The organism is Azorhizobium oxalatiphilum (assembly GCF_014635325.1).
GTDB lineage: Bacteria > Pseudomonadota > Alphaproteobacteria > Rhizobiales > Xanthobacteraceae > Azorhizobium > Azorhizobium oxalatiphilum.
Window position 1 is genome coordinate 1 of record NZ_BMCT01000001.1, and the last position, 223975, is coordinate 223975.

At 67.8% G+C, this 223975-nt stretch carries 214 protein-coding genes, 3 tRNA genes, 1 other RNA gene, 2 pseudogenes, 2 riboswitches and 1 other annotated feature (1 of these 223 cut by a window edge); of the genes and pseudogenes, 105 read left to right on the forward strand and 115 right to left on the reverse strand.

Annotation, left to right across the window (positions count from 1 at the left end):
• The 3 genes and pseudogenes from IEW24_RS00005 to IEW24_RS00015 all read left to right on the forward strand — a co-directional run.
• A pseudogene (locus IEW24_RS00005) lies at positions 1-405 on the forward strand (succinate--CoA ligase subunit alpha); the annotation flags it as partial.
• 74 nt (positions 406-479) lie between these two features.
• Positions 480-686 (forward strand): YqaE/Pmp3 family membrane protein, encoded by a 207-nt coding sequence (locus IEW24_RS00010; protein WP_188574224.1) that lies wholly within the window; start codon positions 480-482, stop codon positions 684-686.
• 37 nt (positions 687-723) lie between these two features.
• Positions 724-1497: a fumarylacetoacetate hydrolase family protein gene (locus tag IEW24_RS00015; RefSeq protein ID WP_188574226.1), complete on the forward strand. Its 774-nt coding sequence runs from the start codon at positions 724-726 to the stop codon at positions 1495-1497.
• Positions 1498-1596: 99 nt separating this feature from the next.
• On the opposite strand, the gene IEW24_RS00020 is transcribed toward IEW24_RS00015, so the two are convergent.
• Positions 1597-3411 (reverse strand): ABC-F family ATP-binding cassette domain-containing protein, encoded by a 1815-nt coding sequence (locus IEW24_RS00020; protein WP_188574230.1) that lies wholly within the window; start codon positions 3409-3411, stop codon positions 1597-1599.
• A 444-nt stretch (positions 3412-3855) separates the two neighbouring features.
• Entirely contained in the window at positions 3856-4035 is a 180-nt protein-coding gene (locus IEW24_RS00025; protein ID WP_188574232.1) for a YdcH family protein, read from the reverse strand.
• Between the two features lie 154 nt (positions 4036-4189).
• Between IEW24_RS00025 and IEW24_RS00030 the strand changes: the two genes are divergently transcribed.
• A complete protein-coding gene (locus IEW24_RS00030; protein ID WP_188574233.1) occupies positions 4190-4396 on the forward strand; it encodes a YdcH family protein in 207 nt (68 codons plus the stop codon).
• Positions 4397-4488: 92 nt separating this feature from the next.
• Here the strand turns inward: IEW24_RS00030 and IEW24_RS00035 are convergent, their stop codons facing one another.
• On the reverse strand, positions 4489-4974 hold the full coding sequence (locus IEW24_RS00035) for a peroxiredoxin (RefSeq protein WP_188574235.1): 486 nt from the start codon (positions 4972-4974) through the stop codon (positions 4489-4491).
• A gap of 96 nt (positions 4975-5070) precedes the next feature.
• Positions 5071-5928: a protein-disulfide reductase DsbD domain-containing protein gene (locus IEW24_RS00040; protein ID WP_188574237.1), complete on the reverse strand. Its 858-nt coding sequence runs from the start codon at positions 5926-5928 to the stop codon at positions 5071-5073.
• 194 nt (positions 5929-6122) lie between these two features.
• Between IEW24_RS00040 and IEW24_RS00045 the strand changes: the two genes are divergently transcribed.
• Positions 6123-6725, forward strand: a complete 603-nt coding sequence (locus tag IEW24_RS00045; protein ID WP_244644051.1) for a YqgE/AlgH family protein — start codon at positions 6123-6125, stop codon at positions 6723-6725.
• 60 nt (positions 6726-6785) lie between these two features.
• Here IEW24_RS00045 and IEW24_RS00050 read toward each other — a convergent pair whose 3' ends face one another.
• Together IEW24_RS00050 and IEW24_RS00055 are read right to left on the reverse strand one after the other, a co-directional pair.
• Positions 6786-9650 carry an EAL domain-containing protein gene (locus IEW24_RS00050; RefSeq protein ID WP_188577192.1) on the reverse strand — a complete coding sequence of 955 codons (2865 nt, stop codon included), beginning with the start codon at positions 9648-9650 and terminating at the stop codon, positions 6786-6788.
• Positions 9651-10047: 397 nt separating this feature from the next.
• Positions 10048-11052, reverse strand: coding sequence for an NAD(P)H-quinone oxidoreductase (locus IEW24_RS00055; RefSeq protein WP_188574240.1), 1005 nt, complete (start codon positions 11050-11052; stop codon positions 10048-10050).
• 222 nt (positions 11053-11274) lie between these two features.
• Here IEW24_RS00055 and IEW24_RS00060 point away from each other — a divergent pair, with 222 nt between their 5' ends.
• Positions 11275-11460 carry a DUF1192 domain-containing protein gene (locus IEW24_RS00060; RefSeq protein ID WP_188574242.1) on the forward strand — a complete coding sequence of 62 codons (186 nt, stop codon included), beginning with the start codon at positions 11275-11277 and terminating at the stop codon, positions 11458-11460.
• 223 nt (positions 11461-11683) lie between these two features.
• The gene (locus tag IEW24_RS00065; protein WP_188574244.1) at positions 11684-12181 is read left to right on the forward strand and encodes a DUF1465 family protein; all 498 of its coding nucleotides are present in this window, start codon (positions 11684-11686) and stop codon (positions 12179-12181) included.
• Between the two features lie 147 nt (positions 12182-12328).
• Here IEW24_RS00065 and rpmE read toward each other — a convergent pair whose 3' ends face one another.
• On the reverse strand, positions 12329-12553 hold the full coding sequence (rpmE, locus tag IEW24_RS00070; RefSeq protein ID WP_188574246.1) for a 50S ribosomal protein L31: 225 nt from the start codon (positions 12551-12553) through the stop codon (positions 12329-12331).
• A gap of 95 nt (positions 12554-12648) precedes the next feature.
• Here rpmE and IEW24_RS00075 point away from each other — a divergent pair, with 95 nt between their 5' ends.
• Entirely contained in the window at positions 12649-14454 is a 1806-nt protein-coding gene (locus IEW24_RS00075; protein WP_373869990.1) for an ABC transporter transmembrane domain-containing protein, read from the forward strand.
• A gap of 57 nt (positions 14455-14511) precedes the next feature.
• Here IEW24_RS00075 and IEW24_RS00080 read toward each other — a convergent pair whose 3' ends face one another.
• The 12 genes from IEW24_RS00080 to IEW24_RS00135 form a co-directional block, all read right to left on the reverse strand.
• Positions 14512-15183 (reverse strand): L,D-transpeptidase, encoded by a 672-nt coding sequence (locus IEW24_RS00080; protein WP_244644052.1) that lies wholly within the window; start codon positions 15181-15183, stop codon positions 14512-14514.
• Between the two features lie 365 nt (positions 15184-15548).
• On the reverse strand, positions 15549-16037 hold the full coding sequence (locus tag IEW24_RS00085; RefSeq protein WP_244644053.1) for a GNAT family N-acetyltransferase: 489 nt from the start codon (positions 16035-16037) through the stop codon (positions 15549-15551).
• Positions 16034-17053: a peptidoglycan -binding protein gene (locus tag IEW24_RS00090; protein ID WP_188574251.1), complete on the reverse strand. Its 1020-nt coding sequence runs from the start codon at positions 17051-17053 to the stop codon at positions 16034-16036. Before IEW24_RS00090 ends, IEW24_RS00085 begins: the two co-directional genes overlap by 4 nt.
• A gap of 1 nt (position 17054) precedes the next feature.
• Positions 17055-18152 (reverse strand): flagellar motor protein MotA, encoded by a 1098-nt coding sequence (locus IEW24_RS00095; protein WP_188574253.1) that lies wholly within the window; start codon positions 18150-18152, stop codon positions 17055-17057.
• A 290-nt stretch (positions 18153-18442) separates the two neighbouring features.
• The gene (locus IEW24_RS00100) at positions 18443-19231 is read right to left on the reverse strand and encodes an inositol monophosphatase family protein (RefSeq protein ID WP_188574254.1); all 789 of its coding nucleotides are present in this window, start codon (positions 19229-19231) and stop codon (positions 18443-18445) included.
• A gap of 106 nt (positions 19232-19337) precedes the next feature.
• Positions 19338-20384, reverse strand: a complete 1047-nt coding sequence (locus tag IEW24_RS00105; RefSeq protein WP_188574256.1) for a tetratricopeptide repeat protein — start codon at positions 20382-20384, stop codon at positions 19338-19340.
• Complete coding sequence (locus IEW24_RS00110) at positions 20381-20995, reverse strand: thiamine phosphate synthase (protein WP_188574258.1); 615 nt, start codon at positions 20993-20995, stop codon at positions 20381-20383. The genes IEW24_RS00105 and IEW24_RS00110 overlap by 4 nt, the downstream gene beginning before the upstream one ends.
• 226 nt (positions 20996-21221) lie before the next feature.
• Positions 21222-22244 (reverse strand): class I fructose-bisphosphate aldolase, encoded by a 1023-nt coding sequence (locus IEW24_RS00115; RefSeq protein WP_188574260.1) that lies wholly within the window; start codon positions 22242-22244, stop codon positions 21222-21224.
• A 79-nt stretch (positions 22245-22323) separates the two neighbouring features.
• Complete coding sequence (locus IEW24_RS00120) at positions 22324-23514, reverse strand: phosphoglycerate kinase (RefSeq protein ID WP_188574262.1); 1191 nt, start codon at positions 23512-23514, stop codon at positions 22324-22326.
• Positions 23515-23538: 24 nt separating this feature from the next.
• The gene (gene gap, locus IEW24_RS00125) at positions 23539-24546 is read right to left on the reverse strand and encodes a type I glyceraldehyde-3-phosphate dehydrogenase (protein WP_188577199.1); all 1008 of its coding nucleotides are present in this window, start codon (positions 24544-24546) and stop codon (positions 23539-23541) included.
• Between the two features lie 213 nt (positions 24547-24759).
• Entirely contained in the window at positions 24760-26751 is a 1992-nt protein-coding gene (gene tkt, locus IEW24_RS00130) for a transketolase (RefSeq protein ID WP_188574264.1), read from the reverse strand.
• 236 nt (positions 26752-26987) lie between these two features.
• Positions 26988-27482 carry a DUF3828 domain-containing protein gene (locus IEW24_RS00135; protein WP_188574266.1) on the reverse strand — a complete coding sequence of 165 codons (495 nt, stop codon included), beginning with the start codon at positions 27480-27482 and terminating at the stop codon, positions 26988-26990.
• A gap of 178 nt (positions 27483-27660) precedes the next feature.
• Here IEW24_RS00135 and IEW24_RS00140 point away from each other — a divergent pair, with 178 nt between their 5' ends.
• The 6 genes from IEW24_RS00140 to IEW24_RS00165 all read left to right on the forward strand — a co-directional run bounded on the left by IEW24_RS00140 (position 27661) and on the right by IEW24_RS00165 (position 31031).
• Entirely contained in the window at positions 27661-27963 is a 303-nt protein-coding gene (locus IEW24_RS00140) for a DUF4164 domain-containing protein (protein WP_188574268.1), read from the forward strand.
• A gap of 53 nt (positions 27964-28016) precedes the next feature.
• A complete protein-coding gene (locus IEW24_RS00145; protein ID WP_188574270.1) occupies positions 28017-28400 on the forward strand; it encodes a cell division protein ZapA in 384 nt (127 codons plus the stop codon).
• A gap of 73 nt (positions 28401-28473) precedes the next feature.
• Positions 28474-28628: non-coding RNA, 6S RNA (gene ssrS / locus IEW24_RS00150), on the forward strand.
• A gap of 9 nt (positions 28629-28637) precedes the next feature.
• Positions 28638-29261, forward strand: coding sequence for a 5-formyltetrahydrofolate cyclo-ligase (locus tag IEW24_RS00155; RefSeq protein ID WP_188574272.1), 624 nt, complete (start codon positions 28638-28640; stop codon positions 29259-29261).
• On the forward strand, positions 29239-30063 hold the full coding sequence (locus IEW24_RS00160) for a TIGR00282 family metallophosphoesterase (RefSeq protein WP_188574274.1): 825 nt from the start codon (positions 29239-29241) through the stop codon (positions 30061-30063). The genes IEW24_RS00155 and IEW24_RS00160 overlap by 23 nt, the downstream gene beginning before the upstream one ends.
• Before the next feature lie 221 nt (positions 30064-30284).
• Positions 30285-31031: a YebC/PmpR family DNA-binding transcriptional regulator gene (locus IEW24_RS00165; RefSeq protein ID WP_188574276.1), complete on the forward strand. Its 747-nt coding sequence runs from the start codon at positions 30285-30287 to the stop codon at positions 31029-31031.
• A 72-nt stretch (positions 31032-31103) separates the two neighbouring features.
• On the opposite strand, the gene IEW24_RS00170 is transcribed toward IEW24_RS00165, so the two are convergent.
• The gene (locus IEW24_RS00170) at positions 31104-31523 is read right to left on the reverse strand and encodes a MerR family transcriptional regulator (RefSeq protein WP_188574278.1); all 420 of its coding nucleotides are present in this window, start codon (positions 31521-31523) and stop codon (positions 31104-31106) included.
• Positions 31524-31789: 266 nt separating this feature from the next.
• Between IEW24_RS00170 and IEW24_RS00175 the strand changes: the two genes are divergently transcribed.
• From IEW24_RS00175 to ruvA, 4 genes are all read left to right on the forward strand, one after another.
• Entirely contained in the window at positions 31790-34222 is a 2433-nt protein-coding gene (locus IEW24_RS00175) for an SEL1-like repeat protein (protein WP_188574280.1), read from the forward strand.
• A gap of 128 nt (positions 34223-34350) precedes the next feature.
• Positions 34351-34860: a crossover junction endodeoxyribonuclease RuvC gene (gene ruvC, locus IEW24_RS00180; RefSeq protein ID WP_188574282.1), complete on the forward strand. Its 510-nt coding sequence runs from the start codon at positions 34351-34353 to the stop codon at positions 34858-34860.
• A 37-nt stretch (positions 34861-34897) separates the two neighbouring features.
• The gene (locus tag IEW24_RS00185; RefSeq protein ID WP_188574284.1) at positions 34898-35329 is read left to right on the forward strand and encodes an anthrone oxygenase family protein; all 432 of its coding nucleotides are present in this window, start codon (positions 34898-34900) and stop codon (positions 35327-35329) included.
• Between the two features lie 21 nt (positions 35330-35350).
• Positions 35351-35971, forward strand: a complete 621-nt coding sequence (gene ruvA, locus IEW24_RS00190) for a Holliday junction branch migration protein RuvA (RefSeq protein WP_188574286.1) — start codon at positions 35351-35353, stop codon at positions 35969-35971.
• Positions 35972-35974: 3 nt separating this feature from the next.
• Here ruvA and IEW24_RS00195 read toward each other — a convergent pair whose 3' ends face one another.
• The gene (locus IEW24_RS00195; RefSeq protein WP_188574288.1) at positions 35975-36553 is read right to left on the reverse strand and encodes a DUF2239 family protein; all 579 of its coding nucleotides are present in this window, start codon (positions 36551-36553) and stop codon (positions 35975-35977) included.
• Positions 36554-36638: 85 nt separating this feature from the next.
• On the opposite strand from IEW24_RS00195, the gene IEW24_RS00200 reads away from it, so the two are divergent.
• The 16 genes from IEW24_RS00200 (at position 36639) to ubiG (ending at position 52868) form a co-directional block, all read left to right on the forward strand.
• Entirely contained in the window at positions 36639-36968 is a 330-nt protein-coding gene (locus IEW24_RS00200) for a GIY-YIG nuclease family protein (RefSeq protein ID WP_188574291.1), read from the forward strand.
• A 90-nt stretch (positions 36969-37058) separates the two neighbouring features.
• Positions 37059-38078 (forward strand): Holliday junction branch migration DNA helicase RuvB, encoded by a 1020-nt coding sequence (ruvB, locus tag IEW24_RS00205; protein WP_244644055.1) that lies wholly within the window; start codon positions 37059-37061, stop codon positions 38076-38078.
• Between the two features lie 104 nt (positions 38079-38182).
• Entirely contained in the window at positions 38183-38707 is a 525-nt protein-coding gene (ybgC, locus tag IEW24_RS00210) for a tol-pal system-associated acyl-CoA thioesterase (RefSeq protein WP_188574295.1), read from the forward strand.
• Between the two features lie 221 nt (positions 38708-38928).
• The gene (tolQ, locus tag IEW24_RS00215) at positions 38929-39687 is read left to right on the forward strand and encodes a protein TolQ (RefSeq protein ID WP_188577201.1); all 759 of its coding nucleotides are present in this window, start codon (positions 38929-38931) and stop codon (positions 39685-39687) included.
• A gap of 6 nt (positions 39688-39693) precedes the next feature.
• Positions 39694-40143 carry a protein TolR gene (gene tolR / locus IEW24_RS00220; RefSeq protein WP_188574297.1) on the forward strand — a complete coding sequence of 150 codons (450 nt, stop codon included), beginning with the start codon at positions 39694-39696 and terminating at the stop codon, positions 40141-40143.
• A 17-nt stretch (positions 40144-40160) separates the two neighbouring features.
• The gene (locus tag IEW24_RS00225; RefSeq protein WP_244644057.1) at positions 40161-40622 is read left to right on the forward strand and encodes an ExbD/TolR family protein; all 462 of its coding nucleotides are present in this window, start codon (positions 40161-40163) and stop codon (positions 40620-40622) included.
• Positions 40623-40633: 11 nt separating this feature from the next.
• Positions 40634-41650 (forward strand): cell envelope integrity protein TolA, encoded by a 1017-nt coding sequence (gene tolA, locus IEW24_RS00230; protein WP_188574299.1) that lies wholly within the window; start codon positions 40634-40636, stop codon positions 41648-41650.
• 14 nt (positions 41651-41664) lie between these two features.
• On the forward strand, positions 41665-43017 hold the full coding sequence (tolB, locus tag IEW24_RS00235; protein ID WP_188574300.1) for a Tol-Pal system beta propeller repeat protein TolB: 1353 nt from the start codon (positions 41665-41667) through the stop codon (positions 43015-43017).
• A 450-nt stretch (positions 43018-43467) separates the two neighbouring features.
• Positions 43468-43962 carry a peptidoglycan-associated lipoprotein Pal gene (gene pal / locus IEW24_RS00240; RefSeq protein ID WP_188574302.1) on the forward strand — a complete coding sequence of 165 codons (495 nt, stop codon included), beginning with the start codon at positions 43468-43470 and terminating at the stop codon, positions 43960-43962.
• A 354-nt stretch (positions 43963-44316) separates the two neighbouring features.
• The gene (gene ybgF / locus IEW24_RS00245) at positions 44317-45150 is read left to right on the forward strand and encodes a tol-pal system protein YbgF (protein WP_244644059.1); all 834 of its coding nucleotides are present in this window, start codon (positions 44317-44319) and stop codon (positions 45148-45150) included.
• A complete protein-coding gene (tilS, locus tag IEW24_RS00250; RefSeq protein WP_244644060.1) occupies positions 45125-46207 on the forward strand; it encodes a tRNA lysidine(34) synthetase TilS in 1083 nt (360 codons plus the stop codon). Before ybgF ends, tilS begins: the two co-directional genes overlap by 26 nt.
• A gap of 191 nt (positions 46208-46398) precedes the next feature.
• Positions 46399-48318 (forward strand): ATP-dependent zinc metalloprotease FtsH, encoded by a 1920-nt coding sequence (gene ftsH / locus IEW24_RS00255; protein WP_188574304.1) that lies wholly within the window; start codon positions 46399-46401, stop codon positions 48316-48318.
• Positions 48319-48434: 116 nt separating this feature from the next.
• Positions 48435-49970, forward strand: coding sequence for a murein biosynthesis integral membrane protein MurJ (murJ, locus tag IEW24_RS00260; protein WP_188574306.1), 1536 nt, complete (start codon positions 48435-48437; stop codon positions 49968-49970).
• Positions 49967-50836 (forward strand): alpha/beta fold hydrolase, encoded by an 870-nt coding sequence (locus IEW24_RS00265; protein ID WP_188574308.1) that lies wholly within the window; start codon positions 49967-49969, stop codon positions 50834-50836. The genes murJ and IEW24_RS00265 overlap by 4 nt, the downstream gene beginning before the upstream one ends.
• A 142-nt stretch (positions 50837-50978) precedes the next feature.
• Complete coding sequence (gene trpS / locus IEW24_RS00270) at positions 50979-52016, forward strand: tryptophan--tRNA ligase (protein ID WP_188574310.1); 1038 nt, start codon at positions 50979-50981, stop codon at positions 52014-52016.
• A gap of 111 nt (positions 52017-52127) precedes the next feature.
• Positions 52128-52868, forward strand: coding sequence for a bifunctional 2-polyprenyl-6-hydroxyphenol methylase/3-demethylubiquinol 3-O-methyltransferase UbiG (gene ubiG / locus IEW24_RS00275; RefSeq protein WP_188574313.1), 741 nt, complete (start codon positions 52128-52130; stop codon positions 52866-52868).
• Between the two features lie 34 nt (positions 52869-52902).
• On the opposite strand, the gene IEW24_RS00280 is transcribed toward ubiG, so the two are convergent.
• The 9 genes from IEW24_RS00280 to IEW24_RS00320 form a co-directional block, all read right to left on the reverse strand.
• Positions 52903-53391 (reverse strand): hypothetical protein, encoded by a 489-nt coding sequence (locus IEW24_RS00280; RefSeq protein ID WP_188574314.1) that lies wholly within the window; start codon positions 53389-53391, stop codon positions 52903-52905.
• Positions 53384-54259, reverse strand: a complete 876-nt coding sequence (locus tag IEW24_RS00285) for a hypothetical protein (protein ID WP_188574316.1) — start codon at positions 54257-54259, stop codon at positions 53384-53386. The genes IEW24_RS00280 and IEW24_RS00285 overlap by 8 nt, the downstream gene beginning before the upstream one ends.
• The gene (locus IEW24_RS00290) at positions 54241-54480 is read right to left on the reverse strand and encodes a hypothetical protein (protein ID WP_188574318.1); all 240 of its coding nucleotides are present in this window, start codon (positions 54478-54480) and stop codon (positions 54241-54243) included. Before IEW24_RS00290 ends, IEW24_RS00285 begins: the two co-directional genes overlap by 19 nt.
• Positions 54481-54659: 179 nt before the next feature.
• Positions 54660-54872: a hypothetical protein gene (locus IEW24_RS00295; RefSeq protein WP_188574321.1), complete on the reverse strand. Its 213-nt coding sequence runs from the start codon at positions 54870-54872 to the stop codon at positions 54660-54662.
• A 740-nt stretch (positions 54873-55612) separates the two neighbouring features.
• Complete coding sequence (locus tag IEW24_RS00300; protein ID WP_188574323.1) at positions 55613-56080, reverse strand: DUF1178 family protein; 468 nt, start codon at positions 56078-56080, stop codon at positions 55613-55615.
• On the reverse strand, positions 56077-56967 hold the full coding sequence (locus tag IEW24_RS00305) for a carbon-nitrogen hydrolase family protein (RefSeq protein WP_188574324.1): 891 nt from the start codon (positions 56965-56967) through the stop codon (positions 56077-56079). The genes IEW24_RS00300 and IEW24_RS00305 overlap by 4 nt, the downstream gene beginning before the upstream one ends.
• Positions 56968-57202: 235 nt before the next feature.
• Positions 57203-57460, reverse strand: coding sequence for a glutaredoxin 3 (gene grxC, locus IEW24_RS00310; RefSeq protein WP_188574326.1), 258 nt, complete (start codon positions 57458-57460; stop codon positions 57203-57205).
• A gap of 57 nt (positions 57461-57517) precedes the next feature.
• On the reverse strand, positions 57518-58291 hold the full coding sequence (locus IEW24_RS00315; protein ID WP_244644061.1) for a ComF family protein: 774 nt from the start codon (positions 58289-58291) through the stop codon (positions 57518-57520).
• A gap of 63 nt (positions 58292-58354) precedes the next feature.
• On the reverse strand, positions 58355-61162 hold the full coding sequence (locus IEW24_RS00320) for a heavy metal translocating P-type ATPase (RefSeq protein ID WP_188574328.1): 2808 nt from the start codon (positions 61160-61162) through the stop codon (positions 58355-58357).
• A gap of 131 nt (positions 61163-61293) precedes the next feature.
• Between IEW24_RS00320 and IEW24_RS00325 the strand changes: the two genes are divergently transcribed.
• The gene (locus IEW24_RS00325) at positions 61294-61569 is read left to right on the forward strand and encodes a metal-sensitive transcriptional regulator (RefSeq protein ID WP_188574330.1); all 276 of its coding nucleotides are present in this window, start codon (positions 61294-61296) and stop codon (positions 61567-61569) included.
• 53 nt (positions 61570-61622) lie between these two features.
• On the forward strand, positions 61623-62159 hold the full coding sequence (locus IEW24_RS00330; protein WP_188574331.1) for a hypothetical protein: 537 nt from the start codon (positions 61623-61625) through the stop codon (positions 62157-62159).
• Here IEW24_RS00330 and hemW read toward each other — a convergent pair whose 3' ends face one another.
• The 3 genes from hemW to rph are packed head-to-tail and all read right to left on the reverse strand — an operon-like array spanning position 62160 to position 64689.
• Positions 62160-63344, reverse strand: a complete 1185-nt coding sequence (gene hemW / locus IEW24_RS00335) for a radical SAM family heme chaperone HemW (protein WP_188574333.1) — start codon at positions 63342-63344, stop codon at positions 62160-62162.
• Positions 63344-63976: an RdgB/HAM1 family non-canonical purine NTP pyrophosphatase gene (gene rdgB / locus IEW24_RS00340; protein WP_188574335.1), complete on the reverse strand. Its 633-nt coding sequence runs from the start codon at positions 63974-63976 to the stop codon at positions 63344-63346. The genes hemW and rdgB overlap by 1 nt, the downstream gene beginning before the upstream one ends.
• Positions 63973-64689, reverse strand: coding sequence for a ribonuclease PH (gene rph, locus IEW24_RS00345; protein ID WP_188574336.1), 717 nt, complete (start codon positions 64687-64689; stop codon positions 63973-63975). Before rph ends, rdgB begins: the two co-directional genes overlap by 4 nt.
• 179 nt (positions 64690-64868) lie before the next feature.
• Between rph and IEW24_RS00350 the strand changes: the two genes are divergently transcribed.
• From IEW24_RS00350 to grpE, 4 genes are all read left to right on the forward strand, one after another.
• Positions 64869-65168, forward strand: a complete 300-nt coding sequence (locus IEW24_RS00350; protein ID WP_188574338.1) for a hypothetical protein — start codon at positions 64869-64871, stop codon at positions 65166-65168.
• Between the two features lie 111 nt (positions 65169-65279).
• Positions 65280-65681: a hypothetical protein gene (locus IEW24_RS00355; RefSeq protein WP_188574340.1), complete on the forward strand. Its 402-nt coding sequence runs from the start codon at positions 65280-65282 to the stop codon at positions 65679-65681.
• Positions 65671-66771 carry a heat-inducible transcriptional repressor HrcA gene (hrcA, locus tag IEW24_RS00360; protein WP_188574342.1) on the forward strand — a complete coding sequence of 367 codons (1101 nt, stop codon included), beginning with the start codon at positions 65671-65673 and terminating at the stop codon, positions 66769-66771. Before IEW24_RS00355 ends, hrcA begins: the two co-directional genes overlap by 11 nt.
• 89 nt (positions 66772-66860) lie before the next feature.
• The gene (gene grpE / locus IEW24_RS00365) at positions 66861-67481 is read left to right on the forward strand and encodes a nucleotide exchange factor GrpE (protein WP_188574344.1); all 621 of its coding nucleotides are present in this window, start codon (positions 66861-66863) and stop codon (positions 67479-67481) included.
• A gap of 82 nt (positions 67482-67563) precedes the next feature.
• Here the strand turns inward: grpE and IEW24_RS00370 are convergent, their stop codons facing one another.
• Both IEW24_RS00370 and IEW24_RS00375 read right to left on the reverse strand, forming a co-directional pair.
• On the reverse strand, positions 67564-68526 hold the full coding sequence (locus IEW24_RS00370) for a hypothetical protein (protein WP_188574346.1): 963 nt from the start codon (positions 68524-68526) through the stop codon (positions 67564-67566).
• A 51-nt stretch (positions 68527-68577) separates the two neighbouring features.
• The gene (locus IEW24_RS00375; RefSeq protein ID WP_188574348.1) at positions 68578-69210 is read right to left on the reverse strand and encodes an alpha-ketoglutarate-dependent dioxygenase AlkB family protein; all 633 of its coding nucleotides are present in this window, start codon (positions 69208-69210) and stop codon (positions 68578-68580) included.
• A gap of 209 nt (positions 69211-69419) precedes the next feature.
• On the opposite strand from IEW24_RS00375, the gene IEW24_RS00380 reads away from it, so the two are divergent.
• Positions 69420-69830, forward strand: a complete 411-nt coding sequence (locus IEW24_RS00380; protein WP_188574350.1) for a DUF1236 domain-containing protein — start codon at positions 69420-69422, stop codon at positions 69828-69830.
• A 292-nt stretch (positions 69831-70122) separates the two neighbouring features.
• Here the strand turns inward: IEW24_RS00380 and pncA are convergent, their stop codons facing one another.
• Entirely contained in the window at positions 70123-70764 is a 642-nt protein-coding gene (gene pncA / locus IEW24_RS00385) for a bifunctional nicotinamidase/pyrazinamidase (protein ID WP_244644062.1), read from the reverse strand.
• A gap of 350 nt (positions 70765-71114) precedes the next feature.
• Here pncA and IEW24_RS00390 point away from each other — a divergent pair, with 350 nt between their 5' ends.
• On the forward strand, positions 71115-71792 hold the full coding sequence (locus tag IEW24_RS00390) for a hypothetical protein (protein ID WP_188574354.1): 678 nt from the start codon (positions 71115-71117) through the stop codon (positions 71790-71792).
• Between the two features lie 66 nt (positions 71793-71858).
• Here IEW24_RS00390 and IEW24_RS00395 read toward each other — a convergent pair whose 3' ends face one another.
• A complete protein-coding gene (locus IEW24_RS00395; RefSeq protein ID WP_188574356.1) occupies positions 71859-72227 on the reverse strand; it encodes a nuclear transport factor 2 family protein in 369 nt (122 codons plus the stop codon).
• 88 nt (positions 72228-72315) lie between these two features.
• A complete protein-coding gene (locus tag IEW24_RS00400; RefSeq protein WP_188574358.1) occupies positions 72316-73065 on the reverse strand; it encodes an SDR family NAD(P)-dependent oxidoreductase in 750 nt (249 codons plus the stop codon).
• A 171-nt stretch (positions 73066-73236) separates the two neighbouring features.
• On the opposite strand from IEW24_RS00400, the gene IEW24_RS00405 reads away from it, so the two are divergent.
• On the forward strand, positions 73237-74136 hold the full coding sequence (locus IEW24_RS00405) for a LysR family transcriptional regulator (protein WP_188574360.1): 900 nt from the start codon (positions 73237-73239) through the stop codon (positions 74134-74136).
• 252 nt (positions 74137-74388) lie between these two features.
• Here IEW24_RS00405 and IEW24_RS00410 read toward each other — a convergent pair whose 3' ends face one another.
• Positions 74389-75219, reverse strand: a complete 831-nt coding sequence (locus IEW24_RS00410) for a hypothetical protein (RefSeq protein WP_188574361.1) — start codon at positions 75217-75219, stop codon at positions 74389-74391.
• 231 nt (positions 75220-75450) lie between these two features.
• On the opposite strand from IEW24_RS00410, the gene IEW24_RS00415 reads away from it, so the two are divergent.
• From IEW24_RS00415 to IEW24_RS00430, 4 genes are all read left to right on the forward strand, one after another.
• Complete coding sequence (locus IEW24_RS00415) at positions 75451-75834, forward strand: SecDF P1 head subdomain-containing protein (protein ID WP_188574363.1); 384 nt, start codon at positions 75451-75453, stop codon at positions 75832-75834.
• A gap of 377 nt (positions 75835-76211) precedes the next feature.
• Positions 76212-78113, forward strand: coding sequence for a molecular chaperone DnaK (gene dnaK / locus IEW24_RS00420; protein WP_188574365.1), 1902 nt, complete (start codon positions 76212-76214; stop codon positions 78111-78113).
• 427 nt (positions 78114-78540) lie between these two features.
• Entirely contained in the window at positions 78541-79698 is a 1158-nt protein-coding gene (dnaJ, locus tag IEW24_RS00425; protein WP_188574367.1) for a molecular chaperone DnaJ, read from the forward strand.
• A 298-nt stretch (positions 79699-79996) separates the two neighbouring features.
• Positions 79997-81103, forward strand: coding sequence for an FkbM family methyltransferase (locus IEW24_RS00430; protein ID WP_188574369.1), 1107 nt, complete (start codon positions 79997-79999; stop codon positions 81101-81103).
• A gap of 579 nt (positions 81104-81682) precedes the next feature.
• Here IEW24_RS00430 and IEW24_RS28960 read toward each other — a convergent pair.
• A complete protein-coding gene (locus IEW24_RS28960; RefSeq protein ID WP_188574371.1) occupies positions 81683-82801 on the reverse strand; it encodes a methyl-accepting chemotaxis protein in 1119 nt (372 codons plus the stop codon).
• A gap of 723 nt (positions 82802-83524) precedes the next feature.
• Positions 83525-84434, reverse strand: a pseudogene (locus IEW24_RS00440) (LysR substrate-binding domain-containing protein).
• A gap of 102 nt (positions 84435-84536) precedes the next feature.
• Between IEW24_RS00440 and bla the strand changes: the two are divergent.
• Together bla and IEW24_RS00450 are read left to right on the forward strand one after the other, a co-directional pair.
• Complete coding sequence (gene bla / locus IEW24_RS00445) at positions 84537-85445, forward strand: class A beta-lactamase (RefSeq protein WP_188577210.1); 909 nt, start codon at positions 84537-84539, stop codon at positions 85443-85445.
• 284 nt (positions 85446-85729) lie between these two features.
• Positions 85730-86020, forward strand: coding sequence for an addiction module antidote protein (locus IEW24_RS00450; RefSeq protein ID WP_188574373.1), 291 nt, complete (start codon positions 85730-85732; stop codon positions 86018-86020).
• A gap of 214 nt (positions 86021-86234) precedes the next feature.
• Here IEW24_RS00450 and cowN read toward each other — a convergent pair whose 3' ends face one another.
• Both cowN and IEW24_RS00460 read right to left on the reverse strand, forming a co-directional pair.
• Complete coding sequence (cowN, locus tag IEW24_RS00455) at positions 86235-86552, reverse strand: N(2)-fixation sustaining protein CowN (RefSeq protein ID WP_188574375.1); 318 nt, start codon at positions 86550-86552, stop codon at positions 86235-86237.
• 202 nt (positions 86553-86754) lie between these two features.
• On the reverse strand, positions 86755-87552 hold the full coding sequence (locus tag IEW24_RS00460; RefSeq protein WP_188574377.1) for a LytTR family DNA-binding domain-containing protein: 798 nt from the start codon (positions 87550-87552) through the stop codon (positions 86755-86757).
• A gap of 340 nt (positions 87553-87892) precedes the next feature.
• Between IEW24_RS00460 and IEW24_RS29155 the strand changes: the two genes are divergently transcribed.
• Positions 87893-88207: a YxzC family protein gene (locus tag IEW24_RS29155; protein WP_507762628.1), complete on the forward strand. Its 315-nt coding sequence runs from the start codon at positions 87893-87895 to the stop codon at positions 88205-88207.
• A 163-nt stretch (positions 88208-88370) separates the two neighbouring features.
• On the opposite strand, the gene IEW24_RS00465 is transcribed toward IEW24_RS29155, so the two are convergent.
• Both IEW24_RS00465 and IEW24_RS00470 read right to left on the reverse strand, forming a co-directional pair.
• Positions 88371-88586, reverse strand: a complete 216-nt coding sequence (locus IEW24_RS00465; RefSeq protein WP_188574379.1) for a helix-turn-helix domain-containing protein — start codon at positions 88584-88586, stop codon at positions 88371-88373.
• Positions 88587-88597: 11 nt separating this feature from the next.
• Positions 88598-89158, reverse strand: coding sequence for a DUF2975 domain-containing protein (locus IEW24_RS00470; protein ID WP_188574381.1), 561 nt, complete (start codon positions 89156-89158; stop codon positions 88598-88600).
• A gap of 101 nt (positions 89159-89259) precedes the next feature.
• Between IEW24_RS00470 and IEW24_RS00475 the strand changes: the two genes are divergently transcribed.
• Positions 89260-89643 carry a chlorophyllide reductase gene (locus IEW24_RS00475; protein ID WP_188574383.1) on the forward strand — a complete coding sequence of 128 codons (384 nt, stop codon included), beginning with the start codon at positions 89260-89262 and terminating at the stop codon, positions 89641-89643.
• A gap of 10 nt (positions 89644-89653) precedes the next feature.
• Here the strand turns inward: IEW24_RS00475 and IEW24_RS00480 are convergent, their stop codons facing one another.
• The 3 genes from IEW24_RS00480 to IEW24_RS00490 form a co-directional block, all read right to left on the reverse strand.
• Positions 89654-90100 carry an NfeD family protein gene (locus IEW24_RS00480; RefSeq protein WP_188574384.1) on the reverse strand — a complete coding sequence of 149 codons (447 nt, stop codon included), beginning with the start codon at positions 90098-90100 and terminating at the stop codon, positions 89654-89656.
• Between the two features lie 11 nt (positions 90101-90111).
• Positions 90112-91194 (reverse strand): SPFH domain-containing protein, encoded by a 1083-nt coding sequence (locus IEW24_RS00485; RefSeq protein WP_188577212.1) that lies wholly within the window; start codon positions 91192-91194, stop codon positions 90112-90114.
• 317 nt (positions 91195-91511) lie between these two features.
• Positions 91512-92879 (reverse strand): MFS transporter, encoded by a 1368-nt coding sequence (locus tag IEW24_RS00490; RefSeq protein WP_188574386.1) that lies wholly within the window; start codon positions 92877-92879, stop codon positions 91512-91514.
• Positions 92880-92973: 94 nt separating this feature from the next.
• On the opposite strand from IEW24_RS00490, the gene IEW24_RS00495 reads away from it, so the two are divergent.
• Positions 92974-93888 (forward strand): LysR family transcriptional regulator, encoded by a 915-nt coding sequence (locus tag IEW24_RS00495; RefSeq protein ID WP_188577214.1) that lies wholly within the window; start codon positions 92974-92976, stop codon positions 93886-93888.
• Between the two features lie 304 nt (positions 93889-94192).
• On the opposite strand, the gene hemH is transcribed toward IEW24_RS00495, so the two are convergent.
• The 3 genes from hemH to cpdR all read right to left on the reverse strand — a co-directional run bounded on the left by hemH (position 94193) and on the right by cpdR (position 96089).
• A complete protein-coding gene (gene hemH, locus IEW24_RS00500; RefSeq protein WP_188574388.1) occupies positions 94193-95257 on the reverse strand; it encodes a ferrochelatase in 1065 nt (354 codons plus the stop codon).
• A 250-nt stretch (positions 95258-95507) separates the two neighbouring features.
• Positions 95508-95582 (reverse strand) — tRNA-Val (locus tag IEW24_RS00505).
• 141 nt (positions 95583-95723) lie between these two features.
• On the reverse strand, positions 95724-96089 hold the full coding sequence (cpdR, locus tag IEW24_RS00510; protein WP_188574390.1) for a cell cycle two-component system response regulator CpdR: 366 nt from the start codon (positions 96087-96089) through the stop codon (positions 95724-95726).
• A 490-nt stretch (positions 96090-96579) separates the two neighbouring features.
• Between cpdR and IEW24_RS00515 the strand changes: the two genes are divergently transcribed.
• Both IEW24_RS00515 and hisN read left to right on the forward strand, forming a co-directional pair.
• A complete protein-coding gene (locus tag IEW24_RS00515) occupies positions 96580-97467 on the forward strand; it encodes an N-formylglutamate amidohydrolase (RefSeq protein WP_188574392.1) in 888 nt (295 codons plus the stop codon).
• Between the two features lie 1483 nt (positions 97468-98950).
• Positions 98951-99739 carry a histidinol-phosphatase gene (gene hisN, locus IEW24_RS00520; RefSeq protein ID WP_188574394.1) on the forward strand — a complete coding sequence of 263 codons (789 nt, stop codon included), beginning with the start codon at positions 98951-98953 and terminating at the stop codon, positions 99737-99739.
• A 42-nt stretch (positions 99740-99781) separates the two neighbouring features.
• Here the strand turns inward: hisN and IEW24_RS00525 are convergent, their stop codons facing one another.
• The 4 genes from IEW24_RS00525 to IEW24_RS00540 form a co-directional block, all read right to left on the reverse strand.
• Positions 99782-100891: a ligand-gated ion channel gene (locus tag IEW24_RS00525; RefSeq protein ID WP_188574396.1), complete on the reverse strand. Its 1110-nt coding sequence runs from the start codon at positions 100889-100891 to the stop codon at positions 99782-99784.
• Positions 100888-102051 carry a cache domain-containing protein gene (locus tag IEW24_RS00530; protein WP_188574398.1) on the reverse strand — a complete coding sequence of 388 codons (1164 nt, stop codon included), beginning with the start codon at positions 102049-102051 and terminating at the stop codon, positions 100888-100890. The genes IEW24_RS00525 and IEW24_RS00530 overlap by 4 nt, the downstream gene beginning before the upstream one ends.
• Positions 102052-102157: 106 nt before the next feature.
• Entirely contained in the window at positions 102158-103102 is a 945-nt protein-coding gene (locus IEW24_RS00535) for an alpha/beta fold hydrolase (protein ID WP_188574400.1), read from the reverse strand.
• Between the two features lie 124 nt (positions 103103-103226).
• The gene (locus tag IEW24_RS00540) at positions 103227-104090 is read right to left on the reverse strand and encodes a hypothetical protein (protein ID WP_188574402.1); all 864 of its coding nucleotides are present in this window, start codon (positions 104088-104090) and stop codon (positions 103227-103229) included.
• A gap of 293 nt (positions 104091-104383) precedes the next feature.
• Between IEW24_RS00540 and IEW24_RS00545 the strand changes: the two genes are divergently transcribed.
• On the forward strand, positions 104384-104872 hold the full coding sequence (locus IEW24_RS00545) for an Hsp20 family protein (protein WP_188574404.1): 489 nt from the start codon (positions 104384-104386) through the stop codon (positions 104870-104872).
• Positions 104873-105047: 175 nt separating this feature from the next.
• Here IEW24_RS00545 and IEW24_RS00550 read toward each other — a convergent pair whose 3' ends face one another.
• The 9 genes from IEW24_RS00550 to smc form a co-directional block, all read right to left on the reverse strand.
• Complete coding sequence (locus IEW24_RS00550; RefSeq protein WP_188574406.1) at positions 105048-105548, reverse strand: GNAT family N-acetyltransferase; 501 nt, start codon at positions 105546-105548, stop codon at positions 105048-105050.
• A gap of 1 nt (position 105549) precedes the next feature.
• A complete protein-coding gene (locus IEW24_RS00555) occupies positions 105550-105813 on the reverse strand; it encodes a YjhX family toxin (RefSeq protein ID WP_188574407.1) in 264 nt (87 codons plus the stop codon).
• 438 nt (positions 105814-106251) lie between these two features.
• Positions 106252-107613, reverse strand: a complete 1362-nt coding sequence (locus tag IEW24_RS00560; protein WP_188574409.1) for an SGNH/GDSL hydrolase family protein — start codon at positions 107611-107613, stop codon at positions 106252-106254.
• Positions 107614-107842: 229 nt separating this feature from the next.
• Positions 107843-108337, reverse strand: a complete 495-nt coding sequence (locus tag IEW24_RS00565) for a F0F1 ATP synthase subunit B family protein (protein WP_188574411.1) — start codon at positions 108335-108337, stop codon at positions 107843-107845.
• 114 nt (positions 108338-108451) lie between these two features.
• Positions 108452-109174, reverse strand: a complete 723-nt coding sequence (locus tag IEW24_RS00570; RefSeq protein WP_308468101.1) for a F0F1 ATP synthase subunit B — start codon at positions 109172-109174, stop codon at positions 108452-108454.
• A 117-nt stretch (positions 109175-109291) separates the two neighbouring features.
• Positions 109292-109519, reverse strand: coding sequence for a F0F1 ATP synthase subunit C (locus IEW24_RS00575; RefSeq protein WP_029004125.1), 228 nt, complete (start codon positions 109517-109519; stop codon positions 109292-109294).
• Between the two features lie 52 nt (positions 109520-109571).
• On the reverse strand, positions 109572-110324 hold the full coding sequence (locus IEW24_RS00580) for a F0F1 ATP synthase subunit A (protein ID WP_188574413.1): 753 nt from the start codon (positions 110322-110324) through the stop codon (positions 109572-109574).
• Between the two features lie 126 nt (positions 110325-110450).
• On the reverse strand, positions 110451-110789 hold the full coding sequence (locus tag IEW24_RS00585; RefSeq protein WP_244644063.1) for an AtpZ/AtpI family protein: 339 nt from the start codon (positions 110787-110789) through the stop codon (positions 110451-110453).
• Positions 110790-111012: 223 nt separating this feature from the next.
• Positions 111013-114465, reverse strand: a complete 3453-nt coding sequence (gene smc / locus IEW24_RS00590; RefSeq protein ID WP_188574416.1) for a chromosome segregation protein SMC — start codon at positions 114463-114465, stop codon at positions 111013-111015.
• Positions 114466-114754: 289 nt separating this feature from the next.
• On the opposite strand from smc, the gene trxA reads away from it, so the two are divergent.
• Positions 114755-115666: a thioredoxin gene (gene trxA, locus IEW24_RS00595; protein WP_188574418.1), complete on the forward strand. Its 912-nt coding sequence runs from the start codon at positions 114755-114757 to the stop codon at positions 115664-115666.
• A 9-nt stretch (positions 115667-115675) separates the two neighbouring features.
• Positions 115676-116347, forward strand: a complete 672-nt coding sequence (locus tag IEW24_RS00600) for an LON peptidase substrate-binding domain-containing protein (protein ID WP_188574420.1) — start codon at positions 115676-115678, stop codon at positions 116345-116347.
• 233 nt (positions 116348-116580) lie between these two features.
• Here IEW24_RS00600 and IEW24_RS00605 read toward each other — a convergent pair whose 3' ends face one another.
• Positions 116581-116937 carry a hypothetical protein gene (locus tag IEW24_RS00605; protein ID WP_188574422.1) on the reverse strand — a complete coding sequence of 119 codons (357 nt, stop codon included), beginning with the start codon at positions 116935-116937 and terminating at the stop codon, positions 116581-116583.
• 55 nt (positions 116938-116992) lie between these two features.
• Between IEW24_RS00605 and IEW24_RS00610 the strand changes: the two genes are divergently transcribed.
• The gene (locus IEW24_RS00610) at positions 116993-118009 is read left to right on the forward strand and encodes an RluA family pseudouridine synthase (protein ID WP_373870021.1); all 1017 of its coding nucleotides are present in this window, start codon (positions 116993-116995) and stop codon (positions 118007-118009) included.
• A gap of 115 nt (positions 118010-118124) precedes the next feature.
• Positions 118125-119027: an RNA polymerase sigma factor RpoH gene (gene rpoH / locus IEW24_RS00615; RefSeq protein ID WP_188574425.1), complete on the forward strand. Its 903-nt coding sequence runs from the start codon at positions 118125-118127 to the stop codon at positions 119025-119027.
• Positions 119028-119106: 79 nt separating this feature from the next.
• Here the strand turns inward: rpoH and IEW24_RS00620 are convergent, their stop codons facing one another.
• Positions 119107-119634, reverse strand: coding sequence for an arsenate reductase ArsC (locus IEW24_RS00620; RefSeq protein WP_188574428.1), 528 nt, complete (start codon positions 119632-119634; stop codon positions 119107-119109).
• Positions 119635-119969: 335 nt separating this feature from the next.
• On the opposite strand from IEW24_RS00620, the gene IEW24_RS00625 reads away from it, so the two are divergent.
• Positions 119970-121331: an extensin-like domain-containing protein gene (locus IEW24_RS00625; protein ID WP_244644065.1), complete on the forward strand. Its 1362-nt coding sequence runs from the start codon at positions 119970-119972 to the stop codon at positions 121329-121331.
• A 4-nt stretch (positions 121332-121335) separates the two neighbouring features.
• Here IEW24_RS00625 and IEW24_RS00630 read toward each other — a convergent pair whose 3' ends face one another.
• The 3 genes from IEW24_RS00630 to IEW24_RS00640 all read right to left on the reverse strand — a co-directional run bounded on the left by IEW24_RS00630 (position 121336) and on the right by IEW24_RS00640 (position 123713).
• Complete coding sequence (locus IEW24_RS00630) at positions 121336-121686, reverse strand: type II toxin-antitoxin system PemK/MazF family toxin (RefSeq protein ID WP_188574430.1); 351 nt, start codon at positions 121684-121686, stop codon at positions 121336-121338.
• Positions 121683-121925: an antitoxin MazE family protein gene (locus IEW24_RS00635; protein ID WP_188574431.1), complete on the reverse strand. Its 243-nt coding sequence runs from the start codon at positions 121923-121925 to the stop codon at positions 121683-121685. Before IEW24_RS00635 ends, IEW24_RS00630 begins: the two co-directional genes overlap by 4 nt.
• A gap of 126 nt (positions 121926-122051) precedes the next feature.
• Positions 122052-123713 carry an L-lactate permease gene (locus IEW24_RS00640; protein ID WP_188574432.1) on the reverse strand — a complete coding sequence of 554 codons (1662 nt, stop codon included), beginning with the start codon at positions 123711-123713 and terminating at the stop codon, positions 122052-122054.
• Positions 123714-124163: 450 nt separating this feature from the next.
• Here IEW24_RS00640 and IEW24_RS00645 point away from each other — a divergent pair, with 450 nt between their 5' ends.
• Positions 124164-125048 (forward strand): EamA family transporter, encoded by an 885-nt coding sequence (locus IEW24_RS00645; protein ID WP_188574435.1) that lies wholly within the window; start codon positions 124164-124166, stop codon positions 125046-125048.
• 310 nt (positions 125049-125358) lie between these two features.
• On the opposite strand, the gene gcvPB is transcribed toward IEW24_RS00645, so the two are convergent.
• The 6 genes from gcvPB to IEW24_RS00675 form a co-directional block, all read right to left on the reverse strand.
• Complete coding sequence (gcvPB, locus tag IEW24_RS00650; RefSeq protein ID WP_188574437.1) at positions 125359-126921, reverse strand: aminomethyl-transferring glycine dehydrogenase subunit GcvPB; 1563 nt, start codon at positions 126919-126921, stop codon at positions 125359-125361.
• A complete protein-coding gene (gene gcvPA, locus IEW24_RS00655; protein ID WP_188574439.1) occupies positions 126918-128261 on the reverse strand; it encodes an aminomethyl-transferring glycine dehydrogenase subunit GcvPA in 1344 nt (447 codons plus the stop codon). Before gcvPA ends, gcvPB begins: the two co-directional genes overlap by 4 nt.
• Positions 128262-128292: 31 nt before the next feature.
• A complete protein-coding gene (locus tag IEW24_RS00660) occupies positions 128293-128766 on the reverse strand; it encodes an OsmC family protein (RefSeq protein WP_188574441.1) in 474 nt (157 codons plus the stop codon).
• Between the two features lie 16 nt (positions 128767-128782).
• Entirely contained in the window at positions 128783-129154 is a 372-nt protein-coding gene (gene gcvH, locus IEW24_RS00665) for a glycine cleavage system protein GcvH (RefSeq protein ID WP_188574444.1), read from the reverse strand.
• A gap of 3 nt (positions 129155-129157) precedes the next feature.
• Entirely contained in the window at positions 129158-130318 is a 1161-nt protein-coding gene (gcvT, locus tag IEW24_RS00670) for a glycine cleavage system aminomethyltransferase GcvT (RefSeq protein WP_188574445.1), read from the reverse strand.
• A 242-nt stretch (positions 130319-130560) separates the two neighbouring features.
• Positions 130561-130663: riboswitch (glycine riboswitch) on the reverse strand.
• Between the two features lie 133 nt (positions 130664-130796).
• The gene (locus IEW24_RS00675; RefSeq protein ID WP_188574448.1) at positions 130797-132497 is read right to left on the reverse strand and encodes an NAD+ synthase; all 1701 of its coding nucleotides are present in this window, start codon (positions 132495-132497) and stop codon (positions 130797-130799) included.
• Positions 132498-132633: 136 nt separating this feature from the next.
• On the opposite strand from IEW24_RS00675, the gene IEW24_RS00680 reads away from it, so the two are divergent.
• The 3 genes from IEW24_RS00680 to IEW24_RS00690 all read left to right on the forward strand — a co-directional run bounded on the left by IEW24_RS00680 (position 132634) and on the right by IEW24_RS00690 (position 136894).
• Positions 132634-133266, forward strand: coding sequence for a biliverdin-producing heme oxygenase (locus tag IEW24_RS00680; RefSeq protein WP_188574449.1), 633 nt, complete (start codon positions 132634-132636; stop codon positions 133264-133266).
• Positions 133229-135790, forward strand: coding sequence for an HWE histidine kinase domain-containing protein (locus IEW24_RS00685; RefSeq protein WP_188574451.1), 2562 nt, complete (start codon positions 133229-133231; stop codon positions 135788-135790). The genes IEW24_RS00680 and IEW24_RS00685 overlap by 38 nt, the downstream gene beginning before the upstream one ends.
• Before the next feature lie 213 nt (positions 135791-136003).
• Entirely contained in the window at positions 136004-136894 is an 891-nt protein-coding gene (locus IEW24_RS00690; RefSeq protein ID WP_188574453.1) for a dienelactone hydrolase family protein, read from the forward strand.
• A gap of 82 nt (positions 136895-136976) precedes the next feature.
• On the opposite strand, the gene IEW24_RS00695 is transcribed toward IEW24_RS00690, so the two are convergent.
• The 8 genes from IEW24_RS00695 to IEW24_RS00730 all read right to left on the reverse strand — a co-directional run bounded on the left by IEW24_RS00695 (position 136977) and on the right by IEW24_RS00730 (position 144610).
• Entirely contained in the window at positions 136977-138026 is a 1050-nt protein-coding gene (locus tag IEW24_RS00695; protein WP_188574455.1) for a sulfate/molybdate ABC transporter ATP-binding protein, read from the reverse strand.
• 1 nt (position 138027) lies between these two features.
• Entirely contained in the window at positions 138028-138906 is an 879-nt protein-coding gene (gene cysW / locus IEW24_RS00700; protein ID WP_188574457.1) for a sulfate ABC transporter permease subunit CysW, read from the reverse strand.
• Positions 138903-139754, reverse strand: a complete 852-nt coding sequence (cysT, locus tag IEW24_RS00705) for a sulfate ABC transporter permease subunit CysT (RefSeq protein ID WP_188574459.1) — start codon at positions 139752-139754, stop codon at positions 138903-138905. The genes cysW and cysT overlap by 4 nt, the downstream gene beginning before the upstream one ends.
• A gap of 376 nt (positions 139755-140130) precedes the next feature.
• The gene (locus IEW24_RS00710) at positions 140131-141153 is read right to left on the reverse strand and encodes a sulfate ABC transporter substrate-binding protein (protein WP_188574461.1); all 1023 of its coding nucleotides are present in this window, start codon (positions 141151-141153) and stop codon (positions 140131-140133) included.
• 167 nt (positions 141154-141320) lie between these two features.
• The gene (locus IEW24_RS00715; RefSeq protein WP_188574463.1) at positions 141321-142118 is read right to left on the reverse strand and encodes a phosphoadenylyl-sulfate reductase; all 798 of its coding nucleotides are present in this window, start codon (positions 142116-142118) and stop codon (positions 141321-141323) included.
• Between the two features lie 11 nt (positions 142119-142129).
• Complete coding sequence (locus tag IEW24_RS00720) at positions 142130-142630, reverse strand: DUF934 domain-containing protein (RefSeq protein ID WP_188574465.1); 501 nt, start codon at positions 142628-142630, stop codon at positions 142130-142132.
• Positions 142617-144269, reverse strand: a complete 1653-nt coding sequence (locus IEW24_RS00725) for a nitrite/sulfite reductase (protein WP_188574467.1) — start codon at positions 144267-144269, stop codon at positions 142617-142619. Before IEW24_RS00725 ends, IEW24_RS00720 begins: the two co-directional genes overlap by 14 nt.
• A 23-nt stretch (positions 144270-144292) precedes the next feature.
• Positions 144293-144610 carry a DUF2849 domain-containing protein gene (locus IEW24_RS00730; protein ID WP_188574469.1) on the reverse strand — a complete coding sequence of 106 codons (318 nt, stop codon included), beginning with the start codon at positions 144608-144610 and terminating at the stop codon, positions 144293-144295.
• Between the two features lie 290 nt (positions 144611-144900).
• On the opposite strand from IEW24_RS00730, the gene cysD reads away from it, so the two are divergent.
• A complete protein-coding gene (gene cysD / locus IEW24_RS00735; RefSeq protein ID WP_244644068.1) occupies positions 144901-145695 on the forward strand; it encodes a sulfate adenylyltransferase subunit CysD in 795 nt (264 codons plus the stop codon).
• Between the two features lie 9 nt (positions 145696-145704).
• Positions 145705-147630 (forward strand): adenylyl-sulfate kinase, encoded by a 1926-nt coding sequence (gene cysC, locus IEW24_RS00740; RefSeq protein WP_188574473.1) that lies wholly within the window; start codon positions 145705-145707, stop codon positions 147628-147630.
• A gap of 420 nt (positions 147631-148050) precedes the next feature.
• On the opposite strand, the gene IEW24_RS00745 is transcribed toward cysC, so the two are convergent.
• Positions 148051-148371: an ArsR/SmtB family transcription factor gene (locus tag IEW24_RS00745; protein ID WP_188574475.1), complete on the reverse strand. Its 321-nt coding sequence runs from the start codon at positions 148369-148371 to the stop codon at positions 148051-148053.
• Positions 148372-148477: 106 nt separating this feature from the next.
• Here IEW24_RS00745 and IEW24_RS00750 point away from each other — a divergent pair, with 106 nt between their 5' ends.
• On the forward strand, positions 148478-149458 hold the full coding sequence (locus IEW24_RS00750; RefSeq protein WP_188574476.1) for a quinone oxidoreductase family protein: 981 nt from the start codon (positions 148478-148480) through the stop codon (positions 149456-149458).
• Positions 149459-149752: 294 nt separating this feature from the next.
• Here the strand turns inward: IEW24_RS00750 and IEW24_RS00755 are convergent, their stop codons facing one another.
• The gene (locus IEW24_RS00755; protein ID WP_188574478.1) at positions 149753-150685 is read right to left on the reverse strand and encodes an NAD(P)H-dependent flavin oxidoreductase; all 933 of its coding nucleotides are present in this window, start codon (positions 150683-150685) and stop codon (positions 149753-149755) included.
• Positions 150686-150913: 228 nt separating this feature from the next.
• On the opposite strand from IEW24_RS00755, the gene IEW24_RS00760 reads away from it, so the two are divergent.
• The 3 genes from IEW24_RS00760 (at position 150914) to IEW24_RS00770 (ending at position 153076) form a co-directional block, all read left to right on the forward strand.
• Complete coding sequence (locus IEW24_RS00760) at positions 150914-151705, forward strand: enoyl-CoA hydratase/isomerase family protein (protein WP_188574480.1); 792 nt, start codon at positions 150914-150916, stop codon at positions 151703-151705.
• A 79-nt stretch (positions 151706-151784) separates the two neighbouring features.
• Complete coding sequence (locus IEW24_RS00765; protein ID WP_188574482.1) at positions 151785-152546, forward strand: SDR family NAD(P)-dependent oxidoreductase; 762 nt, start codon at positions 151785-151787, stop codon at positions 152544-152546.
• Between the two features lie 317 nt (positions 152547-152863).
• Positions 152864-153076: a hypothetical protein gene (locus IEW24_RS00770; protein WP_188574484.1), complete on the forward strand. Its 213-nt coding sequence runs from the start codon at positions 152864-152866 to the stop codon at positions 153074-153076.
• A gap of 7 nt (positions 153077-153083) precedes the next feature.
• Here IEW24_RS00770 and IEW24_RS00775 read toward each other — a convergent pair whose 3' ends face one another.
• Positions 153084-153959: an EamA family transporter gene (locus IEW24_RS00775; RefSeq protein ID WP_188574486.1), complete on the reverse strand. Its 876-nt coding sequence runs from the start codon at positions 153957-153959 to the stop codon at positions 153084-153086.
• A 324-nt stretch (positions 153960-154283) separates the two neighbouring features.
• Positions 154284-154871 (reverse strand): protease inhibitor Inh/omp19 family protein, encoded by a 588-nt coding sequence (locus IEW24_RS00780; RefSeq protein WP_188574488.1) that lies wholly within the window; start codon positions 154869-154871, stop codon positions 154284-154286.
• A 389-nt stretch (positions 154872-155260) separates the two neighbouring features.
• Between IEW24_RS00780 and IEW24_RS00785 the strand changes: the two genes are divergently transcribed.
• The 4 genes from IEW24_RS00785 to IEW24_RS00800 all read left to right on the forward strand — a co-directional run bounded on the left by IEW24_RS00785 (position 155261) and on the right by IEW24_RS00800 (position 158486).
• Positions 155261-156025 (forward strand): SDR family NAD(P)-dependent oxidoreductase, encoded by a 765-nt coding sequence (locus IEW24_RS00785; RefSeq protein WP_188574490.1) that lies wholly within the window; start codon positions 155261-155263, stop codon positions 156023-156025.
• 40 nt (positions 156026-156065) lie between these two features.
• On the forward strand, positions 156066-156596 hold the full coding sequence (locus IEW24_RS00790; protein ID WP_373869991.1) for a CDP-alcohol phosphatidyltransferase family protein: 531 nt from the start codon (positions 156066-156068) through the stop codon (positions 156594-156596).
• 62 nt (positions 156597-156658) lie between these two features.
• Entirely contained in the window at positions 156659-157753 is a 1095-nt protein-coding gene (locus tag IEW24_RS00795) for an AI-2E family transporter (RefSeq protein WP_188574492.1), read from the forward strand.
• A gap of 4 nt (positions 157754-157757) precedes the next feature.
• Positions 157758-158486, forward strand: a complete 729-nt coding sequence (locus tag IEW24_RS00800; RefSeq protein ID WP_188574494.1) for an HdaA/DnaA family protein — start codon at positions 157758-157760, stop codon at positions 158484-158486.
• Positions 158487-158788: 302 nt separating this feature from the next.
• Here IEW24_RS00800 and IEW24_RS00805 read toward each other — a convergent pair whose 3' ends face one another.
• The 4 genes from IEW24_RS00805 to IEW24_RS00820 form a co-directional block, all read right to left on the reverse strand.
• Positions 158789-159925: a CmpA/NrtA family ABC transporter substrate-binding protein gene (locus IEW24_RS00805; protein WP_188574496.1), complete on the reverse strand. Its 1137-nt coding sequence runs from the start codon at positions 159923-159925 to the stop codon at positions 158789-158791.
• Positions 159922-160512 (reverse strand): ANTAR domain-containing response regulator, encoded by a 591-nt coding sequence (locus IEW24_RS00810; RefSeq protein WP_188574498.1) that lies wholly within the window; start codon positions 160510-160512, stop codon positions 159922-159924. The genes IEW24_RS00805 and IEW24_RS00810 overlap by 4 nt, the downstream gene beginning before the upstream one ends.
• Positions 160513-160987: 475 nt before the next feature.
• Positions 160988-164806: a hypothetical protein gene (locus tag IEW24_RS00815; protein ID WP_188574500.1), complete on the reverse strand. Its 3819-nt coding sequence runs from the start codon at positions 164804-164806 to the stop codon at positions 160988-160990.
• Between the two features lie 240 nt (positions 164807-165046).
• A complete protein-coding gene (locus IEW24_RS00820) occupies positions 165047-165430 on the reverse strand; it encodes a DUF4870 family protein (protein WP_188574502.1) in 384 nt (127 codons plus the stop codon).
• 283 nt (positions 165431-165713) lie between these two features.
• Positions 165714-165769: a sequence feature (sul1 is cis-regulatory element that is thought to sense ions involved in sulfur or methionine metabolism; They are found in Alphaproteobacteria), on the forward strand.
• Positions 165770-165848: 79 nt separating this feature from the next.
• Between IEW24_RS00820 and IEW24_RS00825 the strand changes: the two genes are divergently transcribed.
• From IEW24_RS00825 to IEW24_RS00865, 9 genes are all read left to right on the forward strand, one after another.
• Positions 165849-167327 (forward strand): SulP family inorganic anion transporter, encoded by a 1479-nt coding sequence (locus IEW24_RS00825; RefSeq protein WP_188574504.1) that lies wholly within the window; start codon positions 165849-165851, stop codon positions 167325-167327.
• A 355-nt stretch (positions 167328-167682) separates the two neighbouring features.
• On the forward strand, positions 167683-169041 hold the full coding sequence (locus IEW24_RS00830; RefSeq protein WP_188574506.1) for a CmpA/NrtA family ABC transporter substrate-binding protein: 1359 nt from the start codon (positions 167683-167685) through the stop codon (positions 169039-169041).
• Between the two features lie 24 nt (positions 169042-169065).
• Positions 169066-169980, forward strand: coding sequence for a nitrate ABC transporter permease (gene ntrB, locus IEW24_RS00835; RefSeq protein ID WP_188574508.1), 915 nt, complete (start codon positions 169066-169068; stop codon positions 169978-169980).
• Between the two features lie 13 nt (positions 169981-169993).
• On the forward strand, positions 169994-170788 hold the full coding sequence (locus tag IEW24_RS00840; protein ID WP_188574510.1) for an ABC transporter ATP-binding protein: 795 nt from the start codon (positions 169994-169996) through the stop codon (positions 170786-170788).
• A 131-nt stretch (positions 170789-170919) separates the two neighbouring features.
• Positions 170920-171345 carry a globin family protein gene (locus tag IEW24_RS00845; RefSeq protein WP_188574512.1) on the forward strand — a complete coding sequence of 142 codons (426 nt, stop codon included), beginning with the start codon at positions 170920-170922 and terminating at the stop codon, positions 171343-171345.
• A gap of 19 nt (positions 171346-171364) precedes the next feature.
• On the forward strand, positions 171365-172567 hold the full coding sequence (locus IEW24_RS00850) for an NAD(P)/FAD-dependent oxidoreductase (RefSeq protein ID WP_188574514.1): 1203 nt from the start codon (positions 171365-171367) through the stop codon (positions 172565-172567).
• Positions 172568-172578: 11 nt separating this feature from the next.
• Complete coding sequence (locus IEW24_RS00855) at positions 172579-174348, forward strand: NirA family protein (RefSeq protein WP_188574516.1); 1770 nt, start codon at positions 172579-172581, stop codon at positions 174346-174348.
• Positions 174345-175946, forward strand: a complete 1602-nt coding sequence (locus IEW24_RS00860) for a sulfite reductase subunit alpha (protein WP_188574518.1) — start codon at positions 174345-174347, stop codon at positions 175944-175946. The genes IEW24_RS00855 and IEW24_RS00860 overlap by 4 nt, the downstream gene beginning before the upstream one ends.
• 16 nt (positions 175947-175962) lie before the next feature.
• Positions 175963-178674, forward strand: a complete 2712-nt coding sequence (locus IEW24_RS00865; RefSeq protein ID WP_188574520.1) for a nitrate reductase — start codon at positions 175963-175965, stop codon at positions 178672-178674.
• A 5-nt stretch (positions 178675-178679) separates the two neighbouring features.
• Here IEW24_RS00865 and IEW24_RS00870 read toward each other — a convergent pair whose 3' ends face one another.
• Positions 178680-178994 carry a DUF2218 domain-containing protein gene (locus IEW24_RS00870; RefSeq protein ID WP_188574522.1) on the reverse strand — a complete coding sequence of 105 codons (315 nt, stop codon included), beginning with the start codon at positions 178992-178994 and terminating at the stop codon, positions 178680-178682.
• 398 nt (positions 178995-179392) lie between these two features.
• On the opposite strand from IEW24_RS00870, the gene IEW24_RS00875 reads away from it, so the two are divergent.
• The 4 genes from IEW24_RS00875 (at position 179393) to IEW24_RS00890 (ending at position 184346) form a co-directional block, all read left to right on the forward strand.
• Positions 179393-181048 carry a glycosyltransferase family protein gene (locus IEW24_RS00875; protein WP_188574523.1) on the forward strand — a complete coding sequence of 552 codons (1656 nt, stop codon included), beginning with the start codon at positions 179393-179395 and terminating at the stop codon, positions 181046-181048.
• Between the two features lie 48 nt (positions 181049-181096).
• The gene (locus IEW24_RS00880; protein ID WP_188574525.1) at positions 181097-182062 is read left to right on the forward strand and encodes a glutathione S-transferase family protein; all 966 of its coding nucleotides are present in this window, start codon (positions 181097-181099) and stop codon (positions 182060-182062) included.
• A gap of 46 nt (positions 182063-182108) precedes the next feature.
• The gene (locus IEW24_RS00885; RefSeq protein ID WP_188574527.1) at positions 182109-183014 is read left to right on the forward strand and encodes a hypothetical protein; all 906 of its coding nucleotides are present in this window, start codon (positions 182109-182111) and stop codon (positions 183012-183014) included.
• A gap of 87 nt (positions 183015-183101) precedes the next feature.
• Positions 183102-184346, forward strand: a complete 1245-nt coding sequence (locus IEW24_RS00890; protein ID WP_188574530.1) for a S1C family serine protease — start codon at positions 183102-183104, stop codon at positions 184344-184346.
• Positions 184347-184649: 303 nt separating this feature from the next.
• Here IEW24_RS00890 and rplS read toward each other — a convergent pair whose 3' ends face one another.
• Both rplS and trmD read right to left on the reverse strand, forming a co-directional pair.
• The gene (gene rplS / locus IEW24_RS00895) at positions 184650-185051 is read right to left on the reverse strand and encodes a 50S ribosomal protein L19 (RefSeq protein WP_188574533.1); all 402 of its coding nucleotides are present in this window, start codon (positions 185049-185051) and stop codon (positions 184650-184652) included.
• Between the two features lie 141 nt (positions 185052-185192).
• On the reverse strand, positions 185193-185945 hold the full coding sequence (trmD, locus tag IEW24_RS00900; RefSeq protein ID WP_188574534.1) for a tRNA (guanosine(37)-N1)-methyltransferase TrmD: 753 nt from the start codon (positions 185943-185945) through the stop codon (positions 185193-185195).
• Between the two features lie 134 nt (positions 185946-186079).
• Here trmD and IEW24_RS00905 point away from each other — a divergent pair, with 134 nt between their 5' ends.
• The 3 genes from IEW24_RS00905 (at position 186080) to IEW24_RS00915 (ending at position 187916) form a co-directional block, all read left to right on the forward strand.
• Entirely contained in the window at positions 186080-186337 is a 258-nt protein-coding gene (locus tag IEW24_RS00905) for a hypothetical protein (protein ID WP_188574536.1), read from the forward strand.
• Between the two features lie 138 nt (positions 186338-186475).
• Entirely contained in the window at positions 186476-187465 is a 990-nt protein-coding gene (locus IEW24_RS00910; RefSeq protein WP_188574538.1) for an alpha/beta hydrolase, read from the forward strand.
• Positions 187466-187637: 172 nt separating this feature from the next.
• The gene (locus IEW24_RS00915; RefSeq protein WP_188574541.1) at positions 187638-187916 is read left to right on the forward strand and encodes a Nif11-like leader peptide family RiPP precursor; all 279 of its coding nucleotides are present in this window, start codon (positions 187638-187640) and stop codon (positions 187914-187916) included.
• Between the two features lie 33 nt (positions 187917-187949).
• Here IEW24_RS00915 and rimM read toward each other — a convergent pair whose 3' ends face one another.
• The 3 genes from rimM to ffh form a co-directional block, all read right to left on the reverse strand.
• On the reverse strand, positions 187950-188483 hold the full coding sequence (gene rimM / locus IEW24_RS00920) for a ribosome maturation factor RimM (RefSeq protein WP_188574543.1): 534 nt from the start codon (positions 188481-188483) through the stop codon (positions 187950-187952).
• A gap of 95 nt (positions 188484-188578) precedes the next feature.
• Positions 188579-188965, reverse strand: a complete 387-nt coding sequence (gene rpsP / locus IEW24_RS00925; protein ID WP_188574545.1) for a 30S ribosomal protein S16 — start codon at positions 188963-188965, stop codon at positions 188579-188581.
• 91 nt (positions 188966-189056) lie between these two features.
• On the reverse strand, positions 189057-190586 hold the full coding sequence (gene ffh, locus IEW24_RS00930; protein ID WP_188574547.1) for a signal recognition particle protein: 1530 nt from the start codon (positions 190584-190586) through the stop codon (positions 189057-189059).
• Positions 190587-190996: 410 nt separating this feature from the next.
• Here ffh and IEW24_RS00935 point away from each other — a divergent pair, with 410 nt between their 5' ends.
• Complete coding sequence (locus tag IEW24_RS00935) at positions 190997-191917, forward strand: MBL fold metallo-hydrolase (RefSeq protein ID WP_188574549.1); 921 nt, start codon at positions 190997-190999, stop codon at positions 191915-191917.
• Positions 191918-191957: 40 nt separating this feature from the next.
• A complete protein-coding gene (locus IEW24_RS00940) occupies positions 191958-192917 on the forward strand; it encodes a hypothetical protein (protein ID WP_188574551.1) in 960 nt (319 codons plus the stop codon).
• A gap of 95 nt (positions 192918-193012) precedes the next feature.
• On the opposite strand, the gene IEW24_RS00945 is transcribed toward IEW24_RS00940, so the two are convergent.
• Positions 193013-193234, reverse strand: a complete 222-nt coding sequence (locus IEW24_RS00945; RefSeq protein WP_188574554.1) for a hypothetical protein — start codon at positions 193232-193234, stop codon at positions 193013-193015.
• A gap of 445 nt (positions 193235-193679) precedes the next feature.
• Positions 193680-195005, reverse strand: coding sequence for a cobyrinic acid a,c-diamide synthase CobB (locus IEW24_RS00950; protein ID WP_188574556.1), 1326 nt, complete (start codon positions 195003-195005; stop codon positions 193680-193682).
• Between the two features lie 320 nt (positions 195006-195325).
• On the opposite strand from IEW24_RS00950, the gene IEW24_RS00955 reads away from it, so the two are divergent.
• Positions 195326-196468, forward strand: coding sequence for a cobalt-precorrin-5B (C(1))-methyltransferase (locus IEW24_RS00955; RefSeq protein ID WP_188574558.1), 1143 nt, complete (start codon positions 195326-195328; stop codon positions 196466-196468).
• Positions 196469-196470: 2 nt separating this feature from the next.
• Here IEW24_RS00955 and cobM read toward each other — a convergent pair whose 3' ends face one another.
• Genes cobM through cbiE form a run of 3 tightly spaced genes read right to left on the reverse strand, consistent with a single transcriptional unit; the run spans position 196471 to position 198861 of the window.
• Positions 196471-197232: a precorrin-4 C(11)-methyltransferase gene (gene cobM, locus IEW24_RS00960; RefSeq protein WP_188574560.1), complete on the reverse strand. Its 762-nt coding sequence runs from the start codon at positions 197230-197232 to the stop codon at positions 196471-196473.
• Positions 197233-197242: 10 nt separating this feature from the next.
• Positions 197243-197629: a cobalamin biosynthesis protein gene (locus tag IEW24_RS00965; RefSeq protein ID WP_188574562.1), complete on the reverse strand. Its 387-nt coding sequence runs from the start codon at positions 197627-197629 to the stop codon at positions 197243-197245.
• A complete protein-coding gene (gene cbiE, locus IEW24_RS00970; RefSeq protein ID WP_188577218.1) occupies positions 197626-198861 on the reverse strand; it encodes a precorrin-6y C5,15-methyltransferase (decarboxylating) subunit CbiE in 1236 nt (411 codons plus the stop codon). Before cbiE ends, IEW24_RS00965 begins: the two co-directional genes overlap by 4 nt.
• 52 nt (positions 198862-198913) lie before the next feature.
• Here cbiE and IEW24_RS00975 point away from each other — a divergent pair, with 52 nt between their 5' ends.
• A complete protein-coding gene (locus tag IEW24_RS00975) occupies positions 198914-199663 on the forward strand; it encodes a cobalt-precorrin-6A reductase (protein ID WP_188577220.1) in 750 nt (249 codons plus the stop codon).
• Between the two features lie 485 nt (positions 199664-200148).
• On the opposite strand, the gene map is transcribed toward IEW24_RS00975, so the two are convergent.
• The 10 genes from map to aroA all read right to left on the reverse strand — a co-directional run bounded on the left by map (position 200149) and on the right by aroA (position 213961).
• The gene (gene map, locus IEW24_RS00980; RefSeq protein ID WP_188574564.1) at positions 200149-200904 is read right to left on the reverse strand and encodes a type I methionyl aminopeptidase; all 756 of its coding nucleotides are present in this window, start codon (positions 200902-200904) and stop codon (positions 200149-200151) included.
• A gap of 28 nt (positions 200905-200932) precedes the next feature.
• Positions 200933-201685 (reverse strand): precorrin-3B C(17)-methyltransferase, encoded by a 753-nt coding sequence (locus tag IEW24_RS00985; RefSeq protein ID WP_188574566.1) that lies wholly within the window; start codon positions 201683-201685, stop codon positions 200933-200935.
• Positions 201682-202416, reverse strand: coding sequence for a precorrin-2 C(20)-methyltransferase (locus tag IEW24_RS00990; RefSeq protein WP_188574568.1), 735 nt, complete (start codon positions 202414-202416; stop codon positions 201682-201684). Before IEW24_RS00990 ends, IEW24_RS00985 begins: the two co-directional genes overlap by 4 nt.
• Positions 202413-203051: a precorrin-8X methylmutase gene (locus IEW24_RS00995; RefSeq protein WP_188574570.1), complete on the reverse strand. Its 639-nt coding sequence runs from the start codon at positions 203049-203051 to the stop codon at positions 202413-202415. Before IEW24_RS00995 ends, IEW24_RS00990 begins: the two co-directional genes overlap by 4 nt.
• Positions 203048-204406, reverse strand: a complete 1359-nt coding sequence (cobG, locus tag IEW24_RS01000; RefSeq protein WP_188574572.1) for a precorrin-3B synthase — start codon at positions 204404-204406, stop codon at positions 203048-203050. Before cobG ends, IEW24_RS00995 begins: the two co-directional genes overlap by 4 nt.
• 1312 nt (positions 204407-205718) lie before the next feature.
• A complete protein-coding gene (gene cobN, locus IEW24_RS01005) occupies positions 205719-209273 on the reverse strand; it encodes a cobaltochelatase subunit CobN (RefSeq protein ID WP_188574575.1) in 3555 nt (1184 codons plus the stop codon).
• Between the two features lie 312 nt (positions 209274-209585).
• Positions 209586-210626, reverse strand: a complete 1041-nt coding sequence (gene cobW, locus IEW24_RS01010; protein WP_188574577.1) for a cobalamin biosynthesis protein CobW — start codon at positions 210624-210626, stop codon at positions 209586-209588.
• A gap of 17 nt (positions 210627-210643) precedes the next feature.
• Complete coding sequence (locus IEW24_RS01015) at positions 210644-211084, reverse strand: DUF1636 family protein (RefSeq protein ID WP_188574578.1); 441 nt, start codon at positions 211082-211084, stop codon at positions 210644-210646.
• Positions 211085-211156: 72 nt separating this feature from the next.
• Positions 211157-211381, reverse strand: a riboswitch (cobalamin riboswitch).
• Positions 211382-211952: 571 nt separating this feature from the next.
• Positions 211953-212573, reverse strand: coding sequence for a (d)CMP kinase (gene cmk, locus IEW24_RS01020; protein WP_188574580.1), 621 nt, complete (start codon positions 212571-212573; stop codon positions 211953-211955).
• Positions 212574-212581: 8 nt separating this feature from the next.
• Positions 212582-213961, reverse strand: a complete 1380-nt coding sequence (gene aroA / locus IEW24_RS01025; protein WP_188574582.1) for a 3-phosphoshikimate 1-carboxyvinyltransferase — start codon at positions 213959-213961, stop codon at positions 212582-212584.
• 245 nt (positions 213962-214206) lie between these two features.
• On the opposite strand from aroA, the gene IEW24_RS01030 reads away from it, so the two are divergent.
• The 10 genes from IEW24_RS01030 (at position 214207) to IEW24_RS01075 (ending at position 221670) form a co-directional block, all read left to right on the forward strand.
• Positions 214207-214635 (forward strand): TIGR02300 family protein, encoded by a 429-nt coding sequence (locus IEW24_RS01030; RefSeq protein ID WP_188574584.1) that lies wholly within the window; start codon positions 214207-214209, stop codon positions 214633-214635.
• A 142-nt stretch (positions 214636-214777) separates the two neighbouring features.
• Positions 214778-214853, forward strand: a tRNA-Ala gene (locus IEW24_RS01035).
• A 78-nt stretch (positions 214854-214931) separates the two neighbouring features.
• Positions 214932-215007 (forward strand) — tRNA-Ala (locus IEW24_RS01040).
• Positions 215008-215258: 251 nt separating this feature from the next.
• A complete protein-coding gene (locus tag IEW24_RS01045; protein ID WP_188574586.1) occupies positions 215259-215879 on the forward strand; it encodes a ribonuclease D in 621 nt (206 codons plus the stop codon).
• A gap of 260 nt (positions 215880-216139) precedes the next feature.
• Positions 216140-216862 carry an LPS export ABC transporter periplasmic protein LptC gene (lptC, locus tag IEW24_RS01050; protein ID WP_188574589.1) on the forward strand — a complete coding sequence of 241 codons (723 nt, stop codon included), beginning with the start codon at positions 216140-216142 and terminating at the stop codon, positions 216860-216862.
• 8 nt (positions 216863-216870) lie between these two features.
• On the forward strand, positions 216871-217455 hold the full coding sequence (locus IEW24_RS01055; RefSeq protein WP_244644069.1) for an LptA/OstA family protein: 585 nt from the start codon (positions 216871-216873) through the stop codon (positions 217453-217455).
• Between the two features lie 168 nt (positions 217456-217623).
• A complete protein-coding gene (gene lptB / locus IEW24_RS01060; RefSeq protein WP_188574592.1) occupies positions 217624-218496 on the forward strand; it encodes an LPS export ABC transporter ATP-binding protein in 873 nt (290 codons plus the stop codon).
• 61 nt (positions 218497-218557) lie between these two features.
• Positions 218558-220099, forward strand: coding sequence for an RNA polymerase factor sigma-54 (gene rpoN / locus IEW24_RS01065; RefSeq protein WP_188574594.1), 1542 nt, complete (start codon positions 218558-218560; stop codon positions 220097-220099).
• Between the two features lie 287 nt (positions 220100-220386).
• The gene (locus IEW24_RS01070) at positions 220387-221097 is read left to right on the forward strand and encodes a L,D-transpeptidase (protein ID WP_188574596.1); all 711 of its coding nucleotides are present in this window, start codon (positions 220387-220389) and stop codon (positions 221095-221097) included.
• Between the two features lie 204 nt (positions 221098-221301).
• The gene (locus tag IEW24_RS01075; protein WP_188574598.1) at positions 221302-221670 is read left to right on the forward strand and encodes a Crp/Fnr family transcriptional regulator; all 369 of its coding nucleotides are present in this window, start codon (positions 221302-221304) and stop codon (positions 221668-221670) included.
• A 203-nt stretch (positions 221671-221873) separates the two neighbouring features.
• Here the strand turns inward: IEW24_RS01075 and IEW24_RS01080 are convergent, their stop codons facing one another.
• On the reverse strand, positions 221874-222467 hold the full coding sequence (locus IEW24_RS01080; RefSeq protein ID WP_188574600.1) for a hypothetical protein: 594 nt from the start codon (positions 222465-222467) through the stop codon (positions 221874-221876).
• A 211-nt stretch (positions 222468-222678) separates the two neighbouring features.
• Positions 222679-223017, reverse strand: a complete 339-nt coding sequence (locus IEW24_RS01085; protein ID WP_188574602.1) for a carboxymuconolactone decarboxylase family protein — start codon at positions 223015-223017, stop codon at positions 222679-222681.
• 425 nt (positions 223018-223442) lie between these two features.
• On the opposite strand from IEW24_RS01085, the gene IEW24_RS01090 reads away from it, so the two are divergent.
• Entirely contained in the window at positions 223443-223601 is a 159-nt protein-coding gene (locus IEW24_RS01090; protein WP_188574604.1) for a hypothetical protein, read from the forward strand.
• A gap of 18 nt (positions 223602-223619) precedes the next feature.
• Here IEW24_RS01090 and IEW24_RS01095 read toward each other — a convergent pair whose 3' ends face one another.
• Positions 223620-223975 carry the 3' end of a glycosyltransferase gene (locus tag IEW24_RS01095; protein ID WP_188574606.1) on the reverse strand. Its footprint extends 733 nt past the window's final position, so the window shows 356 of its 1089 coding nt (coding positions 734-1089); the start codon falls outside the window, past its right edge; the stop codon is at positions 223620-223622.

Below are 223975 nucleotides of genomic sequence, written 5' to 3' on the forward strand. Positions count from 1 at the left end.
GCGGTGTTCCAGACCTCGCAGGAGGGCCTTGGCCAGACGTCGGCTGTGGGCATCGGCGGTGACCCGGTGAAGGGCACGGAGTTCATCGACGTGCTTGAGATGTTCCTTGCGGACGAGAAGACGCAGTCGATCGTGATGATCGGCGAGATCGGCGGCTCGGCCGAGGAAGATGCGGCGCAGTTCCTGAAGGACGAGGCGAAGCGTGGCCGGAAGAAGCCGATGGTTGGCTTCATCGCGGGCCGCACGGCGCCTCCCGGTCGCCGCATGGGTCATGCGGGCGCGATCATCTCCGGCGGCAAGGGCGGCGCGGAAGACAAGATCGCCGCCATGGAAGAGGCCGGCATCCGCGTCTCGCCCTCCCCGGCGCGACTCGGAAAGACCCTGGTCGAAGTGCTGAAGGGCTGACCTCTACCCAAGGGCAGGCCGCATTCCTATCTCTTCCCCTGCTGTGCCTTCAGGGCACGACATGGAGAGGTCGAATGATTGCGATTGCGGTTCTGCTGCCTTGGCTGGCGCTCATGCTGCGCGGGCGGGTGTTTCAGGGCCTGCTGTGCCTGATCCTGCAGATCACGCTCATCGGCTGGCTGCCGGCCGCCATCTGGGCGGTGATGGTGGTGAAGAACGACAATGAGGAGCGCCGGCATCGGGAAGTGCTGGCCTCCATGAACAACCAGCGTATGCGCTGAGCCACGCCTCCCGTGGCCGGTGCCACGGGAGGATGACATGGCCAAATGGGTGCGCTTCACGGACGGCGGAACGACCGGCTTCGGCAAGGTTGATGGAGATCGGATCGCCGTTTACGCGGGCAACATGTTCAACGGCGCCAAGCCCACCGGCGAGGTGCGGCCCCTGGAGGGGGCGGCTCTCGCAGCGCCCTGCGATCCCACCAAGATCATCGCGCTGTGGAACAATTTCCATGGCCTCGCCGCCAAGCTGAACGTGGCCGAGCCGGCCGAGCCGCTCTATCTGCTGAAGTCCATCGGCAGCGTCGCGGCGCCCGACAGCGAGGTCCGGCGTCCGCCCGCCTATAGCGGCAAGACGGTCTATGAGGGTGAGCTGGGCATCGTCATCGGCAAGACCGCAACCAACATCTCCGAGGACGAGGCGGCCAGCCACATCTTCGGCTACACCATCGTCAACGATCTGACGGCTGCCGACATTCTCAACAAGGATCCCACCTTTCCGCAATGGGCGCGGGCCAAGGGGTTCGACGGCTATGGCCCGTTCGGGCCGTGGATCGTGACCGATGTTGATCCCACGCTCGCCAACGTGCGCACCGTGCTGAACGGCGCCGAGCGGCAGAATTATCCCCTCTCGGACATGATCTTCCCACCGGCGCGGCTGGTCTCCCTGCTGTCGCAGGACATGACGCTCAATCCGGGCGATCTCATTGCCTGCGGCACCTCCATCGGTGTCGGTTCCATGAAGGAGCCGCGCAACGAGGTGGAAGTCAGCATCGACGGCATCGGCACGCTGCGGACCGTCTTCGTGCAGTGAGCTTCCATCCGGCCCGGAAACGCGCCGCGGGACCCGTCATTGTAGCCGGTCCGGCTCCCGACAGGTCCCGCTATTGAGTAGCGGCTGATCGGGAGCCGATCAGCCGCCCAGCTCCTCGCGCAGGATTTCGAGGCGCAGCCATTCCTCCTCAGCCGCGTCGATGTCCGCCAGCACTTTGGCATGGGCCGTGCTCGCCTTCTCGAAGGCGGCGGGATCGCGGGCATAGAGGTTCGGATCGGCCAGACGCTCTTCCAGCTTCGCGTTCTCGGCGCGCAGCTTGTCCAGCGTCTTAGGCAAGGTCTGTAGCGCATGCTTCTCGTGGAAGGAGAGGCGGCGCTTGGCCTCCTTGGGCGCGGCGGCGGTCGCCTTGGCGCTGGACCTGCTCTCCGCCTTGCCGTCGTCCAGGCGGGCCTTGGCTTCCACGCCACGCCCGCGCTGGTTGACCATGTCCGCGTAGCCGCCGGCATATTCGTTGAACACGCCATTGCCTTCCGCCGCGATCACCGAGGTGACGGTGCGGTCCAGGAAGTCGCGGTCATGGCTCACCAGAATGACCGTGCCTGGGAAGTCCGCGACCATCTCCTGCAGAAGGTCGAGGGTCTCGAGGTCGAGGTCGTTGGTGGGCTCGTCGAGCACCAGCACATTGGCGGGTAGCGCGAGGGCGCGGGCCAGCATGAGCCGGCCGCGCTCGCCGCCGGACAGGACGGAGAGCGGGGAGTTGGCCTGCTCGGGGGTGAACAGGAAGTCCTTCAGATAGCCCATCACGTGCTTGGGCTGCCCGCCCACCAGCACAGTGTCGCTGCCGCCGCCGGTCAGGGCATCGCGCAGTGTGGTCTCGGGCCGCAGGGCGGCACGCTTCTGGTCGAGGGAGGCCACTTCCAGATTGGTGCCCAGCCGCACGCTGCCGCTGTCCGGCTGGAGTTCGCCGGTGAGCATCTTCAGCAATGTGGTCTTGCCGGCGCCATTGGGGCCGACGATGCCAATCCGGTCGCCGCGCAGGATGCGGGTGGAGAATTCGTTCACCACCGGCACGTCGTCATAGGCCTTGGCGATGCGCTTGGCCTCGATCACCAGCTTGCCCGAGGTCTGGGCTTCGGTGACGGTGATCGCCACATTGCCCTGAACGCGACGCTCCTCGCGGCGGTCCTTGCGCATGGAGTGCAGTTCGCCCAGACGCCGCACGTTGCGCTTGCGCCGGGCGGTGACGCCGTAGCGCAGCCAGTCCAGCTCGGCGACGATCTTGCGGTCGAGCTTGTGGCGCTCCGTCTCTTCCTGCTCCAGCACCTGATCGCGCCAGCCCTCGAAGGCGGTGAAACCCTGCTCGAGGCGGCGGGTGGTGCCACGGTCGATCCACAAGGTGGCGCGGGAGAGATTCTCCAGGAAGCGCCGGTCATGGGAGATGATGACGAGGGCGGAGCGCAGTGACTTCAACTCGGCTTCCAGCCACTCGATGGCCGGAAGATCGAGATGGTTGGTGGGCTCGTCCAGCATGAGCACGTCCGGCTCGGGAGCGATGACGCGCGCCAGAGCGGCTCGGCGCGCTTCGCCGCCGGACAGGTTAGACGGGTCTTCCCGGCCGGTGAGGCCGAGCTGGTCCAGCAGGTATTGCGCGCGATATTCTTGGTCGCCCGGCCCCATGCCGGCTTCCACATAAGCGAGCGTCGTCGCATAGCCGGAGAAATCGGGCTCCTGCGGCAGATAGCGCACCGTGGTGCCGGGCTGCACGAAGCGTGTGCCCGAATCCGGCTCGATGAGGCCGGCTGCCACCTTCAGCAGCGTGGACTTGCCGGAGCCGTTGCGCCCGACGAAGCACAGTCGCTCTCCCGCCGAGACGGACAGCTCCGCACCATCGAGGAGAGGCTGCACGCCGAAGCGCAGGTGGATATCTTGGAGCAGAACGAGAGGAGGGGCCATGGCGGGGGATTAGCCTTCCTTGCGCGTGAACGCAAAGGCTTCTCCATCCGCCGTGGCCCCGCCCTGCGCGCATCGGCAGGGAAGACCCAACCGGCCGAGGTGGGTCGCGACCCTGCCGCGCGTCCCGCGCGACACCAAAGGCCGCGCGGTATCTGGTTCAAAGACGGGCGAAACCCTGGGGAGTGGGGCGCGCCGGTCGCGAAAAGAGGAGGTCAGGCAAGTGCCTGCACGCTCCGGGCACCCCGCAGCAGGCGGAGGTGGTCAGGCAGAAGGATCCGCAGGGCGCAGATCTCCGGTACGCGGAGCGAACCCCGCGTATGCCTCGGTGATGTGTGACGCGTGCGCATCATCCCGAGCCCCGTGGCGGATGCCACGTGGACGACTGGGCGCACACCTCAACCTCGCACGAAACGAAGTTCGCGCGCGGCTGACGTCACGGAGTGATCAATGGAGGGTGTTTTCGCCGCGAAGGCGGGCGATCTGGTCTTTGAGCACCAGCTTTCGGCGCTTCATCTCAGCTACCTTCAGCGGATCGCTGGCAGGGCTGGTCAGTTCACGGTGTATCTCGGACTCAAGAGCGGCGTGGCGACGCTGAAGCTCCTGCAAGTGCGACTGGACGGACATTCTTGGCCTCTCCCTGTCTGCAACGGTCTTCATCCTGTCATGGAGACGGCAAAGAGTCGACCGCCTAATCTGCGGCTGGGACGTCAGGTCGCTTGCAGGTGCGCAAGCCCGTGCGATATTCGAGAAGTCTGCTCAAGGGGCGCCGCGAAAACGTATGACACATGAGGACGAGCGGGATCTGACCGCGCTTTTGGAACGCCTGCGGCAGGAGCACAGGGACCTCGATGCGGCCATTGAGGCCCTGACTTCGGTAGCAGGGTCTGACGTGCTGCAGGTCCAGCGCCTGAAGAAGAGGAAGCTCCAGCTTAAGGACAGGATCAGCCATCTGGAGGATGAGCTGTTTCCGGATATTATTGCCTGAAAACAATGGTTTGTGGCCCGCTCTCGCGCTGGCCCGAAACATGAAGCGGGCGCCGACAGTGCGGCGCCCGGAAGGTACGAAACGATCGGTGTTCAAATTTGGGTGAGCAGGGTCTGCGCGCTGGAGACATCCGCCTTGGAGGGGACGTCCTCCACGTTCAGCAGCTTCACAACGCCATTCTCCACGAGCATGGAATAGCGCTTGGAGCGCGTGCCGAGGCCCACTGCTGAACCGTCGAACGACAGGTCCAGCGCCTTGGCGAAGTCCGCATTGCCGTCGGACAGAAACAGCACCTTGCCGTCCGCGCCGGAGGCGGCTTCCCAGGCACCCATTACGAACGGGTCGTTCACCGCCACCACGGCGATGGTGTCGATGCCCTTGGCCTTGATGTCGGCGGCGCGCGCCACATAACCGGGCAGGTGATTCTTGTGGCAGGTGGGCGTGAAGGCGCCGGGCACGGCGAACAGCACCACCTTCTTGTCCTTGAAGATCTCGTCCGTGGTCTTCGGCACGGGGCCGTCTTCCGTGGACACGCGGAAGGTGGCGTTGGGCAGGGTGTCGCCAACCTGAATGGGCATCTTCGTCTCCGCTTATCTTGCCGCCTCATGGGCGGGCGGAGCGGAGAATAGGAGGTTTTGGGGCCGAGGAAAGCGCGAAGCTGAGCCTGTGGACGCTCAGGGCTTCGCGTCGGGCTGCGGCAGGGCGGCTTCGGTCTCGATGGCGCGCCCAGCCTCCACCAGCGTGAGCCGCAGGCGGGCACCGGGCAGGGGCGTATCGGTGGGGACGCCGAGCAGGGGGGCGGCGAAGCGCTGGATATCGCCCTCGCGCCCGATGGGCTCGGGCAGGGGCAGCGCCCAGCTATCGTCGGGGCCTTCCAGAAACAGCATGGCCTCCGGCGTAGCGCGGGCGGTGATGATGAGGCGGCCCGGCTTGGGGCCTGTGTCATGGGTCAGGCCGAGGATCGCCGGCCCCTGGGGCGCGCCGAAGGCCGTCTCAACGGGAACGCTCGCGCGGGCGGCGGCGAGCTGCGGATCCTCCCCGCCGGCGCCCGGCAGGGCGAGGGTGAGATGAGCATCGGCGGGCACGCAGAGCGACTGACAGACGGCGAAGTCGAGCGCGAGGTCGAGCTGCGCGGGCTTGGCCTTGTCCGTCAGGCGCACTGCGAGCGGCAGCACCACCTTGTCCTTGTAGCCGATTGAGAAGCCGCCTGCGCCGTCGGGAAAGCGCCGGGGGGCCGGCCAGCCCACGCGCACGTCCGCCACATTGGTGGAGCCGCTCCAGTTGAAACGGGGGGGCACGCCGCTGTCGCCGGGATAGCGCCAATAGGTCTTCCAGCCCGAAGCGAGCGCGATCTCGAGGCCGGCATGGACGACGTCGCCCGTCAGGCTGCCGGCGATCAGACGCAGTTGCGTGCCCTCGGCACTCGATACGCTGTCGGCGGCGCGGGCGGGCCTTGCTGCGAACGCAGGCAGCAGCATGCCGCCGGCGAGCGCCATGGCGGTGCAGAGGAGGTGGCGGCGGGTCGCATTCATTCCTTTTGCGCTACCTCGTGCAGGCGGTCGGTGCAAAGGGATTGTCTGCAAATCCCCGTGACAGACAGTGGAGTGGGGCCTGTGAAACCATTGGTTGGCGCGACATCGGCGGGCGCTTTCGGGTCGTCTCCTGTTCGGGGCACGTTCCCAAACGGCGTGTTGCGGGTTACGCTTCGCGGATGATGGCTGATCGTATGCATTCGTCACCCTCGGGTCCGCGCGAATTCCTCGACGGGCAGTTGCTCATCGCCATGCCGAGTATGCGGGACGAGCGTTTTTCACGTGCCCTAGTCTATCTCTGTGCGCATTCCGCCGAGGGCGCCATGGGGATCGTGGTGAACCAGCCAGCCTCCCATATCGACTTCGGGGAGTTGCTGGTCCAGCTCGACGTGCTGCCTGCCTCGGATCGCATCCTGCTGCCGCCGCGAGCGGGCAATGTGAAGGTGCTGAAGGGCGGTCCGGTGGAAACCGGGCGGGGCTTCGTGCTGCATTCCTCCGATTATTTCATCGAGAATTCCACGTTGCCCATCGACAACGGCATCTGCCTCACCGCTTCGCTCGACATATTGAAGGCGATTGCTGTCGGCGGTGGGCCGGCCAGCGCCGTGCTGGCGCTGGGCTATGCGGGCTGGGCGCCGGGACAGCTGGAAAACGAGATCCAGGCCAACGGCTGGCTGCATTGCCCGGCCGATCCGGAACTGGTGTTCGGTGCGGTGGTGGAAGCCAAATACGACCTTGCCCTGCGCAAGCTCGGTGTCCACCCCGGCATGCTCTCCAGCGAGGCCGGGCACGCCTGAAACGCAACTACCCGACGCGGGGCGGAGTCCCCCGCGCCCGCCATATCCGCAGGGATTGCCTCAGGCGCTGCGGCGGCGGCGCTCCTCCGAGGGGGAGGGCTGCAGCAGCACGCGGCATTCCTCGGCGGTGAGCGGCTCACCGAACAGCGTGCCCTGACCATATTCGGAGCCGAGGCGGCTCATCTCGCTGGCCTCGCTCTCCTTCTCCAGTCCCTCGCACATCACTTCCATGCCGAGCTGGTGCGCCAGCTCGATCATGGAGCCGACGATGATCGGGCGGGCGGCGCGCGCCGGGCCCTTCACCGTGTCGCGGATGAAGCGCTGGTCGATCTTGATGGCATCGAAGGGGAAGCGCGGCAGGTAGGTGAGGGCCGACTGGCCGACGCCGAAATCGTCCATCACCAGCCCGGCCCCCAGCTCGCGCATGCGGTGAAGCATGACGGCGGCATATTCGGGGTTCTCCATGGCCAGCGCCTCGGTCACTTCCAGCTTCAGTGAGCCGGGGGCCACCACGTTGCGGGCCAGCACTGATTTCAGATCCTGAATCAGGTCATGACGCAGGAGCTGACGGGAAGAGACGTTCACCGTCATGAACAGCGGCGGGTCCACCTTCAGGATGCGCTGCCACTGGCCGAGCTGGCGTGCGGCGCGCTCCAGCACGAACAGGCCGAGGTCGAGGATGACACCGGTGTCTTCCGCCACCTGCAGGAAGTCGGCGGCGGAGAGTTCGCCGAGCGTGGGATGGCGCCAGCGCATGAAGGCCTCGAAGCCACCGATGGCCCGGTCGTGCAGGCGGACCACGGGCTGATAGCGCACGATGATCTCATCACGCTCCAGCGCCCGGCGCAGGTCGCTTTCCAGCGAGGTGCGGTCGATCTTCTGCTGCCGCATGGCGGGGCGGAACACCTCGATGCGGTCGCCGCCCACGCGCTTGGCAAAGTACATGGCGAGTTCGGCGTTCTTGAGCACGTCCTCGCGCTTGTTCTGCTCGGCGCTGGCCAGCACGAGGCCGATGGAGGCGGTGATGAACACTTCCCGCTCGGCGAAGGTGATGGGTGCGCGCAGTGAACGGCGCAGGGTGTCGGCGAAGGTGGTGATGCGTTCGGGATCGCGTTCGGAGAGCAGGATCATGCCGAACTGGTCGCTGGACAGGCGGGCCAGCGTGTCCTGCGGCTTCAGCAGGCGCATGAGGCGGCGCGCCACGGTCAGCAGAATGGAATCACCCACCGCCATGCCCACCGAGACGTTGACCTGCTTGAAGCGGTCGATGTCGATGATCATGACCGTCGGCCGCACGCCGTCGTCCATCTGGGAGAAGGTCAGCGCCTGATCGAGCCGGTCGAGGAACAACTCGCGGTTGGCAAGGCCGGTGAGATTGTCGCGCACGGCGTCATGCAGCAGCCGCTCGGCTGCGACCCGCTCGCCGGTCACGTCAGAGAGGGCGCCGATGCAGCGGACCACCTCGCCATCCGCACCCACCACCGGGCGGGCGCGCAGGTTGAAGGTCAGATAATGGCCGTCGATGGCCCGCAGGCGGAAATCCTGGTCGATGCGGCCGCGCCGCTGGTCGATGATGCCGTCCAGCGTAGCGCGGAAGCGGTCGCGGTCGCCGGGGTGGAGGACCTCCAGCCAGCCAGCGGCTTCCGTCTCCAGCGAATGGCGCTTGAGGCCGAGGGCTTCTTCGGCTTCCGGTGAGACATAGATGCGGTCGCTGTCCACATCCCAGTCCCAGACGATGTAGCCGGAGCCGGCCAGCGCCAGAGCACGACGCTCGAGATCGGAGGCGGAGCCCTGCACGGCACCCACGCCCGCGAAGGCGTGCTGCATCACCGTGAAGCCGATCAACATGACGATGAGCACGAGGCCGCCGGAGAGAGCCGGGGCCACGAGGTCGTTGGTGACGACACCGGCCACCGTCATGCCGGCCATCATCACCCACACCACCAGCAGCAGCCATGTGGGGATAATGAGCACCGCGCGGTCATAGCCATGCTGGGACAGCCAGATCACCAGCAGCAGGCCCGCCACCGCCACGGCGGCGAGCGACAGGCGGGCGATGCCGGCGGCGACCGGCGCATCGAGCAGCGCCACGGCGACGAGGGCGGCGAGAAAGGCGAGCCAGCCCACCGCCACATGCACGTAGCGCACATGCCAGCGATTGAGGTTGAGATAGGCGAACAGGAAGACCAGCAGGGTGGCGGTGAGGAAGGCCTCGCCCGCCGCGCGCCAGAACTGCTCGGCCAGAGGGGAGAGGCCGAACACCTTCGACCAGAAAGAGAAGTCGAGGCCGATATAGCCCAGCACCGCCCAGGCGAGAGCAGCGGCGGCCGGGAACATCACCGAGCCCTTCACCACGAACAGGATGGTCAGGAACAGGGCCAGCAGGCCGGCAATTCCGATGACGATGCCGTGGTAGAGCGTGAAGCTGTTGACCTTGTCCTTGTAAGCGTCCGGCTGCCACAGATAGAGCTGCGGCAGATTGGGGCCGGCCAGCTCCGCCACGAAGGTCACGGTGGTGCCGGGATCGAGTGTGACGAGGAAGACGTCCGCATCGGGCGCGTTCTGGCGTTCCGGCTTGAAGCCCTGGCTCGGGGTCAGCGAGAGCACGCGCCGATTGCCCAGATCCGGCCAGAAGAGCCCCGAGCCTACCATGCGGTAGAAGGGCGCCACGATCAGGCGGTCCACCTGCTCGTCGGTATTGTTGGAGAGGGCGAAGGCCACCCAGTTGGGGTTCGGCCGCCCGTCGGACGAGCGCACCTCGATGCGGCGGACGATGCCGTCCGCACCGGGGGCGGTGGAAATCTGGACGCGCTCGTTATCTGTCTTCAGCTGTTCAACGGCGGGCAGGAGGTCTGTGACCTTGGCATCAAGCCGGACGGCGATGGCCTCGACCGCAGACGCGGGAGGCGTGGCCAGCACGAGCATGGCCAGAAGAACCAGACAAAAGGCGACGACAGAACGCAACGGCAAGCCTCCGCACCCGCCGCTTGGCCAGGTGGAACCGCGATCACCGGAGCCGGATGTCGGCCGGACCTGAGGTCCGATCGGACACATCCCGCTCCGAGTTCGGATAGAGTTGGATCGGATCAGATGGACTCCAGCTGACCCGTGAATCCGCTTCCAAAACCTAGATAGAAACGTCTCACGCCCGGCTTGCATGCAACCCGGACGGGACGTGCTCTAACGGCGCCGTGCGGCTGGAGCAAGGCGCGGTCTGGCACCATCATAGGGCTTTGGCAGGCCCGTGCCAGCGTCTTTGCGTTGCGCTGCGTGCCTGCCCAAGCGTCAGCGCGACCGCATGCCCCGTGTCGTCGATCCGTCCTCACCCGATCGTGAGGACGATCTTGCCGATATGGGTGCTGCCTTCCATGTGGGCGTGGGCCTTGGCCGCATCCGCGAGCGGGAAGGTGGCGTCGATGAGCGGCTTCACCGTGCCCTGCGTCAGCAGCGGCCACACCTTTTCCGTCAGGGCGGCGGCGATGGCGGCCTTGTCGGCCACCGGGCGGGAGCGCAGGGTCGAGCCTGTATGGGTCAGGCGCTTCAGCATGACGCGCATGAAATCCACCTGCACCTTCGAGCCCTGCTGGAAGGCGATCTGCACGATGCGGCCGTCCACCGCCGCCGCCTCGTAATTGCGGGGGATATAGTCGCCGCCGACCATGTCGAGGATGACGTTGACGCCCTTGCCCCCGGTGGCGCTCTTTACCTCGGCCACGAAGTCCTGGCTGCTGTAGTCGATGGCGAGATCGGCGCCCAGCTTCAGCGCGGCTTCGCATTTGGCGGCCGAGCCCACGGTCACGAACACCTTGGCGCCGAACGCCTTGGCCAACTGAATGGCCGTGGTTCCGATGCCGCTGGTGCCGCCGTGAACCAGCAGCGTCTCGCCCGCCTGAAGCCGGCCGCGATCGAACACGTTGCTCCACACGGTGAAGAAGGTTTCTGGCAGGGCCGCCGCCTCGATGGCCGACAGGCCGTCCGGCACCGGCAACGCGGTTGCTTCGGAAGTGGTGCAATATTCCGCATAGCCGCCGCCGGTGACGAGGGCGCAGATGGCGTCGCCCAGCTTGAAGCGGCTGACATCCGGGCCGAGGGCGACCACCGTGCCGGCGATCTCGAGGCCGGGAATATCGGAGGCACCTGCCGGCGGCGGATAGAGACCCTTGCGCTGCATGACGTCGGGCCGGTTCACGCCGGCCGCCTCCACCTTCACCAGCACCTCGCCCTTGCCCGGCTGGGGCACAGGACGTTCGCCGGGCACCAGAGCCTCCGGGCCTCCGGGGGTGGGAATGGTGATGGCGGTCATGGTGGCAGGCAGGGACGAGGTCATGGCAGCTCCCTTTGGCGCGATTCCCTGTGCAGGGTCCGTCGGCGCGGTGGCGATTTGGCGGAACATGCCGCACGCCTGAGGCGTCTTTCGCGGATGCGATCGGCAGATGGATGGTGTGCGCAGGTCGGCACCACCACCTTGCCGCTCTAGTAACCCATCGCGGTCCAAGCGAAAATGGAAACCTGCGTGCCGGCAGGCGCAGCATCGGAAAGGAGACACCCCATGGATGACGAGCGCCCCAAACCGCCCCCTTCCGCAATCCAGCTGGGCGCCGACATCGGCCGTCTCTCTGTGGATGAGATCGAAGAGCGTATCGGTCTCCTAAAGGAGGAGATCACACGCCTGGAAGATGCTCTGGTGGCCAAACGCGCTTCGCGCCACGCTGCGGACGCCGTGTTCAAGCTTTAGCGAAGCCTGCACGGGTGCTCAGGAAGCGGCCATCTCGTCTTGCGACGGATCACAGCACCGTGCTTTCCTGAACGTCCGGCGGTTGTCTCGGCGGATATGTGCTAGGCTGCCCTCTTCGGGTACCGCCCTGGACCTCTTTCGTCAGCTTGAGCGTTAGGACGGTGTGCCCTTGTGGCTGAGGGGTGCACGGAAGGCTCCGCTTCTTGGTGCCGAGGGAGTGAGTATGACCGCGTCCGCCCACCCAGGAACTGGCCCCTTCGCCGCTCTTTACAGTGATGGACTGGATCTGGCTGCGCGCCTTAGCGCCTATCTGAGCGGGCCGGGCAAGGCCCATGCCGAAAGCCTCCCGCTGGAAGCCCGGCTCGCCTATCACGACGAGGCGCGTGAACTCACCACATTGCTGCTGCAACTGGCCGCCTGGCTCCTGATGGAGCGGGCCGTGGCCGAGGGCGAGATGACGGTGGATCACGCCTGCCACGAGGCGGAAGAGCTGGAATTGCGTCCCCGCCGGGCCGTAGGGCCGCTGGGCATTCCCGATGGGCTGAAGGCGCTTCGGGCGGAAGCCGAGCTGCTGCGCCTGCGGGTCATCGCGCGGGCCGAGCATCTGCTCGCCATGGGCGAGCGGCCGCCGGAAAATCAGGTGGCGGCGCCGCGTCTGCGGCCGGGTACGCCCCATCTGCGCATCGTCTCGGATTCGGACGACAGGCCCTCGGCACCCTGAACGCACGGCGTTGTGACCGGGCTGCTTTCGGGGCGAAACAACTCTTCAAAAACGCATTAGAGCCGGATTGACCGATGGGGGCATGTGCCCCCGTCGGGTCCGGCTCCATTACGCAAAAGACGCGTCGACAGGTCGCAGGCTGAAGGATCAGCCCTTCAGCAGGCCGCCGAACTTGTTCTTGAAGCGCGAAACGCGGCCGCCGCGGTCGAGCAGCTGCTGGGTGCCGCCGGTCCACGCGGGATGGGTGCGCGGGTCGATATCGAGCGCCAGGGTGTCACCCTCCTTGCCGAAGGTGGAGCGCGTCGTGTACTCGGAGCCGTCCGTCATCACGACCTTGATGAAGTGATAATCGGGATGGATGTCGCTTTTCATGGGTTGCGTCCTTCTCCCCGCGCCGAGCCACGGCCCGTTCACGGTATGAATTCGTTTCCTGCCGGAAGTCGCGGGTCTATAGCCGAGAGCCTGCGTTGACACAAGTCGAGACCGCCCCTCTGGCGGAAGCAAAAACCGAGAGCTCCCCCAAGGGCCGGCGCGACCTGCGTCCCCTGGGCCGCCTCATGCCCTATCTGCTGGTCTATCGCGGCCGCATCGCGCTCGCCATGGTTGCGCTTGTCGCTGCCGCGGTGGCGACGCTGGTCATGCCGATAGCGGTCCGCCGCATGATCGATTTCGGCTTCGCGGCCGATCATGTGGGCCTGATCGACAACTATTTCACCATGCTGATCGGCGTGGTGGCCGTGCTGGCGGTGGCCTCCGCTGCCCGCTATTACCTCGTGACCACGCTCGGCGAGCGGGTGGTGGCGGACCTGCGCAGCGCGGTCTTTGCCCACCTGACCACGCTCGACGGCCTGTTCTACGACACCTCTCGTGCCGGCGAGCTGACCTCGCGTCTTGCTGCCGACACCACGCAGATCAAGTCGGCGGTGGGCGCTTCAGCCTCCATCGCGTTGCGCAACCTGGTGTTGTGCATCGGTGCTGTGGGCATGATGGTGTACACCAGCCCGCGCCTGTCCTCGCTGGTGCTGATCGCCATCCCCATCATCGTGCTGCCGCTGGTGGCCTCCGGTCGCCGGGTGCGCAAAAGCTCGCGGCTGGCGCAGGACGCGCTGGCGGACGCCTCGGCCTATGCGGGTGAGGCCGTGGGTGCCATGCGGGCGCTCCAGTCTTCCTCCGCCGAACCCGCCGCCCGCCAGCGCTTCGACAAGGAAGTGGAGACCGCCTATCGGGCCGCGCGCGATAGCACGATGGCGCGCTCTCTGCTGACCGGCGTCGCCATCTTCCTCGTCTTCGCCAGCATCGTGGCCATCCTCTGGACGGGCGCCCAGTCGGTGATGGCGGGCAGCATGAGCTCCGGCCAACTCGGCCAGTTCGTGATCTATGCGGTGATGGCGGCCAGTGGCTTCGGTCAGCTCTCGCAGGTCTGGGGCGAGGTGGCGGCGGCCGCTGGTGCCGCCGAGCGCATCGGCGAACTGCTCGGCGCAAGGCCGGCCGTGACCGTGCCATCCCAGCCGGCGGTGGTGCCGGCGCGGGTTTCCGGCGCCATCCGTTTCGAGGATGTGCGCTTCGCTTATCCCACGCGACCCGATGCTCCTGCCCTGCACGGTCTGACGGTTTCCATCCGCCCCGGCGAGCGGGTGGCGCTGGTCGGGCCGTCCGGTGCCGGCAAGAGCACGGTGTTTCAGCTGCTGGAACGCTTCTACGACCCGCAGGCCGGCCGCATCCTGCTTGATGGCGTGGACATCGCCTCGTGCGATCCGGTGGACGTGCGCGCGCAGATGGCCTTCGTGCCGCAGGACGTGGCCATCTTCGCCGACACCGTGCGGGAGAACATCCGCCTCGGCCGTCCCGATGCCACGGATGCCGAGGTGGAAGCCGCCGGCAAGGCAGCGCTGGTGGATGAGTTCGTCTCCCGCCTCTCCGATGGCTGGGATGCCCGCGTGGGCGAGCGGGGGGTGACGCTCTCCGGCGGCCAGCGTCAGCGCATCGTCATCGCCCGCGCCATCCTGCGTGCCGCGCCGATTCTGCTGCTGGACGAAGCCACCAGCGCGCTGGACGCGGAAAGCGAGACGCTGGTGCAGACCGCGCTGGAGCATTCCATGGAGGGCCGCACCACGCTGGTGATCGCCCATCGCCTCGCCACCGTGCTGAAGGCGGACCGCATCCTGGTGATGGAGAGCGGGCGGATCGTGGACGAGGGCAGCCATCGCGAACTGGTTGCCAAGGGCGGCCTGTATGCCCGCCTTGCCGCTCTTCAGTTCGCGGCAGCGGCCTGAGGATCCGCAGAAGACTGCACGCGGCGCCGGGTCATCCGGGCGCCGCGTTGGCGGCCATCAGAGCGGAGCGGCGGATCCTGCCATCCGCAGGGACGTGCGCTGGAGCACGACCACCTTGGTGCCGTTGGTCACGCGACCGTACAGGTCGATGATGTCCTGATTGAGCAGGCGGATGCAGCCGCTGGAGACGGCCTTGCCGATGGACCAGTCCTCATTGGTGCCGTGGATGCGGTAGAGCGTATCCACGTTGCCTTTGAAGAGGTACAGCGCCCGCGCGCCGAGCGGATTGGCCAATCCCGGCTCCATGCCGCCGCCCAGATGCCCGTAGCGCTGGGGCTCACGTGCCATCATGTCGCGGGTGGGTGTCCAGCGCGGCCATTCGCGCTTGTACTGGATGACGCCGGCGCCCTCGAACTCCAGCCCTTCCTTGCCGACGCCGATCCCGTAGCGCAGGGCCTGCTGGTTCTCGCGGACCAGATAGAGGAAGCGGGCGTCCGTATCGATGACCACCGTGCCCGGCATGTAGGGTTCGCGATAGTCCACCACCTGCCGCAGGAACTGCGGCTCGATCTGGGTCAGATCCGGGGCCGGGACGGGAAACCGCTCGTTCGGCAGAGCGGCATACATGCGGATGGCCTGCGGCGACGGATAGGCCGCTTCAACGGTCGGCTTCAGATCCTGCTGCGCGCCGGCGCCCATGCAGCCAGCCAGGGCGAGCGGAGAGGCCATGAGGAATGTCCGGCGGGAGATCGTGGCCACCCGACTGGATGTCGTTTGGCTGAACAGGCTGCGCGGAAGTACATGCATGCGGATGTCGAGACCGGTCAGGCGAACGGATCACATTATTCAGGCGGCGATCAGCCGGGGAACAAGTATCGTTAGCCAATAGTGAAAGGCGAAACAGGCGCGGATTCTGTTCATCTGGAAGGTTTATGTTGCCCGGAGAGGCTATAGAGTCTGGGGTATGGCGTTGCCGCAGCAAGGGCAACTCACATCGGTGTCATCGGCAGGGACCATCCGGCCGCGGCCCATCACGGATGCGTTTGTGCTGCCTGAAGGCCACTCCGGATCAGGCGGAGAGCTCTGAACGATGTTCAGTCAGAAGCCGCCGTCGCGCCGCCGGGTGTCCATTCCATGCGCCAGATGGCCCGGCCGGACATGGGGTTCTGGCCCGCCGAGACGATGCGCAGGCCGGCACGCTTGTAAAAGGCCACGGCCCGTCCGTTATCCTGATTGACGTCGAGCACGATGCCCGCCGGCGAGATCGCCCGGGCGGCAGCCATCAGTGCCGCTGCCGCTCCACCGCCCCGCTGTGCGGGCGAGACCGCCAACTGGTCCAGATAGCGGGTCGCCGGATCGATGATGACGAAGCCGGTGATACGGCCGTCCGGCGCCTGCGCCACCAGCACCTGCGCCCCGCCGTCCCGCAGCTTGGCGAGGTGGTCCAGAAACCACGGGCGCCGGGCCTCGAAATCTATGTCCGGCATGGTGGCGGCCCAGGTGGCGACCCAGAGGTCAGCCGCCTGCGTGAGGTCCGCATCCGAAAAGGGGCGGATGGCGAAGGCGCCAGTCGGCTCGCTCACCGCTCGGTCAGCTTCAGTTCGATACGGCGGTTGCGGGCCTGCGCCTCGTCCGATGCGCCGCTGTCGAGGGGCTGATACTCGCCGAAGCCTGCGGCGATCAGATGCGACGGCTGCACGCCCTTGGAGATCAGATACTGCGCCACCGCAATGGCGCGGGCGGCGGACAATTCCCAGTTGGAGGGGAATTGTACGGTCGAGATCGGCCGGCTGTCGGTGTGCCCGTCGATGCGCAATGCCCAGTTGATGTCCGGGGGGATCTGCTTTTCCAGCTGAAGGATGGCGGAGGCCAGCTTGTCCAGTTCGGCCAACGCCTCGGGACGCGGCGTGGCGGAGCCGCGGTCGAAGAAGACTTCCGACTGGAAGACGAAGCGGTCGCCCACCACGCGGATGTCGGGGCGGTTGCCGAGAATGTCGCGCAGGCGGCCGAAAAATTCGGAGCGGAAGCGGCTCAGCTCCTGCACCCGCTGGGCGAGGGCAACGTTCAGACGCTTGCCGAGATCGGCGATCTTGGTCTGGCTTTCCTGATCGCGCTTCTCGGAGATGTTCAGCGCCTCTTCCAGCGCCGCCATCTGCCGGCGCAAGGCGGCAATCTGCTGATTCAGGAGGTCGATCTGCGACAGGGCACGGCTGGCCGCGTCCTTCTGCATGTCCACTTCGCGCGCAAGAGCTGCCTCGCGCGACGGATCGGCCGTGGCCGGCGCGCTGCCCGTCGCCGCCTTCAGCCGGTCACGTTCGGCCTCCGTGGCCTGCAGGCTGGCGCGCAGGGCGCTGAGTTCGCCGTCCTGGCTCTGGCCGGTGGCCCGTTCCAGCGACAGGAGTTCGGTCAGCTGGCGGATCTGCGATTGCAGCCGCTGGAGTACATTGTCCTTCCCCGCCATGTCCTGGGTGAGGAAGAACTGCGTGACCATGAACACCGACAGCAGGAAGATGAACACCAGCAGCAGCGTGGACAGGGCGTCCACGAAGCCGGGCCAGTAGTCCACATGGCGATCGCGGCCGCGCCGCCCGAGTGCCATGTCAGTGTCCCCCGTGGCCGGAGGCGCTGGCTTCCTCGGAGGCGATGGCCTTTTCCAGCCGGTCGATCAGGCGCTTGATGTCCGCCTGCTGGGCGCCCTGCGTGTCGGCCATCTGCTTCAGCACCACCTGCTCGGAGCGCATGTGGGTGACGAGCCCCTGAAGGCTCTCCGCCAGATGGGCCACCGCCGTGGTGACACGCTGGGAGCCGGCCTCGGTCATGGTCTTTTCCAGCCGGGCCATGGCATCCACCAGCGGGTCGAGATCGAGCGCCGGGCCGGGCGGAGGCAGGAGTGCCGTCACGGGGCGGGCGTCGATGGTCTCGCGCTCGGGGGGCGGGATGGGCCGGGCGGGGGTCGACCGGCCGGAGGACAGGCCCTCATCGAGGTCGCGCACGGTGGTGGAGAGCCAGTCTTCCAGATCGGTATAGAAGCGGTTCTGCGCCTGGCCGGCCTGCAGATCGAGGAAGCCAAGGACCAGCGAGCCGGCGAGGCCGAACAGCGAGGACGAAAACGATATGCCCATGCCCGCCAGCGGCGCGGAGAGGCCGGACTTCATTTCCTCGAACATGGAGCCGCTGTCGCCGCCGCCTTGCAGCGAGGAGATGACGCCGCCGATGGCGCTGACGGTTTCCAGAAGGCCCCAGAAGGTGCCGAGCAGGCCGAGGAAGACCAGAAGCCCCGTGAGATAGCGGGCGGTGTCGCGGGCTTCATCGAGACGGGTGCCGATGGAGTCCAGGATGGAGCGCATGGTGGCCTGCGAAATGGCCATGCGGCCCATCCGGTCTCCCAGCAGCGCGGCCATGGGCGCCAGCAGCGTCGGCGCACGCGAAACCGCGAGGCCGGGGTCGGCGAGGCGGAAGGAATTTACCCATTCCACCTCGGGGAACAGCCGCGCCACCTGCCGGATGGCCAGAATGATACCGATGGCCAGGACGCCGAAGATGACGCCGTTCAGGCCCGGATTGTTCATGAAGGCGGCGACGATCTGTTTGTACAGAACCGCCGACAGGGCCGCGCAAAGCAGCAGAAAAACAATGATCCGCACCAGAAAGATGCGAGGAGATGAAACTTTCAGAAAAGGGTCAACGGCCCGCTGCATGCTCGCTCCCGCTAGAGCCGGATCCGTCGCATGACCCCTTCGAACAGGCCCATGTGACCGAAAGACCGTCTCTCTTAAAGAGTTAGAGGCGATTCATCACGCGGCAGGAAACAGCCCCTGCATCCTGCCGATGGGATCGTACTCTCGTCTTCCCGCGATTCGGACTATCGCATACCGGCGAGCAAAGGGAACCGGATGGGGGCTGTAACCCTCACCCTTCGGTGATTTTTACCGGGGGGCTGAACGTCCCCCGTGTGCCGCGCCAACCTGTGGCTGTGGCTTTTGGCGGCTCAGGCCTTCTTCAGCAACTTGAACAGGTCTTCGCGGATGTTCTCATTGCCGGCGATGATGTGGCCGTTGTCGAGGCTCTTGTCGCCACCGTCGAGGTCCGACACGTAGCCGCCCGCCTCGCGGATGATGATCATGCCCGCCGCCATGTCCCAAGCGCTGAGATCACGCTCCCAGAAGGCATCGAAGCGGCCGGCGGCGACCCAAGCCAGATCGATGGCCGCCGCGCCGGTGCGGCGCACGCCCGCCACCTGCCCCTGCACCAGGGACAGTTCGCGCTGGAACTTCTGGTGATCACCGCGGGCGAGGTGCGGAATGCCGCAGCCCACGACGCTGTCCGCCAGCTTGCGACGAGCCGCCACGCGCAGGCGGCGGTCGTTCAGATAGGCGCCCTGGCCCTTCTCGGCCACATAGAGCTCGTCCGTGACCGGGTTGAAGATCACGCCGGCGAACGGCACGCCGTTGCGCAGCAGGGCCAGCGAGATGGCGAAGATCGGGATGCCGTGCAGGAAGTTGGTGGTGCCGTCCAGCGGGTCAACCACCCACTCATTGGCTTCGTCGGTGCCGGCGACGCGGCCGCGCTCTTCCATGTTGAAGCCATAGCCGGGGCGGGCGCGGGAGAGCTCTGCGAACAGGGTTTCCTCGGCCTTGCGGTCGGCTGAGGAGACGAAATTCGCCGGACCCTTCAGCGAGACCTGCAGATTCTCCACCTCGCCAAAGTCGCGAGCGAGGGCGCGGCCGGCCTTGCGGACGGCCTGGACCATGACGGTGATCAGGGGAGAGCGGATCATAGGAGTGAAGTTCCTGGCGGGCGCGGCGCACTGTCTGCGCGGCTGCGGTCACGAATAAGAGAGGCGTTCGTGTGCCCCTCTCTCGTGGCAAGGTCAAGGCAGCGGTTTAAGGAGCTTCCCATTTCCGGGCGATCTCGGCCGCCTTCTTGCGATCGGCGGGCGAGAGGGACTCGACGATCTGGTCCAGATAGGGGTCGCCGAGGCCCTTGGATTTGGCGATCAGATGCCATGCGGAGGCCATCACCTTGTCCTGCTTGGCGCCGCGTCCGGCGGACAGGATGCGGGCATAGCGGTTCTGGGCGATGGCGTTTCCGGCGAGCGCCGCCTTGCGGAACAGGCGCGCGGCGGCCGCCTCGTCCTTGGGCACGCCCTGACCGTTGAACAGGAGGATGGCGTATTCCACCTGCGCCGTCACATGGTTCTGCGCGGAGGCGGCCGCCATCAGCTTCACGGAAGCGGCATCGTTCTTCGGTACGCCGTTGCCCTCGCGCAGCAGAACGGCGAGCGCATATTCCGCGTCCGGCACATTGCCGTCCGCCGCGACCTTGAACCATTTGGCGGCCGCCGCGAAGTCCTGCGGCATAGCCTCGCCCTGCATGTAGAGCAGGCCGAGATTGTAGGCGGCACTGGTGTGCCCCTTGTTGGCGGCCTGGGCGAACAGGTCGGCGGCCTTGTTGAGGTCGCGCGGAATGCCGTCGCCGATGAGATTCATCATGCCGAGGGCGAAGGTCGCCTGCAACGAGCCGTCCTGCGCCGCGCGGGCATACCATTCGGCGGCTTTGGCGCCATTGTAGGGAACGCCCAGCCCATGGGCATAGAGTTCACCCAGCAGGGTTTCGGCGGCCGGATCCCGCCCGGCTTCCGCGCGGGCGGTGGCCTCCTTGAAGGCGCGCATGTAGAGGCCGCGCTGGTAGGCGCCGTAGGCAGCATCACCGCCTTCAATGGCCGGGGAATTGTCGATGCCCTGGCTGGGCAGCAGGGGGGCCGGCACCGGTGGAGCAACCGGCGCGGCCGGGTGTGCCGGCGCGGGCGCCGGCTTGGGAGTGGGCTTTTGAGTCTGGGCGCCGGCCGGAGTGATGGCGAGGACAAGCATTGCCGCCAGCAGCGCAACCGCGCTTTGCAGACGCAGGACCGGGAAAAGCACCAGCCTCATGAACGAGGCTCCGTTTCGGCCAGAACGCGATCCACGGCGGCGATGAGCGCGCTGCCGTCAGTGCCGGAGGGCAGGGCGGCCAGTGCCACGAAATCCGCACCGGCGGCGGCGAGTTCGCGCGCATCCTCAAGCGTGGTGGCAACACCCACACAGGGCACCTCGAACACCTCGGCCCACCAGCTCACGAGATCGGTGACGGCGGCCAGTTCTCCCGAGCCGTCGAGATCGCCGAACAGCACATAATCCGCTCCGGCCTCGCCCGCCTCCATGGTGTCATGGCGGCTGTCCATGCCGGCGCCAACGATGCCCTGCGGCTTGATGGCGGCGATGGCGCGGGCAAAGCCATTGGCGCTCGCCACATGGACGCCGTCCGCCTTCACGGCGCTCGCCACATCCGGGCGATCCTCCACAAGGAAAGCGGCGCCCGCCTCCTGCACAGTCGCGCAGAGGGTGCGCAGCCGGTCCATGGCCGCGACCTCGCCACCGGCAGGCAGCGTGGCGATGACCGCGGCAACATCGCCGGCCTTCACCCACGCCTGCGCGGTTTCCGCCGAAAGGGCGGGGGGCAGCACGAGCATGAGGCGGCAGCGGGGGAGGACATCGGAAGACATGGCAGGATCGGTCGGCCAGAAAACTGGCGAAAGAGGGGCTGACGTCCGAAAACCCGCGCGAGCGTGATGGGCACGCGGGTAGCCCGGCCGATCCGCACGTAGCGGCGGACCCTGCGGCTCTAAGCCATGCAGCGGTCCACAAGCAAGAGCCCGCCGCCCTTTCGGGCCGGCGGGCTCAGCTTTCCTTGAACCGGACGGGTAGCCCCGCCCGGCTTGCATGGACCGATCAGGCGGCCTTCTTGCCTTCCAGATCGGCGCTCCAGCGGCCCAGCGCCGCCAGCGAGTTCATGCGGGCGCGGTGGGTGAAGGCGGCCTGCGCGGCGGCCACGTTCTCGCTCTTGCCGGCCCACGCCTTCTGCGGCGCGGCCTGAAGGGCGCGACCGTAGGAATAGGTGAGCTTCCACGGCAGGTTGCCGAGCTTCAGCATGGCGTCGAGATGGGCGGTGGCATCCTCGTCGGCCTGGCCGCCGGAGAGGAAGGCGATGCCCGGCACGGCCGCCGGCACGGTGGACTTCAGCACGCGCACGGTCTGCTCGGCCACTTCGGCGATGGACGCCTGGGTGCGGGCCTTCTTGCCGGGCACGATCATGTTGGGCTTCAGCACCATGCCTTCGAGGGCGACGCGCTGCTGGTACAGCTCGGAGAACACGACCTTGAGGACGTATTCCGTCACTTCGTAGCAGCGCTCGATGCCGTGGTCGCCGTCCATGAGCACTTCCGGCTCGACGATCGGGACGATGCGGTTTTCCTGGCAAAGGGCGGCATAGCGGGCCAGTGCATGAGCGTTGGCGGCCACTGCGCCCGGCGTCGGGATGCCGGCGCCGATATCGATCACGGCACGCCACTTCGCGAAGCGGGCGCCGAGATCATAATACTCCTTCAGGCGGCCGCCGAGGCCGTCGAGGCCCTCGGTGATGGTCTCGCCGGGAAACAGGGCCATGGGCTTGGCGCCCGCGTCCACCTTGATGCCGGGGATGGCGCCGGCCTTTTCGATCAGGCTGACGAGCGAGGTGCCGTCCTTGGCCTTCTGGCGGATGGTCTCGTCGAACAGGATGACGCCGGAGATGTACTCCTTCATCGCATCCGCACGGAACATCAGCTCGCGATAGTCACGCCGGCTGTCCTCGGTGGATTCGACCCCGATGGCGTCGAATCGCTTCTTGATGGTGCTGGTGCTTTCGTCCGCGGCGAGGATCCCCTTGCCATCGGACACCATTTTCTGCGCGATCGCCTCGAGTTCAGCCTTCATGTTCTGCCTTATCCCCTTGGATGAGCCGCCCTAGCGGCATGCTTTCGAAATCTTATAGGGTGACTATAACATCTGCGGCTCAGCGCCGCAGCGCCTCGACACCAGGAAGTTGTTTGCCTTCCAGCCATTCGAGGAAGGCGCCGCCGGCGGTGGAGACATAGGAGAAATCCTGCGCCGCACCGGCATGGTTGAGGGCCGCCACCGTATCGCCGCCACCCGCCACCGAGAGCAGGATGCCGGCCTTGGTCGCTTCCGCCACCGCCTTCGCCACAGCTACCGTTGCAGCATCGAAGGGCGGCAGTTCGAAGGCACCGAAGGGGCCGTTCCACACCACCGTCTTCGCGGTCTTCAGCTTTTCCTTCACCAGCGCCACGGTCTGCGGGCCGGCGTCGAAGATCATCTCGTCCTCGGCCACCTGATCCACCGGCACCACACGGTGCGGGGCATTGGCGGCGAAGGTCTTGGTGACGACGGCGTCAACCGGCAGCACGATCTCGCAGCCGCGCTCGGCGGCGGTGGCGAGAACCTGACGGGCGGTATCGGCAAGGTCGTGCTCGCACAGCGACTTGCCCACCTTCACCCCCTTGGCGGCGAGGAAGGTGTTGGCCATGCCACCACCGATGACGAGGATGTCCACCTTGGCGGTGAGGTTGCCGAGCAGTTCGAGCTTCGACGACACCTTGGCGCCGCCCACCACCGCCAGCACAGGGCGCTGGGGCGCCTCGAGGGCGGTGCCGAGCGCCTCCAGTTCCTTCTGCATGCTGCGACCGGCAAAGGCCGTCAGCTTGTGCGCGAGGCCCTCGGTGGAGGCATGGGCGCGATGCGCGGCGGAGAAGGCGTCGTTGACATAGATGTCGCCGAGCGCAGCCAACTGCTGCACGAAGTCGGCGGCATTCTTCTCCTCGCCCGCATGGAAGCGGGTGTTCTCCAGCACGAGCACATCGCCGTCGGCGAGGGCGGAAACGGCTTTCGCCGCATCCTCGCCCACGCAGTCGGAGGCGAACGCCACCGGCTTGCCGAGGCGCGCTTCCACGGCTTTGGCGACGGGAGCCAGGGACTGGCTCTCGTCGCGGCCCTTGGGCCGGCCGAAATGGGAGAGCAGGATCGCCTTGCCGCCTTTCTCCGTGATGGTGCGGAGCGTGGGCAGGATGGCCTGGATGCGGGTGTCGTCCGACACCCGCCCATTGTCCATCGGCACGTTCAGATCGACCCGGACGAGGACCCGCTTTCCGGCGAGGTCCGCGTCATCGAGGGTGCGGAAGGTCGGCATGATGCTGCTCTCCCTGCTCTTCGATCAACCGAGCTTGGCGAGCGCGACGGCCGTGTCCGACATGCGGTTCGAGAAGCCCCACTCATTGTCGTACCAGGACATGACGCGCACCAGGGTGCCATCCATGACCTTGGTCTGGTCCATGTGGAAGGTGGACGAATGGGGATCGTGGTTGAAGTCGATGGAGACATTCGGCTCAAGGGTGTAGCCGAGCACGCCCTTCAGCGGGCCGTCAGCCGCCGCCTTGATGGCCGCATTGATCTCTTCGACGGTGGTCTTGCGCTTGGCCACGAACTTCAGGTCGATGACCGAAACGTTCGGGGTGGGCACGCGGATGGAGACGCCGTCCAGCTTGCCCTTCAGTTCCGGCAGCACGAGGCCGACCGCCTTGGCAGCGCCGGTGGAGGTCGGGATCATGGAGAGGGCGGCCGCGCGGGCGCGGTAGAGGTCCTTGTGCACCTGATCCAGCGAGGGCTGGTCGTTTGTGTAGGAGTGCACGGTGGTCATGAAGCCGTGCTCGATACCCACCGCGTCGTTCAGCACCTTGGCCACGGGGGCGAGGCAGTTGGTGGTGCAGGAGGCGTTGGACACCACCAGATGCTCGGGCTTCAGCAGCTTGTCGTTGACGCCATAGACCACCGTGAGATCGGCGCCGTCCGCAGGCGCGGAGACCAGCACGCGCTTGGCACCGGCGGTGAGATGCGCGGCAGCCTTGTCACGGGCGGTGAAGATGCCCGTGCACTCCATGGCGATGTCCACGCCCAGCTCCTTGTGGGGCAGGGTGGAGGGATCCTTGATGGCAGTGACCTTGATGGGGCCCTGGCCCACGTCGATGGTGTCGCCGTTCACAGTCACGGTGGCCGGGAAGCGGCCGTGCACGCTGTCGTAGCGCAGCAGATGGGCGTTGGTCTCAACCGGCGCGAGGTCGTTGATGGCAACGACCTGGATGTCGGTGCGGCCCGATTCGATGATGGCGCGCAGTACGTTGCGACCGATACGACCGAATCCGTTGATGGCCACCTTCACCGTCATTTTTCCGTCCTCCATGCGCCGGTCCTTCAGACCGACTAATGATGGTGCCGCGGCAAGCGGCACACCGATGGCACGCGGGCTCTTCCGGCCCGTGTGCTCCAAAACGCATCGGAGGCGAATATGCGGATCGAATTGAGGCAATCCGATCCGATCCGGCTCCAATCCCCAAAGAGCGGGAAAGCGGCCGCCGGGAAGCGGGCCGCCGGCCCGCTGTCAGCTTTGACGCAGCTGTTCCAGAGCCGCACCAACCACCGCCTGAGGCGTAATGCCAAAGTGGCGATAAAGTTCCTTAGCGGGAGCGCTGGCACCGAACGAGGTCATGCCCACGAAGGCCGCATCCGAGCCGATAATGCTGTCCCAGCCCATGCGGATGGCGGCCTCGATGCCGACCTTGGCCGGGGCCTTGCCGATGACCGCGCGGCGCTCGGCCAGCGGGCGGGCGAGGAACAGCTCGAAGGACGGCACCGACACCACGCGGGTGGGCACGCCTTCGGCTTCCAGTAGCGCGCGGGCTTCAACGGCCAGCGAGAGTTCCGAGCCGGTGGCGAACAGGGAGACCTGCGCCTCGCTGGAGGCGGCGATCAGCTCATAGGCGCCGCCGGCGGCCTTGTTCTCGGCGTCCGCCTGGCGCAGCAGCGGCAGGTTCTGGCGCGAGAGGATGAGGCAGCTCGGGCGATCCTTGGCTTCCAGCGCGATCTGCCAGCATTCGGCGGTCTCCACCGTATCGGCGGGGCGCATGACCAGCAGGTTCGGAATGGCGCGCAGGGCGGCCAGATGCTCCACCGGCTGATGGGTGGGGCCGTCCTCGCCGAGGCCGATGGAATCGTGCGTCAGCACATGGACGACGCGCTCGCCCATGAGCGCCGCGAGGCGGATCGCCGGTCGGGAATAGTCCGCGAACGCCAGGAAGGTGCCGCTGTAGGGAATGACGCCACCATGGAGGGCGAGGCCGTTCATGGCAGCCGCCATGCCATGCTCGCGCACGCCCCAATGGATGAAGGTGCCGTCGAAATCGTCCGGCGTGACCGCCTTCTGGCCCTTGGCGCGGGTGTTGTTGGAGCCGGTCAGATCAGCGGAGCCGCCGATCATCTCCGGGACCGCCTTGGTGATGGCGTCGAGCACGATCTCGGAGGACTTGCGGGTGGCGACCGCATTGCCGTCGGCAACAGCTTTGGCCTTCACGGCGGCGATGGCCTCGGCCAGCGCGGCGGACGGCAGTTCGCCGCGCATGCGGCGCTCGAATTCGGCGCGATCGGCTTCGGGCAGCGCATCGAAACGCGCCTGCCAGGCTTCACGGGCGGCCACGCCCTTGCGGCCGGCGTCCAGCCAGCCGTCGCGGGCATCCTGCGGGACCTCGAACGGGCCGGCTTCCCAGCCGAGCGCCTTGCGGGTGGCTTCGATCTCGGCGGCGCCGAGCGGCGAGCCGTGCACCTTGGACGAGCCGGCGTGGGCCGGAGAGCCGAAGCCGATCACCGTGCGGCAGGCGATCAGGGTGGGCTTGTCGGAGGCATAAGCGGTCTTCAGCGCCGCGAGGATGGCGACGGGGTCATGCCCGTCCACCGCCAGCGTGGTCCAGCCGGAGGCAGCGAAGCGCGCCTGCTGGTCGGTGGAGCCGGAGAGGGAGGTGGGACCATCGATGGAGATGCGGTTGTCGTCCCACAGCACCGTCAGCTTGGCCAGCTTCATGTGGCCGGCAATGTCGATGGCCTCCTGGCTGATGCCTTCCATCAGGTCGCCATCGGAGGCGATCACCACCGTGCGGTGGTCCACGATGTCCGCGCTGAAGCGGGCGGCCATCAGGCGCTCGGCCATGGCGAAGCCGACGGCGGTGGAGATGCCCTGGCCGAGCGGGCCGGTGGTGGTCTCGATGCCGGGAGTGACGAAATTCTCAGGGTGCCCGGGGGTGAGCGAGCCAAGCTGCCGGAAGCGCTTCAGCTCGTCCATGGGCAGCGACTCGTAGCCCAGCAGATGCAGCAGGCTGTAGAGCAGCATGGAGCCGTGGCCGGCCGAGAGGATGAAGCGATCGCGATCCGGCCAGGTGGGCTGGGTGGCGTCGAACTTCAGCGTCTCGCTGAACAGTACCGTGGCGATGTCCGCCGCGCCCATGGGCAGTCCGGGATGGCCGGAATTGGCAGCCTCCACGGCGTCGATGGCAAGGAACCGGATGGCATGGGCCATGCGGTCATGGAGATCGCGGCGTGACATGAAAGGCAGTTCTCCGGCGCTAGGGGCGCCATAAGGCGGTGCGTTCAGACAGCACGAGGGGCGCTCGCGGCGGCACTGATAACAGCGCGGCGTCCGCTGTCAAACGCAGGGATGGGGCAAGGTCAAGGCAGAGAACGATTTCGCACGCGTGATTCATGGTCGCGGGACGTTTCGCTGCAGCAAACTGCCTGCGATCAAGGCGGCTACAAAATCCGGGCATCTGCGCGGAAACGCGCTCAACGTCTTGTTTTCGTGAGCATCTGTCGCAGGGATTGCCGGTCCCCGCCCCACTCCACATCGCTGATGCGCCACCCGGCCTTGGTTTTCGCCAGCTTGAAGGTGAGATGCTTGCGTTCGTCGAAATTCTCGAAATCGGCCTCCACCGTGGCGGTGCTGCCTGTGGAGAGCGTGGTCCTGGTGGAGACCGCCTTGATCTCGAAATCCTGCCCATCGACGAAGGGATCGAAGTCCAGCTTCGGCTCGGCTGACTTGGCGTCGGCGACGACGAGGGCTGCGAGCGAGCCGTCAAAATAGCGCCGGGCCACCGCCGGCTCGGTGAAGTCGAAGCCCACATCGGTGTCCGGCGCGGTTTCCAGGTAGTTCTGGTAGAGATCGCGCACGAGGCCTTCGGGCGTCTGGGCTGCGGTCTGGGCCGCAGGGGCCTGTTGGGCTGAGGCCGGGGGGATCGCCGCCGCATTGAGGAGTGTGGCGCCCGCGACTGCGACGGCCATGAATATTGCGCGCGCCCGCATCCTCATTTCGCTCCCTCTGGCTCAGCTTGACCTTCACCTTGGGGCAAAAGCCCTAAGGCCCGCGCCGGAGGACTGCAAGAATGCCTTCATTCTCTTTTGGGTTGACGTCCGCGAAACTATGGCCCTTTCGCCGCCGACTCGGCTACATTCGTAAGCCATGTACGCCCTGAAGCAACGCCCACCCGAACTCAGCCCCATCGAGGCGGCCACGCAGCGTCTCCACGCCGCGCTGGATCGCCTGTCCGATACGCTGGACCGGCGGCGGGAAGTGGATCGCCATCAGGAGGCGCTTCAGGCCCAACTGCACGCGCTCGGCAATGACAGAGCGCGGCTGGCGGCGGAACTCGATCAGGCGCGGGCGGAAGCGGCCGAGGTGGCGGAAGTGAGCCGGGAGGTCACACGCCGGCTCGACGTGGCCATGACCACCATCCGCGACGTGCTGGCGACTCATGGCGGCTGATCCCATGGCGGCTGAGTCTGGCGCCACTGAACGACGGGGTGGGTGAGGACAGGATGGCGCACGTCAGTGTCACCATAGCCGGGCGCTATTACCGCATGGCCTGCGACGAGGGGCAGGAGGAGCATCTGATGCGCCTCGGCGCCGATATCGATGCCCGCATCAACCAGTTGCGCGTCACCTTCGGCGAGATCGGCGACCAGCGCCTGACCGTCATGGCGGCCATCACCATTTCCGACGAACTGGCCGAGGCCCGCAAGCGCATCCGCGCGCTGGAGAGCGATCTGGAAGGCCAGCGGGATGCCCGCGCCTCGGCGTTGGCGCGGCTGGAGGCCGGCGAGGAAGCGGTGGCCAGGACCATCGACGATGTGGCCGAGCGCATCGAGCGTCTCGCGGTGGATCTCGCCCCGCGCGAGAAGACCGTCATCGGCATGGGCTGAGGTTCACGAGATTGCGCGGGATGGCTTACGCAAGCCCCTAGCGCGAAAGGTGCGCAAGCCCTACATTCATCGGGCGGGGCTGCGGGGCTCGTTAGGATACTTTTCCCCGGGGCCTTATCGATCCTTAAGGGAGCTGTACCTGACCTCGCCCGTGGGCTTGGACATACGGCGCCCACCTACGTTGTAGGTTTCCCGGGATCGCCATTCGACGGCTTTTGCGGCTCCGCACTTAGATTTATGACCGCGTCCCCTCCTTCCCCCTCCCGCCCACTGAAGGCGCGCTTGCGGTCAGAGGCTCTGGCCCGGCGCACCGCCATGGGCGATGCGACCCGTGCCTCCGCCTCCGAGGCGGCCAGCCGGCATGCACTTGCTGCGCTCGGCGATGTGAGGGCACGGACGGTGGCGCTGTTTGCGCCGTTCCGGGACGAGATCGACACCTTTCCTCTGGCGAGCCTGCTGCGGGCAGCGGGCGCGAATGTGGCGCTCCCCGTCATCGTTGGCCGTGACCAGCCGTTGCTGTTCCGCCTTTGGCGTGCGGACGATCCGCTGGCCCCCGAAGGTGCCTATGCCATTCCTACGTCGGCACCGGATGCGCCCGAGGTGATCCCCGACGATCTGATCGTGCCGCTGGCGGTTTTCGACCGGGTGGGCGCACGTATCGGTTACGGCGCCGGCTATTACGACCGCACCCTTTCCCTCCTGCGGAGCCGGAAACAGGTCCGCGCCTTCGGTCTGGCTTTCGCCTGCCAGGAAACGGCGGCGATTCCCGCGGAACCCCATGACGAACCGCTGGACGGGATGATAACGGAAGCGGGCTTTCTTTCATTCGGCGGTTTGCATGCGCATTCTCTTCCTCGGTGACGTGGTCGGCCGTACCGGCCGGGACGTGGTGATGAGCCGGCTTCCCGGCCTCGTGTCCGACTGGGCGCTCGATCTCGTAGTGGTCAACGGCGAGAACGCGGCCGGCGGCTTCGGCATCACCGAGGCCATCTATGAAGACATTCGCGCGGCGGGCGCCGATGCGGTGACTCTTGGCAACCATTCCTTCGACCAGCGCGAGGCGCTCGTCTTCATCGAGCGGACGGAAGCCCTCGTGCGGCCGGCCAATTATCCGCCGGGCACGCCGGGGCGCGGCGCGGCCATGGTGGAGACCCGCAAGGGAGAGCGGGCGTTGGTGGTCAATGTCATGGGCCGCACCTTCATGGATCCCATGGACGACCCCTTCGCGGCGGTGGACCGGGTACTCGATGGCATCGAGCTTGGCCGTGTGGTGGATGCGGTGGTGGTGGACTTCCATGCGGAGACCACCAGCGAGAAGCAGGCGTTCGGCTATTATTGCGACGGACGGGCCAGTCTCGTGGTCGGCACGCACACCCATGTGCCCACCGCCGATCACCGCATCCTGCCCGGCGGTACGGCCTATCTGACCGATGCCGGCATGTGCGGCAGCTATGACGGCGTGATCGGCATGGACAAGGAAGAGCCCCTGCGCCGCTTCACCCGCAAGATCGGCGCTGGCCGGTTCGAGCCGGCAACGGGCCCGGCCTCCCTGTGCGGGATCGCGGTGGAGACGGACCCGGCGACGGGTCTGGCCCGGCAGGTGGCAGCGGTGCGGCTGGGCGGTGGATTGTCCGAGGCGCGGCCCACCTTCTGGGAGAGCTGACGGGCCGCAGGGCGACGGGAGGGCTGCTTTCTTGCCCTTTGCCGTCTGAGCAACTTATAAGGCGCGCGCAGTGGATCGGGATCGCTCCGGGCGGCGCCTGTCCTTCCGCTTCGTCAGTCAGCGAAGGCGGCGAGTGGCGGCATCTGGAACGGGTTCATGACCTCGCGGCCGGCTTTGCCGGGGGCGCGCGGGAGCGATCGAAAAAGACATCGGAGGCGGCAATGGCCGGACATTCACAATTCAAGAACATCATGCACCGCAAGGGCCGGCAGGACGCGGTGCGTTCCAAGCTGTTCTCCAAGCTGGCGCGCGAAATCACCGTGGCGGCCAAGATGGGCCTGCCCGACCCGAACATGAACGCCCGCCTGCGCGCCGCGATCCTCGCCGCCCGCGCGGAAAACATGCCGAAGGACAATATCGAGCGCGCCGTGAAAAAGGCCTCGGGGGCCGATGGCGAGAATTATGACGAGATCCGCTACGAGGGCTATGGCCCCGGTGGCGTGGCCGTCATCGTCGAAGCGCTGACCGACAACCGCAACCGCACCGCCTCGGAAGTGCGCTCCTACTTCACCAAGTCGGGCGGCAACCTGGGCGAGACGGGATCCGTGTCCTTCATGTTCGATCGCCTCGGCGCCATCGAGTTCGACGCGACCAAGGTGAATGCCGACGCGCTGCTGGAAGCGGCCATCGAGGCTGGCGCCGACGACGTGAACTCCTCCGAGGAGACCCACGAGGTGGTGTGCGCGGTGGAGAGCCTGGCCGAAGTGCAGAAGGCTTTGGAAGCCACGTTCGGCGAGCCGCGCAAGGCTGGCCTGATATGGCGGCCGCAGAACACCATCGCGGTGGATGACGACACCGGCGAGAAGCTGCTGCGTCTGGTGGAGACGCTGGAGGACAATGACGACGTCCAGCGTGTCACGGCCAATTTCGAGCTGTCCGACGCTCTGGTGGAGAAGCTCAACGGCTGAGCTTGTTCCGCGTTACGGCGCTTTGCGCACCATACAAAAAGGCCCGGCTGGATCAGCCGGGCCTTTTTTGGTTCAGGCCGCCGCGGCGAGGCGGTCGGCGGTGTCGCGCAGTTCGGCGATGGCCGCGTCGATGTCCGCGCGCTGGCGCTCGAGCTGGGAGAGCTGGGTCATGCAGCGCTCGCGCGTCAGGGCGAGGTCACGACCGCCATGGCCTTCGTGGGCGGCCACAAGGGCGCGGATCTCGGCCAGGGTGAAGCCGAGGCGCTTGCCCTTCAGGATCACCGTCAGGCGCTCGCGGTCGGACGGGCTGTAAAGGCGGGCGAGGCCTTCACGGCGGGGGGAGAGAAGCCCCTTGTCCTCATAGAAGCGAAGCGCGCGCAGAGTGACGCCGAACTCCCGGGCGAGGTCGCCGATCGTGTAAACGTCTTCGGCCGCATAGGACCGGCCGGGAATCGCCGACGAGCCAAGCGCATCGAAAGTATTTGCGTCCATCCAACTCTCCTCGTGTGAGCTGTATCGGCACCGCCACATCCCCTGACGGGACGGGGATCGCGGCCGAATTCGTAAGCCCCTCGAAGATTTAGGTACGCGCACCTGACGGAAACCGGGAGCGTGTTGCAGGCTCCGTAAGGGAAAGTAACAGTTACGCATCCCGTCTTTTCAAGGTTTAAGAGTCCGTTTACCAAAACCTCCGGATGCTGGTGCAATCGATTCGCAGGCTGATTTGGCGGTGCCTGCGCCGGTTGCGGGAGGCGGACATGGATCGCGGTGACGGTACCATGTACATGGCAGGGATGAGTGCGGCGGCCCCGTCGGTGGACGTTGCTCTGTCGCCCTGGACCATTGACCATCTGCGTGGCGAGGTGGAGCGCCTGCGCAGCACCTATTCGTTCGACGTGCTGCGCGAGACCCCGAGACGAGCCCCCGAGCCCGAAGCGGCACAGGTCACGGCAGCGGTCCCGATCGAGGCACAGGAGATCGCTCCGGCTGCCGCGATCGAGGACCATGTCATCCCGCCCGATGCCGATCTGACCCTTCCCCATGTCCAGCCCGTGGCGGAAGCCCCGCTGGATGCTCTGATCCCGCCTGCCGCCGACCGGCATGCCGAGGCTGAAGCCTCGCAGGTCGTCTCCGAACCGGAACCGATGGTGGCGGAGCAGCCGCACGCGGTGGTGGCGGCTGCGGTGGCGGCCCTGTCCCGCAAGCTCGACATACTCGATGCCAAGGCGGTGGACCCCATCGCCGTCGCCCGTCTCCAGCGCCAGACCGCGGAATTGAAGGATCTGGTGGCGAGCCTGTTGTCCCGCGGCGCCGTGGCCGAGGGATCTGCGGAGACGACCAGCCAGTTGCAGCAGATCGGCAGCAATGCCGTTACCGCCATCGTTCATGCCAGTGCCGATTTCGAGCGGGCTGCCGCCAAGGCGCTGGAAACGCTTGAGACGCGTCTCACCCAGCATGTGGCGCTTCAGAGCGGGGCGGTTCCGGTCGCCGATGAATTCCAGTCCCTGCGCGAGCGCCTGGATGGGCTCTCCCGTGAGGTGAAGGCGCTTGGGCCGGATGGCGACGAGCGGCTCTCCAGCGGGATTGCCCAGTTGCTGGAGCGCCTGGATTCCGGCAGCGCCGTGGATCAGGAAGCGCTCGGCCCGATCGTGGACGTGCTGGAGCACCATCTGGTGTCCCTGACCGAGCGCCTGGGCAGCAGCGCCAATGCGCAGCTGGCTCGGCTCGATGGGATCGAGCGGCTGTTGCAGTCCCTCACCACCGAGATGCGCCGGCTGCAGGCCGGGCCTGTGGCCGATGCGCCTTCCGGTCTGGTTGAGGACATGCCTGCGGGCATGGTCGCGGATCGCGCCTCCGGGCCGGCTACGGTTCAGCACGACGCTCCTCCGGAGGCTGATGCCCCGGAAACTGTGAGCATCGAGGTATCGCAGGACGAGCTGGCCGCCCTCCTCGGAAGCCTGACGCGGCATGCCGCCGCGCGCCCAATGGATGCGCGCCCGGTCGAGGGGCGCGAGGTCTGGCAGGTGGCGGATGTGACCGTGGCGGAGGCTGCTGTCACCGAAGCGCCCTGGCAGGGCGAATTGCGCGAGATGCTGTCCTCCGCCGAGCAGCGGCGGCGGATGAGCGGGCGGGCCTTCGCCGATGAGAGGCTGGGCCTTGGCGATCTGCGGCCGGGCGGTGATTGGTCGGCCCGTCACATGACGGCGCTGGAGGCGGCGCTCGTCGATTCCGCGGAAGACCGGCCGCGTCCCCGGTCGCGCACGGACTGGGTAGCCGCCGCCGATCGGGCCGAGCATCGGGAAAAGGGCGCGGCCATGGTGCGCCAGCGCGAATCCGCCCGTCGCCTCAATCTGGCCGTGCGTATGGCGGCAGTGACCGTCGTCGCGGCCGGCCTCGGCTTCCTGACCTACAAGCTGACGCAGCAGGAAGGCGGTCTGCTTGGCCTGCAGGCTGCGGTTTCCGCGCCTGCCATGCCGTCTGTCAGCGGTGGCGCCCCCGTGGACAAGGCCCTTCTGGGCACCCTGCCGCCGCCGGTGGGCCCGGCTGCGCTCAAGAGCGCGGCCACCGCCGGCGATCCGGATGCGGCCAGCGAGGTCGGTATCCGCTATGCGGACGGCAAGGGTACGGACGTGGACAACAGCGCCGCCATGAAGTGGCTGGCGTTCGGAGCATCGCGTGGTTCGGTGCCGGCGGCCTACCGTCTCGGCAGCATGTATGAGCACAACAGCCGCAATCTTCAGGAGGCCCGCAAGCTCTACCAATGGGCGGCGGATCGCGGCAACCTGCGCTCCATGCACAATCTCGGCGTGCTCTATTCCGATGGCATCGATGGCAAGCCGGACTGGATGAATGCGCTGAACTGGTTCCGCAAGGCGGCCGAACTCGGCCTGCGCGACAGCCAGTACAATCTCGGCGTCATCTATTCCCGCGGCCTCGCCGGGGCGGTGGACCGGGCGGAGGCCTGGAAATGGTTTTCGCTCGCCGCCAATCAGGGCGACACCGAAGGCGCGCGCAAGCGTGACGAAGTGGCGGCCAAGGCGGAGGGCGGCATGGTCGACCGGGCCAAGGCGGCTGTGGCCGCCTTCACGCCGGGCAAGGTGGTGGAAAGCGCCAATGCCGTGCCGGTGCGCCCCGAATGGGAAGTGGCCGGTCCCGCCGACAGCGCGCCCCGCAAGTCCGCCTCCCGCTGAGCCCGAGCCATTCCCGCAGACGTGTGAACGGTTCTGCGGGAATGACGAGCCGCCCATGGCTTGAAGCTTCTTAAGCTTGTTCTCGCTTTGTGCTGGTATCCGATGCCGCTCCGGCGCAGGTTGGCGCCATGGCAACAGGCATGATTCGCATCATCGGTCTTGATCCGGGACTGCGCCGCACGGGCTGGGGCGTCATCGAGGCCGAGGGCACCCGCCTCTCCTACGTGGCGTGCGGCACTATCCTTCCTCCCGAGAAGGCCCCCATGGCCGATCGTCTCGCCCTGCTGCATCAGGGGCTGGCGGAGGTGCTCTCCCGCCATCTTCCGCAGGAGGCGGCAGTGGAGGAGACCTTCGTGAACATGAACCCGGCCTCCACCCTGAAGCTGGGACAGGCGCGGGGCGTGGTCATGCTGGCTCCCGCGCAGGCCGGCCTGCCGGTGGCGGAATACGCGCCCCTGCTGGTGAAGAAGACTGTGGTGGGGGCAGGTCGGGCGGAAAAGGCGCAGATCCGCATGATGATCGGCGTTCTGCTGCCCAAGGCGGATCCCAAGACGGAGGATGCGGCGGATGCGCTCGCCATCGCCGTAACCCATGCCCACCATCGCGGTGCTGCTGCGCTTCGGCGCGCGGCGCTGTAGGATCGGTCCGTCAGCCCGGCACTGTGGGAGGGATCGGATGCTGTGGGGCCAACTTGCGCTGGTGGACGCGGCCCTGTTCGCCGGTGCCGCTCTCTATATCAATGTGGCCGAGCAGCCGGCGCGCCTGCAACTGGCGCCCCATCCCATGCTGTCGCACTGGAAGCCGGCCTACCGGCGAGGCCTGGTGATGCAGGCGGGTCTGGCTGTGCTGGGCTTTGTGCTCGGTGCGATCGCCTTCGGCGCCACCGGGCGCTGGTATTTCCTTTCGGGCGCGGTGCTGCTGCTGGCCAACGTGCCCTTCACCCTTGTCGGCATCATGCCTACCAACCGGCGGCTCATGGCCATGCCGGACGGGCAGGCGGGGGCGGAGAGCGCCCATCTGATCGCTATCTGGGGCCAGCTTCACATGGTGCGCACGGGGCTGGGGCTCCTCGCCACCCTCGTTTTTCTCTGGGGCTCGCTCGGCTGAGGCCGGCACGGACAGGACGCGATGATCGGCAAACTGAAGGGCGTGGTGGACAGCTACGCCGATGACCATGTGATCCTCGACGTGCACGGCGTCGGCTATGTGGTGCAGTGCTCGGGCCGCACCCTGCAGGCCCTGCCGCGTCAGGGCGAGGCGGCGGTGCTGCTGATCGAGACCCATGTGCGCGAGGACGCCATCCGGCTGTTCGGCTTCACCACCGAGAGCGAGCGGGAATGGTTCCGCCTGCTCCAGAACATCCAGGGCATCGGCACCAAGACGGCACTCGCCGTGCTGTCCACGCTCAAGCCGTCCGAGATTTCGCAGGCCATCGCGCTGGGCGACAAGGCGGCGCTCTCCCGCGCGCCGGGCGTGGGGCCGCGCGTTGCCGCCCGCCTCGTCACCGAGCTGAAGGACAAGATACCGACCCTCGTGTCGGTGGATCCTTCCATGGCCCGGCTCGCCGCCGATGTGGCGGCCGTGGATGCGGCGGGTGGCGCAGTGGCGGATGCCGTGTCCGCTCTGGTCAACCTCGGCTATGCCATGCCGCAGGCGCACGCCGCCATCGCTGCTGCCTCGCGGGGGGCCGGGGAGGGGGCGAAGACCGAGGTGCTGATCCGCCTCGGCCTCAAGGAATTGGCGAAATAGGCCTCAGGCGTCAGCCGGCTCCGGGAAGGCAAGCTCCAAAGCGTAAACGCGGATGTCGTCGGGCCAGCCTGCGGTCTCCTGTTCCATGCGGAGCCGGTCGCCGGCAAAGAGCGCGCGGGATGTTTCCTCGAAGCCGGGAAGATTGCCGGCCATGGCGCTCATGAAGCGATAGGCGGCTTCCTGCGCTGCCCGCGTCTGCTGGCGCGGCGCATCGGCGCGCCGCGCCTCCTCCACCAGCCGACGCAGCGCCACGGACGCACCGCCGGGCTGGGCCGCCAACCAGTCCCAATGGCGCGGCAGCAACGTCACCTCCCGCGCCACGACGCCGAGCTTCGGCCGGCCGCGCCCGCGCGGCTTCGCCTCGGCGTTGTTGGCGAGGGCATAGCGCGTGGCGACTTCGTCCGCCGTGCCGCGCAGATCCAGATCGACCACCTTGCCGGTCGCATCGTCGAACACCAGCAGACTGTCCGTCAGCCCGTCGTTCGCCGTCCGCACGGCGCGGGCGACCTCGGCCAGTGGCCCGGCGGCGATCCGGCTCTGGCCGGCGAATGCGGTGAAGGCGGGCGAGGGGGAAGTGGTCACGGCGTGTCCCTTGAAATGAGCTTGCAGATTTTTATCCGGGTGAATATGGAAATGCAATTACATCCGGATAAAAATGGGGCGTCAAATGGACAATGCGCGGAAGAAGGCCGTCATCGCGGCCTACAAGGAACGGAAGGTGCCGGCAGGCATCTATGCGGTGCATTGCGGTGGGCAGGTGTGGGTGGGGCAGAGCCCGAACCTGACCAGCGTCGAGAACCGGCTGCGCTTCACGCTCGACCATGGCTCCCATCCCAACGCCGCGCTCCAGCGGGCGTGGAACGCGCTGGCCGAGAAGGTGTTGCGGGTCGAGGTCGTGGAGACGCTCGCGGAGGAGACCGATCCCTATCTGCGCGGCAAGGCGCTCTCCGAGCGCCTCGATCATTGGAAAGCGGTGCTGGGAGCCCGCCGGATCTGACGGCGCGGCGCCTTGCCGGCCGCGCTGCCGCGCGAAGCGACTGGAAACGCGTCGCGCACGATGGCACAAGGCGTCATGGCTCCCCGACTGATGACCGCTGATTCCCGTCCCGAGGACGAGGCCGATGCGACGCTGCGGCCGCAGCGCCTCGCCGATTTCGTCGGGCAGGCGCAGGCGCGCTCCAACCTCGAGGTCTTCATCAAGGCCGCCCGCGCACGCGGCGAGGCGCTGGACCATGTGCTGTTCGTAGGCCCCCCCGGCCTCGGCAAGACCACGCTGGCGCAGATCATGGCCAAGGAAATGGGGGTCGGCTTCCGCTCCACCTCCGGCCCGGTGATCGCCAAGGCCGGCGATCTCGCCGCCATCCTTACCAATCTGGAAGAGCGCGACGTGCTCTTCATCGACGAGATTCATCGCCTCGCGCCGCAGGTGGAGGAAATCCTCTATCCGGCCATGGAGGATTACGAGCTGGACCTCGTCATCGGCGAAGGGCCGGCGGCGCGCTCGGTGAAGATATCGCTGCCCAAGTTCACTCTGGTGGGGGCAACCACCCGTTCCGGTCTGCTGACCACGCCGCTGCGGGATCGCTTCGGCATCCCCGTGCGGCTCGTTTTCTATACGCTGGAAGAGCTTGAATACATCGTCACCCGTGGCGCCCGCGTGCTGGGCATCGGCATTGTGCCGGAGGGGGCGCGTGAGATCGCGCGCCGGGCGCGTGGCACCCCGCGCATCGCCGGCCGCCTGCTGCGCCGGGTGCGCGATTTCGCTCTGGTGGAAGAGGCTGACGCCATCGACCGCAAGATCGCCGACAAGGCGCTGATGGCGCTGGATGTGGATGCGGCCGGGCTCGACGCCATGGACCGGCGCTATCTGAAGGTGATCGCCGATCATTATGGCGGCGGCCCGGTGGGCGTGGAGACGCTGGCGGCGGCGCTGTCCGAGCCGAGGGATGCCATCGAGGAGATCGTGGAGCCCTATCTGGTGCAGCAGGGGTTTGTTCAGCGCACGCCGCGCGGGCGCATGCTCACCTCCGGCGCCTTCCGGCATCTGGGCATCGCCGAGCCGCAAAGGCCGCCAAGCGCCTTGCCGCTGTTCGACGAAGGTGATTAGAGACGGCCACGAACCATAATTCAGCCGTTTGAAGGCGGGACACGGCCGGGGAGCGCAGTTGCGGCCCGGTGTTCGGCCGCCCCATGGAGCTTGAGGAAACTTGGATGAAGCTTGATCTGTCCGGCGAACGCGCCACGGCGCCCGGTGAGCTTGAGGCCCACCCGCATCTGGCCGGCCGCCTGATCCCCGGCGGGCACAGCCTCGTGCTGCGGGTCTATTATGAGGACACCGACTTCTCCGGCATCGTCTATCACGCCAATTATCTGAAGTTCATGGAGCGTGGCCGCTCCGATTACATGCGCCTCTTGGGCGTGGTGCAGGGCGAACTGTTCGCGGAGGCTGCCGCCGAGGCGCCGGGCTTCCATTTCGTCGTGCGCTCCATGCAGATCGACTTCAAGAAGCCGGCGCGAATCGACGATGTGCTGGAGGTCGTGACCCTCTCCAAGGATGTGGCGGGCGCCTCCATTACCCTTGCCCAGTCGGTCCGGCGGGGCGGGGAGGAGCTGATCTCGGCTCTCGTGCGGGTGGCTTTCGTCTCCCAGGGCCGCGCCAAGCGCATACCCGATGCGCTGCGCAAGGCCACGCTGGAGGACGCCACCGTGGCCGCCGGTGCCGCCGCACCGCAGTGATAACCGTCCCTTAAGCTTAATTCCGGTAGGTTCGCTGCGCGCCACCGCATGTTGCGTTGCGGTCCCGCCGCCCAAGTTTGGACAGAGTCCCCCGTGAAAGAGCGGGAGGACTTTGCCAGCGGGGGCGGGGACCGAAGCTCTTTGCCATCGCGCGGTCGGGCCAGCCGAGGATTGAAGATGAAACTTGCCATCCGGTCGCGGGGGCGTCGATGAAGAAGCTGATGCCGACGCTGGCGACGCTGCTCGTGCTCGCCGCCACCACTGCTTTCGCGCAGTCGGAGGTTGGCTCGTCCGCCCTTGCGGCGCCGAGCGCCAATATCTCCCTGATCGGCCTGTTCCTTCAGGCCCATTTCGTCGTCAAGCTGGTGATGATCGGCCTGGTGGTCTCCTCCATCTGGGTTTGGGCGATCATTGTCGACAAGACCATCCTGTTCGGTCGCACCCGCAAGGAGATGGACCGCTTCGAGCAGGTGTTCTGGTCGGGCCAGAGCCTGGAGGAGCTGTATCGCTCGCTCGCCGGCCGGCCCAATCAGGCCATGGCCGCCATTTTCGTCGCCGCCATGCGCGAGTGGAAGCGCACCTATGAGGGCGGGGCGAAGTCGCTCACCGGCCTCAACCATCGCATCGAGAAGGTGATGGACGTCACCATCGCCCGCGAGGTGGAGCGGCTGGAAAGCCGGCTGCTGGTGCTGGCGACGGTGGGGTCCGCAGGTCCCTTCGTCGGCCTGTTCGGCACGGTGTGGGGCATCATGACCTCGTTCCAGGCCATCGCCGCATCCAAGAACACCAATCTGGCGGTTGTGGCGCCCGGCATCGCGGAAGCCTTGTTCGCGACGGCGATGGGCCTCATTGCGGCCATTCCCGCGACGATCTTCTACAACAAGTTCGTCTCGCAGGCTTCGCGGCAGGCGCAGCGGCTCGAAGGCTTCGCCGACGAGTTCTCGGCCATCCTGTCGCGGCAGATCGACGAGCGGGGCTGATCGACCATGGGCATGGGCGGAGGCGGCGCCGGAGGCGCATGGACGAGCCGGCGGTCGCGGCGACGCGGTGGCCGCGCGGTGATGGCCGAAATCAACGTGACGCCCATGGTGGACGTCATGCTGGTGCTGTTGATCGTCTTCATGGTGGCTGCGCCCATGCTGACCGTGGGCGTGCCGCTGGACCTGCCGCAGACGCAGGCCAAGTCCATGAACCAGGACAAGGATCCCCTCACCGTGTCGGTGAACAACAAGGGGCAGATCTTCCTCCAGGAGAGCGAGATCAAGCCGGACGAGCTGGTGGCGAAGCTCCAGGCGATCGCCCAGAACGGCTACGAGGAACGCATCTTCGTTCGCGGCGACAAGACCGTGAACTACGGCACGGTGATGCAGGTGATGGGTCGCCTGTCGGCCGCCGGCTTCAAGCGGGTGGCGCTGGTGACGGAAACGGAACAGTGAGGCTGACGCGTATCGGAATGCTGACGGGTCTTGTTGCATTGAGCCTCGCCCACGCGAGTGTGGCTCTGGCGTCCATGGCGACGCCGGGAGCCTCCGCCGCGTCCGGGTCGCTGAATGCGCAGACGCCCGTTCTTTCCGATCTGGCGGCGCCGCAGGCTCTGCTCCTTGTCGCCGCGCCGCTTTTGACCGCCGGCGTGCCGGTGGAACTGCCTTCGACGCCGGTCGCAGCGGCGAGCCGCACCGCCATCGTGCTGACGGTGAACGACAAGGGGCAGATCTTCATCGCGGAGCACGAGGTCAAGCCGGAGGAGCTTGAGGCAAGGCTTTTGGCTGTTGCCGGGAATGACCGTGAGGAACGCATCATCGTCCGCGCTGACAAGCGCGTGGACTACAAGACGGTGATGCAGGTGATGGAACGTCTGTCGGCCGCCGGTTTCAAGCGGGTGGGTCTTTTGAGCGAAATGGAAAAAGGGGGCTGAAGCGGATCGGGATGCGTGCCGGGCTTATCGCATCGAGCCTCGCCCATGCGGGTGTGGTTGTTCTGGCCTTGGTGTCCTTCGCGACGCCGAGCCCCTTCGACACGCCCCAGCCTGAACCGCTCAACGTGGACGTGATCACCGCGTCCGAATTCACCCAGATGACCAAGGGCAACGAGCGGGGCAAGAAGACCGAGACCAAGAAGGTTGTCGCCGAGAAGGTCGATGCCCCGAAGCCGGTCGAGGATCCCAATCTGAAGGTGACGGAGAAGGAAGAGATCAAGGCCTCCGCGCCGCCTCCTCCCCCGCCGCCGCCTACCCCTGCGCCGCCGCGTCCCGAAGAGCCGAAGCCCACCCCTCCCACCCCCAAGGTGGAAGAGCCCAAGCCCGCGCCGACCCCGCCCAAGGCGGACAAGCCGCCGGAGCCCAAGGTGGAGCAGAAGGCGGATGAGGGCCTCAAAGCCGATCCCAAGAAGGATCAGCAGAAGCAGGAAGCGCAGACCCAGCCGCCGCCTCCGCCGCCGCAGCGCCGCCCAACCGTCATTCCGCCGAAGCCGCAGCCCGCTACGGCGAATGCGCAGTCGCAGGAAAAATTCGACACCGACCGTATCGCAGCGCTTCTCGACAAGCGCACGCCCCAGCGCAATGCCGCCGCCGATCAGCAGGTCTCGCAGACCGCCTCACTGGGCGCGCCGCGTGGCGAGGCGCAGACGCTGACCATGAGCGACATCGCAGCCCTTCAGGCGCGTATCCAGTCCTGCTGGAATCCGCCGGCGGGTGCCTCCGATGCCGGCGATCTGCGCGCGGTGATCTCGGTTCGCTTCAAGCCCGACGGCTCGCTTCAGGTTCAGCCCCAGGTGACGGGCGTGACGCCGGCGTCTTCTCCCTATGCCCCCGCTTTCGCGGACAGCGCCACGCGCGCCATCATCCGCTGTGCGCCCTACACCTTCCTTCCGGCCAACAAGTACGACAGCTGGAAGGATATCGAGATGGGCTTCAGTCTGGACCAGATGCTCGGCCGCGTCCGCTAATCGAAGAGAACAACATGAACCCTTTCCAGCGCACGATCTCCGGCCTTTCCGATCTTGGTCTGTCGCGCCGCGCGGTGCTCACCGGCACCGGCGCCGTGGTGGGCTCCTCGCTGCTGACGGCAGGCGCCGCCCGCGCGGCCCTCAAGCTGGAGATCACCTCCGGCACGCCCCAGCCGATCCCGATCGCCATCACCGACTTCGTCGGCGAGGTGGAGCAGGGCCGGGCCATCAGCGGTGTCATCGCCGCCGATCTCAAGCGCTCCGGCCTGTTCGCGCCCATCGACCCCAAGGCGTTCGTGGAGCAGATCTCGAACCCGGATATGGCGCCGCGTTTCCAGGACTGGCGCGTGATCAATGCGCAGGGTCTCGTCACCGGCCGTGTGACCCGGCAGGGCGACGGACGCCTGAAGGCCGAGTTCCGGCTGTGGGACGTGTTCGCCGGCCAGCAGCTCATGGGCCAGCAGTATTTCACCCAGCCGGAGAACTGGCGCCGGGTGGCCCATATCATCGCCGATGCCATCTATGAGCGGCTCACCGGCGAGAAGGGCTATTTCGATACCCGCATCGTGTTCGTGGATGAGAGCGGCGCCAAGGACCGGCGCGTGAAGCGCCTCGCCATCATGGACCAGGACGGCGCCAACGTGACCTATCTCACGCGTGGCGACGCTCTCGTGCTGACCCCGCGCTTCTCGCCGACCAGCCAGGAAATCACCTACATGTCCTACGCGCAGGGCGACCCGCGCGTGTATCTGCTGAACATCGAGACCGGGCAACGCGAGATCGTCGGCAACTTCCCCGGCATGAGCTTCTCGCCGCGCTTCTCGCCGGACGGGCAGCGGGTGATCATGAGCCTGCAGCAGGGCGTGAACGCCAATATCTTCGTCATGGACCTGCGCTCGAAGGCGACCACCCGCCTCACCGATACGCCGGCCATCGACACTGCGCCCTGCTATTCGCCGGACGGCCGGCAGATCTGCTTCGAGAGCGATCGCGGCGGCTCCTCGCAGATCTATGTGATGAATGCGGACGGCTCGGGCCAGCGCCGCGTTTCTTTCGGCAATGCCCGCTACAATACGCCGGTCTGGTCGCCGCGCGGCGATGTCATCGCCTTCACCCGTCAGTCCGAGGGCAAGTTCGCCATCGGCGTGATGCGCCCGGACGGGCAGGGCGAGCGCGTGCTCACCGAGGGCTATCACAACGAAGGCCCGACGTTTGCTCCCAATGGCCGCGTGATCATGTTCTTCCGTGATCCGCCGGGTGGCGGCGGACCGAACATCTTCACCATCGACGTGACCGGCTACAACGAGCAGCGGGTGCCCACCCCGAGCTACGGTTCGGACCCTGCCTGGTCGCCGCTGCGCTCCTGAGCCCAAGGGCCTACATCAGGGCCTGAATCCGGGCTGTGGCCGGAAGGTCACAGCCTAAGGCAAACGCTGCCGCCGCCTTAACCCCACCTCTTCGCCATCTTGGTGCCACGGGCCGTGGCCACTGCTAGGCCGTGCCTGTGCAGGGGCTTGCCGCTGCACAGCTTGCCGGACTGCCGATCGCCCCTCCGGGCGGCGGGTCATCTTTAGGAAACGGCAACCATAATTCGCAGTCTTTGCCCCGAAGCGGCCCTTGAGGCCTTTGGGGCAGGGAATGCAGGGATGGGCGGAACCTCCGCTTAACCAAGCGACTGCTAGAGCACCGTCGATGAGCTTGCAACGCACGCTGCTGGACGGACCGCTCTGCCAATCACAGGCCGGTATCCGCGCCACGGCGCCGGGGTCCGGCTCGAGGATCAACTGTCCGGGCTGAGTCAACAAGGAGACTCCGGGATGCTTCAAATGGGTTTCGCTCGCGGCCTCCGGTTCGCCGCCATGATGGGTGTGATGCTGGCGCTTGCGGCTTGCGCCAACAATCCCAATGCCAATGGCGGTGCCGGCATGGGTGGCGCCGGCGGCCCTCCCGGCTCACCGCAGGAATTCGTGGTCTCCATCGGTGATCGCGTGTTCTTCGACACCGACCAGACCGACGTGTCGCCCGAGGCGCGCGCCATCCTGGACCGTCAGGCTCAGTGGCTGCAGCAGTACAATCGCTACACCTTCACCATCGAAGGCCACGCGGACGAGCGCGGCACCCGCGAATACAATATCGCTCTCGGCGCCCGCCGCGCCCAGAACGTGCGTGACTATCTGGTGTCGCGCGGCATCGATCCGGCGCGCATCCGCACCATCTCCTACGGCAAGGAACGTCCGGTGGCGGTGTGCAACGACATCTCCTGCTGGTCGCAGAACCGTCGCGCTGTGACGGTGCTCAACCCGACCAGCTGATGCCCCGTGCCGGCGACACGGCTGTTGTCGCTGGCAGGTACGCCGTTGCAGGCGGGGCCGCGGGCCTTTATGGTCCCGGTCCGGTCCCGCACCTGCCGGCGCATGAGGCGCAGATTGCGTTCTTGTCAGGCAAAGGAGCCGGCGTAACCTGCGCCGGCTCTTATGTTTTTTACGCTGGCGGGGGACTTTGGTGGGCCACACTTTGGACGTGATCACCCGACTAAGGTGGCGCGTTCGCGGGGCATAACCCATGTATTTGCCTGAAGTTCTTCCGGTAACGGCGCCATGACCAGTAACGGCCTTTCAAAAGTCTTGCCTGCCCTCATTTGCGTGATGACGCTGAGTGGGCCGGCTTTGGCGCAGCAGTCTGGTGGCGGGCTGTTCGGGGATATCTTCAAGCCGCCGGCCAATGTGCAGAACGATGCCGCGGCGACCGCCCAGCAGAGTGAACTGCTGATGCGGGTCGAGCGCATCGAGAACCAGCTGCGCCAGCTGACCGGCCAGATTGAACAACTTCAGTACCGGAACCAGCAGCTGGAGCAGCAACTGGGTGCCCGGGGCGGTGCTGTCCCGCCGACGGCGGTGGCGCCCGCGGTGCCGCGCCCGGGTGTCGGGACGGCTGCTGTGCCCCCCGGTCGCCGCTCCGACGCCTTCGATCCCACCGAGGATCCCGGTGCGCCCGGCTCGCCGCAGCCGCTCGGCTCGCCCGCCAGCGCTTCCGTGGCGCCGCCCCGTCCGACCGGCGCGCCGCTCGATATCGGCGGTGCCCAGCGCCCCGGTGCGCAGCCGACGGCCTTGCCGGCTTCCACGCCCAAGGATTTGTTCGACCTCGGCTATTCTTATGTGCAGCGGCAGGACTATCCCGCCGCCGAGCAGACCTTCCGCCAGTTTCTGCAGGCCTATCCCGGCGATCGGCTGACACCCGATGCCACCTATCTGCTGGGGGAGAGCCTCTATCTCCGGCAGACCTACAAGGAGGCTGCCGAGCAGTTCCTCCAGGTGTCCACCAAATATCCCAACGCCACCAAGGCTCCTGACGCTTTGTTGAGGCTTGGCCAGTCTTTGGCCGCCCTGAACGAGCGCGAGGCCGCCTGTGCCACCTTCGCCGAAGTGGACCGGAAGTTCCCGCGCGCCACGTCCAGCCTGCGTCAGGCTGTCGAACGTGAGCAGAAACGTGCAGGTTGCTGAGCGCCCCGGCGCAGATCCCATCCTTGATGAGGAGCTGGAAGGTCTGTTCGGCCTCTTCCGTGGGCATTCCCGCATTCTGCTCGGCGTTTCCGGCGGGCCGGACTCCACGGCTCTGCTGCTGCTGGCCCGCAATTGGCGCTACAGTCAGCTCGATGGCCCGAGTTTCTGTGTCGCCACCGTCGATCATGGCCTGCGGCCGGGATCGGACACGGAGGCGGCCGGGGTGGGCGCGCTTTGCGAGAATCTGGGCATGCCCCACGTGGTGCTGCCCTGGCGGGGGCCGAAGCCCGGGACGCGGATTCAGGAAGCCGCCCGCGACGAGCGCTATACCTTGCTGAAGGCGTTCGCCCGCGAGAACCGGCTCGATGCCCTCGCGCTGGCGCATACGCTGGATGATCAGGCCGAGACCGTTCTGTTCCGCCTATGCCGGGGCTCCGGCATCGCCGGGCTTGCCGCCATGCGGCAGGTGTCCCGGCGCCGGGGGCTGACGATCCTGCGCCCCTTCCTCGATTTGCCCAAGGCACGGCTGGTGGCGACCCTGGAGGCCTCCGGCACGCCGTTCGTCCGGGACCCCAGCAACTCCGACCCGCGCTTCACCCGTCCCCGGCTGCGCATGATGGCGCCGGTGCTGGAAAGCGAGGGGCTGGATGCGCAGCGGCTTGCTTTGCTCGCCCGCCGCGCCGCCCGTGCGGATGCCGCGCTGGAGCTGCAGACCGACACCGCGCAGGCGGAGGTGGGCCTTCAGCCCTGGGGTGATGAAGGGCCGCTACGCATGGACGCAGTCCGTTTCTTCGCCTTGCCGGATGAGATCGCCCTGCGTCTGCTGATGCGCGGCGTGATGGCGCGGGCCTCCGAGGGTACCGTGGAACTGGCGAAGGCCGAACGGCTGCTGGAGGCATTCCGCATCTCGCATGATACCGGAAGCCGCCTGCGCCGGACCCTTGCGGGGGCAGTCGTCACCCTCAGGCAAGGGACGCTGAGTATCGTTACGGCACCCTTGCGGCAGGTGGGAACGAGAGCGCGCTCGACTTTGCTGGCATCGCAATCAAAATCGTGAAGCGTTCTATCATCAAGTTTAAGAGCCGGATCGCAGCAAATTCAGCGTGTCGGGGAGTGCTCGTCCTTGGCAAGGCGGGGGGCGACCCCTAGATTACGGGAGGACGCGGCGGGATTTCGACGCGAGACGGGCGGATTTTCGCGATCCTGCAGCCTTTCTCGACGATGTCAGCCGTGCCCCATGAGGGACCAATGAACGCCAATTTACGCAATTTTGCCCTTTGGGTAATCATCGTCCTGCTCCTGCTGGCGCTGTTCTCGCTCTTCCAGAGCCCCGGCCAGCGCAGCAGCGCGAACGATATTTCGTTCTCCCAGCTCCTGTCGGACGTGGACCAGGGCCGTGTGCGAGACGTCGTGATCGAAGGTCCGAATATTTCGGGCGCCTTCACCGATGGCCGCCAGTTCCAGACCTACGCGCCGAGCGATCCGTCTCTCGTGCAGCGTCTGTACGGCAAGGGCGTCTCGATCACCGCGCGTCCGCCGTCGGATAACGTGCCGTGGTTCGTCAGCCTGCTGGTGTCCTGGCTGCCCTTCATCGCTCTCATCGGCGTGTGGATCTTCCTGTCCCGCCAGATGCAGGGCGCGGGCGGCAAGGCCATGGGCTTCGGCAAGAGCCGCGCCAAGCTCCTCACCGAGGCGCATGGCCGCGTGACCTTCGAGGACGTGGCCGGCATCGACGAGGCGAAGAGCGACCTGACCGAGATCGTGGACTTCCTGCGCGACCCGCAGAAGTTCCAGCGCCTCGGCGGCCGGATCCCGCGCGGCGTGCTGCTGGTCGGCCCGCCCGGCACGGGTAAGACGCTGCTCGCCCGCGCTATCGCGGGTGAGGCCAACGTGCCCTTCTTCACCATCTCGGGCTCCGACTTCGTGGAGATGTTCGTGGGCGTCGGCGCCAGCCGCGTGCGCGACATGTTCGAGCAGGCCAAGAAGAATGCCCCGTGCATCATCTTCATCGACGAGATCGACGCGGTGGGTCGCCACCGCGGCGCCGGTCTCGGCGGCGGCAATGACGAGCGCGAGCAGACCCTCAACCAGCTCCTCGTGGAGATGGACGGCTTCGAGGCCAATGAGGGCATCATCCTCATCGCCGCCACCAACCGTCCGGACGTGCTGGACCCGGCGCTGCTGCGTCCCGGCCGCTTCGACCGTCAGGTCGTGGTGCCGAACCCGGACGTGGTGGGCCGCGAGCAGATCCTGAAGGTGCATGCCCGCAAGATCCCGATCGCCCCGGACGTGAACCTCAAGGTCATCGCCCGCGGCACGCCCGGCTTCTCCGGTGCGGACCTCGCCAACCTTTGCAACGAGGCGGCGCTGATGGCGGCCCGGCGCAACAAGCGCATGGTCACCATGGGTGACTTCGAGGACGCCAAGGACAAGGTGATGATGGGCGCCGAGCGTCGCTCCCTCGTGATGACCGAGGAAGAGAAGATGCTCACCGCCTACCACGAGGGCGGCCACGCCATCGTGGCGCTGATGGTTCCCGCCACCGATCCGGTGCACAAGGCCACCATCATCCCGCGCGGTCGCGCGCTGGGCATGGTCATGCAGCTCCCCGAGCGGGACAAGCTCAGCATGTCCTACGAGCAGATGACCTCGCGCCTCGCCATCATGATGGGCGGACGCGTGGCGGAAGAGCTGATCTTCGGCCATGACAAGGTCACGTCCGGCGCCGCCTCCGACATCGAGCAGGCCACCCGGCTTGCGAAGATGATGGTGACGCGCTGGGGCTTCTCCAGCGAGCTGGGCCAGGTGGCCTATGGCGACAACCAGGACGAAGTGTTCCTGGGCATGTCCATGGGCCGCACTCAGAGCGTGTCGGAAGCCACCGCGCAGCTCATCGACAAGGAAGTGCGCCGTCTGGTGGACGAAGGCTACATCGAGGCCAAGCGGATCCTGACCGAGAAGGCGGATGCGCTGGAAACCCTCGCGCGCGGCCTGCTCGAATACGAGACGCTCTCGGGTGACGAGATCGTCGACCTGCTCGACGGCAAGCCGCCGGTGCGGGACACGGTGATCGAGCCCGCCAATCCGCGCGGCCCGACCGTGCCGACCGCCGGCAAGAACCGCCCGCGCCCCGGTCCGGGTAGCGCCGAGCCGCAGCCGCAGGCCTGATCCGGCCCAAGTGTAACGCAAACGAAATGCCCGCCTTCTGGCGGGCATTTCTGTTTTGGGCCGCATCGACACTCCCTTTCCCCTTTGCCATAAGCGGAAGCGAAAGCTGCCTGCCCATGCCTCCGCCTTCCCGCCCCGCTCTTGTCCGCACCTCGCTCGTATCTGCCGCGACCCTTGGCTCGCGGGTGCTGGGGTTCGCGCGGGATGCAGGAACCGCAGCCGTGCTGGGTGTCGGGCCGTTGGCGGATGCGCTCATGGCCGCTCTTTCCTTGCCGCTGCTTGCACGCCGCCTGCTGGCGGAAGGGGCCTTCAATGCCGCGCTGATTCCGGCCCTCGTGCGTCGCGAAGCCTCCGCCGGCTCCGCTGCTGCGCGCCCCCTCGCCACCGCCACGCTCTGGCTGCTGCTGGCTCTGCTCTGCCTGTTCGCGCTGCTGGGCGGGCTCTTCATGCCGGCGTTGATCCGGCTGCTGGCGCCGGGGTTCGAGCCCGGCGGCGCGCGCGCGGATCTCGCAATCGCCTGCGGGCGCATCGCCTTGCTCTATCTCCCGCTCGCCGGGGCAGCTGCCGTCTATGGCGGGCTGGCCAACCGCGATGGGCGCGTGGTGCTGCCGTCTCTGGCCCCCGTGCTGGCGAATGTCGTGGTGTTGTCCGCCATCGTCTTCATCGCCTTCGAGGGCCTGATTGGCACAGCCGAGGCGGCGCACGCCATGGCTATCGCCACGGTGGCGGCGGGCATCGCCCAACTGGCGCTGATGGTGCGGGCCGCGCGGCGCTCGCCCGCCTTGCCCGGCGGTGCTGCCGCCGATTGGCGTGGTGCCCGCACCGTGATGCGCGCCAGCGCGCCGGCCCTGCTGTTCGCCGGTCTGGCCCAACTGCGCATCATTCTTGCGGCGGCGGTGCTCTCCGCCGATCCCGGCAGCGTCTCGGCCTTGAATTACGCCCAGCGACTCGTGGATCTGCCGCTGGGTCTTGTGGGGGCCAGCGCCGGTGCGGTCCTGGTGCCTCTGCTGGTGGCCGGAGGCGGTGGTGCGGGGCGACAGGCGACCGGGGCCGTGATCGCCGCTTTGAGCCTCGCCATGCCGGCGGCATTGGGCCTGCTGCTGCTGGCCGATCCCATCGTCGCGGTGCTCTACCAGCGGGGCGGTTTCACCGCAGAGGATGCGCAGGTGACGGCGGCTCTGCTGGCCATGCTTGCGCTCGCCTTGCCCGCGCAGGGGCTGGAGCGGGTGCTGGCGGCGACCGCCCTGACCCATGGGCTGACCCGCGCCGTGGAGCGGATCGGCCTCGGCTCGCTCCTTCTGTGCCTGCTGCTGGTGGCGGGCCTGTCGGCCGGCTTTGGCACGGTCATTGGCGTAGCCGGCATCGCGCTCAGCGCCACGCTCAGCGCCTCGGCCATGCTGCTGTTGCTGGCCGCGCGCGGCCATCTGGCCATGGACGGTCGCGTGCTGCGGCAACTGGCCGGCCTTGTGACGGCAAGCCTGCTCATGGCGGCGACCGTGTTCGGCCTCGCCGCAAGCTGGCCGGCGCCGCGGCCCCAGAGTCTTGCAGGGGTGCTGCATCTGGCAGCGCTCATCGGGGCCGGGATGCTTGTTTATGGAGGCGTCATGCTTGCGCTCATCCGGCGCGGGCGCAGATCGGGGAAGAACACATGACGGTGGACGTGCGTTTCCTTGCCTATCCGAGTGCCGATGGCCTTGCCCTGTTCGCCCGCCAATGGGGCGAGCCGCAGCCGCGCCTGCCGGTGGTTCTGCTGCCGGGCCTCACCCGCAATTCGCGGGATTTCGAGGCGCTTGCGGAAGCTCTGTCACAGCATCCCGAGACCCCCCGGCAGGTGATCGGCTTCGATTTTCGCGGGCGGGGCGGCTCGGCCTATGGGCCGGTTTCCACCTACACGCCGCTTCAGGAGGCGCAGGACACGCTGCGGGGGCTGGCCGCGCTGGGCATCTCGCGGGCCATCTTTCTCGGCACGTCGCGGGGCGGGCTGGTGATGCTGACTCTGGCGCTGCTGAAGCGCGTGGATCTGTTCGCGGGTGCCATCTTCAACGACATCGGCCCGGTGATCGAGCCGGCGGGCCTTGCGCGCATCGCCGGCTATGTGGGCAAGCCCGTGCCGGAGGACTGGCCGGGGATGGTGGCCGAGCTGAAGGCAACGCAGGGCTTTCTCTTTCCCGGCCTCTCGGACGAGGAGTGGGAGCGCTATGCCCGCCAGATCTATCGCGATGATGCCGGCCGGCCCCGCCTTGCCTACGATCCGGCGCTGGAAGAGGCGTTCCGGGCGTTCGATCCCGCCAAGCCGCTTCCCGATCTCTGGCCCGCCTTCGAGGCATTTGCGGACGTCCCGACCATGGTCGTCCACGGCGCCCTGTCGGACATCCTCTCGGAAGCGAGCGTGACGGAAATGGCCGCGCGCCATCCGGGCCTCATTGTCCACCGGGTGGAGGATCAGGGCCATGCGCCGCTGCTGTGGGATGCGGCCACGCAGGAGGCCCTGCGTACCTTCATGGATGGCATCGGCTGAGGCGGTTGCGCGCATGCCAGAGCGCATACCCTTGCATCACGGGGCGGGGGCTGGCATGACGCGCCTTCCTTATCTTCGGGCGGCGCCGCACGGTGCCGCTCTCATCGTGCGGGCGGTCCATACGCCCTTCAGGAGGTCGCCAATGGCGGCGGTCGCGGAACGCGTCTTCTCGGGCGTCCAGCCCACCGGCAATCTGCATCTCGGCAACTACCTCGGGGCGATCAAGCGCTTCGTCTCGTTGCAGGACAGCTACGAGTGCATCTATTGCGTCGTGGATATGCACGCCATCACCGTGTGGCAGGATCCGGCCGAGCTGAAGCGCCATACCCGCGAGGTCACGGCTGCCTTCATCGCCTGCGGTATCGACCCCAAGCGCCACATTGTCTTCAACCAGAGCCAGGTCTCGGGCCACGCCGAACTGGCCTGGATCTTCAACTGCGTCGCTCGCATGGGCTGGATGAACCGCATGACGCAGTTCAAGGAGAAGGCCGGCAAGGACCGCGAGAATGTCTCGCTGGGCCTGTTCGCCTATCCCAGCCTGATGGCCGCCGACATCCTGCTCTATCGCGCCACCCATGTGCCGGTGGGCGAGGACCAGAAGCAGCATCTGGAGCTGACCCGCGACATCGCGCAGAAGTTCAACGTGGACTTCGGGCCGTCCATCGTCGCCAACGGCCATAATGACACTTTCTTCCCGATGACCGAGCCGCTGATCGCGGGACCGGCCACGCGCGTGATGAGCCTGCGTGACGGGGCGAAGAAGATGTCGAAGTCGGATGCATCAGACAATTCGCGCATCAACCTCACCGACGACGCGGACACCATCGCCGCCAAGATCCGCAAGGCCAAGACCGATCCGGAGCCTTTGCCGTCCGAGGAAGAGGGCCTGAAGGCGCGTCCCGAGGCGGATAATCTCGTGGGCATCTATGCCGCGCTCAACGACACCACCAAGCAGGCGGTGCTGGGCGAGTATGGCGGCGGCCAGTTCTCTACCTTCAAGATGGCGCTGGTGGATCTGGCGGTGGCCAAGCTCGGCCCCATCGGCGAGGAGATGCAGCGCCTGATGGGTGATGTCTCGGCCATCGACGCCATCCTGTCGGAGGGTGCCGACCGGGCACGGGTGATCGCGGACAAGACCATCCGTGACGTGAAGGACATCGTAGGCATGGTTCGCGGCTGAGCGGACGGTTCATCTCAGAGTATGACACGGGGTGCGGGCTTTCGCCCGCGCCCCGTTGCCTTGTCCGGGCCATGGGGCCGGCCTAGATTTCCCCGTGAACAGGAGGCCCGCATGACGGCGAACGCGACCATCGACCCCACCGAAGTCGCCCGTTTCGACGCGCTCGGCGAGGCCTGGTGGGATCCCAAGGGCAAGATGGCGCCGCTGCACGCCATCAATCCCGTGCGCCTTGGTTTCGTGCGCGACGTGCTGGTGCGGCACTTCGGCCATGATGCCCGCAGCTTGCGCCCGCTCAAAGGTTTGCGCATCCTCGACATCGGTTGCGGCGGCGGTTTGCTGAGCGAGCCTCTGGCGCGCATGGGCGCCGAGGTGGTGGGCGTGGATCCCGCGCCCCAGAACATCGCAATTGCCTCCGCCCATGCGGCCGAGGCCGGAGTCGTGGTGGACTACCGGCAGGGCACCGCCGAAGAACTGGCGGATGCCGGCGAGCAGTTCGACGTGGTGCTGGCGCTGGAGGTGGTGGAGCATGTGGCCGATGTGGGCCTGTTCCTGCGCCGGGCCGGGGAGATGGTGAGCCCCAACGGGGTGATGATCGTCTCTACCCTCAACCGCACCGCCAAGAGCTTTGCGCTGGCCATCGTGGGCGCGGAATACGTGCTGCGATGGCTGCCGCGTGGTACCCATAGCTGGGACAAGTTCATCACGCCCGAAGAACTGGAGGCCGTGCTGGCGGCGGCGGGCTTCAGCGTGAGCGAGCTGGCGGGCATGGTCTACAACCCGCTCGGCGGCGAATGGCGGATCGCGGCGGATACGGACGTCAATTATTTCTCGGTGGCGACTCCCTCGGCCTGAGGCTGGCCCTCGGCCTGAGGCTGGCGCCCGGCGCTCAGCTGGCGGCGTCCTTCGGCTGAGTGGCGATGTCACCCCAGGGCAGGGCGCGGGCCGAGCAGGTCCGGTCGGCGATCACGCCCAGCACGGGCGGGACGGTCGAGTGTATGCCGAGGCGTTGCAGGACAAGCGTCTTGTAGAGGTCGGCTCGGGTGCGCCAGATGGGCTGGTCGTCGGTGACGGTGCCCGTATAGACGAAGAAGACATCGTCCTCCGGTGTCGCCAGATTGCGCACGACGCCGCTGTGCCAGCCTTGCGGAGCGACGATCGCCACCTGCATCTTGCACTTGGGGCCGGTGCCCTGCATCACCAGCAGATCCAGATCCTGCGTGGCGTTGCGCACGGTGATGCCGTTCTTCTTGAGGAACAGGGCAGTGCTCATCATCGTGGCCCGCAGCGGATCGGTCGCCGGGGCGGGAGCTTCGCTGCTCGGCAGCTTGAGCGCCACGCTCGCCAGGAGCAGGACCACGAAAGCTCCCTTAAGCATGGGCAAGGTTTCCCTGCCGGGGGTTGAGCAGGCGAATACCATACCAGCAGAACACCACCAGCGCGGCCGTGGTGATCCAGCTCACCACGGCATTGCCGATGGGGCCGTGCAGCAAGGCGTGATGGGTGGGATTGAGTGCCAGTATGACGAGGCGTGCCACGTTGAAACCGGCAACCATGATGCAGGCCAGGATGCCCCACAGAATGGCGGGGGCCGACCATGGCGTGCGGGAACCGGTCAGGAAGGCGATCCAGCACAGCTGGGCCAGCGTGATATTCGCCAGCGACGAGCAGGTGGGCGCGATCCACATCACGCCCGAGCCATCCAGATAGCGCACGGCATTGTCCACGTGGGTGGAGCCCACGAGCTTCGAGACCATGGTGGCGTCAAGGCGCAGGATCGGGCCGCTGAGCGCCGACAGCATCAGGCGCGCCCAGAGCATGGGAATGCTCAGCGCCAGCAGCAGCCATCCGGTCTCGCGCAGATGAGAGCCCTTCTCACCCGAGCACAGGAGGTAGATCGACAGGCCGCTGAGGGCCAGCCAGCTCATCTGTGCGATGGGAACGAAGAATGCGGCGAGGCAAATCGCGCCCACCACAAGATCAGGCCGTGTGACGGGCGCGTCGGTTTCTTTCCAGATCTGGGTCGGGACCATATAGATGGCAACCCAGACAATGGCGCTGATGTCGAATGTATTCATCAGCCCGGCGAACCAGCCGATATTGTGCGCGCTTTCAAGCACGCGGCTGATCAAGCCATTGGCGAATCCGATAAGAACCAGCGCGGCGAAGAAGTCCTTCCGCCGCAGCTGGCTAGCGAAGGCGTGGCGCGCCCAGGCGCGCGCGACGCTCAGCGACGGCGCTGCCATTTCATGGCCCTGTAGAAGCCGAAGGCCGCGAGCAGGGGCAGGCCTGCGGCGGCAATCGGGGCTGGCGCACCATGACTACCTCCGTGGCCGCCTCCATGGCCGCCACCACCACCGCCGAAGCTGATTTCGATGAAGCCGAAGTTGAACGTGAAAGCATTAGCCATGCTCACCGAGCTCAAACCTAGAATGGAAGTCAGCAGGATAAGGCGCAAGATACGCATAACACTCTTCCCAAAGCGATGTCATTACCGGCGTTGAGCTGGTTTGACGCACGGGTTGTGAGGGCGTTACTCGCTATCCCCACACTCATGTGTATATCGCTTAATGGCCAATGCGGCGAAGATGTCTTTCCGCCGCATCTGGCCTTTGGGTACGCTGAGCGCTCAGGCGTGCCTGGCGCTCAGCGCCGGCGCCGCCACTGGACGGCCTTGTAGAGACCGAGTGCAGCGAGCAGCGGCAGGCCCGCAGCGGCGACCGGGGCCGGCGCGCCGTTGCTGCCGCCGCCGCCGATATTGATGTCGATGATGCCGAGGTCGATCGAGAGAGCATTGGCCATGCTCACTGAACTCAGACCCAGGACGGCAGTCATCAGAACCAGACGCGCAAGATGCATGACACTCTCCCCAAGCGATAGCAGTACCGGCCATGGGCCAGTTCAAATTTTAGGTTTGTGGGTGGCGTTACTCTCGGCCCCCACCCCATGGGGTGTATTGCCTGCTATTGAGCTTCCACTTGAAGAAACTATACGCCTTTCATGCACTCATTACGAGTGATGGTGCCGGCGCATTACATCCGGAATGGAGCTTGCATTGAATGCAATGCAGCATGGCGTTCCGCATTCCTTGGCTAATGGTATCGGAATGGCGATCTATGGTGAAAAAGTGGTTTTGAGGTGTTGATTCATTTGCTAGCCCTCCATTCCAAAATGGCATCACAGGCGAAGAAAAGAGGGGAATTCGGTGTATTTGATGCGGTGCAATGCTCACACATATGCGTGATGCGGATACCGCTATTTGGTCTATTTGAATTTAAGGCAATACAATTATCGTCCTTTTACCGGCTCGAATGCAGGTTGATGGTATAATCGGCGTATCTAAAATGCTGGCTATATACGTCTATCCAGCGGGAGTATCCGCGATCATGCCGCTCATAGCCGGGCCCATACAGGCGGGGCGGGCGCGTTCGGTTTGATCTTGAGCTTCAGCTCAGGCAGTCGCAGCCTGTATCCTGTGGCGCAACTGGAAGAAGGGGCGGGCGCCCCGAGGGCACGCAGGTCCGCGATGTCGTCGGCGGAACGAGCGCGCTGCCGTTGCTTGATGTCTCGACGGCGCTACCGGCAGCAGACCCAGAGCTTCAGTTCCGGTCTTCCGGCAGCACGGGCAGGGGGAAGACCTCGACTTCGTCCTCGCGCAGCGCCTTCAGGTCCTCGGTAGAGGCTTCGCCATAGATGGACCGATGCTCAAGGGTACCCTCGTGCATCTGGCGCGCCATGTTGGCGAACTTGTCGCCCACATAGTCCGCATTGCTCGTCACATGGTCGCGCAACTCCCGCAGCAGGGTGCGGAAAGCCTGCTCCTGCTCGCCCATGAGCGCGACCGATGTCGGGGCCTCTTCCGCCGCCGGTGCCGATTGCGGGCGGCGGGCCGTGCCGCGATCCGTGCGCGAGACGGCAGGTGCCATCATGGCCTTCTCGACTTGCGTCGAGCCGCAGGTGGGGCAGCTCACGAGGTCGCGGCTCTTCTGGGCGTCGAAGCTGTCGGCGGAGGGGAACCAGCTGTCGAACGTGTGGTCCTGAACGCATTTCAACGTGTAGCGGATCACCTGGAAACTCCCACGGCGTGGAGGTGGCTGCTCGCGGCCTCCGCCATCTCGAACCGACGGCCATGGCGCAGGGCCGGCACGCGGCTGCGTGCGGCTTCCACCTCTGCCATGTCCAATTCCGCGAGGATCACGCCGGGATCGGTCCCGCCCTCGGCAATGACGCGTCCCCATGGATCCACCACCAGCGAATGGCCATAGGTCTCGCGCCCGTTCTCATGCCGTCCCCCTTGCGCAGCGGCCAGCACATAGGTGCCGGTCTCGATGGCGCGGGAGCGCAGCAGCACGTGCCAGTGTGCCTCACCCGTGGGCCGGGTGAAGGCGGAGGGCACGGTCAGCACCTGCGCGCCATTCTCCGCCAGCGCCCGGTAGAGGGCGGGAAAGCGCAGATCGTAGCAGATGGAGAGGCCGAGCTTGATGTCGTCCACGTCCGCCAGCACGGCCTGCTCGCCGGGACGGTAGGCGGTCGACTCGCGATAGCTCTCGCCATTTGGCAGGTCCACGTCGAACATGTGGATCTTGTCGTAGCGCGCGGTGATCTCGCCTTCGGGGGAAATCAGGAAGGCGCGGTTGGCTGCCCGCTTCTCCGACACCCGCACCGCCAGCGAACCGATGTGCAGATGGATGCCCAGTTCCCCTGCCAGCGCGCGGAAGGCGGCGAGGCCCGGATCTTCGGCCTCGTCCTTCAGGGTCTCGAACAGGACGGCGCGGTCCATCTCCATGAGATGGGTGGTCTCGGGCGTCTGCACGTAGCGCGCGCCCTCCTGCGCCGCCTCGCGGATCAGTGCGGAGGCAAGCTCGACGTTCGCGGCGATGTCGCGCCCGGAGCGCAACTGGACGAGCCCCACGCGCAGTCGCGGCTTGTCCTGTATCTCGGCACTGCTGGTCATCGGTCAGGCTCCCGGGAACGGCCGCGCCGTCCGCCGGGGAGGCCGGCGGCAGATGCGAGCTCAGGGACGGATGCGTCCAGAGAACGTTTCAGAGGCGGATGCACCGATCAGATCGCTTCAATCCGATCGGAGCCGGCTCTGGCCGTTCCTCTCACGGACGGCACAGGGAAGGCAAGCTGGCAGGAGCCCGCAGGGTTCCCCGGGCCGCGCCGGAGCGCGGCGTTCGGGGGCACTGTCAGGCGGCCATGAGGGCGTCGAGCCGGCCGGCGTCGTCCAGTGCATAGAGGTCGTCGCAGCCGCCCACATGGGTGTCGCCGATGAAGATCTGCGGCACGGTGGTGCGCCCGCCCGCCTTCTTCGCCATTTCCTGCTGGCCGGTCGGGTCGGTGGTCAGGTCGATTTCGGTGAAGGTCCAGCCCTTGCGCCGCAAAAGCTCCTTCGCGGCATGACAATAGGGACACCAATTCTTGGTGTAGATGACGATCGATTTCATGAGGTTCCTCATCGCGACGCGGCATGCCGTCACGAATTCGTCGCATGATAGCTCGGCTTAGATCGCGTCCACAACCCGTGCAAAGGTCAGGACATCGATGCGTGCCGCGCCGGCCCGGCGCAGCGTGCGGGCGCATGCTGCCACCGTCGCGCCGGTGGTGAACACGTCATCCACCAGCACCACGCGCCGGCCGGCGATCTTTGCGGCGCGGGCCGGGGGCACGTGGAATGCGCCCGCGACGTTCGCCCGCCGCTCCGCCCGGCTGAGCGAGACCTGCGAGGATGTGGCCTTGCGGCGGGTCAGGGCGTCGAGGGCCACGGGCGTGCCGCTCATGCGGGCGATATGCCGGGCCAGCAAGGCGGACTGGTTGAAGCGCCGCCGCCAGAGGCGCAGTGCATGCAGCGGCACGGGCACCAGCACCTCCGCCTCGGCGAGCAGTCCGCTGCCGACGCGGGCCATCATGCGGGCCATGGGCAGGGCCAAGTCCAGCCGATCCCCATATTTCAGGCCGTGCACGAGATCCTGCGATACCGGGCCGAACAGCACGGCGGCCCGTGCCCGGTCGAAGTCCGGCGGATCGGTGACGGCTTCCACGGAGAGGTGCCGCTCCGGGGTCTCGTAAGCGAAGGGGATGCCGAGCCGTTCGCAATAGGGGCGCTCAATGTGGCGCAGCCCGTTCCAGCAGGGGCCGCACAGGCCGCCGGCGGTCGTCACCATGCCCTTGCAGGAGATGCAGGTGGGCGGCAGGGCCAGATCGAGCAGGACGCGCCCGCCGGCTCGTGCGAGATGCCCGGCGCGGGTGCCTGTTCTCTCCAGCCAGCGCAAGCCCATATGAAGCCAGCCCTCCCCCCCGGCCACATGGTGCGCCGGAGAGGGGCGGGCGTCGAGCGGGAATCAGGGCCGCCAGCGCCGCAGTGTCAGGGCGTTGGCGATCACGCTGACGGAGGAGAGCGACATGGCCGCCGCCGCCACCATGGGCGAGAGCAGCAGGCCGAGCACCGGATAGAGCACGCCCGCCGCCAGCGGCACGCCCGCGCCATTGTAGATGAAGGCGAAGAACAGGCTGCGGCGGATGTTGCGCATGGTGGCGCGCGACAGGGAGCGGGCATGGGCGAGGCCGGCGAGATCACCCTTCAGCAGGGTGATGCCCGCGCTCTCCATCGCCACATCGGTACCCGTACCCATGGCGATGCCCACATCGGCGGCGGCAAGGGCGGGGGCGTCGTTCACGCCGTCGCCGGCCATGGCGACCACTTCGCCCTTGGCCCGCAGGCGTTGCACCACCTCGGCCTTGCGGTCGGGCAGGACGCCGGCTTCCACCTCGGTGATGCCGAGACGCCTGGCTACGGCTTCGGCGGTGGTGCGCATGTCGCCGGTGAGCATCACCACCTTCACCCCTTCAGCGGCAAGCGCCTTCAGGGCGTCGGGCGTGGTGGCCTTCACCGGGTCGGCGATGGCGATGAGGCCGGCAGGAGCGCCGTCTAGGGCGGCGAACACGACGGTGGCGCCTTCCATCCGCAGCCCCTCCGCCTCGGCGGCGAGGGTGTTGGTGGCGATGCCCCGCTCGGCGAGAAAGTCGGCATTGCCGATGAGGAGCCGGCGTCCCTCCACCGTGCCGCTCACGCCCTTGCCGGCGGGGCTGTCGAAGTCCTGCGCTTCGGCGAGTGTGAGGCTCCGGGCCTTGGCTTCCGCGACGATGGCGTTGGCCAGGGGATGCTCGCTCGCCCTCTCGAGGCTGGCGGTGAGGCGCAGCAGATCGTCTTCCGGCAGGCCGGTGGCGCGGATGGCAGTGACCTTGGGCTTGCCCTCGGTGAGGGTGCCGGTCTTGTCCACCACCAGCGTCGTCACCTTCTCCATGCGCTCCAGCGCTTCGGCGCTCTTGATCAGGATGCCCGCCTGCGCCCCGCGCCCGACGCCCACCATGATGGACATGGGCGTGGCGAGGCCGAGCGCGCACGGGCAGGCGATGATGACCACCGACACGGCGGCCATGAGCGCGAAGCTGATGCGCGGCTCCGGCCCCACCCACATCCACACGACGAAGGCGGCCACCGCCGCCAGCAGCACCATCGGCACGAAGAAGCCGGACACCTGATCGGCAAGCCGCTGGATGGGCGCGCGCGAGCGCTGGGCCTGCGCCACCATCTGCACGATCTGGGCGAGCAGCGTCTCGCGGCCCACCTTGGTGGCGCGCATGACGAAGCCACCGGAGGCCACCAGCGTACCGGCGATCACCGCGCCACCCGGCTCGCGGGTGACGGGCAGGGACTCGCCGGTGACGAGGGATTCATCAAGAGCGGCGCGGCCTTCCTCCACGACCCCGTCCACCGGCACCTTCTCGCCGGGGCGCAGGCGCAGACGGTCGCCGGGGTGGATGGACTCGATGGCCACATCCTCGTCGTTGCCATCGGCCGTGATGCGGCGGGCGGTCTTGGGGGTTAGGCCGAGCAGGGCCTTGATGGCGCCCGAGGTGGCCTCGCGGGCACGCAGTTCCAGCACCTGTCCCAGCAGCACCAGCACGGTAATGACCGCCGCCGCCTCGAAATAAACAGGCACGGCGCCGCCATGGCCACGAACGGCATGGGGGAACAGGCCGGGCAGGAAGGTGCCGGCGAGGCTGTAGAGGAAGGCGACGCCCATGCCCAAGGCAATGAGCGTGAACATGTTGAGGTTGCCGGTCTTCACCGAGGCGACGCCACGCTGGAAGAAGGGCCAGCCCGCCCACAGCACCACCGGCGTGGCGAGCAGGAACTGGACGTAATTGGAGACTTGCGGGTCGAGCAGGTGCAGGCCGAAGAGATGGCTGCCCATCTCCAGCACGAACACCGGGAGTGTGAGTGCGAGGCCGATCCAGAAGCGGCGGGTCATGTCGATCAGTTCGACATTCGGTCCATCGTCGAGGCTGGCGACCTCAGGCTCCAGCGCCATGCCGCAGATGGGGCAGGTGCCGGGGCCGACCTGACGGATCTCCGGATCCATGGGGCAGATGAAGATCGTGCCTTCCGGGACATCCTCCACCGAGGGCCTGCCGCCATCGGTGTAATGCTCGGGGTGGGCGTCGAACTTGGTCTTGCAACTGGCGGCGCAGAAATAGACCGTCTGGCCTTTGTGCTCGGATTTGTACTTGGCGGTGGCCGGGTCCACGTCCATGCCGCAGACCGGATCTTTCACGAGGCCGGCGACGGGGGCGGCGTGGTCGTGATGATGGGCATGGTCATGGTCATGCCCTCCGCAGCAGGACGTGCTCTTGGTCTGTGCGATCGTCTTGGCCTGCGCATCCGCCTTCGCCTGCTCGCGTGCGGCGGCCTTGGCGAGCTGGGCTTCCGGGTCGGCCTCGAACTTGGTCTTGCAGCCGTTGCAGCAGAAATAGAAGCTCTTGCCCTGATAGGTGGCGCGGTGCTTGGCGGTGGCGATGTCCACGCTCATGCCGCACACCGGATCAATCGCCTTGGGCGGCAGGTCGAGCGCAGGCGGCGCCGCGCCACCACAGCAGTCGCCATGGCCTTCCGCTGTCGGCTTGGCCTTGGGCGACAGGTCCAGTGGCTGCGGGGCGGCCCCCGCGCAGCAATCCCCGCCGTGGGCGACGGGCGCGGCTTTCGCGGTCAGGTCGAGCGGGAGGGGGGCCTTGCCGCCGCAGCAGGAGCCGTGCGTCTCGCCGGACTCTGGAGTGCCGACGTCGGGGGAAGAGTGATCGTGCGTCATGACGCCTCCAGCGGAGCGGAGTTCTGTTTCCCGGAGATGCGCGGCCGGCGCCTTGCGCTGCATCACATCTCACTACCCCCTGGGGGTATCTCATCTTGCCTTTTATACCCTTGGGGGGTATCTCATCAAGTATGAAAGAGCCCGCCCGATCTTCCGTGTTGAAACGGCTGAACCGCATCGAAGGACAGGTGCGGGGCATTTCCCGCATGGTGGAGGAAGATCGCTACTGCATCGACATCGTCACCCAGATCGCCGCCGTGCGCGCCGCCCTGCGCCGTGCGGAGGAAGAGGTGCTGCGCGATCACGTGGGCCATTGCGTCGCCCATGCCATCCGCTCCGGCGATCCCGACGAGCAGGCGAAGAAGATTGACGAACTGATGGACGTGCTGGTGCGCAGCGAGCGGTAAGCGTATTCCGCGCCCGTTGCCCCGGATGCCTTTGAGAGATTGGATCAGAGCTGATGTTTCTTCGCCATCTTTCCGCATTCGCCGCGGGTGCTCTGGGGCTCCTCGCTCTCGGCTCCGGCGCTCTGGCTGATACCTATTGCCAGTCGGACGAGACCGCCGTTTTCTCCTGCGACTTCGGCAGCCACACCGGCTCGGTCTGCGCCTCGCAGGACATCGGGCCGGGCAAGGGACGTCTCACCTATCGCTTCGGCCATCTGGACCGGGTGCTCATGGCCTATCCGCCCGCCGGAACCGTGCCCGCGAAAGCCTTCACCTCTGGTGCTTTCATGGTTTCGGGCGGCGGCGGGGCATGGCTGCGGTTCGAGGACCAGAAGATCCGCTACACTGTCTTCACCGCGATCGGAAAATGGAACCCGCGTGGCGGCCCGCTGGAACTGGCGGGCGTGGTGATGGAGCAGAACGGCAGGGAGCCGGTGAGCATGGCGTGCCGGGGAGAGGTCATCAACGAGCTCGGCCCGGCCTTCTTCGAACAGGCCGGCCTGAAGGCGGCGGGCGAATTCGAGATTCCCAAGACTTTCCTGCCCCGATAGTCAGGCTGCCAGCGCTGCGATCACTGCGTTGAGGACCGGGAAGCCGGGCGGCAGGACCTTCAGGCGCGTGCCGTCGAGCCGCACCAGCCCTTCCTCGGCCAGAGCCTCAATGCGTGAGGGGGCGATGGGCGTGCCGCCCAGCATGGCATGGCGGGCGAGGTCTACGCCTTCCGCGAGCCGCAGGCCCATGAGCAGCATCTCGTCCGCCTGCTCGGGCCGGGTCAGAACCTCTTCGGACACCATGCCGTGCCCGTTGGCCTCCACCGCCTTGAGCCAGCCCTCCGGATGGCGCTCGGTGAAAGTGGCGCGGCGCTCGCCGTTCATCCCTACGCGCCCGTGCGCACCGGGGCCGACGCCCGCATAAAGCCCATAGCGCCAGTAGACGAGATTGTGCCGCGCCTCTGCACCGGGCCGGGCGTGGTTGGAAATCTCATAGGCGGGCAGGCCGGAGGCGGTGGTGATCTCCTGCGTCATGTCCCACAGGGCGCGGGCATGGTCGTCGTCGGGGATGATCAGCTTGCCGGCGGAATACAGCTTCTCGAACGCCGTGCCGGGTTCGATTGTGAGCTGATAGAGCGAGAGGTGTTCACAGCCCTCGTCGATGGCGCGGGAGAGTTCGCGCGCCCAGTCCTGCGGGTTCTGGTTCGGGCGGGCATAGATGAGGTCGAACGACACCCGGTCGAAGATGGAGCGGGCGATGCCGACCGCACCCATGGCTTCGTCCACGGTGTGCATGCGGCCGAGCTTCTTCAGCTCGTCGTCATTCATGGCCTGTACGCCCAGCGAGACGCGGTTCACCCCCGCCGCGCGATAGCCCCGGAAGCGGCCGGCCTCCACGCTGGTGGGGTTGGCCTCCAGCGTGATCTCGGCGTCAGGCGCCAGCGACCAGGCTTCGCGGATGGCATCGAGGATCGCGGCCACCGTCTCCGGCGCCATGAGCGAGGGCGTACCGCCGCCGAAGAACACGCTGCCCGCCGTGCGCGGCCCGGTCATGGCGCGCATATGCGCGATCTCGCGCCGGAAGGCGGCGACATAGCGCGCCTGATCCGGCGGGGCATGCCGCACGTGGCTGTTGAAGTCGCAATAGGGGCATTTGGCCAGGCAGAAGGGCCAATGCACATAGACCCCGAAGCCGCCGGCGGTGTCGTCCGCCGGCGCCGTGTCCTGAAGCAGAACCTGCGCCATCAGCCCTCGAGGCAGGCCAGCGCGAGCTGGCGGAAGGCGCGGGCGCGGTGGGAGAGGCCGAGGCCCAGCGGCGGCATGGAGTGCTTCTCCTCCGAGGTCATCTCGCCGAAGGTGCGGGTATGGCCCTCCGGCAGGAAAAAGGGATCATAGCCGAAACCGGCGTTGCCGCGCGGCGGCCACACCACTTCGCCCTCGATGATGCCCTCGAACTCCTCCAGATGCCCGTCCGGCCATGCGATGCAGAGCGCCGAGACGAAGCGCGAGGTGCGCTGGGCCGGCTCGGTGGCGCCACGCGCGACCATCTCCTCATGCACCTTGCCCATGGCCATGCGGAAGTCCTTCTGCGGGCCTCCCCAGCGGGCGCTGTAGATGCCCGGCGCGCCGTCGAGCGCGTCCACCACGATGCCGCTGTCATCGGCAAACGCCGGCAGGTTGGCGGCCCTGGCGGCCGCCTCCGCCTTGATGCGGGCATTGGCCCGGAAGGTGGTGCCGGTCTCGTCCGGCTCCGGCAGGTTGAGTTCGCCCGCCGACACCGCCTCGATGCCGTAGGGCGCAAGAAGCTCCTGCATTTCCTTCAGCTTGCCCGGATTGTGGGTGGCGATGATGATCCGGCCTTCCAGCTTCCGGCTCATGCCTTAAGCGCCAGCTTCTGCAGTTCCACCAGCTCGTTCACGCCCTTGCGGGCAAGGCCCAGCAGGGAGAGCAGTTCGTCCTGCGAGAAGGGGGTCTTCTCGGCGGTGCCCTGGATTTCCACGATGCCGCCGGAGCCGGTCATGACGAAATTGGCGTCGGTCTCGGCCTTGCTGTCCTCGGGATAGTCGAGGTCGAGCACCGGGGCGCCCTCATAGATGCCGCAGGAGATGGCGGCCACATGCTCCTTGAGCGGGATCGTCTTCAGCATGGAGCGCTGGTACATCCAGTTCAGGCAGTCATGCAGGGCCACCCACGCGCCGGTGATAGCGGCGGTGCGGGTGCCGCCGTCGGCCTGGATCACGTCGCAATCCAGCGTGATCTGGCGCTCGCCGAGGCCGACCAGATCGGTGACGGACCGCAGCGAGCGGCCGATGAGGCGCTGGATTTCCTGCGTGCGGCCGGACTGCTTGCCGGTGGTCGACTCGCGGCGGGTGCGCTCCAGCGTGGCGCGCGGCAGCATGGAATATTCCGCCGTCACCCAGCCCCGGCCCTGACCCTTCAGCCACGGCGGCAGGCGCTCTTCCAGCGTGGCGGCGACCAGCACATGGGTATCGCCGAACTTCACGAGGCAGGAGCCCTCGGCATGGCGCAGCACGCCCCGTTCGAAGGAGACGGCGCGCATCTCGTCATTGGCGCGGCGGCTGGGGCGCATGGGCTTTTCCAATCGTTCCATTTGGGTTCGGCCGCTTTTTAGGCGGGCGGGCCGCACGGAGCAAGGGCGGTATCACCCATGGTTCCGCCAGCGGGCGCGATGCGGCGGTCTGTCGTTGCGGAAGGTGCGGGGCGACGTGATAGATTCGGCCTGTATCGGGTGCGTGGGAGGAGGCTGCGATGGCACGGGACGCGAGGGACGGGAATGTGGGGACGGAGCGTGGCAGGAGCGGGCTCCCGCTGCTGCTGAGTGCCGCCTTCTTCGTCTTCACCGGCCTCGTCTCGGTCTATCAGCTCTGGATCGCATGGGCCGCCGGCACGGTGTGGATCGGCGGCGGCCTCGGCGGGGGCGACTGGCACAGCTATGCCCGATCGCAGGGCGAATATTGGTTGGGAGTCGGCATCTGGACGTTCTGCCTCGCCGGCTCGATCTGGTTGGGAGGCATTGCGGTGCGGCGTCTGTTCATCCCGCGCAGCTGAATGGTCTATAAAGTCGGACAGGCCTTCAGTGTGTTCGGGGCGAACCATGAGTGTGGATGGGCGGGGATCAGGCGAGGACAGCGGCAGGGCGGCGCGCCTTCAGGTGCCGTCATGAACGGCCGGTGGCCGGCTTGGATACAGCCGTTCGTCTTCACCATTGCAGCTTGCGTGTTCCCGGTGATCGCATGGTCGTCGGCGCGGAACTTCTGGATCCTGATGGCAGAAGGGCGCTTCCAGTGGACGGTCGGATCGAAGCAGGTCTGGGTCCGCACCAGCGAAGTTCCCGAATTGTACTGGCAGGCGTTCGCGCGTCTGGGCCTCGAACTGCTTTTCAGCCTGTTCTGGATCGCGGCGTTCCTGTTCTTCTTCGTGATGTACGTCCGTCGCAGGCGCGCCGAGGCGGAATCGTCCGCTCCGCGGAAGCCTACCGCCATCCGCAGCCCCGTGGACGCGCCGCGTTCCGCTCCCCATATTAAACGACCGACGTCACCGGAGCGCGGCCGTGCCGATTGAACCGATCCTCTCGCCTTTCTCTGCTGCCCTGGCCCAGATCGACGAGCGCTCGCGCGAAATCTTCCGTCAGATCGTGGAGAGCTATCTGGCCACCGGTGAACCGGTGGGCTCGCGCAATATCGCGCGCCTGATCCCCATGACCCTTTCACCCGCCTCGGTTCGCAACGTCATGGCGGACCTTGAGGCGGCCGGCCTCATCTATGCCCCGCACACCAGTGCCGGGCGCCTGCCCACCGAGCGCGGCCTGCGCTTCTTCGTGGATGCGCTGCTGGAGATCGGCGACGTTACCGAGCGCGACCGGCGCAATATCGAAGCGCAGGTGGCCGCAGCCGCCAAGGGGCATACGGTGGAAGGCGTGCTGCAAGAGGCCTCCTCGCTGCTTTCGGGCCTTGCGCGGGGGGCGGGCGTCGTCACCGCCGCCAAGACCGATCCGCGCCTGAAGCATGTGGAATTCGTGCCCCTCGATCTCGGTCGGGCGCTCGTTATCCTCGTGTCCGAGGACGGGCAGGTGGAAAACCGTGTACTGCCCTTGCCTGCCGGCCTGCCCGGCTCGGCGCTGGTGGAGGCGGGGAATTTCCTCAATGCCCATATCCGCGGCCGGACGCTGGGCGAGGCGCGCTCCGAGATGGAGACGCTGCTGGCGGACCTGCGCCGCGAGCTCGATACGCTGACCGCCCGCGTGGTGGAGGAGGGGCTGGCCTCCTGGTCCGGGGACGGGCCGGGCGAGCGGAAGCTGATCGTGCGTGGACAGGCCAAGCTGCTGGAAAACCTCAATGCCCTTGAGGATCTGGAGCGCATCCGCCTGCTGTTCGACGATCTGGAATCCAAGCGCGACGTGGTGGATCTGCTCGGCCGCGCCGAGGAAGGCCATGCCCTGCGCATCTTCATCGGCTCGGAGAACAAGCTGTTCTCCATGTCCGGCTCCTCCACCATCGTCGCGCCCTATCGCGACGGGCAGGGACGGGTGGTGGGCGTGCTTGGCGTCATCGGCCCGACACGGCTCAATTATGGTCGGATTGTCCCCATGGTGGACTTCACGGCGCGGGTGGTGAGCCGGGTTCTTGGCTCTCCCGGAGCCGATGCGGCTTGATTTTTCGGGCCGCTCCCCCGATATGCGGAACAAATTCGTGATCAGTCCGGCCGCATGGGAAGCGGCGCGGGCGTGAAGAGGACTAGCGCATGAGCGATCAGGGTAACGCCGCTGGCGAGGAACACCGCATGAATGCCGCGGTCGAGCCCGAGCACGCCGAGGCGACGGAAAGCGTCGATGCCTTCCAGGTCGAGAAGGAGCGCCTCGAAGCCGAGGTGGCATCCTTCAAGGACAAGTATCTGCGGGCTTTCGCCGAGGCCGAGAACATCCGCCGCCGCGCCGATCGCGAGATTGCGGATGCCAAGGTCTATGGCATCGCCTCTTTCGCCCGCGACGTTCTGAACGTGGCCGATGACCTTGCCCGCGCGCTCGCCGCCGTGGATGCGGAGACCCGCGAGACCGCCGAGGGCGCCCTCAAGGGGCTCATCGACGGCATCGAGCTGACCGAGCGCAGCCTGTTGAAGAACCTTGAGAAGCACGGCGTGCGCAAGGTCGAGCCGGTGGGCGAGAAGTTCGATCCCAACCTGCATCAGGCCATGTTCGAGGTGCCCGATCCCTCCGTGGTCGCCGGCACCGTGGTGCAGGTGGTGCAGTCCGGCTACGTGATCGGCGAGCGCGTGCTGCGGCCGGCTCTCGTGGGCGTGGCCCGTGGCGGCCCGAAGGCGGCGCCTGCGGCGGAAGCCCCGGCCGGCGAGAATTCAGCCTCCTGAGGCCGGTCAACAGGTCAACCGAAATGAAAATGCCGCCTCGGTTTGAGGCGGCATTTTTGTTTGCTGAGAGGGGTTCTGGAGATCAGCGGCTTTCCGGGCCGCCGGTATCCACGCCGTCGCGGATACCGCGCAGGCGTCCGTAGTAATCGGTGAAGGCGTCTGCCTTCACCACGCCCATCATGCGCATGTAGCCATTGGTGCCGAAGCGGATCCACTGGACGATCTTCACCGGCGCTCCGGTCTGTCCGTCCTTGGCGTTGGCCATCACCTCGAAGCCCGGCATGTTGTTGATGCGCAAGGGTTCCGCGCGCTCGATCTTGAGATCGCGGAAGCCCGGCGTTGTGGTCAGCGTGCGGACGGAGAAGGTCGCCCGCTCATCGTCGCGCACGGAGCCGGCGGCCACCGAGATCACGAACAGCGGCTGGGCCGCGGCGTCGAACTCGTTCTTCGGCCCGTCGGTGAGGAAGGCAGCGGTGTTGCCGAGCACCCGCAGGAGGCGGAAGCCCTCCAGATTGGTCAACTGGAAGGGGAGGGCCTTGAGCTGCTCCTCGGCGGTCGGCGGGGCGCGGAAGGCCAGCGTGGACAAGGTGGTGCGCACCACCTGATCCGGCAGGGCGGCGGCGTTGGCCTCGGGCACCTGCACGGTGATGAGGGCGGTGCCCTTGTCCGAACCCGCCAGCAGCACCCATTTGCGGACCTGGATCGGACCCACGGTCTGGGTGCCCGTCACCAGCACATTCTTGATGTCCTTCAAGGGGATGTTGTCGCGCTTCTCGACCGCGATGCCCTTGGTGCCGAGGGCGGCGTCGGTAAATCCGGCGGCCACCTGCTCATAGGCCTCCGGAGGCATTTCCACGATCAGGATGGAGGCGGACTTGGCGCGATCCTCGAAGCCGGGGAAGGTGGTGGCCTCGCCCATGCCTTCCGGCGGCACGAGGCCCACCAGCGAGCCGCGCGGGAACTCGGCTTCCGCAGCAAGGGCAAGGCTTCCGGAGACCAGAAGCGCGGCGAGGGCCAGCGACAGGCGGGCCAGCGGCAAAGGCATGAAAGTCTCCTGAACCCTGAAATATCGGGCGTTTCTGGGCGCTGAAGCGGGCTAAAGCGTGGCATCCGGCGGGGTGACGCGCCGAAGCGTCAGGTTGATGCGGCCCGGCGCGCCCAGCAAAGTGGAGGTGCCCGGCAATATGCGGTCCACCCCATGGAAGGCGAGGCGGCTGCGGCCGGCCAGCAGCACCGCATCGCCCGAGGTAAGGCGCACGGAATGCGTTGAGCCGGAACGGTTTTCACCGCCGATACGGAAGAGGGCCGTATCCCCCAGCGAGAGCGAGAGGACGGGGGCGGAGAGGTCGGTCTCGTCGCGGTCCTGATGCAGGCCCATGCGGGCGTCGGGAGCATACCAGTTGATCAGGCAGGCTTCCGGCGGTGCGGGGTGGCGGGTCAATTGGTCCCAGAGGTCCAGCAGGCTCCGGGGAATGGGGGGCCAGGGGGCGCGGGTGTCGGGATGGAAGGGCTGGTAGCGATAGCCGGAGACATCCGCCACCCAGCCCAAAGGCCCGCAATTGCTCATCTTTACGGACAGGGGCTTGCCAGTGCGGGGCATGGCGGGGGCGAACAAAGGCGCCTCCCGCAGGAGGCCGCGCACCTCTTCCACCAGCGCTTCCTGGGCCGGGCGATCCAGCAGTTCCGGCCACCACAGGCAATCGGGGGCGATTTCGATGCTCTGCGGCACAGGTGGCGCTTCCTTTATTCGTTTCGTTTTATGCGGTGATAGTTTCAAGAAAAGCGCTGTGCGTCCAATCCATTCGACGGTGTTTGCAAAGAAAAGACGCGGTCTTCGATTGCGGCTGAAATGGGGTATTTCATGACTGAAGCGCAGGCGTGGGGAACGGCTCCTTGCCGGGGGCGTTCTCGATGCTGACAACAGACAGGGAGACTTCCATGTCCCAGCATTTCCGCCGCCCGCTCATGGGCGCCGCCCTCCTCGCCGCCCTTGTGGGCACCACTGCCGCGGCCTCGGCGCAGACCGCCGTCATCGTCACCCAGCCGCAGGTGGTCACGCCCCAGACGGTGGTGACGACGCCCGATCGCTATGTGCTCGTGACGCCGGAGCAGAACACGTACATCCAGCGCTATGTGGTTGAAAATCCTGCGCCGCGCACCAGTTTCTCCAGTTCGTCCTACCGCCCGGCGGTGGGCACGGAGCTGCCTGCGGGTGTCGCCGTCCAGACCTTCCAGCCCGGCAGCTATGGCGGCTTCGAGGCCCAGCGCTACGGCTACATCCTGACCGACACGGACCAGACCGTGCTGGTGGATCCCGGTACCCGGCGGGTGATTCAGGTCCTGCCCTGAGCCCCTTCGCCAGGACCGGATGAGCATGGCCTGAAATGGCACGCTGTCACACGGACAGGCGGGGATGGCACATGCTTGTCCCCGGCTGTCCGTGCCATGTTCCCCTGTCCCTGTGGGCATGGAACAGGGACATGGCCCCCGGATGGGACATTGCGGGATGGATGGCGTGCGATGTTTCTCGCCACTGAGCGAGGATAATCAATCTCTTGCGATTTAACGGTCAGGTCGCGCGCCCCACCGTCGCGTCTCTTCCGCGACCGCGCTTGCCCCCTCTCGCCCCGCCGGGAGGCTGTCACCCCATAAATGATGCAATGCTCAATACCTGCACGCCGGCCGCACTCATGTCGGCCCGTGCCTTGTCCAGCGAGCCATGGGTGTCGATGGCCCGGCAGGCATCCTCGATCACGTAAGTGGTGAAACCCTCGGCAACCGCGTCCACCGCCGACCAGGCGACGCAGAAATCCAGCGCCAGCCCCATCAGCACCACGTTGGAAATGCCCCGCGCCCGCAGATAGCCGGTCAGGCCCGTGGGGGTGGTGCGGTCGGCCTCGGTGAAGGTGGAATAGCTGTCCACATGGTGGTGGTGGCCCTTGCGGATCACCAACTGCGCCTTGGGGATGGCGAGCCCCGGCGCCAGCTCGGCGCCGGGCGTGCCGCGCACGCAATGGTCCGGCCACAGCGCCTGCGGGCCATAGGGCAGATCGATCAGCTCCAGCGGCGCCTTGCCGGGATGGCTGGAGGCGAACGAGATGTGGCCCGGCGGATGCCAATCCTGCGTCAGGACCACGGTCTCGAATGTGTCCCCCAGCCGGTTGGCCAGCGGCACCACGTGATCCCCATCGGGCACGGCCAGCGCGCCGCCGGGCAGGAAATCCACCTGAAGATCCACGGCGATCAGGGCGGTGGTGGCGTCACGGGGCGGGAGAAGGGACACGGCGACACTCCGGGCTCGGGTATGGGGGCAGTGAAGAGGCAGGCAGAGGGTGAAGGCCACCCTCGCCCTTTCGTTCCGGCGCAGAGCCATCCCGCTGCCACGCCGGGTGACGCTGCGCCCTGCGCCTTGAGGCAGCGGAAGAGGCAACATAAGGTATGGTTTCTACAGCAGAATCAAGGCGGTATCGGGTTCGTGCGGATCCCGGTCGCCGGGCAGGCTTTCAACGGAGCATGTGACGGATGGCGGGACAGCAGAGCCGATGGATTGCGCGCGGTGCCCACGCGTTTCCTGTCTTCGCGTTTCCTGCCTTCGCCGGTCTTGCCCCTGCTGTCCTTGCCCTTGCTGTCCTTGTGGCCGGAGCTTTCGCCCCGCATCCCGCGCGGGCGCAGGAGCCGCAGGCGCAAGCGGTGGATGGCCTGCCCGGCGTGGCGCTGAAGCTGGTGCCGCCGGCGGGCCTGTGCCGGGTGGATCCGGTGGAGGACGAGGAGGCGTTCGAGGCGGCGGCCGGGCTGCTGGGCAGCGAGATGCTGGCGCTCTGGTTCACCTGCGCGGATCTGGCCCGCTACCGGGCGGGGGAGGACGGGCGGCCGGCGCGCTGGATGTATGTGCTGGTGCAGCGTGACGGGAAGGGGCAGGTGCGCCCGCTGCCGAACATCACCCGGCAGGAGGCGTTCGACCGCTGGGCCGACGCGTGGGAGAACGAGGCCGAGGCGCGCATCGCGCAGGCCAGGAAGAAGCTGCGCGCGGAGCTGGATCTGGAGGCGGCCGAGATCGGCAAGCCGCAGATCTTCGGCCCCGATGGCACCGCCATCTATCTGGCCATGCCGGGCCAGCTCACCGATGCCGGCGCGGCGCAGCCGACGCGGGTGGCCTCGGTGTCGGGCTGGTCCATGATCCTGAACTACCGTCTCGGCATCGGCCTTGCCGAGCGTGATGCGGGAGCCGAGCGTTTCCCCGCTATGGTGGACGAGGTGCGGGCGGTGATGATGTCACTGGACCGCCTGTCGGTGGCGACACCGGGGCGGTGAGGGCGCCCCGTCATTCCGGCTCGCGGCATCTGCTGATGGTCTGCTCAGCAGGGGAGCTACAGCGCCTCATCCATCCAGAAACACATACAGTTCCCTGATCTTCCCATCCCGCACCAATGCGAAGTCGGTGCCGGTGACGCGGTGCGGATCTTCGGCCGGGCCATAGGTCCAGTTGAGGCGGCCGGCGCCATCCTGTGCATTGCCGACGGTCTGCACCTCGCCCGCCGCTGCGAAGACGAAGCCGGGGGTGGCCGCCTGCACGGCGGCGGCGGCAGCGTCTATGCCGTCCCGGCCACTGTGGATGCGGCCGTGATCGCCGAATACCGCGCCCTCGGCATAGAGGGCGTCCACGGCGGCGCGGCGTGGGGCCGGGTCTCGGCCGCCGAACACGTCCAGCAGGTTGCGGGTCATCAGGCTCTGGATGGTCTCGCTCATGATGGGGCTCCCGGAAATGAAGGGCATGAAAGGACTGAAGGAAGGTACGGCGGGCGCCGGGTGTCTTTCCCCGGTGCCCGCCCGGTGGTCAGATCTGCGTCATGCCGCCATCGACGAACAGTTCGGCGCCATTGATGAAGCTGGCGGCGTCGGAAGCGAGGAACATCACCGCCTTCGCCACGTCCTCCGGCTGGCCCACGCGCCCGGCGGGGATGGAGGCCAGCATAGAGGACTTCACGCCTTCCGCCTGCGCGCCGCCGCCGAACAGGTCGTTGAGGCCGGCGGTGTCGATCACGCCGGGGCTCACCACATTCACCCGGATATGACGGTCCTTCAGATCGAGGATCCAGTTGCGGGCGAAGTTGCGCACCGCCGCCTTGGTGGCGCTGTAGACGCTGAAGGCCGCATTGCCCGTGGAGCCCGTCACCGAGCCGGTCAGCACCACCGAAGCGCCGTCCTTCAGCAGGGGCAGGGCCTTCTGTACGGTGAACAGCACGCCCTTCACATTGGTGGCGAAGGTGTCGTCGAAATGGGCTTCGTCAATGGCGCCCAGCGGGGCGAAGCCGCCACCGCCCGCATTGGCGAACAGCACGTCGATCTGGGCATGGCGCTGCTGGACGGCGTCATAGAGCTTGTCGATGTCGGCGAGCTTGGACATGTCGGCCTTCACGCCGACCACGTTGCCGCCGATAGCCTTCACTGCCGCGTCCAGCGCCTCCTGCCGGCGGCCGGTGATGAAGACGAAGGCGCCCTCGTTCGCGAACGCCTTGGCGGTACCGAGACCGATGCCGCTGGTGCCGCCGGTGACGATGACGACCTTGTTCTGGAACGTGTTCATGATCCTGTCCTGTCTCTTGGCTTGGGAGGCGGATGGGGTGTGGTCAGACCCGATCCGGCTCCCGCGGCGGCCCGTGCCGTCGTTGATGAAATAGAGATAGATCCAGAACGCTGATGCCTGTAGCCGGCATTTGTGGCACGTATCGTTCCACTGATGGAACGATGGCGGCCCATGGCTGATCTCAACGACTATGCTTTCTTCGCGCAGGTAGTGGCCCATGGCGGCTTCGCCCCGGCGGGCCGCGCCCTGCGCATTCCCAAGTCCAAGCTCAGCCGCCGCATCGCGGCGCTGGAGGCGCGGCTCGGCGTGCGGCTGATCGAGCGCTCCTCCCGGCGCTTCCGCGTCACCGAGGTGGGGCTGGCCTTCCATGCCCGCTGCCGAGCCATGCTGGAGGAGGCGGAGCAGGCGGAAGCGCTCGTTGCGCAGGCGCTCAGCGAGCCCGCCGGGCTGGTGCGCTTCAGCAGCCCCACCGGTCTCGTGGAGGTGCTCTCGCCGGGTCTGCCGGTCTTCCTCGCCCGCCATCCCAAGGTGCGCCTTCAGGTGATCGCCGCCGACCGGCCGGTGGACCTGATCGCCGAGCGCATCGACGTGGCGCTGCGGGTGCGGGTGGACCTTGCCACCGATGCCTCGCTGACCATGCGCACGCTGGGCCGCTCCCGCCGCATTCTCGTGGCCGGGCGGGGAATGGCGAACCGGGCGGGGGCGGACATCGCGGCGCTCGCCGACCTGCCGACGCTGGGGTCCGGCGAGGAGATTGGCGAGACGGTGTGGGATCTGGTGGGGCCGGACGGGCTGGTGAGGCACCATCGCCATGAGCCGCGCATGACCTGTACCGATTTTGCGGCCCTGCGCGAGGCGGCCGGCGCCGGGCTCGGCGTGGCGCTGCTGCCGGATCACGTCTGCCGGGTCGACCTTGAAAGCGGGCGGCTGGTGCGGGTGTTTCCCGGCTGGGGCGGGCAGATGGGCATCGTGCACATCGTCTTCACCACACGGCGGGGGCTGACGCCTGCGGTGCGGGCCTTCATCGACCATCTGGCGGCCACTTTCGGCGCCCTGAGGCTGGACGATTAGGACGCGCCCGGCCATGCGAAGCGGGAGCCGCATCACCGGGCGCTGGCCGATGCGGGGGTGGCATCGGTTGGGAAAAAGGGGCGACGCGGGCGGGCGCGGGGCGGCCCGACGGCTGTGACTTCGGCTACCGCGCGGGTGGAGGCGCGGGCGGAAAAAGGGGCGCCCGGCGTGGCATGGGCCAACGGGCCGGGCGCAGGTCCCGGTGCAAGGTGGGTGGCACCGGAGGGAGGATGGGTGAGGCGCCCGCCACCCTCAGGGGCAGACCGGGGTGCCGGTGGCGGCGCCGCAGCTGGTGCGCGGGCTGCCTGTGTCGCTGCTGTTGATCAGCTGAATATATTCAACGTGAAAGGTGTCGTAGGTGTTTTCGATAAAGGGAACGAAGTCGGCATAGGCCTTTTTGCTGATCATGTTCAGGCAGAAGGCCTCGGACGTGCCCGTGGAATGGTCGGGCAGGCTGTGGGTGAGGGTGTCCCACTGCTTCAGCAGGCTGGCGATGATGGGCTTGCCGGGGGTGGCGTCGGGCCCATCGACATAGATGGCTTCCTTCAGCTGCGTGATGTCGACACTTGTCGGCCGCCGCAGGGCGCAGCTGCTCTTCGCGCCCGTGAGCGTGCCGATCCTTGTCAGGCCGGTGGTGGGGTCGAGGTATTTGGCCGCAAGGGCGCCCAGGGCGCTGGGATTGCCGCTGCCGGAGGAGGCCGAGCTGCAGACCAGGAAGGAGACCGTCGCAGGCACGCTGTTATGCTGGCCCTGGAATGCGCCGGCGAAGCCCGTGGAGGAGGTGCCGCCGATCGCGCCCGGCGCGCCATGGGCGGACACGACGACGGTGTCGAAAGCATCCAGCGACTGCGTGTGGCCGACGGCCGAGAAGCTCGCGCCGTCGAAATAGAATGGGACGGGCTTCCCCGGCATGGTGTCGCGCGTCCACATGAAGTCCATGGCGTCGGCCTGATTGTCGCACAGGGTCTTGGTGAGGATGTAGGCATAATCGGCGCGCGCGACGGCCGGGCCGAGCAGGGCCGTGACCATGGCGGCGAGGCTGCGGGCGATGAGGCTGCGGCGGGGGCGGGAGAGCAGGGGCATGACGGCCTCCATCGGTGCGGTCCGCACCGCCATGCGGGCGGGCGATGGGGCAAGGCTAGGGTGGGCGCGCGCCGCCGGCTGTGACTTTGGTCACAGGGCGGGAGGCGTGACTTTGGCGACCGCCCCGGCAATAAGGCGAAACAAATGGGCGGTTGCAGCCAAGCTCCCGTCACGACAGGATGCCGCCGCCGCGCGAGGGGCCGCCGTACGAGGGGGGATCGAGACACGGGTATGAGAGCGTCGTTCGCTTTGATTTTGCCGGGGTTGCTGTGTGCGCTGACCCTGATGACCGCGCCGGCCCGCGCGGACACCGTCTCCCTTGCCGCCGCCAAGGCGGTGGCCCTGAAGGATCCCTATAGCGGACGCCCCGCCGTGACGGTGCAACTGACGGCTGAAAGTCGCCACGACCTCGCCGCGCTCACCCAGGCCCATGTGGGCGGGCAGGTGGAGGTGCGGGTGCGGGGCCGGGTGCTGGTGACGCTGGCGGTGCGCGATCCCATCACCTCCGGTACCTTCAGCGTGGCGGGCCTGAGCCCGGAAGAGGCCGAGACGCTGGCAGCGGAACTGGGCGCTGGCGCCCTGATCGAGGTGAAGACCCTCCCGCCCGGCCACTGATCGGGGCACGGGCCGGCCGCCTGCGGGCGGCCGTTCCGGGGCTGACATGCGCCGTGCGGGCCGCTTCCGGCCCCGGTTGGCGTGATGCCCGATCCGAATACCTCTCTCGGGGCGGCGCGAGCCCCGACGGGCCCTTGTGGGGCCTTGACAAGGCGCGGTCTTTGCCAATCCCCTCGCGGGAAGTTGAAAAAGCGATCGCCTGCATTGCAGCACGCCTTGCGGCGTCTGAAGCGCCCTCCTATATCGGCTTTCGAACGCCGTCAGCTGCGGCGTACCCCAATTCAAATAGGGGGTCGGCGGGATATGCGGGGATTGGCCTTCCGTGTCTCCCATCGGGCGCTTCATGGCCCGGCCGACCTGCCGACAAGGAGAAGTACATGTCCAAGATCATCGGCATCGACCTCGGCACCACCAATTCCTGCGTCGCGGTGATGGAGGGCGCCAGCCCCAAAGTCATCGAGAACGCCGAGGGCGCGCGCACCACGCCGTCCATCGTCGCCTTCACGGAAGACGGTGAGCGCCTGGTGGGCCAGCCGGCCAAGCGTCAGGGTGTCACCAATCCGGAGCGCACCTTCTTCGCGGTGAAGCGCCTCATCGGCCGCCGCTATGACGACCCGACCGTCGAGAAGGACAAGAAGCTCGTCCCCTACTCCATCGTGCGCGCCGACAATGGCGATGCCTGGGTCGAGGCGGACGGCAAGAAGTATTCCCCCTCGCAGGTGTCCGCCTTCATCCTCCAGAAGATGAAGGAAACCGCCGAGGCGTTCCTGGGCGAGAAGGTGGAGAAGGCGGTCATCACCGTCCCCGCTTACTTCAACGACGCCCAGCGCCAGGCCACCAAGGACGCCGGCAGGATCGCCGGCCTCGAAGTCCTGCGCATCATCAACGAGCCGACCGCCGCTGCGCTGGCCTACGGCCTCGACAAGAAGAACACCGGCACCATCGCGGTCTATGACCTTGGCGGCGGCACCTTCGACGTGTCCGTGCTGGAGATCGGCGACGGCGTGTTCGAGGTGAAGTCCACCAACGGCGACACCTTCCTCGGCGGCGAGGACTTCGACATGCGCCTGGTGAACTACCTGGCGGATGAGTTCAAGAAGGAGCAGGGCATCGACCTGCGCAACGACAAGCTCGCCCTCCAGCGCCTCAAGGAAGCGTCCGAGAAGGCCAAGATCGAGCTGTCGTCCGCGACCCAGACCGAGATCAACCTGCCCTTCATCACCGCCGATGCGTCGGGCCCCAAGCACCTGACCATGAAGCTGACCCGCGCCAAGTTCGAGGCGCTGGTGGAAGACCTGATCCAGCGCACCATGGAGCCCTGCCGGCTCGCGCTGAAGGATGCGGGCCTCTCCGCCGGCCAGATCGACGAAGTGGTGCTGGTGGGCGGCATGACCCGCATGCCCAAGGTCCAGGAGATGGTGAAGCAGTTCTTCGGCAAGGAGCCCCACAAGGGCGTCAACCCGGATGAAGTGGTCGCCATCGGCGCCGCCATCCAGGCCGGCGTGCTCCAGGGCGACGTGAAGGACGTGCTGCTGCTCGACGTGACCCCGCTCTCGCTGGGCATCGAGACGCTGGGCGGCGTGTTCACCCGCCTCATCGACCGCAACACCACCATCCCGACCAAGAAGAGCCAGGTGTTCTCCACGGCCGAGGATGGCCAGACGGCCGTGACCATCCGGGTGTTCCAGGGTGAGCGCGAAATGGCGGCGGACAACAAGATCCTCGGCCAGTTCGACCTCATGGGCATCCCGCCGGCGCCGCGCGGCGTGCCGCAGGTGGAAGTCACCTTCGACATCGACGCCAACGGCATCGTGCAGGTGTCCGCCAAGGACAAGGGCACCGGTAAGGAGCAGCAGATCCGCATCCAGGCCTCCGGCGGTCTCAACGACGCCGACATCGAGAAGATGGTGAAGGACGCGGAAAGCCACGCGGCGGACGACAAGAAGCGCCGGGCTCTGGCGGAAGCCAAGAACCACGGCGAGGCTCTGGTCCACTCCACCGAGAAGGCCCTTTCCGAGCACGGCGACAAGGTCGGCGCGCCCGAGAAGACCGCCATCGAGACCGGCCTGACCGAGCTGAAGGCGGCGCTGACCAGCGAGGACGTGGACGCCATCCAGGCCAAGACCCAGGCGCTGGCGCAGGCCTCGCTGAAGCTGGGCGAGGCCATGTACGCGGCCCAGCAGGGCGGCGAGGGTGCCCCGACCGGCGAGGCGCCGAAGGATGACGTGGTGGACGCCGAGTTCACCGAGGTGGATGACGACAAGAAGAAGTCCGCCTGATCCCAGACGACCGGAACGGCGGCCCCAAAGGCCGCCGTTTCCCTATTCGCGGGTCGTGGCCGGCCTTGATGTCGGCCTTCGGCCCTTGAGCGGGACAAGCCCTGCGAGACGTCTCCCGAACCTGCGATGGGGTCGGGGATGCAGGGTGCCCGGCGGAGCCGCCGGCCGATACCGGCGCGGCCGCAGGGCGCCCGGCGTGGCCGCAGGGCGGAAGGTCCCGGTGTTCCGGTGTCCCGGCAGGGCGCTGCGGGTCGCATGACGTTTGCGCAGGAGAGCTTCTCCCGGCGGACCGCGCTTGCAAACCGGGCGGGTGCCTGCTCTAGACAAGCCTGTGCCGCTACGTGGGGTCGCGGGCCGGGATGGAATTTTCAGGCGTGCGCGCCTGACCTTGAGGACCGGACGGCCCGGCGAGGAAAAAGCGAAGACCATGGCGAAGCGAGATTATTACGAAGTGCTCGGCTGCGAGCGCGGCTCCGACGAAACGGTGCTGAAGGCTTCGTTCCGCAAGCTGGCGATGAAGTGGCACCCGGACAAGAATCCGGGCGACCCCGAGGCCGAGGTCCGCTTCAAGGAAATCTCCGAAGCCTACGAAGTGCTCAAGGACCCGCAGAAGCGCGGCGCCTATGACCGCTTCGGCCATGCCGCCTTCGAGAATGGCGGCGGCGGCGGTGGCGGCGCCGGCTTCAATGCCGATTTCGCCTCCACCTTCGCGGACATCTTCGACGATCTGTTCGGCGGCTCCATGGGGCGCGGCGGTGGCCAGCAGCGCGGCGGCGGCGGTGGCCGGGCGCGCGGGGCGGACCTGCGCTACAACATGGACATCACGCTGGAGGAAGCCTTCTCCGGCAAGACCGCCCAGATCAACATCCCCACCTCCATCTCGTGCGAGGTGTGCTCGGGCACCGGCGCCAAGGCCGGCACCCAGCCCAAGACCTGCCGCACCTGCGGCGGCGCCGGCAAGATCCGCCATGCGCAGGGTTTCTTCACCCTTGAGCGCACCTGCCCCTCCTGTCAGGGCCGGGGCAGCGTGATCGAGGATCCCTGCCCGAACTGCGGCGGCGCCGGCCGCGTGACCCGCGAGCGGAACCTGCAGGTGCAGATCCCGGCGGGCGTGGAAGACGGCACCCGCATCCGCCTTGCCGGCGAGGGCGAGGCCGGCGTGCGCGGCGGCCCTGCGGGCGATCTCTACATCTTCCTGTCCATCGAGCCGCACACCTTCTTCCAGCGGGAGGGCGCGGACCTGTATTGCCGCGCCCCCATCTCCATGGTGACGGCGGCGCTGGGTGGCACGGTGGAAGTGCCGACCATCGGCGGCGAGAAGACCAATGTGAAGATTCCCGAGGGCACGCAGTCGGGCAAGCGCCTGCGCATGGCCGGTTCGGGCATGCCGGTGCTGCGCTCGCGCTCGTTCGGCGACATGTATGTGCAGGTGGTGGTGGAGACGCCGCAGAACCTGACCAAGCGCCAGAAGGAACTGCTGGCGGAATTCGAGGGCCTCTCCTCCTCGGAGACGCACCCGGAATCCAACGGCTTCTTCGCCAAGATGAAGGACTTCTTCCAGGGCGCTGGCAGCGACAACGAGTGAAGTTGCGCGGGCGGCAGGTCTTTATCTGCCGCTGCGTCTGTTCGGTCTTCTCAGGTCTTGAACGTGCCGGTCGCCCATGGCGGCCGGCATTTCTTTTTTCAGGTCCCTGAGCCGCCTGATCCTTGACGCAAGGATAAGGCAATCCAGCTCGCCTATGTTCACGCTAGGCACTACCCATCTACGTCGTGTTTCACCCCCGCGTCGCGCGGAAGGCGTGGATCAGGACATGCCGGTCTTGCCCAATAGCTTTCGGACCGGGTTCCCAGAGACCCGTGCACCGCACAGGGGATATCGCCAAGTGCTTGAGACGCTGCTTAAGACCACCGGCAAGATCGATCAGTTCCTCGACAGCGCCAGGGACAAGCCCGAGCTTGTGCTGTATGGCGCCGGATTCGCGCTTCCGGACATCGTGAGAAAGCTGGAGCGGCATGGATTTCTGGTGGTGGCGATCTGTGATTCCAATCCTGCGAAGCACGGGCAGTCATTTCGCGACACCTATCCCATCATGGCGATGGAAAAGGCGGCCGTGGAGTTCCCGCACGCGCGCTTCCTGATCTCCAGTCCGGTGTATTTCGACGAGATTCTGGCGCTTCTGGGCAAAACGCTCGACCCGAGCAGGGTGAGCGACGTTGATCTCACCTGTGCCTACTTCTTCGACAAGGGCGAGTTTCGCAAATTCTTCACCGAGAATCTCGCGCAGTTTGAAGAAGTTCTGGGCATTCTGCATGATGAGAAATCGCGCGAAACCTATCGCCGCGTGATCAAGGGGCATCTCAGCGGCGATCGCGCCGATTTCGAGGAAGCCTCCACCGGCACCGACGATCTTTACCTGATGCGCAGTCTCCTGAAGCCGAGTGCCGATACGGTCTATGTGGATTGCGGCGCGCACGACGGAGACACGGTCAGACTGTTTCTCGAGGCCGCCGATCAAGGATACCGCAAGGTGTTCGCCTTCGAACCCGACCCGACGATGCAGGCCAGCCTCAATGCCGTGGCCGCGACACAGAATAGCGGGGTCGAGATCATCCCCACCGGGGTCGCCAATTGCGATGGAGTCATAAGCTTTGTCGTGGACGGGGTCTTCTCGGCCATCGTGAAAGACGGCCCGGATCTTCCCGCCGGTACGATCTCAATTCCCGTTGCCAAGCTTGACAGCCTGCTGCTGGAAGAGGCCGTTTCCATGATCAAGCTGGATATTGAAGGCGGCGAGTACGATGCGCTGAAGGGTGCGGCACAGCTGATCCAGACGCAGCGCCCCAAACTGGCGATTTGCCTCTATCACAGGGTGGATGACCTGGTCCGGATCGCGAAGCTGGTGAAAGATCTGGTACCCGAATATAAGCTTAGAATTGAACATCAATCAAAAAGCTGCACCGATACAGTGCTGTTTGCAGCTTTGGATTGATGCGTGAACAGGGCGGGAGTTTCTCCGAGATTGCCGGCATCGGCTGTCTTGGGGGAGTGCCCCGTTCCTGGATCACGACTGGACCTTCGCGGGCTGCGTCCTTCCCCGTCCCTCTCCCTCGCGCCCGAAACCGGCTGCTGCCGGTCTCGGCACCTTGCAGAGCCGAAATCGGAAACATCCGACTTCGCGTGGGCAGGGTTGGAAGGGGCAAGCAGAGTTGGACAGACAGCGCACGCTGGCAGGGTGGCAGGAAATTCTACGCGACCATGAAAGGTCGGATGGCGACCGCGGGACTGGCACGCGGTCGAGCGGGCTCGTCAGAGCGCGTCGCGCCTTTCTGACTATCCGGTGCCGGTGGATCGATGGATGGCCTCCTTCGAGCGGGAGAATGACAGCGCCCCGCCCACACGCACGCGCGCCGGGAGATGCGGCGGCATCGCCCGGCCTGACCTCCGGCTCATCAATGGATGAGCATCAGATCAGCAACACGGCCGGAGACCCCCCTCCGGTCGGGCTGTCGCGCTGCAGGCCCGTTCGTCCGTGCGGGGGAACGGATGGACAGGCCGCCGTCCGGCCTGGTCAGAACCGGTTGCGCCGCTGCGGCGGATCCTTGTCGCGACCTTCGCCGCGGGCGGGGTGCTGGACGATGACGCCCGCCCATTCGAGGCCACGGTAGGTCTCGTAGCCGGGGGTGAGGTGGAAGGCGATGGTGCGTCCGTCGGGCAGATGGTCGATGCCGCTGCGCCGGTGCTTGGCGTTCAGGTCGACGATCTCGGTGAATTCGCCGCGCCGGTCGGAGGAGGAGAGGATGCGTCCGCGCGCATCCACCAGCATCACGCGGGAGCGCTCGGCCTCGTCGGGCGAGAGGCGGATGCCCTCCACCACGGCGCGGGCCTGCGGCTCCCAGTCGAAATGGATGCCCAGCACGCCGATGGGCTTGCCGCGCAGGGCGCCGCCCTCGCGCACGGCGGCGGCATAGGTGGCCACGGGCGCGTGACGCAGGGCCTGGCAGGGCATCACGTCCGCCACCGCATAATCATCGCCGGAGGCGGAGTTCAGCGCCTCGCGGAACCAGCTTTCGTGCGAGACATCGAGCCCGCGCAGGCCGGGATAGCGATCGCTGCGGCCGTGCGCCACCACCCGCCCGTCGGGTGAGCAGAACCACAGGTCGAGATAGACGGTGTAGGCGGACAGGATCACGCCGAGCCGCCTCTCGGCCTCCGCGACCACCTCCTGCGTGGGCTCGCCGCCGCACGCCACCACGGCGGCGTCGGTGGCCCACCAGCGCACGTCGCAGGTGCGCTCATAGAGGTTGCGGTCCACGATCTCGATGCCGTTGAGGCACAGATCAACAAGGCGCTGGCCGCGCACGTCCTGCGCCATGCGGCGGCCGACGGCGCGCAATTCGTCCAGGGCACTGCGCAGCTCGGTTTCCATATCGGACGCCAGGCGCCCGATTTCCGCGCTCACCGCCTTGACCTCCTCGGCCACCACGGCGAAGCCGCGCCCGGCATCGCCCGCGCGGGCGGCCTCGATGGTGGCGTTGAGGGCGAGCATGCGCGTCTGGCCGGTGATGGCCTGAATGGCGCGTGCCTTGCCGGCGGCCACCACGGCGGAGTGATCCGCCAGTTCGATGACGCGTTCGGGCGTGTCGGAGGAGACGGTCTGCTTGAGCAGCGTATCAAAAGTGCCATGCATCGCGGAATATCCATCCCTGCTCCGGAGCGCGTCGGGCTTCGATTGCTGCGCAATCCAAGCCGGGAGACGGTCTCCACCTGAGTTTCAGAGGCAGCTTCAGGAAACGGATCGATGCACTTCGCAGTGCCGCAATCCGCTTCCGATCCCACCTCTAGGATCCGGACACTCCTTGGCGTGGGCAAAGCGGTCGGACGTGTGTGCGCCCGACCGCACTGCCGAATTTCCAATCCCGTGGCGCGGACTTTTCACCGGCTGGCGCACGGCGTGTCCGCTTATGTGTGAGTTAGGACCGGAGGTAAAAACACCTCCGTGCCCCGAGGGTCGGCTGAACCGAACACCTCGACAAAGCTGCGTCATCTCCCCCCGGAGGCGAAAGCGGCGCCAAAAATATGCGAAGTCCTTTCCAGACTAGGCTGGAAAGGCCGAAATAAACCCCGCTGAAACCGGAATTTGGAATCCCTGCCGCAGCGGATGTCTGATTATTCAGCTGCGCTCAGGCAAAAATCAATAAGCCGTTATTACAAAACTTCAGAATCTTATGCGGTGCGGCAAAGCTTACGGAAAAGCGTTGGTTTTCCGGCGCTTTGCATTGCTAGCAAATTAAATCGCTGAACGAGTGGTGTGTTTATCGTACCTCCATACAGCTTGGCGGTGGCGGTTCGAGGGTAGAGATTACGTCACGCTGACGTATGGCTTGCGGTCAAGATTACGTCTTGGAGGCGTCTACGGGCGGCTGGCGGGCGCGGCCATGGCGGCGGTTTCCGCGCTGTCCGTCTCGCGCGTGAGCCAGGTGCGGAAGGCGGCCATGGCCGGGCTCTCGGGCCGCGTGTTGAGCCGGGTGAGCCAGTAGCATCCCGCATCGATGGCCAGCGCAAACGGCTGCACCAGCCGCTCGGCGGCAAGCTCGGCGGTGAACATGGGCACGGGCAGCAGCGCCACGCCGAGCCCGGCGGCGGCCGCCCCCGCCATCAGGGTTGAACTGTCGAACACCGGCCCGCGCAGCGGCGGGGCGGGGACACCGGCGGCGGCGAACCAGCGTTCCCATTCCTCCGCCCGGTAGGAGCGCAGCAGCGGCAAGGCGGCGAGATCGGCGGGGCGCGCCAGCCCCGCCGCCAGCGCCGGGGCGCACAGCGGGGCCAGCGGCGCGGCGAGGAGCGGCGTTGCCGCCACGCCGTGCCAGGCGCCGTCGCCGAAGCGGATGGCGCAGTCGAGCCCTTCGCCCGCCAGATCCACCTTGTTGTTATTGGTGCGCACCCTGAGATCCACGCCCGGATGGGCGGCGGAAAAGGCGGGAAGGCGCGGCAGCAGCCAGCCGAGCGCGAAGGTGCCGACCACGCCGACCGTCAGGGCCTCGCGCAGCCGCCCGTCCATGAACTGGTCCAGCGTGGCGCCGATGCGGTCGAACGCCTCGCGCACCAGCGGCATCAGGGCCGCGCCCTCGTCGGTGAGCGCCAGTCCGCGCGGCAGGCGGCGGAACAGGGGGGGCGCCGAGCCGCGTCTCCAGCGCCTTGATCTGGTGGCTCACGGCGGCCTGCCCCACGCACAGCTCCATGGCGGCGCGGGTGATGTTGAGATGCCGCGCGGCGGCCTCGAAGGCGCGCAGGGCATTGAGCGGAAGCTGGGGACGGTCCATGTCAGAGCCATTAGATCAATTCATGCCAGCGTCGAGATATCATTGTTTGTGGGGCGGCGCGCGCTTGGGCATCGTCCGGCCGCGAAACAGGAGGATGTCGTGATGCTTTCCCGCCGCCGGATGATGTTGACCCTTGCCGCCGCCAGCGCGGCGCCCCTGGCTTCGTTTTCCCTGTCGGGCCGTGCTCTGGCGCTTGAGCCGGCAAAGCCCTTCGGTGGCTCCGCGCTGGCCGAGGGCATCACCGCGCTGGAGGCGAAGAGCGGCGGCAGGCTGGGCGTGGCGGTGCGGGACACGGGCAATGGCGCCCGCTTCGCCCATCGCGGCGGGACGCGCTTTCCCATGTGCAGCACCTTCAAATTTCTATTGGCTGCCGCCGTTCTGGAGCGCGTGGATGGAGGCAAGATGCAGCTCGCCACCCTGCTGCCCATCCGTCCGGTGGATGTGATCGACTATTCGCCCATGGTGGAGAAGAACGTGGGCACGGGCGCGAGCGTCGAGGCCCTTTGCGCGGCCACCATGACGCTGTCCGACAACGGCGCGGCCAATCTGCTGCTCGCCGCCATCGGTGGCCCGAAGGCCGTCACCGCCTTCGCCCGCAGGCTCGGCGATCCGGTGACGCGGCTCGACCGGACTGAGCCGGCACTCAACGTGGTGCCGCCCGGCGAGACGCTGGACACCACCACGCCCGACGCCATGGCGGACGATCTGGAAAAGCTGGTGCTCGGCGATGGGCTGAAGGCCGGTTCGCGGGCGCTTCTCACGCAATGGCTGCTGGATTGCAAGACCGGCGACAAGCGCCTGCGCGCGGGTCTGCCGTCCGGCTGGAAGGTGGGCGACAAGACCGGCACCGGGCCGAAGCGCACCGGCACCGCGAATGACATCGCCGTGCTCTGGCCGCCCGGTCGCGCGCCGCTGATCGTGACCAGCTACCTCACCGCGAGCAAGCTGGACGGCGCGGGCAACGATGCCATCCATGCGGACGTGGCACGGCTGGTGGCGGGGGCGGTGTGAGGGCGTTCGTGATCAAGGGAAGAGGCCGCGCCATGCCCCCTCCCAACCCTCCCCCGCAAGCGGGAGAGGGCTTTCCCTGCTGAGAGTTCAAGCGTGGCGATGCGGTTGGCGCAACCGGCTCCCTCTCTTAGCTGCGGGGGAGGGATGGGGAGGGGGCAGGCCGGGCGCAAGGCCGGGCGACTTCGTTGGCTCTGTGAACTATAGTTATCGGGCGATGAGGAGTTCTGGTGCGCGCGGCTGACCGTTCCTCCAACTGCTCGCAGCGCAGATGGAGGAGGACGACCATGACTGAGCGTGCGATCAGAAGCGAGCCGACCACCCCTTGGGACATGGCCGATCACGTGGATACGCCGGAGGCGGTTGCGGCCTATCTGGAAGCGGCGTTCGAGGATGGCGAGCCGGCGGTGATCGCCACCGCGCTCGGCGCCATTGCCCGCTCGCGGGGCATGAGCGAGGTGGCCCGGCAGGCCGGTGTCACCCGCGAGGCGCTCTATAAGGCGCTCAGTCCGGATGGTGATCCACGCCTGTCCACCTTTCTCGGCGTGCTGAAGGCTTTAGAGCATGTTCGGCTTTGATTGCTCCGCAATCCAAGCCGAAAAACATTCTCTATCAATAAATTGGAGTGTTTCAGTGTTTCCATGAAACAATGAAACACTCTGGGGCTTCAGCTGACCGTTGCGCCGGAGCGGCCGGCGGCGTGACACTGGCGCGCGGGTGGGCGGCCCCGCGCGGCGTCAGTGGCAAAGGTGCGTGCGGTTCTGCGAAGGCAAACCTGTCAAACCGGCACGGTCAAAAGCACTCTTCTTCCAGCTTCTTCAGGTCGGCGAGCGCCTGCTCGTCGTCGTGGGTCTCGAACAGGTCCACCATGTAATAGACGTGGGAGTGCAGTAGCAGCAGCTTGTCCTGGATGCTGGCGCCGCCGTCCACCGCCGCCTGCAGGCGGGCCTTGAAGCGGTCCCAGAAGGCGTTGCCGGTCTCGGGATTGTCGATATAGCGCGACAGATGGTCGAGCACGCGGGCCATGTTGCCCTCGAAATCGATGTCGAGGAAGGAGACGTAGCGGTCGCCCGCAGGCGTGTTGGGCGCGGTGTTGAGGGTCGTGGTCATGAAAAACCTGCCGTCGTCATGGGTCTGAAGCCGATCGCGAACAGATATGTCCGGCCCGGCAGCCCCGGGCACCGGCCCGGTTTCCATGAGAGGGCCACGCGCGAGGGCTGGCCCGCAACGGCCCGTGCCCCACGCGCCCGGCGCCTGCATGAGTGACATCTGGCCTGCGTGAATGGTCGGCGGCGCAGGCATGCAAAGGGCCTCACACCGCCAGCATGCGGCGCATCTCGGCAACCTTCGCCCGGCTGACGGGCAGGCGGGTGCCGGCGGCATCCGCCATGCGCAGGTGCCAGCGCCCGTCGGCGCGCTCGGCGGCGCGCACGTGGCGGATGTTCACCACATGCCGCCGGTGCACCCGCAGGAAGCGGGCCGGATCGAGCCGCTGCTCAAGATCGGCCAGCGCACGCGGGCAGAAGGCGGTGAACTGCCGCGTGGCGGCTCGGGCGTAATGACCTTCGGCGGAGAGGAACACCACGTCGTCCACGTCAATGAGGGTGGTGACGTCCCCGGTGCCGCGCATGACGGGCAGCTTCAGCAGCAGCGGCACCGCTTCGGGCTCGGGCGGCGGGGGCTCGCCCATCACCCGGTCGCCCAGCGTGTGGAACATCATGCAGAAGCCGCCGTCGCCCCCCTCCAGCCGCGCCACCTTGGCCACCAGACTGCCCATGGCGGTGGTGACAACGAGGGAGGCGGCGCCGTCCTCGGCTTTTTCGGCGCTGTCGATGAGGAAGGCGACTTTCGCGCGGGCGGCCTCGGGGTGGAGGGCGAGAATCTCGGTGCCGAACAGCGGTTCGCCGCGCTGGGCCAGCATGCGCCGGGCGAGCGGATTGGCGGCGCGGATGCGCCGGTCGGCATCGAGCAGGATGACGCCCACGGGGGTGCGCTGGAGCGTGTATTCGAACGGCAGCGGGGCTGCGGGCGGCGTCGTGCCGGCGGCGGCCGGCGCGGTGGGCTGCGGGGGCGCCGCCGGGCGCGGCGCGCAGATCGGCCTTGAGGTCATCTCGTCGAGATCATCGCGCCCGCGTCCCGCGGCCCGGACGGAGAGGGATGCCGCGCGCGAAAGTCTAGGCTGCCCGCCCGTCCACCGGAACGGGCGGGCGCTACCTTAGAAAGGCCGGCGTTTCACGGGGCATGCGTGCGGTGGCGCGGGTTGTGGGGCGTGACGGCGCGCCGGTGCAAGGGCTGCGCGAAAAGGTCGCTGCCTGCTGGGCGGGAGCGGTTCAATCACTCGCCACTCGAAGTAGCTCAAATCACATCGGCTCATCCCCAATGCTTAATCATGTCAATGACCGATGAAAATGCTTTCCTCCTCTGCTGGAGCACTTCATGATCATCGGGCGATGAAGACCAGAGCACACTGGGTAGATCTGCCAACTCGCTCAGCGGTCTTAAGCAGGCTCGCTGATTTGGCGGATGGCAGCCTCTCACCCGGCGATGCAAGCACTTGGGCCGAAACGTGGCTCCTTGCCGATCAGACCCCGGGTGCGGTCGTGCAGATCAAGGACTGGCCTGTGTGGGAAGCATTGACGCGACTTGCAGGAGCCGACCTGCTGGCTGAACCCGGCTCCTACCTATATGGAGCTGACGATTTTAGGGACTGGCTTGAGCAACTAAAGAGCTCCCCGTTACCGCCCGGCTCATCAGTCGAGAGTTAATGAGTTTACGGTCAAAATTCTCCGCCCGCCTGGCGGCACCACGTGGATCCCCGGAATAAGTCCGGGGATGACGGTTCATTTTCTGCATCGGTGATCCGAGCGGACTGGCAGTCGGCCTTACGCCGCCCACGATGGGCTCCTCCAGCGTGAATACGCGGTTTACCTACCCGCCCGTTCCGGGCTCATAGCGGAGAAGATCGCCCGGCTGGCAGTCCAGATACTGGCAGATCTTCTCCAGCGTCTCGAACCGCACGCCCTTCACCTTGCCTTGCTTGAGCAGGGAGAGGTTGGCCTCGGTGATCCCCACGTGCTCGGCCAAGTCCTTCGACTTGATGTTGCGCTCGGCGAGCATCACGCCGAGCCTGACCTTTATGGGCATGGCGAAGGACCTCAGACGAACTGGCGGTTTTCGTCGGCGATCGCCGCTGCCTCGGCCATGATGGAGGCCATCACCGCCACGGTTCCGGCCAGCACGAGCGCCAGCAGCGTGTCCGAGCCCACATGGAGGGCCAGGGACCACGGTCCATTCCCCCTCTGCGCGCTGAGGAGCAGGGACAGGGCCGCCCCCGCCGCCGGCTTCAGCAGCGCGGCCGCGATTACGGCAAGGGCGAAGGTCCGCAGCCGCCGGATCGGCGTGGCGGAGAACACCGTGCCGGCGGCGAAGGCGCGGAAGCAGCGCCGCGCGCTCACCAGCCCGTAGATGAGGGCGCCGAGCGGGATCATCGACACGGCGAAGCCCAAGGCGCGGGCCGCCGGCCCCAGTTCCGCCCCGGCGTCGGCCGCGAGGCCGGCCTGCGCGAAGAGGGCGGGGGCGGGGGTCATGATCCAGTAGACGAGCATGCCGGCAGCCAGCAGCACCGCCGTTGCCGTGCACAGGGCGGCCATGGCGCGGCTCAGCCGGGCAAGGGCGGTCAGCCGGGGATGGTGTGCGGGCGCGGCAAGCGGCGGCATGGGTCTACTCCAGATGAGTTGTCGCCGCATAATGGCAAAAAATTATCGTTTGACAATAAAATATTTTCGCAGGACGGTTTGGGTGCCAAAGGAGGCCTGCCATGTCCATCATCCCTCGCCGCCGACTGCCCGCCTGTGTTCTTGTTCTGTCGGGGGCCTTGTCCTCGGTTCTGCCCGTGGCCGCTGCGCCTTCCACCGCGCAGGGGCGGCTGTCCGTGGCGCAGGTCCAGCAGATGCTGGACGGCGCTCCGGTCGATCGCGTGGCGCAGCAGGTGCTCGTCGCCTATCTGGCGGGCGTGGGGGAGACGGCCGGCGTGGTGGTGGACATGAGCCGGGCCGTCTGCCGGCAGCCGCTCAGCCTGTCGTCCTCGGATGTGCGCGAGGCCATCGATACGGCGGCCCGGCGCGACGACAGGGCCGAGGTGCCGGCAACGCCGCTGATCGTGCGCGACATGCTCAGGCGCGCCGGCTGCCAGAAAGCGTGAGCGCGGCGCCCTACGCCGCCCCCACCACCAGCACGGCGCCGTCGGTCTTCAGCACGATCACCTTGGCGCCGGCCGGAAGGTCGGGGCCGTCCACGCGCCAGATGGTGTCGTCGATGCGCACGCGCCCCGTGCCGCCGACAATGGGCTCTTCCAGCGTGAACACGCGGCCCACCTGCCCGTCGGCACGGCGGTTGAGGAAGGGATGGTCCGAGGGGCGGGCGCGGGCCGAGACCTGCCGGCCGATCACCACCGCCACCACTGCCAGCAGCGCGAAAGCGACGATCTGCATCTGCCAGCTGACCGCCGCCGCCAGCACGATGAAGCCGGTGACGAGGGCGGCAAGGCCGAGCCAGAGCAGGAAGGCGCCGGGCAGGATGATCTCCGCCACCAGCAGCACGCCGCCGAGCACGAACCAGGCCCAGGAAGCGTCCCAAAGGCCATTGGTGAGAAAGGTCACAGGTGCTCTCCTCAGCCGCCGGCGCCGCCACCGAAGCGCATCTCCACGCTCTGGCCGGCGGTCGGCGTGGAGGTGGTGCGCGCGGCGCCCGCATTCTGGCCCGCGCTCGGCCCCGTGGGCGAGGCCGGGCGACGGTTGCCGCCTCCGGCAGGCCCGGAGCCACCGGAGCCACCGCCCGAACCACCGCCGAACGCCTCGCGGGCGATCTCGCCGATGCCGGCAAGGCTTGAGACCAGCGCGCTCGCCTCATAGGGCATCATGATGACCTTCTGGTTCGGCGCCTTGGCGAGGCTCTCGAACGCCTGCACATACTTCTCGGCGATATAGTAATTGAGCGCCGCCATTTCGCCCGAGGCCACCGCGCTGGAGAGCACGGAGGTGGCGTTGGCCTCGGCTTCGGCGAGGCGCTCGCGGGCTTCCGCGTCGCGGCGGGCAGCCTCGAGGCGACCTTCGGCCTCAAGGATATGGGCCTGCTTCTGGCCTTCCGCGCGCAGGATTTCGGACTGGCGCATGCCTTCGGCTTCCAGAATGGAGGCGCGCTTCTCGCGCTCGGCCTTCATCTGCCGGCCCATGGCGTTCACGAGGTCCGCCGGGGGCACGATGTCGCGGATCTCGATGCGCGTCACCTTCACGCCCCAGCTGGCGGCGGCGGCATCCACCACGTGGAGCAGGCGCTCATTGATGGCGTCGCGATGGGAGAGCAGCTGATCAAGATCCATGGAGCCCATGACGGTGCGGATATTGGTCATGGTGAGCGCCAGAATGGCGGTGTCGAGCTGGGCCACCTCGTAGGAGGCTTTCGCGGCGTCGAACACCTGGAAGAAGGTGATGCCGTCCACGGAGACGGTGGCATTGTCCTTGGTGATCACCTCCTGCGTGGGGACGTTGAGCACCTGCTCCATGACGTTCACCCGGTTGCCGATGGTGTCGATGAAGGGGACGATGAGATTGAGGCCGGGGGAGAGGGTGCCGGTGTAGCGGCGGAAGCGCTCCACCGTATATTGATAGCCCTGCGGCACCGTCTTCACGCCGGCCACGACCACGGTGATGGCGAGGACCAGCAGCACCAGCACGAAGATGCTGGCTCCGGACAAGATCATGGTGCGTCTCCCGTTTTCCCGGCCGGCGGCAAGCCAGCGCGCCCGATATGGGCACGCGCCTGCCTTCGGGGCAAGGGCGGGGGGAGAGGTTGGAGGGGTTTTGGAAAGGGGCGGCGCGGGGGCAATCCCAGACCCGGCGTCTCGTCAGACCTAGCCGCATCAGCGCTTCGCGCGCCCCCTCCCTGCCCTCCCGCGCAAGCGGGAGAGGGGGAAATGGGATGGCGGGCGCACAGTCCGGCTGGCGCGGCAGGCTCCCTCTCCCGCTTGCGGGGGAGGGGTGGGGAGGGGGAAACGGCGGGCCGTCTCCGCCCCTACTTCGCTGCCGGCCTGGCCACCTTCGCCGGCACCGGAACGGTGAGCGAGAGCAGGGCGCCTGCCAGGGCGAAGCCGCCGGTCAGCAGGCACACGAAGGGCCAGCCGCCATGGCTCCAGAACCAGCCGCCCACCGAGCCGATGAGGCTGGAGCCGATGTAATAGAACAGGAGGTACAGCGAGGCCGCATGTCCCTTCGCGGTGCCGGCCAGCGGCCCCACCGCGCCGGAGGCGGCCGAATGGGTGACGAAGAAGCCGATCGTCACCAGCGCGATGCCCGCCACCACCAGCGTCAGCGGCGCCGCCAGCGTCAGGGCGACGCCCGCGAGCATCAAGGCGAAGCCGGCCACCAGCAGCGGGCGGCGGCCGAAGCGGTCGGATAGCGAGCCCGACACCTGCGAGGACACCACGCCGAAGCCGTAGCACAGGAAGATCAGGCTGATCTGCGTGGGGTTGAGGCCGTACGGCTCCCCCGCCAGCCGGAAGGTGGCGTAGTTGAACAGCGTCACGAAGATGCTGGTGAGCATGAAGCCGATGGCATAGACGCGCAGCAGGCGCCGGTTGCGCAGGTGTCCGGCCCACGCCTTGAGATGGAAGGCGGGATCGAACCCGGCCTTCGGTACGAAATGGCGCGAGGCCGGCAGCAGCAGCACGAAGCCCAGCGCCGAGACGAGGCACAGCGCGCCCAGCACGCCCAGCGCCATGCGCCACGAGGTGAATTCGGTCATCAGCCCCATGCCCACGCGGCCGAGCATGGCCCCGAAGGCGGTGCCGCCCACATAGAGGCCCATGGCCTTGCCGAGATGGGCGGGGTCGATCTCCTCCGCCAGCCACGCCATGGCCACCGCCGGCACGCCGCCGAGCACGAGGCCCTCCGCCGCGCGGGCGATGAGCAGGCCGTGCCAGCTCGGGATCATGGCCGCCACGAGGTTCAGCGCCGCGCCGAACAGCATGGAGCCGAACATCAGCCCGCGCCGGCCCCAGGCCTGCGAGAACACGCTGGCGATGAGGATCGCCACCGCGAGCATGCCGGTGGTGAGCGAGAGCGCCAGCGCGCTTTCCGCCGGGCTCACGCCGAAGCTGCGGGCGAAATCCGGCAGCAGCGGCTGCACGCAATAGAGCAGCGAGAAGCTGGCGAAGCCGGCGAGGAACAGGGCCAGGCCCGCGCGGCGATATTCCGCCGTGCCGCGCCGGATGAAGGGCGCGATGGCGGGCGGCAGGGTCTCGGCGGTGACGGCATCGCCTTCAAGCGCTTCGGCGTCGATGGCGTCGCTGATGGCGGGCGGGGCCGTCAGGTCACGGGCGAGAACAGTCTGGACGAGGGTGTTTTCGAGGGCGTCGCCTGAGGCGGCGATGGGGGCAGCCATGATGTCTCAACTTTCTTCCGGCTTGAGATAGCTGCACTGCTCCCAAGGGTCCAATATATGGAAATGGCCTTTGCCATATGTTAAATGAATGGCGATGGAACTGCGCCACATCCGCTATTTCCTCACCGTCGCGGACGAGGGGAATTTCACCCGCGCCGCCGCGCGCCTCGGCATCGGCCAGCCGCCGCTCAGCCAGCAGATCAAGGATCTGGAGCGCGAGGTGGGCACGCTGCTGTTCCACCGCGTGCCCCATGGCGCGGAACTGACCGAGGCCGGCGCGGCCTTCCTCGATGCGGTGAAATCCATGCCCGCTCAGGCGATCGCCGCCGGAGAGGCCGCCCGCCGGGCGGCGCGCGGCGAGACCGGGCAACTGGCCATCGGCGTGGTGGGCACGGCGACGCTGAACCCGGTGCTCCCCGCCAGCATCCGCGCCTATCGCCGGGCCTATCCGGAGGTGGAGCTGAAGCTGGAGGAGGGCCATTCCGTGGGGCTGGTGGAGGGGCTCATGGCGGGGCGGCTGGATGTGGCGATCCTGCGCCCGTCCGCCTCCGATCCGGAGGAACTGACGGTGCGCACCCTGCTGGAGGATGATCTGGTGGCCGCTCTGCCCGCGGCCCATCCCGAGGCGCGGGGCACGGGTGGTCTCGATCTGGCGGTGCTGGCGGGTGATCCGCTGATCATGACGCCGCGCGCCCTGGGCACGGGCCTGCACGACACGGCGCTGGAGGCCTGCCGGGCGGCGGGGTTCGAGCCGGTGCTGGGCCAGCCGGCCCCGCAGATCACCTCCATGCTGTCGCTGGTGGCGGCGGAGCTTGGGGTGTCGCTGGTGCCGGCCTCCATGCGCCAGTTGGGGTTCGCGGGCGTGGCCTATCGCACGCTGCGCCCGCCGGTGCCGCATGTGGGGCTTGCGCTCGCCCACCGCAGCCAGCGCCCGGCGCAGACCGTGCTGAACTTCACCGCTCTGGCGCGGGCGGCGGCAAGGCGGCTGGGGGTGGGGCGGGAGGAGTAGGGGGCGTTGCGCCCGGTCTGCCCCCTCCCCAACCCTCCCCCGCAAGCGGGAGAGGGGGCCTGTTGCGCTGTGGGGCGAGGAGGCTCTGATCTGCCGGGCACCCCTATCCACTCGTCATGGCCGGGCTTGACCCGGCCATCCACGTCGGGCCGACGGTGGTTGGTTGGAAAGCTGGAACCCCGACCGCGCGCGCATATGGCATCCATCCACCCGGCCGATGGACGTGGATGGCCGGGTCAAGCCCGGCCATGACGATCCTCTGCTGCATCGGTATCGGGCTTGAACGCCGAAAGGCCCGCCGCCCTCAGCCCTTAATCCACCCCGCAAGCTCGCGCAGCACCACCGCCTCGATCACCCGCATGCCTTCGTCCGTGTCGTTGAGGCACGGGATGGCCGCGAACTTCTCGCCGCCGTTGTGCAGGAAGATCTCGGCATTCTCGCCGCCGATCTCCTCCAGCGTCTCCAGACAGTCGGCGGTGAAGCCGGGGTTGAGGATGGCCATGCGCTTCACGCCGCTCTTCGCCAAAGCCTCAACCGTCTTGTCGGTGTAGGGCTGAAGCCACTCCTCCTTGCCGAAGCGCGACTGGAAGGTGAGGCGGAATTTCTGCTCCGACATGCCAAGCCGCTCGCGCAGCAGGCGCGCGGTCTTGATGCACTGGCAGGCGTAGGGGTCGCCCTTCTCGTGATAGGACTTCGGGATGCCGTGGAAGGAGGCGAGGATCACCTCCGGCTCGAAATCCAGCGCCTTCAGATGCCCCTCCAGCGAGGTGGCGAGCGCGTCGATATAGACCGGATCGTCATGCCAGGGCGGGGCCAGGCGCACGCTCGGCTGCCAGCGCATCTTCGCCAGCTTCTCGAACGCCTTGTCGCCCACGGTGGCGGTGGTGGCGGCGGCATATTGGGGATAGAGCGGCACGATGAGGATGCGGTCGCAGCCGGCCTTCTGCAAAGCCTCGATGCGGTCGGGCATGGAGGGGAAGCCGTAGCGCATGGCCCAGTCCACCACGATGCGCTCGTCGCGCCCGCCGATCCGCGCGGCAAGCTTTTCCGCCTGCCCGCGGGTGATGGTCTTCAGCGGCCCCTCGTTGCGCTCCTTGTTCCAGATGGTCTCGTAATCCTTGCCCTTCGGCCCCGGTCGCTTGGTGAGGATGATGGCGTTGAGCACGAACCACCACAGCGCCCGGTTGGCCTCGATGACGCGCGGATCGGAGAGGAATTCCTTCAGATAGCGGCGCATGGACCAATAGTCCGTGCCCTCCGGCGTGCCGAGATTGACCAGCAGCACGCCGATGCGGCCGAAGGCGATCTTCGGATGGGCGGAGGGCAGGGTCGTCGCGGTGGCCTGAGCGGCGGGGGCGGTGGTCGTCATGGTCATCATTCACCTCTGGATCGCCACATGGGCCGCCGGGGAGAAGCCGTCAATGGGGCAGATCAAACCGCTGTTTCTCCCGTCCGGGCGGGAGGCATGCCGCCGGGCGATGGTGTCAGCGTGGCCGTTGGCATGCGTTCGGCTTACGCGCACACGGCGCGCGCGGATGCGCATGGCACGCATGCGCAGGCCCCGGCGCGTGGCCGCGAGGCTTTTGGGCCATATGTCGAATGTGGGCTTAAGGAACGGATGGTGGGCACGACAGGGATTGAACCTGTGACCCCCTCGATGTCAACGAGGTGCTCTCCCGCTGAGCTACGCGCCCATCCGTCAGGAGGTGGCCTCTATATCGGCTCGCTATTGCGGATGCAAGCCACCATGGAAGGCCATGTTGTGCACGGCTGGGGATGACCGTGCGAACCCTTTGGTTTCAGGCGGCCCGGGCCGCCCTTTTTACCCTCGCGGCTCAGGCCGCCTGAAGGATCTTGTGCACTTCGCTGACGAGGTCGCGCAGATGGAAGGGCTTGGACAGCACCTTTGCTTCGCAGGGCGCTTCCATGTCCGCATTCAGCGCCACGGCGGCGAAGCCGGTGATGAACATCACCTTCAGGTCGGGATCGAGCTCGGTGGCGCGGCGCGCCAGCTCGATGCCGTCCATCTCCGGCATGACGATGTCGGTCAGGAGCAGCTCGAACGGCTCCTCACGCATGCGCTCGTAAGCGGAACGGCCATTGTCGAAGGAGGCGACCTGATAGCCGGCGTTCTGCAGCGCCTTCACCAGGAAGCGCCGCATGTCGTTGTCGTCTTCGGCGAGCAGAATCTTCACGCCCATCCCCTTAGATCATCATCACGGCCGCACCCGAGCCCGAAGGCGGGCAGCCGATCCTCAAGTCTGGTGTCGCCCAAACGGGTAAATTCGAAGTGAACCATGCACCCGAAAAAGGCAGACGCAGACGCCGGCGCGGCGTCATCCATTGGAGACTGTTTGGTGAGCCGGATCGACGCTTCAGATCATCAATCTGAACCGATCCGCCTCCATGGAGCGGTTAGACCGCAACCCTGTCGTCTTCACAAGGGCCTTGCCAAGGTTGGGTTAAGATGACGGCGCCGGGGCACGCCATGAAACGGCGGTTACTGGGGGAAGGGAACGCCGGCCGGATGGATTTGCTCCGATCTGATCCGGCTCTAAGTTGTCCCCGGCCTGCCCTTAAGCCCTTCCAAGCGGTGGCCAAGTTGCGCATGATAAGAGAACGCCATCCTCTTGGCGCCTGTCTCTCGGTCGGGTTCGCCCGTCTTTCGATTTCGCGGATTCCCGTTCCTCGATGACTGCCTGCCTTGCCGATACCATCGACCCGTCGTTCGAAATCCTCTCGCCGGAGGAGCCCGCCGGGCCGTTCGTGTTCAACTCGCCGCACAGCGGGCGCATCTATCCGCGCCCCTTCGTCGAGCAGGCGCGGCTCGATTTCGAGACCCTGCGCCGCTCCGAGGATAGCTTCGTGGACGAGCTGTTCCTGGATGTGGTGGCTGCCGGCATGCCGCTGATGCGGGCGCTGTTCCCGCGCGCCTTCCTCGATCTCAACCGCGAGCCCTATGAGCTGGACCCGCGCATGTTCGACGGCCGCCTGCCGGCCTTCGCCAACACGCGCTCGATCCGGGTGTCCGGCGGGCTGGGCACCATTGCCCGCGTGGTGGGCGATGCGCAGGAGATCTATCCGCGCCGCCTCACGGTGGCCGAGGGCATGGAGCGCATCGAGGCCTTCTACAAGCCCTACCATCAGGCGCTGCGGCGGCTGATCTCGCGCACCCACCGCAGCTTCGGCGCGGCGGTGCTGGTGGACTGCCATTCCATGCCGTCCGGCCCCGCCCGCGACGACCACACCCGGGCCGATTTCGTGATCGGCGACCGCTACGGCACCTCCTGCGCCGCGCTGGTGACGGAGGCGCTGGAGCATGAGCTGTCCGCGCGCGGCTATGTGGTGGTGCGCAACAAGCCCTATGCGGGCGGATACATCACCGAGCATTACGGCAATCCCGCCGCCGGCATGCATGCGGTGCAGATCGAGATCAATCGCGGCCTCTATATGGATGAGGCCACTTATGTGCGCGGAGCGGATTTCTACCGCGTCAGGGCGGATCTGGCGGATGTGGCGCGCCAGCTGTTCGAACTGGCCGACGAACTCGCGCCGCCGCGCGCCGCTGCCGCCGAGTGATCTCCTGACCCTTGGTTAAGTAACTGGCGGGGCTGGCGTCATCGCTGCCCGTCCACACCCCTCTGCAACCCAGGGACGGGGTGCGTGCAGGCGCGCACCGAGGCGTGCAAACACCTGCGGCAGCTGTCGGATTTGTGAGGGGATGCCAACATGTCGCAGCACAGTCACGCTTGACCAAGCGGAAGCCGTCACACTTCTGCCTTGCGTTTTGCGAATGGCAGATATACGAATTCGTTGGTGAGCCGAGATAACCAAACGGTACCGGCTCTCTCCGTTGCGTTTCGGTGGCCCAAAAAAGAAAGGGGCCGTCCGCAAGCGAACGGCCCAAGTCTAGGGAGGAAACGCCCAAGGAGGGCAGCGACACAGCGACGCCAATCGCCATGTCGCAATAGCCGATTGCGGTGCCAGAAATCAAGTCCTGTTTTGTCGCAGGCGCAAAAAATGGTTCAAGCACCTGAAAAGTCTGAATTAATTTTACATCCTTTATGGCGCCCTTTGCGGTGCCGCCTGGCTCCGGCAGCGGAATCGACTGCCGGGGCCGTTTCCCAGCCATCGCAATGCACCCGAATGCCCTTCTGAGGTACCGCCTTGCGGTGACGCCTCTGTTTCTGTCGGGGGCCGGGAGAGGATTTGAAGGCCGGTTGCCGCCGGGCGCGCGCCGCCAGGTGTGGCAGCGGGCAGAGATGGCAAGCGGGGCGCCACGGGAACCGGGGCGCCGGCCGTGGGTTTCTACAGTGGAAGGGTCGAGGAAACGCCCACGGAGGGAGCCCGCAAGAGGCTGCCCCGCGGGAGATGGCAGAAGGCGGGGCGGACCGAGGCAAAGGTCCGGCGTCCGCGCAGCTCTGAAATGGTCTGGATAGATCCGCTCTTGAAAGAGCCGGTGTACGCACGGCGCAGCCGCTTGCGTGCAGGGTGTCTTTTCAGGAGCGCGACGGCGTGCGCGTGCCGCTGTTCCAGATGTCGGGCTGTTGAGCTGAAGTTGCCGCCAAGCAGCGCCCTAAAATAAAGGGGCCGCTCACGTAGAGCGGCCCAAGTCTAGGGAGGAAACGCCCAAGGAGGGCAGCGGCATCGCAGCGATGCAATACCGCGCCGCATCAATATGAGCTTTTGCCCCCTCTGCATCAAGTATGTGCCGTGGTGATAGTTTGAGCATGCCATAAAAACAGGTTTCCGTTTGTTCCCAATGATTTAATGCGATTTAGCCCATCGCATGTGCCGTTGATGCCGCGGGCATGCCCCAAAAACAGACGATGTCTCCTTCGCAGGCGCAAGATGCCGAGCTTCAGCTGGCGGGCGATTCCATGGACGCCGCCACCCGGCCCGTGCCGGATGGAGGCGGGCCTGCGGCGGCGCGCGTGCGCAACGGGCCATTCCCTTGCGCGCGGTTTCGCTTTAGAGCCGGTCGGCGATCCGCCCGATGCGCCGGCTTGATCCGCCGGGGCAGGGCGCTCCCTGATTCAGGACATGCTCTAGGACACATCCCATGACCGCCGTCGCCATCGACGCCTTCGTCCATGACCTCGCCACCAAGTCCGGCGAGGCCATCCTGCCCTTCTTCCGCACCGCCATCGGTGTCGAGGACAAGGGCGGCAAGCGCGGCCGCGCGTTCGATCCCGTCACGGAGGCCGACCGCGCCGCCGAGCAGGTGATGCGGCGCATGATCACCGCCGCCTTCCCCGAGCATGGCATCATCGGCGAGGAGTTCGGCCTGGAGCGTCCGGACGCGCGCTATGTGTGGGCGCTGGACCCCATCGACGGCACCAAGTCCTTCATCTCCGGCATGCCCGCCTGGGGCACGCTGATCGGCCTGCTGAAAGACCACAAGCCGGTCTACGGCATGATGCATCAGCCCTTCATCGGCGAGCGCTTCTATGGCGATGGCGGCAGTGCTCATTATCAGGGCCCCGCCGGCAAGCGCCGCCTGCTGGTGCGCGACTGCGAGAAGCTGGAGGACGCCATCCTCTTCACCACCAGCCCGCTGCTGATGGAAGCGGAGGAGCGCGCGCTGTTCCAGGGCGTGGAGCAGCACGTGCGTCTCTCGCGCTATGGCGGTGACTGCTATTCCTACTGCATGGTGGCGGCGGGTCTCGTGGATCTGGTGATCGAGACCGGCCTCAAGGACCACGACATCGTGCCGCTGATCCCGGTGATCGAGGGCGCGGGCGGCATCGTCACCGACTGGGACGGCAATGCGCCGCTCTCCGGCGGCCGCGTGGTGGTGGCCGGCAGCCGCGCCGTGCACGAGCAGGCGCTGAAGCGCCTGAACCCCTGAGGGGTGGCCGCAACGGGCAGGCGGGGCAACCCCGCCGCCCGCTCACGCCAGCGCGGTGAAGATGAAGGACAGCGCCAGCGTGAACACGATGACGGGGATGGCCCACATCAGGAAGCGGTAGATCTCCGCCTGCACGAGGCGCCCGAACAGGCGCTCGAACACCTGGAAGCGGTAGAACAGAATGTTCACCAGCAGGCTGATGCCCAGCGTCGCATAGTTGAGCGCGAACAGCTGGTTGACGGAATTGTTGCTGCTCGCCAGCGCGGTATAGCTGGAATAGATGGTGAAGTTCAGCGCGATCACCGCGAACAGCCCGCCGACGATCAGATTGACCAGCTCGAAGGTCTCGATCTGAAACACGCCGTCGTCGATCCGGTTGAGCCACAGGGCCAGCATGGGGATGAGCAGCGAAGCCAGCAGCGGAATGAAGATGGCCGCCACCGCCAGCCCCACCCGGCGCTGCACCTCCAGCCCCGCCACCACCCGTGCGTGGCTGGCATTGTACCAGCCGCTCAGGGGCTTGCTGGCGAGCGTGACGAAGCCGGTCTCCCAGCCGTCGAGGCTGACCGTGGCGGCGGCCTGCGAGAAGTCGAGATCGTCCTGATCATAGGCCAGCACCACCGCATGGGTGGTGGACTGGCGGGTCGCGAGCGAGATTTCCAGCTGCTGGTGATCGAAGGGAAAGCGCCCCACGTCCACGGGGGTGGAGAAATCGCCGCTGGTGCGGCTCATCAGCTCCACGGTGCCATCGGCGAAGATGCGCAGGCCCCGCGCCTGATAGGTGGGCTCGTCCTTGAGATTGGTGAGTGCCACGCCGGGCGACCAGATCTCGGCCAGACGCGCGTCCGCCTCCGCGTCGCGCCAGATGCGCGGCGGGGCGCCGGCTTCCGCCGGCGGGCTGGCGAGGCGGGAATCCTGCCAGCGCAGCCGCACGTCCACGGTGGCCGTGAACAGGCCGGTATTCTCCGAGAAGGCGGACACATCCACGAAGGCGACACCCACCTGCACAGTGAGCGGCAGGCCGCGCGCGGTGGGCAGATCGGTGAGCGCCTGCGCACTGGCGGCGGTGCCGAGGGCGAGCAGCCACAGCGCCGCCAGCAGCAGGCTGCGCCTCAGGGCCGGCAGGGCGCCCGTCAGAAGGGCGCCTTTCATGGGTGGCTTCCGGGACGGCTCGCGGGCGTGCGGGCGTCCGCCCGGCTCATGCGCGCCCGGATCCGCTCATAGAAGCCGAGGATGGTGCGCATCTCCGCCGGATAGACGCTGGTGTCGTCCATGGGCTCGGCCGCTTCGCCGGCCGACAAAGCGGCGAGCCGCGCGCCCACCTGCTTCAGCGGCGCCAGCAGGAAGCCCCGGATGACGATCAGGATCAGGCCGGAGAGCAGCACGATGGCGATGAGCGAGAAGCAGATCTGCCAGACCAGCGATTCGCCCGCCGCGATCCGCGTGCCGTTGAAATCGCGCGCGGCGGCGATGACGCCGAGCGACACGCCGTCGGCATTCTTCAGCGGCAGCAGCAGCACGCCGTAGAAATTGCCCTGCGTCTCGCGGGTGTAGTGGGCGGGCGCGTTGACGGCGGCCAGATCGGCGGCCGTCACCAGCGGCTGGAGCAGGGTGGCGTTGGTGGCGGAGAAGCGGACGAAGCGGCCCACCTGATTCTGCTCGCCGAGCTTGGCCGGATCCGCGCCGGTGGCCAGCTCCCGCAGGGGCGGGCCTTCCACGAACAGCGCGAGATCGAGGCCGTGCGCGGATTTCAGCGCCGCCAGCAGCGGGCCGAAATCCAGCCCGATCTCGAAGCTGCCGAGCGCCGTGCCGGCCGCATCCGAAATCGGCGCCACGCCGAAGATGGCGGGGCCGGAACGGGCGATGGCGAAGCCCTTGCGGGAGGCGCGCTCGCGATTGGCCGCCACCACCATGGGCCGTGAGCGGCTGAGATCGTCGCCGAACAGGGCGGGGTTGTTGAGGCGCAGCAGCGAGGTTGCGGGCGGCACGTGGAACTGGGCCTGATCGACCCCGTGCCGCGCCTTCTGGCCGGCGAACATGGCGCCATATTCGGCGATCAGCCCGTCGCGGTCGCGCGTGGCCATGAGGCGTTTGGTGGCCGGCAGGCCAGCGACCATTTCGGCCCGCGCCAGCGCCTTGTTCTCGGCATCGCGCAGCGCGCCGTCCACGATGGACTGCATCAGCTGGAACTGCCCGCGCTCCACCGCATCGGTGAGGCTGTTGAACAGCATGTATGACAGCGCGCCGAGCGCCGAGACCACGACCACCGTCGCCGCGATGAGCACCGCGGGCGCGTCCCGCCCAAACCTCATGTCGGATGTCCCCCAGGCCAGACCCTGCGCTCCCTTAGGGCAGGTCTGGCGCTGAAGCATTCCGCTCAGCGCATGCGCCTCGTTTTAGGAGGCGGGCCGGGCGGTTTCAGAACGGCGAGCTGCCGGGGATGAAGGCGTCGAAGGCGGCCCAGAACTGGGCGCGGAAGATGTCGCGCTCCATCAGGATTTCGTGGCGGGCGGCGGGCACCGTCACATAGGCGCCGGCGATCAGGCGCGAGGCCATGTGCTGGATGGCGGCGTTGCTGACCACCCGCTCGTCACCGGCGGCGATCATCAGCAGCGGCTGGCGGATCTCGCGCATCACCTCGGGGCTGCGCAGGGCGGCCATGGCCAGATAGGTCTGGTGCACCCAGCCTATGGTGGGGGCGCCGAGGCCCAGCTCGGGATGGGCCTCCACCACCGCCGCCGACCGGGCATAGCGCTCCGGATCGGAGGTCACGAGATTGGTGGCGAAGGGCAAGGTGTTGACGAGCGTGCCGCCGCCGCCGGGCACGAAGGCGCGGGCAAAGCCGATGGCGCTGAGGGTGGCGGCGAGCGTGCGCGCCAGCGCCGGATAGGGCACGAGGGCGATATCCAGCAGCGGCCCGCTCAGCACCACGCGGTCGAACCAGCGCCGCCCGTCGATGATCGCTTCCAGCAGGATGGCGCCGCCCATGGAATGGGCGAGGGCGAAATGCGGGGCGGGGCAATCAGCCAGCAGCACCTGCCTGCCGAACGCCTCCAGATCGAGCTGATAGTCGGAAAAGCGGCGCACATGGCCCTTGCGCGGGTTGCGCAGCAGGCGCTGCGAGCCGCCCTGTCCGCGCCAGTCGAGGGTGGCGACGGCAAAGCCGCGCGCCAGCAGGTCGCGCACCACCTCGAAATATTTCTCGATGAACTCCGCCCGTCCCGGAAACAGCGCCACCGTGCCCCGGCAGCCGCTGGCGGGGCGCCAGCGGGCGAAGCGGATCTGGCGGCCATCGGCGGTGGTGACGAAGCCGCTCACCGCGCCCTCGGGCACCTCGTTGGACGGGATGGAATGGAGCGTCATGCGCGGCAGGGCATCCGGCGCCGGCGGCGGGGGCGCCGCGGCTCAGTCCCGAGCGATACACCGTGCCGCCCTCAGGGACAATCGCGGGCGGGGCGGGGGCCGGCACAGCTGAGCCGGACGTCACTCAGGGGGTGGAGACCGAACTGCGGTTGTCGTAGCCGAGCACGGTAAGGCCGACGATGACGCCCGAATCGGCATCCACCAGCAGGCGCACCCGCTCGCGGCGGGGGCCGGTGGCCTCGCAGATATAGGTGCGGCCGCGCAGGATCGGGCGGGAGAGATCGGTGAAGCCGCGCGCTTCCAGGCTGCCTTTCAGCGCCTTGGGATCGAGGTCGCCGTCGCCCACCTGCGGATTGGCCAGATAGGGCGCGTAGACCCCATGGGCGCGCGGACGTCCGCTCTCCGGCGCCTCGCCGGGATCGGGCCGGGCGAGATCCTGCGCGCTGTCGTCGGGGCGCGAATAGGCGCTGGGCAAGGCCAGATCGTCCGTGGAGGGGATGGCGGTGCGCCGGGGCGCGGTGTCCAGCGGATCGGCCACCATGAGACGGGAGGCACCGCGTGCGGCGCTGCGGGGCGGATCGGTGTCGAGCGCCGAGGCGCCGAGGGTTTCCGCCCGCGCGCGGGTGACGAAGCCGCTGCCCAGAAGATCCGCCGCATGCGAACCGGAGCTGGTGCTGCCTGCGGCGGGCGTCAGGGTGATGTCTCCGGACACGATACCGCCCGCGAAAGCGACAGTTCCTGCCACCAGCACACCGGCCCACATATGGGTGAGCACGGAGCACAATGCGGGGAGGCGGAACGGATGGGCGGAACGGGACATCGTCGGGGCGGCAGTCAGGCTTGGATCACCAGTGCCGATGCAGCGGGGCTGGATCGGCAAAGCTGGATCACCGGGGAGTGGATCGTCCGGGAAGGACCAGGCGAGCAGAACACGCCGCGCAGGGTCGGGCGTGGGGGTGAGAAAAGCGGAGCCTGCACGACAGGCCATACCGTTCCCTCCGGCACTGTGATCCTGCACTGCGGGTCCCCCACCCAGCCGAGCGGCAGAACCTTAACCTTGCCGGCGTGAACAGGGTCCGACGCGCGCATTCACCGCCCATTCATTTGGCGAAAAGGGGATTCGTCCCCGCCGCAGGCGGTCCGGGGCCCCTTGACGCCTGCCGGGCGGCTTCCCAGATCACGTTCGTGCCGGTCCATCCGGACGGCACACAAGGGGGCCGGCCCGATGTGGCGGTCCTCATTCACGCGACCCAACGCATCGCTTCGCAGGAGGATGTGCATATGCGTACGTTTGATCTGTCCCCCCTTTATCGCAACACCGTCGGCTTCGACCGCCTGTTCTCGCTGCTGGATGGCTCCGGCAACGCCGTGGACGGTGCCCAGACCTACCCGCCCTACAATATCGAGCGCACCGGCGAGAATGCCTACCGCGTCACGGTTGCGGTGGCGGGCTTCACCCCCGAGGAGCTGTCCATCGAGGTGAAGGAGAATGCGCTTTCGCTTCGGGGCGAGAAGGCCCAGCCGCAGGCGTCCGCCGGCAATCAGCTGCTCTATCGCGGCATCGCCGCCCGCGCCTTCGAGCGACGCTTCCAGCTCGCCGACCATGTGGAGGTGAAAGGCGCGGTACTGGAGAACGGCCTGTTGCACGTGGACCTCGTGCGCAACATTCCCGAGGCCAAGAAGCCCCGTCTGATTCCCATCTCGACGGTCGCCCAGTCGCAGACCATCGAGACCAAGGCGGACAGCCCGGAGCAGGCGCACGCCGCCTGATCCTGAAGGCTCCCCATGATGCGACGCCCCGGCCATCGGCCGGGGCGTTTTTGTCTGGAGGTGAGGGTTTCCGGCCGGTCGTCGGCCTCGCCGAGAGGGTTTTCTCGAAGAGGATTTCAGGCCCGTCACTTCTGCCGCGGTGAGGCTGCGCCGCAACGGGCGCAGCCTCGCCTTGTCACGCCTGCTGGCCCAGGCCAAAGGCTGGGTGATGTATCAGCTCGCCGCGCGGCTCGGTGCTGTCGAACGGCAACGCCTGAACCACCTCAGGGGGGCAGCCGGCAACCTTCAGCCCCGGGAAAGCGCGGAAGCCGAACCGGGCGTAGTAGGTGGGGTCGCCCACCAGCGCCGCGCCCCGACTGTCCGTCCGCAGTCGGCGGAGGGCTTCCGACATCAGGGCCGAGCCGATGCCCTGGCGGTGCCTTGAGGGCAGAACGGCAAGCGGACCGATCAGCCCCCAGCCGTGCTGCTCCCCGATCCGGGCCGCGGAGGCGGCCAGATAGCCGATCACTAGGCCTTCCTCCTCGGCGACCAGAGACAGGGCGAGGGCTCCCTGTGTCCGCAGCGTCTCAACAATGTCCGCTTCGGTTCCAGTGGCTTGGGGAAGCAGCTTGAGCGCTTCGGTGACAACCCGGCTGATGGCTGGGATGTCATTGGCTGTTTCATCGCGGATCAGCATCTCATGCCCCCTGATTGTCGCGTTGCGCGCGAACGGAGGCGCGGCCTCGTCTCGAAATCCCGTACGGGCTGCCCGACGCGGATTCGATCAGCCGTTTCCGGCGCAATCTGCTGAAGACGAAAAGGTCGCAGTCGACCAGCACCAGTCCGTCCCGCGTGACGCATGTCACCGAGGTGATTTTGGAACTGTCGTTGCGCTCGTGGAGAATACGGCCGCCAAGGGCCAGAACGTGCAACGTACGTTGCTCATTGCGTGAGAGGTTCACGGAAATCTCGTATGATAGACGTGAAAAAACGCCCGAGTGCAGGGCACTCCGGTAGCTTTGAATTCACGAGGCTCTCTGAGATTCAGAGAGCCTTATCACACAAGCTCTGACATCCACTCTCCATCGCAGCGACCAGTGTCGCCACGTCGTCTTGCGATATACGGCGCGCGCGCCTCTGACAACTGTTCGCGTGCGGGGCGGCCTCGCTGATCAATAACGCTCACCGCTCGCCCGGTGCGTCCGCCGCTCACCTGGCGGAGGGACGTGGATGGCCGGATCAAGCCCGGGCATGACGGTGTTCTGTTGAAAAACGCGCCCGCTGAATGTCGGTCCGTCCTGGAGCGTTTCCGTGCTTCATGGAAACACAGAAACACTCCAACTCTTTGATAGAGAATGTCTTGTCGCTTGGATTGCGGAGCAATCAAAGCCGGACATGCTCTAGGGAGCAGCCCCTGTCGGTAGGGCTGGAGCCGGTGCCGGCACTGCGGCGGCCTCGGCGGGCTTCGGCGGCGCCTTTTCCGGCGGCGGCTTCGGCGGCCAGCTGAAGTCGTCGGTGCGGCCGCGCTGCGCAGGCAGCGGCGTGCCGTCCACCAGAACCTTCACCGGATCCACCTTCGGCGGCTCGCCATTGGCCACCGCCGGCACGGGCAAGGTGGGCAGCGGCGGCAGGGCCGGCAAGCCGGGCACCGTGACCGGACGGGCGGGAAGTACCGGGCCGCCCACGAGCGCGGCGGCACCGCGCGGTCCATCGGTGAGCGACAGCGGCACCGAGCCGTCCGCCGTGGGCGCGGTCTCGGGCGTGGGCTCGGCCAGCAGGCGGGTGAGGTCCTTCTGCACGAAAAAGGCGAGCTTGCGGGCACCGGCGCGGGTGAAGCGCGCGCCATCGGCCTGCCGCAGACGGCGGCGCTGGCCATCCACCGCCGGGCCGGAGCCCATGTATTTGCCTTCCTCGTCCACGAAGCCGTCCCACACGCTCACATAGACCGCGCCGACACGGGCGGCGTGGGCGCGCAGGATTTCGTTCAGCCGTTCGTAATCCGCCGACTGCGCCGCGGACTGCACGGGGGCGAGGCCCACCACCACCACGCGGCGGTTATTGGCCCGCGCCGTGAGCAGCACCTCGTCCATGCGGCGGCCATAGAGTTCGGCCCAGCGGTCGGAGAGCGGCAGCGCCTCGCTGTCGCCGTCGCGGATGGGTTCCAGATCGTCGAGCCCGAGCGCCAGCACGGTCACGTCCGGCTTGCCGGCATCGATGGCGCCGGGCAGGCGGGACAGCCAGTCCACCGGGCGGGGCATGAAGCCGCTGGTGTCTTCCGTGATGGCCACCACGGCGGGGCTGTTGCGCTCGCTCACGTAGGCGTCGGCGAGCCCTTCCGCGATCTGGCGGCCGTAGCGGTCGCCGACGACGAGCACGAATCGGCTGGGCGGGTTCTTCTTGCCCTGCGTGGCCTCGGCGGCGGTGGAATAGACGATGCCTTCCGGCTCCGGCGGCGGCGCGCGGCGCACCGGCTGCTCGATGGGCGGGGGCGGCGGATTGGGGTTGCCGAGCGGGATGCCGAAGAAGGTCGGCGGCGGCCGCCAGTTGGGCGCGCTGCGCGAGGGCTGGGGCACGGCGCCGGGCGGGCGAAGCGCGAACGGATTCTCGAACTGCGCCGCTGCCGGCGTGAGCAAGGCGATGCCGCCGAGGCCGGCCCCGGCGAGGGCCAGTAGAGCGAGGGCCAGCACGCGGACCAGTCCCGTGCGTACGCGGGCGGTATAAGCGCGGGCCGGCCTGTCCGGCTTCGAAGAAGAGCGCGACATGGGGACAGCTTTGACCCAAGCGCCCGGCCCTTTCAAGGCCGGGTGGGTGGCTTCCTGTGCAGGTGGCGGCGGACGATCACTCGAAGAGATCGGAATGTGTTCCCGCCCCGACGAAGGTCAGCTGATCTCCGGCGAGGCGGCAAATCAGCAGAAAATCGGCCCGCACGCGCCCAAAGAAAAAGGCCGGTGCGTTGCCGCCCGGCCTTCGATCTTCGCGCTGTCGAAAAGCTCAGTTGAGCTTGGAGCGCACGTCGGTGATGGCCTTGTCGAGGATGCGCTCGCCGGCCTGGGTGCCGCGCACCGTGGAGGACAAGATGCGCTCGGCGGCCTGCACGGCGGCGTCGGCGGCAAAAGCCTTCACGTCGGCCAGGGCCTGCTGCTCGGCCTGGGTGATCTTGTCTTCCGCCATGCGGGTGCGGCGGGCCACGAAGTCTTCCAGCTTCGCCTTGGTCTCGGCGGCCAGACGCTCGGCCTCGGCCTTGGCGGCGGTGACGATGGATTCGGCCTCGGCTTCCGCCTCGCGCTGCTTGCGCTTGTACTCGGCGACCAGCTTCTGGGCCTCTTCCTTGAGGCGGCGGGCTTCGTCCAGCTCGGCGGCGATCTTGGCGCCGCGGGCGTCGAGCGCCTTGGCGATGGCCTTGTGGACACCGGCGTAGATCAGGATGCCGACGAACACCACAAAGGCGATGGCGACCCAGATTTCGGCCAACTGCATCTCATTCATGGCGGGGTCCTTGATCGCCTGTGTCTGTCGGGTGCGGCCGAAGCGGCCTGCGGAAATTTCGGGTCTTCAATGATGAAGCGGCCCGGATGCGCAAGAACGCTCCGGGCAGCTCGATCAGGCGGACTTGGAGGCCAGGGCCGCGTCCACGGCCGCTTCCACGTCCTGCTGGGGCGCACCGGCGCCAACCAGCGTGCTCACGATGGCCGAGGTGGTGTCCACGGCGATGCCGCGCACATGGGAAAGCGCCGTGGCCTTGGTGGCCGCAATCGACTTTTCCGCGTCCGCGAGCTTGGCGTTGAGGCTGGTCTCAAGCGCCTTGCGGTTGGCATCCGTCTCGGCATTGAGGCGGTTGCGGGCCTCGCCGGCGATGGCGTTGGCCTTGTTGCGCGCTTCCGTCAGGGCCTTTTCATAGGCCTGCTGGGCGGCTTCGCTCTCGGCCTGACGCAGCCGGGCCTCTTCGAGGTCCTTGGCGATGCGGTCATGGCGTTCCTCAAGGATCCGGCCGATGCGCGGCAGCGTCACCCGGCTCATGAGGAAGTAGAGTGCGCCGAAGGTGATGATGAGCCACACCAGCTGCGAGGCGAAGTTGGCCGGATTGAAGGGCGGGAAGCCCCCACCGTGCGCTTCGCCGGCCGCGCCGTGCGCGGGCTCGCCGGGCGCATGGGCGCCGGTCGGCTCATGCGGCGTCGTCGCGGGCGCCGTATTCTGGGCGACCACCATCGGCGCCGGCCGACCGGACGCAGATGAAGACTCCAGGCTGCTCGCCGTCGCCGGGATGGCCAGAGTGGCCGTGCCCCAGAGAACCGCTGCCGCAGCCAGCTTCCATGTCTTGTTCATGGCTCGCCCGCCTGCCTTATTCACTGCCGCCATCGTTGGCTGGCGCTATCGTCGTTACCAATCACGGATGCGAGCCGGCCCCGGGGATGCCCGGAACCGGCTGCGCGGATCGCGGGATCAGGCGACGAAGAGCAGCACCAGGGCGACGACCAGCGAGAAGATGCCGAGACCTTCCGCGAGCGCCGCGCCGATGAAGGCGCGGGCGAACTGGCCGTCGGCAGCCGACGGGTTGCGCAGCGCGCCAGACAGGAAGTTGCCGAAGATGTTACCGACGCCGATGCCAGCGAGACCCATGCCGAGGCAGGCGAGGCCGGCGCCGATGAACTTTGCAGCTTCCGCTTCCATTGATCTGCTCCTTGAGAAAACGAACTGTTGGTTGGCCGCGCGGCTGGGACGATCAGTGTCCCGGGTGAACCGCATCGTTGAGGTAGATCGAGGTCAGCACCGCGAACACGTAGGCCTGCAGGATCGCGACCAGGAGTTCGAGCGCGGTCAGGGCCACGATCATGAAGAAGGGGAGGGTGGCGCCGAGCCAGCCCAGAGCGCCCACCGAGCCGAGACCCACCACGAAGAAGGCGAACACCTTCAGGGCGATATGGCCGGCCAGCATGTTGGCGAACAGACGCAGCGACAGGCTGATGGGGCGCGAGAGGAAGGACACCACCTCGATCAGCACCACGAAGGGCAGCAGGAAGGCCGGCACGCCCGACGGCACGAACAGGTGCAGGAAGTGCATGCCGTGCTTGTAGAAGCCGTAGATCACCACGGTCAGTATCACCAGCAGCGCAAGGGCGGCGGTGACGATGATGTGGGCCGTGACCGTGAAGGTGTAGGGCACGATGCCGATCACGTTCGCCACGAAGACGAAGACGAACAGCGAGAACACCAGCGGGAAGAAGACCATGCCCTGGGTGCCGGCGGAATCGCGCACCATCTTGGCGATGAATTCGTAGCCCATCTCCGCCACCGACTGCATGCGGCCCGGGACCAGCGTGCGGCCGCGGGTGGCATAGGTGAGGAAGAAGAAGATCAGGGCGACGATGCCGACCATGAAGGCGGCCGAATTCGTGAAGGAGACGGAAACACCGCTGAGCTTCAGCAGCTCCACATAGCGCTGAACCTCAAACTGGTGGATCGGATCAATGTTCATCCGACGGCCCCTGTCTCCGGCGGCCGATCCGGCCGCACATGCCCCGCGGCCGAGGCCGCACAAGCCCGGAACCCATGTTCCGGACACAAAACTCAAACCGGGACCTCTGGTCTGGCGGCACTGCCGTCAGGCTTTCGGTCCCTTGCCGGTGGGCATCTGCCCCGCCGCGCGCATCATGTTCAGAACACCAGCCCCGAACCCGACCAGCGTGAGGATGATGATTCCCCACGGCGCAATGCCCAGCACCTTGTCCAGGCCCCAGCCCACAAGGGCTCCGACCAGAACTCCCGACACGAACTCCGTCCCGAGCCGGAAGGCCATGGCCATTCCGGAGGCGGTGGACGTATCCGCCCGTGATCCCGCCGGCTGCGATTGGTCTTTCGGCCGCGCCTTGTCAAGCGCGGCATTGAGCCGCTGAAGCCGATCGGAGAGTACGGGGTCCGACGATCCGGAGCCATTCTCCATGGGCCGGCCTTCAGATGGTCCGCGAGGCGTATCCGAAGGTTCGGTCATGATTCACTGCTCCGGTTCCAGACTGTGGGCTAGGACAAGCTGAGCGTTCCTTGGCCCACCGAAACCGCGCGGCACCATAGTTGCGGCAAAAATGAGTGTCAAGAACGGCGGTTGCCTAAATAAGTGGTTGTTTTGCAACGACAAAATGACAAAAAGGCCATTGGCGTGCGTTGCATCAACTCACCTCGCGTAACCGCTCGGCGCTCTGGAGGTCCACTGACACCAGTCGCGACACCCCCCGTTCGGCCATGGTGACACCGAACAGCCGGTCCATATGGGCCATGCTGATGGGGTTGTGGGTGATCACCAGGAATCGCGTATCCGTGAGCCGCGTCATTTCGTCCATGAGGGCGCAGAAACGCTCCACGTTCGAATCGTCCAGCGGCGCGTCCACCTCGTCGAGAACGCAGATGGGCGCTGGATTCGTGAGGAAGACGGCGAAGATCAGCGCCATCGCCGTCAGCGCCTGTTCGCCGCCCGAGAGCAGAGAGAGCGTCTGCGGTTTCTTGCCCGGCGGCTTGGCGATGATGTCGAGGCCGGCCTCCAGCGGATCTTCCGCATCGGTGAGCACCAGCTGGGCTTCGCCGCCGCCGAAAAGCGTGTCGAACAGCTTGCGGAAATGGCCGTCCACAACGGCGAAGGAGGCCTGAAGCCGTTCGCGCGCCTCGCGATTGAGGCTGGCGATGCCGGAGCGCAGGCGGCGGATGGCCTCGTTCAGGTCATCGCGCTCGCGCACCAGCTCGTCATGCTGGGTTTCGCTTTCCGTCAGCTCGATTTCCGCGCGCAGGTTCACGGCACCCAGACGCTCACGCTCACGCTTGGCCCGCTCCAGCGAAGTCTCGATGGCGGAAATGTCGGGCGTTTTCCCGTCATCCACAAGTTCTGCATGTTCGCGGGCGGTCTCGGGCGGTCCTTCGAGCGTGTCGGCGATCTCGCGCATCACGTCGTCGCGCCGCTGAACCGCCGCTTCGAGGCGCGCTTCGGCGCGCGCGCTCTCCTCGCGGGCGCCCGACATGGCCTCCAGCGCATCGCGGGCGGCACGGTCGGCGGCGGCGAGAGCCGATTCGCCCTCCACCAGCCGGTCGGCGGCCTCGCGCCGGCCCGCTTCCGCCTGCTCGATCTGGCTCAGCAGGTTGCGGCGCTGGTGCAGGAGCTGCGCCGGCATGTCGTCGCTATGGGCAAGTTCCGTCTCGGCCTCGCTGCGGCGGGCCTCGATGGCGGCGAGGCGCTCGCCCGCGCCCCCGGCACGTCCGGCCCAGGAGCGGCGTTCGCCGGCAATGGCTTCCAGCCGGCGCTGGCGCTGGGCGCGCTCGCGGGCGAGGCCGTCGAGCCGGCTGCGGGCCTCGGAGGAGGCCGCGCGGGTCTGGGCCACGACGCCGCGTGCTGTCGCCAGGGTGGCGTCGATGAGCACCGGGGCTTCCAGCAGGGCGATGGCGGCCTCGGTCTCGATCAGGCGCTCTTCCGCTTCTTCCTTGCTCGCCACCAGACGCTCGCGCGCCTCGGTGAGCGCGGAGAGGCGGGCGATATGGGCGCTGGCCTTGCGCTCGGCGGCGGCTTCCAGCTCGCGCGCGGTCTCGGCGGCGCGCTGGGCGGTGCGGCGGGTCTCGCGGGTCTGGGTCTCGGCGGAAGCGGCCACGCGCAGCTCGCCCTCGCGCAGGTCGAGTACGTCGCGGGCTTCTTCCACCGCCTCGCGGGCAAGTTCGGCGTCGGCTTCGAGGTCGGCGAGGCGGTTGCGCTCGGCGAGACGGCGGGCGGCGGCGGTGGGGGCGTCGGCGGCGGCGACCACACCGTCCCAGCGCCAGAGATCGCCGGCACGGGAGACGAGCCGCTGGCCGGGCTTGAGCTGTCCCTGCAGGCGCGCGCCCTCAGTGGCCTCCACGATGCCCACCTGATTGAGGCTGCGCACGAGGGCGGGGGCACCGGACACCTGCGCCGCCAGCGGCGCGGCGCCGGCCGGCAGGGCCGGATCATCGGCTGATGGCGTCGAGCCGGCCCAGCGGGCGGGGGCCTCGGGCGCGACGGGCAGATCGAGATCGTCACCGAGCGCTGCGCCCAGCGCCATCTCGAAACCCTTGGTGACGGTGAGCAGGTCGGCCACCGGCGGAAAGCGGCTGTCGGAGGATTGCAGCAGCTTGGTGAGCGTCTTCACCTCGGTGTCGAGCTTGGAGAAGGTGCGCTCGGCCTCGGTGACGGCGGGGCGCACCTCGTCCACGGCGCGGCGGGCGGCCTGATGGGCGGCTTCCGCCTCGGCGGCGGCATCCTCCGCATGGGCGAGCCGCTCGCGGGCGATCTCGGCTTCCGCGCGGCGGGCTTCCAGATCGGCGGTGCCGGCGTCGAGCTGAAGGCGGCGCTCCTCCGCCGTCACGGAGACGCGCTCGGCCTCGGTGCGCAGGAGCCGCTGCTTCAGCTCGCGCACCGTCTGTTCCAGCGTGGCGCGGCGGGCGCCGCTATCGGCGAAATGGCGGGTCTTCTCGTCGAGATCGTCCTCGGCGATGGTCAGGGCTTCCTGCGCGCCTTCGAGGATGGCCTCGGCTTCCACCTCGGCCTCGGCGGCGGCTTCCTGATCGTACTGAAGCGTCTCTTCTTCCTGCGCGAGACGCTCCAGCACGCCCTCGGCGTCGGCGGAGAGCGCGGTCTCGCGCTCCAGATCCTGCGTCAGCTGGGCGTGGCGGCGTTCCAGATCCTGCCGGCGGGTGGCGAGGCGGGCCTCTTCCTTGTCCAGCTCGCCGCGCGCCAGCGTCAGGCGTTGCAGGGTGGCGGCGGCTTCCGCCTCCTTCTGGCGCAGCGGGGGCAGGGCATGGGCGGCGATGGCCTGAAGGCGGGCGGCCTCGGCCTGCGCGCGGGTGCATTCGGCGGCATCGCGCACGCCGACCTCCACCGCGCGCTCGGCCTCGGCCAGGGTGCGCACCACCTCGCTCCAGCGCAGCCAGAGCAGGGTCGCCTCATATTTGCGGATCTCGGCGGCGAGCGTGCGGTAGCGCACCGCCTGTTTCGACTGCCGGCGCAGGCCGTCCACCTGCGCGGCGAGCTGGGTGATCACGTCTTCCAGCCGCAGCAGGTTGGTCTCGGCAGCCTTCAGGCGGGTTTCCGCCTCATGGCGGCGGGCGTGCAGGCCGGCGACGCCGGCGGCCTCTTCCAGAATGCGGCGGCGGGCGGCGGGCTTGGCGCCGACGATCTCGCCGATCTGCCCCTGCCGCACGAGGGCGGGGGAGCGGGCGCCGGTGGAGGCGTCGGCGAACAGCATGTTCACGTCGCGGGCGCGGACGTCGCGGCCGTTGATGCGGTAATGCGAGCCCTGCCCGCGATCGATGCGGCGGGCGACCTCGATCAGGTCGTTGTCGTTGAAGCCGGCGGGGGCGGTGCGGTCGCCATTGTCGAGCTGGAGCGAGACCTCAGCCATGTTGCGTGACGGCCGGCCCGTGGTGCCGGAGAAGATCACGTCGTCCATGTCGTTGGCGCGGAAGGCCTTGTGCGAGCTTTCGCCCATCACCCAGCGCAGCGCTTCCACGAGGTTCGACTTGCCGCAACCGTTCGGCCCGACCACGCCTGTCAGGCCGGGCTCGATGAGGAGGTCGGTGGGCTCGACGAAGGTCTTGAAACCCACAAGCCGCAGGCGGTTGAACTTCATTGCTCGGCGGTGTGCCAGCCCGGAGGGTTAAGAGTCAAACGAGCGTGCGCCCCGGCCTTACCTGCCGCAAGCGGCGGAAGGTCGCCATCCACAGGGCTCGGGGACTTTTCCGGTTCGATTGTAGGGTTGTGTCGCGAAGGGAGGCGAACCTTGGGGGAAGGCGGTTCAAACTTTGCCTGTCATGTTCTAGAAGCGCCTGAGCCCGGCGTTGCGCCGGGCCTTGAAACGCCCATCTATGGGCGGAGGGCCGCACCCTGCGGCCGATACGGAATTCTTGAAGGGCGACCACATGCTCTTGAATCAGGCGGGCGGCACCCAGAGCCCGGCGCAGGCCGGCGACGATCTCGTCGTCGATACCACCATGCAGACCTTCATGGCCGACGTCATGGAGGACTCCAAGACGCGCCCGGTGCTGGTGGACTTCTGGGCGCCCTGGTGCGGCCCCTGCAAGACGCTGACCCCCATCATCGAGAAGGCGGTGCGGGCCAAGAAGGGCAAGGTGCGCCTCGCCAAGATGAATATCGACGAGCATCCGGGCATCGCCCAGCGGCTCGGCGTGCAGTCCATCCCGGCCGTCTATGCCTTCGTGAACGGCCAGCCGGTGGACGGCTTCACGGGCGCGCTGCCCGAGAGCCAGATCACCGCCTTCATCGACCGCCTCACCGGCGAGGATGCCGGCCTTGCCGAGCTGATCGAGGTCGCCGAGCAGGCGCTGGCCGGCGGTGACGCGGTGGCGGCGGGCAACGCCTTCGGGCGCGTGCTCTCCGAGGAGCCGGAGAATCTGAAGGCGCTGGGCGGCCTTGCCCGCGCGCTGGTGGTGCTGGGCGATCTCGAACAGGCCGAGGAGGCGCTGGCACAGGTGCCCGCCAACAAGGTCAACGATCCGGCCATCGCTGCGGCGCGTGCCGCCATCGAGCTGGTCCGCCAGACCGCCGATCTCGGCGACACGGCGGAGCTGGAGGCGGCGGTTGCCGCCGACCCGGCCGACCATCAGGCCCGTTTCGACCTGGCGCTGGCGCTCGCCGCCGGCAACCGGCAGGAAGAGGCGCTGGCCCATCTGCTGGAAATCGTGAAGCGCGACCGCACCTGGAACGAGGACGGGGCGCGCAAGCAACTGGTTCAACTGTTCGATGCCTGGGGGCCGACCGATCCCCTGACCATTTCCGGGCGTCGCAAGCTGTCGGCGATCCTGTTCGCCTGAGGATTTTTCGTGGCCAAGCATCGCCCCCTGAATTCACCGTCGGATGCGCCGGCGGTGGTGCCGGTGTTCCCCCTGTCGGGCGCGCTGCTGCTGCCGCGCGCCGAGCTGCCGCTGAACATTTTCGAGCCGCGCTATCTCGCCATGATCGACGATGCGCTGGCCAGCGACCGCCTTGTCGGCATCATCCAGCCCGACGAGGGCAAGCCCGAGGGGCCGGACGGCCCGGAGCTGTTCAGGGTGGGCTGCCTCGGCCGCATCAGCCAGTTCAGCGAGAGCGGGGACGGGCGCTATCTCATCACGCTCACCGGCATCTGCCGGTTCGAGGTGGTGGAGGAGCTGAAGGTCGAGACGCCCTATCGCCAGTGCCGCATCGATCTGAAGCCCTACGCGTTCGACTTCGACGCCAGTGCGGGCGAGGATGCGGTGGACCGCACCGCGCTGCTCAAGGCGCTGGCGGCGTTTCTGGAGGCCAACCAGCTGGAGGCCGACTGGGAAGGCATCGAGCAGGCGGGCACCGAGACGCTGGTGAACGCGCTGTCCGTGATGTCGCCTTATGGCACGCTGGAGAAACAGGCTTTGCTTGAGGCGAAGGACCTGAAGTCCCGCGCCGAGATGCTGGTGGCCATCACCCAGATGATGCTGGCCCGCATGCCGGGGGATGGGGATACGCCGTTGCAGTGAGGGGGGTATGGGGTACGTCGGGGCTGAGCGCGGGACGGCTGGTCGCCCGCCCCCGATGAAGCAATACATCGTCATGCCCGGACTTGATTCCGGGCATCCACGTGGTTGGGCTAGGCTGGATCTTCAGAGGTCGCCGCTGTCGGCCCGACGTGGATCCCCGGATCAAGTCCGGGGATGACGGGCGTAAAGAGAGGCAATCGCGCTCTGTCAGCCGTTCAGGTCGGTTGCCAGCCTCAGGGCTGGACGGCGAAGCCCAGACGACCGAGAGGCGCCAGCGTGTTAAGGTCGTAGGTGCGGATCTCGGGCACGCCGCCAACGTCCAGCGTCACCACCAGCAGCCGGTCGGCAACGGCGGTGGAGACGATGCGGGCGCCCTTGGGCAGGGTGGCGGTGATATCACCGACCTTGGCGGGGGCCTTGCTCCGCATCATGCGAAAGCCGATGACACCGAGAATGCTCGCCACGCCGAGCGCCATGATCAGGCCCGAGATCATGGAGAAGCGGCGCATCTTCTGCACCACGCGGGCCTGATCGGGCGAGAGCTTGTCCAGTTCTTCCGGCGAGACGGGATCGGACGGACGCGGGATCATGGCACAGCCTTTGGGGAACGAAACTTTGGACGATGACGATATCCTCGACCTCGCGATCGGGGACACGGACGACGGCGATGCCGGCAGCGAAACCCATGTGCTCACCGCCGGGGCGGAAGACGCCGGCCTGCGGGCCGACCGCTTCCTCGCCACCCACCTGACCGGCCTCAGCCGCACGCGCCTGCAGAAGCTGGTGGCGGATGGCCGGGTGAGCGTCGGCGGCCGAGTGGTAGGAGACGCGGCCGAGCGGGTCAATGCCGGGGACGCCTGGACCGTCCGCGTGCCCGCCCCCGAGCCGGCCGAGCCGCTGCCGGAGAAGATGGACCTCGTCATCGTCTATGAGGACGAGCACCTGATCGTGGTCGACAAGCCGGCCGGCATGGTGGTCCACCCCGCGCCCGGCCACTGGTCCGGCACGCTGGTGAACGGGCTGCTGGCCCATTGCGGCGACAGCCTGTCCGGCATCGGCGGGGTGAAGCGGCCCGGCATCGTCCACCGCATCGACAAGGACACCTCCGGTCTGCTGGTGGTGGCCAAGAGCGATGCCGCCCATAAGGGCCTCGCCGCCCAGTTCGCCGACCATGGCCGTACCGGCCCGCTGGAGCGGGCGTACCTCGCCTTCGTCTGGGGCGTGCCGGAGCATCGCGGTACCGTTGATGCGCCCATCGACCGCCATCCCGGCAACCGGCAGCGGATGGCCATCCGCCAGAGCGGCCGCGAGGCCATCACCCATTGGGAGCGGCTGGAGAGCTTTGACGGCGCGGACGGCCAGCCGGTGGCGAGCCTCATCGAATGCCAGCTGGAAACCGGGCGCACCCACCAGATCCGCGTGCATCTGGCTCATGCCGGCCATCCGCTGATGGGGGATGAGGTCTACGGGCAGGGCTTCCGCACCAAGGCGACCCGGCTGCCGGAAGAGGCCCGGCCGGTGCTGGCGGGGATGCTGGGACGGCAGGCTTTGCATGCCGCGCGGCTCGGTTTCGCCCATCCGGTGACGGGCGAGGAACTCTCCTTCGAGAGCGAATTGCCGGGCGATCTGGACACGCTGCGCCGTTCTCTCTCGGGAGCGTGAGGGGATCCCCCCTGTCGGAACGGCGTTATCGCCTCTATATTCCATTGTTGCGGTCGGCGTAATGCGGCCGCGCATGTGGTCGCTTGGGCGGAGGACCACGAGAAAGGAGGCCTACATGGCCGGTTCCAGGCAGGCGCCGATCCCCTCAGCCGAGGGTGGTCTCGGGCGTTATCTCGAGGAAATCCGGCGGTTCCCCATGCTGGAACCGCAGCAGGAATACATGCTCGCAAAGAGCTGGCGGGAGCATGGGGATCGCGACGCGGCCCATCAACTCGTCACCAGCCATTTGCGGCTCGTCGCCAAGATCGCCATGGGCTACCGCGGCTACGGTCTGCCCATCTCCGAGGTGATCTCGGAGGGCAATGTGGGCCTCATGCAGGCGGTGAAAAGGTTCGAGCCCGAGAAGGGGTTCCGCCTGGCCACCTACGCCATGTGGTGGATCCGCGCCTCGATTCAAGAATACATCCTGCGCTCTTGGTCGCTCGTGAAGATGGGCACCACGGCGGCGCAGAAGAAGCTGTTCTTCAACCTGCGCAAGGCCAAGAGCCAGATCTCCGCGCTGGAGGACGGCGACCTGCGCCCCGATCAGGTGAAGCAGATCGCCACCAAGCTGGGCGTGACCGAGCAGGACGTGGTGGACATGAACCGCCGCCTCTCGGGCGATGCCTCGCTGAACGCGCCTCTGCGCGATGACGGCGACAGCGGCGAATGGCAGGACTGGCTGAAGGACGACAGCGACAGCCAGGAAAGCCGGATGGCCGAGAGCGAGGAACTGGACAACCGCCGCACGGCGCTGTCCGGGGCACTCTCGGTGCTGAACCCGCGCGAGCGGCGCATCTTCGAGGCCCGCCGCCTGTCGGAAGACCCGATCACGCTGGAGGAACTGGCCTCCGAGTTCGGCGTCTCCCGCGAGCGCGTGCGCCAGATCGAGGTGCGGGCGTTCGAGAAGGTGCAGAAGGCGGTGGTCGACCGGGTGCAGGAGATCGAGCGCGCGGACCGCGAGCCCGCGCACGCCTGAGGCATCATCGCCGAAGCTTGAGATTGCTGGATTAAGGAGATGGCGGGCCGAGGCCCGCCATCTTCGTTTTCAGGCCGTGTCAGGCCGCCGGGGCTTCGGCCTTCGGCGCTTCGGTGATCTGGCCGATGGCCGCGAGCTGGGTCTTCAGGGCAAGGCCGTCGAGGCTGCGGATCGGCAGGGATGCGAAGGCCTGGATGCGGTTCTTGAGATAGCGCTGCGCCTTCACGAAGGCGGTGCGGCGCTCAAGGTCGGTGCCTTCCACCAGCGCGGGATCCTCGATGCCCCAGTGGGCCGTCGAGGCATGGCCGGCCCATACCGGGCAGGCCTCGCCCGCCACGTCGTCGCAGACCGTGAAGATGAAATCCATCTCCGGCGCGCCGGGCTTGGTGAACTCGGACCAGCTCTTGGAATGCAGGCCCTCGACGGGGAAGTCGGAGTTCACCAGCACCTCAAGGGCGACGGGATTGACCGCGCCCTTGGGCCGGCTGCCGGCCGAGAAGGCGCGGAAGCGCCCGGCACCGAGCTTGTTCAGCATGGCCTCGGCCATGATCGAACGGGCGGAATTGCCCGTGCAGAGAAAAAGAACGTTGTAAATATGATCGGTCATCGCCCACCTCTTTCGGACGGCGCCCCACGCCCGCGTCCGCTCTATCCCGCGCGCACGCTAGTCCGCGCGCGTGACAGTTGATTGGCGGTTCGGGCCGGCCCCGGATGCGCCGGGCGATTGGTCGCGGATTCCGGTGGGGGCGCTCAGCCTCGCCCCCGTTAACCCCGCATTAACCACAGGGGCGCTTTCCCGGCCGCAACGGGCCGTTTTCCCTTTTCTGGTGCGGGGAAACCTCCATTTGCATCAGGGTCTTAACGGGCTCGCAACGACGTTTGCCGCACTCTTGCGGCATGACGCGCGGCGTTTCCTGGTCCTTCTTAGCCCCGCTTGTCTGCGTGGGGCTCCTTCTCGCTGGCTGCAACTTCGGGTTCCAGCAGCGTGAGCCCTGGCGCGCCGAGGCGGAGGAGAAATGCATCGCCGAGGGCGGTGTGAAGCGCTCCGTCTATATCGAGCCCATGAGCCCCATCGAGGGCGCCGGCACCTGCGGCATGACGCGTCCCTTCAAGGTGACGGCGCTGGGCGAGGGCTCGGTGGAGATCAAGCCCAGGGCCACGCTCGCCTGCCCCATGATCCGCGAAGTGGATGCCTGGATCGCCGAAGTGGTGCAGCCCGCCGCCATGGCCTGGATGGGCGCGCCCGTGGTCGCCATCAAGCAGATGTCCTCCTATTCCTGCCGCGGCATGAACGGGCAGGCCGGGGCCAAGATTTCCGAGCACGCCTTCGGCAATGCGCTGGACGTGGGCGGCTTCCGCTTCGCCAATGGCGTGGACATTTCGGTGCAGAACGGCTGGAAGGGCCCGACGGAGGCGCGCGGCTTCCTGCTTCAGGTGCAGGCGGGCGCGTGCGAGCGCTTCACCACCGTGCTGGCGCCTGGGTCCAACGTCTTTCACTACAACCACATCCATGTGGACCTGATGCGGCGCAAGACCCAGCGCCTGATCTGCAAGCCCAAGCCCGCGCCCATGCCCGCGCCGCCCCCGGCGCTCAGCGTCTCGGCCCCGGCTGGCGGCTTCCAGCCGCAGGGTGGGCTCGGCCGTGGGCCGGTGGCCCCGGTGCCGCAGCAGGGTTACGGCCAGCCCCAGCAGGGCGAGATGCAGGAGGCCCCGCAGACGGAGGAACCCGCCGAGATGGATGCGGGCGAACCGCAGGACATCTCGCCGAACGGCGTGCCGCAGGCGCAGCAGCCGCAGCAGGTTCCCCCGCAGAACAATTACGGCCGCCAGCCGGCCTATGGCACGCCGCAGGTTTCCGCCCCGCCGCAACAGGGCTATCCGCAGCAGGGTTACAACCAGCAGGGCTACGGACAGGGGCAGGGTTACGGGCAGGGCTCGGGCCAGCAAGGGTATGGTCAGCAGCAGGGCTATCAGCAGCCCCAGCCGCAATACCGGCCGCAGGGCCAGCCGCAACAGGGCTATGGCCAGCAGGGTTATGGCGCGGGGGATGCGCACCAGCCGGTGCTGCTGCCGCCGGGCGCGTTGCCCTCGCAGCCGCGCTATCCGGGGCCCATGTCTTCCACCACGCCGTCCTACGTCCCGCCGTCGTCTGGCACGCGCTCCTATGCGGAGCCGACCACCACGGGGAGCGTGACGAAGGGGCCGTTCACCGAAGGCGGCATCGCCCAGCGCCGCTACTACACCATCCCCATTCCGCAGCCCTCGCCCTTCCCCCTGCCGGAAGCCATACCGGGCGACGACTGAGGGATCAGGCTGGGTCTTTGGCTTGCGAGGAAGCAGTCAAGCCGAAGAAGACAAGCATCGCCTGGTTAAGCTGGTCGATGTCTTCGTCCTCCAGCCTCCCGATTCTGATACCGAGCTTCGATCTGGGGACGGTGCTGATCTTGTCCACCATCAGCCGGCAGGCCGTGCGCAAGCCGTTGCGGGCGCTGGGCTCGACCAGCGGTCGCAGCAAAGGGGCTTCGATAGCCGTGGAGGTGAAGATGCAGACGGTGATCGAATTGATCGAGAAGCTGTCATCCTGCACGATCACTGCCGGACGGGGCTTGCCCGCATAATCCGTCCCGCCTGCGACCGTCCAGATATTGCCGCGCTTCACTCCTCGCTCCAGTCCGTCACCGCGTCGATGAAGGCCTGATCCTCGGCGTCATGGGGGCTCTCCGCCACCAGACGTGACTGGCGTGCAGCCTCTGCCTTGAAGGCTGGCGAGTTCACGTCGGGCACCCAGATCGTGACCGGGCGCAGCCCTTGGGCGCGCATCGCAGCGTTCCGTGCACGCGTCTTCTCACGCGACGACTTGCCAGCGAGCGATGGCTTGGGCTCGGGGCTGGACGTCATGCAACCCTCCGGTGCGAAAATGCCTCTCAACCTATCATATGGGCGCGGGTCCGGCGACTTTCAGCCACCACGCACCAAGGGCCGGCGCGGTGCGCCGGCCCTTTCCGTTTGCGACAACCCGAAGGGTCAGTGGATGACCATGGCCGAGAAGGGCCAGACATAGGCCTGCAGCATCACCAGCACGCCCACCAGACAGGCGAGCACGATGGAGTGCCAGAACACGAAGCGCAGGATCGTGCCCTCGTGGCCGAACCAGTTGGTGGCGGTAGAGGCCACCACGATGGACTGCGCGTCGATCATCTTGCCCATGACGCCGCCGGATGAATTGGCCGCGCCCATGAGGATGGGGGAGAGGCCCAACTGCTCGGCGGTGATCTTCTGCAAGCCGCCGAACAGCACGTTGGAGGCCGTGTCCGATCCCGTCAGCGCCACGCCGAGCCACCCCAGCAAGGTGCCGAAGAAGGGATAGAGGAAGCCGGCATTGGCGAACGCCAGACCCAGCGTCGCGTCCACGCCCGAGTAGCGGGTGAGGGTGCCGATGGCGAGCATGGCGGCGATGGTCAGCAGCGACCAGCGCACCACCCACAGCGTCTCGAAATAGGCCTTGATGAGCCGGATGGGCGAGAACTTCATCACGATGGCCGCCAGCACGGCGGCGATCAGGATGCCCGTGCCCGTATAGGACAGGTAGGTGAAGGCGAAGACCGCACCCTCGGGGATGGGTTTCGCCACCACCGGGGGCACCTTGATGATGAGATTGTGCAGGCCCTCAACCGGAATGGCGATGGTGGTGTAGGGGTTCACCCAGGCCTTGAACCAGCCGGTGCCCCAGATGCCGACCACCACCGAGAGGATGACCCACGGCACCCACGACCAGATCACCTCTTCCTTCGTCGCCTTGCGCTTGGACACGGGGCGCGGGGGCATGGTGTCGGCGCTGTTGTCCTTCACGCGCAGCTTGGCGGAGAGCCACAGCTCCTTCGGCTGCCACACCTGAAGAAAGGCGACGAGGCAGATCATGGAGATGATGGAGGCGCCGATATCGACGATCCACGGATTGATGAAGTTCGAGATCAGATACTGCGGCACGGCGAAGGAGACGCCGGTGACGAGAATGGCTGGCCACACCTGCATCATGCCGCGCCAGCCGGCGAACACCCAGATCAGCCAGAACGGCACGATCAGCGAGAAGAAGGGCAGCTGCCGGCCCACCATGGCGCCGAGCAGATAGGGATCGAGCCCGGTGACGCTGGCCAGCCCCTGGATGGGCGTGCCGAGCGCGCCATAGGCCACGGGGGCCGTATTGGCGATGAGCGAGAGGCCGGAAGCCGCCAGCGGCGAGAAGCCGAGGCCGATCAACAAGGCGCCCGTGACCGCCACCGGCGTGCCGAAACCGGACGCGCCCTCGAAGAAGGCGCCGAACGCAAACGCGATCAACAGCAGCTGGATGCGCCGGTCGGCGCTGATGCCGCCGATGGATTGCTGGAGCGTGTCGAACCAGCCTTTCTCGACCGTCAGCCGATAGAGGAAGATGACGTTGAGGATGATCCAGCCGATGGGGAACAGGCCGGTGACGACGCCGAGCCCGGTGGCGCGTAGCGCAAGGCCGGTGGGCATGCCGAAGGCGATGATGACGACGGCCAGCGCCACGATCAGCGCGATCACCGCCGCCCAATGGGCCTTCACCTTGTTGGTGGCGATGAGGAAGAGCAGCGTGACGACGGGAATGGCTGCCACGAGCGTGGACAGCAGCATGCTGCCGAACGGGTCATAGACCTGGTTCCACATAGGCGTCTCCTCGAAAGACGATTGCCTGCGTTGCTTCGCTTTTTCTTGTGGGGCGCCCCCCGGACCCATTTCGTCTGACGACGGTCCGCACACGTCCCGCGCGCATTCCGGGCGCAGCCGTCGCACGCTGTCAACAAGACCTTGGACGTAGGGGAAGGCAAAATGCCGTAGGACCAAGAAATCGCGACTGAAACGCGTTTGGCCGCATGTTGCCGGGAGGCATCAGCTTACGGCGTTATTGGCCTCTTGCTGAAAACGACTCAATGCAAGGTGGCGTTGCGGCAACAATCGCTGTAGGGCTGGATCATCAAGGGTCGCCCGCGTCGCCAAGCGACGGCCCGCGCGGAAAGCGCATCCCATGGGCCGCTCCCCCTGCGGTCTCCGCCCTGAAGTTTCGGGAGTTCGCGCGAGAAATCCGGCGCAGCGAATTCCCTGTTCGGATTGTGTGTCATGGCTCCCCGCCACATCGCCCTGGCCGTGCTGACGGCGGCCATCTGGGGCTTCAATTTCGTTGCCATCCGCGTCGGCCTCGACACCTTCCCGCCGCTGCTGCTGACCACCCTGCGCTTCATCCTCGCCGCGCTGCCGGCGCTGGTCATCCGCCCGCCCAAGCTGCCGCTACGGCAGCTGCTGCTGATCTCGGCCACCCTGTTTCTCGGCCAGTTCGTCTTCGTCTTCCTCGGCATCGACAACGGCATGCCGCCGGGTCTCTCCTCGCTGGTGATCCAGGCGCAGTCCTTCTTCACCATCCTGCTGGCGGCGCTGATGCTGGGCGAGAAGCCCTCCGTGCGGCAGCTCTCCGGCGTGGCGGTGGCCTTCTGCGGCCTCGGGCTGATCGCGCTCTCGGTGGGCGTGGACGTGACCTATCTCGGCCTTGGCCTCACCCTGATCGCGGCGCTCAGCTTCGGCCTCGGCAACGTGCTGATGCGCGGCGCCGGCAAGGTGGACATGCTGCCCATGGTGGTGTGGATGAGCGTCATCCTGCCCATCCCCTCCTTCCTGCTCTCGCTGATGTTCGAGGGCTGGCCGGTGATCGTCGCCTCCATGGCGAAGGCGGACCTCCTGGCCTATGGCGCGGTGTTCTATCTGGCGGTGCCCACCACGCTGATCGGTTTCGGCATCTGGGGTCTGCTCTTGAAGACCTATCCGGCGGGCACGGTGGCGCCCTTCGCTTTGCTGGTGCCGCTGTTCGGCATGCTCTCGGCGGCGCTTGTGCTGGGCGAGCGCTTTCCGCCGGTGCGCTTCGCCGGCATGGCGCTGATCGTCGGCGGCCTCTTGATCCTCGCCGCCCCCTTGCAGCGCCTGCGCAACCGCAGGCGCGCGCGGGTGGGGTGAGGGCTCTTCTGCCAAACAGCACCTGTTCAGCTTAGGCGCCGTCCCATCCAATTTCCCCCTCTCCCGCTTGCGGGGGAGGGCAGGGAGGGGGCGCCGTGCGCAGCACGGCGGACGCGGGGGACCGGGCGCGGCGTTTGGTGAGGTCGCGCCTTTGCCCCCTCCCCAACCCTCCCCCGCAGGTGGGAGAGGGGGCAGGTTACGCGGGTGGGGCAAGGTGCTCCCGAAAGCCCATCGCTCAACAGCGCAAACAAAAAGGCCCGGTCTGGCATCCCAGACCGGGCCTTCTTCATCCTGTTGAGCGCTGCTCAGTTCACTCGGCGGCTTCAGCCAGCGGCGGACGGGTCCAGCGCAGCACCGGGGCGCGGGCGGCGCGGGTCTCGTCGAGACGGCGGCGCGGGGCATAGTGCGGAGCGCCGAGGAAGCGCTCCTTCTCGCCCGCCTTCGCCGCGAAGGCGAGATCGCGCAGCGCGCCGATGAACAGGTCCAGGGAGGCCTTGGACTCGCTCTCGGTCGGCTCGATCAGCATGGCGCCGTGGACGACGAGCGGGAAATACACCGTCATCGGGTGATAGCCCTCGTCGATCAGCGCCTTGGCGATGTCGAGCGTGGAGAGGCCCGTGCCCTCCAGCCAGGCATCGTCGAACAGCGCCTCATGCATGGCCGGGCGCTCGCCATAGGGCACGCTCATCACGTCCTTCAGGCAGGCGCGGATGTAGTTGGCCGAGAGCACCGCATCTTCCGACGCCTGCTGCATGCCGTCCGCGCCGTGGGAGAGCATCCAGGAGAGCGCACGCACGAACATGCCCATCTGGCCGTGGAAGGCGCTCATGCGGCCAAGCGCCTGATCGGCACCTGCCTCGCCTTCCTCTTCCACGAGGCGCAGGGACTCGCCGTCCGTCACCACGGCAGGCACCGGGGCGAAGGGGGCGAGAGCTGCCGAGAGCACCACCGGGCCGGCGCCGGGGCCGCCGCCGCCGTGCGGGGTGGAGAAGGTCTTGTGCAGGTTGATGTGCATGGCGTCCACGCCCAGCTCACCCACCTTCACCTTGCCGAGGATGGCGTTGAAGTTGGCGCCGTCCGCATAGAAATACGCGCCCGCCGCGTGCACGGCGTCGGCGATCTCCACCACGTCGCGCTCGAACAGGCCGCAGGTGTTCGGGTTGGTGAGCATCAGCGCAGCAACCTGCGGGGAGAGCGCCGCCTTCACGGACTCCACATCCACCGTGCCGTCCGCGCGGGCCGGGATGGACTTCACCTGATAGCCGATGAGGGCAGCGGTGGCAGGGTTGGTGCCGTGGGCGCTCTCGGGCACCAGCACGATGTCACGCTTCTGGCCGTTGGCGATGTGCGCGGCCTTGATGGCCATCATGCCGCACAGCTCGCCATGGGCGCCCGCCTTGGGCGTGAAGGCGACCGCCTGCATGCCGGTGAGCGAGAGCAGCCAGCGCGACAGCTCCTTGATGACGCCGAGCGCGCCCTGCACGGTGGAGGCCGGCTGCAAGGGATGCACGTCGGCGAAGCCGGGCAGGCGGGCCATCTTCTCGTTGAGGCGCGGGTTGTGCTTCATGGTGCACGAGCCGAGCGGGAACAGGCCGCTGTCGATGCCGTAATTCTGGCGCGACAGGCGCACGTAATGGCGCATGGCCTCCGGCTCGGCGAGGCCGGGCAGGTCGAGGCTGAGCTTGCGCTCATGACCGCCGAGGCGGGAGGTGAAGTCGCCGGCATCCTCGATATCGACGCCGGTGACTTCCGTGCGGCCGATCTCGAACAGCAGGCCCTCTTCCAGCTCCAGCGCGTGGTTGCCGGTGAAGGTGGTGGGGGCAGGGGTGCCAGTGGTGATGGGGGTCGTCGCCCCGCGGCCTTCGCGGTTCATGCCAGCACCTCCTTCAGCGCGGCCACGTAGGCGGCGCGATCTTCATCCGTGTTGATCTCGGTGGCGGCGACGAGGATCAGGTCGTCGAGGCCGGCCTTGGCGGCAAGGCGCGCATACGGCACGCCGCCGAGAATGTCCTTGTCGGCGAGCTTCTCGATCACGTCCGCCGCCTTGCCGGGCACGCGGATGGTGAATTCGTTGAAGAAGCTCTTGTTGAGCACCTGCACGCCGGGAACCTTCGCCAGCGCATCGGCGAGCTTGCAGGCATTGGCGTGGTTGAGCCGGGCAAGCCGCGTCAGCCCCGTCTCGCCCAGCAGGGTGAGATGGATGGTGAAGGCGAGCGCGCACAGGCCCGAATTGGTGCAGATGTTGGAGGTCGCCTTCTCGCGGCGGATGTGCTGCTCGCGGGTGGAAAGCGTCAGCACGAAGCCGCGCTTGCCGTCCGCATCCACGGTCTCGCCGGCGAGGCGGCCGGGCATCTGGCGGATGAACTTGGTGCGGGTGGCGAAGAGCCCAACATAAGGCCCGCCGAAGGTGAGCGGGTTGCCGATGGACTGGCCCTCGCCCACCACGATGTCGGCGCCCTGCGCGCCCGCCGGCTCGATGAGGCCGAGCGACACCACTTCGGTGAACACCGCGATCAGCAGCGCGCCGGCCGCATGGGCCTTCTCGGCGATGGGCTTCAGATCGACGATATGGCCGAACACGTCGGGGCTCTGCACCACCACGCAGGAGGTCTCGGCGTCGATGGCGGACAGGATGTCCTCGCCGCCCTCGGGGGCGGGGGTGAGCGCGGTCACGGTGTCGTCAGCATAGCGCGACACGGTGGCGATGGTCTCGCGATAGTGCGGGTGCACGTTGCCCGCGACCACCGCCTTGCGGCGCTTGGTGACGCGGTGGGCCATCAGCACCGCCTCGGCGGCGGCGGTGGAGCCGTCATACATGGAGGCGTTGGCCACATCCATGCCGGTGAGCTGGGCCACCTGGGTCTGGAACTCGAACAGATATTGCAGCGTGCCCTGCGCGATTTCCGGCTGGTACGGCGTGTACGAGGTCAGGAATTCGGAGCGCTGGATCAGGTGATCCACGGTCGCCGGCACATGGTGGCGATAGGCGCCCGCACCCACGAAGAAGGGCACGGAGCCGGCCGGCACGTTCTGGCCGGCGAGGCGGCCGAGCGCGCGCTCAACAGCCAGTTCGCTCTTGTGGGCGGGCAGGTCCGGCAAGCCGGGGTTCAGTTTCGCGGCCGGGATGTCGGCGAAGAAGGCATCGACGGAGGTGGCGCCGATGCGCGCCAGCATCTCCGTGCGGTCCTCTTGTGTCAGGGGCAGATAGCGCATGCTTGTCTCGGGTTCTGTCGCGCTTGAAGCGCTAGATCACGGAAAATTCGGGAAGAACGAGGACGTCGCCACGCACCGAATTGGCGATGTAGCATTCCTCGTGGGCATGGTGATGCAGCGCCTCGACCTCCTCGGCCGTGGGCGCCTTTGAGCCGCTGAACACCACATTGGGCTTCAGCGTGATGGTGGCGAGATAGAGCTTGCCCTTGTCATTGGGCGCCATCTCGCCGGTGGCAGCGTCGGTGTAGCTGTCCACCGTGAAGCCGGCTCTGCGGGCGAAATCGAGGAAGAACAGCATGTGGCAACTCGACAGAGCCGCCACCACCGCTTCCTCGGGATCGAGCGCATCTTCCCGCGACAGCGGCACGCGCACGGAAGAGGGCGCCGAGGAGCCCGGCACTTCCAGCCCGTCGAAGATCAGCCGGTGGGCGCGGCTGTAGCGGCCGTCGGTGAAGACGGCCTCGCCCCGCTCCCAGCGGATCGTCGCTGTGTAGAGATGCGCCATATCGGTGATCCGACGCTCAGAGGCTTTCGAGATAGGCCTTGTAGTCGGCCTCGCTCATCAGGGCATTGAACTCGTCCTGGCTGGCGAGCTTCAGCTTCAGGAACCAGCCCTTGCCTTCCGCGTCTTCATTGACGGTGGCGGGGGTGGCTTCCAGCTCGCTGTTGACCTCGACCACCTCGCCGGAGACGGGGGCGTAGACCTCGGAGGCGGCCTTCACGCTCTCCACCACGGCGGCCTCGCCGCCCTGCTCGACGATCTTGCCGACGGCGGGAAGCTCCACGAACACCACGTCGCCGAGCTGCTCCTGCGCATAATGCGAGATGCCGACGGTGGCCACATCGCCTTCGAGGCGGACGTATTCGTGATCCTTGGAATAGCGGATGGTCATTGGTCAGGCCCCTTTGGTTGCGGTTTTGCGGACGTAGCGCTGCGGCACGAACGGTGTGGTGGCGATGGTGGCGGGAAGTGGCTTGCCGCGGACGATCACGTCGACCTTGGTGCCGGGAGCGGAGAGGGCGGTGGGCACGTAGCCGAGCGCCATGGGCGCGCCGAGCGTCGGGCCGAAGCCGCCGGAGGTGATGCGGCCGACGATGGTGCCGTCCTTGGTGGCGATCTCCGCGCCCTCGCGGGCCGGGGCGCGGCCCTCGAAGGTGAGGCCGACACGCACGCGGGCGGGGCCGTCCTTCAGCTCGCGCTGGATGCGCGCGGCGCCGGGGAAGCCGCCTTCCTCGCGGCGGCGCTTCTGGATCGACCACACCAGCGCGCCTTCCACCGGCGAGGTGGTGGTGTCGATGTCGTGGCCATAGAGGCAGAGGCCGGCTTCAAGGCGCAGCGAGTCACGGGCACCGAGGCCGATGGGCTTCACTTCCGGCTCGGCGAGCAGCTTGTTCCAGAGCGTCTCCGCATCGCCGTCGGCGACCGAGATCTCATAGCCGTCCTCGCCGGTATAGCCGGAGCGGGAGATGGAGATGGGGATGCCGTCATAGGTCGTGACCAGCACGGTCATGAAGGCCATGTCGGCGGCGCCCGGGGCGTGGCGGGCCATCACGTCCACCGCCTTCGGGCCCTGAAGAGCGATGAGGGCGCGATCCTCGTGGATCTCCAGCGTCACGCCGGCCGGCAGGCGGGCGGCGATGTGGGCATAGTCGTCCGTCTTGCAGGCGGCGTTGACCACCAGCAGCAGGACGCCGTCCTTCGTCGGATCGGAGGGGCGGGCGACCATGAGGTCGTCGAGAATGCCGCCATCCTCCGCGAGCAGCTGCGAATAGCGCTGCTGGCCGGGCTTGAGGTTCAGCATGTCGGCGGGGATGAGCGCCTCCAGTGCCTTCGCGGTGGTCGCGTGGTCCGGGCCGATGAGCGAGGCCTGCCCCATGTGGGAGACGTCGAACAGGCCGGCGCTCTCGCGGGTCCAGTTGTGCTCGGTCAGGATGCCGGTGGGATATTGCACCGGCATGTCGTAGCCCGCGAAAGGCACGAGTTTCGCCCCCAGGGCCGCATGAGCGGCGTGGAGCGGGGTCTTCAGAAGGGGGGTCGTATCGTCGGCATGCGACATGCATCGGTTCCGCGAACAAGGCGCCAAAATGTGCGGATCGTGAAGATCCGCGCGGCGCCCCCTCTGTCGCAGGAACCTGAGAGATTCACCCGCGCCCGGTCGCATGATGCGGGCCGGGTCGGCTTACTCCTTCGGTGAGCCAGGGTCGGGATGCACGGCGGTGCGCAAGTGTTCAACGCCAACAGGCGGCGAACGCCAGACGCTCCGGCCAGCATCGCGTCCGCGACTGCTTTCCAGAGGCTCGTCACCCTGCGGCCCTTGTTGCCTGAGCGGTTCCGGGGCGGTTGCGCCTTCGGCGCCGGTTCCCCGCTTTCGCGGTTTGCCGGTCTCTCCCGCAGGGATCATCCGATAACGGTGGTTGTACCACCATCGCGGCGCAGCATAGGCGATCCTGCGCCGGAATCAATTCGTCATCACGCTTATCCCATGCGGGATTGCGAGGGCGATATGCGAACCGCGTCCGATGGCGGCCCCGCCCTCAGCCCTGATCGCGAAACCCGTTGGTGATGGGATAGCGGCGGTCGCGGCCGAAGTTGCGGGTCGTCACCTTCACCCCCGGCGCCGCCTGCCGGCGCTTGTATTCGGCAAGGTTCAGCATACGGTCCACCCGCTTGACGGTCGCCGCGTCGAAGCCTTCCGCGATCAGTTCCGAAACCGAGGTCTCGTCCTCCACGAGGCGGGCGAGGATGGCGTCCAGCACCTCATAGGGCGGCAGGGAATCCTGATCCTTCTGGTTCTCGCGCAGCTCGGCGGTGGGCGGCTTGTCGATCAGCCGGTCGGCAATCACCTCGCCGTCCGGGCCGAGCGCGCCCAGAGGCTTCCATGTGTTGCGCAGGCGCGAGAGGCGGAACACCTCGGTCTTGTAGAGATCCTTGATGGGATTGTAGCCGCCGTTCATGTCGCCATAGAGCGTGGCATAGCCGGTGGACATCTCGGACTTGTTGCCGGTGGTCACGACCATGGCGCCGAACTTGTTGGACACCGACATCAGCAGCGTGCCGCGCACGCGGGACTGGAGGTTCTCCTCCGTCACGTCGCGGTTCCGGCCTGCGAACAGCGGCGAGAGGATGCCTTCCAGCGCTTCCACGGCGGGCGCGATGGGCAGGGTGTCGTAGCGCACGCCAAGTTTCCGGGCGACGTCGGCCGCATCGTCGAGGCTGTCCTGCGCGGTGAAGCGGTAGGGCAGCATGATGCAGTGGACGCGATCCGCCCCCAGCGCATCCACCGCCATGGCGGCGCAGATGGCGCTGTCGATGCCGCCGGACAGGCCGAGCACCACGCCGGGGAAGCGGTTCTTGTTCACATAGTCCCGCAGACCCAGCACGCAGGCGGCATAGTCCGCCTTTTCCCCTTCCAGCCGGTCGGCGAAGGGGGCTTCCTGGCATTTCCAGCCATTCTCGAACCGCTGCCACTGCGTGGTGCGCACCCGCTCGGCGAAGCCGGGGAACTGCATGGCGAGCGTGCGGTCGGCATTGAGCGCGAAGGAGGCGCCGTCGAACACCAGTTCGTCCTGCCCGCCCACCTGATTGACATAGAGCAGCGGCAGGCCGCTCTCCACCACGCGGGCCACCGCGATGTTGGCGCGCTCGTCATAGACCGAGCGGCGATAGGGCGAGCCGTTGGGCACGATGAGGATTTCCGCGCCGGTCTCGGCGAGGCACTCCACCACGTCCGGCCCCCAGATGTCCTCGCACACCGGCACGCCGAGGCGCACGCCCCGGAACGGGATCGGGCCGGGCAGGGGGCCCGCGGAGAACACACGCTTCTCGTCGAACACGCCGTAATTGGGCAGGTCCACCTTGAAGCGCTTCGCCGTGATGCGTCCGCCTTCCAGCAGGAAGACGCCGTTATAGAGGTGCCCGTCCTCCTTCCACGGCGCGCCCACCAGCAAGGCGGGGCCGGTGGCGGTCTCGGCGGCCAGAGCTTCCAGCGCTTCCCGGCAGGCGGCCTGGAAGGCGGGCTTGAGCACCAGATCCTCCGGCGGATAGCCGGACAGGAACAGCTCGGAGAAGACCACGAGGTCCGCGCCCTGATCGGCGGCTTGCGCACGGGCGACGCGCACTTTCTCCGTATTGCCCGTCACGTCACCCACGATCGGGTTCAGCTGCGCCACGGCGATGTGCAGCGTATCGACAGGGGTGGAGAGGCTGGCGTCTGCAGCAGGAGAAGAAACGGTCATGGCATCCGGCATGTAATGACGGGAAGAGATGTAGCGATGCGACGGCGCGGGGGCAATGCGCCCATCAACGCGCCCATCAATGCGCCCTTGGGGGGAAGACACGTCAGTGAGGTTTACCCGGTGGCAGCCTACACTTATGATCGAATTGACGGGAAATGGGGGCACCAAACTCATGGGTTTCCAGGGCACGCAGAAGTCGCATCGCTTCGAGCTCCGCGCGCGCACCATGGAGCAGCATCAGGCACTGGAGGCCGCCGTTGGCCCCCTCAATTCCATAGCCGCCTATCAGCGCTATCTGCGCGGGCAGGAGGCCTTCCGGGCGCCGCTGGAGCGCCAGCTGGCCGCCGTGCGCGTGCCCACCACGCTGGAAGACGTGCTGCCCGTGCCGCTGGCCGCCCTGCTGACGCTGGACCGCGCCGATCTCGGCGATGCCGTCGATGTGGTGGAGGAGACGGCGGCTTTGTCCTTCACCCCGTCCGCCATCTTCGGAATCCTTTACGTGCTGGAGGGTTCCACGCTGGGCGCGCGCCTTCTGCACCAACAGGCCGGGGCGCTCGGCCTCACCGCCGCGCACGGCGCGCGACATCTTGCGGAACAAATTGCCCAGCCCGGTACTTGGAAACAGTTCGTAAGCGTCCTCGATGCCGAGGAGGCGCTTGACCTCGACGAGGCGGCAGCTTCGGCCAACGCCGTATTTGAAGCGGGGCGCAGAGCCTTCGCGAGACTGGACGATGCCGAACGCTCAAACCGTCGACCTGACGAATTGTGATCGCGAACCCATCCATATCCCCGGCAGCATCCAACCCCATGGCTGCCTGATCGCCTGTTCCGCCGACGCGGCGCGGGTGGAGCGCCACTCCGCCAATGCGGCAGATGTGCTGGGGCTGCCGGCAGGGGACATCAACGGCCAGTCCCTTGACGCCATGGTGGGCAGCCGGCTCGCCCATGACCTGCGCAACGCGCTGACCACCGTCACCAATCCCGCCCGCCCGGCGCTCATGCTGGGCGTGGAGGTGAACGGGCGTTCGCTCGACATCGCCGTGCACCGGCACAAGGGCGCCACCCTGATCGAATTCGAGCCGGCGCCCACCGGCAAGCAGATCTCCCCCGTGGAGCTCGGGCGCGCGCTGGTGAGCCAGCTCAGCCGCCTGAAGGACGAGAGCCAGCTGCTCAAGCGCACCACGCGCCTCGTGCAGGGGCTGCTCGGCTACGACCGGGTGATGATCTACCGCTTCGAGCATGACGGCTCGGGCAAGGTGGTGAGCGAATCCAAGACGCCGGCGCTGGAAAGCTTCCTCGGCCAGTATTTCCCCGCCTCCGACATTCCGAAGCAGGCGCGCGAGCTCTATCTGCGCAACACGCTGCGCATCGTCTCCGATACCGAGGGGCATTACATCCCGCTGGTGCCGGTGCTGGATGCTTCCGGCGAGCCGCTGGACCTCTCCTACGCCCATCTGCGCAGCGTCTCGCCCATCCATTGCGAGTATCTGCGCAACATGGGGGTGAGCGCCTCCATGTCGCTGTCCATCGTGGTGGGCGGCGAATTGTGGGGCCTGATCGCCTGCCACCATTATTCCCCGCGCGTGCTCTCCATGTCCGAGCGCATCGGCGCGGAGATGTTCGGCGAGTTCTTCTCGCTGCATCTGGAGGCGGTGAACCAGCGCGCCAAGCTCGACACCGCCACCCGCGCCCGCGCCACGCTGGACCGCATCCTGCGCCACGCCTCGCGGCACATGGACCTGTCCGATCTTCTGGCCAGCAGCCTGCCGGAATTCTCCACCCTCATGCCGGCCAACGGCATCGGCCTCTGGATGAACGGCACCTGGAGCGGCTCGGGCAATACGCCGCCGGCGTCCGAAATCCCGGCGCTGGCGCGCCTCGTGGGGCAGGCCAGCGACGGCCGCGTCTGGGCCACCCATGCGCTTGCGCAGGCGCTGCCCGAGGCCGCCGCCTACAGCGCCGAGGTGTCCGGCGTGCTGGCCATTTCCCTGTCGCAGCGGGCACAGGACTATCTGTTCTTCTTCCGCAAGGAGGTGGTGCAGACGCTGGAATGGGCCGGCAATCCCGACAAGCAGTACGCCACCGGCGTGCATGGCGACCGCCTGACCCCACGCAAGAGCTTCGCCATCTGGAAGCAGACGGTGGAGCGCCAATCCACCCCCTGGACCGCCGCCGACCGCGAGATCGCGGAGGCCGCCCGCACGGCGCTGGTGGAGGTGGTGCTGCGCCACAATGAGCTTCTGGCCGACGAGCGCTCCAAGGCCGAGGTGCGCCAGCGCCTGCTCAACGAGGAGCTGAACCACCGGGTCAAGAACATCCTGGCGCTCATCAAGTCGCTGGTGTCCCATCCGGTGGCGCCGGGCACGGGGCTGGAAACCTACATCTCCACGCTCGCCGGGCGCATCAAGGCGCTGGCCCATGCCCATGATCAGGTGGTGCGCGGCGACGGTGGCGGCATCCTCGGCGAACTGCTGGCGGCCGAACTCTCGCCCTATCGCGACCAGTCCGCCGTGGCGCTGTCCGGCCCGCCCGTCCTTCTGGACGCGCGGGCCTTTTCCGTCATGGCGCTGGTGCTGCACGAACTGGCCACCAACGCCGCCAAATACGGCGCGCTGAGCGTCGCGGCGGGGCAGCTGGACGTTCAATGGTCCGCCACGGCGGACGGCAGCTGCGAGATCGTCTGGACCGAGAGCAGCGGCCCAACCGTGCGCCCGCCGGAGCGGCGGGGCTTCGGCTCGGTGCTGGTGGACCGCTCCGTGCCCTATGACCTGAACGGCGAAAGCCGGGTGGACTATCTGGTGAGCGGCGTGCGCGCCCGCTTCCTCCTGCCGGCCCGCTATGTGTCCTGGCCCAGCGCGCCGGTCGCCGCCGAGGGTCTCGCCGCCGCGCGGGGAGAGGCGGAGGGGGGCGCGCCCGCGCTGGACGGCGTGGCGGTGCTGCTGGTGGAAGATCAGCTGCTCATCGCCATCGACGTGGAGACCATGCTGCTGGGGCAGGGCGCCCGGACGGTGGAGACCGCCAGCTCGGCGGCGGAGGCCATCGGCAAGCTCGGCCATTTCCGGCCGGACGTGGCGGTGCTGGACGTCAATCTGGGCAGCGGCACCTCGGTGCCCGTGGCGCAGGAACTGCGCCGGCGGGGCATCCCCTTCGTGTTCGCCTCCGGCTATGCGGACCTGACCATGATCCCGGAAGAGCTGTCCGGCGCGCCTTTGGCCCGCAAGCCCTATGACGTGGAGGCACTGGCGCTGGCCATCGTGGAAGCGTGTGCGGGCCCGCAGGCGGCCACCGCCTGAGCGGTGGCGCGCGGGGCAGCGGCAGTCCGGCCGCTTCCTCTCCGGTGACGGAAATGTTTGCGATCGGCCGCCGGCCGGGCCTCGCCCCGCGACGTCAGGCGTGCCACTCTCGCGCGCCCGGTTCCGGGCCGCTCCTGCCGTCCGTCCCGGCCGTGCGTTCCGCATGGCCGCCGGCAGGATGATGCATCCGCCTTCCGTTTGCTGGAGGTTTTCATGACTTCTCCCCTTGCCACGCCCCCGTCTTCGACGCTTGAGGGGCTCGATGGACTGGTGCGTGAGCCTTTCTCGCGCCGCAGCTTCGTCATGACGTCGTTGATCACCGGCTTTACGCTCGCCACCACCACCGTGCTGGCGCAGGCCATCAAGACCGACGCCACCGGGCTGGTGGCCGGCGACGTGCAGATCCCCACCTCCGACGGCAACATGCCGGGCTATCGCGCCATGCCGGAAGGCAACGGCCCGTTCCCGCTGGTGATCGTCATCGAGGAGATTTTCGGCGTCCACGAATACATCAAGGACACCTGCCGCCGCCTCGCCAAGCTCGGCTATTGCGCGGTTGCTCCCGAGCTTTACGCCCGGCAGGGCGACCTCACCAAGATGACCGATGTGCAGCAGATCGTCAGCCAGGTCATCTCCAAGAAGCCGGACGCCGAGCTGGTCTCCGACCTCGACGCCTCCGTCGCCTGGGCGGTGAAGGACTCGAAGGCCGACGGCAACCGCCTCGCCGTGACCGGCTTCTGCCGGGGCGGGCGCGCCACGTGGCTCTATGCGGCTCATAATCCGAAGATCAAGGCGGCCGTGGCGTGGTACGGCCCGCTGGGCGGCAACCGCTCCGACATCCAGCCCAAGACGGCGGCCGATGTGGCGGGCGCCCTCCAGGCGCCGGTGCTGGGCCTCTATGGCGCGGCCGATACCGGCATTCCGGTGGCCGATGTGGAGAAGCAGCGCGACACCGCCAGGGCGGCGGGCAAGACGGTGGAGATCGTGATCTATCCCGACACCCCGCACGCCTTCCATGCCGACTATCGCCCCAGCTACCGCAAGGAAGCGGCCGAGGACGGCTGGAAGCGCATGCTGGCGTGGTTCAAGCAGTACGGCGTCTGATCCGCCTGCGCTGTCCGTAAAGGCAAGCGGCCCGCCCCGGTGAGGGGCGGGCCGTTCCTGTTTCAGTGCTCAGCAATGAAGATCAGGCGTTGGCGTTGAACACCCGGTACCTGCGCGGCACGAGGCCGATGAGGCCGCCGGTGGGCAGATCCTGCTGGTGGGGCACGGCGGCCTCCACCACCACCGGACCGTTGCGGCCGGGGATCTCGATGTCGGCGCGCCGGGTGGGGCCGAAGGTGCGCACCGCTAGCACGCGGCCCGCGAAGGGGGCGGCATCCGGATCGGCGAGGTCCACGTCATGCGGGCGGGCGAGCAGGCGGGCGGGGCCGTCCGCGACGCCCTGGCTGTCGAGCGCCAGCGGCTTGTCGCCGGCATAGAGGCGGCCGTCGCGCACGTCGGTGGGCAGGGCCAGCGTCTCGCCGATGAAGTCGTGCACGAAGGCGGTGGCGGGATTGTCATAGACCTCGGACGGCGTGCCCACCTGCTCGATCCGGCCGTGGCCCATCACCACCACCCGGTCGGCCAGTTCCAGCGCCTCTTCCTGATCATGGGTGACGAGCAGGGAGGTGACGGGCAGTTCCTCGTGCAACTGGCGCAGCCAGCGACGCAGCTCCTTGCGCACTTTGGCGTCGAGCGCGCCGAAGGGTTCGTCCAGCAGCAGCACGCGCGGCGAGATGGCGAGCGCGCGGGCGAGCGCCACGCGCTGGCGCTGGCCGCCGGAGAGCTGGCCGGGATAGCGGTCCGCCAGCCAGTCGATCTGCACCAGATGGAGCAGTTCCTCCACCTTGGCGCGGATGGTGGCGTCCGGCACCTTGTCCTTGCCGGTGCGCACGCGCAGGCCGAAGGCCACGTTCTCGAACACGTTGAGGTGCCGGAACAGCGCATAATGTTGGAACACGAAGCCCACGTTGCGGTCGCGCACCGTGCGCTCCAGCGCATCCTCGCCATCGAAGCGCACTTCGCCCGCGTCCGGCCAGTCGAGCCCGGCGATGATGCGCAGCAGCGTGGTCTTGCCCGAGCCGGAGGGGCCGAGCAGCGCGACCAGCTCGCCCGAGCGCACGTGCAGGGACACATTGTCGAGCGCGGTGAAGGACTTGAAGCGCTTGGAGACGCCCACGACGTCGATGGTCATCTCAGTGGTCCTTTGCGATGCGCTTTTCGAGCAGGGTCTTGGCGCAGAGCGTCACCAGCGCCAGCAAAGCCAGCAGCGAGGCCACCGCGAAGGAGGCCGCGAACTGGTACTCATTGTACAGGATCTCGATCTGCAGCGGCATGGTGTTGGTGAGGCCGCGGATATGGCCGGAGACCACCGACACCGCGCCGAACTCGCCCATGGCGCGGGCGTTGCAGAGCAGGACGCCGTAGAGCAGCGCCCATTTCACATTGGGCAGCGTCACCCGGAAGAAGGTGGAGAGGCCGGAGGCGCCGAGCGAAATGGCCGCTTCCTCCTCCGCCGTGCCCTGCTCCTGCATGAGCGGGATCAGCTCGCGCGCCACGAAGGGGAAGGTGACGAACACCGTTGCCAGAACGATGCCGGGCAGCGCGAACACGATCTTGATGTCGTTGTCCTGCAGGAACGGGCCGAGCAGGCCCTGCGAGCCGAACAGCAGGATGAACACCAGACCGGCCACTACCGGGGACACCGAGAAGGGCAGATCGATGAGCGTGATGAGGAAGCTCTTGCCCGGAAACTCGAACTTGGCGATGCACCAGGAGGCCACCAGCCCGAACACGAGGTTCAGCGCCACCGAGATGGCGGCGACGATGAGCGTGAGCTCGATGGCGGCCAGCGCATCCGGGTCCACGAGGGCGGCCACATAAGCCTGCCAGCCCTTGGCGAAGGCCTGCACGAACACCAGCACCAGCGGCAGGCCGATGACCAGCGCCAGAAAGGTCAGCGCCACCGCGATGATGGCGATGCGCACGCCGGCAGGTTCCGTGTGCACCGGCGGGGCGCGGCGGACGACGCGGGCGGGCGTCGCCGCGGGAGGGGCGATCTCGGCCACGCTCATGACTCGGTGGTCCGCCGTTCGGTCCATTGCTGGAGCCGGTTGATGATGAAGAGCAGGATGAAGGAGGTGAGCAGCATCACCACCGCGATGGCGGTGGCGTCCGCATAGCGGAACTCCTCCAGCCGCACCACGATGAGCAGCGGCGCAATTTCCGACACGTTGGGCATGTTGCCGGCGATGAAGATGACCGAGCCGTATTCGCCGACGCCGCGTGCGAAGGCCAAAGCGAAGCCGGTGAGCAGCGCCGGCCAGATGGTGGGCAGCACCACCCGCCACACGGTCTGGCCCCGGCTGGCGCCGAGGCTGGCGGCGGCTTCCTCATACTGTTTGTCGAGATCCGCCAGCACCGGCTGCACCGTGCGCACCACGAAGGGCAGGCCGACGAAGACGAGGGCGATGAGGATGCCGAGCGGCGTATAGGCCACCTTGATGCCGAGCGGCTCCAGAAGGCTGCCGACCCAGCCATTCGGCGCATAGAGCGCGGTGAGCGAGATGCCGGCGACTGCCGTGGGGAGCGCGAAGGGCACGTCCACGATGGCATCCACGATGCGTCGGCCGGGAAAGTCGTAGCGCACCAGCGCCCACATCACGATGGTGCCGAACACGGCATTCACCAGCGCGGCGGCGAACGAGATGCCGAAGGAGATGCCGAGCGCGTGCAGGGTGCGGGGCGCGGTGACGATAGCGATGAAGCGGTCGAACGAGAGTTCGGTGGTCTTCAGCACCAGCGCGGCAAGCGGGATGAGCACGATCAGGCTCAGCCACGTGACGGTGAGGCCGAAGGTCAGCCCGAAGCCGGGGATGACGCTGCGCTGTCGGAAGGAAAGAGACTGTCGGCCTGCGCTCACGTCCTGCTGTCCTGTTGTCTCAAAGTATCAGGCGGTGTTCCGGCACTTGCGCCCGGACCTTGCCCCCCAACCCTCCCCCGCAAGCGGGAGGGCATCTGTCGCATCCTATCCAGTTCGTCATGCCCGGGCTTGACCCGGGCATCCACGTCGGGCCGACCGTGGGCGGCTCGACGCTATGGCGTGTCCTTGCCACTCCGCCTTTCAGTCCACCGCCCGCCAGGCGGATGGACGTGGATGGCCGGGTCAAGCCCGGCCATGACGAGTGGAGAGGGTGCTCGGGGCCTCCTTCACGCCCGCCCGGTGAGCTGGGGCTCCCTCTCCCGCTTGCGGGGGAGGGGTGGGGAGGGGGCGCTGGCGCGCCCTCCCAAGCCTTCGCTCAGTTGCTGTAGATCTTATCGAAAATGCCGCCGTCCGCGAAGAAGGTCTTCTGCGCCTTGGCCCAGCCGCCGAACACGTCGTCGATGGTGAAGGTCTCGGTCTTGGCGAACTTGTCCTTGTACTTCGCGGCCACCGCCGGATCACGCGGGCGGTAATAGTTCTTGGCCGCGATCTCCTGACCCTCCGGGGTATAGAGATACTTCAGGTAAGCTTCGGCGATGGCGCGGGTGCCCTTCTTGTCGACATTCTTGTCCACCACGGCCACCGGCGGCTCCGCGAGGATGGTGTAGGGCGGGGTGACGATGTCGAACTTGTCCGGGCCAAGCTCGTTCACCGAGAGATAGGCCTCGTTCTCCCAGGCGATCAGCACGTCGCCGAGGCCGCGCTCGGTGAAGGTGATGGTGGAGCCGCGCGCGCCGGTATCGAGCACCGGCACGTTCTTGAAGATGGCCTGCACGAAGTCCTGCGCCTTCTTCTCGTCATTGCCCTGCGTCTTCAGGGCATAGCCCCAGGCGGCGAGGAAGTTCCAGCGGGCGCCGCCGGAGGTCTTCGGATTGGGGGTGATGACCTTGATGCCGGGCTTGGCCAGATCGTCCCAGTCCTTGATGTTCTTCGGGTTGCCCTTGCGCACCAGGAACACGATGGTCGAGGTGTAGGGGGCGGAATTGTTCGGCAGGCGCTTCTGCCAGTCGGCATTGATCAGGCCGCGCTGGGCGATGGCGTCGATGTCATAGGCCAGAGCGAGCGTCACCACGTCCGCCGGGCTGCCGTCGATGACGGTGCGGGCCTGCGCGCCGGAGCCGCCGTGCGACTGGCGCAGCGTCACCGTGTCATCGGGATGGTCCTTTTTCCAGGACGCCTGGAAGGCCTTGTTGAAGTCGCTGTAAAGCTCGCGCGTCGGGTCGTAGGAGACGTTGAGCAGCGTGATGTCCGCCGCATGGGCGGGCGCGGCCCAGAGCGCGCCGGACAGGCTGAGAGCGATGGGCGCGGCGAGAACCGCTGAGGCAAGGCGTCGGAGCATGGCAGACCTCCCTTGGCGACGCCCCCGAAACACGGCCCCGGAAAAGGGCCCCCGGGACAATCCGGGCGGGATGGCGTGGCGCGATGTTGCGTTCGTCTGATCGAACGATACATCGCGCTTGGTACGGGTCAACCGATTAACTGAATAAATCTGATAAAAAATGTAGACTACATAGTCGGGCTGTCTTTTCGGACGTGAATCCCGCATTCCGTCTTGGCCTGCCCGCGCCAGCGTCCGGCCCGCGCGTCCTCACCCGGCTTGGCTCGGGAGGTGCAGGGCATGCAGCCGATGGAGCTGAAGCCGAAGTGCTGAAGGGGGTGCTGCGGCAGGTCGTGCGCCGTCATCCAGGCGGCGATCTCCTCCGGCCCCAGGGCGGCCAGTGGATTGTATTTCACGCGGCCATCGTCCTGTTCGACGAACGGAATGGCCGCCCGTGTCGCCGCCTGATAGCGCTTGCGGCCATTGATCCAGGCGTCGAAGGGCGCCAGGGCCCGGCCGAGCGGCTCCACCTTGCGCAGGTCGCAGCAGGCGTCCGTATCGCTGGCCCAGAGGTCGTTGTCCGGATCGCGCGCGGCGCGCAGGGCTTCGTCCGGCCGGAAGGTGCGGACATCGGTGAGACCGAGGCGGGCGATGAGCGCGTCGCGATAGTCCAGCGTTTCGGTGAACAGATGGCCGGTGTCGAGGAAGAGCACCGGCACGGACGGGTCCACCTGCGCCAGCATGTGCAGCAGCACCACGGATTCCGTGCCGAAAGAGGACACCGCCGCGATGCGGCCGCGATGGGCCGCCACCGCCTGCGCCATCACCTCCAGCGGGCCTGCACCTTCAAGGCGACGGGCGAGGGCGGCGATGTCATCGCCCGCCGGCTCCCGTCGCAGGTCGTTGCGCACCGTCTCGACCCGCGCGTCCGCTTCCGCCGGCAGATCGCCGGCGGTCGGATCGAAGGAAGGAGAGGTGCAGTCCATGGCGCGATCCCTCACGCGCCCCGCGCGGCGGCAAGGCGCGCCCGCAGGGGCACCGGCCGGCCGTCGCCGGTGGGCTGGTAGAAGACGGAATAGGAGTGGATCTCCTTCTCCACCGCCGCCACGTCGCCTTCCTTGACGATCTCCAGCGCATCGAAGCCACAGCGGACCATGAGCAGGAACTGGTCGCGCAGCACGTTGCCGGTGGCACGCAGCTCACCCTTGAAGCCGAGCCGCTCGCGCAGCAGACGCGCCTGCGAGTAGGCGCGCCCGTCGCGGAACTTCGGGAAGATGAGGGCGACCACCGCCAGCCGGTCCACGAAGGGCTCCAGCAGCAGCACGTCCTTGTCATTCGGCCAGATCACGCCCACGGGGTGATTGCGCGCGAACAGGGCCTCGCCTTCCGCCAGCAGGCGGGTGGCGGAGACGAGCACGGGCGCGTCGGGCAGGGTGTCCTCGTCCGCCACGGCCACGAAGGCGTCGGCGACGGGCTTTCCGTTCTTAACGAGCGGCATAGGCGCGCTCCTTGAAAGGTTCGATGCCGAGCCGCTGCACGGCGGCGATGAAGGTTTCCTGCTTGCTGGTGCGCAGCTCCACATAGGTGTCGAGGATGCGTTCCACCACGTTCACCACTTCATTTTCCGGCACGGCGGGGCCGAGCAGCTCGCCCAGCTTGGCCTTGTGGTTGGCCTTGCCGCCGAGCGTGATCTGGTAGAATTCCTGATCCTGCTTCTCGACGCCGAGAATGCCGATATGCCCTACATGGTGGTGGCCGCAGGCATTGATGCAGCCCGAGATGTTCAGATGCACCCGGCCGATGTCGGCGATCCGGTCGAGATCGGCGAAGCGCTTGGTCAGGTCCTGCGCCAGCGGGATGGAGCGGGCATTGGCCAGCGCGCAATAATCAAGGCCGGGGCAGGCGATGATGTCCGAGATCAGGCCGATGTTCGGGGTCGCCAGACCCTGCGCATCCAGCGCCTGCCAGAGCGTGAACAGGTCCTTCTGCCGCACGTGGGGCAGGGTGAGGTTCTGCTCGTGCGCCACGCGGATCTCGCCATAGGCATACTGATCCGCGAGGTCCGCCACCGCATCCATCTGGTCGGCCGTGGCATCGCCGGGAGGCGCGCCCACGGGTTTGAGCGAGATGGTGACGATGGCGTGGCCGCCCTTCCGGTGCGGGGCGACCGAATTGGCGTACCAGCGGGCGAAGTCCGGATTGGTCTTGGCAGCCTCAAGCTCGGCCGGGCCGTCGGTCAGCGCTTCGAAGTCCGGCTCCTTGAAATGGGCGCGGATGGCGTCGATGGCGGCATCGTCCAGCGCCAGCGCGCCGTCCTTGATCTGCGCCCATTCGGCTTCCACCCGGCGGGTGAATTCCTCGGTGCCGATCTCGTGCACCTGAATCTTGATGCGTGCCTTGTAGATATTGTCGCGCCGGCCGCCCGCATTGTAGGTGCGCAGGATGGCCTCAAGGTACGACAGCAAGTCGTGACGGGGCAGGAATTCGCGGATGGTCTTGCCCACGAAGGGCGTGCGCCCGAGGCCGCCGCCCACGATCACCTCGAAGCCGGTCACGCCGTCCTTGCGATGCAGGCGCAGGCCGATGTCGTGCACGCGGATGGCGGCGCGGTCATGCTTGGCCGCCGTGATGGCGATCTTGAACTTGCGCGGCAGGTAGGTGAATTCCGGGTGCAGCGTGGACCACTGGCGGATGATCTCCGCATAGAGGCGCGGATCCTCGATCTCCTCCGGCGTGGCATTCGCCCACTGGTCGGTGGTGGTGTTGCGGATGCAGTTGCCGGAGGTCTGGAGGCCATGCATGCCGGCGCGGGCGAGATCCGCCATGGCGTCGGGCAGCTCTTCCAGCTTGATCCAGTTGAACTGGATGTTCTGGCGGGTGGTGAAATGGCCATAGCCCCGGTCATAGCGCCGGGCCACATGGGCCAGCGCGCGCATCTGATCGGACGACAGGGTGCCGTAGGGGATGGCGATGCGCAGCATGTAGGCGTGCAGCTGGAGATACACGCCGTTCATCAGCCGGAGCGGCTTGAACTCTTCCTCGTTCAGCTCGCCATCGAGACGGCGCTTCACCTGGTCGCGGAACTCGTCAACGCGTTCCTGAAGGAAGGTCCGGTCGAACTCGTCGTAAATGTACATGGTTCAGGCTTTCGTCCGGGACTTCAGGCGGCGGCGCCGGGCAGGGCAACGGTGGGGCCGCCGACACGGATGCGCTCGCGCAGGTTCACGGGGGCAAGCGACCCGTCGTCCGCCACCGTCACGCGGGCCGGATAGGCGCCCACCGCATGGTTCTCGTCCGCATTGGCGATGCCGAGCAGCCGCAGGGCGTCATCCGGCGTGGAAACCACAGCCGCGCGGGACAGGGTGTCGCTCCACCCGCTCTCGGCGGTGAGCCAGACCACCACGCCATCGGTGAGGCGGTTGGCGGTGATCACTGTCGGGCCGGTGATCTTCAGCTTCTGCTGCAACGGTGAAGTCATGGGGTCCGCATGGCCTTGGGGTCCGGGGTCCAGCTACGAGAGGGTGGTCCGAGGGAACGGGAATTCCACACTGGATCTCCCTATTTCCCGTCATTTTTATGTTTATTAATCAGGTTGACGACGTTCTAAAGTTAAAATAGCGATCCCCAAAATGCAAATGCCAAATGGCCATTCCAGGCTGTAAGCCGGGCATACAAATAACTTCCGGCGCATGGCCGGATGCCCCACGATGCAGCTAGTGTGAGGAATCACATACGATGTCAGTGATTTCGGAGAGGGAGAGGACGCAGATGAACCGTCTCGATGCGCTGGAGGCGCAGAGCATCTTCATCATGCGCGAAGCCTTCGCCCAGCTGCGCAAGGTCGCCCTGCTGTGGTCGCTGGGCAAGGATTCCAACGTCATGATCTGGCTGGCGCGCAAGGCCTTCTTCGGCCGCGTGCCCTTCCCCTGCATGCACGTGGACACCGGCCGCAAGTTCCCGGAAATGTACGCCTTCCGCGAGCAGTATGCGAAGGAATGGGGCCTCGACCTGCTGCTGGAGGACTGCCCGCCCATCGAGAGCACGGACCCGACCCTGCCGCCCGCCGCCCGTTCCGCCGCCCGCAAGACCGAGGGCCTGCGCCTTGCGCTGGCCAAGCACGGCTTCGACGGCGTGATCGCCGGCATCCGCCGCGACGAGGAGCCGACCCGCGCCAAGGAGCGCTTCTTCTCGCCGCGCGGCACCGATGGCGCCTGGAACGTGCGCGAGCAGCCGCCGGAATTCTGGGACCAGTACAACACCGCGCTGACCCCCGGCGCGCATCTGCGCATCCACCCCATCCTGCATTGGACGGAGATGGACATCTGGGCCTACACTCAGCGCGAGAACATCCCGGTGATCCCGCTCTATTTCTCCAACAACGGCAAGCGCTACCGCTCGCTGGGGGACAAGGACATCACCTTCCCCGTGGACTCACCCGCCTCCACGCTGGACGAGATCCTGGCGGAGCTCGCCGTCACCAAGACCTCGGAGCGGTCCGGCCGCGCCATGGACCATGAGAGCGAAGACGCTTTTGAGCGCCTGCGCACCGCCGGCTATCTGTGAGTTTGCTCAATGACCGCTCTGCCGCTCTCCGTTTCCCCCGCTTCTCCGCTTTCGCCTGAGGCCTCGCCTGCCGAGCGTGAGCTGCTGCGCATCGTGATCGTCGGCCATGTGGACCATGGCAAGTCCACGCTGGTGGGCCGCATCCTGCATGAGACCGGCGCCCTGCCGGACGGCAAGCTGGAGATGATCAAGGCGGTGTCCGCCCGGCGCGGCATGCCGTTCGAGTGGTCGTTCCTGCTCGACGCGCTCCAGACCGAGCGCGATCAGGGCATCACGGTGGACACCACCCAGATCCGCTTCAAGACCGATCAGCGCGATTATCTGCTGATCGACGCCCCCGGACATGTTGAGTTCCTGCGCAACATGATCACCGGCGCGGCGCAGGCCGACGCCGCCGTCCTCCTGATCGACGCCGCCGAGGGCGTGCGCGAGCAGACCCGCCGCCACGCCTTCCTGCTGCACCTGCTGGGGCTTCGGCAGGTGATCGTCGCCGTCAACAAGATGGACCGCGTGGACTATGACCGGGCGGTGTTCGCCAAGATCGAGGCGGATGTCGCCTCTTATCTGGACGGCTTCGGTCTCCATCCCACCTTCGTCGTTCCCCTGTCCGCCCGCGATGGCGGCTTCGTGAAGGAGCGCGCCGAGGGCGCGGACTGGTACAGCGGGCCGACCATCCTCGGCGCCCTCGACAAGCTCACCGCACCCCCCGGCCTCGGCGACCTGCCGCTGCGCTTTCCGGTGCAGGCAGTCTACAAATTCGATGAGCGCCGGATCATCGCCGGCCGCATCGAGAGTGGCCGTCTCAGCGTCGGCGACGAACTCACCTTCGAACCCTCCGGCGCCACTGCCCGCATCCGCAGCCTGGAAGCCTGGCCCGGCCCGGCTCCGCTCTCGGCCGGGGCAGGGCAGTCCATCGGCCTGACGCTGGACAAGGACATCTTCGTCGCCCGTGGCGATGTGGCCGCCCACGGCAAGCTGCGCCCGCGCGCCGCGCGGCGCCTCACCGCCCGCGTGTTCTGGCTGGCGGATGCGGAGCTGAAGATCGGCACGCCCGTCACCGTGCGCCTCGCCACCAACAGCGCCACCGGCGTGGTGCGCAGCGTGGCAAGCGCGGTGGACCCGGCGAACCTCACCACCGAGGGCATCGCCGCGCTGGGCCGCAACCATGTGGGCGAGGTGGACATCGCGCTCCATCGCCCGCTGGCGGCGGATGCCTACAGCATCAATCCCATTCTCGGCCGCATCGTCATCGAGGTGGACCGCAAGATCGCCGGTGGCGGCATCGTGCTGTCCGCGGCCAGTGAGGACAAGTCGCCCGCGCCCCGGGGCGAGGTGGTGGCGGTGGACAGCGCCGTGCGCCCCGCCGACCGGGTGGCGCGCTATCGCCATGGCGGTGCTGTGCTGTGGCTCACCGGCCTGCCGGCGGCGGGCAAGTCCACGGTGGCCCGCGCTACCGAGAAGCGCCTGTTCGATCTCGGCGGCGCGCCGCTGTTCCTCGACGGGGACACGCTGCGCACGGGGCTGAACGGCGATCTCGGCTTCTCGCCCGAGGAGCGTTCCGAGAACATCCGCCGGGTGGCCGAGATGGCGACCTTCCTTGCCAAGAACGGGCATATCGCCATCGTGGCGCTGGTGTCACCGGCGCGGGCGGATCGGGAGCGGGCGCGGCAGATCGCCGGGGCCTATTTCCACGAGGTGCACATCCGCGCCCCGCTGGAGGTGTGCGAGGCGCGCGATCCCAAGGGCCATTATGCCCGTGCCCGCAAGGGCGAGATGGCCAACTTCACCGGCATCAGCGCCCCCTATGAGGAGCCCGAGCAGCCGGAAGTGGTGCTCGACACCACGTCCGATCTGACGCTGTGCGTGAGCGTGCTGGAGACCTATCTGTCGGGCGCCGGCGTGCTCTCGCCTGCGGACGACGACGCCGGCATCTGAGCGGGTGCTCGATGGGGAAGGGCGCGCCTCTGCCCCCTCCCCAGCCCTCCCCCGCAAGCGGGAGAGGGCTTTGCCCGCTAAGCTTTCGGGGGGGCGGCATTGCGGCCAGCGCAACAGGCTCCCTCTCCCGCTTGCGGGGGAGGGTTGGGGAGGGGGCAAGCGCGGGGCGTTGATCGCCTGATCATCCCTATCCCTTCGTCATGGCCGGACTTGATCCGGCCATCCACGTCCTTCCGCCGGGAAGGCGTTTTGCGAGGGGAGGGAATGGTGAGGGTTCGCTTCCACGCAATCCGTCCACGCTTTGCCGATCGTGCGGAACTTCGAGAACTGCCCACAGTCCAGCCGTGCACATGCCCCGCAAGCAGGCATGACGACCTGCTGCTCAATAAAGGTCGCTCTCGATCTTACGGGTGACGTTTCTTACTCCGGTCCGGCGGCCACGATGGCGGCGAGCAGGCCGGGGAAGCGGCGGTCCATGTCGTCGCGGCGTAGGGTGTTGGTGCGGCCGTTGCCATGATCCACCTGATGGATCAGGCCGGCCTCGCGCAGCACGCGGAAATGATGGGTGCGGGTGGCCTTGGCCAGCGGAATGGGAAAGCCCGCGCAGCGCAGTGGCGTGCCCTCGCTCGCCGCAAGGTCCAGAACCACGCGGCGGCGGTAGGGGTCTGAAAGCGCAGCCAGCACCTTGTCGAGGCTGATCTCGCTCACCTCCGGATGCCATAGCGGCGTGGTCTCCGGCACCTCGTCTCCTCTTCCCGATCATCAAGCAAATATCGTCCGGTCACTCTTGCGCGTGCGGAGGATCGGGCGCAAGGTACGATAAATTTCGTACCTTAGGGAGTGAGCCATGACCGCTGCCACACGCATCCGCCTCGACAGCTTCGGCGGACCGGAGGTGATGACGCTGGAGCAGGTGGATCTGCCGGCTCCTGCCGCCGGTGAGGCGCAGGTGCGCCAGACCGCCGTCGGCTTCAATTATATCGACGTCTACCAGCGCTCCGGCATCTATCCCTTGCCCACCCCCACCGGCCTCGGCCATGAGGCGGCGGGCGTGGTGGAGGCGGTGGGCGCGGGCGTCACCGGCCTCAAGCCGGGCGATCGGGTGGCCTATATCAATGCCGGCATCGGCGCCTATGCGGACCGCCGCATCGTCCCGGCCGACAAGCTGGTGCCGGTGCCGGACGGCGTGTCCGACGAGGCCGCCGCCGCCCTCATCTTCAAGGGGCTAACGGCGCAATATCTCATCCGCAAGACCCACAATGTCGGCCCCGGCGACACCATTCTCGTGCATGCGGCGGCGGGCGGCGTGGGGCAGATCCTGAGCGCCTGGGCGAAGGCGCTGGGCGCCACCGTCATCGGCACGGCCGGCGGGCCTGAGAAAGTGGCCATCGCGAAGGCCGCCGGCTGCGATGTGGCCATCGACTACCGGCAGGAAGACTGGCCCGAGCAGGTGCTTGCCGCCACCTCGGGCAAGAAGGTGCGGGTCGCCTATGACAGCGTGGGCGAGGCCACCTTCCTGAAGACGCTGGACTTGATCGCGCCCTTCGGCCTGATGGTGAGTTTCGGCGCGGCGTCCGGACCTGCGCCGGCCATCGGTCCGGAGCTGCTCAACAAGAAGGGCTGCCTGTTCCTCACCCGCCCCTCCATCTTCCCGCACAATGCCGATCCGGCGGTGCTGAAGGCGAATGCGGCGGAGCTGTTCGCGGCCATTTCCGCGGGAATCGTGAAGCCCGCCATCGCCGCCCGCTTTCCGCTCGCCGAGGCCGTGGAGGCGCACCGCACGGCCGAGGCGCGCACCACGGCGGGGAGTATCCTGCTGATCCCGTGATTGATAGCACGGGAGGGGCTGCACCCTTTTGCGCTGCTCGGCTGCCATCACCCCTTACAGTTCGTCATGCCCGGGCTTGACCCGGGCATCCACGTCGGGCCGACGGTGGATGGTTTGCACGAAGGCGAACTCTCGCCGCTCGTGGGGTACGCCGCCATCATCCCAGCGGAGCCACGTGGATGCCCGGATCAAGTCCGGGCATGACGGTCTATTGTTGGAAAAGCGTTGCACGACAAGGCGTGGAGCGCCGTTGCCGCACCCGGTAAGCCCGACTATGCAGGATGGCGCGCCCCCTCACAGCAGCCGCGGTGCGCTCTCCAGCGCGTTGCGATACTCGGTGATCAGCCGCGCGCAGAGGTCGGCGGTGGGCGGGCTGTCCAGCACCGAGCCGACGCCCTGGCCGGCCGACCACACCGTCTTCCACGCCTTGGCCTCCTCCGCGAGGTCCAGCTTGGCATGCGCCGTCAGATTGTCCGGGTCGAGCCCCGCCGCCTTGATGCTCGGGCGCAGGAAATTGGCGTTCACGCCGGAAATGGCCGGCGTGTACACCACATCAGCCGCGCCCGCGCCGAGCAGCATCTCCTTGTAGCCGTCCGGTGCCGCGCTCTCCCGCGTGGCGATGAAGCGGGTGCCGAGATAGGCCATGTCCGCCCCCATCAGCCGTGCCGCCGCCGCCTGCGCGCCCGTGGACATGGCGCCCGACAGGATGATGGTGCCATCGAACACCGCGCGGATCTCCGGGATCAACGCGAAGGGGCTGACGGCGCCCGCATGCCCGCCCGCGCCCGCCGCCACCGCGATGATGCCGTCCACGCCCGCTTCCGCCGCCTTCTCCGCATGGCGGCGGCTGATCACGTCATGGAAGACGAGCCCGCCGTAGGAATGCACCGCATCCACCACCTCGCGCGCGGCACCCAGCGAGGTGATGATGAGGGGAACGCGCTTCTCCACCGTCACCCTGAGGTCCGCTTCCAGCCGCGTGTTACTCCGGTGGACCACGAGGTTCACGCCGAAGGGCGCGGCGTCCTCCACGCCGTCGAGCCGGCTCTCGATCTCCTCCACCCACTGCGCATAGGTCTCGGTGGTGCGGGCGTTGAGCGCGGGGAAGGTGCCCAGCAGGCCGGCGCGGCAGGTCTCCACCACGAGGTCGGTGTTGGAGACGAGGAACATGGGGGCGGCGATGATGGGCGCCTTCAGGCGGCCGGCGAGGGCGGCGGGCAGTGGCATGGTTTCCTCCAGCGGCCCGCCTTGGCGGCGGGTGATGATCGGCCGGGCTGTGCCGCCCGTTGCTCGGGCGTGACTGTGGGGCCGGGCGGGGCGGGCGGCAAGGGGTGGCGCCTGCGCCCAACGCCGGGCTTGCGGCACAGGCCCGCTTTGGTGCAGCGTTCCACCTAAGCGGCGCGAAGCCGCAGTTGAGAGAACAGGCGGCAAAGCCGTCTTCTGGGGAGGGATTTCATGTCCGACGCCGATCCGGTGCTGCTCGATGTCACGGGCGGCATCGCCCGCATCCGCTTCAATCGTCCGCATGTGCTCAATGCGCTGGATGAGCATGCCATCCTCGCCTTCAAGCGCGCGGCCGATACGGTGGCCGGGCAGCCGGGCGTGCGCGTCGTGGTGCTCTCGGGCGCGGGGCGGGCCTTCCTCGCCGGCGGCGACGTCGCCCGCTTCCATGCGGCGGGCGAGGACGCGCCCAATGTGGTGGCGAGCCTGATCGGCCCCTTCCACGAGGCCATCCTCACCCTGTCCAAGCTGAAGGCGCCGGTGATCGCCAGCGTGCAGGGCGCGGTGGCGGGCGGCGGCCTCTCCGTGGCACTGGCGGCGGACCTGCTGATCGCGGCGGACGACGCGAAATTCTCCATGGCCTACAGCCGCATCGCCACCAGCCCGGATGGCGGGGGGACGTGGCATCTGCCGCGCATCGTGGGGCTGCGCAAGGCCATGGAACTGGCCCTGCTGTCCGAGAATATCGACGCGCAGGAAGCGCTGCGGCTGGGCATCGCCAACAAGGTGGTGCCGCTCGATCAACTGGCTGATGTCACCGACAAGATTGCCGGCGCTCTCGCCGCCGGCCCCACTGCCGCCTACGGGCGCATCAAGGCGCTGTTGCGGGCCTCCTCCACCAACAGCCTCGCGGAGCAGTTGCAGGCGGAGAAGGAGTCCTTCGTCGCCAGCGCCGGCACCCGCGATTTCGCGGAAGGCGCGGCCGCCTTCGTGGGCAAGCGCGCGCCGCGCTTCGAAGGCCATTGAGCCGAGCCGTTCCAGCGCAGGCGCATCGTGCTTGCGCGTCCGGAATTGCGCGCAGTCAGGACAACAGGCGGAGGCAGCCATGGATGTGAAGGGACATGCCGCCGTGGTGACGGGGGCGGCCTCGGGGCTGGGCGCGGTCACGGCCCGCGCGCTGGCGGCAGCGGGCGCGCAGGTGGCACTGCTGGACCGGGATGTGGAGGGCGCGGGCCGCATCGCACAGGAGATCGGCGGCAAGGCCTTCCTGTGTGACGTGGTGGATGCCGCCAGCGCCGAGGATGCGGTGGAAGCGGCGGCCGAGGCCTTCGGCCCGGCGCGCATTCTGGTCAATTGCGCGGGCGTGGCGCCGGCCGGCCGCATCGTCGGCCGCAAGGGGCCGCTGCCGCTGGAGGATTTCCGGCGGGTGGTGGAGATCAATCTGATCGGCACCTTCAACCTGCTGCGCCTTGTGGCGGCGAGGGCGGTGGACCTGCCGCCGCTGGCGCGGGGCGAGCGCGGGGTCATCATCAACACCGCCTCGATTGCCGCCTATGACGGGCAACTGGGCCAGCCCGCCTATGCCGCCTCCAAGGCCGGCGTGGCGGGACTGACGCTGCCGGCGGCACGGGAGTTCGCCAGCGTGGGGATCCGGGTGGTGTCCATCGCGCCGGGCATCTTCGCCACCCCCATGATGCTGAACATGCCGCAGGAGGTGCAGGACAGCATCGGCGCCACGGTGCCGTTTCCGCCGGGGCTGGGCGATCCGCAGGATTATGCCCGCATGGTGCTGGAGATCATCGGCAACGTGATGCTGAACGGCGAGGTGATCCGCCTCGACGGGGCGCTGCGCATGGCGCCGAAGTGAGGGGCTGCTGACACGAGGGGCGTGCGAGCCATGCGCGCCCCAAGTGTTCAGGTCTTCGGCGAAACCCTGCGGGCACGGGCTTCGGCAATGAGGGCAGCCATATCGAGGGGCGCGCTCTCGCCGCTGTTTATGCCCTCCTGCCAGGCCTTCCGCAGCCATGTGCGCTTCCCGGCTTCGATCTCTTTCGGTGTCATCGGGGGTGTGTTTATGTCCATATTCCACATTAATTTGCGTTATATATTTCACAATCCACAAACACGGTTGACATAATCCACTAAAACCATAGAGTGAACGGACTTGGTTTCGGAGTCTGTGAAATGGTCGCGCCCGGTGGCAAGTCTCTCCCGTTCCCGGTTCAGGGCCGTTCGGCGTCTGGCGTGCGCGCCGCGTCGCGCCGGGGCAAATGGGGGGACTGGGTTCTGTTCGGAGCCGCCTATGCGGTGATCATGGGGGCGATCCTGTTCGCCTATCCCCCGGCGTCCGCGCCCCGCCACGAAGCTTCCGTCAGCACCAGCACGTCCGTGCGCTGAGGCGGCCTCAGGCCGACGACAGCAGCAGAACGCCCGCGATCAGGACGCCGCAGCCCACCAGCCGCCATGGCCCCACCTGTTCGCGCAGGATCAGCATCCCCATCAGCGCGCCCACCATCATGGACATCTCCCGCATGGGGGCCACGAGGCTGAGCGGTGCGCCCGAGGTCAGCGCCGCCAGTACGAGGATGTAGGACAGCGGGGACAACAGCCCCACGCCGAGCGCAATCCACCAGTAGCCGCGCATGGCGGCCAGAGCGCGGCGCGGGTTGGCGATCACCAGCGGCGCCAGAAGAAAGAACCGCAGCAGGTTCGAGAACCAGTCCAGCACCACGGGCGCGATGCCGAGGGTCTTCACCGCGATGGCATCCACCACCGTATAGGCGGCGATGAGCCCGCCGGTGGCCGTGCCCCAGCGCACGCCCGCCTGTCCGCCCGGCCGCCGGAAAGCGGACAGGTCGCCCTGCGTGGCGATGAGGCCGATCCCCGCGATCACGAGCAGCAGGCCGACGAGGCCCTGTCCCGACGGCATTTCATGCAGGATGAGGAAGGCGCCCAGCGTGGAGAGCATGGGTCCCGTGCCGCGCGCCACCGGATAGACCACGGAGAGATCGGCGACCTGATAGCCGCGTTGCAGGCAGAGGCTGTAGGCCAGATGGATCAGCCCGCTGAGCAGCACGAAGCCGACGCCCGTGCCGGTCCATGCGATGCCCTCGCCGCGCAGCAGCTGGGTCAGCACCCACGGGGCGTAGGCGATGCAGGCGATGAGATTGTAGGCGAAGACGAAGACGGGGCCGACCGGCGCGGCGCGCTTGGCCAGCAGGTTCCAGCCGGCATGGACGAAGGACGCAAGAACAACGAGCAGCAGCGAGGCAAATGCCATCGAGACCTCCTCTGGCGCCACATGGCGCTGGTTGATCTCGACGTCTCCGCCTCTGGGATTTTGTCCCTCGGGTGCAGCCGTGGAAGCCCCACGGTTTCTGCAACGCTCGGTCCAGCGACGGTTCTTCCGCCCGGAACCCTAGTTGCCACTCGGTCGATGGGAGAAGCCTAGAGCATTTTCTTGTTTCATGGAAACAAGGAAATACTCCAACTAATTGATAGAGAACGTCTTTCGGTTTGGATTGCGGAGCAATCAAAACCGGACATGCTCCAGCCGCCGCAAGGTCGTGCGATCAAGCGGCGGATGAGGGCAGGGGCGCGCGCCTCAGCGGTTGAGCGCGATGGCCTGGCTGTTTTCCACCAGCAGGCCCGTATAGCGGTTGGGGCCGGCGGGCTGGAGGCGGGCCGTCACCTTGCCGAGGTGATCCTGCAGCACGATGTCGGGGCCGAGCATGTCCCAGCCCTTGGTCATGAAGATTTCGCTCGGGCAGGAGACGTCGGCGCGGGCGGAGAGGCCGTTCATGCCGCGATCGGTGGTCAGCATCACCGGGCAGGTGTGCTGGCCGGCATCCCAGGCCAGCGTCCAGGCACCCGAAAGCTGCTCCTTCTCACCCGTGGCGGCATAAGCCGAGCCGGTGGGCGCGATGGCGGGCGGGGTCAGCGGCACGTTGGAGGCAACGGTGCTTGGGGTCACGGCCGCACTGGCGCTGGCCGCCCCGGCACCGGTCACGGGCGCTACGGAGGACATGGACGTCGGAGGCGGCACGGGCGCGCTTTCGACCGAAGCTGTGGGCGCGGACAGGACGCGGGGCGCTTCGGCCACGCTGGACTTCCCCATGCCGCTGAGCTCGGTGCTGCAGGCAGCCAGAGTGACGGCGCACAACAGCACGGCCCCAACGGGTAACACCTTCATTCACTACACTCCGCGCGTTGCCGCCTCTCGGCCGATACCGCCTCATAACCCTGCCCGAACGGCAAGATTACGCCCCAAGCGTTACCAGCCAGTTTTCAACGTTCGGACCCAAAACCACCATCCGGGAACCGCAACCAAGGTTTTACGAGAACATGGCGATAGGATGACCCCAGCCATTTTTGCCGCATCACGGCAGGGGATCAAGCTACGGGAAATCCCGTATGCCGGCCAGCGGAGCGGTTCGGATCAAGCGCAGGCTTGGCCGGAGGGCGCGCAGCGGGGGCGGCGCCATGGACAGGGGCGGCGCCGGCACGCTATGTCCGAAGCCTGCCCTTTGGGTCTTGTCCTTTGCTGGCACCCGCCCTTCTTTTTCCCCTCAGGAGAATCTCATGTCCGCGCTCGATCCGAAGACGCTTACCGTGCTCGTCACCGGCGCCACCTCGGGCATCGGGGCGGCCACCGTGCGGCGCTTCGCCTCCGAGGGTTCGAAGGTGGTGGCCGTCGGCCGCCGTGAGGACCGCCTCGCCGCGCTCGCCGCCGAATTCCCCGGCCTCATCCATCCTTTGGTGCTGGACGTGCGCGATTTCGCCGCCACGGAAGCCGCCTTCGCTGCTCTTCCCGAGGGCTTTAATAGCTATAATGTGGTGTGCGCCAATGCCGGTCTCGCCCTCGGGCTGGAGCCTGCGCAGGACGCGAAGATCGAGGACTGGCAGACCATGATCGACACCAATGTGTCGGGCCTCGCCTATACGGTGCGCGCCGCGCTGCCGGGCATGGTGGCGCGCAAGGAAGGCCATATCGTCTTCACCGGCTCGGTGGCCGGCGACTATCCCTATCCGGGCGGCAACGTCTACGGCGCCACCAAGGCGTTCGTGAAGCAGTTCGCCCTCAATGTCTGGGCCGATGTGGCGGGCACCGGCGTGCGCGTCACCAATATCGAGCCCGGCCTCACCGAGACCGAATTCTCCGTGGTCCGCTTCCGCGGCGACGACGCCAAGGCCGGCAAGGTCTATGAGGGCACCGCCCCCATGACCGGCGAGGACATCGCCGAGCAGGTCTACTTCGCCGCCACTCTGCCGCGCCACGTGGTGGTGCTGCGCATCCAGGCCATGGCCAACCAGCAGAGCTTCAGCCCGTTCTCCATCAAGAGGTGAGCCATTCATGCACGGCCGGCAGAGGCCGGAGGTTCCGGTCGTGAACCTGCCCAACATCATCACCCTCGGCCGGCTCATCGCCGTGCCGGTGGTGATATGGGCCATCTCGGCCGGCGAGCCGAAGCTCGCCTTCGCCCTGTTCCTGCTGGCCGGCGTGTCGGATGCCGTCGACGGCTTCATCGCGCGGCGCTTCAACCTGCGCACGGAGCTGGGCGCCTATCTGGACGCGCTGGCCGACAAGGCGCTGCTGGTGTCCATCTATGTGGCGCTGGCGGTCAGCGGGGATATCCCGCGCTGGGTGGCCATCGCCGTGGTGTCGCGGGACGTGATGATCGTGGGCGCCATCGTGTTGTCCACGCTGATGGCCCGCCCCATCGCGATCCAGCCGCTGGTGATCTCCAAGGTCAATACGGCGGCGCAGATCGCCTTCGCCGCGCTGGTGCTGGCGCGGGAGAGTTTTGCCTTCGAGTGGGAGCAGCCCTACGCGCTGGGGCTGGTGGCGGTCGGGGTCTTGACGGGCCTTTCGGCGGCTGCCTATCTCGCCGCATGGACGCGCCACATGGCGCGCTGAGCTTCCGCAGGGGGCAGGGAACAGCCAGGGGTGATGGCACTGCTGACAGGGGAACGCGCGCGATGAAGCTTCAGGTGCAGCTGCGCTTCTGGATTGGTGCGCTTGTCGCTTTGGTGCTGGTGCTGTGGGTCCTGCGCGCCATCCTGCTGCCGTTCGTGGTCGGCACGGCCATCGCCTATTTCCTCAATCCGCTGGTGCGCCGGGCCAACCGCATCGGCATCGGCCGCGTGCCCGCGACGCTCGCCCTCGTAGGCCTGCTGGTGCTCATCGTGGTGATGCTGCTGCTGGTGGTGCTGCCCATTTTCTCCGCCCAGCTGTTCGAATTCATCCAGAACCTGCCGGGCTACGTGGCCCGCCTCCAGCGCCTCGCCACCGAGGAAAACCGGGAGTGGGTGGAGCAGTTTCTGGGGCCGCGCCTGCCGGACATCCAGCGCTCCATCTCCGATCTCATGTCGCAGGGGGTGAGCTATCTGCTCGGCTCCATCACCTCGCTCTGGTCGGGCGGGCAGGCGCTGCTCTCGGTGTTCGCGCTGATGGTGATCACGCCGGTCATCGTCTTCTACGTGCTGTGCGACTGGGACGCGATGGTGGATACCGTGGATAGCTGGATCCCCCTTCACCAGCGCCCGGCCGTGCGCCGGCTCGGCCGCGAGATGGACAATGCGGTGGCCGGCTTCGTGCGCGGGCAGGGGCTCGTCTGCCTGCTGCTGGGCAGCTATTACGCCATGGCGCTTTCCATGGCGGGGCTGAATTTCGGCCTGCTGATCGGCATCGTGTCGGGCCTCATCACCTTCATTCCCTATGTGGGCTCGCTCACCGGCTTCGTGCTCGCCATCGGGGTGGCCATCGTCCAGTTCTTCCCGGACTGGGGGATGATCGGCATCATCTTCGCCATCTTCATCGCCGGCCAGACCATCGAGGGCTACATCCTCTCGCCGAAGCTGGTGGGCGACAGCATCGGCGTGCATCCGGTGTGGCTGATGTTCGCCCTGTTCGCCTTCGGCTATCTGTTCGGCTTCGTCGGCCTGCTGCTGGCGGTGCCGCTCACCGCCGCCGTGGGCGTGCTGGTGCGCTTCGGCTTCCGGCAGTATTTCCACTCGACGCTCTATACCGGCGGCGAACAGCCAGCCGAGGAGCGGGCCGCAGACCCGACCTGACAGCATGACAACCCGAGACACCAAAGTCCGCCAGCTGCCCCTCGATCTGCCGGCGGCCGCCGCCATGCAGCGCGAGGATTTCCTCGGTGCCCCCGGCAATGCGGCGGCCTTGAAGCTGATCGACAGCTTCCCCGACTGGACGGCCCGCGTGGTCTGCCTCGTGGGGCCGGCCGGCACCGGCAAGAGCCATCTGGCCCGCGTGTTCGCCGCCCATTCCGGCGCCCGCACGGTGTTCGCGCGCGATCTGGTGCGGGCGGGCGTGCCCGAGGCGCTGGCCGATGGCGCGCTGGTGGTGGAAGACCTCGTGCCCGGCGAATTCGACGAGGCGGCGCTGTTCCACCTGCTCAACCTCGCCCGTGAGACGCAGGCCTATGTGCTGATGACGGCGCGCTCCATGCCGTCCGCCTGGAAGCTGAACACCGCCGACCTCGCCTCGCGCCTGCGCGCGTTGCCGACCTTCGAGATTCTGGAGGCGGATGATCCGCTGCTGGCCGCCGTGCTGGTAAAGCTGTTCGCGGACCGGCAGATCTCCGTGGACGACACCACGGTGCAATTCCTGCTGCGCCGCATGGAGCGCACGGTGGAGGGCGCGCAGACGGTGGTGGAAGCCATCGACCGCGCCGCGCTCGCCGCCCACCGCCCCGTCACCCGGACGCTCGCCGCGCAGGTGCTGCGCGAACTGATGCCGGACGAGGATGACGGGGAAAACGGGGACGAGGAAGACGAGGGCTGAGCGTGGGACGGCCTATCGGCGCGACTGACGCAGCCGCGCTTGCCTTCCCTTCCATTCGTCCGACCCTTGCACCGGACCTTAATGCAGCAAAGCATCGTCATGCCCGGACTTGATCCGGGCATCCACGTCGGGCCGACAGTGGAGCGGATGGCGATGATGCGAACGGCTACTGCGCGCCATGGGGCGTAACGCCTTCCCGGCGGATGGACGTGGATCCCCGGATCAAGTCCGGGGATGACAATCTACTGTTGGGGTGACGGTCTTCTGTTCAGGCAGCCGAGGCAGGCGCTGAGCCCTCTCTCCTACTCCCCCGTCTCCATGAACCGCGCCGGATCGAACACCGGGCCGAACTGGGTCGCCACGCAGTCCGGGCTGTGCGCCGGGGCGGGTGGGGTGGCACCCACGGCCGCGTCGAAAATGTCCGGCCGGTAGACCGAGATCGCCTCGCGCGCCGCATCGGGCGCCCACTCGCCCTGATGGGCGGCGACGATCTGGTGATACATCCACAAGGCATGCTCGGGATCGGGCCGGTTGGCCCCATCCCGATGCAGGACGAGATAATCCGGATGCGCCCGCAGCGCGCCGCCGGGGGCGGTGTTGAGGCGCCCGTCCAAAGTTCGCCGCAGCACGTCGGCGGGCAGGGAGAGATGGCGGGGCTCGCTGAGCAGGCGGGCGAGGTCCGCATGATTGGCGGGGTCCTCGCACCAGGCGGCGGCGGCGTGCAGCGCGCGCACCAGCCTGTGCAGCACCTCCGGCTCCGCATTGGCGAAGCGGGCATGCACGCCCAGCACCTTCTCCGGCACCCAGCCGAAGATCTCCGCCCCCAGCGCGGCGATGCGGCCCACGTCCGCATCCACCGCCACGCTGTTCCAGGGCGAGCCCACGGAGAAGCCGTGGATCAGCCCGTTGCGCAGGCTCTCCGCCATGAAGGGCGGCGGGATGACCACGAGGCGCACGTCCCGGTCAGGATCGATGCCGCCGGCTTTCAGGAAGTGGCGGATGAGATAGTTATGGGTGGAGAAGCTGTAGACCGCCGCAAACGTGAGCGGGTCTTCACCGCGCGCCCGCCGCGCCGCCACCACCTGCCCCAGCGCCTGCGCGGCGGCGGGCGCCGAGGAGAGGTCCGCCCCGGTCTCGCCCATTGCGGCATAGATGTCCTTCGCCAGCGTGATGGCCGACCCGTTGAGGTTCAGCGCGAAGGGCACCACGAGGGGCACCCGCACATGGCCGAGGCCGAGCGAGGAGGCGATGGCCAGCGGCCCGAGCATATGGGCGCCGTCGAGCAGGCCCACATTCACCTTGTCGCGGATGTTGGCCCACGAGACTTCCTTGTGCAGCTCGATCTCGATGCCTTCGGCCATGGCGAAGCCGCGCTCGGCGGCGGCGATCAGCACGGCGGCATCGGTGAGGGGGATGAACCCCATGGACAGCCGTTTCATTTGAACAGCTCCGCGGCGGTGATGATGGATTGGGCGATGTCCACGATGCGCTTCTTCTCGTTCATCGCCGTGCGGCGCAGGAGGCTGTAGGCTTCTTCCTCGGTGATGCCCTTCATCTTGATGAGCAGGCCCTTGGCCCGGTCCACCACCTTGCGTTCTTCCAGCTGGCTTTTGGCCTCCTCCAGCTCGGCGCGCAGGCGCGCGAAGGCACGGAAGCGGGAGATGGTGGTCTCCACGATGGGCTTCACCCGGTCCTTGCGCAGGCCGTCCACCACATAGGAGGCCACGCCCGCCTCGATGGCCTGCTCGATGGTCTGGCCGTCGGTCTGGTCCACGAACATGGCGACCGGGCGCTTCACCTCGCGGGAGACGTGGAGCATCTGCTCGATCACGTCGCGGCTGGGGTTTTCCAGATCGATCAGGATCACGTCCGGGTCGATGGCATAGATGCGCTCGAGCAGATTGTGCCGCCCCTCCATGAGCAGCACGTTGACGTAGCCGGCCTCCTTCAGCCCCTCGCTGAGGATCGCCGCGCGTACCGGGCTTTCATCGACAATAACGATCCGCAGCTGGAGGTCGTTGGTCATGGAGGTCCGTGATCACCCGAGGGGCGAAGCGGCGGGGATCAAGGAACCCCGGCCGCTTCGGTGATGAGTGTGCACGAACCTGAGGCCCGGCTGGCAAGCCTTTTCTATAGGCGTTCTCGATTACGCCTGCCCTTATCCACGCCCGCCCGCCTCATTGGGGCGGCGCATGTGGCAGCCGTGGGGGTGTCCAGTGACCGTTGAAGGTCAGGCGGTACGCGCCCTCTCCCCACAAGGGCAACGTCATGCCCGGGCTTGTCCCGGGCATCCACGCCCAGCGGCCAGGAACAGTCTCCAGAGGTCCGCACCGTCGGCCCGACGTGGATGCCCGGAAGCCGGCTTTTGCCGACTTCCGCACTTGGGAACCGAAGTCGGAAACATCCGACTTCGGGGACAAGCCCGGGCATGACGGTCTTCTGTGGTCATGACGTTGCATGACAAGGCGATACAGGCCGCGTTCTCCGCAGACGCATCTGCCTCACGGCGTCGAAACCGACGCCGCATAGTCCATGAGCTTCCTGCGCAGCGGGGCGAGGTTGGGCTTCGCCTTCGCATAGGCTTCCCAGTCCGCCGGGATGGCGGCGGCGATCTCGTCGCGCAGGGCCTTGGCCTTCTCGTCGGTGGCCGCGCGGCCATCCAGCCACTGGAGCATCCGCAGATCCATGATGCCGTCCGAGGTGGCGAGCACCATGGCGTCCACGGTGGCGGTGGGCTGGCAGCGGTCGGCGGTGAGCGGCAGGAACATGAAGTCCGGCTCGCGCCCGTCGGTGGGGTCGCTGGGGTCGGCGGTGGCGGCGCGGGCGTGCCACTGGATGTAGCCCTGCGCGCCCACACGCCAGAGCAGGAAGCCGGCGGCGGCCTCCAGATCCGGCATGTTGTACATCCAGGGCGCGATGTTCTGCGCCTTCATGTCGGCAAAGCCCTGCGCCGAGACGCCATAGCCGTTGTTCACCAGCACGGTGTCGAACAGCGGCAGGAAGGGCTTGTCCTTCGGGTCGTTGAGCTGGCCCGAGATGTTGGCGTTGGGCACATAGAGCTTGATGGCATCGCGCAGCCGCTTCAGGTCCGCCGCCGGATTGGCGAGGTTCTGCGGCTCGTCGGCGATGGACCACAGCGGCTGCGGCAAACCGGCGGCGTTGAGGGCTGCCACCAGCGCCGCGATGTTCTCGCCCATGCCCTGAATGCCCACGCGGTCCACCAGCAGCTTCACCGACACATAGTCGAAGAAGGGCGTGGAGAAGCCGGCATCGCGGGCAAGGCGCGTCTGCGCGAGATAGCGCTCGCGGCGCTCCTGTGTCGGCACCACGAAGTCCGGCGACAGGCCGGTGAGGCCGAAGCGGCGCAGGGCGCGCAGATCACAGCCCATCTGCATGTCGGACATCTGGGTGGAGGGCGGGAACCACACGTCCGGATTGGGCGCGGCCATGTAATAGCCGATGGGCGTCGAGGTGGGCGGCAGGGTGAAGGGGATCACCTCCACGTTCACGCTGGCCTTCACCTCCTGCCCGGCGATGGTCAGCGTGAGGTCCACGGGCACGGTGCCGCTGGCGGTGTCGGGCACGGTGAAGGAGGCGTTGATCCGGCGCGGCACGCCCTTGGCGATGCGCATCATGCGCATGTCGCCTTCCAGCACGTCGGAGGTGATGGCGAGGGCATTCTCGCCCACGCCCCGGCGCATGTAGGTCCACTTGCCCCAGCGCAGGTCGCCCTTGATGCCGCCGCCGATGGAGAGGGTGGACTTGGGGGTGAGGTCCTCCTGATCGGAGAAGGCGAGGAAATCGACGGAGACCACCTGTCCCCGCGCCGCGCGAAAGGCGGCGGTGGTGGGCAGGTTCGGGTCCCAGAACGGATGCTGCGACCGCTTCGTGCCGGGCGGGAGGACGCGCAGGGTGATGCCCCTGGCCAGCGCCGGGTCCACCGGCTTGTCCACCAGCGGCCAGCGCTCCGCATAGCGCTCGCGGCGCCACTGCTCCACCGCGTCCGCGGCGGCGGTGCTGGTGCCGGGCTCGATCACCATGGCGGCGATATAGCCGTCGTTCGGCGGCTGGTCGGAGGAGATGTCCACCGTGATCCTGCCGTCGATCACCGGCACGGTGGCGGTGACGAGGCCGGCGCGGCGGCTGGCATAGACGGCCCACGGATCGCCGTCGATCATGGCCTCCTTCCAGAGGTCGCGGTGGAATACCTTGTCCACCCACTCGTCCGGCGAGAAATCTTCCTTCAGCGCCACCTTGCCGTTGATGATGAAGGAGCGGTGCAGCGAGTGGGGCATGTATTCCCACTCGCCCTGATCCTCGGTCCAGAGCGAGACGGTGGCGGTGGGGCTCTTGTCCCACGGCACGGTGATGGTCTTCACCCCGTTGAGGCCGGAAGAGAGCAGCGGATCATTCTGCGTGCGCACCAGATCGCGCGCCGGGGCGCCGAGGCGCTTGTCATCCTTGGTCACGGTTTCGAAGCCGGGGGCATTCACCTCCGGCGGGCCGAAGCGCAGGCCGATGGCGCCGTTGGGCAGCACATGCCCGCCCGCCACGTGCACGTCACCGAGCTTGATGGTGCCCTCGCCGTCGCCCACGGAGACCACGATGCGCGAGACCTGCGTGCGGTCGAGCCGGGTCTTGCCGGGCGTCACCCAGGAGGAGATGGGCGAGCGCACGGTGAAGGGGCCGGGCGGCACGGTGGTGGTGGTGTTGACGCGCGAATTCCAGTTCTTGGAGTTCACGTCATCGATGCGCAGATAGACGGTGATGGGCTTCGCATTGGGATTGGTGCCCGTCACCACCAGCTCCTGCTCCTGCCCGAAGGCGATGGGCGGGAAGAAGTCCTGCTCGGCGGTGGTGGAGGCGCCCTTCAGCCACGCCTGCCCGATCTTCACCTCGTTGGAAGGCGCGGCGGCGCGCTGGCCGATGCGGGTCTCCACCGCCATGCTGGCGATCTGGGCCGGGGGCGCGTTCTCGGGCGAGAACAGGATGATGCGGGTGATGGCATTGGCATCCAGCGCGCGCTTGCTCGGGGTCGCGAGATTCTGGAACGGCACCACCCATTCGAACGGGCCGGGCGGCAGCATGTTCACCGCGCCGAAGCGCGAGCCCCAGTCCTTGGACTGGGTGTCATCCATGCGCAGGTCCAGCTCCAGCGGGCCGTTGGTGGGGTTGGTGCCCTTGATGACCAGACTGTCACCGGAGCTGAAGGCGCGCGAGGGCGTAAAGTTCTGCTCGATGGCGGTGGCGGTGCTGGTGTTCGCCGCCAGTGTCCTGTTCATGCCCGCAGCCGCCGGGCTGGCCGGCGCTGCGGCTGTGCCGCCGCGCGCCTCCACCGATACCCGCGACACCTGCGCCGCCGGAGCATTCTCCGGCGTGAAGATGATGATGCGGGTGATCAGGTTTGCATCCAGCGGCCGCTTGCTGGGCGTGACGAGGTTCTGGAACGGGATCACCCATTCGAACGGTCCCGGCGGCACATTGTTGACCGCCCCGAAGCGCGAGCCCCAGTCCTTGGACTGGGTGTCATCCATGCGCAGGTCCAGCTCCAGCGGACCATTGGTGGGATTGGTGCCCTTGATGACGAGGCTGTCCCCGGCGCGGAAGGCGCGGCTCGGGGTGAAATACTTCTCGATGGCCGGGGCGGTGGTGGTGCCGGAGGCCAGCACGTCACCGGTGCCGGCGGAGCTGGAGGCGGCGGCCGGCGTCGGCGAGAGCGCCTGACCCGCGCGTGCTTCCAGCGCGATGCTGGCGATCTGCGCCGGGGGCAGGTTCTCGGGCGTGAAGACGATGATGCGGGTGATGGCATTCAGATCCATCGGCCGCTTGTCCTGCGTCAGCAGGCCCTGGAAGGGCACCACCCATTCGAACGGGCCGGGCATCACCACGTTCATGCCGCCATGGCGCGAGCTCCAGTCCTTGGAGGCGCTGTCGTCGATGCGCAGGTCCAGCTCCAGCGCATCGCTGGAGCTGTTGGTGCCCCGGATGACGAGGCTGTCGCCGGCCGAGAAGGCGCGCGGCGGGGCGAAGTTCTGCTCGATGGCGGTGGCGGTGGTGACGTTGGACACCAGAACGCGGCTCTGGCCGGGCGTGGGTGCGGGGGCTGAGGGAATGTTGGCCGGCGGCGTCAGCGGCGTCTCGGACATGAGGCGCTGCTTGGTGGACTGGATCTCGCGATTGATGGTGCGCTCGATCTTCTCGACGCTCAGCTTCTGCCAGAGGTCCGGTCGCACCACCGATACGCCCACAGCCACCGTGGCCAGCGCACCGATCATGCCGCCCCAGACGAATCCGCTGATCCAGGACCGGATTTTACCCATTCGCCGTCTCCCGCGCGCTCAGCCCGCCCCAGGCCCATTCTCCGGCTCTAGACCATTGGCCCGGAAAGGAAAAGCTGAGGCTCGGCGGGCAATTTACCCCCGTACGCTTGCGCGGAGGCGGTATTTGGGAAGCACAATTGCCGCAGCGGCGGGGCTTTTCCCATGAGGGTGGGCGGCGGGTGGCCGGCAAACGAAAAGGGGCGCCCATGGGCGCCCCGCTCGATCAAGTTTCGGTGCCGCTCAGAAGAAGGCGGCCGGCGCCGCGATGGGCTTGCGATCGTTGAAGGCGAGGAAACCCTTCACCACGCGATAGATGCTCCAGATGCCGGTGGCGATCAGGATCGGGATGCCGATCAGGATGAAGCTGGTGATCAGCCCGATGACGGACAGCAGCAGGCCGATCCAGAACGTGCGGATGAGCCAGGTGAAATGGGATTCGTAAATGGTGCCGGCGGCATCGCCGCGCTTCACATAGGCCACGATCAGCCCGACCAGCATGGTGATGCCGACGAAGAAGCCCACCACATAAAGGATGTAGGTGATCATGACGATGTTGCGCAGGGCTTCATCCCGCGCGGCGGGAGTGACGGCATAGCCCGAGGACGGATCAGTATTCGTGGACATGCTATCTTTCTACCTTGGAATGAAAATACATTGCTGCCGGGAAAAAAGAACCGGAAGAACCCTTCCGGAGCGTTGAGCGGCAGTCAAGAATGCAGCATGACGCAAGAGAGACGCAAGCGTGCGCCCGCGGTGTCTTTCGATTTATTTCTGCTGCTGGCCGTCGGCGACGGCAGAGGTCCGCAGATGGATATTCCCCAAGGGAATGTCTGGCCGGAAAATGTCGCCCGTTCGGCGGGAGGCCGTTGCATGGCCGGCAATTGTCCCGTAACGAAAGACCATTCGTCAGGAGCCCGGTGAAAATCCGGGTGGCTCTTCCGGCCGCCGACCCGCCGGACAACGCAACATGACATTGGCCCCTTCTCCGCTCCCCTTCTGAACAGGGCGCGCGCGGCCGTCACCTTGCGGACACCTCAACCTCATGACCTTTCTGCGTTCCTACACCCGTGACTGGGTCTCCAACATCCGTGGCGATGTGCTCTCCGGCATCGTCGTCGCCCTCGCGCTCATCCCCGAGGCCATCGGCTTTTCCGCCATCGCCGGGGTGGACCCGAAGGTGGGCCTCTATGCCTCCTTCGCCATCGCCTGCGTGACCGCCATCGTGGGCGGCCGGCCGGGCATGATATCGGCTGCCACCGCCTCCACCGCCGTGGTGATGATCACCCTCGTGCGCGACCACGGCCTGCAATATCTGCTGGCCGCCAGCATCCTCATGGGCCTGATCCAGATCGTGGCCGGCATCATGAAGGTGGGGCGGCTGATGCGCTTCGTCTCGCGCTCGGTGATCACCGGCTTCGTCAATGCGCTGGCCATCCTCATCTTCATGGCGCAATTGCCCGAGCTGATGCACGTGCCCAACGCCACCTACGGGATGATCGCGGCGGGACTTGCCATCATCTATCTGTTCCCGCGCCTGACGAAGGCGATCCCCTCGCCGCTGGTGGCCATCGCCGTGCTCACCGCCGCGGCGTGGGGCTTCGGCATGGATCTGCGCCATGTGGGCGATCTCGGCGCGCTGCCCTCAAGCCTGCCGGTGTTCGCGCTGCCGGACATCCCGCTCAACTGGGAGACGCTGCGCATCATCTTCCCCTATTCGGTCACGCTCGCCGCCGTGGGCCTGCTGGAGAGCCTGCTCACCGCGCAGATCGTGGACGACATGACCGACACCCCCAGCAACAAGAGCCAGGAATGCGTGGGGCAGGGCGCGGCGAATATCGCCTCCGCGCTCATCGGCGGCATGGGCGGCTGCGCCATGATCGGCCAGTCGGTGATCAACGTCTCCTCCGGCGGGCGCGGGCGGCTGTCCGCCTTCGTGGCCGGCGTGTTCCTGCTGGTGCTGATCGTGGCGCTGCAGGATCTCGTGCGCATCATCCCCATGGCGGCGCTGGTGGCGGTGATGATCATGGTGTCCATCGGCACCTTCTCGTGGCGCTCCATTCTCGATCTGCGCCGCAATCCGCCCTCGTCCTCGCTGGTGATGCTGGCCACGGTGGCGACCGTGGTGGGCACGCAGGATCTGGCCAAGGGCGTGCTGGTGGGCGTGCTGCTCTCCGGCGTGTTCTTCGCCGGCAAGGTCTCTCGCCTCGCCCGCGTTGAGGCGCACCCGGAGGGAGAGGCCCGCGTGCTCTATCGCGTCTCGGGGCAGATCTTCTTCGCCTCCTCCGACACCTTCCTCGCCGGCTTCGACTTCGATGCGAAGCCGCGCGAGGTGGTGATCGACCTCACCCATGCGCATTTCTGGGACATCACCGCCATCGCCGCGCTGGACAGGGCGGTGCTGAAGTTCCGGCAGGCGGGGGCCAGCGTTGTCGTTCTGGGGCTCAACGAGGCCAGCGCCACGCTGGTGGAGCGCTTCGGCCAGCACGACAAGGACGGCGCCCGGATGCCGGCATCGCACTGAAAATCGCCCCGCCCGGACCGCGATCGTCCCTGTCGCAGCGCACAAAACACGGGCAGTTGCGCGTGGTCTGGGCGGGAAACGTGCACGCTTTTTGAGGTGCCTGCAAATTGGGCATCTGTTTTCTTGAATGATTGCAATTCCATAGCGCCGGGTCGCAGTTGGCACGCCTCTTGTATGAAGGAGGGCGTGCACCGTCGACGCTGACTGGTGCCAGACATTTCGCCCCAATGACGGGGCCCGCAGCAAAGCCGCTGACACCGATGGCACAGGATGCCGTCGAGCTGTCTGCGGCTTTTTTCGTTTCCGGCACCCGTCATCCCGATCCGAACCGACCGAACACCTGAGGGGAACACAGATGAGCGATGCGTCCGAACAGAAGCCGGCCCTGACGTCTCCCGTTGCCGCCGGGACGCCCAAAGGCGTCTCCCGCCGCTCCCTGCTGAAGGGCAGCGCGGCGGCGCTCGGCACGGCCGCCCTGTTCGATGCCGTGCGCATGGCCTTCCCCGGTGGCGTGCCCTCCGCACATGCGGCGGCGCCGGAGACCACCAAGGCCATCCTCGGCTACATCGCCCTCATCGATGCCTCGCCCCTCGTGATCGCCAAGGAGAAGGGCTTCTTCGCCAAGCATGGCGTGCCGGATGTGGACGTGGTGAAGCAGGCGTCGTGGGGCGCCACCCGCGACAATCTCGTGCTGGGTGGGGCGGCCAACGGCATCGATGGTGCGCACATCCTGACCCCGATGCCCTACCTCATCTCCACCGGCAAGGTGACGCAGAACAACGCGCCCACCCCCATGTACATCCTCTCGCGCCTGAACCTCGATGCGCAGGCCATCTCCGTTTCCAACGAATACAAGGATCTGAAGCCCACCACCGATGCCTCTGCCCTGAAGGCCGCCTTCGCGAAGAAGCGGGCCGAGGGCAAGGAGGTGAAGGTGGCCATGACCTTCCCCGGTGGCACCCATGATCTGTGGATCCGCTACTGGCTGGCCGCCGCCGGCATCGACCCGGACAAGGACGTCTCCACCATCGTGGTGCCGCCGCCGCAGATGGTGGCCAACATGAAGGTGGGCAACATGGACGCCTTCTGCGTGGGCGAGCCGTGGAATGAGCAGCTGGTCAATCAGGGTATCGGATTTACCGCCTGCACCACCGGCGAGATCTGGAAGAACCATCCCGAGAAGGCGCTCGGCATGCGCGCCGACTTCGTGGACAAGAACCCCAACGCCACCCGCGCCATCGTGATGGCGGTGCTGGAAGCCCAGCAGTGGTGCGACAGACAAGAGAACAAGCAGGAGCTGGCCGAGATCGTCGGCAAGCGCCAGTGGTTCAACGTGCCGGTGGCCGACATCATCGGCCGCCTGAAGGGCGACATCAATTACGGCAACGGCCGCGTGGAGAAGGGCACCACGCAGTTCATGAAGTTCTGGCAGGACCACGCCTCCTACCCCTTCAAGAGCCACGATGCCTGGTTTGTCACCGAGGACATCCGCTGGGGCAAGTTCGAGCCCTCCACCGACATCAAGGGGCTGGTGGACAAGGTGAACCGCGATGACATCTGGCGCGAGGCCGCCAAGCAGCTGAGCGTCGCCTCAGCCGATATTCCGGCCTCCTCGTCGCGCGGTGTGGAGACCTTCTTCGACGGCAAGACCTTCGATCCGGCGAACCCCACCGCCTACCTCAAAAGCCTCGGCATCAAGCGCGTCGAAGTCTGACGCCCGCTCGCAAGGGAGCCTCCCATGTCCGTCACCGCTCTCAAAGAGGCCGAGCCGCAGCGGCGCCCCGAAGGCGCTGGGCTTACGGCCGCCCCCGCCGCCAAGGTGGTGCGCCTGAAGACCGCCCGCCCGCCGGCCACCGCCCGCCTGATGGCGGCGGTGCGCTGGACGGCTGTCAGCGTGCTGCCGCCGGTCATCGTCACCGCGCTGCTGCTCCTCGTGTGGGAGATGCTCTGCGCCAGCCCGACGGCGACCCTGCCGCCGCCGAGCCGTATCTGGCTTGAGGCCAGGGATCTCATCGTCGATCCCTTCTTCGTCTCAGGTCCGCAGGACATCGGCCTGGGCCTGCGCGTGCTGGTCTCGCTCCAGCGCGTGGCGGTGGGCTTTGGCCTTGCCGCCGTGGTGGGCGTGCTGCTGGGCGCGCTGATCGGCCAGTCAGTCTGGGCCATGCGCGGCCTCGACCCGCTGTTCCAGATGCTGCGCACGGTGCCGCCGCTGGCGTGGCTGCCGCTGGCGCTGGCCGCCTTCCGCGACAGCAACCCCTCGGCCATCTTCGTCATCTTCATCACCGCCATCTGGCCCATCATCATCAATACGGCGGTGGGCATCCGCAACATCCCGCAGGACTATCGCAACGTGGCGCAGGTGCTGCGGCTGAACCCGCTGGAATTCTTCTGGAAGATCATGCTGCCCTCGGCGGCGCCCTACATCTTCACCGGCCTGCGCATCGGCGTCGGCCTCTCCTGGCTCGCCATCGTGGCGGCGGAGATGCTCACCGGCGGCGTCGGCATCGGCTTCTTCATCTGGGATGCGTGGAACTCCTCGCGCCTGCCCGACATCATCGTGGCGCTGGTCTACATCGGCGTGGTGGGCTTCGTGCTCGACCGTCTCGTGGCCGGCCTCGCCGGCATCGTCACCCGCGGCACCGCAGCGTCCTGAGAGGGAGGAATTCATGCCCGCTTATCTCGAGCTCAGCCAGATCGGCAAGACCTTTTCCCGCGGTGCAGCCACTACGGAAGTGCTGCGCGAGGTGACACTCGACATCGCCAAGGGCGAGTACATCTCCATCATCGGCCATTCCGGCTGCGGCAAGTCCACCTTGCTCAACATCGTGGCGGGGCTCACCACCGCCACCACCGGCGGCGTGATCCTCGATGGTCGCGAGGTCAACAGCCCCGGTCCGGACCGCGCCGTGGTGTTCCAGAACCATTCCCTGCTGCCGTGGCTCACGGTCTATGACAATGTGCGCCTCGCGGTGGACAAGGTGTTCTCCGGCACGAGATCGCGGGCCGAGCGCCACGCCTGGACCCTGCACAATCTCGAACTGGTGCAGATGGCCCATGCCAAGGACAAGCGCCCGGCGGAAGTCTCCGGCGGCATGAAGCAGCGCGTGGGCATCGCGCGCGCGCTGGCCATGGAGCCCAAGGTGCTGCTGCTGGACGAGCCCTTCGGCGCACTGGACGCGCTCACCCGCGCCCATCTGCAGGACAGCGTGATGCAGATCCACGCCACGCTGGGCAACACCATTCTCATGATCACCCACGACGTGGACGAGGCGGTGCTGCTCTCCGACCGCATCGTGATGATGACCAACGGCCCCTCCGCTTATGTGGGCGAGGTGCTGGAGGTGGATCTGGCCCGTCCGCGCAAGCGCCTCGAACTGGTGGCCAACCCCACGTACCTGAAGGCCCGCGAGGCGGTGCTGAAGTTCCTGCACGAGCGCCACCGCTTCGTGGAAGCCGCCTGATCGTCGCGCGGTGAGCTTCGGCTCACCGCGCGCTTCGTGCGGGTTTCCCGGCAGCCCAGGGTTCTGGTCGCGTCGCGTTTCACCCCGATTTTTCGCCCAGCCAATCTCTTTCGCCCAGCCAGGAGGTCCAGATGACCCCGAGCCAAGTGGAACTGGTGCAATCGTCCTTCGCCAAAGTGGTGCCCATCGCGGACACCGCCGCCGGCCTGTTCTACGGCCGCCTGTTCGAGATCGCACCCGAGGTGAAGCCCTTGTTCAAGGGCGACATCGCCGAGCAGGGCAAGAAGCTCATGGCGACCCTCGCCGTGGTGGTGAACGGCCTCACCCGGCTGGAGGCCATCGTGCCCGCCGCGCAGGTTCTGGCGCGCCGGCACGTCGCCTATGGCGTGAGGGAAGAGCATTACGCGCCCGTGGGCGCGGCGCTGCTCTGGACGCTGGAACAGGGCCTCGGCCCGGATTTCACCCCCGAGGTGAAGGCGGCATGGGCGGAAGCCTACACGCTGCTCTCGGGCGTGATGATCGCAGCGGCGGAAGACGCCGCCGTGCCCGTGGCCTGAGGAAAAGGGGAGGGCAGGGGTGAGCGAACCTTTGGTCATCATCGGCAACGGCATGGCCGCCGCAAAGCTCTGCGAGGAGCTGAGCGCCCGCGCCCTCGGTCGCCATGCGGTGGCCGTGGTGGGGGCCGAGCCCACGCTCGCCTACAACCGCGTGCTGCTCTCCGAGGTGCTGGCCGGGCGCATGCCCGCCGCCGACACCGAGCTGAAGACCGCGGGCTGGTGGCGCGCGCAGGGCGTGACCCTGCTCTATGGCACCCCCGCCGCCGCCATCGACCGCGCCGCCCGCGCGGTGGTGCTGGCGGACGGGCAGCGCCTTCCCTTCAGCCGCCTCGTGCTCGCCACCGGCTCCCACCCCATCCGCCTGCCGCTGCCGGGCGCGGATCTGCCCGGCGTCACCACCTTCCGTGATCTGGCCGATGTTGATGCCCTGCTCAAGGCGGCGCGGCCCGGCGTGAAGGCCGTGGTCATCGGCGGCGGCCTGCTGGGGCTGGAAGCGGCCACCGGCCTTGCGGGTGCGGGCGTCGACACCACCCTCGTGCATGTGATGGACAGACTGATGGAGCGCCAGCTCGATGCCACCGCCGCCCGCCTGCTGCGCGAAGCGGTGGAAGCGCAGGGCGTCACGGTGGAGCTGAACGCCCACAGCGAAGCCGTCACCGGCGAAACCTGCGCCACGGGCCTGCAACTCAAGGACGGGCGCCTGCTGGAGGCCGATCTCATCGTCATGGCCTGCGGCGTGCGCCCCAATGCGGACCTGGCCCGCGCGGCGGGGCTCGCCTGCAATCGCGGCGTGATCGTTGACGATCGGCTCAGCACCGATGATCCGGACATCTTCGCGCTCGGCGAATGCGCCGAGCATCGCGGCCTCGCCTATGGCCTCGTGGCCCCGGCCTATGAACAGGCCCGCGTGCTCGCCGCCCATCTCGCCGGTCGCCCTGCTGCTTATGAAGGCAGCACGGTTTCCACCAATCTCAAGGTCTCGGGCGTGCCCGTCTTCTCCGCAGGAGACATTTCGGGCACGGGCACGGAAGACATCGTGCTCAACGACCGGGGCCTGAAGATCTATCGCCGGCTGTTCGTGCGCGACGGCGTGCTTCAGGGCGCCGTCCTCTTCGGCGACACGGCGGACGGCCTCTATTACCTCGACCTCATCACGAACCGCACACCCATCGCAGAGCTGCGCACCGAGCTGGCCTTCGGCCGCCCGGCGCTGGCCGCGTGAGGAGAGACATCATGGGCGGCGATTTTTCAGCCGATCAAAAGCGTTACCTCGAAGGCTTCGTCTCCGGCGCGCAGCTCGCCCGCCTGCGCGGGCCGGGCGCGCCCGCGCAGGCGGTGCCCGCAGAGCCCAAGGGGCCGGATGCCCCGAGCCTGAAGGCCATGGCGCGCACGGAAGGGGAGGGCAAAAAGCTCTGCCCGGAGGAGAAGGCGAAGCGCGAGGAGAACGGCCTCGATGCCTGGCCGCGCATGGAGGCGGCGGCGCGCGAGGGCGTCTATCCCAAGGGGCCGGACATCCTGCGCTGGAAGTATCACGGTTTGTTCTACGTGGCTCCAGCGCAGGACAGCTTCATGTGCCGCCTGCGCATGCCCAACGGCATCCTCACCCACTGGCAGGTGCGCGGCCTCGCCGACATCGCCGAAATCCACGGCGGTGGGTATGCGGACGTGACCACGCGGGCCAATCTCCAGATCCGCGAGATCCCCGCCACCGATGGCGTGATCCTGCTGGAAAAGCTGGTTGATCTCGGGCTCACCGCCAAGGGATCGGGCGGCGACAACATCCGCAACGTCACCGGCACGCCCACCGCCGGCATCGACCCGCAGGAACTGCTGGATACGCGCCCCTATGCCAAGGCGTGGCACCACCACATCCTCAACACCCGCACCATGTATGGCCTGCCGCGCAAGTTCAACGTGGCCTTCGATGGCGCAGGCCAGATCGGCGCGCTGGAGGACACCAACGACATCGGCTTTCAGGCGGTGGAGGTGCTGGACGGCTTCGGCGTCGCGCCCGGCGTGTGGTTCCGCCTCGCGCTCGGCGGCATCACCGGCCACAAGGATTTTGCCCGTGACACCGGCGTCATCCTGTGCCCGGAGGATGCCACGAAGGTGGCCGATGCCATCGTGCGCGTGTTCATCGACAGTGGCGACCGCACCGACCGCAAGAAGGCGCGGCTGAAATATGTGCTCGATGCCTGGGGCTTTGGAAAGTTCCTGGCCGCCGTGGAAGAGCGCCTCGGCGCGCCCTTCACCCGCGTGCCCTCGGAAGCCGTGAAGCCGCGCCCGGAGGCGGACCGCATGGCCCATCTCGGCGTGCGCCCGCAGAAGCAGGCGGGGCTGAACTGGATCGGCATCGGCGTGCCCGTGGGCCGCATCACGGCCGGGCAGATGCGCGGCCTTGCCGACATCGCGCAACAGCTGGGCGATGGCGATGTGCGCCTCACCGTGTGGCAGAACCTCATCCTCTCCGGCATCCCGGACGCCCGCGTGGCCGAGGCGAAGGCGGCGATCGTCGCGCTCGGTCTCACGGCGGAAGCGGATGTGTTGCAGGCGGGCATCGTCGCCTGCACCGGGGCGGCGGGCTGCCGCTTCGGCAATGCGGATACCAAGGCGACCGCCAAGGCCATCGGTGCGCACTGCGGGCCGCGTGTGGCTCTTGATACGCCGGTCAACATCCATGTCACCGGCTGCCACAACTCGTGCGCCCAGCATTATATCGGCGACATCGGCCTCATCGGCGCGCGTGTGCCGATCAATGACGAGGGCGACACGGTGGATGGATACACCATCCTTGTGGGCGGCGGCTTCGGCACGGATGCCGCCATCGCGCAGGAGCTGTTCGAGAATGTGAAGGCGGAGGACGCCCCCGCCCTCGTGGAGCGCCTGCTCAGCTGCTGGACCGCCCGCCGCGAGGGGGGCGAGACCTTCGCCGCCTTCACCCGCCGCCTTGGGGCGGAAACGCTTAAAACCCTTGTCGCCGCTGTTCCGGAGCGCGCCGAATGACCTTGCAATCGCCGCCCCCCATGGTGCCCTTCCTGCCCGAGAACGCCCCCTTCTCGCCCGAGCAGCGGGCGTGGCTCAACGGCTTCTTCGCCGGGGTCTTCTCCGCCGACGTGCCGGGCGGGGCCACGGCGCTCTCCCCCGCCGAGGGCGCGGCGCTGATGCCCGCCGCAGCCGAGGAGGATGACGGCGCGCCGTGGCACGATGCCTCGCTGGCGCTGGACGAGCGCATGAAGCTGGCGGAAGGCCGGCCCGTCGCCCGCCGCATGATGGCGGCCATGGCGCAGCAGGATTGCGGCCAGTGCGGCTATATCTGCGAGAGCTATTCCAAGGCCATCGCAGCGGGAACCGAAACCAAGCTCAATCTCTGCGCCCCCGGCGGCAAGGAGACGCTGCGCATGCTGAAGGCGCTGGCGACGGAGCTGGACGGCGCCCCCGTCGCCGCTGCCCCGGCCGCCGAGGCAGCTCCCGTCGCGCCCGTGGCCACCACGCCCGGCACGCGGGAAAATCCGGCAGACGTCACCTTCCTCGGCCGCTGGCGGCTGAATGGCGAGGGCTCCGAAAAGGAGACCTGGCATATCGATTTCGATCTGGAGGGCTCCGGCCTCGACTACAAGGTGGGCGACAGTTTCGGCCTGTTCCCGGTGAATGATCCCGGCCTCGTGGCGGACGTGCTGGCGGCGCTCCATGCGCCGGCCGATTTCCCCATCGGCGAGCGCACGCTTGAGGAGGTGCTCACCAACGGCGTGTGCCTGAAATCCCCGCCCGATACGCTGTTCACGCTCATCTCCTACATCACCGGCGGCGCCCGCAAGGAGACGGCGAAGGCGTTGGCCAATGGCGGTGATCCCGACGGCGATGCCACGCACCTCGACGTGTTGGCGGCACTGGAAAAGTTTCCCGGCATCCGGCCTGATCCCGAGGCGTTCGTGGAGTGCCTGGAGCCGCTGCAACCGCGCCTCTATTCCATCTCCTCCAGCCCCGTTGCCACCCCCGGGAAACTGTCGCTCACTGTGGATGCGGTGCGCTATGACCATGCTGGCCGTGCCCGGCTCGGCGTGTGCTCCACCTATCTCGGCGGACGTGTCGCACCCGGCACGCGCATGAAGGCCTATGTGCAGAAGGCGCACGGCTTCGGCCTGCCGGAGGATGCGGAGCGGCCGGTGATCATGGTGGGGCCGGGCACCGGCATCGCGCCCTTCCGCGCCTTTCTGCACGAGCGCAGCGCGACCAAGGCGCCGGGCCGCAACTGGCTGTTCTTCGGCCATCAGCGCTCGGCGACCGATTTCTTCTATGCCGAGGAACTCTCCGGCATGCAGGCCTCCGGCGTGCTTTCGCGGCTCGACACCGCATGGTCGCGGGATGGCGCGGAGAAGGTCTATGTGCAGGATCGCATCCGCGCGGCCGGCGCGGAGCTGTGGGCGTGGTTCGAGCAGGGCGCGCACTTCTACGTCTGCGGCGATGCCAAGCGCATGGCGAAGGATGTGGAGAATGCCATCGCGGACGTCGCCGCCGCTCATGGCGGGCGCGATGCGGAAGGGGCGAAGCGCTTCGTGGCCGAGCTGAAGGCCAACGGGCGCTATCAGGCCGACGTCTACTGAGCCCCGGCGCAGCATCATGAACGCCCCGCTCCCCGTGCCTCAGGCCACCTCCACCACCTGCCCCTATTGCGGCGTCGGCTGCGGCGTGAAGGCAACGCCGGACGGGCAGGGCGGTGCGATCATCGAGGGCGATGCGGCCCATCCCGCCAATCTCGGCCGGCTGTGCTCCAAGGGCGCGGCGCTGGGCGAGACCATCGGGCTGGAGACGCGCCTGCTGCACCCCATGGTGCGCGCGGGCGACGGCGACCTCCAGCGCACCGATTGGGGCACGGCGCTGGACCGCGTGGCAGAGGGGTTTCGCCGCGTGCTGGAGGCGCATGGCCCGCAGGCGGTGGCCTTCTATCTCTCCGGCCAGCTGCTGACCGAGGATTATTACGTCGCCAACAAGCTGGCCAAGGGCTTTCTGGGCACGGCGAACGTGGACACCAATTCGCGCCTGTGCATGGCCTCCTCCGTCGCCGGCCACAAGCGCGCCTTCGGCTCGGACACCGTGCCGGGCGCGTATGAGGATCTGGATCAGGCGGACCTCATCATCCTCACCGGCGCCAACAGCGCGTGGTGCCATCCGGTGCTGTTCCGGCGCATGGCGGCGGCGCGGCAGGCGCGCGGCACGAAGCTCGTGGTCATCGACCCCCGCCGCACCGCCACGGCGGAAGAGGCGGACCTGTTCCTGCCGCTGGCGCAGGGCACGGACGCCGCGCTGTTTTCCGGCCTGCTGGTGCATCTGGCGGATGCCGGCGCGCTCGATGCCGCCTTCATCGACCGCCACACGGAGGGCTTTGGCGAGACGCTGGCCGCCGCCCGCGCCGAGACGCCGGATGCGGCCGCCACCGCCCGCATCACCGGCCTGCCCGAGGCGGATGTAGCGCGCTTCTTCGCTTTGTTCCGAAATACTGAGCGCACGGTTACTTGCTATTCGCAAGGCGTCAACCAGTCGGTGCGGGGCACCGACAAGGTGAATGCCATTCTCAATTGCCACCTCGCCACCGGGCGCATCGGGCGCGCGGGCATGGGGCCGTTCTCGCTCACCGGCCAGCCCAATGCCATGGGCGGGCGCGAGGTGGGCGGGCTGGCGAACCAGCTCGCCGCCCACATGGGCTTTGCACCCGAGGACGTGGACCGCGTGCGCCGCTTCTGGGATGCGCCGCACATGGCCGGGGCCGAGGGCCTGAAGGCGGTGGACATGTTCGCCGCCATGGCGCGCGGCGAGATCAGGGCGCTGTGGGTCATGGGCACCAACCCCGCCGTCAGCCTGCCGCGCGCGGATGCCGCCCGCCGCGCCATGGCGGGTCTCGATCTGTTCGTCCTGTCCGAGAATGTGGTCGGCACCGACACGGCGGGTTGCGCGCCCCATGTGCTGCTGCCGGCGGTGGCGTGGGGCGAGAAGGATGGCACGGTGACGAATTCCGAGCGCCGCATCTCCCGCCAGCGGCCCTTCCTCATGCCGGCCGGGGAGGCGAAGCCGGACTGGTGGGCGCTTGCTCAGGTGGCCGAGAGGCTCGGCCATGGCTGGGCCTTCGCTTTTGAGACGCCCGCCGCCATCTTCCGCGAGCACGCGGCCCTTTCCGCTTTCGAGAATGACGGCACCCGCGATTTCGACCTGTCCGGTCTCAAGGATGTATCGGACGCCGCCTATGCGGTGCTTGCCCCGGTGCAGTGGCCCGTGCGTGCCACGCCGGAAGGGCCGGACGGCACAGCCCGGCTGTTCGCGGAAGGCGGTTTCTTCACGCCCTCGCGCCGTGCCCGTTTCCTCGCGCCCGCGCCGGTGGCACCGGCCCCTGTCGCGCCCGGTTTTCCGTTGCTGCTCAATACGGGCCGCGTGCGCGACCAGTGGCACACCATGACGCGTACGGGCCTCTCGCCGCGTCTCGGCAGCCATATCCCCGCGCCCGTCCTCATGATCCATCCCGAGGATGCGGCGGCGGCGGGGATCACTGGGGGCGGTCTGGCGGAGATCGTCTCGGCCCATGGCCGCGTGGTGCTGGAGGTGCGGCTGGATGCCGGCCAGAAGCCGGGCACGCTGTTCGCGCCCATCCACTGGAGCGGCGCCACCGCCTCCGATGCCCGCGTGGGCGCGCTGGTGCATCCGCTCACCGATCCGGTGTCCGGTCAGCCGGACCTGAAGGCGACCCCGGTGCGCCTCGCGCCCGTGGCGGCGGAAACACGCGGCTTCCTCATCGCCCGTGCGGCCTTCTCCGCCCGCGCGCCGCTCTCACCTCCGCCGGGCCTCCACTGGGCGCGGGCGCGGCTGGAGGGCGGGCATGGCTGGCTGCTGGCGGGCGATGCCGACCCCGCCGCATGGGGCGCATATGCCGAAGCGCTGGCGGCCGGGGCGGGGTGCGCCGAAAGCCTCGTGGAACTCTCCGATCCGGTGGGCGGACATTATCGCGCCGCCGCCTTCACCGCGTCTGGCGCGCTCGCCTTCGCCCTCGTTCTGGCGCCCGCCGGCACGGCGCCGGCGTGGGATGCCTTCGCGCGCCTGCTGGCGGCGGAGCAGATCCCGGAAGGCGACCGTCGCGCGATCCTCTCGGGCCGCGCGGGCGGGGGCGCCTGCGGGCCGCTGGTGTGCGCCTGCTTCGGCGTGCCGCGCGGGGCCATCGAGGGCGCCATCAAGGGGGGCTGCCACGACACGGCGGCCATCGGCACGGCGCTGAAGGCGGGCACCAATTGCGGCTCCTGCCTGCCGGAACTGCGCCGGATGCTCAGCGAGACGCTGGTGCCGGCTTGAAGCCCTCAGCTCCAGGCGAACGGCAGCGGGGCTTCGCGGAAGGCGAAGCGGTCGAGGTGGGAGGAGACCACCTCCTTCAGCCCGTCCAGCTGCCCGTCGGCGGAAGCGATGATGTCGCAGACCAGCATATCCGGCTCGGCGGTGAGCGTGACGACGCCGGGGCCGGGCCAGTCGGCGCCGTGCAGATCGCGCGGGAAGGTGATGGTGCAGGTGCCCTCGGCCTGCGCGATCTCCAGCTTGTGGCCCCAGTGCTTGGCCAACTGCTTCAGATAGCCGTCGCCCTTGAGGGTGGGAATGCGCGCCGTGCTGCTGTGGCTCATGTGTCGATCCTGTCCGGTCCGGCCCCATTTGCGGGCGCACCATAGAGCAATTCTCGCGGACGTGTCAGCGCCCCCGCGGAAGGAAGTGCGGCAGGCCAATAACTTAGAGCGGTTCCGTATTGCCTGGGTACGGGCAGGCGGCGTCCGCGCCGTGGGAACGTCCCGGCCGGGACCGTTGGCCTCTCCTCCACCGCCGGTTGCACGCCTCACGGGAAGGCGATTCCCGCCGCGCGCGTTTCGCTCTAGAAGTCGGGGGGAGACGGAGCGCCGCGCGCTCCGGGAAGGCGGCATCGGGCGCACCCGCGAGGGGCGCCGGGCGGTGGAGAGCTTCAGCGGTGACGGACCTTCAGGGTGCGGCGGCAAGCCGGACGGAAACAGCCCGGGCGGAAACAGGCCGGGTGGATATCGGCCAGGCAGAGACGAGCCGTGCGGGGCGGGCAGGCGGGGCGGCACTCCTCGCCTTGCTGTTTCTCATCTTCGTGGCGCTGGCGGTGATTGCCATTGCCGTGCAGCAGCGCGCCATGGGCGGCTACACCTCCGAGATTTCCGCCACCAATGCGGACGAGGCCAGCCATTTCATCAGCGGGCTGATGATCGCGGACTATGTGCGCGCCGGCTTCCCCTCGCCGCTGGCCTTCGCCAAGGATTATTATTTCCACTACCCCAAGGTCGCCATCGGCCACTGGCCGCCGCTCTATTACATGGCGGAAGGCGCGCTCTTCCTCGCGCTGCCGCCACTCACCTCGGTGGCGCTGCTGCTGCCGGCGGTGCTGGCGGCCCTCCTCGTGGTAACGGCGGGCTGGATCACCGCCCGCGTGCTCGGGCCGTTGCAGGGGCTGGCGGTGGCCGCCGTCATGCTGGCCCTGCCGCTGCTGCGCGAGGCCACGCTGGTGATCGTGCTCGATCTGCCGGTGGCGCTGCTCGGCCTGTTCGCGGCGCTGGCCTATGCCCGCTTCATGCGCACGGTGAAGGCGTGGGATGGCGTGCTGTTCGCGGTGCTCGCCTCCGCTGCCATCCTCACCAAGGGCACGGGTGCGGCGCTCGCCTTGCTGCCGCCGCTGGCGGTGCTGTTCGGCGGGCGGTTCGATCTGTTGAAGCGCCGCGCCTTCTGGATTCCGCTGCCCATCGTGGCGCTGCTGGCGGGGCCGTGGACGCTCGGCACCTATGGCATGGCCGCCGCCGGCTTCCAGTACAAATGGGGCGCCGCCTTCGCGGAGCTGGCCGCGCGCACCTATGCGCAGGGGCTCGGCGCCACCATGGGCGGGCTGCTGCTGCTGTTGGCCGCCGTGGGTCTCGTGTTCGCCATCGCGCGCGGCTGGCGCCGTGGCGCGGGCTCGGAACTCTGGGTGGCGCTGGCGGCGCTGGTGGTGGCGGTGGGGGCGTTCCAGTGCCTCGTGCCGGCCGGGCTCGATGCGCGCTATCTGCTGCCGCTCTCGGCCCCGCTGGTGATGCTGGCGGCGTTCGGCCTGCAATCGCTGATCCGCGTGCTGACGCGCGGCTGGCCCACCATCGTCGGGCTGGTGGTGGCGCTGGTGCTGCTGGTGGCGGCGCTGCCCGCCCTCATGACGCAGGTCCAGAAGCGGCCCATCGGCATGGATGCGGCGGCGCAGGCGCTGCTCGCCCGGCAGGCGGCGAACCCGCTGGTGCTGGTGGGCGCGGACGCCATGGGCGAGGGCGCGCTGATCTCGGCCGTCGCCCAGCACGACCGCGCGCGGAAAACCATCGTCCTGCGCGGCACCAAGATGCTGGCCCAGAGCGACTGGAATGCCGCCAGCTACACCCCCACTTATGCCGATGCCGCCGCCCTCATGAAGGGGCTGGACGAGATGGGGGTGGGCTTCGTGGTGGTGGATACGTCGCCGGCCTCGCAGGATCTGCTGCACGACCGGCAGTTGCTGGAGGCGGCGCAGGCTTATCCGGATCGCTTCCAGCTCATCGCCAGCTATCCGCGCGCGGATGGCAAGGGCGAGGCGCGGCTTTATGCGCTGACCGGCAATGAGGCCAAAGTGCCCGATGTGGCGGCGCTCAAGGACCGGCTGGGCAAGGGATTCTGAACGAAACGGTTCTGTGGCGGGAAACTGCCGTGTGAAGGAGACAAGGCCATGGGTCGGCTGGTGGATGGCGTGTGGCACGGCGAGGAGGATTTCCCGACCGACAAGGGCGGGCGCTATGCGCGGCCCGACAGCGTGCTGCGCCACTGGGTGACGCCGGACGGCGCGCCGGGGCCGACCGGCGAAGGTGGCTTCAAGGCCGAGCCGGGGCGCTATCACCTCTATATCGCCCGCGCCTGCCCCTGGGCGCATCGCACCATGGTGTTCCGGGCGCTGAAGGGGCTGGAGGGGATGATCGACATCTCCGTCACCAACTGGCTGATGGTGGAGGAGGGCTGGACCTTCCATCCCGGTCCCGGCGTCATTCCCGATCCCAATGCGGGCGTCACCCGCATGCATGAGCTTTATACCGCCAGCGATCCGCACTATTCCGGCCGCGTCACCGTGCCGGTGCTGTGGGACAAGCAGACCAAGCGGATCGTGAACAACGAATCCGCCGACATCCTCCGCATGTTCAATTCCGCCTTCGACGGCGTGGGCGCCACCCCCGGCGACTATTATCCGGCCGAGCTGCGGGCCGAGATCGACGCCTTGAACGACCGCATCTATCGCACGGTCAATAACGGCGTCTATCGCTGCGGCTTTGCGGTGACGCAGAGCGCCTATGAGGAGGCCCTCGCCCCCCTGTTCGAGACGCTGGACTTTCTGGAGGCGTGCCTCTCCGGTCAGCCCTATCTGCTGGGCGAGCGGCAGACCGAGGCGGACTGGCGGCTATGGACCACGCTGCTGCGGTTCGATCTCGTCTATGTGGGCCACTTCAAGTGCAACCTGCGCCGGCTCATCGATTACCCGAACCTCTGGGCCTATACGCGCCGGCTCTACCAGACGCCGGGCATCGCCGAGACCGTGGACGTCTTCCATATCAAGCATCACTATTATGAGAGCCATCGGGGCATTAATCCGCGCGGCATCGTGCCGTCGGGGCCGGTGGTGGATTTCACGGCTCCCGTTGTTTGACCCCGCCACTTGACGGCGCGACACCCCTGCCCGCAAGAAGCCAGCAATGCGCGCCCTGAAAGACTATTCCCCGGCCGAATGGCTGGCGGCGGAGCCTCTGGCCCATCGCCTGCGGCGCGCGCGCAACCTTGTGGTGGACCAGATCTACCGCCGTCGCCGCGCGCCGGGGCAGGCGGAACTGGTGGCGCGGCTGAAGGCCGAGCGCGCGCCCGCGCTTGCGTTCACCATCGCCTTCAACCTGCCCGAGGCCATCGCCTTGCTGGCCGATGGCATGGCCCGCTTCGCGCCGGGCCTGCCGCTGGTGGTGTGCGACAATTCCAGCCGGCCGGAAGCGCGCGCCGCCATCGCGGCCCTGTGCGCGGAGCGCGGGCTCGCTTATTGCCCGCTGCCGCCGAGCCCCTTCAAGGGCGGCGCCAATGGCTCGCGCTCCCACGGCGTGGCGCTCAACTGGGTGCTGCATGCGCTGATCCGGCCGGTGGCGCCGAAAGTGTTCGCGCTGCTGGACCATGATCTGGTGCCGCTGGCCCCGGTGGACCTGCCGGCGCTGGTGGCCGCCCAGCCGGCCTATGGCATGGTGCGCCATGGCACGAAGTTCGGCGGCTGGTTCCTGTGGCCGGGCTACAGCGTGTTCGATTTCGGCGCGGTGGCGGAGCTGCCGCTGGATTTCGGCACCGATACGCCGCTGACGCTGGATACCGGCGGGCAGAACTGGCGCGTGCTGTATCGCCGCCTCGATGCGGCCGGCATGGCGCAGGCCTATACCCGCACCGCCTGGATCGCTGATCCCGATACCGGCTCGCCGGAGCCCTATCTGCTGGCGGATGGCTGGCTGCATGTGGGCGGCGCGGGCCATCGGGGCGGCGGGGCGGCGGCGCTCGCCAGCGTACGCGCCGCCTATGAGGCGGACCCGGACGGACTTCTCGACCGTTTGCTGGAAACCGCAACGGCCTGATCGGCATTGTTAAGCTGGCCCCGCATGTGCCGTCCTCTTTCTGGGAGGCGCGGCGATCTCCTATAGTGCGCGGGTGGGGAGGCTTGAATGATGCGGCTCCGGACCGGCTTTTGCGCTGTTATCGCCTTGTGCGGCCTTGGCTTTCTGGCTGCCGGGCAGACGCCCGCCATGGCCCGCCAGATCGACAAGTACAAGGTCAATGCCTGGAATGTGTCGGTCTATGAAGACGACGATACCGGCGACTTCTCCCACTGCGTTGCCTATGCCGAATACAAGAGCGGAATTGTCCTCAATTTCGTTCTGAACTCGAAATATAACTGGGGCCTTCTGCTGTTCGACGTGCCAGGGCGCTTCAGCAAGGATGACCGCTTCGAGGTCAAGTACATGGTGGACCGGGGCGTGGTGCGCGCGGCGCAGGCCAAGGCCATCAACGGCAAGGCCATCTATGTGCCGCTGCCGGATAATGTGGCGCTGTTCCGGGAGATGCGCGCGGGCGTGCGCCTGCACATCGACGTGCGCAACCGCATCAGCACCTTCCGCCTCGACGGCACCTCGGACATGCTGGCGGCGCTGGCCGATTGCGTGCGCAAGCGCCGGGGCGCACCCGCCAGCGCCGATGCCACGCCGCGGGAGGACGATGCACCGCCAAGGGAAGGCGCCCCGAAGAACGCCCGGCAGGACAAGCCCGGCGCGTCCTCGCCGCGCGGCACCTCCACGGGCAGCGGCTTCTTCGTCACCGCCGACGGCGTGGCGCTGACCAATGCCCATGTGGTGGAGGGCTGCACCGAGGCTACCATCTCCGGCTATGGCAAGGCCAAGATCGTCACCCGCGACCAGACCAATGATCTGGCGCTGCTGAAGATCATCGACGCCGGCAAGACCACGCCCGCGAAGTTCCGCAGCCAGCCGCTGCAACTGGGCGAGAGCATCTTCGTGATGGGCTTTCCGCTGGCGGGGCAGCTCGATAACGGCCTGAACTTCACGGGCGGCATCGTCTCGTCGCTGGCCGGGCCGGGCAATGACAGCCGCCGCCTGCAATTCACCGCGCCCATCCAGCCGGGCAATTCCGGCGGCCCCATCGTGGATGAGAGCGGGCTCGTCATCGGCGTGACGCAGGCCAAGGTGAACGAGATGGCCGCGCTGCGCGCCAGCGGCACCTTCCCGCAGAATGTGAACTTCGGCATCAAGTCGGATCTGGCGACGAGCTTCATCCGCGCCAACGCGGTGGAGCCGATCCTCGGGGAGAAGGGCCAGCCGCAGCCGGCGGTCACGGTGGCCCGCGACGGGCGGGACTACAACGTGCAGATCAAGTGCCAGCCGGGCGGTTCTTGACGTCTCTTTGAAGGCGAGCGGTTGCCGCTGGAGCGACAGGCTCCCTCCCCCCTTGCGGGGGAGGGGTGGGGAGGGGGGTAATGCCCTCTCAGCTCAAGCGCCCGTCGAAAATCCGAGCACCCGACAGACGCAACCGCGGTACCCCCCTCTCCAACTCTCCCCCGCAAGGGGGGAGAGGGCGCGTTCCGCGTGGGGCAAGGGCGACCGATGAGAGGCGCGCTGTCCGGGGCCACTCACCCCAAGAAAGAAAAAAGCCGCCGGGCGAACCCGGCGGCTTCAAAACGTGCGCGATGCGCGAAAGGCTCACTCGGCGGCGGTGGACGCAGCCTTGGCCTTCTTGGCGCGATCGTCGGTGCGCTCGGCGATACGGGCGGACTTGCCGCGACGGTCGCGCAGGTAATAGAGCTTGGCGCGACGGACCTTACCGCGACGGACAACCTTGATGCTGTCGATCAGCGGCGAGTAGATCGGGAACACGCGCTCCACGCCTTCGCCGTAGGAAATCTTGCGGACCACGAAGGACTCGTTGAGGCCGCCGCCGTTGCGGGCAATGCAGACGCCTTCATAGGCCTGCACGCGCGAACGCTCGCCTTCAACAACCTTCACGTTCACGATGACCGTGTCGCCCGGCTGGAAATCGGGGATGGTCTTGGACTCGGAGAGACGAGCAGCCTGCTCGGCCTCGAGGGTCTGGATGATGTTCATGTCGCCAACCTCTTAGCGGTCACCAGAAAAACAGCCTTCGCAGGCCGTGCCCCGGCGCCACATCGTGTCGTTGTAAGTTAAGGGACGCGGCTCCCATACAGGAGAACCGGGGCGCTGTCAGCCCTCTCGTTCATTGTCCCGTCATGTTTTTCGCGCTGCGGCAGGCTTTTTTCCGGAAGGCCGGGCCGGCGCGGGCTCCTCCGGCGGCAGCAGGTCCGGCCGGCGGGCGCGGGTGACGGCCAGCGCCTGCTCGTGCCGCCAGCGGGCGATCTTCGCATGGTCGCCGGACACCAGCACGTCCGGAATGCCCTGATCCTCGAACACCTGCGGGCGGGTGTATTGGGGATATTCCAGCAGGCCGTCCGAAAAACTCTCGTCCGTGCCGCTCTCCAGCTTGCCCATGACGCCGGGAATGAGGCGCACGCAGGCATCAAGCAGCAGCAGGGCCGCCGCCTCGCCGCCCGAGAGCACCACGTCGCCGACGCACACTTCTTCCAGATTGCGGGCGCCCACGATGCGCTCGTCCACACCCTCGAACCGCCCGCACAGGATGACGGCGCCGGGGCCGGCGGCCAGCTCCCGCACGCGTCCTTGAGTCAGCGGGCGGCCGCGCGGGGTCATCAGCAGGCGGGGGCGGGGATCGTCTTCCGGGGAGACGGCGTCGATGGCGCGGGCGAGCACGTCCGCACGCATCACCATGCCGGGGCCGCCGCCGGCGGGGGTGTCGTCCACGGAGCGATGCTTGTCGTGGGCATGGTCGCGGATCTGCACCGCCTCCAGCCCCCACAGGCCGTTGGCGAGCGCGCGGCCGGCCAGCGCATGGCCGAGGGCCCCGGGAAACATCTCGGGGTAGAGGGTGAGGACGGAGGCGCGGAAAGCGGGGGCCGGGATCATGGCGGAGCAATGGGCGAGGCGGGAAGCCGCGTCAACCGGGCGGCCGGGTTGAGCCCGGCTAGATGGGCGGATACTCTGAATGCTGCGGCAGGTCGTGCCATGGTGCCGCAGCAGTTGTGCGGGTGGGGGATGTGATGAGCAAAGAGGACGCCAATCGCTCCGGTCCGTTCGCCGGGAAGAGCATGAACGACAGGCTGGAGCTGATGACGAATCCCCTCGCCATTGTCGCGATGCTGGACGGCCGCGAGGGCGCCGAGCCCGCCAAGGCGCCCGAGGCCGATCAGGCCAGGCCCACCGCGCCCGAGGCCGCGCCTGCGGCCCCCGAGGCCAGGACCGAGCTTACCGATGAGCAGCTGGACGGGGTGTCCGCCGGCTACGCGCATCACCTCTGAACCTCCTGAAGTTTTCAGGGGGCCCCTTTTCCGTCCCGGATTGCGGCGCAGTCGGAGCCGGGCGTATTCCAGTGCCGGAACGGGGCAGGCACCCATGCCCGCTCCGCATCGCCGCGTTGATTTGAGTTTGTCCTGTCCATGATCCGTACCTTGAGGGCGACCCTGCTGGGGAGCGCCATGTTGCTGTCGGCCGCGCAGGCTGAAACCCTCTCCATTCCCGGTCCCGCCGGCGCTCTTCAGGGCGAGGCGCTGATCGTGCCCGGCGCGAAGGCCGGCGTCATGATCATCCCCGGCTCCGGTCCCATCGACCGCGACGGCAACATGCCCATGGCGAAGACCGACACCTACCGCCTGCTGGCGGACGGGCTGGCGGGCGCCGGCATCAGTTCGTTGCGCATCGACAAGCGCGGCTTCGGCGGCAGCGAGACGGCCATCGCCGATCAGGCCGACATCACGATTGCCACCTATGCGCAGGATGCGCGCGACTGGGCTGCGACCTTCGCGGCGAAGATCGGCACCGACTGCGTCTGGATCGCCGGGCACAGCGAGGGTGGCCTCGTGGCGCTGGTGGCGGCGGCAGAGCAGGCAAAGGCTGGGCAGGCAAAGGCCGGGCAGGCGCAAGCCGGCGGGGGCAGGATCTGCGGGCTGGTGCTGATGGCCGCGCCGGGCCGCAAGGTCAGCGACCTCATGCGCATGCAGTTCCGCCAGAACCCCTACAATGCGCCGGTTCTCGATGAGCTGGACGGGATCGTGGGGTCTCTGGAGAGGGGCGAGTATCGCGACGAGGAGAAGATCACCCCGGCCATCCGCCCGCTCTTCAGCAAGGGCCTCCAGCGCTACATGATGCAGCTCTTCACCTATGACCCGGTGGAGGTGGCGAAAGGCGTGACGCTGCCGGTGCTGATCCTTCAGGGCGACCGGGACATGCAGGTGAAGTCGGAGGACGCCGCCCTGCTCGCCAAGGCGCTGCCGCAGGCCAGGAGCGTGCCGCTGCCGGGCGTCACCCACATGCTGAAGGCGGACGTGCCGGGCAATCCGTTCGCCACCTATCAGGATCCCAAGCTGCCGCTGGACCCGGCCCTCGTGCCGGCCATTGTGGATTTCATCGGGTCGCACCACGGCAAATAGCCGCGGCGCGACCAATTGCCGTGAGGTTTCGGCAGGTTTCTTTGAACCGTATCGGATCAGATTGCCGGCGGCTGTCCATGCCCCTCTGCTGGAATCATTGTTAGGATACGTTCGGTTCAGATCGTACGTTCGGCCCCTCGCATGCGGGGGGCCGTCGATCCAGAAGGTCACGATGAGCAGTCAGGAATTGCAGCGTCTGTCGCGTCACATGAGCACCGATCCCGAGCTGAAGGCCGAGGTCGAGCAAATGCTGTCGGACGTGTCCGATGCGAATGCCGCATCCGACATCCTGCGCGCCTGCGGCTATGACGTCTCCGCTGCGGATCTCTCGCGCGCCATGGCCGGCCGGCACGGGCTGAGCGACGACCAGCTCGACGATATCGTCGGTGGCGGCGCGGCGCTTTCCGTGCCGTTCGGCGTCATCATCAACAGCTACGCCCACCACCCCTGAGGGCGGGTTCGGCAGGGGAGGCGCAGCAGCGCCTCACTGCTGATCGGCGTCTTCAGGCGGGGTTTCGTCCGGGGTCGCGTCCGGCACCACCACCACGCGTCCGCCGGCCAGGTCCACCACCGGCACGGCAGCCTTGGTGAAGGGCAGCAGCAGCGTCTTGCCGCCGCCGATGGGCGTATATTCCAGCACATCGCCCGCGCCGAAATCATGCAGCGCCAGAACGGTGCCGAGCGCGGTGCCCGCCGCGTCCTCCACGCGCAGGCCCATCAGGTCGGCATGGTAGAAGGTGTCCTCGTCCTCGGCTGGCGGCAGGGCGTCGCGGGGGACGAACAGGTCGGTATTGGTCAGGGCTTCCGCCGCCGTGCGGTCCGGAATGCCGTCGATACGGGCAACGTAATGATCCTTCGCCGCGCGCAGCGTCATCACCTTGAAGCGGCGCTTGCCGCTCTCGTCGGTGAGTTCATAGCGCTTCAGCGCATCCGGATCCTCGCCGAAGGGAAACAGGCGCACTTCGCCCTTCACGCCATGAGGGGCGCCGATGCGGGCGATGAGGATGCGGTCGGTCATGCGGCGGTTCGGGCCTTCTCGTAAAACAGGTCCGGCGCCCGCGAGGGGCGCCGGATGAAGCTGAAGGGCGCTCTCGCGAGCGCCCTTCAGGCCGATCACTCGGCGGAAGCGGCTTCCGCGGGGGCGTTGGCGGCTTCGGCAGCTTCGGCGGCCTTGGTGGCGCGCTCGGCGGCGCGCTCCTGGGCCTTCTTGCCGGGAGCGGCCTTCTCCGGGTTGTTGCGGGCTTCGCGCTTCAGGAGGCCGGCGGCGTCCAGGAAGCGAGCCACGCGGTCGGTCGGCTGCGCGCCCTTCTCGAGCCAGGCCTTGGCCTTCTCGGCGTCGAGCACCACGCGCTCAGCCGAATCCTTCGCCAGCAGCGGGTTGAAGGTGCCGATCTTCTCGATGAAGCGGCCATCGCGCGGCGAACGGGCGTCGGCGATCACGATGCGGTAGTAGGGACGCTTCTTGGCGCCGCCACGGGCGAGACGGATCTTCAGGGACATGGGATTTTCCTTTCAGTGTCCAGGTAGTCGTGTGTCTTGGTATGCGTGTGTCTTGAGGTTCAATCGGCCAACCGCATCCTGGCGGTGAGCGTCATTTCTTCTTCGGGCCACCAAGGCCCGGAAGTCCGGGAAGGCCCTTCGGCAGGCCACCGCCGCCGAGGCCGGGCAGGCCGGGGAAGTTCGGGGGCAGGCTGCCACCCGGAAGTCCACCCATGCCGCCGGGCATCTTCTCCGCCATCTGCTGGAGCATTTCGGGCGAGGGGCCACCGGCGCCCATGCCCATCATGCTGGCGAGACCGGCCAGCGGGCCGCGCTTGCCGGCGGCGCCGCCCATGGCCTTCATCACGTCCGCCATCTGGCGATGCATCTTGATGAGGCGGTTGATCTCCTCGACCTTGGTGCCCGAACCCGCCGCGATGCGGCGCTTGCGCGAGGCATCCAGCAGCTTGGGATTGCGCCGCTCCTGCCGGGTCATCGAGCCGATGATGGCGGTCTGGCGCTTGAACACCTTGTCGTCGAGATTGGCGGAGGCGATCTGGTTCTTCACCTTGGCGACGCCGGGCAGCATGCCCATGAGCCCGCCCATGCCGCCCATCTTCTGCATCGTCATGAGCTGGTCGCGCAGGTCCTCCAGATCGAACATGCCCTTGCGCATGCGCTCTGCGGAGGCCTTGGCCTTCTCGATGTCGATATTCTCGGCGGCCTTCTCCACGAGGGCGACCACGTCGCCCATGCCGAGGATGCGGCCGGCCACGCGCTGGGGATCGAAATCCTCCAGCGCATCCATCTTTTCGCCGACGCCGAGCAGCTTGATGGGCTTGCCGGTGACGGCGCGCATGGAGAGCGCGGCGCCGCCACGGCCGTCACCATCCGCGCGGGTCAGCACGATGCCGGTGATGGAGACGCGGGCATCGAAGGCTTTGGCGGTGTTGACCGCGTCCTGGCCGGTGAGGCTGTCGGCCACCAGCAGCACTTCGTGCGGGTTGGTGGCGGCCTTCACCTCGGCCACCTCAGCCATCAGCGCTTCGTCGAGCGTGACGCGGCCGGCGGTATCCAGCATCACCACGTCGTAATTGCCGAAGCGGGCGGCATCCATGGCCCGCTTGGCGATCTGCACCGCGCTCTGGCCGGGCACGATGGGAAGGGTGTTCACCTCCACCTGCGTGCCCAGGGTCGCGAGCTGCTCCATGGCCGCCGGGCGGCGGGTATCGAGCGAGGCCATGAGCACGCGGCGCTTGCCGCGCTCGGTCAGGCGCTTGGCGATCTTGGCGGTGGTGGTGGTCTTGCCCGAGCCCTGAAGGCCGACCATGAGGATGGCGAGCGGGGCGGGGGCGTTCAGATCGATGGGATCGGCGTCGGAGCCGAGGGTCTCCACCAGCGCGTCATGGACGATCTTGACGACCATCTGGCCGGGCGTGACCGACTTGATGACCTCCACGCCGACGGCGCGGCTGCGGACCTTGTCGGTGAACGAACGCACCACATCGAGGGCGACGTCGGCCTCGATCAGCGCCCGCCGCACCTCGCGCATGGCTTCCCCGACGTCGGCCTCGGTGAGAGCGCCGCGCCGCTTCAGCTTGTCGAGTATGCCGCCAAGGCGGTCGGAAAGGCTGTCGAACATGGATCCGTCCCATTCGCCCCGGCCGGAACCGGGGATGAAGGTTTCGCAAGTCCGGCGCTGATCGTTCCGCCGGGGCTGCAGCTCACATGGGGTTTTAAGCCATCGGCGCAACGCAGTTCGCGCCCGAGGGCGCATCGCGCTGTCGGGCGGGGACCTCCGGGCTCTCGGCCCGGTCGGCGGATCGGCAGTGCCGTCCTCTTGAAGCGCTGGCCTTTAGCATCCTCGAGGCGGAAGGGCAAGGATTGCGGCCGGAAAGCCTCGAGCGCGTGAGATCGCGGCTGAATCCACAGGGCGCTACAACCGTTGCCGTAATGCGTGGTTCACGCAAGCCCCGCCCCCTAGGCTGACCGTCCTGTCCGCAGCGCGCCCCGGTGTCCGGAGCCGGGCGCCGCGCCAGCACGAGAGGCCCGATGCCGTCGTTCCTGTCCCGCCGCGCCTTCCTGTCCGGCGCGGCCGCCGTGCCGCTGCTGACCGCGCTGCCGCGCATCGCGCCGGCCGCCCCGCTCAACGCCCCCTTCAGCGTGGGCGCGTTCACGGTGCTGCCGATTCTCGACGGCCCCTTCGGCCTGACGCGCGAAATCGTGCCGGAAGCCGATTCCATCGAGGGCGAGCGTCTGGTGGAGCTGGCCGGCCTGCCCAAGGAAGGCCCATGGCCGGTGCCGGTGAACGTATTCGCCATCCGTCGCGGCCCGCGCACCTATGTGGTGGATGCGGGCGGCGGCTCCACCATGGGCGCGGATCTGGGCAATGCGGCCGAGCGTCTCGCGGCGGTGGGCGTGGACCTGACCAAGGTGGACGCGGTGCTGATGACCCATCTGCACCCCGATCATGCGGGCGGCCTGTTTGACGACAAGCATCAGGCCGTCTTCCCCAATGCGGAGCTGGTGGTGCAGCAGGAGGAGGTGGCGTTCTGGAGCGATGACGGCTCCATGTCCCGCATGCCCTCCAGCATGGAGCCCCTGTTCCAGATCGCCCGCACCGCGCTGGGCGCCTATCAGGGCAAGGTGCGGCTGGTGACGGGCATGGCCGAGGCGGTGCCGGGCATCACCTTCATTCCGCTGCCGGGCCACACGCCGGGGCATGCGGGCCTGCTGCTGTCGGACGGCAATGCGCAGTTCCTGCTGTTCGCCGACACCATCCAGTCGGCGCTGCTGCAATTTCCCTATCCCGGCTGGACCACCTCGTTCGACGTGGACCCCTCTCTGGCGCTGGCCAGCCGGCGCGGCATCCTCGACCGTCTGGCGGCGGACGGCATTCCCGTCACCGGCTCCCACATCTCCGAGCGCGGCCGCATCGTCACGCGCGGCATGGGATATGCCATGGTGGAGTGAGGACGCCGGCCTCCGGCTGCGCTTCCACCGGAGGCTGGGCATGGCGGATGCGGCACGGGTGAAGACGGGTTTTGCGCGGGCGGCGGCGGCCCTGCTGGCCCTGGCGGCGGGCCTCGTCCCGGCCGGGGCCGAGCCACTGGCGGTGACGGTGCGCAACGACAGCAAGCCCACGCTCTGCGCCGAGACCGACAATGTGGCGCTCGCCTTCTCCTCTCCCGATGTCACGCGCTTCCGCGTCACGGCGGTGCATCCGGCCTATATGGGCACGCTGGCCGTGGACCGGACGGCGGCGGATTTCACCGCCTGCGACATGAGCGGCGACCCGAAGGTGCCCGCCACCCCAAAGCGCGTCACCTTCTACGAGACGCCGGACCTCTGGCTCACCGGCTACACCTTCCCCGCCTTCTGGCGGCCCGCCGCCGTGCCGTTCCGCGTGGGCGACAGGATGGTGGAGGGGCTGCACATGGTGCAGCTCTGGGTGCGCCATGCGGAGCGGGCCGAAGAGGTGATGGTGGTCTATCCGCCCGACGGCTACTGGCGCGCGCGGCCGCTGCCGCCCGCCCATCTGGCGGGGGCGGGCTATGGCTCGTCCTTCCTGATTGGCCCGGTGGAGACGGAGGGCCGCCCGCTGGTGAAGCTGAAGGAGATCGCCTTCGAGCCGGACACGCGGACCTTCGTCCTGTCCTTCGCGCAGGGCGGCACGGCCCGCATGCGGCTCGACACGCTGGATCGTGACCGTCTCGTGCTCGACGTGGCGCTGGACCGGCCGCTGGCCTCGGTGCCCTTCGCGGCGCTGCGCTCCATGTATGTGACGGAATTCAATGCCGACGTGGCGCGGGTGGCGTGGCGCGACCCGAAGCGGCCCGGCTGGGGCGAGGCCCATGTGCTGGATTTCTTCTATGGCGATCCGGTGCTGGAGCTGTGGAGCGGCCGCCTCGTGCCCTCGCGCCACAATACCAGCGCGCCGGACATGGTGTTCGGGCCGTTCGAGGGGAAATAGAGGGGGCGTTGCCGGGACGCAGCTGAATGGTCTGTCACGCACACTGCGCGTGACAGCGCTCTACTCGCCAATACCTGCCGATGGGGAAGGTTGTTCTACCGCACGCAGGTGATGGAGTGGAACGGAACCACCTGTTCCTTGTGATTGTCGCCCGCCGCAATATGGCAGCGCAGGTAATCCTTGCCGACGCTCATGGGGGCATAGCCGGTGATGGTGTTGCCGCCGATCACCTGGATCACGATCGCCTGCCCGTCCTTGGCACCCACGATGTCCATGATGGCTTCGCGGAAGTCATCTTCCTTGTGCTGGCACCGCATCAAACGTCCTCCTTGTTCCAAGACGCTCGGTCTCAAGACGCTTCTTGCACCCTTGAAGAGCGCGGTCCCGATCCCCCGGAATCAAAGGTTTCCGAGAAGATCCGGTGAAGTGCCCTCACCTTTGGGGAGGGGATGACTTCACCGCCATGATGAATCGCAAAGCGCGGTTCATTTCGGAGGATGCGGCTCTGTCGGCCGCTTCTGGCTCTGTTCGCTCAGTATAGCGCCGAATGGCGAAAAGCGCATGCGGCACCAACCCTGCATTTGTAAGGACGCCCAAGGCCCCGTTCCAGTTCCGTGCCGGGGGTGAAACCGTCCTTGTTGAGCAGGATCGCGTCCGACATCGATTGCTCCACAATCGATGTCGAAAGCCGTCCTCCATCAAGGTGTGAGAGGCGGATTCACGGTTCGGATTTATGAATCCGAACCGATCCGGCTCTCGCGCTCAGGAAGCGGTGGCGATGGCGTGGAAGAAGGCGCCCGTCACCTGCCCCCGGCGACTGCCGGAGGGGCCGATGGCGGTGCCCTGCGCATCCTTCAGCTCGGCCAGCGGCGCATCGTCGCCCCGGCCCAGCACGGTGGCATAATGGAACTCATGCCCCCGCACCGCCCCGCCCGCCGGGCCGATGGGCGCATCCGCCAGCAGCCGCGCCTCGCGATAGCCGAGGTTCATCTTGCGCTTGGCAAAACTGGTCTCCAGACCCAGCTGGCCGGTCATGGCGTGGCGGGTGCCGTCCGCATCCACGATGCCCTGTCCGAGCACCATGTAGCCGCCGCACTCTCCGTGCACCGGGCGTGTCTGCGCGAACGCCGTCAGCCCCGCCTTGAAGCGGGTGGCGGCGGCAAGCTTGCCGCCGTGCAGCTCCGGATAGCCGCCGGGCAGCCAGCAGACATCGGCGGACGGATCGGGCGCCTCGTCCGCCAGCGGCGAGAAGGGCAATATTTCCGCCCCCGCCCGCCGCCAGTGCGCGAGCACATGGGCATAGACGAAGGAAAAGGCGGCATCCCGTGCCAGCGCGATCCGCTGCCCCGGCGGCGGCAGAGCTGCGCCCGCCTCCTCGCTGTCGAGCCGCACGGGGCTGGCAAGCGCGAGGATGGCATCGAGATCGAGATGGGCCTCCGCCATGGCGGCCAGCGCATCGAGGCGGGCCGGCAGATCGGGATGCTCGCCCGCCTGCACGAGGCCCAGATGCCGCTCGGGCAGCACCAGCGAGGTATCGCGCGGGATCGCCCCCACCACCGGAAGCCCGAGCGGGGCCATGGCCTCGCGCACGAGGCGGATGTGCCGCTCGCTGCCCACCCGGTTGAGGATCACCCCGCCGATGCGCACCCTGGGGTCGTGGGTGGCAAATCCCCGCGCCACCGCCGCCGCCGTCTGCGACTGGCCGGACACATCCAGCACCAGCAGCACGGGCAGCGAGAGCCGGGCGGCGATGTCCGCCCCCGCCCCGGTGCGGCCGGGGGCGACGGGCACGCCGTCGAACAGGCCCATGGCGCCTTCCACCACGAGCAGGTCGCCATCCTCCCCCGCCAGCGCCACCAGATGGCCCACGAGGTCGGGCGGCATGGCCCAGCTGTCGAGATTGAGCCCCGGCCGGCCGGTGGCGGCGGCATGGAAGGCGGGGTCGATATAATCGGGGCCGGATTTGGCCGCGCGCACCTTGATGCCGCGCCGGGCCAGCGCCGCCAGCAGGCCGAGCGTGACCGTGGTCTTGCCCGAGCCCGAGCGCGGCGCGCCGATGACGAGGCCGTTGAGACTGTTGGCGCTCATGCGCGGCCCCCGTGACGGATGGCGAGTGGTGATGTTGAGCGCAACCTGCCCCCTCCCCCCTTGCGGGGGAGGGATGGGGAGGGGGGTAATGCCCTCTCCGCTGAAGCTGGATTCGGGAAACCGGCGGGCACGACAGACGCAGCCGCGTTACCCCCCTCCCAACCCTCCCCCGCAAGGGGGGAGGGCTCTAAAGGTGTCTCCCCCGCAAGGGGGGAGGGCCTCGGAGGTTGCGCCCCTGCAAAGGCGCGCAGCACATGAAAATCACGGCATGCCGCCCCTCTGCCGTGACTGGTGTGCTCTTGCAGCCTATGTAGGGGCCCATGAATGCCGGCGGGACACAGGACGGGCCTTTCGCGGAGCAGCCGGACGGCGCGCCGAATCCGGACCTGCGCCGGGGCTGGACCACCGGCACCTGCGCCGCCGGCGCCGCCAAGGCCGCCTTCGCGGCGCTGGTGACGGGTGCGTTCCCCGATCCCGTCGAGGTGCAGTTGCCCGGCGGCCAGCGCCCCGCCTTCGCGCTCGCCACCAGCACGCGCGGCGACGGTCAGGCCGAGGCCGGCATCGTGAAGGATGCGGGCGATGATCCCGATGTCACCCATGGCGCCCTCGTTCTGGCCCGCGTGCGGCTGGGGCAGCCGGGAGCGGGCGTGACCTTCGCGGCGGGCGAGGGCGTGGGGCTCGTGACCCGCCCCGGCCTGCCCATTCCGCCCGGCGAGCCGGCCATCAATCCCGTGCCGCGCAAGATGATCGCGCAGGGCATCGCGGAGGTGGCGGCGGCAGCCGGCGTTGCCCCGGATGCGGAGGTGGAGATCGCCATCCGCGACGGCGCGATGCTGGCGAAGAAGACGCTCAATCCGCGCCTCGGCATTGTCGGCGGCCTGTCGGTGCTGGGCACCACGGGCGTGGTGATCCCCTTCTCCTGCTCGGCCTGGATCCACTCCATCCATCGCGGCATCGATGTGGCCCGCGCCATGGGCCTGACCCATGTGGCCGGCGCCACCGGCTCGGCCTCCGAGGCGGCGGTGCAGGCGCTGCATGGGCTCGACGAGACCGCTCTCATCGACATGGGCGATTTCGTCGGCGGCATGCTGAAATATCTGCGCGCCCATCCCGTGCCGCGCGTCACGGTGGCCGGCGGCGTTGCCAAGATGACCAAGCTGGCGCAGGGGCTGCTCGACCTGCATTCCAAGCGCGGCGCGCCCGATCTCACCGCGCTCGCCCATCTGGCGCTGGAGGCTGGCGCCGATCACGATCTGGCGGATCGCATCGGCTCGGCCAACACGGTGGCCCACGCATTCGAGGAGGCGCTTGCCGCCGGCATTCCGCTCGGCGACGTGGTGGCCGCGCGCGCATGGGCGGCGGCGGCACCGGTTCTGGCGGGCACCGGCATGGAGCTGGAGATCGTGGTCTTCGACCGCGAGGGCACGCTCATCGCCCGCACGCCGTTCAGGGCGGTGGGCTGACCTCATTCCGCCATCCCCCGGAAGCGGCGGACATAGTCCACATTGTAGAGCGCGCTCTCGCGGAAATCGGCCGCCCCCAGCGCCGGCCCCACGAGGATCAGCGCCGTGCGCGCCACAGGATCCGCCGCCACCTGCGCGGCGATGCTCTCAAGCGTCCCGCGAAAAATGCGCTCGTCCGGCCAGCTCGCTTTGACCACCACCGCCACCGGGCAGTCGGCGCCATAGAAGGGCGTAAGCTCGGCCACCACCTGATCCAGCACATGGATGGCGAGATGGATCGCCAGCGTCGCTCCGGTGGCGGCGAAGGCGGCGAGCTTCTCGTCGTCCGGCATGGCCGAGGCGCGGCCCGACACGCGGGTCAGCACCACGCTCTGCGCCACCTCCGGCACGGTGAGTTCCGCCCGCAAGGCGGACGCCGCCGCCGCAAACGCCGGCACGCCGGGGGTGAGGGTGAAGGGAATGCCCCGCCGCTCCAGCCGCCGCATCTGCTCGGCCACCGCGCTATAGACGGAGAGATCGCCCGAATGCAGCCGCGCCACGTCCTGTCCGGCCGCGTGGGCGGAAACATATTCCGCCTCGATCCGGTCGAGATCGAGCGGGGCGGTGTCCACGATGCGCGCGCCGGGCGGGCAATAGGCCAGCAGCTCCGGCGAGACGATGGAGCCGGCGTAGAGGCACACCGGGCAGCGGGCGATGAGATCGCGCCCGCGCACCGTGATGAGATCGGCCGCGCCGGGGCCGGCGCCGATGAAATGAACGGTCATGCCGACAGGGTTAGTCCGCCGGGCCGCTCTTTGCCAGTGCACAGGTGACATTGCCGAGCGCGAGGCGCGGCCCCAGCAGATGGGCGTCGAGCCCGCAGGCGGCCAGTGCGGCGGTTTCGGCGGCGGAGGGGATGCGCAGCAGCGCCACCACCCGTTCCGAATGGGTCTGCGCCCGCTCCGCCATGGCCTCCAGCTGGCCCTGCGGCACGAGGACGAGCGGCAGGCCGAGGGTCGCTGCGGCCTCCGCAATGCCGGCCTCGCCGCCCTTCACGGCGGGGGTGGCGATCACCTTCAGCGCCGCGCGGGTGAGGGCCACGCGCTCCAGCGCGGCGTCGATGGCCGCCAGCACGTCGTCGGCGGACACCCCCCGCTTGCTGCCCACGCCGGCCACGATCATGCCTCTTCCCCCTTCACGAACGCCCATTGGGTCACGGGCATGGCCGGCCGCCAGCCGGCCATGTTGCCCACCGGCACCGCGCGCGAGACGGCAAGCCGCGTCAGGCTGCCGCCGAGCCGGGTATAATGGTCGATGAGAAGCGCCTCGGTTTCCAGCGTCACCGCATTGGCCACCAGCCGGCCGCCGGGCTTGAGCGCTTTCAGCGCGCCGGCCAGCACGCCGGGCTCCGAGCCGCCGCCACCGATGAAGATCACATCCGGGCGCGGCAGGCCGGCATAGGCCGCCGGCGCGGCCCCGGCGACGAGCTTCAGATGGGGCACGCCGAGCGCCCCCGCATTGCGGGCCACGCGCGCGGCCCGCTCCGGATCATGCTCAATGGCGATGGCCGAGAGCGAGGCATGGGTGAGCAGCCACTCGATGCCGATGGAGCCGGCGCCCGCGCCCACGTCCCACAGCAGCTCGCCCGCGCGCGGGGCGAGGGCGGAAAGGGTGACGGCGCGGATCTCGCGCTTGGTGAGCTGGCCGTCATTTTCGAACAGCTCGTCCGGCAGGCCGCTGGTGAGCGGCAGAACAGGGGCGTCCGCCTTGGCCACCACCTCCAGCGCCAGAACGTTCAGCGGGTTGATGTCCGCAAGGGCGAAGGTGTCCGCGATGGCGCGCCGCAAGGCCTCGCGCGGGCCGCCCAGCGCCTCCAGCACGGTGAGCTTCGTCGCGCCAAAACCGAGCGCCGTGACCAGCGCCGCCACCTGCCGGGGGCCGTCACCATCGGAGGTGAGGGCGAGGATGCGCGCGCCGGGCTGAAGCGCCGGGCGGATGCGGCCGATCTCCTTGCCGTGCAGCGACACGCAGGCGATGTCGGGCAGCGCCCAGCCGAGCCGGGCGGCCGCGAGGCTGAAGGCGGACGGCGCGGGGATGACGCGCATCTCGGCGGCCGGGATGGAGCGAGCGAGCGTGGTGCCCACCCCATGCAGGAAGGGATCGCCGGACGCCAGCACGCAGACCTTCCGGCCGCGTGCGGCGATCACCTGCGCGATGCCTTCGGAGAACGGGCTCGGCCACGGGCGGGCTTCCCCGCGCACCAGATCACCGGCCAGCGCCAGATGCCGGGCACCGCCGAACACGATCTCGGCTTCCGTGATGCGCGCACGGGCGGCGGGGGAGAGGCCGTCCGCCCCATCCTCGCCGATGCCGACGATGGACAGCCACGGCGCGGGTGCGGCAGTGTCGGTCATCATGCCCGATGCCGTGCCTTCCAATCCCGCTTCGCCTGCCGTTCCCGCGTCCATGCCGCGCCGCATCCTCATCCTCGGGGGCACGGCGGACGCTCGCCGTCTGGCGGGCCGACTCACCGCGCGGGCTGATCTCGATCTCATTCTGTCCCTTGCGGGCCGCACCGAAAACCCCGTGACGCAGCCCGTCCCCGTCCGCGTGGGCGGCTTCGGCGGCATTGCGGGGCTCGTCACCACCCTGAAAACCGAGGGGATTTCGGCGGTCATCGACGCCACCCACCCCTACGCGGCGCAGATGTCCCGCCATGCGGCGGCGGCCTGCGCGGAGGCGGGACTTCCATTGCTGGCGCTGCGTCGCGCGCCCTGGGTGAAGATCGCTGGGGACAAGTGGCGGGAGGTGCCCGACGTGCCCGCCGCCGTCGCCGCGCTGGGGGAGACGCCGCGCCGGGTGTTCCTGGCGCTCGGCCGCAACGAGGTGCGCGCCTTCGCGGCGGCGCCGCAGCACGCCTATCTGGTGCGCAGCGTCGATCCCGTCGTGCCGCCCCTTGCCGTGCCCGATGCGGCCTATGTGGTGGCGCGCGGCCCTTTCACCGCCGAGGGCGACCGGGCGCTGCTCGAGGAGCACCGCATCGAGGTGCTGGTGGCGAAGAATTCCGGCGGCCCGGCCACTTACGGCAAGATGGAGGCCGCCCGCGCGCTGGGGCTTGAGGTGCTCCTGCTCGCCCGGCCCGAAGTGCCGGACGTGGAGGCCGTGGAGACGGCGGACGCGGCGGTGGCGTGGGTGGAGCGGCTGTTTCCGGGGTGAGGGGAGGAGATGGGGAGCGATAGGCGCTTCATCGCGATGTCGCGGCCTCACTCCCATCACCACGTCATCACCGGGCTTGTCCCGGTGATCCACGCCCCGCGGCCAGGAGCAGCAGTTGGCGCATGAAGCCGACTCTCTCCACTCGTCATGGCCGGACTTGATCCCGAAGTCGGATGTTTCCGACTTCGGCTCCAGAGTGCGGAAGTCGGCAAAAGCCGACTTCCGGCCATCCACGTCCCTCCGCTTGGCAGGCGTTGCATGGTTTCTCGAACTACAATGGCGTGCTTGGTTCTCGCACCGTCCACCGTCGGCCCGACGTGGATCCCCGGATCAAGTCCGGGGATGACGGTTCTTTTGCTGCATTGAGGCCATGTGCAAACGTCCGACCGACCGTCCGCCGGCTGTCCCGGCATGCGCATCGGGACAAGTCCGGGGATGACAGTTCTCTTGCTACATCAATGTCTTACGAAAGGCCGAACCGCCCCTCACTGCCCCGGCATGGTCAGCACCAGCGGCCCGTTCCGTGTCGCCACCACCGTGTGCTCATACTGCACGGTGAGGGCACGCGGCTCGCTGTAGAGCGTCCAGCGGTCGTCGCCTTCGGTCTCGGCATAGTCGGCGCCCAGCGACAGGAAGGGCTCCACCGTGAACACCAGACCCTCGGTCATGATCCGCCGCTCGGACTTGTCCGCCCAGGTGGCGATCTCGGTGGGTTCCTCGTGCAGCGACAGGCCCACCCCGTGGCTGGCGAGATTGCGCACCAGCGTGTAGCCGTTCTTCTTCGCGAACGCCCCCACCGCCTGCCCGATGCCCGCCAGCGGCTTGCCGGCGCCCACCTGGCGCAGGCCGGTCCACATGGCCCGGCGCCCGTCGCGGCACAGGCGCTCCACGGCGCGCGTCACCGGCGGCACGGCATAGGAGGCCCCGGTATCGGAGAAATAGCCGCCCTTGTGCGCGGAGACGTCGATATTGACGAGATCGCCCGCCCGGATGATGCGGTCGCCGGGAATGCCGTGGGCGACTTCCTCATTGACGCTGATGCAGGTGGCGCCGGGAAAATCGTAGACGCTCTCCGGTGCCGATTGCGCGCCGGCCGCCTCCAGCACCTTGCGGCCGATGTCGTCCAGTTCGCGGGTGGTGATGCCGGGCTCCAGCGCCTTGCCCATCACCTCCAGCGCGGTGGCGCAGATGCGGCCGATGTCCTGCATCGCCTTCAGCTCGTCGTCGTTCGAGAGCGTCATGGGATGTCCTTTCGTAAAAGCAGGCGCCTCACCGCGCCGAGCGCGGCGAATAGACCAGAGGCTCCAGCCCCGGCCGCGCGATGGTGCGGGTCTCGGCCGAGCCGATGATCACGCAGGTGGCCATGTCGGCGATGCCGGCATCCGCCTCGCCGAGCGTGGCGAAGGTGATGCGCTCGTCCGCCCGCCCGGCGGCACGGCCGAAGATGACCGGGACCGAGACCGGCAGCACCGTGCGCAGCAGCTCGAAGGCCGCCCCCAGCTGCCACGGCCGGGCCTTGGAGATGGGATTGTAGAGGGCGATGACGAAACCCGCTTCCGCCGCCGCCTTGAGGCGCTTTTCCAGCAGCGGCCAGGGCTTCAGATTGTCGGAGAGCGAGATCGCGCAGAAGTCGTGGCCGAGCGGCGCCCCCACGCGGGCGGCCACCGCCAGCATGGCGGTGACGCCGGGCACCACGGAGAAATCCACGGCGCGGAAGTTTTCCGGCCCCTTTTCCATGGCCTCGCAGACGGCGGCGGCCATGGCGAACACGCCCGCATCCCCGCCCGAAACCACTGCCACCCTGGCCCCGGCAACGGCGCGCTGAAGGGCGAGGGTCGCGCGGTCCAATTCCTCGCGATTGTCGGAGGCATGGCGGATCTGGCCGTCCCGTTCCGGCGCGCGGGCGAGATAGGGGCCGTAGCCGAACAGCTCGTCGGCGGCTTCCACGGCGGCCAGCGCCTGCGGCGTCATCTGCGCCTCGGCGCCGGGGCCGAGGCCGACAACGACAAGAGAGCCGCTCACGCCGCCTGCTCCCAGCCGGGCACCAGCACGATGGCGAAATAGGGCGCGCGGTCGTCGTTCCGCTCGGCGAGCGGGGTCATGGTGCTGTCCGCCATGGTGCCGCGCTCCACATAAAGCGCGCGGTCGAGCCGGCCGGCGGCGGCCAGCGCCCGGCGGATCTTGGGCAAATTGCGCCCCACCTTCATGATCACGGCGGCATCCGCCTGCGACAGGCGCTCGGCGAGCGCGGTCTCATCCAGCGTGCCGGGCAGCACCATCAGCACGTCGTCGCCCTGCGAGATGGGCACGCCAGCCTGCGACCAGCAGCCGGACATGCCGGTGACGCCGGGGATCACCTGCGTCGGGAAGCGATGGGCGAGGCGCACATGCAGATGCATGTAGGAGCCATAGAAGAGCGGATCGCCCTCCGAGAGCACCGCCACCGTCTGGCCGGCCATGAGCCGCTCGGCCACGCGGGCGGCGGAGGCGTCGTAGAAGGCGGCGATGGCCGTCTTGTAGGCGTCGTCGTGGCGATGGATTTCCGTCGTCACCGGATAGAGCAGAGGGAGTTCCTCCGCATCCGCCCGGAAGTGCGCCGAGGCGATCTTGCGGGCATGGCTGTTGTTGCCGGCCTTGGCGAAATGGGCCACCACGTCGGCGCTCTCCAGCGTGCGCACGGCTTTGAGCGTCATCAGCTCCGGATCGCCGGGGCCGACGCCGACCCCGATCAGCTGTCCGATGGCGGCGTTCACAGCCCGGCCCTCGCCAGTGAATTCACGGCGGCGGCGGTCATGGCGCTGCCGCCGAGCCGCCCGCGCACGATGGCGAAGGGCACGCCGCGCGGATTGTCCGCCAGCGCATCCTTGGATTCCATGGCGCCCACGAAACCCACCGGCATGCCGAGGATGGCGGCCGGCTTCGGCGCGCCCTGATCCAGCATCTCCAGCAGGCGGAACAAAGCGGTGGGCGCATTGCCGATGGCGACGACGGCGCCATCCAGATGCTCCCGCCACAGCTCCAGCGCGGCGGCGGAGCGGGTGTTGCCCATCTCCTGTGCCAGCACGGGAACACGCTCGTCGCGCAGGGTGCAGATCACTTCGTTATTGGCGGGCAGGCGGGCGCGGGTGATGCCGTGCGCCACCATCTGCGCATCGCACAGGATGGGCGCGCCGGCCTTCAGCGCCGCGCGGGCGGCGGCCACCGAGCCAGGGCCGAAGACGAAATCGCGCGCCGCCTCCACCAGCCCGCAGGCATGGATCATGCGCACCGCCACGTCGGCCTCGTCCTCCGAGAAGCGCGAGAGATCGGCTTCCGAGCGGATGATGGCGAAGGAGCGTTCATAGATGGCCGTGCCGTCGCGCTCATAATCGAGGGGCGAAAGGGTCAACGGGTGAACTCCAGCACGGCGGACTCCAGAAGAAACGGTTCCAGCGCGGCTGGAGGCAAGCGGGCCAGCGTCTCACCTGCGCTCTCGCCGGGCCGCCGTGCGGCCGCGAGCGCGCCGCCGAGGCGGGCAAGGGCGGGAATGAGCGCTTCGGCCGCCAGCAGCGGCCGGGTTGCATCCCCCGCTCTGCCCTCTCGCACGAGCGCCACCCGATTGTCCATGGCATCAGCCGCAAGGCCCACCAGCGTCAGATGCGCGGGCGCGGGATGCGCACAGCCCTTGGTGCAGGCGGAGACATGCACGGAAAGCGAGCCATCCAGCACCTCGGCCAGCGCCTGCGCCACCTGTGGGGCCAGCGCGCGGGCGGGAATATGCGCCGAGGCGCAGGCGGGCGCGCCGGGGCAGGCGGCGACGAAACGGCGGGGATCGTCCACGCTGATCAGGCAGCCCAGCGCCTGCGCGGTGGCGCGAAACCCGTCCGCCGCCTGCGGGGTGAGGCCGGTGGCGAGCAGTCCGTGATCCGGTGCCGGGCGCAGGTCGCGCGCGCCGGCCGTACGGGCGGCGGCGGCGAGCACGTCGAGATCGTCCGCATGCAGCGCGCCGAAGGGCAGGCCGACGCCGCAGGCAAAAGTGCCGTCCTTCAGCGCGAACAGGCCGATGGGGCTGGCCTCCCGCATGGGGCGGGGCGGGACGGCCGGGGCGGGCGGAAGGGCATCGGCCATGCGGGCCGAGGGGCCGAGCGCGGCGAGGCGTTCCAGCAGGCTGCGCACCAGTTCGGGCGCATCGCGTCCGCGCGCGGCGCCGAAGGGCAGGGCGCGGGCGGCATCGCCCGCCAGCCACACGTCCCATGTCTTCTCGCCCTTGGTCTGCGCGCCCTTCATGGGGCGGGCGACAAGGCGGACATCGGTCTTGAAGGCATCCAGCGAGAGCGCGCCGCCGCCATCCACCACCACCGAGACCTTGGCGCCGAGGCGCGGCAGCAGGTCGGCGGCCATGTCATGCAGGCGGGCGGCCAGGAGGCGGGCGTCCACCACCTCCTGCGCGTCGATGCCGGAGAGGGGCGAGACGTCCACGGGCAGGCCGGTGCGCGGCGTGATGCCGAGGGCGTTCACCGCCGCGTTCAGCGGGCCGACGCTTTGCTCGGTGAGGCCGCGCAACTGCACGCTGCCCTTGGCGGTGATCTCGATGATGCCGTTGCCGTGGGCACGGGCGGCGTCCGCCAGCCCCTTCATCTGGTCGAGGGTGAGCCAGCCGTCCGCCGGCACGAGGCGCACCAGCAGGCCGTCGCCGGTGGCCATGGGGGCGGTGAGCGCCGGGCAGATGCCCCGGCGGGTGGGGGGCGTGACGGGGGCGGTCATTGGGCAGGCTCAAATGAGGCCGGGGACGCGTGTCCGGCTGCCGGGTTGGCGCGGCCCCCGCCGATTTCCCCCTCTCCCGCTTGCGGGGGAGACGGCGCGCGTGGTGCCGGGCAGTCGCTCTCCGTCTGGGCGCCGCCCTCCCCCATTTCCCCCTCTCCCGCTTGCGGGGGAGGGCAGGGAGGGGGCGCCGCGCGCTGCGCGGCGGGGCGGGCGGCTGCGGCCGGGGACGACGTAGGGGCATAGGGCATAGGGCCCGTCCGGGCCTGATGTCCCGCCGTGCCCCCTCCCCAACCCTCCCCCGCAAGCGGGAGAGGGGGGCTGTCAGGCGCGGGGACGGGGGCAAGCTCCAGAACGGGCGATGCGGAGCCGGCTTTCAGAGACGGCGCGCGTGGTGCCGGGCCGTTGCTCTCCGTCTGGGCGCGGCCCTCCCCTATTTCCCCCTCTCCCGCTTGCGGGGGAGGGCAGGGAGGGGGCGCCGCGCACGGCGCGGCGGGGCGGACGGTTTCGGCCGGGGACGACGTTTGAGCGCAGAGCAGAGCGGCGGCTTGGGGCTGATGTCCCGCCGAGCCCCCTCCCCAACCCTCCCCCGCTTGCGGGAGAGGGGGGCTGTCAGGCGCGGGGGTGGGGGCACGCTCCAGAATGGGCGATGCGGAGCCGAATTTCAGAGACGGCGCGCGTGGTGCCGGGCAGTCGCTCTCCGTCTGGGCGCCGCCCTTCCCCATTTCCCCCTCTCCCGCTTGCGGGGGAGGGCAGGGAGGGGGCGCCGCGCACGGCGCGGCGGGGCGAACGGTTTCGGCCGGGGACGACGTGGGGGCATAGGGCATAGGGCCCGTCCGGGCCTGATGTCCCGCCGTGCCCCCTCCCCAACCCTCCCCCGCAAGCGGGAGAGGGGGTCTGTCAGGCGCGGCGGCGGGGGCAAGCTCCAGAACGGGCGATGCGGAGCTGGCCTTCAGAGACGGCGCGCGTGGTGCCGGGCAGGCGCTCTCCGTTTGGGCGCCGCCCTCCCCGATTTCCCCCTCTCCCGCTTGCGGGGGAGGGCAGGGAGGGGGCGCCGCGCGCTGCGCGGCGGGGCGGGCGGCTGCGGCCGGGGACGACGTTTGAGCGTAGAGCAGAGCGGCGGCTTGGGCCTGATGTCCCGCCGAGCCCCCTCCCCAACCCTCCCCCGCAAGCGGGAGAGGGGGCCTGTCAGGCGCGGGGGCGGGGGCAAGCTCCAGAATGGGCGATGCGGAGCCGACTTTCAGAGACGGCGCGCGTGGTGCCGGGCGGCGGGTTTTCAATTCTGAGCCGTGAGCGCAAGGCGTGACGGGGGCGGTCATTCGGCGGCCGGACATGGAACTGCCTCCCGGCGCAGGGCATCGAGATCGGCGTCGATGTCGTTGCGCCTCGGATGCCAGAGCCCGCGCCGCCGGGCATCCGAAAAGCGCCGCGCCATCTGCGCGGCGGCCGCCGGGTTCTGGGCCAGCAGAAAGGCGCGCACGGCCTCATCGCGCAAGTAGGCGGCGTGAAGCGCGTCAATCAGCCCATCCGCCACCCGTCCCGTGGTCTCGGCGAACGCGATGAGGCGGTCCACCGTCTCCAGCAACTCGGACGCTCCACGCGGTCCATGGCGCATCTGCCCGGCGATGAAGGTGTCCGACACCCGCCCGTGCACGATGCGGGCAAGCGCGGTGGCCAAGTCGCGCGCCTTCGGGCGGGCGGGATCGGTGGTGTCGAGCACGATGAGATCGACCGCCTTGCCGAGTTTTTCCGCCGCCGCCGCGAAGCCGCCGATGAAGGCGGCATCCTCGCCCCCATCCAGCAGGTCGCGGGCGGGGTCGTCGGTTCCGTGCAGCAGGCCGTCGGCGCGCGCCACCTGCGTGGCGAAGGCGCCGGGGGCGGGGCGCGCCGCGCCGTCCGCGCCGCCGTAAGCGTGCGAGGCGTGGTCGAGATAGGACTGGCCCAGTTCGCTGCGCTCCTCGAAGAGGCCGCGCGCGAGGCGCTCCTCGATGCCGGCCCCGTAAGCGCCGGGCGCGGCGCCGAAGATGCGGTCGGTCTCCCCGGAGGCGGCGAGCGGATTGTCGGTGCCCTCGTCGGCACGGGCAGCGACCGCGCGGGTGGCGGCGTCGATGAGCGCCACCTGCGCCGGGAAAATGTCGCGGAACAGGCCGGAGATGCGCCAGGTCACGTCCACGCGCGGGCGGCCCAGCGCGGCCGGGGGCAGCACCTCGATGCCGGTGACGCGCCCGGTCCCCGCGTCCCATTGCGGCCGGCAGCCCATGAGGGAGAGGCCCTGCGCGATCTCCTCGCCGCCGGTGCGCAGCGTGGCGCTGCCCCAGAGGTCGATGACCAGGGCGTGGGGATAGTCGCCATGCTCCTGCAGGAAGGCGCGCACCACCTCGTCCGCCGCCAGCCTGCCGAGATCCAGCGCGGTGGGGGTGGGGATGGCACGCGGATCGGCGGTGAAGAGATTGCGGCCCGTGGGCAGCACGTCCCGCCGCCCGCGCGCCGGGGCACCGGCGGGGCCGGCCGGGATATGGCGGCCGTCGAGGGCGGCGAGCAAAGCGGTGCGCTCGGCCTCGCCCGACTGGCGGCGCATGTCGTCGCCGTCCTCGCTGCTGCCGTAGATATGGAGCCCGTCCTTGACGGCGAGATCCTTCACGTCGCACAGCCAGGCGTCGATCTGGCGCAGCGCCGTGTCGGCATCGTCATCGGCGGCGACGCCGGCGACCGTGGCGAGGCCGGTGTCGGCGGCGGTCTCGACGATGAGGCGGGCGAGGCGCTCGCGGCGGCGGCGGTCGAGCCCGTCCGCCTGCGCATATTCATCCACCAGCTGCTCCAGTCTCTGCTCCGCTTCAGAGAGGCCGGCGTGCGCCAGCGGGGGCGGCAGATGGCCAAGCGTGAGGGCGGCCACGCGGCGCTTGGCCTGCGCGGCCTCGCCGGGGTTGCTGACGATGAAGGGATAGATGATCGGCAGCTCACCCAGCAGCGCCTGCGGGAAGCAGGCGGGGGTGAGCGCCACGGTCTTGCCCGGCAGCCATTCCAGCGTGCCATGGGCGCCCATGTGAATGAGCGCATGCGCATCAAGGCTCTCGCGCAGCCAGAAGCCGAAGGCCAGCAGGGCATGGCGGGGCGGCAGCGTGGGATCGTGATAATCCGCCCGCCGGTCCAGCGATGCGCCGCGCTCCGGGGCGAGCGCGACGACAGCCTTGCCGAAAGACGCGGCGCGGAAGGCGAAGGCGTTCCGGGCGAGGTCGGCGTCGGCTTCGGGCGGCCCCCACGCGGCGTGGATCGCGGCCTGCGTCTCCGGGGGCAGGGTCGCGAGGCGGGCCTTGTAGGCATCGAGCGGATAGCGGACGGCCTCTCCTCCTGCGGTGAGCGCTTCGAGCAGGGCGCGGGCATCCTCCGGCGGGGCATCCACCGCATAGCCCTCGCTGCGCAGGGTGGCGAGGAGGCGGCGGGTGCTCTCGGGCACGTCGAGGCCCACCGCATAGCCGGTGCGGCCGGGCACGCCGGGATAGTCCGGCATCACGATCATGAGCCGCCGCTCTGCACGCGGCGTGCGGGCGAGCCGGATCAGCGCCGCCGCTTTGTCCGCCGCATGGGCGATGCCGTCCGCGTAAGGCGCATTGTGGGCCGAGGCGAAGGCGAGATCGTCGTCGGAGTCACTGAGGGTCTTGAAGGAGATGGCCCCTGCCAGCACGCGTCCGTCCAGCTCGGGGAGCACCACATGCATGGCGAGATCGGCTGCCGCGAGGCCGCGTGCGTTCGTCTCCCACGCCTGCCGGGCGGTGGTGGCGGGCACCACCTGCAGCACCGGCGGTCCGCCGGGGGCGAACACATCGTCCGCCTCGCCGGCCGCGAAGGCGGTGGCGGTGAGGATGATGTCGGGGGCGGTGTCGGCGATCGCCTGCCGCACGAAGGCGCGCGAGGCTGGCTCTTTCAGGCTGGCCACGAACAGCGGCACGGGGGCGATGCCGCGCGCGGCGAGGGCGTCCGCCAGCGCGTCGATGGGGGCGATATCGCCCGCCAGCCACATGGAGCGGTAGAACAGGAGGAGGGCGCGGGGCGGGGTGCCGGTGGCGGGCGGCTGCCGGGTGGGGGCCGCGTGTGACGTATGTCCCGCCGTGCCCCCTCCCCAGCCCTCCCCCGCAAGCGGGAGAGGGGGCAGGTTCGGCGAGCGGAAAGGGACAGGCGTCGAAACAGCGGGCTGGGAAACGGAACGAACCGCGATTTCGTCCGTCGCAGCGATTCGGACGGGGTTTGATCCCGCCGTGTTCCCATCAGTGCCCGAAGCCGTCCCGCTTTGGGACAGCACAGCGTCCAGCCCGACCATGCCGGTGCCCGGCTGGTAGAAAGCCGCCTGCGGGACGGGGGCGGCCGGCGCAGGCATGCCCGCATCCCGCCCGGCCAGTCGAGCCGTGCGCTTCAGGAGCGCGCCCATGTTGACGGGGCCGCCCTGCCGGAAGCAGGCGAGTAGCGCGGCCAGTTCATCGGGGGCGACGGTGGAGAGGGCCGCGAGGCGCGGGTCGTCCTGATCCTCGCCGGGCAGAAGGGCGAGGGCGATGCCCTGCCGGCGGGCCAAAGCGGAGAGCTGCTCGGCGCCATAGCGCCACCAGTCGAGCCCGCCCAGCAGCCGCACCACGATCACCTTTGCCTGGCGTGCGGTGCGGTCGATCCACAGATCCACCGACATGGGATGGCGCAGATCCTTCAGCCGTGCGAGGCGCAAAGCGGGCAGGGTGTCCCGCTCCAGACGCCATGCGGCGGCGAGGGCCAGCAGGTCACTGTCGGTGAAGGAGAGGGCCAGCACGTCAGCCGGGGGCAGGCGGAGGTCGATGGGCTCCGCGAGATCCTCGATGCTGGCCGATGTGGTGGCGAGTATGTGCATGGGTCTCAGGTCACGCCGCCCACGTCGTGCCGGCGGCCAAGGGTCGTTTGTTTGCCGGCCATTATCCCACGCGGTGGCCGTGCGGGATATGGGCGGGCGGATGGGCCGCCTGATGGGGGGCGGCGTGCCCGGCGGTAGCCGCGCTTGCCCCTCCCCAACCCTCCCCCGCAGGCGGGAGAGGGCTTTGCGTTACGTCGGCGGCCATGGCCCTCCCGGCTTGCGGGACAGGCCCCCTCTCCCGCTTGCGGGGGAGGGTTGGGGAGGGGGCAGACCGGGCGCTCCGCGAAGACCGGGCGCCCGCCCTCCCCACAATCAGCCCAGCAGCGCCTTCTCGGCCGCCGCGCGATCGAACCCCTTCAGGCCGATCACCACCAGCGCGCCGGTGCGCGGCTCGTCGCCCTTCCACGGGCGGTCGAAATGGTGCGACACGCGCGGGCCGACGCCCTGCACCAGCAGCCGCATGGGCTTGCCGGCAACGGACGCGAACCCCTTCACCCGCAGCACGTCGTCCACTTCGGACGCCGCCACCACGCGGGCGGTGAGCGCCGCCGGGTCGGTGATCTCGGGAATGGCGACGACGAAGCTGTCGAAATCGTCGTGGTCGTGGTCCAGCTCGTCGTCGTGATGGGTCTTGCGATTGTCGATGTCGTCCTCGGTGCCCACCCCGAGGCCGAGCAGCACGCTGGCATCCACCTTGCCGCCGGAGGCGCGCACCACGCTCACCGCACGCGGCAGCGAGGCGGCGATCCGCTCGCCCGCGAGCTTCGCGCCATCGGCGTCCAGCAGGTCGGACTTAGAGATGATGACGAGATCGGCGCAGGCGATCTGGTCCTCGAACACCTCCTCCACCGGGTCGTCATGGTCGAGGCTGTCGTCGGCGGCGCGTTGGGCGTCGAGGGCGTCGTGGTCATGGGCGACGCGGCCTTCCGCCAGCGCCGGGCCGTCCACCACGGCGACCACGCCGTCCACCGTCACCCGGCCCTTGATGGCCGGCCACTGGAACGCCTGCACCAGCGGCTTGGGCAGCGCGAGGCCGGAGGTCTCGATCAGGATATGGTCCACGTCGCGGGCGAGGATCTTGTCCAGCGCGGGGGCGAAGTCGTCGGCCACGGTGCAGCACAGGCAGCCGTTGGACAGCTCGACGATATTGTCCTCCGGGCAGCTCTCGATGCCGCAGCCCTTCAGGATCTCGCCGTCGATGCCGACATCGCCGAATTCGTTGACGATCACCGCGAGCTTCTTGCCGTTGGCGGTCTCCAGCAGGTGGCGGATGAGGGTGGTCTTTCCGGCGCCGAGGAAGCCCGTGACGATGGTGCAGGGGACGCGGGCGAGGGACGGATTGGAGGCGGTCATGGGAACTCCGGAAAGCGTCACGGGGACGGAAGGGGCGGGATGCGGGCGACCATGCCGCGCTTCAGCGCGTCGGGGCGGCCACGCCAGGGGAGAAGGCCGTCGGTGGAGCCGGTGAAGAGCCGGGCGCCGGCGACGAGGTCGGGTGCGGAAGCGGCGTCAAGATCGCCGAAGACGTAGGACCAGCCACCGGTGCGCACGAGGGCGGCGGAAAGGCCGCGCTTGCAGTTTGCGAGGCATTTCACCTCGTGGACGGCAAAGGTGTCGTCGCCGGCGGCCTCGGTCTGCGTGGCGGCGAGCAGCGACTGGCCGGCGGGCGGCGTGCCGGGCTCGGCGTCAGCGGCCTTGCAGCTCGAGCAGACGAACAGCGTCACGGCCGGAACGGCTGTGGCCTCCGCGACCGGAGGGGCGGCCTCGGGGGGGACGGCATCGTCTGTCGGCTTGGGGTCGAGTTGCTGCAACGACAAAAGGTCCGGCGGGTGCAGCGGGCCGGTGAGGGCCGGAAAGGGCGCATCGCCAGGGCACCCCGCCCGGCCTGGACCTTGTCGCTGGCAGGTCTCCTGGCTGGCGGGTCACGGCCCGGTGCCGCCTTCCCGGCGCCCGATTGCTCGGGCTCCAGTGGCTTTTCGGCACGGGCTCACCGCCTACAGTTGCGGGGGCAGCTGCGGTTCGCTGGGCTTTGAAGGCCCCGCGTCGCATTCCCTTTTCACCCGGCGACGCTTGAGGACGCGACCGGGACCATCGACGCCGCCACTTAAACGGCGGGGGCGGGGGGAAGTCAAATGGGGGGAGGAAGCTGCTTCTGGTTGTGGTGGGGTGCCGGTATGAGTGAGGGCGTCATTCACGGGAGCAGTGCCCGGCGGGCGGCTCGAACGTGAAGAAAGGTCAGCCATGGAGAAGAGGAACACGCAGGGCAACAGCGATGAGGAATGGAGCCGGCGGATGGCCTCCATCGCTATCGCTACGATCTCAGTGGCTCAGCCTAAAATTGTTGAGCTCTCGGATGAGCAATGGCTCCGGTGCACAGAAATCGTAGCGGAGGAAATTTATGTCCGCCTGCGGATTGGTGATCGGCCCTTGGGAGACAATCCATAGGGCTGATTCAGACGGCGACCGTTCGCGGCTTGCACCCCTCTTCATTCGTCATGGCCGGACTTGATCCGGCCATCCACGTCCATCCGCCGGGTGGTACGAACGTGGGGCCGCGAACGGCTGGGGTCCCCCGATTTCGATGAGCGGCTAAGGTCGGCCCGACGTGGATGCCCGGATCAAGTCCGGGCATGACGATCTACGGCTTGAGAAATGGCGAGAAAGAAGGGGGTCAGCCCCTCACCCCCGCGCCCGCTCCACGATGGCCAGCGCGGCGGCGAAGGATTCCTCGATGCCCAGCGCGGAGGTGTCCAGCAGCACGGCGTCATCAGCCTTCAGTAGCGGAGCCGCCGCGCGGTTGCTGTCGCGGGCGTCGCGCTTGTGGATGTCGGCCAGCACCGCCTCGTAGGAGGCGAACGGATCGCGCGCCGACAGTTCCTTGTAGCGCCGCTCCGCCCGCACCTCGGGGGTGGCGGTCACGAAGAGTTTTACGGTCGCATCCGGGCAGATGACGGTGCCGATGTCGCGCCCGTCCAGCACCGCGCCCTCGGGGCGGGCGGCGAAGCGCCGCTGGAGGTCGATCAGCGCCGCGCGCACCTCAGGGCGGGCCGCCACCACGGAGGCGGCTTCGCCGATCTCACCGGTGCGCAGCGTCTCGGGATCGAGCGTGCTCACGTCCAGCGCATGGGCGGCGGCAACGGAGGCCGCCTCGTCGTCCAACTTGCCGATGGCGAGGCAGGCGGCGCCAACCGCCCGGTAGAGCAGGCCGGTGTCCAGATGGGCGAGGCCGAGATGGCCGGCGATGCGCTTGCCCAGCGTGCCCTTGCCCGAGGCGGCGGGTCCGTCGATGGCGATCAGCATGACGTCCCTCAGGCCAGAATGGCGCCGAGGCCGGTCATCATCGGCATGAAGGTGGGGAAGGAGGTGGCGATGAAGGTCATGTCGTCCACCTTCACCCCCGAGCGCGAGGCAAGGCCCAGCACCAGGAAGGACATGGCGATGCGATGGTCCATGTGGGTCGCCACCGGGCCGCCGCCTTCCACGTCCTTCGCGCCGGTGACGATGAGGTCGTCGCCCTCGATGCGGTAGGTGATGCCGCACACGCCGAGGCCATCGGCGACAGCCGCGAGGCGGTCGCTCTCCTTCACCCGCAGTTCCGCGAGGCCCTGCATGCGGGTCTCGCCCTCGGCGAAGGCGGCGGCGACCGCGAGGACGGGATATTCGTCGATCATAGCCGGGGCGCGCTCGGGCGGCACGGCGACGCCCTTGAGCTTGGAGTAGCGCACCCGCAGGTCCGCCACCGTCTCGCCGCCCTCGGTGCGCTCGGCCAAAGTCTCGATGCTGGCGCCCATTTCCCTGAGCGTGGTGATGAGGCCGGTGCGCAGCGGGTTCATCATCACGTCGGTGATCACGATGTCGGAACCGGGCACGATCACCGCCGCCACCAGCGGGAAGGCGGCCGAAGACGGATCGGAGGGCACATCCACGGGGGCCGCCTTCAGCTCGGGCCGGCCCTTCAGGGTGATGCGGCGGCCATGGGCGCCGTGCGGCTCCACGGACACGTCGGCGCCGAAATGGGCAAGCATGCGCTCGGTGTGGTCGCGGGTGGCCTCGCGCTCCACAACGACAGTTTCGCCGGAGGCGGCGAGGCCGGCCAGCAGCACGGCGGATTTCACCTGCGCGGAGGGCACCGGGGTCTCATAGGTGAAGGCCTTGAGGTCCGTGACGCCTTCAAGGCGCATGGGCAGGCGGCCGCCCTCGGCCTCGCTCACCAGCTTCACGCCCATGGCGGCGAGCGGATCGAGCACGCGCTTCATGGGGCGCTTGCGCAGGCTGGCGTCGCCATCGAACGTGGCCTGAACGGGATTGCCGGCCACCGCGCCCATCATCAGGCGCACGCCGGTGCCCGAATTGCCGAAGTCCAGCGGCTCAGCGGGGGCCTTGAACTGGCCGACGCCGACCCCCTCCACACGCCATTCGCCGTCGCCCGTGCGCTCCACGGTCGCGCCCAGAGCGGCGCAGGCCTTGGCGGTATTGAGCACGTCCTCGCCTTCCAGCAGGCCGGTGATGCGGGTTTCCCCCCTGGCCAGCGCGCCGAAGATGAGGGCGCGGTGGGACACCGACTTGTCGCCCGGCACCCGCACCTTGCCCGACAGGCCCGGCGAGGGCAGGCCGGCGGCGGGGCGGGGATCCGCGCCATGACCGGAGGCGGTGTGCGAACCGGGAGCGTTGGTGGCGGCGCTGGACATGATGGAAACCTTCTCGCGCGCTTCACGTCGCTGGCGGGGCGATGGCGCGCCGTTCGTGGATCAGGCCGCCCGTCTAACACAGCCAAACCGGCCTCGTCATGCGCCTCGCGTGGCTGCGGGGCGGGCGTTCATCGTACCGTGCGGAGGAATGTGAGACGACCGTGGATCGGATTGTGCCTTGACAGGCCCATGGTCCTTCGCCAATTGAGCACCTCCCTTTACATGAGCTGCCGAGGATCTTTGCCGTGGCGAAGCCTGAACTCGGAACCAAGCGCGTCGATCCCGTGACCGGCCGCAAGTTCTATGACCTGAACAAGGATCCCATCGTCTCGCCCTTCACCGGCGAGACGTATCCGCGCTCTTTCTTCGAGCCGCAGCCGCGCGCCGGCAGCCGCGCCGAATCGCGCGCCGCCGCCGCCAGCGCCTCCTCTTCGTCCGAAGACTCGGATGCGGATGAGAATGCGGACGTCGAGGTGATCAGCCTCGAGGAAGCCGAGGAAGAGAACACCGGCACCGGCAAGAGCAACACCGCCGGCGACGACGTGGACGTGGATGTGGATGACGACATCGACAGCGATGGCGATGACGACACCTTCCTCGAGGAAGATGAAGATGATGGGGATGACGTCTCCGATTTGATCGGAGATGGCGTCGAGGACGACGAAGAGGGTTGATGTCGTCTGCGGCCTGTGCTTAAAGGCCGTCCTCGCTGGGGGGAGGACACTCTCCCCGGTACCTGCTGCGGGACTTTCCCGGTGGGCCAAATCTCTTGGATCGCTGATCTTTTGAGGTCTGGTTCGCAGCCCGCAGCAAAGTGGGGCCATAGCTCAGTTGGGAGAGCGCTTCAATGGCATTGAAGAGGTCGTCGGTTCGATTCCGTCTGGCTCCACCAAATTTCTAGAGTAAGCGTTTCCGGGTTTCCGTTCTGAAATCCGGCGCAGGTTTCCCAAAGCCTGTGAAAAAAAAGGATGGGGTCATAGCTCAGTTGGGAGAGCGCTTCAATGGCATTGAAGAGGTCGGCGGTTCGATTCCGCCTGGCTCCACCATCTCTCTGATTTTCCTGCGAAAATGATAGTTCGAGACAGGCGTTTTATCCGCCGGTCCGTGCTCGTTCCGACGCCCTCTCAAGCAGAGATTCGTCATCCCCGGACATGACGGGTGACAGGGTGCGCACCCATCCCTGGGCTTGCGCAGGGCGTGCCTCACAAGCCAGCTCCGCGCCCGCAACGCTTCAACTTTGCCGGTACTTCATTTAGAAGCGCGACAAACCCGTTGGGATTCAGGAATTTTTGACCCCATGACCATCCGCCTGCATCGCGGCGATCTGCCGGACAGCTTCACGCCCGCCGCCGTCGTCGCCATCGACACCGAGACGCTGGGCCTCAACCCGCACCGCGACCGGCTCTGCCTCGTGCAGCTCTCCAATGGCGACGGTACCGCCGACCTGGTGCAGATCCCCGCCGGGGCGACGGCTTCGAGCGCGCCGAATCTCGTGCGCCTGCTCACCGATCCCAAGGTGGTGAAGCTGTTCCATTTCGGCCGCTTCGACATTGCCGTGCTGCAGAAGACCTTCGGCATCACCACGGCGCCGGTGTTCTGCACCAAGATCGCCTCGCGTCTCGTGCGCACCTACACCGACCGGCACGGCCTGAAGGATCTGGTGCGCGAGCTGCTCGGCGTGGACCTGTCCAAGCAGCAGCAGAGCTCGGACTGGGCGGCGGAGCAGCTCACCGACGCCCAGATGGCCTATGCCGCCTCCGACGTGCTCTATCTGCACGCCTGCAGGGAGAAGCTGGAGGCCATGCTGGCCCGCGAGGCGCGCACCGACCTCGCCGCGCAGTGCTTCGCCTTCCTGCCTGCCCGTTCGGCGCTGGATCTGGCCGGCTGGGCGGAAGAGGACATCTTCGCCCATTCGTGAGCCGGCAGGCGTATTTCTGCCGGTAAATGCGCGTAAAAAGACGTCTCCGGCGGCACCTTGCTGCCGGGACTTGCATGGCGCGACTTGCGCGCCATATGGCTTTCGGGGATGCTGCATCGCGTGGTGTGCATCCATGTGAAGGGCCGTTGCACGGGGGCGTGCGCGACGGCTCAGGCAATCGGCCGGGAAGGGGACGGTCGCGTGTGGGCTTGTCTCCGGCGGGAGGCAGAGCGCGTGCGCCTGTTCCCGAACAGTGAGCGATGAACAGACACTTGCCGCCTGACGATTTCGACCGCCCGGATATCGCGACCTTCGTGGGGCGCGGCGCGCCGGACTTCCGCAAAGCCAAGCGCCACAGCGCGCGCGTGCGGCTGGTCAAGCGCGTCCTGCCCGTCGCCATTCTCGTGGCGGTGGTGCTGATGATCACCGTGCCGCTGGTACGCAATCTCTCCATGAAGGTGGAGCTGCCGTTCGACCTTGGCACGCTGAGCCTGTCGGGCACGCGCCTCACCATGGAAGCGCCCAAGCTCTCCGGCTTCACCGACGACAATCGCGCCTACAACATCTCCGCCGGCTCGGCGATTCAGGACGTGACCAAGCCTGACCTGATCGGCCTCACCGATATCACCGCGCGTCTGGAGCTGGCCAACAAGGGCTGGGCGACGGTGAAGTCGCACACCGGCTCGCTGGACACCAAGACGCAGTTCATAACGCTGTCCGACGGGGTGGACCTTGCCACCAATGGCGGATATGCGGGCAAGATGCAGGACGCGGCCGTGGACGTGAAGGCGGGCTCCGTCACCACCGATCATCCGGTGGTGCTGACCTATCTGGACGGCAAGCTGGTGTCCGACCGCCTGAAGATCACCGATCGCGGCAGCCGCGCCTATTTCGAGGGGAATGTGCAATTGGACTTCCGCCTCTCCAGCCTGCCGAAGTCCGACCCCCCGGCTCCCGCGCCGCAGCCCATCGTGAAGCCATGATCCCTTCCGTGTCCGGTTCCGTATCCCGCGGCCTTCTGGCCGCAGCCGTGTTTGCGTGCCTCGCCGCACCCGCGCTGGCGCAGCCGGCCCCGTCCGGGCCGCCGAACGCCTTGCAGGGCTTCGCCACCAACCGCAACGAGCCCATCCGCATCAATTCCGACACCCTTGAGGTGAAGGACAAGGAAAAGCAGGCGGTGTTCGCCGGCAAGGTGGTGGTGACGCAGGGCGACACCACCCTGAAGGCCCCGCAGCTGCTGGTCTATTATGATGGCGACGTTGCCGCCGGCGTGCAGGGCTCGGCCCAGCCGACCGAGAGCAGCAAGATCCGCAAGCTGGAAGCGACAGGCGGTGTCGTGGTCCAGACAAAGGATCAGACAGCCACTGGCGATACCGGCGTGTTCGAGATGAAGACCAACACCGTCACCATGACCGGCAATCCGGTGGTGCTGACGCAGGGGCCGAACGTGATCCGCGGCAAGCGTCTGGTGGTGGACCTCACCACCGGCGTCTCGCGGTTCGAGGGTGGGCGCGTGGAAAGCCTCATCGTTCCGAACAGCGTGAAGCCGGATCCGGCCGCCCAGCCGCGTCGGTAAAGGCGTGCCGGACAGGCGCGCGGCTTGTCCATGGCTGACGCAAACCCTTGACGATCAATGAACCATGGGCCGCAATTCTGTTGCGGCCCATTTTTTGCATGTAACGTTGCGTGGCGACCCTGGAGGCAGTACAACTTGAGGCCGAGGGGCTGCCCACCGGAGCCCGGGATGAACCTCCTGCCCATGTTTGGTCGAAACAGCACACGCACACAGACGTCCTCCGCCGGCAGCGTCGGCGCCGCGGGCTATGACGCGCAGGATGACGGCTGGTACGAAGGCGAGGGTTATTCGGGCAGCGGCTACGCGCCCGTGCCGGACCAGGGCTCGCTGGCGGCCTTCGGCCTCGCCAAGTCCTATGGCGGCCGCAAGGTGGTGCGCGACGTGAGCGTGGACGTGCGTCGCGGCGAGGCGGTGGGTCTGCTCGGCCCCAACGGCGCCGGCAAGACCACCGTCTTCTACATGATCACCGGGCTGGTGAAGGCCGACAACGGCCGCATCGAGCTGGACGGCCACGATGTCACGCCCATGCCCATGTACCGGCGGGCGCGGCTCGGCATCGGCTATCTGCCGCAGGAAGCCTCCATCTTCCGGGGCCTGTCGGTCGAGGACAATATCGGCGCGGTGCTGGAGATCACCGAGCCGAACAAAAAGCGCCGGGCCGAGGAGCTCGATGCGCTGCTTGAGGAATTCAAGATCACCCACGTGCGCAAGTCGCCCTCCATCGCGCTTTCGGGCGGCGAGCGGCGCCGCGTGGAGATCGCCCGCGCGCTGGCCAGCCGGCCGGCCTTCATGCTGCTGGACGAGCCCTTCGCGGGCATCGACCCCATCGCGGTGGGCGACATCCAGTCGCTGGTGCGTCACCTGACCACGCGCGGCATCGGCGTCCTGATCACCGACCATAATGTGCGCGAAACTCTGGGCCTGATCGACCGGGCCTACATCATCCATTCCGGCACCGTCCTCATGGAGGGCGATCCGGAATCCATCGTCGCGAGCCCCGATGTCCGGCGGCTCTATCTGGGCGAGGAATTCAGGCTCTGATCCTGAGTGTCTGTTGTTGTTCCGGCCGGGGGGCTGAGGGGTAGGAAGGGGCGCTGGCACCATGGCGATGAGCCCGAAGATGGAGTTTCGCCAGAGCCAGTCTCTGGTGATGACGCCGCAGCTGATGCAGGCCATCAAGCTGCTGCAGTTCTCGAATCTTGAGCTTGTCGCCTATGTGGAGGCGGAGCTGGAGCGCAATCCGCTGCTGGAGCGCGCCACCGAGCCCGACAGCCCCGACCATGACGCGCCCGGCGCCGAGCCGGAGGCGCAGGCCCCGCAGGACGCTCCCCCCGCCAGCGGCGACTGGATGGAAGGCGACCTCGCCCCCTCCCGCGAGGCCATCGAGACCCGTCTCGACACCGACATGGGCAATGTCTTTCCCGACGAGGGCACCGGCGAGCGCTCGGTCGCTTCCGGTCCCGGCGGCGGCGCCTCCACGGAATGGGGGGCCGGCGGCGGCGGCGATCGCGGCGAGGACTATAACCCGGAAGCCTTCCTGGCCGCCGAGACCACGCTGGCCGACCATCTGGAAGCCCAGCTATCGGTCGCCGAGCCGGACCCGGTGCGCCGTCTCATCGGCTTCCATCTCATCGGCCTCATCGACGAGACCGGCTATTTCTCCGGCGACCTCGACGCGGTGGCCGAGCAGCTGGGCGCCACCCGCGCGCAGGTGGAGGCGGTGCTGGCGCTGATCCAGACCTTCGAGCCTTCCGGCGTCGGCGCCCGCTCGCTCTCCGAATGCCTCGCCCTGCAATTGCGCGACAAGGATCGCTGCGATCCGGCCATGCAGGCGCTGCTCGACAATCTGGAACTGCTCGCCCGCCATGACCGCAACGCGCTGAAGCGCATCTGCGGGGTGGATGCGGAGGATCTGGCCGACATGATCGCCGAGATCCGCCGGCTCGATCCCAAGCCGGGCCTCGCCTATGGCGGCGGTGTGGTGCATCCGCTGGTGCCGGACGTGTTCGTGCGGGAAGCCTCCGACGGGGCGTGGCTGATCGAGCTGAACTCGGAAACCCTGCCGCGCGTGCTGGTGAACCAGACCTATCACGCAACCGTCGCGCAGGCCGCCCGCTCGCCGCAGGAGAAGACCTTTCTGGCCGACTGCCTGCAGAGCGCGTCCTGGCTCACCCGCTCGCTGGACCAGCGCGCCCGCACCATCCTGAAAGTGGCGAGCGAGATCGTGCGCCAGCAGGATGCCTTCCTGGTGCATGGCGTGCGCCATCTGCGGCCGCTGAACCTGCGCACGGTGGCGGATGCCATCGGCATGCATGAGTCGACCGTCTCGCGTGTCACCTCGAACAAATACATCTCCACCCCGCGTGGGGTGCTGGAGATGAAGTTCTTCTTCTCCTCCTCCATCGCCTCCTCCGGCGGCGGCGAGGCCCATGCGGCGGAAGCCGTGCGCCATCGCATCAAGTCGCTGATCGAGGCCGAGACGGCGAACGACGTGCTCTCCGACGACACGCTGGTGCAGAAGCTGAAGGAAGACGGCGTGGATATCGCCCGCCGCACGGTGGCCAAGTATCGGGAGAGCATGAACATCCCCTCCTCGGTGCAGCGCCGCCGCGAGAAGCAGGCCCTGCGCGGCGACGCCGCGTGAGAGGCAGGTTGCGGCGACGCCGCGTGAGGTGGGAATAGCGCGGCGACGCCGCGTGAGGCGCTGCGGGCATCTGTGCCCTCTCCACGGGTCAGGACCGGGCTTGGCGATGCATCGCTGCATCAGTGCCGCATTTGAATGCTGATTGGCCCCCGGCGGAGCTAAACCGGAGCTTGCCAGCCGCTGTCACTGGCGGCACTCTCCGCCGGGAAATCGGCGTGCATCAATTGGCTTGGCATCAGGTCCGCGGCAAGCGTGATCGTGCCGGGCGGCAGGATAAGGGAAGTCTCATGATCATCGACCGTCGCACTGCCGCTGCCGGCACCTGCAACGAGACCGCTCCGGCCGGCCGCCGGGAGCAGGGGCTGAGCCGCCGGTCGTTCCTGGCCGCTTCCGCCGCCAGCCTCGGCGCGCTGGGCCTCGCCGGCTGCGGGACCACCGAATACATGAGCCTCGCCGAGGCGCAGAAGGTCTATGGCCCGGTGCCGACGGAGAAATTCCCGATCCCGGCGGCGGATGTCTCGAAGGTCAATCCGAAGTATTTCCGCGCCACCGTGGCCTATGAGACCAAGGAGCCGGTCGGCACCATCATCGTCGATCCCTCGAACTATTACGTCTACCGCGTCGAGGAAGACGGCAAGGCCACGCGCTACGGCGCCAATGTGGGCCGCGACGGCTTCCGCTGGCACGGCGATGCCTATGTGGGCCGCAAGGGCGAGTGGGCGGTGTGGACGCCGCCCAAGGAGATGATCAAGCGCCAGCCGGAAGCGGCCAAATGGGCGGGCGGCATGCCCGGCGGCCTTGAGAACCCGCTCGGCGCGCGCACGCTCTATCTCTACCAGAACGGCCAGTACACGCTGTACACGATCTATGCCTCGAGCGATCCGGAGTCGATCGGCTCGGGCGTTACCAGCGGCTGCGTGGGCCTGCTGAGCCAGGACATGATCGAGCTGTACGACAAGACCCCGGTGAAGACCAAGGTGGTCGTGCTGCCGGCGTGAGGCTGAGGAGCCCCGGCGCTTCATGGAGGCGACGGGGCATTGCCTGTCACGCAGGAGCCGGATCGGATCTCCGGCCGCGCGCCCATCCTGCCGGGAACTGACAGGATGCTCAGCCTTTCGGGGGGCTCCATCCTTCAGCGGTGCCATTGTCACGTAATTGACATGAGCGCATGATGGCGAGGTCAATCCCCATGGGGAGGGCTGATGATGAACGCCATCGACATGAGCGTGTTCGCGCGCAGTGCGGGTACGAACGTGACATTTCCCGCTGGTGCAACGATCTTCAGACAAGATGATCTGCCTGACAATATGTACGTAGTACAGTCGGGCACCATCGAGATGATCATAAATGGCAAGGTGGTTGACCTTTGTGGCCCCAAGGAAGCCTTTGGCTTCCTGTCGGTTATTGACGGTGAACCGAGGACTGCCACGGCCCGTGCGCGCGAGGCGAGCGAGGTTTCGGTCATCGATCCTCAGCGGTTCCGCTTCATGGTCAGCGAGATTCCGCATTTCGCCGAATACATCATGTCGGCGATGGCGCATCGCATCAGGGGCATGAAGGAAGCCATCTGAGCTTCGCCGCCGGGACTGGCGGCCGGGACGATGTACCCGGCTGGCCAACACCCGCTGCGCCACCTTGCAGCGCTTCAGGCGCATGCCCGGACTATTGAAACGCCCCCTCCCGACGCCGCCCTGCCTGTTTTCAGCCGGGGCCCCCGGTGCGGCAACGTCGCTGCTCCACCGGGGGAAATCGTCACAACGGGTGAGCGTCTGGCTCACTCGGTCGTGCAGACGATGCCTGTGCCGGGCGCCACCGTCACGTTGAGGACGTACTGGTCGCCTTTCTTGTTCAGGGCGAGGGGCGCGCGGATAACGGGCTTTTCGCCGCTATGCCACGTTCCGGTCAAGCAACGCGCTTCCGACTCTGATTTGAACAATTGCGAGTCGTAGGAAATATCGACTTCATCCCGTTTCTTGCCGTCTATTGTGACGTAGAAATCGAGCGCTGTTCTGCTGGATTGGTTTTGGCTGGATGACGTGCTGCACCCATCCCAGAATCCGCATGCTTCCGTATAGAATGTTTTGGATTCATTTTTACGAAGCTGTACAGGCTTTCCGATCTCCTTAAGCATCCACCTGTGCGTGGCATTAGGGCGGACGGAAATCTCCACCACGGCATCCCATTTGCTGGTGAGTGTTATAAAGTAGCCTTGCCCGGCACTGGCTGCACTTGCACCCAGGACCGATGCTGTCGCACCCACGAGTGCAGCGACGATAGAGCTCCTGAAAACGCCCATAACAATCCCCGTACGAACAAATCGAAGCGCCAACATCTGTGCGCCGGGGAGGAGAATGACACCTCCCGACATTATGTTCTACGGCTGTTGTGACGGCGTTGATCTGCGGGAGTGCTGGCGTTGCTGGGTCGCATCACCCCTTTCCCACGCCCATTCCCCGCGAGAGAATGTCTTGGAGCGTTCTGTATTTCCATGAAACACGGAAACGCTCCAAGGCAATTGATGGAGCACGGATGGTGGCCGTTTCAGGCCATTTCGGGGAGGGTGGGCAACGTATCGAAGGTTAGGGCTTCTTTGCGGCGTCGAACGCCTCCAGGGCACGCGTCGAATACACGAGCGCAGCGCCGGCGTTCATGGCGACGGCGACGCCGAGCGCCTCCGCGACCTCTTCCTTTGTCGCCCCCTCCTTGACCGCTTCATTGGCGTGGACCGAGATGCATCCGTCGCACCGTGTCGTCACCGCGACCGCAAGTGAGATGAGCTGGCGTGTCTTGGCATCGAGATGCCCGGTCTTCGCGCCCGCTGCGCTGGCTGTCAGGTAGCCTTCGACCGTTCCGGGAGACAGCTTCTGAAGTTCGCCGACATTGGCCAGGAGATGTTCGCGGTTCGCATTCCAATCCATTGCATTTCCCCCTTCGATTTTTGTCGTTATTCAGGCCTCGACCGATGGTGCTGCCGGGCGCCGACGGCGCGTGCGATGCCGCCAAAGTGTGAGCCCCTGCACAAGGATTTTGCGACGGCAGAAGGGCTCGCCGGGCAACACCGCGTCCATCATCACACCGCGGACCGGCACCGACAATAGTCGCCGGGATGGATGGACGTTGTTTCCATCGCGCCCGGTTTGCTCTGCCTTCGGTCACGTCCGGAATGTCCGGTTGCCACCCGTTGCGGGCAGCGGGCGCGCAGCCAGCGAACGTCTGCATGGGGGTATCTGCACGCCTTGCGCATCACCCCCATCCCCCGCTAGCCTCCCTCCATCTCCCCTCCGCCCCAAGGCGCAAGAACGAGCACAAGAAAATGCCCAAGCTGTCGGACCTGGAGGTCGTCATGCTCGATGATACGCAGAAGGCGGAATTCAGCGGGTATGCGGGCTTCGGCTTCTATCTGGTGGACCGTGAGCACAACGTCTACGCCGGCCCGTTCCGGTCCCGCGCGGCCGCCAATTATCATCTGGACGAACTCTGGGAGCAGCGCCGCACCGGCTGAGCCGAGGCCATCCGGCCCTCAGGTCTCCCGCCGCAGCAGCGTCCGCCAGCTCATCGCGAAGCGCTCGAACGACATTGCGTCCGCATGCGCGTGCAGCCGCGCCAGACGGCGGTTCTTCTCGTCTCCGGACATGCGGACCAGTTGCCGCATGGCGCTGCTGATCTGCGGCACGGAGCGGGGATTGACCATCAGCGCGCCGTCATTCACCGCCTCCACCAGCGCGCCCTCGTTGCTGACGATGGGCACCAGCCCGTTGGTGGCCGCCTCCAGCGCGGGCAGGCCGAAGCCTTCCAGCAGGCTGGGCAGGACGAAGCCGCAGGCGTTGCGATACATCCAGCGGACCTCGCTGTCCTTCAGATAGCCGAGCCAGCGCA

Bases quoted from the DNA above. Each gene is read 5' to 3' on its own strand.
- smc (WP_188574416.1), bottom strand. From the start codon at position 114,465: ATGAAGTTCAACCGCCTGCGGCTTGTGGGTTTCAAGACCTTCGTCGAG.
- IEW24_RS00145 (WP_188574270.1), top strand. From the start codon at position 28,017: ATGGCGCACGTCAGTGTCACCATAGCCGGGCGCTATTACCGCATGGCC.
- IEW24_RS00890 (WP_188574530.1), top strand. From the start codon at position 183,102: ATGATGCGGCTCCGGACCGGCTTTTGCGCTGTTATCGCCTTGTGCGGC.
- rpoH (WP_188574425.1), top strand. From the start codon at position 118,125: ATGGCCGGTTCCAGGCAGGCGCCGATCCCCTCAGCCGAGGGTGGTCTC.
- IEW24_RS00965 (WP_188574562.1), bottom strand. From the start codon at position 197,629: ATGATCGTGGCCGGCGTGGGCAGCAAGCGGGGGGTGTCCGCCGACGAC.
- IEW24_RS00065 (WP_188574244.1), top strand. From the start codon at position 11,684: ATGACCGCGTCCGCCCACCCAGGAACTGGCCCCTTCGCCGCTCTTTAC.
- IEW24_RS00870 (WP_188574522.1), bottom strand. From the start codon at position 178,994: ATGAGCCACAGCAGCACGGCGCGCATTCCCACCCTCAAGGGCGACGGC.
- IEW24_RS00940 (WP_188574551.1), top strand. From the start codon at position 191,958: ATGGCGGATGCGGCACGGGTGAAGACGGGTTTTGCGCGGGCGGCGGCG.
- IEW24_RS00325 (WP_188574330.1), top strand. From the start codon at position 61,294: ATGAAAGAGCCCGCCCGATCTTCCGTGTTGAAACGGCTGAACCGCATC.
- cobM (WP_188574560.1), bottom strand. From the start codon at position 197,232: ATGACCGTTCATTTCATCGGCGCCGGCCCCGGCGCGGCCGATCTCATC.
- IEW24_RS00290 (WP_188574318.1), bottom strand. From the start codon at position 54,480: ATGCGTATCTTGCGCCTTATCCTGCTGACTTCCATTCTAGGTTTGAGC.
- IEW24_RS00315 (WP_244644061.1), bottom strand. From the start codon at position 58,291: ATGGGCTTGCGCTGGCTGGAGAGAACAGGCACCCGCGCCGGGCATCTC.
- grxC (WP_188574326.1), bottom strand. From the start codon at position 57,460: ATGAAATCGATCGTCATCTACACCAAGAATTGGTGTCCCTATTGTCAT.
- IEW24_RS00320 (WP_188574328.1), bottom strand. From the start codon at position 61,162: ATGACGCACGATCACTCTTCCCCCGACGTCGGCACTCCAGAGTCCGGC.
- IEW24_RS00175 (WP_188574280.1), top strand. From the start codon at position 31,790: ATGGATCGCGGTGACGGTACCATGTACATGGCAGGGATGAGTGCGGCG.
- cobN (WP_188574575.1), bottom strand. From the start codon at position 209,273: ATGCACATACTCGCCACCACATCGGCCAGCATCGAGGATCTCGCGGAG.
- IEW24_RS00975 (WP_188577220.1), top strand. From the start codon at position 198,914: ATGCCGCGCCGCATCCTCATCCTCGGGGGCACGGCGGACGCTCGCCGT.
- cysW (WP_188574457.1), bottom strand. From the start codon at position 138,906: ATGAGCGTGGCCGAGATCGCCCCTCCCGCGGCGACGCCCGCCCGCGTC.
- IEW24_RS00805 (WP_188574496.1), bottom strand. From the start codon at position 159,925: ATGAAACGGCTGTCCATGGGGTTCATCCCCCTCACCGATGCCGCCGTG.
- IEW24_RS00620 (WP_188574428.1), bottom strand. From the start codon at position 119,634: ATGACCGATCATATTTACAACGTTCTTTTTCTCTGCACGGGCAATTCC.
- IEW24_RS00880 (WP_188574525.1), top strand. From the start codon at position 181,097: ATGGGTCGGCTGGTGGATGGCGTGTGGCACGGCGAGGAGGATTTCCCG.
- tkt (WP_188574264.1), bottom strand. From the start codon at position 26,751: ATGTCACGCCGCGATCTCCATGACCGCATGGCCCATGCCATCCGGTTC.
- IEW24_RS01070 (WP_188574596.1), top strand. From the start codon at position 220,387: ATGATCATCGACCGTCGCACTGCCGCTGCCGGCACCTGCAACGAGACC.
- pal (WP_188574302.1), top strand. From the start codon at position 43,468: ATGCTTCAAATGGGTTTCGCTCGCGGCCTCCGGTTCGCCGCCATGATG.
- IEW24_RS00105 (WP_188574256.1), bottom strand. From the start codon at position 20,384: ATGAGGCTGGTGCTTTTCCCGGTCCTGCGTCTGCAAAGCGCGGTTGCG.
- gcvH (WP_188574444.1), bottom strand. From the start codon at position 129,154: ATGACCATCCGCTATTCCAAGGATCACGAATACGTCCGCCTCGAAGGC.
- grpE (WP_188574344.1), top strand. From the start codon at position 66,861: ATGAGCGATCAGGGTAACGCCGCTGGCGAGGAACACCGCATGAATGCC.
- rpmE (WP_188574246.1), bottom strand. From the start codon at position 12,553: ATGAAAAGCGACATCCATCCCGATTATCACTTCATCAAGGTCGTGATG.
- IEW24_RS00355 (WP_188574340.1), top strand. From the start codon at position 65,280: ATGAACGGCCGGTGGCCGGCTTGGATACAGCCGTTCGTCTTCACCATT.
- IEW24_RS00060 (WP_188574242.1), top strand. From the start codon at position 11,275: ATGGATGACGAGCGCCCCAAACCGCCCCCTTCCGCAATCCAGCTGGGC.
- IEW24_RS00545 (WP_188574404.1), top strand. From the start codon at position 104,384: ATGCGTACGTTTGATCTGTCCCCCCTTTATCGCAACACCGTCGGCTTC.
- IEW24_RS00585 (WP_244644063.1), bottom strand. From the start codon at position 110,789: ATGGAGAATGGCTCCGGATCGTCGGACCCCGTACTCTCCGATCGGCTT.
- cobG (WP_188574572.1), bottom strand. From the start codon at position 204,406: ATGACCGCCCCCGTCACGCCCCCCACCCGCCGGGGCATCTGCCCGGCG.
- IEW24_RS00285 (WP_188574316.1), bottom strand. From the start codon at position 54,259: ATGGCAGCGCCGTCGCTGAGCGTCGCGCGCGCCTGGGCGCGCCACGCC.
- IEW24_RS00770 (WP_188574484.1), top strand. From the start codon at position 152,864: ATGGTCGCGCCCGGTGGCAAGTCTCTCCCGTTCCCGGTTCAGGGCCGT.
- IEW24_RS00140 (WP_188574268.1), top strand. From the start codon at position 27,661: ATGTACGCCCTGAAGCAACGCCCACCCGAACTCAGCCCCATCGAGGCG.
- cysD (WP_244644068.1), top strand. From the start codon at position 144,901: ATGAACCGTCTCGATGCGCTGGAGGCGCAGAGCATCTTCATCATGCGC.
- rpsP (WP_188574545.1), bottom strand. From the start codon at position 188,965: ATGTCCCTGAAGATCCGTCTCGCCCGTGGCGGCGCCAAGAAGCGTCCC.
- IEW24_RS01085 (WP_188574602.1), bottom strand. From the start codon at position 223,017: ATGGATTGGAATGCGAACCGCGAACATCTCCTGGCCAATGTCGGCGAA.
- IEW24_RS00050 (WP_188577192.1), bottom strand. From the start codon at position 9,650: ATGCTCGTGCTGGCCACGCCTCCCGCGTCTGCGGTCGAGGCCATCGCC.
- IEW24_RS01080 (WP_188574600.1), bottom strand. From the start codon at position 222,467: ATGTCGGGAGGTGTCATTCTCCTCCCCGGCGCACAGATGTTGGCGCTT.
- IEW24_RS00400 (WP_188574358.1), bottom strand. From the start codon at position 73,065: ATGAACACGTTCCAGAACAAGGTCGTCATCGTCACCGGCGGCACCAGC.
- gcvT (WP_188574445.1), bottom strand. From the start codon at position 130,318: ATGTCGCATGCCGACGATACGACCCCCCTTCTGAAGACCCCGCTCCAC.
- IEW24_RS00845 (WP_188574512.1), top strand. From the start codon at position 170,920: ATGACCCCGAGCCAAGTGGAACTGGTGCAATCGTCCTTCGCCAAAGTG.
- ffh (WP_188574547.1), bottom strand. From the start codon at position 190,586: ATGTTCGACAGCCTTTCCGACCGCCTTGGCGGCATACTCGACAAGCTG.
- IEW24_RS00780 (WP_188574488.1), bottom strand. From the start codon at position 154,871: ATGAAGGTGTTACCCGTTGGGGCCGTGCTGTTGTGCGCCGTCACTCTG.
- IEW24_RS00785 (WP_188574490.1), top strand. From the start codon at position 155,261: ATGTCCGCGCTCGATCCGAAGACGCTTACCGTGCTCGTCACCGGCGCC.
- IEW24_RS00490 (WP_188574386.1), bottom strand. From the start codon at position 92,879: ATGGCTGCCCCCATCGCCGCCTCAGGCGACGCCCTCGAAAACACCCTC.
- murJ (WP_188574306.1), top strand. From the start codon at position 48,435: ATGCCTCCGCCTTCCCGCCCCGCTCTTGTCCGCACCTCGCTCGTATCT.
- IEW24_RS00860 (WP_188574518.1), top strand. From the start codon at position 174,345: ATGACCTTGCAATCGCCGCCCCCCATGGTGCCCTTCCTGCCCGAGAAC.
- IEW24_RS00535 (WP_188574400.1), bottom strand. From the start codon at position 103,102: ATGACGCTCCATTCCATCCCGTCCAACGAGGTGCCCGAGGGCGCGGTG.
- IEW24_RS00185 (WP_188574284.1), top strand. From the start codon at position 34,898: ATGCTGTGGGGCCAACTTGCGCTGGTGGACGCGGCCCTGTTCGCCGGT.
- IEW24_RS00395 (WP_188574356.1), bottom strand. From the start codon at position 72,227: ATGAGCGAGACCATCCAGAGCCTGATGACCCGCAACCTGCTGGACGTG.
- IEW24_RS29155 (WP_507762628.1), top strand. From the start codon at position 87,893: ATGAAGACCAGAGCACACTGGGTAGATCTGCCAACTCGCTCAGCGGTC.
- map (WP_188574564.1), bottom strand. From the start codon at position 200,904: ATGACGCTCTCGAACGACGACGAGCTGAAGGCGATGCAGGACATCGGC.
- IEW24_RS00015 (WP_188574226.1), top strand. From the start codon at position 724: ATGGCCAAATGGGTGCGCTTCACGGACGGCGGAACGACCGGCTTCGGC.
- IEW24_RS01090 (WP_188574604.1), top strand. From the start codon at position 223,443: ATGCTCGATGATACGCAGAAGGCGGAATTCAGCGGGTATGCGGGCTTC.
- IEW24_RS00645 (WP_188574435.1), top strand. From the start codon at position 124,164: ATGGCTCCCCGCCACATCGCCCTGGCCGTGCTGACGGCGGCCATCTGG.
- gcvPA (WP_188574439.1), bottom strand. From the start codon at position 128,261: ATGCGCTATCTGCCCCTGACACAAGAGGACCGCACGGAGATGCTGGCG.
- IEW24_RS00550 (WP_188574406.1), bottom strand. From the start codon at position 105,548: ATGCTGATCCGCGATGAAACAGCCAATGACATCCCAGCCATCAGCCGG.
- tolQ (WP_188577201.1), top strand. From the start codon at position 38,929: ATGCCGACGCTGGCGACGCTGCTCGTGCTCGCCGCCACCACTGCTTTC.
- gcvPB (WP_188574437.1), bottom strand. From the start codon at position 126,921: ATGAACCGCGAAGGCCGCGGGGCGACGACCCCCATCACCACTGGCACC.
- rpoN (WP_188574594.1), top strand. From the start codon at position 218,558: ATGGCGATGAGCCCGAAGATGGAGTTTCGCCAGAGCCAGTCTCTGGTG.
- IEW24_RS00690 (WP_188574453.1), top strand. From the start codon at position 136,004: ATGACTTCTCCCCTTGCCACGCCCCCGTCTTCGACGCTTGAGGGGCTC.
- IEW24_RS01075 (WP_188574598.1), top strand. From the start codon at position 221,302: ATGATGAACGCCATCGACATGAGCGTGTTCGCGCGCAGTGCGGGTACG.
- trpS (WP_188574310.1), top strand. From the start codon at position 50,979: ATGGCGGCGGTCGCGGAACGCGTCTTCTCGGGCGTCCAGCCCACCGGC.
- IEW24_RS00715 (WP_188574463.1), bottom strand. From the start codon at position 142,118: ATGGACTGCACCTCTCCTTCCTTCGATCCGACCGCCGGCGATCTGCCG.
- IEW24_RS00540 (WP_188574402.1), bottom strand. From the start codon at position 104,090: ATGGCCTGTCGTGCAGGCTCCGCTTTTCTCACCCCCACGCCCGACCCT.
- IEW24_RS00525 (WP_188574396.1), bottom strand. From the start codon at position 100,891: ATGAAAGGCGCCCTTCTGACGGGCGCCCTGCCGGCCCTGAGGCGCAGC.
- IEW24_RS00855 (WP_188574516.1), top strand. From the start codon at position 172,579: ATGGGCGGCGATTTTTCAGCCGATCAAAAGCGTTACCTCGAAGGCTTC.
- tolR (WP_188574297.1), top strand. From the start codon at position 39,694: ATGGGCATGGGCGGAGGCGGCGCCGGAGGCGCATGGACGAGCCGGCGG.
- IEW24_RS00660 (WP_188574441.1), bottom strand. From the start codon at position 128,766: ATGGCGCATCTCTACACAGCGACGATCCGCTGGGAGCGGGGCGAGGCC.
- IEW24_RS00040 (WP_188574237.1), bottom strand. From the start codon at position 5,928: ATGAATGCGACCCGCCGCCACCTCCTCTGCACCGCCATGGCGCTCGCC.
- IEW24_RS00885 (WP_188574527.1), top strand. From the start codon at position 182,109: ATGCGCGCCCTGAAAGACTATTCCCCGGCCGAATGGCTGGCGGCGGAG.
- IEW24_RS00495 (WP_188577214.1), top strand. From the start codon at position 92,974: ATGGAACTGCGCCACATCCGCTATTTCCTCACCGTCGCGGACGAGGGG.
- IEW24_RS00305 (WP_188574324.1), bottom strand. From the start codon at position 56,967: ATGACCAGCAGTGCCGAGATACAGGACAAGCCGCGACTGCGCGTGGGG.
- IEW24_RS00685 (WP_188574451.1), top strand. From the start codon at position 133,229: ATGCCGAACGCTCAAACCGTCGACCTGACGAATTGTGATCGCGAACCC.
- IEW24_RS00370 (WP_188574346.1), bottom strand. From the start codon at position 68,526: ATGCCTTTGCCGCTGGCCCGCCTGTCGCTGGCCCTCGCCGCGCTTCTG.
- IEW24_RS00730 (WP_188574469.1), bottom strand. From the start codon at position 144,610: ATGACTTCACCGTTGCAGCAGAAGCTGAAGATCACCGGCCCGACAGTG.
- lptB (WP_188574592.1), top strand. From the start codon at position 217,624: ATGAACCTCCTGCCCATGTTTGGTCGAAACAGCACACGCACACAGACG.
- IEW24_RS00115 (WP_188574260.1), bottom strand. From the start codon at position 22,244: ATGAAGGCTGAACTCGAGGCGATCGCGCAGAAAATGGTGTCCGATGGC.
- IEW24_RS00865 (WP_188574520.1), top strand. From the start codon at position 175,963: ATGAACGCCCCGCTCCCCGTGCCTCAGGCCACCTCCACCACCTGCCCC.
- tolA (WP_188574299.1), top strand. From the start codon at position 40,634: ATGCGTGCCGGGCTTATCGCATCGAGCCTCGCCCATGCGGGTGTGGTT.
- IEW24_RS00100 (WP_188574254.1), bottom strand. From the start codon at position 19,231: ATGATCCGCTCTCCCCTGATCACCGTCATGGTCCAGGCCGTCCGCAAG.
- IEW24_RS00225 (WP_244644057.1), top strand. From the start codon at position 40,161: ATGCTGACGGGTCTTGTTGCATTGAGCCTCGCCCACGCGAGTGTGGCT.
- IEW24_RS00350 (WP_188574338.1), top strand. From the start codon at position 64,869: ATGGCACGGGACGCGAGGGACGGGAATGTGGGGACGGAGCGTGGCAGG.
- IEW24_RS00020 (WP_188574230.1), bottom strand. From the start codon at position 3,411: ATGGCCCCTCCTCTCGTTCTGCTCCAAGATATCCACCTGCGCTTCGGC.
- rplS (WP_188574533.1), bottom strand. From the start codon at position 185,051: ATGAACATCATCCAGACCCTCGAGGCCGAGCAGGCTGCTCGTCTCTCC.
- IEW24_RS00025 (WP_188574232.1), bottom strand. From the start codon at position 4,035: ATGTCCGTCCAGTCGCACTTGCAGGAGCTTCAGCGTCGCCACGCCGCT.
- bla (WP_188577210.1), top strand. From the start codon at position 84,537: ATGCTTTCCCGCCGCCGGATGATGTTGACCCTTGCCGCCGCCAGCGCG.
- IEW24_RS00155 (WP_188574272.1), top strand. From the start codon at position 28,638: ATGACCGCGTCCCCTCCTTCCCCCTCCCGCCCACTGAAGGCGCGCTTG.
- IEW24_RS00695 (WP_188574455.1), bottom strand. From the start codon at position 138,026: ATGACCATCGACGTCGTGGGCGTCTCCAAGCGCTTCAAGTCCTTCACC.
- aroA (WP_188574582.1), bottom strand. From the start codon at position 213,961: ATGTCCAGCGCCGCCACCAACGCTCCCGGTTCGCACACCGCCTCCGGT.
- ubiG (WP_188574313.1), top strand. From the start codon at position 52,128: ATGACGGCGAACGCGACCATCGACCCCACCGAAGTCGCCCGTTTCGAC.
- IEW24_RS00080 (WP_244644052.1), bottom strand. From the start codon at position 15,183: ATGGCCTCTCCGCTCGCCCTGGCTGGCTGCATGGGCGCCGGCGCGCAG.
- IEW24_RS00755 (WP_188574478.1), bottom strand. From the start codon at position 150,685: ATGCCACTGCCCGCCGCCCTCGCCGGCCGCCTGAAGGCGCCCATCATC.
- IEW24_RS00415 (WP_188574363.1), top strand. From the start codon at position 75,451: ATGAGAGCGTCGTTCGCTTTGATTTTGCCGGGGTTGCTGTGTGCGCTG.
- IEW24_RS00825 (WP_188574504.1), top strand. From the start codon at position 165,849: ATGACCTTTCTGCGTTCCTACACCCGTGACTGGGTCTCCAACATCCGT.
- IEW24_RS00915 (WP_188574541.1), top strand. From the start codon at position 187,638: ATGAGCAGTCAGGAATTGCAGCGTCTGTCGCGTCACATGAGCACCGAT.
- lptC (WP_188574589.1), top strand. From the start codon at position 216,140: ATGAACAGACACTTGCCGCCTGACGATTTCGACCGCCCGGATATCGCG.
- IEW24_RS00680 (WP_188574449.1), top strand. From the start codon at position 132,634: ATGATCGAATTGACGGGAAATGGGGGCACCAAACTCATGGGTTTCCAG.
- IEW24_RS00640 (WP_188574432.1), bottom strand. From the start codon at position 123,713: ATGTGGAACCAGGTCTATGACCCGTTCGGCAGCATGCTGCTGTCCACG.
- hemW (WP_188574333.1), bottom strand. From the start codon at position 63,344: ATGGCGCAGGTTCTGCTTCAGGACACGGCGCCGGCGGACGACACCGCC.
- IEW24_RS00470 (WP_188574381.1), bottom strand. From the start codon at position 89,158: ATGCCGCCGCTTGCCGCGCCCGCACACCATCCCCGGCTGACCGCCCTT.
- IEW24_RS00280 (WP_188574314.1), bottom strand. From the start codon at position 53,391: ATGCTTAAGGGAGCTTTCGTGGTCCTGCTCCTGGCGAGCGTGGCGCTC.
- ntrB (WP_188574508.1), top strand. From the start codon at position 169,066: ATGTCCGTCACCGCTCTCAAAGAGGCCGAGCCGCAGCGGCGCCCCGAA.
- IEW24_RS00160 (WP_188574274.1), top strand. From the start codon at position 29,239: ATGCGCATTCTCTTCCTCGGTGACGTGGTCGGCCGTACCGGCCGGGAC.
- hisN (WP_188574394.1), top strand. From the start codon at position 98,951: ATGACCGCCGTCGCCATCGACGCCTTCGTCCATGACCTCGCCACCAAG.
- trmD (WP_188574534.1), bottom strand. From the start codon at position 185,945: ATGATCCCGGCCCCCGCTTTCCGCGCCTCCGTCCTCACCCTCTACCCC.
- trxA (WP_188574418.1), top strand. From the start codon at position 114,755: ATGCTCTTGAATCAGGCGGGCGGCACCCAGAGCCCGGCGCAGGCCGGC.
- IEW24_RS00955 (WP_188574558.1), top strand. From the start codon at position 195,326: ATGAATGCCGGCGGGACACAGGACGGGCCTTTCGCGGAGCAGCCGGAC.
- IEW24_RS00815 (WP_188574500.1), bottom strand. From the start codon at position 164,806: ATGGGTAAAATCCGGTCCTGGATCAGCGGATTCGTCTGGGGCGGCATG.
- ftsH (WP_188574304.1), top strand. From the start codon at position 46,399: ATGAACGCCAATTTACGCAATTTTGCCCTTTGGGTAATCATCGTCCTG.
- cpdR (WP_188574390.1), bottom strand. From the start codon at position 96,089: ATGGGCGTGAAGATTCTGCTCGCCGAAGACGACAACGACATGCGGCGC.
- IEW24_RS00800 (WP_188574494.1), top strand. From the start codon at position 157,758: ATGACAACCCGAGACACCAAAGTCCGCCAGCTGCCCCTCGATCTGCCG.
- IEW24_RS00530 (WP_188574398.1), bottom strand. From the start codon at position 102,051: ATGAGGTTTGGGCGGGACGCGCCCGCGGTGCTCATCGCGGCGACGGTG.
- IEW24_RS00460 (WP_188574377.1), bottom strand. From the start codon at position 87,552: ATGACCTCAAGGCCGATCTGCGCGCCGCGCCCGGCGGCGCCCCCGCAG.
- IEW24_RS00010 (WP_188574224.1), top strand. From the start codon at position 480: ATGATTGCGATTGCGGTTCTGCTGCCTTGGCTGGCGCTCATGCTGCGC.
- IEW24_RS00135 (WP_188574266.1), bottom strand. From the start codon at position 27,482: ATGGCCGTCGCAGTCGCGGGCGCCACACTCCTCAATGCGGCGGCGATC.
- ybgC (WP_188574295.1), top strand. From the start codon at position 38,183: ATGAAGCTTGATCTGTCCGGCGAACGCGCCACGGCGCCCGGTGAGCTT.
- cysC (WP_188574473.1), top strand. From the start codon at position 145,705: ATGACCGCTCTGCCGCTCTCCGTTTCCCCCGCTTCTCCGCTTTCGCCT.
- IEW24_RS00035 (WP_188574235.1), bottom strand. From the start codon at position 4,974: ATGCCCATTCAGGTTGGCGACACCCTGCCCAACGCCACCTTCCGCGTG.
- ruvA (WP_188574286.1), top strand. From the start codon at position 35,351: ATGATCGGCAAACTGAAGGGCGTGGTGGACAGCTACGCCGATGACCAT.
- IEW24_RS00110 (WP_188574258.1), bottom strand. From the start codon at position 20,995: ATGTCTTCCGATGTCCTCCCCCGCTGCCGCCTCATGCTCGTGCTGCCC.
- IEW24_RS00945 (WP_188574554.1), bottom strand. From the start codon at position 193,234: ATGCGGTGCCAGCACAAGGAAGATGACTTCCGCGAAGCCATCATGGAC.
- gap (WP_188577199.1), bottom strand. From the start codon at position 24,546: ATGACGGTGAAGGTGGCCATCAACGGATTCGGTCGTATCGGTCGCAAC.
- cmk (WP_188574580.1), bottom strand. From the start codon at position 212,573: ATGCTGATCGCCATCGACGGACCCGCCGCCTCGGGCAAGGGCACGCTG.
- ruvC (WP_188574282.1), top strand. From the start codon at position 34,351: ATGGCAACAGGCATGATTCGCATCATCGGTCTTGATCCGGGACTGCGC.
- IEW24_RS00295 (WP_188574321.1), bottom strand. From the start codon at position 54,872: ATGCATCTTGCGCGTCTGGTTCTGATGACTGCCGTCCTGGGTCTGAGT.
- IEW24_RS00095 (WP_188574253.1), bottom strand. From the start codon at position 18,152: ATGCAGCGGGCCGTTGACCCTTTTCTGAAAGTTTCATCTCCTCGCATC.
- IEW24_RS00840 (WP_188574510.1), top strand. From the start codon at position 169,994: ATGCCCGCTTATCTCGAGCTCAGCCAGATCGGCAAGACCTTTTCCCGC.
- IEW24_RS00935 (WP_188574549.1), top strand. From the start codon at position 190,997: ATGCCGTCGTTCCTGTCCCGCCGCGCCTTCCTGTCCGGCGCGGCCGCC.
- IEW24_RS00405 (WP_188574360.1), top strand. From the start codon at position 73,237: ATGGCTGATCTCAACGACTATGCTTTCTTCGCGCAGGTAGTGGCCCAT.
- tolB (WP_188574300.1), top strand. From the start codon at position 41,665: ATGAACCCTTTCCAGCGCACGATCTCCGGCCTTTCCGATCTTGGTCTG.
- IEW24_RS00950 (WP_188574556.1), bottom strand. From the start codon at position 195,005: ATGAGCGCCAACAGTCTCAACGGCCTCGTCATCGGCGCGCCGCGCTCG.
- IEW24_RS00765 (WP_188574482.1), top strand. From the start codon at position 151,785: ATGGATGTGAAGGGACATGCCGCCGTGGTGACGGGGGCGGCCTCGGGG.
- ruvB (WP_244644055.1), top strand. From the start codon at position 37,059: ATGACCGCTGATTCCCGTCCCGAGGACGAGGCCGATGCGACGCTGCGG.
- IEW24_RS00475 (WP_188574383.1), top strand. From the start codon at position 89,260: ATGTCCATCATCCCTCGCCGCCGACTGCCCGCCTGTGTTCTTGTTCTG.
- IEW24_RS00795 (WP_188574492.1), top strand. From the start codon at position 156,659: ATGAAGCTTCAGGTGCAGCTGCGCTTCTGGATTGGTGCGCTTGTCGCT.
- IEW24_RS00675 (WP_188574448.1), bottom strand. From the start codon at position 132,497: ATGACCGTTTCTTCTCCTGCTGCAGACGCCAGCCTCTCCACCCCTGTC.
- IEW24_RS00910 (WP_188574538.1), top strand. From the start codon at position 186,476: ATGATCCGTACCTTGAGGGCGACCCTGCTGGGGAGCGCCATGTTGCTG.
- IEW24_RS00775 (WP_188574486.1), bottom strand. From the start codon at position 153,959: ATGGCATTTGCCTCGCTGCTGCTCGTTGTTCTTGCGTCCTTCGTCCAT.
- dnaJ (WP_188574367.1), top strand. From the start codon at position 78,541: ATGGCGAAGCGAGATTATTACGAAGTGCTCGGCTGCGAGCGCGGCTCC.
- IEW24_RS28960 (WP_188574371.1), bottom strand. From the start codon at position 82,801: ATGCATGGCACTTTTGATACGCTGCTCAAGCAGACCGTCTCCTCCGAC.
- IEW24_RS00575 (WP_029004125.1), bottom strand. From the start codon at position 109,519: ATGGAAGCGGAAGCTGCAAAGTTCATCGGCGCCGGCCTCGCCTGCCTC.
- IEW24_RS00810 (WP_188574498.1), bottom strand. From the start codon at position 160,512: ATGACCAACGACCTCCAGCTGCGGATCGTTATTGTCGATGAAAGCCCG.
- IEW24_RS00465 (WP_188574379.1), bottom strand. From the start codon at position 88,586: ATGCCCATAAAGGTCAGGCTCGGCGTGATGCTCGCCGAGCGCAACATC.
- IEW24_RS00905 (WP_188574536.1), top strand. From the start codon at position 186,080: ATGAGCAAAGAGGACGCCAATCGCTCCGGTCCGTTCGCCGGGAAGAGC.
- IEW24_RS00170 (WP_188574278.1), bottom strand. From the start codon at position 31,523: ATGGACGCAAATACTTTCGATGCGCTTGGCTCGTCGGCGATTCCCGGC.
- hemH (WP_188574388.1), bottom strand. From the start codon at position 95,257: ATGACGACCACCGCCCCCGCCGCTCAGGCCACCGCGACGACCCTGCCC.
- IEW24_RS00090 (WP_188574251.1), bottom strand. From the start codon at position 17,053: ATGGCACTCGGGCGGCGCGGCCGCGATCGCCATGTGGACTACTGGCCC.
- IEW24_RS00030 (WP_188574233.1), top strand. From the start codon at position 4,190: ATGACACATGAGGACGAGCGGGATCTGACCGCGCTTTTGGAACGCCTG.
- rdgB (WP_188574335.1), bottom strand. From the start codon at position 63,976: ATGAGCCGGAAGCTGGAAGGCCGGATCATCATCGCCACCCACAATCCG.
- IEW24_RS00200 (WP_188574291.1), top strand. From the start codon at position 36,639: ATGGACAATGCGCGGAAGAAGGCCGTCATCGCGGCCTACAAGGAACGG.
- IEW24_RS00380 (WP_188574350.1), top strand. From the start codon at position 69,420: ATGTCCCAGCATTTCCGCCGCCCGCTCATGGGCGCCGCCCTCCTCGCC.
- IEW24_RS00710 (WP_188574461.1), bottom strand. From the start codon at position 141,153: ATGCTCCGACGCCTTGCCTCAGCGGTTCTCGCCGCGCCCATCGCTCTC.
- cobW (WP_188574577.1), bottom strand. From the start codon at position 210,626: ATGACCGCCTCCAATCCGTCCCTCGCCCGCGTCCCCTGCACCATCGTC.
- IEW24_RS00750 (WP_188574476.1), top strand. From the start codon at position 148,478: ATGACCGCTGCCACACGCATCCGCCTCGACAGCTTCGGCGGACCGGAG.
- IEW24_RS00330 (WP_188574331.1), top strand. From the start codon at position 61,623: ATGTTTCTTCGCCATCTTTCCGCATTCGCCGCGGGTGCTCTGGGGCTC.
- IEW24_RS00760 (WP_188574480.1), top strand. From the start codon at position 150,914: ATGTCCGACGCCGATCCGGTGCTGCTCGATGTCACGGGCGGCATCGCC.
- IEW24_RS00045 (WP_244644051.1), top strand. From the start codon at position 6,123: ATGCATTCGTCACCCTCGGGTCCGCGCGAATTCCTCGACGGGCAGTTG.
- cbiE (WP_188577218.1), bottom strand. From the start codon at position 198,861: ATGACCGACACTGCCGCACCCGCGCCGTGGCTGTCCATCGTCGGCATC.
- IEW24_RS00635 (WP_188574431.1), bottom strand. From the start codon at position 121,925: ATGACGTCCAGCCCCGAGCCCAAGCCATCGCTCGCTGGCAAGTCGTCG.
- rph (WP_188574336.1), bottom strand. From the start codon at position 64,689: ATGCGCCCCAGCCGCCGCGCCAATGACGAGATGCGCGCCGTCTCCTTC.
- IEW24_RS00120 (WP_188574262.1), bottom strand. From the start codon at position 23,514: ATGCCGACCTTCCGCACCCTCGATGACGCGGACCTCGCCGGAAAGCGG.
- IEW24_RS00450 (WP_188574373.1), top strand. From the start codon at position 85,730: ATGACTGAGCGTGCGATCAGAAGCGAGCCGACCACCCCTTGGGACATG.
- IEW24_RS00560 (WP_188574409.1), bottom strand. From the start codon at position 107,613: ATGTCGCGCTCTTCTTCGAAGCCGGACAGGCCGGCCCGCGCTTATACC.
- dnaK (WP_188574365.1), top strand. From the start codon at position 76,212: ATGTCCAAGATCATCGGCATCGACCTCGGCACCACCAATTCCTGCGTC.
- IEW24_RS00570 (WP_308468101.1), bottom strand. From the start codon at position 109,174: ATGAACAAGACATGGAAGCTGGCTGCGGCAGCGGTTCTCTGGGGCACG.
- IEW24_RS00165 (WP_188574276.1), top strand. From the start codon at position 30,285: ATGGCCGGACATTCACAATTCAAGAACATCATGCACCGCAAGGGCCGG.
- cowN (WP_188574375.1), bottom strand. From the start codon at position 86,552: ATGACCACGACCCTCAACACCGCGCCCAACACGCCTGCGGGCGACCGC.
- IEW24_RS00725 (WP_188574467.1), bottom strand. From the start codon at position 144,269: ATGTACATTTACGACGAGTTCGACCGGACCTTCCTTCAGGAACGCGTT.
- IEW24_RS00410 (WP_188574361.1), bottom strand. From the start codon at position 75,219: ATGCCCCTGCTCTCCCGCCCCCGCCGCAGCCTCATCGCCCGCAGCCTC.
- IEW24_RS00055 (WP_188574240.1), bottom strand. From the start codon at position 11,052: ATGACCTCGTCCCTGCCTGCCACCATGACCGCCATCACCATTCCCACC.
- IEW24_RS00720 (WP_188574465.1), bottom strand. From the start codon at position 142,630: ATGCCGCTCGTTAAGAACGGAAAGCCCGTCGCCGACGCCTTCGTGGCC.
- rimM (WP_188574543.1), bottom strand. From the start codon at position 188,483: ATGACCGACCGCATCCTCATCGCCCGCATCGGCGCCCCTCATGGCGTG.
- IEW24_RS00830 (WP_188574506.1), top strand. From the start codon at position 167,683: ATGAGCGATGCGTCCGAACAGAAGCCGGCCCTGACGTCTCCCGTTGCC.
- IEW24_RS00565 (WP_188574411.1), bottom strand. From the start codon at position 108,337: ATGAATGAGATGCAGTTGGCCGAAATCTGGGTCGCCATCGCCTTTGTG.
- IEW24_RS01045 (WP_188574586.1), top strand. From the start codon at position 215,259: ATGACCATCCGCCTGCATCGCGGCGATCTGCCGGACAGCTTCACGCCC.
- IEW24_RS00820 (WP_188574502.1), bottom strand. From the start codon at position 165,430: ATGTCCACGAATACTGATCCGTCCTCGGGCTATGCCGTCACTCCCGCC.
- IEW24_RS00265 (WP_188574308.1), top strand. From the start codon at position 49,967: ATGACGGTGGACGTGCGTTTCCTTGCCTATCCGAGTGCCGATGGCCTT.
- IEW24_RS00605 (WP_188574422.1), bottom strand. From the start codon at position 116,937: ATGATCCCGCGTCCGTCCGATCCCGTCTCGCCGGAAGAACTGGACAAG.
- IEW24_RS00580 (WP_188574413.1), bottom strand. From the start codon at position 110,324: ATGAACATTGATCCGATCCACCAGTTTGAGGTTCAGCGCTATGTGGAG.
- IEW24_RS00515 (WP_188574392.1), top strand. From the start codon at position 96,580: ATGACTGCCTGCCTTGCCGATACCATCGACCCGTCGTTCGAAATCCTC.